Below are 230,686 nucleotides of genomic sequence, written 5' to 3' on the forward strand. Positions count from 1 at the left end.
CGATGGCACCGTGTCCGACTCGATTGCGCGCCGCAGCGCGTGACCCGGTCCGATCAGATGCTCTTGGCCGACGAATTCGTCGAGTGAATGCGGCCGCATGCGCGCCGCGAGCGGCGCATTCGGGGGCGGCCGCTTGCGCGAACGCTGCGGCTCGACCGCATCGCCGAACAGCGGCTGCGTGGTTATCTCCGCTTCTTCGGCGGCTTCGTCGGAGCGGGCGTTCCCGGCGGCGCAGTCTGCACCGGGGCACGAATCTGGAACGGCGCTCCGGGCTTTCCGGTCGCCGTTACCGTTTCGCTTGCCGTGTCGTACGTAACGTTGTCGGCGATCATGGACTGTCCGGTGCTCGTGTCGTCGATGTGCACGTCGCCGGTGAGAACGAGCATATGCTTGAGCTGGTCGAGTTGACCGCGCGCGGCGGTGACGACCTTCGTGCCCTGCGTGAACTTCACGTTTCCGATCGCAGTGTAATTTTTCGTCGGCCCGTCGACGTCGAGTTCGTCGCTCGTCAGCGTTTGCGGATCACTCGAGGCGGTCTTCGCCGTGATGCCGACCGTTGAAACGGGCTTCGCGTTGTGCAGGATGACGTGGCCCGTGATCTTCACACTTTTTGTGATCGAATTACCGGTCGCATGATCGCCGGTAACATCCGTCCCCGGTTGCGTGAACTTCACATCGCTCGGAATCGTGAAATCGCCGTTGCGCTGATTCCAAGTTAGATTCTGTCCGCTGATGGTGTACACACCCGGATCGTTGAGCGTCGCACCAGCCGATGGCGCGGCGCTCGGCGGATGCGTGGGCGGCGGAGCCGGCGTCGACGTCGGCGCGGCAAATGCAATCGCACTCGGCGACGCCAAAAGGGCCGAGCTCAGGACGACGAGCTTGAAATGTTTACGTGCTTTGTTCACTGATGCGGATCGTAGGGCCGCGCTATGTTGGTACCCAGCTTCTCTTCCAAGACCTCTGCGGAAATCACGCCGTTGCGCACAATGCGTACAATCGGGCGCGTGATGTCCAATATCGTCGAGCGCGCGCGCTGTGGCGTTGGTCCGTCGAGCACGGCGAGATCGCAATCCGGAAGAAGCAAGAGGTCGTCGTCGCCCCAATACGGCGGATCATCGCCGCGGCTAGCGCTCGTCCCGGCGAGCGGACCGCAGCGATCCAAGATTGCGGAAGCCAGCGGATGATCGGGAACGCGCAACCCAAGGCCATCGTTCCCCCACGTTACGCGCTCCGGAATAAATGCCGGTCGCGGAATGACGAGAGCGATCGGCCCGGGCATCGTGCGGCGCACCGCAACGGCCGCAAACGGATTTGCGCTCGTGTACTCGAGCGCTTCTTGCACGCTCGCAAGATAGAGGCTCAGCGGACCTTCGTGCGGCCGCGCTTTGCTTGCGTAGATCTTTCCGATTGCATCGCGCTCGTACGGATCGCATCCGATCGAATAGACGGTGTCCGTCGGATACACGACGATGCCGCCGCTTTCGACGACGGCGGCAACAGCGTCTAAAACAACTTCGAGCGGTTCCTTACGCGCGTCGATAACGTTCTTAACGGCGCTTCGCATGGAATTCTCTTACGCGCGAACGCGCTGCCCTGTACCGATCGCGACGCACGACATCGGATCCTCGGCAACGATGACCGGAATCCCGGTGACCTCGCCGAGCAGCGTGTCGAGTCCGCGCAAGAGTGCACCACCACCCGTAAGGATGATGCCGCGATCGATGATGTCGGCGGCGAGCTCGGGCGGTGTTTTCTCGAGCACCGACTTCACCGCTTCGACGATCGCCTGCACCGGTTCGGATAGCGCTTCACGTACTTCTTCGCTCGTGATCTTCACGGTCTTAGGAAGACCATTGATCAGATCGCGTCCGCGAATTTCCATCGCCAATTCTTGTTCCAGGCGATATGCGGAACCGATTTTGATCTTGATCTCTTCGGACGTGCGTTCGCCGATCATCAGGTTATAGACGCGGCGAATGTGCCGGATGATCGCTTCGTCGAGCTTATTGCCGGCGACGCGAATCGATTGCGAAACGACGATTCCGCCAAGCGAGATCACTGCGACGTCGGTCGTGCCGCCCCCGATGTCGACGACCATGTTCCCCGAAGGTCCGTCGATTGGAAGGCCTGCGCCGATCGCCGCTGCCATCGGCTCTTCGATGATGTCGACGGTACGTGCACCGGCGAGCTTCGCGGCGTCGCGAACGGCGCGCTCTTCGACGCTCGTGATCTCTGCGGGAACACAGATCGTTACGGCCGGTTTCGGCTTGAACAGCGTTTCAAAAATCGAACGATTCCGCGTGACCTTCTTGATGAAATAATTCAACATCGCTTCAGTGACTTCGAAATCTGCGATGACGCCGTCGCGAAGCGGGCGTATGGCTTGAATGTTACTCGGCGTTTTGCCCAACATTTGCCGCGCTTCTTCACCGACTGCCAGCGTACGATTTGTGCGAATATCTTTGGCAACGACGGATGGCTCGCGAAGAACGATGCCTTTGCCTTTGACATACACCAAGACATTGGCGGTGCCGAGATCGATTCCGATTTCCAGAGTAAAAGCTCCTAAACAGTGGCTTTGAAAGGCGAGACCAGGATGTCGTTACATAGCGACCTTGGGATACTCGCTCGTTTCGAAAAGGCCGGCAGGCTCGGAGAGGGGCGTGATGCCGCTGCTCCTGCGTACTTGTGCGCCAAGTGTCGTCAGCATCTCTTCTAGGCGCTCGTGTCCGCGGTCGATGTATTCGAGGCCCATGATCTCGGTTTCACCCGCAGCTGCCAGGCCCGCGACGACGAGCGCTGCGCCGGCGCGAATGTCCGGAGCTTCGACAGGCGCCCCGGTCAAGCGCTCGGTTCCTTTGATCAAGGCCGTATTGCTTTCCATCGAGACGCGTACGTCCGCGCCCATACGTGCGAGCTCGTTGACGTACGAGAAGCGCGCATTGAAGATCGTCTCCTCGACGACGCTCGTCCCGGGGCACGTGCACAAGAACGAGAGCATCGGCGGCTGCAGATCGGTCGCGAAGCCCGGATAGGGTGCGGTCAGAATGTCGGTCCCGCCCTTGACGGCGTCGGCCTCGATGCGAATGTAATCATCGCCGGTCTCGACCTTGACGCCGCATTCCGTGAGCTTGCCGAGCAGCGCTTCGAGATGCGAGGGGCGGCAATCCGTAACGGTCACCTTGCCGCGGGTCGCGGCACCGCAGAGCGCGAGGGTTCCGGCCACAATCCGGTCGGGGATGATCGTGTACTCAACGCCGTGCAGCTCTTTGACGCCGTCGATGACGAGCGTCTCGGTACCGATGCCTTTGATTTTCGCGCCCATGAGCGCCAGAAATTGCGCGAGATCGACGACTTCGGGTTCGAGCGCTGCATTCTCGATTATCGTTTCGCCCGAGGCCGTAACGGCGGCCAGCATGGCGTTTTTCGTGGCGCCGATGCTCGGGGTACGCAACGAGATCTTGCCTGCCTTCAGGCGTTTTCCGCCCGCGTCCGCGACCAAATATCCGTGCTCGTTCTTTACGTTCGCGCCGAGAGAGCGGAATGCGGATTCGTGCATATCGGTGGCCCGGGTCCCGAGAACGCAGCCGCCGGGCAGCGGGACTTCGGCCTTTCCGAACCGGCCCAAGAGCGCGCCCGTAACGTCAAATGATGCGGCCAGCTTGCGGACCAGCGTATACGGCGCCCGATGCGTCCCGACGTTGGTCGAGTCGATCGTCAGCGTGTGGCTGTCTTCGAGCGTCAACCGCGCACCGAGTGCCTCGAGCAGCGACCACATCACCGAAACGTCGGTGATCCGCGGAATACGATGGAGCGTTACCTTGCCCTTAGCCAATAGCGACGCTGCCATGATGGGCAGGGCAGCATTCTTAGCGCCCTGTGTACGGACCTCACCATTTAGCTGGTACCCCCCGCGAATACGCAGAGTGGTCTCCAGCCTATCTAAGAAATTCAAGTGTCTCCAGAGTTCGCTTTCCCCAATAGAGTTTCCGCGCAATGGGTAACCTGGTACCCTAACCAAGGGTGTTTTGCCCGGAAGGAGCGACATGGCTACCGCTGCGATGGGCCGGTCTCGGCCGCGCACCAATCTGCGTTGGTTGATTGGTCTTTTGCTCGGTTTCGGAATTTTGATCAACTATTTCGACCGCGTAAATCTCTCCGTTGCGCATCCCGCGTTCACCCACGATTTCGGAATCACCGACGTGGAGTTCGGTTATCTCTCGAGCGGCTTCGCGTGGACGTATGCCATCTTGCAAATACCCGTCGGTCTGATACTTGATCGCTACGGCGTCATCTCGATCGGACGCATCGGCGCATTCTTCTGGGGAATCGCGTGCTTCATCACGTCCGCGGCTTCGGGATTTTGGCACATCTTTATCTCTCGATTGATTCTCGGCGTCGCCGAGGCGCCGGCGTTTCCGGTCAGCTCGAAGGCGACGGGATATTGGTTCCCGCTCAGCGAGCGCGGACTCGCGACGTCGCTCTTCGATGCGGCCGCGAAATTCTCGAACGTGATCGGTGTTCCGATCGTAGCTGCGATCGCATTCTACTTCGGTTGGCGCGCGATGTTCGTCGTCACCGGCATCATGAGTCTGATCTACTTTGCGCTGTTCTATATTTTCTACCGGAGCCCGAGTCAAGACAAACGCCTCGATGACGACGAGCGCCGTTACATCGTCGAAGGCGGCGCGCAACCCGAAGGCGTTTCTGCAGTCGGCGGCGGCGCGACGCTCGGATATTTGCTCACCAAAGCCAAGGTGTGGGGACTCACAATCGGCTTTGCCGCATATGGTTATTCGTTCTATCTGTTCTTGACGTGGTTGCCCAGTTATCTAGTGAAAACGCAGCACTGGGATATTCTCAAATCCGGCTTGTACACGGCGATTCCGTGGGGGGTTGCGACCGTCACCGATCTCGTCATCGGGGGATGGCTCGTCGACTATCTGATATCGCGCGGCATGGAATCAACGCGCGTGCGCAAGTTCTTCCTCATCCTCGGCATGCTGCTCGGGCTTGCGATTGCGGGCGCGACGACGACGAGCGATCCGAACATTGCAATTATCTGGATTTCGATTGCACTTGGCGGGCTTGCGTTCTCGGCGCCGATCGGGTGGTCGATTCCGGCACTGATCGCGCCCAAGGGCAGCGTCGGCACGGTCGGCTCGATCATGAATTTCCTCAACAACGTCGCCGGCATCGCGGCGCCGATCATCACCGGCTACGTCATCGGCGGGACGAATTCGTTTTCGACGGCGTTCCTGATCGCAGCCGTTGTGCTCGTGATCGGAATTCTCTCGTACGTGTTCTTGCTCGGCAAGATCGAACCGATCCCGGAACCCACGTAGCATGACGGGCGAAGGCGCCCTCATCGGCATCGATCTCGGCACGACCGCCGTCAAAGTCGTCGCCAACGCTGCTTCGGACGGCCGCGAGCTGTCCGAAGCGACGAAACGTTACGCGCTCTCGACGCCAGCACCGGGCCACGTCGAACAAGACGCCGACGAGATCTATCGCGCGACGATGGAATCTCTTCGCAAAGTCGTCGACGAGATCAAGCTGCGCGCCGTGCAGCCGCTTGCAATCGGCTTCTCGGCCGCGATGCACGGCGTGCTGGCCCTCGACGAGCGCGGCGAGCCGATCTCGCCGCTCATCAACTGGATGGACCGCCGCAGCGCCGAGATTGCAGAAGGCTGGCGCGAAGACGGAACGGCAGAGGATCTCTACGCGCGGACCGGCGCGCCAATGCACCCGATGCTGCCGCTCTGCAAACTGCGCTGGCTTTCGGAAAACGATCCCGCGCTCTTCAAGCGCGCGTCCCGGTTCGTTGGGATGAAAGAGCTCTTCATCCATCGCTGGACCGGTGAATGGCTCGTCGATCACGCTATCGGGACGGCGACGGGTATGCTCGATACGCGCACACGCATGTGGGATCCAAAAGCGCTGGCCGCCGCATGTATCGAACCCGAGAGGCTTTCGGAGCCGGCTGCATGTTCAACGAAGCGGACCATCACACGCGCACAAGTCGCAAGCGCACTCGGCATCGACGAGAAGACCGCGATCGTCCTAGCCTCGAGCGACGGCGCGCTTGCGAATCTCGGATCGGGCGCGATCTCAACCGATCTCGCGGCGCTGACACTCGGAACGAGCGGCGCGGTCCGCATCGTGTGCGACGCGCCGGTGCTCGACAAAGCGTGCCGGACATTCTGCTATATCTTCGATGACAAGCATTGGCTCGTCGGTGGACCGACGAGCTCGGCGGGCGCGGTGCTCGAGTGGCTTTTTGCATTGCTGCTCGGCGACGTGCCGCGAGATCAGCGCTTCACGCGCGCCGTCGATCTCGCAAGCCAATGCAAACCCGGCGCCGAGGGTTTGACGATGCTGCCTTTTCTCTCCGGCGAGCGCGCGCCATATTGGCGCGGCGATCTGCGCGGTGCGTTCCTGAACCTCGATCTCTCGCACGAACCCAAACACATTGTACGCGCAGCTTTCGAGGGCGTCGTGTTCGCGATCTATACGGTTCAGCGCGTCATGCGAGAGCTGAAGATCGATCCGCAAGCGCTCTTACTCTCAGGCGGCCTCACGCACGCACCGCTCGTGCGCCAAATGATCGCGGATGTGTTCGAATGTGAAACGCGTGTCTCCGATCATGACGAAGCTTCAGCATTCGGCGCAGCAATGTACGCGGGGCTCGCAACGGGCGTGCTGCGTTCGATCGAGGACGTGAGCTCGCGGATCAAGACTTCGAGCGTCCATCGCCCCAATCGCGAGTTATCCACAGTCTACCGGGAGGCGTTCGCGCGCTTCGAGGACCGGGTCCGGGACGAGGTCTGCAGGCTAAGCCGCCCAGGGCTCAAGTCTCCCATTCCAACGGCCGATGAAATTAGTGCGGCCGGTCGGATATAGGTCCTCCTAATCCTCCTATATTCCGACCCGGTCCGCAAATATTCACCGGAGTACTGGATTGCAAGCACCCGAGGATTTCGACGCCTTCTTGCGCGGGCTCTTGGAGAACCCAAGCAGCACCAGCACCCAACGCCGGTTTTCCACCGACGATCGTTCGCTTATAGAGCGCATGCTTCGTGCGATGGAAGAGGGTGCACATGGCGTCATCCTGGTCAAGCATCCCGACGAGCGTCTCGAATATTTGATTGCGAACGCAGATCGAATCCAAGCGATAGGACTCATGGCGCAAGCCATAGACCGAAACGCGCAGATTGCCTCCGAGCGCAGGCGCGGCTAACCCGCGTCAGAGATAGAAAGCCGGCATGAGCCGGCTTTTTCTTTTTAGTGCATGCCTGCGATATAGAGCTTTGCGTGTGCGAGATCGATGATCGACTGCTCGCGGCGATAAGCTTCGAGATCACCGCCGGCTGAACGCTGGCGCTCCTGCGCCGTAGACAGGTCGCGACGCGTCTCGTCGATGTTGATGTCGTTGCGCTCGAAGGCTGCGTCAACGAGCAGCGTGATGCGATCCGGAAGCACTTGCAGAAAGCCTTCGCCCGTCGCTAGCTCCAGGCGTTTCGTCGCGCCACCTTCGACGACATTGGCACGCAGCACGCCGGGCCGCACCGTGGTGAGATAGGGGGCATGATGGGGCAGAATGCCGGTCTCGCCTTCAGTGCCGGTCGCGATCACGAGCTCCGCTTCACCGTCGAAACGGACGGCGATCGGCGTGATCAGCTTGAACGCAACGCTGGCCAAATTAGACCTTGACGCCCATCTTCTCGGCGTTCTCTTTGACTTCCGAAATGTCGCCGGCCATGTAGAAGGCCTGCTCCGGAAGATGATCGAGTTTGCCGTCGAGGACTTCCTTGAACGACGCGATCGTATCCGCGATCTTCACGTACTTACCGGAGCGTCCCGTGAACTGTTCCGCGACGAAGAACGGCTGGGAGAAGAGATTCTGTAGACGGCGGGCACGACCGACGACTGCGCGGTCTTCTTCCGAAAGCTCCTCGATACCGAGAATCGCGATGATGTCTTGGAGATCGCGATAGCGCTGCAATGTTTCTTGCACGCCGCGCGCAACGCTATAGTGCTCGTCGCCGACGATCCCCGGATCGAGAATGCGTGACGATGACGCCAACGGATCGACGGCCGGATAAATTCCGAGCTCCGAGATTTGGCGCGAAAGTGCGGTTGACGCATCGAGATGGCTGAACGTCGTCGCGACGGCGGGGTCGGTGTAGTCGTCGGCGGGGACGTACACGGCCTGCACTGCGGTGATCGAACCGTTTTGCGTCGTCGTGATGCGCTCTTCCAGCTGTCCCATTTCCGTCGCAAGGCCGGGCTGATAACCGACGGCCGAAGGCATGCGCCCGAGGAGCGCCGAGACTTCCGAGCCGGCCTGCATGAAGCGGAAGATGTTGTCGATGAACAGCAGCACGTCGGCGCCCAGCTCGTCGCGGAAATACTCCGCGAGCGTGACTCCGGTCTGCGCGACGCGGAAGCGCACGCCCGGCGGCTCGTCCATCTGTCCGAAGACGAGGGCCGTCTGTTTGAGAACGCCCGACTCTTTCATTTCAAGATAGAGGTCGTTGCCTTCACGCGTTCGCTCACCAACGCCCGTGAACACGGAGAAGCCTTTGTGGACGGCTGCGATGTTGCGAATCAGCTCCTGAATCAGAACGGTTTTGCCGACGCCCGCGCCGCCGAAGAGACCGACTTTACCGCCTCGCGAATAAGGCGCCATCAGGTCGATGACCTTGATGCCCGTCTCGAATTGACGCGTCGTCGGATCTTGCTTCACGAACTCGGGCGGCTCACGGTGAATCGGCCAATACGCGGCCGCTTTCACGGCGGTCGAATCGCCATCGATCGTCTCGCCCAAAACGTTGAAGATGCGTCCGAGCGTGCCCTCACCGACCGGCACCGTAATCGCCGCACCCGTGCTGGTCACGGGCGCACCGCGCACGAGACCATCCGTCGAGCCCATTGCGAGGCAGCGGACTTGATTGTTGCCGAGCTCGCCTTGCACTTCGAGTACCAGCTCCCGGGGCTGCATCGCCGTTCCACCAAGCTCGATCCCGCTCTGGCCGGCTTTGCCATTGCCTTGCGATTTCGCGAGATCGGTGTTGACGCTGACCTTCAGCGCGTCGTTGATCTTCGGCAACGTCTCCGCCGTGAATTCGACGTCAACGACGTTACCGAGAACTTGAACGACTTTTCCGGTGGCTTTTTCCGTTGCGGTACTGGACATGATTGCCTTTTCTTTCAAATGCTACGAGGCGAGGGCTTCGGCGCCGCCGACGATCTCCAAGATCTCCTTGGTGATCGCTGCTTGGCGCGCTTTGTTCATCTCAAGAGTGATCTCGTCGATGAGTTTTCCGGCATTGTCGGTCGCGTTGCTCATCGCGATCAGCTGCGCGGCAAAGAAAGCCGCATCCGTTTCGAGCATCGCCGAGTAAATCGTAAACTCCAGATATTTCGGAAGCAATTTCGAGAGCACGGCTTCCGGGCTCGGTTCGAACTCGACCGCGCTGCGTGGGCCGCTCTTCTCTTCCTTTTTCTCGCGTGTCACCGGAACGAGCTCGCGCTGTTCCGGACGCTGAATCATCACCGACACCATCTTTTGCGAGATCAGCACGATCTTCGAGATATTGCCGGAGAGAAAATCCTCACCGGCTTTCTGCGCGATCTCGCGCGCGACGTCGATCTTGACGCCGGTCGATTGCGGCCAGTATTGTTCGATCTCTTCGCGCCGCCGGATGTGATTGCGGCCTTTGACGCCGACGCTATACCATTTCACGCCGCTCTGCGCCTCGCGCCGGTACGCATCGGCAGATGAAATAACGTTGGAGTTGAACGAACCGGCCAAGCCTTTGTCGGCCGTCATCAGGATGACGCCGGCCGGTGCTCCGGCCTTGCCCGGCTTCATATACGGATGGTCGATCGCGCCAACCGCATCGATCAGCTCGCGCAGCATATCCGACATCGCATCCGCGTACGGACGCGACTGCGATCGCAGCGTTTCGGCGCGACGAATCTTCGCGGCGGCAACTTGCTTCATCGCTTTCGTGATCTGCTGCGTGTTCTTCAGCGACTTGATACGGTCGCGAAGATCTCGGAGTGACGCCATTAGAAGCTCTTGTTGAACTCCCCGATAGCGGCCTCGAGCTTCTTTTCCGTCTCGTCGTCGACGGCTTTCTTCTCTTTGATGGCGCTGGTGATGTCTTTGTGCTGCTCGTGCAAGAACGAGACGAAGCGCGCGACCCAATCCTGCAGCTTATTGGTCGGGAGCGAATCCAGATATCCGCGGGTTGCCGCGAAGATGACCGCAACCTGATCCTCGACCGGCTGCGGATGGTATTGCCGCTGCACGAGAACCTCGGTGATCTTCTCACCACGCGTCAGCTGCTGCTGCGTGTTCTTGTCGAGATCGGCAGCCAGCTTGGTAAATGCCGCAAGCGCGCGGTACTGTGCAAGGTCGAGCTTCAGTCGACCCGCGACCGAACGCATCGCCTTGATCTGCGCCGAACCGCCGACGCGCGAAACCGAGATGCCGACATCGATTGCGGGACGGATGCCCTGGAAGAACAGCCCCGATTCGAGATAGATCTGACCGTCGGTGATCGAGATCAAGTTCGTCGGAATGTAGGCCGAAACGTCGCCGGCTTGCGTCTCGATGACCGGCAATGCCGTCAACGAACCGCCGCCCTTTTCATCCGACAGTTTTGCCGCGCGTTCCAAGAGACGTGAGTGCAGATAGAAGATATCGCCGGGATATGCCTCACGGCCCGGCGGCCGGCGCAGCAACAGCGAAACCTCGCGATACGCCTGCGCGTGCTTCGTAAGATCGTCGTAGATGATCAGCACATCTTTGCCCGCATACATCAACTCTTCACCCATCGCGCAACCCGCGAAGGGCGCGATGTACTTGAGTGCGGCGGGCTCCGACGACGACACGCTGACGATCGTCGTGTACTTCATCGCGCCTTGCTTCTCGAGCGTTTGGGCTAGCGAAGCGACGGTCGAATTCTTCTGACCGATCGCAACATAGATGCAGAAGACGCCTTGGTCTTTCTGATTGATGATCGCATCGATCGCAATCGCCGTCTTTCCCGAACCACGATCGCCGATGATCAGCTCACGTTGGCCGCGTCCGATTGGAACCAGTGCGTCGATTGCACGCAACCCGGTCTGCAACGGCTGCTTGACCGGTTGGCGCTCGATGACCGTCGGCGCAGTGTTCTCGATCGTGCGATACCGTTTGGTGTCGATCGGGCCTTTGCCGTCGATCGGCTGTCCGAGCGGGTTGACGACGCGTCCGAGCAGTGCCTCACCGACGGGAACGGATGCGATGCGGCCGGTGCGGCGCACGCGATTGCCTTCCTGAATGTCCTCGTCCGGCCCCATGATGATGACGCCGACGTTGTCCTCTTCGAGATTGAGAACGATGCCTTCGATTCCATTCGGGAACTCGACGAGCTCGGAAAACTGCGCTGCGTCCAAACCGTAAACGCGCGCAATCGAATCGCCGACCTCGATGACCGTTCCGACCTGATCTTCTTTGAGATCGGTGTTGAACGAGGCGATCTGTTGTTTGAGAATTCCGGCGATTTCATCTGCGTTGATCATTTTGAAGGCGCTCCGCCCCAGGCTCGGCGCCCCCCATGCTGCGCATGGGGCCCCCAAAGCGCCGAGCCCGGAAGCATTTCGAATGAGTGAAGATTCCCCGAGGGGGCTCGAAACAACATCATCTTGTTTGTAAAGTCCTCATGAGTTCGTTGAGTTTGCCCGCGACGGTACCGTCGATTGAGACGTCGCCCATGCGGATACGGACGCCGCCGAGAAGACTCGGATCGACGCGCTCCTCGACGTCGAACTTTTTTCCATACATCTTCGAGAGCGCCGCGACGAGATCGTCAAGCTCTTTACGCGGCAACTTGTGCGCGCTCGAGACGATCAGAGGTTCCTCGCCGCGCGAAGCGCGTTCGAGAACAGCGTACTGGCGCAGCAGCTCGGGTAGGATGCGCTCGCGGCGCTTGCGCACCAGCAGCAACAGCGTGTGCAGCGCCAGCTCCTCGATTTTCCCGTTGAACGCATCCAGCAACACTTTTTGCTTTTCGTTGCGGTCGATTACCGGCGCAACGAAAAATCGCACCACGCCGTCGTCTTCCTGCATCGCATCCCAAGCGGTGCGCAGGTCGCTGCCGATCTCGGCGATCTTTCCGCTTTCCTTCGCGAGATCGAAGACGGCTTGCGCGTAACGGCGCGCTAGGGTCTCGTTAGCCACTAACGGCCTCCCTTTTGCGCGAGGTCATCAATGAAACGGCCGACCAGCGTGGCCTCGGCTTTTTCGTCGATGCGGGCCGAAACGGTTTTGCGCGCGGCGGCCAGCGCCTTGTCGATCATTTCGATCCGTAGCCGGTCGCGAGCCGCAACACGCGAGCGTTCGTAATCGGCGTGCGCATTGCGCACCAAACGCTGCGCTTCGCTGTGCGCCGCCGCGACGACGATCGCCGCCTCCCGGCGCGCATCACGCTCGATGTGTTCTTTGATCCGCGCGCCGTCCGCAGTCGCTTCCGCGATCTCGGCCCGCGCGGCAGCAACGCGCTGCGCGGCTTCATCACGACGCTTCTCATTCTCGCGAATCTCATCGTTCTTCGCGGCAGTCATGTGCTCGATCGTCGGCGTGAGAAAACGAATGAACCCGATGACGATCAAGGCCGCGAAGACGACAGCCGCGACGACCTGGCTCCAGAGCGCAATCGCTTCGTAGTTCACAGGCGTCCCACCGTGCGGGCGACCATCTCATCGGCGAGCTCTTGGACCAGCCGGTGCTCTTCGCCGCGCGCCACGCTCATCTCACGATGGATCTTCGTCTCGGATTCCTCGACGATCCGCGAGAATTCGGCCTGCGCTTTCGAAACGATCTCTTCGGCTTGCTTCATCGCTTCGTTGCGAACCGTTCCGGCGATGTGATCGCCTTCTCGCCGGCCCTCGGCGCGTTTCTCATCCGCTTCGTTCTTGAGCTCTTGGACGTCACGAAGCGCGGCTTCGTACTCGCTGTGAACCGAGTCGATATAGGCGCGCCGCTTGCGAAGCGCGGCCGATGCCGGCTTGATGTACACCACGTTCAGGATCGCATAGAAAATAAAGAAATTTATTATCTGGATCCAAAACGTGCCGTCGAGCTTGAGGAACATTAGGCGGTGTTAGTGTCCCGCGAGCGACTTGAGGACTTGGGGAATGCCCGCCGGCGCGCCGCTCACGACGAAGAACAGATACAGACCGAGGCCGAGTCCGATGATCGGGAAGGCTTCCAGAACGCCGACGCCCAGGAACATAAAGGTAAAGATGTTCGGGCGGGCTTCAGGTTGACGCGCGATCGCTTCAACGGCCTTCGACGATACGATGCCGTCGCCGACCGCCGATCCGAGTGCGACGGCCGCAACGATCAGCGAAAAACCGATCACGACCGACGACAGCAATATACTTTCGTTCAAGAATGTTGCCTTTCTAGTGTTCCTCGGCCGTTGCCAAGGATAGGTAAACGATCGATAAGAGCGTGAATACGAACGCCTGCAGCGTCCCGATGAAAAAATTGAAGAACTGAATGAGGAACGGCATGATCGCCGCAGCCAGCGAGAGGTCGACGGCACCGATGTGGATGCCGGACGTGATGATCTGAACTGCGACGAAGATCAGCAGCTCGCCGACGAAGATGTTGAAAAACAGGCGCAGCGACAACGTAATCGGACGCGCGAGATCTTCGATAATGTTGAGCGGCAACAGCGCCGGAAACGGCTGTGAGAGATGCTTGAACGCGCCGATTCCGCCTCGCGCGATCGCCGTGACCCAAATTCCGACGTACACGATGATCGCGTACGCGAGCGTCGTGTTCAGGTCGGCCGTCGGCGACCCGCCGAACGGCAAACCCAGCTCTTTGAACGGAAAGAATCCGATCTGATTCAACATGAAAATGAACATGAAGATCGAGACGAACACCGGCACGAATCGCTCGCCGCGCCGTCCGATCGTGCCGATCGCGAGATCGCCGAGCCAGTTAATCATGCCTTCGAACGTCGCTTGCGTGCGGCGTACGCTCGCGGGCGAACGATACGACGAACCAAGCCATGCGAAAAACAGCAACGAAAACAGCATCACGCCCCACGTCGTGATGAGCGTATCGGAGTGCACGGTCCCGACGATGGGCCAAACCCACTCGGGATGTTCGCCGATTTGTTGGTGCACTAAGGCTGCCTCGATATCTCCCGCTTCACCGCTATTACATAAAGTGCCAGCGGCGTAAAGAACCCGGCGAAGTACAGCCCCATTCCCCAAATAGGGCCTATGACAGCCGTCAACACCGGAAGAGCGCCGAATGCGAAGACGCGCAGCACGCTGCTCCGGGCGTGAGCTCCGAGCGAGAACCCTTCCGCGAGCCGTTCGTTCGTACGCATCAGAAGCAGCGCATATGCGATGCCGCCGAAAACGCCGAGGAGCAGATCGAGTCCGAGAACCGGTGCTCGTGTCGACGCCAAAGCGGCGACAGGGACGATGAGGAGCAGCGAGCTGGCGCAAACCGACCGCTTGCGCGCGATATACGCGTGCATTTCGGAGGCTGCACCGGCGCGAGTCCCGTTAGTCTCAGCTTTGGACGGTCCCTCCTCGATCTTTGTCGAGGTCACGCAGCGTCGCTAAAGACGAACGGTTTGGGTCCCTCCGCACCGCGGAGACGTGCGAGAAGCCATTGCACGATCCGCTCGGCGGCATGTCCGTCGCCATACGGATTGTGAGCGCGAGCCATACGTGCGTAGTGCTCGCCATCTTCTAGTAAGCGACGCGCGCCGGCGACGATCGCCTTCGGTTCGGCTCCGACCAGCTCGAGCGTCCCGGCCCGGATCCCCTCGGGGCGCTCGGTCTCGTTGCGCATGACGAGCACAGGCTTGCCCAGGATGGGTGCCTCTTCTTGCAGTCCGCCCGAATCGGTCAGGACGAACTTACAGCGCCGGACGGCCTGGACGAGGTCAGGGTAGTCGATCGGAGCGACGAGCCGTACGCCGGGAACCTCCCCGAGCCGCTTGCGGACGACCGGCTCGACCATTGGCGAGGGGTGGACCGGCCAGAGAACCTGTGGGCGCGACGGGAGCTCTACGATCTGGGCAACCGCCTCGCAGATCCCCGCCATGGCCTCGTGGTTCTCGCGCCGGTGGGCCGTCATGAAGATGAGGGGGCGGGCCGGATCGAGCGAGTCCAGTTCGGCGTAGTGCGCGGGCTTGCGGCTCGCCGCCAGGAACGCGTCAACGACCGTGTTGCCCGTTACGATGATGTCGGAATCGGCGACGCTCTCGGCGAGCAGATTTTTACGGGCTTGTTCCGTCGGCGCAAAATGGTAATCGGCGATCCGCCCGGTGAGGCGGCGGTTGAGCTCTTCCGGATACGGCTCCCAGTGCGTCGAGGTACGCAACCCCGCCTCGACGTGCCCGACCGGAATCTTCTTATAGTATGCGGCGAGCGCGGCTGCGGTGCTCGTCGTCGTATCGCCGTGGACGAGGACGACGTCGGGACGCGCGCGCTCGAGCACGCCGTCCATCCCCTCGAGGACGCGCGTCGTGATGTGCGTGAGGCTCTGACCCTCTTGCATGATGTCGAGATCGTAGTCGGGCGTGATTTCGAAAAAGGCAAGAAGCGCATCGAGCATCTGGCGGTGCTGCGCGCTGACGCACACGAGCGGCGCAATCGCCGGACTTGCGGCGCGCAATGCGGCCACGACCGGCGCCATCTTGATCGTGTCCGGCCGAGTTCCGAACACGGACATAACGCGCAGCGGCCTCACGGCGCGAGCGATGTCGCGCCGATCGAACCACCGGCAGCGCTCGAAAGCGCAAATGCCGTTGCGCCCAAGATCAGGCAGACTGCGTAGATCAAGAGCACGGCCTGACGCACATTGAGTCCGAATTTAAAAACGAGCACGTGATGAAAATGTTCGCGATCGGCTTCGCTGATGCGGCGACCGGCGCGCGCGCGGCGAATGATCGCCGCCAACGTATCCACGATCGGAAGAGCAAGAACGAGCGCGGGAAGGACGAGGCTGATCGTGACCGCACTTTTCGCATCACCGACGATCGACGCCGCGGCAAAGATAAAGCCGATGAACAGCGCGCCTGAATCGCCGAGGATGATCTTGGCCGGGTTGAAGTTGTACGGAAGAAACCCGATCACGGCGCCGACCAGCGCGCTCAATACGAGCGCAACGACGATGTGTCCCTTGGTGAGCGCGATTGCGAACAGGAACGTGCCGGAGATCGCCGTCAATCCGGACAGCAAACCGTCGAGGCCGTCGACGAAATTGATCGCGTTCATCATCCCGAGATACCATAAGAGCGAGAGCGCGACGCCGAGTAAACCGGAGAAATCGATCCAGCGCCCATGATGAAACGGATTGGTCGTGCCGTGAATGCGGAAGTCGGGACCGTAGAGCATGAGCAGCAGCGTCACAACGACCTGCGCGAGGAGCTTGTAGCGGGGACGCAGCCCCATGATATCGTCCCAAATGCCGACGCACACGATCAACGTACCGCCGAACAGTAATCCGAGCAGCGCGTGCACTTCGGCCGCGCCGAACGTGCCCTTTGTGATCGCAATTCCCGTCGCAACAAAGAGCGCGAGCGCAAAGCCGAGATAGACGGCGATCCCGCCGATGCGCGGCTTCGGCGTGTCGTGCATGCGCCGTTCGCCCATCTCGTCGAGCATCCCGACGTGTGAGGCGAGACGCTGCACGAGCGGCGTCACCAGCAGAGCCGACACCAGCGCTACGGCAAACGCGACGATCGCGAGGATCTCGACTTGTTTCACGTCTTGACGCCTTCGAGCGTCCTGAACGCAACGATGCCGACGCCGGCTTCACGCAAGAGATCGATTGCGATCTGGTCCGGATACGACGTATCGAAGATGATTTTCTTGATGCCCGCGCTGATCAAGAGCTTCGTACAGTTCACGCACGGCTGATGCGTGCAGTACGCGGTCGCGCCCGCGACGCTGACGCCGTGCAGTGCGCCTTGCACGATCGCGTTTGCTTCGGCGTGCGTTGCGCGCTGGCAGTGCTCGTTCACCACCATGCAACCGACGTCGGTACAGTGCGGCACACCGCTCGGCGCGCCATTGTATCCCGTCGTCAGAATTCGCCGGTCGCGCGTCAGCACGCAGCCGACCGCCGCGCGCGGACACGTCGAGCGTGTCGCGACGGTATGCGCGATCTGCATGAAGTACTCGTCCCACCCGGGTCGCATGCGTTGCTTATTTCACCATCGTTGGAATTGAACTGGTGCTCCCGAACATCCGGTCGCCGGCATCGCCCAATCCTGGGACGATGTAACCGTGATCGTTGAGCCTCCGGTCGAGAGACGCGGTCACGATTCGGCAGTCCGGCTGCGCGCGAACCACCTCTTCAACACCTTCGGGCGCCGCGATGATGCAGATGAACGTCATCTCGGTTGCACCACGCGATGCAAGCGTTCGCAATGCCGCGGATCCCGAGTGACCGGTCGCCAGCATCGGATCGAGAACGAAGACCTGGCGCCCGGCGAGATCGTCCGGAAGATTCGCATAGTACGGGATCGCTGCGAGCGTTTGCGGATCGCGATAGAATCCAAGATGCGCGACGACCGCGTCGTCGATCACGTCGAGAAAACCCGGCAGGAGCCCGAGTCCGGCTCGCAAGATCGGCGCAACGACCGGACGCCCGTCGATGCGCGTCGCGTCGGTCTCCTCGAGCGGCGTAGCGATGCGTTCGATGCGAACTTTCAGGTTGCGCGTCGCTTCATAAGCGAGATATCCGCCCAGCTCTTCGACCAACCGCCGGAACACGAAGGTCGGCGTCGTTTTTTCTCTGAGCCGAGCCAAACGGTCGGCGACCGCCGGATGGTCGACGATCGTCACTTGTGCGCTCACGGTACGTCGAAGCGGGACGTGAGCTCCAAGGTGCGTGCGCGCAGCGCCGGCTGCTTCGTCTTCGTTTCGATGTCGCCGAGCGCTTCGACGATGATCTTTGCGATCTCGCGGGCTTCGTCTTTGCCCATGCCGCGCGTCGTCACGGCCGCGCTGCCGAGTCGCAATCCGCTCGTGACGGCCGGTTTTTGCGGATCGTACGGAATCGCGTTCTTGTTCGCGGTGATGGCGATACCGTCGAGATATTCTTCGACCGCTTTACCAGTGAGATTTTTCGGTGTGAGGTCGACGAGCAAGAGATGCGTGTCGGTTCCACCGCCGACCAGCCGCACGCCGCCGCGCAGCAGCTCCTCACCCATGACCTTCGCGTTCTCGATCACGTGCTCGCCGTAGCGCTTGAACTCGGGTTGAAGCGCTTCTTCGAACGCGACGGCTTTAGCCGCGATCAAATGCATGAACGGGCCGCCTTGAATTCCGGGGAAGATGCTCTTGTCGATCTCTTGCGCGCGCTCCGCCTTCGAGAGAATCAGACCGCCGCGCGGACCACGCAGCGTCTTGTGGGTCGTCGACGTCACATGATCGGCGAGTGGGACGGGCGAAGGATGCAGTCCCGTGGCAACGAGTCCGGCGATGTGCGCCATGTCGACCATGAACGTCGCGCCGACTTCGTTTGCGATCTCGCGAAACGGCGCGTATTCCATCGTGCGCGGATAGGCACTCGCGCCGGCGATGATCAGCTTCGGCTTGTGCTCGCGTGCGAGCTTGCGCACTTCATCGAAATCGATCAGCTCGTCGCTCTTGCGCACGCCGTATGCGACGGCGTTGTAGAGCTTACCGGAAAAACTGACCTTTGTGCCGTGGGTGAGATGTCCACCCATCGCAAGCGACATGCCGAGCACCGTCTCGCCGGGCTGTAGCGTCGCCATGAATACCGCCATGTTCGCCGGCGCGCCCGCGTGCGGCTGAACGTTGGCGTGTTCGGCCGAGAACAGCTTCTTTGCGCGTTCGATTGCGAGCGATTCCGCAACGTCGACGAATTCGCAGCCGCCGTAGTAGCGCTTTCCGGGGTATCCCTCGGCGTACTTATTGGTCATCACCGACGCCGTTGCTTCGCGCACCGCGCGGCTCGCATAATTTTCGGACGCAATCAGTTCCAGATTGTCGCGCTGGCGATTCTCCTCGTTTGCGATCGCTTCGGCGATTTTCGGATCGGTCGCGGCCAGCGCGGATTGCTCCAACGTTTTCACGATTTTTCTTTCGGCGGCGTGCCCTCGGGCTCCGCCGCGCGACGCCGCGCTGCCGCGCCTGCAATTATCCACAAGAGCAGCGCGATGCCAATCGACTCGAGTGGATCGATCCGGGGTGCGAGTCGCCACGTCGCAAACAATCCGCCACCGAGAAAGAACGCGTCGTACAGCCCCAGCGGCAAGCGCGGAGCTTCCGGCGGCGGTGGCGGAAAGAATCGTCTCTCGACGTCGATCATCGCGGGATACGCGAGCGTCGAAAAGAGCGCGATCGCGCCAAAGACCAGCGCTTTCGCGGGATCGGTATGCGCCAGCACGATCGCACCGGTCAGCGTGAAAACCCCGAACACGCCGAAGAATGCCAGCGGAACGAGCGCGGCGATGCGCAGCGGCAAGAACGGATTCACTGCGGGCTCTTTCGAAGGTCGTGCCGATGCGCCTGGCTCTTTCCACGACCGCATTCGCCCGCGCGCTCGCCGCCGGTGAACTCACGCAGCTCGAGCTGCTCGATGCCTGCGCCGGTGAGCTGCACGTGGACGGCGTCGTGCTCGATGCGGCGCAGTTCCCGCGTCGCGACGCCGACTATCTCGCGCAGATCAAGAAATTTTGCGCGGACCTGGCGCTGACGATCGTCGCGGTCCGCGACGACGCTTTGACGGCGAGCGAAAGTTCGGCGCTCGTGCTTGCATCGCACCTCGGCGCGCCGTACGTTCTGACTCGTATGCCCGAGCGCGGTAACGATCCGGTGACGCGCTGGAACGAAGCACTCGGAATCATTGCGCGCGCAGCGTCCGAAGCCAAGAAGCTCAACGTAACGCTCGCGGTGCGCAATGTGCCGGGATCGCTTGTTGCGGACAACTTCGAGTTGGGACGCTTACGCAAAGAAAGCGATACCGCATGGCTGTGCTTCGCGCTCGATCCGCTCGCCCTCGGCGCGGCGCCGGACGAGAAAGTGCGCAAGCATCTCGTCCTGGCGTACACGGACTCTGATGCCGATCAAGTCGTGCTCGAACGTCTGGCCGAGTTCGGCGGATTCTTATGCGTGGACGCGAGCGACGGATCCGGTCAGCTGCAGAGCATCACGCGGCGATTGAGCGCTTGGCGCAGCTCGCTTGCCGAAGCAGAATTGCACGCACGACAACCGAGTGTCGCCGAACCGCACGTGCCGTCTTGATGCCTGAATTGAGGACCTGCTCTCGCAGGTGGGTGCGGCCCGGGCGCTAGGGGACATCAGTGTGACGTCCCACCTATCGTATCCGGAGCTTGTGCTCCCGGTGGTTTTAACGTTGGCCCAGCATCTGACACCTGCGCGAGCACGCGCAGAACAGCGACCCCTATTATCCCACCTAACGTCAAGCGGTCAAGGGCTTGACAAACGAGATCGGAAGAAGCCCGCTTTATGCCCCTTGACCTCCGGCTCCAAGCGCTTGAGTTGCCGCTCAAACACCCGTTTACTATCGCGCGAAGCAGCGAAGACATCGCGCGCACGATCGTTTTTCATTTGCGTTGGAACGACGTCGACGCGCTTGGCGAATCGGCGCCGACGCCGCGCTATCATGAAAGCGAAGCGACGATACGCGAGCACTTCGCGCAGCGGCCTCCGTCCGGCGACTCGCCGTATCTTCTCGAATCGATTCTCGACGGCCGTCCGCCCGCAGCGCGCTGCGGTCTCGATCTCGCGCTGCACGACGCAATCGGGAAAGACGTTGGTCGTCCGCTTTGGCAGCTGCTCGGTCTCGATCCGTCGCGCACACCGGTTACTTCGTTCACGATCGGGATTGCGCCGATCGACGAGATGCTCGCGAAAGTGCGAGAAACCGGTTCACACCCAATCCTCAAGATCAAACTCGGTCTCGGTTCCGAGATCGAAACGATCGAAGCGATTCGCGGCATTTATCAAGGAGCTATTCGCATCGATGCCAACGAGGCGTGGAAACCCGATCAGGCCGTGTCGATCTTGCACGAGCTGGAACGTTTCGAGATCGAGTTCTGCGAACAACCGATTCCAGCCGGCTCTCCCGCGAAGCTGCGGTATATTCGCGAACGCACGCGCATACCGATCGTCACCGACGAAGACAGTAAGGACGCAAACGATCTTGGGGCGCTGGTCGGCTGTGTCGACGGCGTCAACATCAAGCTCGTCAAGTGTGGCGGCATTCGCGCCGCACTCGCGATGATTCACACGGCGCGCGCGCTCGGCTTTCGCATCATGCTCGGCTGCATGGTCGAGAGCGCGATCTGCTCGACTGCGGCTGCGCATCTCTCGCCACTCGTTGATTGGGCCGATCTCGACGGGCCGTTTCTCGTGGCATCCGATCCATTCGGCGGTATCGTCTACAATCGCGGCAAGATCGTGCTGCCGACCGCTCCGGGTCTCGGCGTCGTCGAACGCAAACCCGAGATTGCCGCGCACTGAGGCTCGCACTCCTCGCACTTACACTTGCACTCGTAACCGGCTGCGTTGCGCCCTCGAACGTAAGCGGCGCGGGCGGACGGCATTCGTGGACGCTGCCCGGTCACGTACGCTACGGCTCGCCGGATGAGCCGGATTCGCTGCTCGAGTTTTACGCGCACACCGCTGCCGCCGACGAAGTCAGCAATTTGCTCTTCGCGCCGGTCTTTCGTTACGATGCACAGGGCAATTTTTTACCCGAGCTTGCGACTAAAGTTCCAACATACGCGAACCACGGCATCGCGAAAGACGGAAAAACGATCGTGTTGCACTTCCGCAAGGGCGTGCAGTGGGCTGACGGGGCGCCGGTCACGGCGCACGACCTTACGTTCACCTACGCGCTGGTCATGAACGATCGCACCAACGTCAAGCTGCGCGAAGGTTGGAACGACATTGCGTCGCTCGTGACCCCGGACGACTACACCGCAGTCGTGCGCTTGCGCCGGCCGAACGCCGACATCATCGGACTGTGCTTTAGCGGCACGGCGTACCCGTTGCTGCCGCAGCATCTGCTCGCGAAAGTCCACCCAGAAGACTTGCAGCGCAGCGCGTACGCAAACGACCCCGTCGGAAGCGGTCCGTTCGTTCTCGAGAAGTGGAATCACGGCGCATCGCTCGAGTTCGTCGCCAACGCACGCTATTGGCGAGGACGTCCGAAGCTCGATCGTTTCACGTGGAAGGTCATACCGAACACCGAGACACTCTTCGCGCAGCTGCAAAGTCATGAGATCGACGTCTACGACGGCGTTGCTCCGACGCAGATCGGGCGGCTCGGAGCGATCCAAGGCGTTCACGTGGTCCACCGGCTGATCGCAAACCTGAAACACATGACACTCAACGTTGCGCGCCCGAACCTGCGCGACGTGCGCGTCCGTTTGGCGATCGCAGAAGCCGTCGACTGGGATCGCATCAACACCGATATCTATCACGGCTACAACGAACGCGCACGCAGCGACATCCCGCCCAACTCATGGGCGGCGCCGAACGTGCCGTTCTATCCGCACGATCCCGCGGACGCCGGACGATTACTCGACGCTGCCGGCTGGCATGCCGCAGCTGACGGCTTCCGGCACAAAAACGAAAAGCGGCTCGTGATCGAGATCGCGAGTGCGACCGGGAATCAGCCCAACGAGCAAGCCGAGGTGCAGATCCAAAGCCAGCTGCGCTCGGTTGGCATCGACGTGCGGATTCGCAATTATCCGGTCAGCCTGCTCTTCGCGCGCAATGGTCCGCTCTACAGCGGAAACTACGACACGTCGTGGTCGACCGACACGCAAGGCCCCGATCCCGACAACGAAGGCTCGTGGGGCGCGAAATTCATTCCCCCGAACGGAGCGAACACGTCCTGGCTCGACGATCCGATCGTGAACCGGACGTCAGCCGAGCAGCTCCTCACCTACGACCGCAGCGCGCGCAAAGCGATCGTACAAAAGGAAGAGGCGCGCATTCACGAACTTGTTCCGTCGATCTTCCTTTATTGGGAGAACGGCTACGCCGCATACAACGATGATTTGAAGAACTACAAGCCTGCGGAGTATTTCGTGAACCTATGGAACTCGTGGGAATGGGAGATCTGAGGCCTCGATGCCGCTGATCTTCGATCCGAAGCCTCGCGCCAAAGTCGTCCTGCGCTGTCCGCCGACCCGCCGCGGCATCATCTCGTGGAACGGGTCGGAGACCGAGGGTGGCCTCTCGATCCGCGCCCGTTTCACCGACGAGAGCTGGAGCGCGCCGCTCCCGTACGTCAGCTGGAGCGGCGACGAGCGTGTCTCGCTGGGTGGACGCGAACCGCGCGCACACTTCGAAATCGACATGCTGCTTGCACAAGAGCCGTTCACGGCGATCGAAACGCAGTCGTCCGCGAAGCTCGACGCGATCGTGCTTGCGACGCCGCCGGAAGGGGCCCCGCAAGATACGCCGCTCGAGCCGATCGAGCTCAACGTTCCGCGTCTCTCGCAATATGTGGGCGATCCCGGGAGCGGGTGGTGCAGTCCGGCGTCGCTCGCGATGCTGCTGGTTGCAAATGCGGTCGAGACCGACGTCGCGCGAGCCGCTGCAGCAACCTACGATCAAGCCTATCGCGGCACCGGCAACTGGGCGTTCAACGTCGCCTACGCAAGCCGTTTCGGTTTGCGCGCGTTCGTCGCGTTTCTCCGCGATCTCGCACACGCGCGGAAGTTTTTGGTCGAAGGCGTCCCACTCGCACTTACACTCGCGTGGAAGAACGGCGAGCTCGACAATCCGCCGTTGCCGGAAACCGACGGACACTTCGTCGTGCTCTGCGGCTTCGCCGCGAACGGCGACCCAATCGTCAACGATCCGGCGCAACCGACGATTCGCGTTACCTATCCACGCGCGCAGTTTCAACGCAATTGGCTCAGTCATGGCGGAATCGCCTACGTGATCGCGCCGCCCGACAAACCGACGGTCGAGATCGCCAACGCGTGACAGCGCAACCGCAGGGACGCGTCGTCTCCAGCGGCGACGTCGCCGCTGCGCCGCTACACATCGTCCTCGTCGAGCCGCTGATTCCACCGAATACGGGTAACGTCGCGCGTCTGTGCGCCGCGACCGGCTGTGCCCTGCACCTCGTCGAGCCGCTCGGGTTCTCCATCGACGATCGCGAGCTCAAGCGTGCGGGCCTCGATTATTGGGAATACGTGCGCGTAGTGGTCCACGATTCGCTTGACGCCTATCTCGCAAGCACGGCCTCACCGCGCTGGTTCGTGGAAACGCATGCGCCGCAACGATACGACCAGGCCCCATACACGCTCGGCGACGCGCTGATCTTCGGTACGGAGACGAAAGGCTTGCCGCGCGACATTTTGGAACGTGAACGCGAGCGTGTCGTCGGCGTGCCGATGCGCACCGGAACCGTTCGCAGCTTGAATCTCTCGACGACGGTCGGTATCGTCGCGTATGCAGCCCTGGCGCGACTCGGATTCCCATCGCTGGAGTAGTTCTCGTAATCGCGCTGGGCGCGATGTTGCTGGTCGCGCTTGGACCGCGGCGGATTCCAGCATGGATTTGGCCGGTCGCAGGGGCGCTCGCGCTTGTTGCGCTCCGGTTCGAACCGCCGCGCGCCGCGCTGGGTGCGATTGCAGCGCAGTGGAACGTTCTCGTCTTCATCTTCGGACTAATGCTGATTTCGGCCGTTGCAGACATGAGCGAACTGATTGCATGGGTTGCGGATGCGCTTGTGGTTGCGGCACGCGGCTCGCGACGGCGTTTGTTCTGTTATATCTTCGGCAGCGGAGCGCTGTTGACGGCGATCATGGCGAACGACACGACTGCGATCGTCTTTACGCCGATCGTCTATAGCGCCGTCGCCGGTCGCGGTATCGACGCGCTGCCGTTCTTGTACGCTTGCACGTTCGTCGCCGACACGGCCTCGTTCGGTCTTCCATTTTCGAACCCGGCGAATCTCCTCGTCATCCCTCGACCGGAGTTCATCCCGTACATCGTTCATCTGTTCGTTCCGATGCTGATCGCGACGGCGCTCAATCTCGCCGTGTTTCTTGTGCTTTTTCGCCGTCTGTTGCGCGGACGATACGAGTGCACGCAGGCGAGGCCACTCGATCGACGCATGCGCGCGACACTCTTGACGATGCTCCTCGTCGCGTTTGGTTATCTCGCGGCAATGGCCGCGAACGTTCCGCTCGGTCCGGTTGCACTCGTGGGCGCAATCCTCGTCGTGATCGCTGCGAAGGCGAACCCACGCGCGGCGCTCGAGCAGGTTGGTTGGAGCACGTTCTTGCTCTTAGCCGGACTGTTCGTGCTGCTCGACGCGGTCGTTCATCAAGGCGCGGTTGCGTGGGCGCTTGCAGGTTTGCACGACGCCGCGCGCGGCGGTCCGCTGGGTACGTTGCTCGCCGCAGCGTTTGGCTCCGCCATCGCCGCGAATCTCCTCAACAATCTTCCCGTTGCGGCAATGTCGGGTACCGTCATCGCGCATAGCGCGTCGACACATCTCGCCTATCCGCTCATCGCTGGGATCGATCTCGGTCCGAACATGTCCACGACCGGATCGCTCGCGACAATTCTCTGGCTCTCGATCGTTCGCAGGCGTGGATTGCACGTGAGTCCATTCGAGTATCTACGGCTCGGCTTGTGCGTCGTCCCGGCTGCGTTGCTCCTCACATGTCTCTGGCTCTGGATCGTCAAATGACGGAGGAAACATGGCAGTTCTCGCCATCGCGCTGGACGGCATCGAAGACGAACGTCTGATCGACGCCGCCATTCCTTGGACTTCGCATTTCGAACGCGCCGAGGTTTGGTGCGCGTACGGCGATCGCGCCATGCGTGAGCTCGAACATCAACGCGAACGTCACGGACGTCCGCCTCCGCCATCGCACCACGCACCCCACGGTCCGGATCCGGATCGCGCGCAAGCCGAAGCGATCGCCGCGCACGGCCGCGAATTACTTCAGTCGCGCGGAATTGTAGCGACTACGCGTATTCTCGGTGACCGCGATCCCGGTCACGCGCTGGCTGCAGCGACCGAGCCCAACGTTACGGTCTTGTTAGGCGCCGGGCACCGCGGCGGGATCGGTCCCAAGTCGATCGGCCACGTTGCGCGATTCCTCATCGACCACGCTCGTGGACCGGTTATCGTTCTTCGCCTTTGAAATCGGCGGCAAGAACGAAGCAGCGATCAGTGCGGCTAGCGCAAAGCCGCCGATCGCGAAAAGGACCGGCGTCAAACCGTGCGTATCGCCAAGCCGTCCAAGAAACGGCATCGCGAACCCGCCCATCGATATCGCGAGCCCGAGCGTAACGCCTGACGCCGTGCCGATGCGGGTCGGCAAGTAATCCTGTCCGAGCACGATCGTTACGCTCTGACTGAGCTGCATCAGGAAACCGAGCGCGATGAACAAGAGCGCGATCTCGACGAGCGATGCGCCCGAACCCGCAGCCCAAGCAATGACCGCCGTGAACGCCGCGGCAGCCGACATCGAGATCATGATCAGCTTCCGGCGATCGACGCGATCTCCCAGACGGCCGCCGGTGATGACGCCCGCTGCTGCGGCGATCAGCGTCATCGCGAGCACGGCGTTCGCTTGCGCTTTCGTTGCGCCGAGAACGGCGATGCAGAACAGCGGCGTAAACGTCATGACGCCGAAAAACACGACCGAGCGCATCACGATTGTCGTGGTCAAGAGCGCAAAGGCCCCCCAGCGATCGCCGCGTTCGCTCGCCGACTTGAATTTCTTGGGCGCTTCACGCAACGACGCGAAGCGACGCATCTCAACGAATGCAAAGAACAAGGCGTACAGCACGCCGGGAACCATGATGAGCCCTGTGCCGTGCAAACCGATCAAGAGAATCGCCGGCGTTACCAGGATCGGCCCGGCCGCGAAACCGATGTTGCCGCCGAGACCGAAGAATCCCATTCCCGTCGCACGCTGCGAGCCGGACAGCGCGTTTGCGGCGCGCGCTGCTTCGGGATGAAACGCGGCACTCCCGACGCCGGCGATGAGCGTCGCGCCTAACAGCCACGTGAACGTTGGGGCAAAACCAAGCAACACCGTACCCGACATGCCGCACAAGAGCGCAGCCGGAATGAGCCACGGGATCGAGCGCTTGTCCGTGATGTAACCGAACAGCGGTTGAATCACCGACGACGCAATCGTCAACGAAAGAACGAGACTTGCGGCGGCCGCGTATGAGAGATGCCGCTGCGCGATCAAGAACGGCAGGATCGCCGGAACGATCGACTGGTTCATGTCATTGAAGGCGTGCGCCGCGACGAGGAAGCCTATCCCACGGCGATCAAGGGGACGCGGCTGTGAGGAGGGCGCTACGAGCGCCGCTGCTGCGGCCATGGAGGCAATGTTCCCACGCGCTCGCCGATCCGTCAAAGACTTTCGCCGACCCTCAGCTTGCTCGAGCGCAGCGTCGTCGAGTGCCGGCGGTGTCCCGAGTTGCGCCGCTATTGCGCGAACGTCGCGCGCGAGAAGAAACGCGCGCACCGCGACTTCGAGTACTGGGGCCGCCCCGTCCCCGGTTGGGGCGATCGTAACGCCCGCGTCCTGATCGTCGGCTTGGCGCCCGGAGCACACGGTTCGAACCGCACCGGACGCCCGTTCACGGGCGACGCATCTGGCGAGTGGCTGTACCGTGCGATGTATCGCGCCGGGTTTGCAAATCAACCGCATTCGATCGACCGCAACGACGGTTTGCGTTTGAGCGGCGCATACATCACGGCCGCAATCCGCTGCGCGCCCCCGCAAAACAAACCGACGCCCGAGCAGCGCCGCCGCTGCTTCGACTATTTGCGCGGTGAGTACGACGCGCTGCATCCAAGCGTCATCATCGCGCTCGGGAAAATCGCCGACGACTCCGTCCACACGCTCTTGCGTGAAGAGCACACCTATCTCACGCCGCGCGCGCCGTTCAAGCACGGCGCCGAAACGCGCGTGCAGACGCCGAACCGACGCGAGGTCTTGGTATTAGCTTCGTATCATCCCAGCCGGCAAAACACCAACACCGGAAAACTTACCGAACCGATGCTGGATCGGATCTTCGAACGTGCGCAGGAGCTTCTATGCGAAAATTGATGGCTACGTTGATCTTCCTGGTGCTGGCAACGGCGCCGGCATTTGCCGACAGCGAAACCGACGTCGGCGTACTCGCAGCTGCCGCATACGGACAACACGTCGGAGCCGGCAATCCGACGCCGGTCAACGGTGTCGCACCCGCTGCTTTGCTCGAAGTGACGCAGTACATCAACAACATTCAATTACACGTCGAGGGCATTCCGGCGATAACGGCGACCGGGGTCGGCGCCGGTGGTCCGTTCGGGCGCTCGTCGGCCACGATTAGCTTGCTCGACGCACTGCTGATGGTGAACGTCGATCCGAACCGGCGCTTTCGTTTGGGAACGGGCGTGCAATTCATCAATCTGCGCAACTTCAATGGAAACGACGGAAGCACGAACAGCGCGCATCTCGCCAACGTGATCTATGCGGCCGGCTCGACGCTGCCGCTATCCAATCACCATTTTCTCGAGCTCACGACGTACGTGCTTCCCAACGTTCGGACCAATCTCGCGGTCTTCAACGCGGCCGGAATGGCGCAACCCAGCGAGCCCGAGCAGGGCGCGGAGGTCTATTACAACGCCGCCTATGGCTGGACGCGCGGACGCTCAACAATGCTGCTTGGACTCGCAGGGTTGAACTACCACACACGCAACACCAACAACGGTTCACTGGTCGATCGTAACGTCGGCGGCGCGGTTACCCTCGAATACCGCTATCGATTCGGGGCTACGGTTTCGCCGTAGCTTCCTTTACCGTAATACCAAGCTCGCGCAGCGATTTCTCCGGAACGCCGGACGGCGCTTCCATCATCAAATCACGCGCGCCCTGATTCTTCGGAAACGCAATGACGTCGCGAATGCTCGTCTCACCGCACGCGAGCATCGCGATGCGGTCGATGCCAAGTGCCATTCCGCCGTGCGGCGGCGCACCGAAATCGAGCGCGCGAATGAAGAACCCAAAACGGTCCTCGATCTCGGCTTCGCCCATTCCGAGCATCTTAAAGATTTTGCGCTGCATGTTGGGATCGTGGTTGCGAATCGATCCGCTTCCCAACTCGTAGCCGTTGAGCACCATGTCATAGTGCTGTGCGCGCATGGCAAGCGGATCGGTATCGATCAGACCCTCTTGTCCGGGCGCAGGCGCCGTGAACGGATGATGTGCGGGCGCAATCTCGCCCGTTTCCGGATCGCGCTCGCACCACGGAAAGCCGACCACCCAGCAGAACGCGAACTTTTGCGGATCGCGCGCGCCAATGCGTTCGCCGATTTCGTTGCGCAGCCGCCCCGCGACGAGCAGTGCTTCTTCCGTCGCATCCCCGACGAGCAGAATTGCGTCACCCTGCTGCGCGCCGCTTCGTGCGCGCAAATCCGCCGTGAGCGTATCGGTAAGAAAGCGCTGAATCGACGAACGCGTTTCGCCTTCGCCGAGCGCAATCCAAACGAGGCCTTTTGCACCGAGCGTCTTCGCGGTCTCGACCAGCGCGTCGAAATCGCGACGCGAAAGCGAGCCGCCGCCGGGATAGCGTAGCGCGACGACGCTGCCTTTGCGGGCTTGACCGTTCTGCTCCGCCAGCGTCCTGAATAAGTTGAACTCGGAGCTGGCAAATGCATCGGTTACGTCTGCCAGCTCGAGATCGAAGCGCAAGTCGGGCTTGTCGCTGCCAAAGCGCTGCATCGCTTCCGCATGCGTGAGTCGTGGAAACAAGTCGTGGAGCTCGATCCCGAGCGCGTGCTTCCACGTGTACTTCATCGCCGATTCCATCGTCTCGAGGACGTCTTCTTCGGTGACGAACGACATCTCGACGTCGAGCTGCGTAAACTCAGGCTGCCGGTCGGCACGTTGATCTTCGTCGCGCATGCAGCGCGCGATCTGCATGTATCGGCCCACGCCCCCGATCATCAGGATCTGCTTGAGCATCTGCGGGGATTGCGGCAGCGCGTAAAACTGCCCGTTGTACAGCCGGCTCGGAACGAGATAGTCGCGTGCACCTTCCGGCGTCGCCTTGATGAGCATCGGCGTCTCGATCTCGAGAAAGTCGCGTGAATCATAGAAGTCACGAATCGCTTTGACGATCTTGTGACGCACGGTGAGATTGTGCTGCATCCGGGGACGGCGCAGATCGAGATAGCGGTACTTGAGCGTCAGGCTCTCGTCGACGCGTTCATCCGACGTAATTTGGAAGGGCGGTGTCTCGGCACGCGACCACACGTGAATCTCGCCGGCCGGCAATTCGATCTCGCCGGTGGGCAATTTTTTGTTCTCAGTCCCAGCCGGCCGCGCGCGCACGCTTCCGCGCACGCGCACGACGTCTTCACTGCGTAACGATTCCGCCAAACTGAACGTGGCCGGATCGGCCGGATCGAACACGGCTTGCGTGATGCCGTCGCGATCGCGCAGATCGATGAAGATCAGTCCACCGTGATCCCGGCGGCGATGAACCCAACCGTTGAGCTCGACGGCCTTGTCGATATCGGCGGCCCGGAGCGCGCCACAGGTGCGTTTGATGAATTTACTCACTGAGTGCGGCTTTGATCCCTGAGATGTAGTGATATTGATAGGCAATCGTTCGAGCCAGGGGCCAGGTTGCGGAACGCCGGTCCAGCCAGTCCCGAATTGCGGGTGTGCGCTCGAGCAGACTGTGTACGCCGAGGGAGAGCGGGGTCATTCCCAATCTCAGCTTGACGACAAATGCCGGATGCTTACGGTAGAAGCGCACCGTCGAGCGCCCGGCCAGCTCCATCTTCGACTTCTGATCCTCGAACCCGACGTCTTGCAAATGGTAGTTGATGGCTTTGGGTTCGTAAACGATCCGTACGCCACTCGTTTCCAAACGATATCCAAGCTCGAGATCCTCGTGGCCATAGCCGGTGAAGCTCTCGTCGAACCCACCGACGGCGTCGAGATCTCTTTTGGGAACCGAGGCGTTGCCGGTGAGAAAGTACAGCCACGAGAGCCGCTTACGATTCGGCGGATGCAGCGAGTCACGCGACGGCGCCCGGGCGCTCTTTGTGAGAAACTCGTCGTACGAGCGGACTTGCACCTCGAGTCCGACCACGGCGGACCTTCCGGTTTCGTGCCGCCTGAGATGCCGTTCGAGCAAATCACGCGACGCGATGATGTCGCTGTCATTGAAAAGAATGATCCGCCCGGTTGCGGCCGCAATGCCTGCGTTGCGTGCGCCGGCGCGACCCGTGTACTTGCCCGGCATGTGGCGGACGCGCGGCTCGCGCGCCAAATATTCCGCCGTGCCGTCGGTCGAGTTCGAATCGGCGACGATCACTTCGTAACGCTCCGGCGCGATGCTCTGCGACATCAGCGACGGGATTACGTGCTGGAGCGTCTCGAGACGATTGTAGGTCGGAACGACGACGGAAATATCGATCATTCTAACGGCGCTCCGCCCCAGGCTCCGCGCCCCCCACGCTTCGCGCGGGGCCCCCCAACCGTCGAGCCCGTGAGGATTTCGATAATGTAAGCATGTCCCGAGAGGGCTCGTAACAACATTTACTTCAAAAGCCGGCGTACCGCATCGACGATTTCGCCGCGCAAAGCTGCGAGTGCCGCCGCATCTTCCGTCGCTGGCTTACGCACCAGCGCGTATGGGACGCCCCAAGGCGCCCACTCCTGCGAGTTGAGCCGGAAGTAGCGGTGTTCGAACAACACGACCGTCGGCCTGCGCACGGCGCTTGCGACGTGTGTTGCGCCGGTATCGACGGTCACGACGCACGCGCTGCGCTCAAAGGCTGCGGCCCACGCATTGAACGAGAGACCACCCGCGATCCGATCGATCTTTGCGCCGGCAAGTTGTTTCGCAGGCTGGTTCATTTCATCACCGTAGGTGACCACGATCGGCCGGTCGAGGACGCGCAGCTCTGCGATCAGCGCGATCAAATTCTCAAGCGTACTTCCTTCCTTCAGCCAGCGCTCTGCAAAGTGTACGGTGATTGCGCCTTCGGGCAGATCCGCCACGGCAGCGCGATCTGCATCCGACACCGGTAGCTCTAAATCGTAGACAAGCCGCTTCGCGCCGGCCCGTTCTGCAAGCGCGAGCACCTGCAGTACTTCGTGACGCACGGGATACGGATTGTAGCGATCGGCAAGACGCGGATCGGCTTCCGATATGAGTACGTCCGTCAGATCACGGTGGGCTGCGAGGCGCGCCAAGACGCGCGACACGTACGTGTATCCGATCCGGCGGCGCGCGCGCGTTGCGCCGACGAGCCGGATGTCGGCCGTGCGGGGTGCGAGCGCAATTGCGACGTCGAAGCGGCCGTGAAACGTTCGACCGAACGCACGCGGATCAACGCCGGCCGGAAGGGTCTCCAAGTAGTTGACGTCGTGATTGTTTTGGACGACGACGCGGTTGTAATCGGAGCACACGAGCGTGATGCGTGCTTCGGGAAAAGAACGCCGCAGCGTTGCGATCGCGGGCGTGGAAAGAATCAAGTCGCCGACGCGATCGGTCCGCGAGAGCAGGATGCGCATTAGCTTCCGCGTTCGAGCTCGTCGAAATACGCGTCCGACGCCGCCCGGTCGACGCCGCGCTGCACGTGCAGCGCGTGACCGATACGGTGCAGGGAACGCTGCACTTTCGTATTTCCGGTTGCGAGCCGCACTCGCCAACTTGGATGCTTTTGCTGCAAGATCAAAGCCGTGCGAGCTTGCGCGCGTCTCTGGCGAACGATGTCATCGACGGCGCGGTCGCGTTCGGACTTCGGCTTGTAGTGAAACGCCACCGCGTTCCGGTTGAACGAACCGCGAATTCCGGCTTCTCGCAAGCGCAGACCCAGCTCGATGTCTTCCCAACCGTATTCCGAGAACGTTTCGTCGAACCACTGACGTTCGCCGAGACGAACGAGATCGAGACTCCGGCGTGACGCCGAAACGTTGCTCGTCCAAAACCAATTCGCACTATAGTTCTTCGGCGTCCAAAACGGGGCAGGCAGATGGTCGAAGGTCTCGACCTCTATGACGGCGCCGCGCACGACCAAATCCGGATTGCGCTGCGCGGCCCGGACGTGCTCGGCGACGAGGTTCGGCATCGGCAAGACGTCGTCGTCGATCAAGATGATGCGCTCGCCGATGGATGCAGCGATTCCGGCATTGCGCGCCGCAGCCAATCCCGCATTGGCTTGCGAGACGACCGTAAAGGGTACACGCGCGCGCACTTTGGCAGCATCGATCACAAGGTTCGTGCCGTCACTCGAACCATCGTCGACCAGGACGACTTCATATGCGCCTGGCGCGACGTCTTGCTCGAAACACGCATCAAGGACACGCGCAAGCAAATGCGCGCGATTGTAGGTGCAGAGCTGGATCGTTGCTGCGAGCGGCACGCCGTGCGGCTTCGGGAAGGCATCGGACGAGTCCGTCGGAAAACGCCCGACTCTCTTGCATATGAAAGGAGACCCCTTGACACATCGGCTGACGCGTCAAAGCCTGCTTCAGGTTATTGGCGCCGGCTTGCTCTTGGGCAGTGGTACCGCGCCGGTCGGCGCGGCTGCGGCGCTGCGGATCGGGATGGTACCCGATGCCGGCGCGACGCAGGTCTCAATCGACGAGAAGGCTCCACTGCGGGATTATCTCACCATGAAAATCGGGAAGCCGGTCGAGCTCGTCATCCCAACAAACTACAACGCAACCGTCGAGGCTCTCGGAAACGGTTCGCTGGACTTCGCATATCTGGGCGGTCTTACGTACGTCAAGGCGCATCAAGCGTACGGAGTCATTCCGTTGGTGCAGCGCGCGAGTGACCGTCAGTTCCATTGCCTCTTCATCACGCAGACAAACTCGTCGATTCAAAAGCTGACCGATTTACGCGGAAAGAAGTTCGCATTCGGCGACGTCGCGTCGACGAGCGGGCATCTCATGCCGGATTACGCGCTTCGCAACGCCGGTGTCGATCCCGACAAGGATCTCACCGTGCGCTACACCGGCAATCATCCGGCGACCGCGAAAGCAGTCGAATCGGGGGCGGTCGATGCGGGCGCAATCGACGAGAGCGTTTACAAGTCGTTGATCGACGGCGGACAAATCGACAAGACAAAAGTGCGCGTGTTCTACACGACGCCGCCCTTCGTCGACTATGTCTGGGTTGCGCGCAAAGACATGGCTAAGGCCGACCAAGATAGCCTTAGCAACGCGTTTCTTTCGTTGAAGGAACCCAGCGACGACAAGATCCTCTCGATTCTTCGCGGGACATCTTTCGTGCGAGCCGACGACGCGGAATACGCCACGCTCCGAAGCGTCGCGACACAACTCAAGCTTCTGTGATCGAACTCCGGGACGTCGTCGTGCGCTATCCGGGAATGGCCCGGGCCGCGCTCGACGGCGTTAACCTGGAGATAGCTTCAGGTGAGACGGTCGCCCTCGTCGGGTCGAGCGGCAGCGGCAAGACCACGCTGCTGCGTACGATCAATGCGCTTGTTCCGGTCACATCGGGAAACGTGATCGTCGACGGAACACACGTCGAATCGTTGCGCGGAAAAGCCTTGCGTGCCATGCGTACGCGACTCGCGTTCATCGCGCAGCATCACGATCTCGTCGATCGTCTGCGCGTCCATCAGAACGTCATGGCCGGCGCGCTCGGACGTTGGAGCGCAATGCACGCTCTGCGCTACCTTGCGGTTCCCCTTCCCGCGGAGCTCGAAGAGGCCCGAGCGGCGCTCGAACGCGTGGGGATCCCGGACAAGCTGCGCGCCAAAACTTCGGACTTATCGGGCGGCGAGCGGCAACGCGTTGCAATCGCGCGTGCGCTCGTGCAGCGGCCCGAAGCAATTTTAGCCGACGAACCGGTTGCATCCCTCGATCCGCAGCTGGCGAGTCAGATTCTCGAGCTGCTCACCGCGCTGGCACGCGAAGGGGGCTTGGCGCTCGTGTGCTCGCTGCATCAACCGCAGTTGGCCGAGCGGCATTTCGATCGCATCGTGCGCCTCGAGCGCGGGCGCCTTCTGCGCGCGGCGTGAACTTTTTTCCGCCGGATCTCTCCGCGCACTATCTGACGTATCTGTTCGTCCCAGTCGCGCAGACGATCGGGATGGCGTGCGCGGGGATGCTGCTCGCGTTCCTTTTCGGAACGCCGCTGGCCATCATCGTAGCGACGCGCGCACCCGGTGCGCGAGCAATCTCCGCGGTTCTCGCGGCGCTGCGCGCAATACCCGACCTGACGCTTGCGATTCTGGCGGTTGTCCTACTCGGACTCGGTCCGGCCGCGGGCATCGCGGCGCTGTGGATCTTCTACACGGCGATGATCGGGAAGGTCTTCGCTGAGCTGCTCTTGGCCGCACCATCCGCACCGATCGACGCGCTGCGTGCGACCGGAGCACCGCGGGCCGCCCTCGCCGCATTCGGGATGATCCCGATGATGTTTGCAGATTTGCTCACGTTTGGAATGTATTCGTTCGAATGCGCGATGCGTGCAGCAATCATCGTCGGTGCCGTCGGCGGCGGCGGGCTCGGAACCGAGCTCGTCGGAACGATCAACGCCCTCGACTATCATCGCGCGGCGACGCTGATCATCGTGCTGGTCGCGTGCATTGCCGCCGTCGACGTGTTCGGAATGTTCGTACGACGCCATCCTCAAGCCGCACTCGTCTTGATACCGCTGGGCGTCATCACGCTGTGGATCGATCGACCTCAGCTCTTTGCAGTCGGGCACGCCGTCACGACGTTCGCTGCCATGCTTCCACCGCAGCTGAACCCGCAGGAACTCGCGGCGCTTCCCAATCTGTTGTGGCAAACCGCCGAGATTGCAATCTTCGGAACGGCGCTCGGCGCCGTCATCGGATTCCTCATCGCGCTCGTCGCGGCGCGTGGAATCGTCCCGCTTGCAATCGTGATTGTGACGCGCCGCGTGCTCGACACGTTGCGCGCGATCCCTGAGATCATCTGGGGTTTGATTCTGGTCGTCAGCGTCGGCGTCGGCCCGCTCGCCGGCATCTTTGCGCTGGGGTTGCACTCCGGCGGTGTACTGGGAAAACTTTATTCGGAAGCCTTCGAAAATGTCGACCGCTCGCCGGTCGCATCGATTATGGCAACCGGCGCGCCGATGCCGGCAACCGTTGCGTTTGCCATTGTCCCACTCGCGCTCGGTCCGATCGCGGTGAATACGCTCTTTCGCTTAGAGTGGAACGCGCGCGCCGCCGCCGTCGTCGGAATGATCGGCGCAGGGGGGTTGGGCCAAGCGCTGTTTCTTGCGCAGCAGCTCTTCTTTTACAAAACGATGGCGGCATACGTCGCGATCACGTGGCTCATCGTCTTGATTTTCGACACGCTCGGCGATCGCATACGCGGCCGCAGCATTACGGCAATGACGTAGGTCCCGCCAGCACGCGGTCGACGGCCGCGGTGATGGCGGAAAATCCGAGTGCGCTGACGCACGCAAAATTCGGACACGTTTCTTTGCGATGCAAGGGTGGACAGGCATACGTGCCGCGCACGATCGTCGCGTGCGCGCCGAGCGGCGCCCAGCGATCGGGTTCGTCCGACCGCAACGCAAAGATTCCGGCCGTCGGCCCACCCGTCGACGCCGCCAAGTGCATCGGTCCGCTGTCCATCGCAACGACGAATTGCGCGCGCTCGGCGAGCGCCGTATAGCCGCGCAGCGAGGTCATCCCCGCGATATTGATTGCAGCCGCGTTGCGCGGCATGAACGCACGAGGCTCGGTGCGCGCTTCCGCAAACATGCGCTCTACCAGCGGACGATCTTCGCGCGAGCCCGAGACGAGCAGCGGTAGCTCGTAGCGCTCGACGAGCACGTTGATCAACCGGCCAAAAGGCTGGACGGGCCAGCGCTGCGGACGCGTGATCCCACGCGTCGGATGCAGAATCGCAAATTGTCCGCCAATGCGAGCGCGATCGAGGAGCGCTTGCGCCTCGGCGCGATCCTCGGCACCCAGTGTGATGCGCGGTTGCGTATCCGCCGTGTCGCATCCGAGCGCACGTGCGTAGTCGAGCAAGATCTGGGTCCAATGAGTCGTGCGATCGCCGAGCTCGCTGCGAACGGCAACGCGCTTGGTGAACAGCATAGAGTACATCCGCCGGGCTTGCCCGACGCGCTCCGGGACACGCGCAAGCACCGGAATCATTGCGTTTTCGAAGGTCGCCCAGGTGCAAACCGATGCGTCGTATGCACGCGTGCGTAATGCCGAAGCCGATGCGTCCTCCAGAATCAGAGTAATGTCCGGGTTGCCGCGCAAGATCGAACGATGCGCGGGCGCGGCCAGCACGTCGACTTCCGCATAGCGGGTTCGCAACGCTCGCGCGACGATGCTCGCGAGGAACGTATCGCCGACACCACCGCCGACCGAAATTAGAAGCGCGCGCACAAATCACGTACCGCGGCAGCGACGGGCGCATCGCGTCCCGCAACGAGACATGCATGCGGCGCGGCCCAGGGTTCCCATCGGACAATTTCGGAGCGCGCCCAGGGGACGTCCGGAAAAAGATCGACGCATGGCGTCCCCGTCATTCCCGCCACGTGCGCAGCTCCGGTATCGGTCGTGACGAGGACGCGAGCTTCTGCGATCGCGCGTTTCCAAGCGCGCATACCCTCGTCGCCGTCGAAGACCGTTGCGTCGATCGTCTCGGAGTCGTCGAGAAACTCGCGCAAGGCTCGAATCTCACCGGCTTCCTCACCGCTGACCAGTAGACGCACGGGCCCAAGCGGCCGCAGTTCGCGCACGATCGCACCCAAGAGCGCGCGCTCGATCCCCATCGCCGCCCACTTCGGACCAAGCTGCACGGCGATCGGAGCATCGGGTGCACGTGCCGCCGCCCCGTCGACGACCAGCGGCGATAAGCGCGCAGCCTCGCGCGGAGGCGTTGGTTCGTCGTGCAATCCTTCGCCCAAACGAAAGAGCGTCTCGACTTCGTGTTCGCGTGCGCGCTTCGCGGCCGCCGAACGTACGATGGCGTGATCGAGAAGACGGCGTGTCGTCAGACTCTTGAGCGGCTTTTCCCATCCGTTGATGAATCCGACACGCCGCCTCGCACAACGGCGAGCGAGAATGTACGCATCCGGCTCTTCCGACGCCACAAGCGCAAGATCGTACCCGATCCCTCCGGCAGCCGTTACCGCCGCTTCCACATCTTTTTGGGCGTGACCGTGCGCCGGCCAGGGATTGCGCTCGAGTATATGGGTCCACGCAAATGTGGGCCGCGCAAAGACGGCGGCATTACGCTGCGTGAGTGCGATACCGAGATCGTGTCCGGCCGAGCGCAGTACGGCGATCAGAGGCGTACAGGCAAGGGCGTCACCAATCCCGTCGAGCCTAACGACCAGGATCTTCATTACGACTCGATTTCGATTCCCCGAGGGGGCCCTTAAATTTCATTTCCTTGTCCAGCTGTTGCAAATATAGCCCGTCGAGCAACCTGTTGCGCGCAAAGCCGATGACGGACGATGGCAGCACGTCGCTGCTGGCAACGCCGGCGAGAAACGGAAGCAACGGAGCAACGAGATTTGCGCGCGCGAGATTGAGGGGATACGCGCCGGTCGCGAGTTTGGTACGTAGCGTTGGACTCTTTTGCACGAACCGCGCCGCCATCGTGGCTTTCTCGACGGTCCTTCGAATCGCAAGCTCGAGCGGCTCGGGCGGCTTGATGTGACACAAGAATGCATCCCAAGCAAACGCGTGCTCGAGCCCGGCGTTGCGCAGTCGCAGGCCGAGCTCCGTGTCTTCCCACCCATACAGATTGAACGCCTCATCGAAGCCACCGACAGCATCTAGCGCGACCTTCGACACCGAAGCGTTGCACGTGCAAAAGAATGCGCTCGAATAGTTCGAGGCGGCCGGACGCGGACGGTGCGTATAATCCGGGACGTTGAGGATCGGCCCGGTGACGACGCGCGAGCGTCCGCCGCGATGTTTGCCGGCGTGCGCAGCGATGAAATTCGGCGGCAACCACACGTCGTCGTCGACGAACAAGATCAGCTCGCCGGCGGCGGCCGCGATACCCATATTCCGTGCCAATCCACGATTCGCGCGACCAGCCTCGATCCGACGCAAATGATATGGAACGATCTCGACCGCATCTGCAACGACTTGCGGCGTCCCGTCCGTCGAACCGTTGTCGGCGACGACGACTTCGAATTCGGGCGCATTGCGCTGTTGTCCGAGCGACTCGAGCGCACGCTGCAGAAACAAGGCGCGATCTTTGGTTGCAATGACGATCGAGATCATGCCGCGAGCGCCTCCGCCATCCGCTCGGCGGCTCCGCGGTGGCCGATGTACAACGCGCGCAGCGCATCTGACGTCGACGCACGCCATGCCTCGTCTCGATACCGTTCGACGACTCGCTGCGCGACATAACCCGGCGTCAGCGTGCCCGTAAGTTCGGGGATCAGCTCGCGTTCCGCATCCATATTCGGCTGCGTGAAGTATGTGAAGCGCTTCGTGTATTGAAGCACCAATTGGCGTTTGAGCGGCGTTCCAATGAACGGCACGCGTTCGACGTATTGAAGCGGTCCGTTGATGACGGCAGCCTCGGGTGCGTTGAACGGAACCGTCGCGAGCATCGGCACGCCGAGAGCGGCTAGCTCGATCGTCTTCGTACCGGGTATCGTCACCACCATACGAGCGCGTGTCGCCGCATGCATCGCGTGACGTACGACCGCGAACTCTTGGGTGCGATCCTCATTTTGAAGAAAGAGTATTCCGTCGCGTTCCGCGACGTAGCCGCGCGCACCATAAACGGTGGGAAGGCCGCCTTTCTCGAGCGCACGTGCGACCTCGTCCGCGGTCGTAAACGGCGACAGTCCGAAAACGATCGGGATCTCGGGATCGGTCTCGCGGATGCGTAAGGCAGCGCGCAAGAAAAATGGAACCAAATTGGCGATCTCTTGACGCCGTGAGCCCGGCATGATCACGATTCCGTCGGTTGCAAATGCGGTCGCCGGCTCATCGCCGGTTTCGACCTCGCGAAACGCAGCGTCGATTGCAAGATTGCCGACGATCGTGATCCGTTCCGGCGGCGTTTTCCATTCGACGAGCTGCGTACGATTACGTTCGTCGACCGCAAAGACCCGCGCGAATTGCGTACGATAGCGTGGACGCGAAAACTTGTACGAGGTCGTCTCGGCGTGCAGGCGTTTGCCGATGTGCGTGGCGTGCATCAAATCGCCGCCGAGGTACTGCACGCGATCGGCTCGCGCGGGCACCCCATCAACTTTCCCGCCGAGCGCAAATCGGATGTATTCGCTCGGCCGGAAGACTTGCAGCTGTGGAAACTCAGCGCGAGCGACTACGGATTCGCGGCCAGTCGCAAAGTCATCCGGGACGAAGAATACGCTAGCCTGCAAGCTCGGGTCACGCGCGTACAACGCCGAGAGCAGCGGCCGCAGCCAGCCCGCGTACTCGCCGGGACCGTTGACGGTGAATGCGATCTTCACGGTTAACCGCCTTGGCGGTCGATGATTCGCGCCGCGAGATCGGTCGTGCTCTTCCCGGAGGCGTGCGGCGCAAGAACGATGCGTCCGCCGAATCGCTCGATGACGATTCGTTCCGGTAGGTCTTCGATCCGGTACTGTGCGCTCTTGACGTGAATGTCGGGACGCAAGCGATCGAGGATCGTCTCGGGCGTCAACTCGCCGAAACCGACGACCACATCAACGCAACGCAGGCCGGCGAGCACGTGCGCGCGATCGTCGAACGGAACGAACGGCCGCGCGGGGCCTTTGAGCCTGCGCGTCGAGTCGTCGCTATTGAGACCGACGATGAGCGCGTCGCCTTGGGCTCGCGCCCACTCGAGATAGCCGACGTGTCCGGCATGAATCAGATCGAAGACCCCATTGGTGAAAACCACGATGCGTTTGTTGGCGCGCTGCAAGTCGCGCCATGCCGCAGCCGCATCCGGTGTGAGGATGCGCGAACCTTCGCTCACCGTTCGCTCGCTTCAAGCAGCGCGACGACTTCTTCGGGGGAGGCCGTTGCCGTTCCAAGCTTTTCGACGACGACGCCGGCCGCGAAATTCGCCAGCTGCATCGCCGAATGAATCGTCACACCGGCCGCGAGCGCGCAACTGAGCACCGCGACGACGGTATCGCCGGCACCGCTGACGTCGAACACGGTTCGCGCCGCAGCCGGGACCGTGAGATGTTCGCCGTCGCGACCGTAGAGCGTCATGCCGTGTTCGCCCTGCGTGATGAGCACGTACTTGCAACTCAGGCGCAGCAGCAAATCACGCGCAGCGCGCTCGAGCGCCACGTCGGAATCGACGGGCATCGACATGATTTGCGCCGTCTCCGCAGAGTTCGGGGCAACGCATGTGACGCCGGCAAATAAGTCGATATTTGCGGGCTTAGGATCGGCGACGACGACCGGCGCAACGAGCGCGGCCTCGACGATCGGACGCGAGAGCAGGCCTTTTGCGTAGTCGGAGAGCACGACCGCGTCGGCGTCGCCGACGCGTTTTTGGACTTGTTCGACGACGCGCGCACCCTCAGCGGCGGAAAGCGAAACGGTCGTCTCCCAATCGGCCCGCACGACTTGTTGATTGTGCGCGACGATCCGCGTCTTGCGCGTCGTCGGACGGTTCGCGACCTGCAACACACCGCTCGCATCGACGCCCAGCGCCGCAAACATCTCCTTGGCGCGAATTCCCTCGCTGTCGTCGCCGACGACCCCGACGAACGCTACCGAAGCGCCGAGCGCGCGCAAGTTATTGGCGACGTTTCCGGCTCCGCCCAGGGTGAACGTGTGCCGTCCGACCTTTACGACGGGAACCGGCGCTTCGGGCGAGATGCGCGAGACGTCTCCCCAAATCCATTCATCGATCATCAGATCGCCGACGACGAGGATCCGTTTGCCGCGCATGCGCGCGAAAAGTTCGCGCGCGCTGGGCGGCGCCAGAGGTTCAGCCGAGGCCATGCGATAGCGCTTGGTCGACGAGGTCGCAGACGATGTGGCCCATCGTAATGTGGACTTCTTGGATGATCGCGGAATAGCCGTCCGGTCCCATCAAGATCAAGTCGGCGATCTCCGCAACCTTACCGCCGCCGTTACCGGTGAACGCAATTGCAAGCGCACCACGCCGCTTGGCCGCATCGAGTCCGAACATGACGTTGCGTGAGTTTCCGCTGGTCGTAATTCCGACGACGACGTCGCCCGGCTGCGCAAAGGCCTCGACTTGCCGCGCGAAAACGTTCTCGTATCCGAAGTCGTTTGAGATTGCGGTCACGGCCGATGGATTCGAGGAGAGCGATTCGGACGGATAACCCGGACGTTCACGTAAGAAGCGGCCGCTGAACTCGGCTGCAAGGTGTTGCGCGTCGGCAGCGCTGCCGCCGTTCCCAAACCACAGCACTTTCTTGCCGCTGCGGAATGCGGTGATGATGGCCTGCGCGATAGCTTCGACTTGCCCTTGATAATGTGGAGCTTCGAGAAGGCCGCGGCGATCGTTGAGCAGCGTGCGGAAATCACGCCGCTCGCCCATCATGGCTCGATCCAAAATAAATCGTCTCCGAGCGCAACGAGCTCGCCATTCTCCGGGACGACGCGCACGATCGTCCCCGCGAAATCGGTCGTGATCTCGTTGAAGATCTTCATCGCTTCGAGCGTGCATACCGTATCGCCGGCTTCGACCCGGTCGCCGACGTTCACGAACGGCTCTTCGCCCGGTGCGGCCGCGCGATAGAACACACCGACGAGCGGCGCCGTAACTTTTTTCGTGTGGGCCGATGCGACGGGGCCGCCGCCGGGGGCCGGAGCTTGTGCGTTCGCAGCCGTTTGCACCGGCGCCGCAGCCGTAAATGGGCGCGGACTGCGGCGCACGACCTCGATCTCGCGCTTTCCGACGCGCACGCGAACCGCATCGAGATCGAACTCGCGCGCGATTGCGGCCAGCGCTTCGATATCTTTGGTGTCGTCGCTCACGCGGCTCCGATCGCGGAGACAATCGCGCCGGCTACGACCGTGGCTTCGCCTCCGACGCCGACCTCCAGCCGTTGCTCGCTGCGCGCATCGAGATCGCGAACGACGATGCTTCCGGACGCGAGCTCATCGTCACCGACGATAAGCGCCCAGCGCGCGTTGTTTCGGTCGGCGATTTTGAACTGGGCCGCGATTCGGCGCGATGCAAAATCCATGTGCACGGGACCCGTATCGGTGCGAGAACGCAGCGCGCCGACGACGGGCGTCAGCCACGCGCGCGCGGCGTCCCCCAATGCAATCGCTTGCAGGCCTTCACGAGGCGCTTCGGCCTCGTGCGCACGCGCTACCATAAGGAAGCGTTCCTCGCCCATGCCGAATCCGACTGCCGGCGTCGCCGGACCGCCCAGGGACTCGACGAGCCCATCGTAGCGGCCGCCGCCGCAAACCGCGTTCTGCGCTCCCAGCGACGGCGAGACGATCTCGAACACCGTACGCGTGTAGTAATCGAAGCCGCGCACGATTCGCGGGTCGACGACGTACGGTAAACCTAGAGCATCCAGATACCCGCGGACTTCGGCAAAGTGCTCATCGCATGCGTCGCACAACTGATCCAGGAAGGTCGGCGCGTTTTGCACGAGCCTTTGATCCTCGGGATCCTTGCTATCGAGGATGCGCATCGGATTGCGTTCCAGGCGCGCGCGAGAATCGGCCGAGAGCTGCCCGGCAAACGGACGAAAATATGCGAGCAGCGCCTCGCGATAATGGGGACGACAGACTGCATCGCCGATCGAATTGATCCGCAGCGTCGCGTCCGCCAGGCCGTAACGCCGTAAAAGCAACATCGCAAGCTGCATCACCTCGACGTCGGCCTCCGCACCCGCATAACCGAAGCATTCGATCCCAAACTGATTGGCTTGGCGATACCGGCCGGCTTGCGGACGCTCGTACCGGAAGAACGGGCCGATGTAAAACAAACGCTGCGGACCTTGCGCCAGCAAATTGTGCTGCAAGACAGCTCGAACGACGGGTGCCGTCCATTCCGGGCGCAGCGTCATCGAACGTCCGCCCTTGTCGTCGAACGTGTACATCTCTTTTTCGACGATGTCGGTGGTCTCGCCGACGCCGCGAACGAAGAGGTCGGTCGATTCGAACATCGGCGTGCGAATCTCGCCGTAACCAAATCGCGCCGCAAGCTCGCGCGCCGCCGACTCGAACGCTTCCCAGCGGCGACTCTCGGGCGGATAGACGTCCTGCGTTCCGCGCGGGGCCGCGATCTCGATTAGCGAGGCTCCAAGAGTTCGATCGGAATTCCGTTCGGGTCTTCGACGAACGCAATCGTGCGCGTACCGCTCGGAGATTTCTTCGGCTCTTTGACGATGCGCACGCCGGCGCCGCGCAGGCGCTCGATCGTCGCCGGAACGTCGGCGACTTCGAGAGCAAGATGCTCGTAACGACTTCCGACTTCGTACGGTGGATGATCCTCGAGATCGTATACCAGCTCGATATACGCATCCCAACTATCACCAACGAACGCCATGTCCGCGTTTCCCGGATAGTGCACGGGACCGTCGAGCAGCTTCAATCCGAGCTTTTTCGTATAGAAGTCGATCGATTGCGTCATGTCGTTCACGAAAATCGAAGTGTGCAGATAACGAGCCACGCTTTTCTCCTTCTCGTTCGCCGAGACCGCGCTTTCGGGGCTTAGCCTCCAAACCTTGCCAATGCGAACGGTGCGGTCACGACGGCTCCGACCAGGTAGAACAGCACGAATATCGCCACCGGCCGAGCAACGATCGCAACGATCGCCAATACGAGCGGCGCGACCGTAAGAACCGCGATACCCAGCGAGTGGAGCCCCGTGAGCGCATCGTTGAGATCCAGACTCGCGTTCGTCCACTCTGCCTGCGCGATTGCATACGCAACCCAAAGCACCAGACTGTACGCGAGGAAGCGTACGATGAACGCTGCGAATCGCATCAGTGCAAGAAGTACCGGTAGTTCGAAAACACGAGTGCCACGCCACGCGCGTTCGCGGCTTCGATGACGAAATTGTCGCGAATCGACCCGCCGGGTGCGATTACCGCGGTACAGCCTGCGTCGGCGGCCGCGAGCAACCCATCCGGAAACGGAAAGTAGCCGTCACTCGCGCAGGCCGAGCCTTGCGCATTGTCTTCGGCGCGATGCGCAGCGATCTTCACCGCGCTGACGCGGTTCGTTTGTCCTGCGCAAATCCCGCGTGCGGTGCGATCGCGAACGATGACGATCCCGTTGCTCTTTACGTGCCGGACGACATCCCACGCGAAAGCAAGATCGAGCCACTCGTCACCGGTCGGTTGACGTTTGCTGACGACTTCCCATCGTTCGGGGACGGCTTTTGGATCGCGATCCTCCGCAAGGACGCCGCCCAGAGCGCTACGGACTTGAAGCTCGGTCATCAATTGATCCGGCAGCTCTTTGGCATAACGCATAACGCGAAGATTTTTTTTTCGCCGAAGCGCCTCGAGCGCGGCAGGCTCGAAATCCGGTGCGGCCACGATTTCCAAGAAGAACTCGCCGAGCGCTTCTGCTCCCGCGACATCGATCGTCCCATCGCTAGCGATGATACCCCCATATGCAGAAACCGGATCGGTGTCGAGGGCATGCCGGATCGCACCCGCAACATGCTCCTGCTCGCTGACGCCGCACGGAATCGTGTGCTTGACGATCGCGACGCGATGAAGCCGTTTTCGCGAAGGCATCGTGCCGGGAGGAAAGGCGATCGGCGCGCGCGCCAAGAGCCGCAAGCACGCATCGAGATCGAGCAAATTGTTATAGGAAAGCTCCTTGCCGTGCAGCTGCTCGGGGAGCGTCCGTTCGCGCTCGAGATAGAACGCCGCGCGGTCCTGCGGGTTCTCGCCGTAGCGTAGCGGCTGCGCGACGGGAACCGTCAGGGCGAGCGAACCCGGCAACTCGCTTGCGATCATACCCGCTTCGAGATAACGCGCGATCGCCGAATCGTACTCCGCGGTCCGTTCGAAAGCGCGCGTCGCCAGACGTTTACGGTCCGTCGAGTCAACGCCGCCGGGAAGCGACGTTGCGATCTCTCCGTATTGCGATGGATCGCAGAGGACCGTGACGTTTTCGAAATTCTTGGCTGCGGCCCGAATCAGCGCGACGCCGCCGATGTCGATCTGTTCGAGCGCTTCTTCGAGCGATGCGCCCGAACGCGCGACCGTCCTTTCAAACGGATATAAATTTACGACGACGTAGTCGAGCTGTGGAATCTCGTATTGCGTGGCTTCCTCGTTGTGTTTGGGATTACGGCGATCCGAAAGAATCGCCCCGAACACTTTCGGGTGCAGCGTCTTGACGCGTCCGTCGAACAACGATGGAAAGCCGGTAAGCTCGACGACGTCGCGTGCGTCGATGCCGTTCTCGATCAGATGCGCGCGCGTTCCGCCGGTCGCATAGATCGGAATGCCGGCCGCGGCTAGGGCGCGGGCAAGCTCCGCTGCGCCGGTGCGGTCGTAGACCGAGAAAAGTGCTGCGCCCTTCTGCACGTGACGATCACGCAATCGCACTCTCCCGGCGTGCTGCCGGGAGTCGTTCGCCCGCGGCCGCCGCCGGAGCTTCGTCGAGCGCGACCGAGACGATCGAGCTGATGCCCGGCTCGGCCATTGTCACGCCGTAGAGCCGTTGCGCGAGATCCATCGTGCGTTTGTTGTGCGTGACGATCACGATTTGCGCATGGTGCGCGACGTCGCGAACCATCGCGGAGAAACGATCCACATTCGTCTCGTCGAGCGCCGCATCGACTTCGTCGAGCAGATAAAACGGCGACGGGCGCGTTGCGATCAACGCAAAGATCAGTGCGACCGCCGTCATGGCGCGTTCGCCTCCCGAGAGCGACTGCAGCGGCGTCATCTTCTTGCCCGGCGGTTGTACCGAGATCTCGATTCCGCTTTCCGAAAGCTTTTCGGGCTCGGTCTGCCACATACGCGCCTCGCCGCCGGGGAAAAGGCGCTTGAACATCTCCGCGAATGCAGCCGCGACCTTTTCGAACGTCGCATTGAACTCTGATTGCGTCGAGAGTTCGATTTCACGAATCGTCGCGAGCAAGGTTTCACGCGCGCGGGCCAAATCGTCGATCTGCTCGCGCAGGAACGTCTCGCGCTGCGCAAGCTCATCGCGTTCCGATTCGGCGTTCAGGTTGACGTTGGCCGAGAGCCGCGCGAGCTCTTCGCGCAAGCGCGGAAGCTCCTCGAGAATCTCGTCCGACTCTTGAATGTAACGCGACTCGACGTCGCGCAGCTCGTCTTCGGTCGCGGGATTTTGTGCGAACTGCGCGGTCAGCATTCCAAGCTCGGCGTCGATCTGCGCCAAACGCGTGCGCGCCTCTTCGCCTTGCGCAGCAATCTCGCGCTCTTCGCTCTCGGCGCCGCGTTGCTCGCCGTCGAGCACCATCCCGCGATCAGAAAGACGTTCGCGTTCGGTGCGGGCAGCAGCGAATTTGCCATCCGCGTCGACGACCGCGCGCTCGAGCGCCGTGACCTCGCGCTCCTGTGCGTTTTGCTGCTCGACCAGTGAGGTGATCTCGCGCACCGTCGACGAGCGAGCGTCTGACGCGCGTTGCGCGTTTTGATCCAGCATCGCGAGACGCGCCTGCGCGGCGTCGCGCTCGGCTTGCGCGGTCGAGGCTTCTTCACGCGCGCGCGACAGCGTTGCCGCGGCTTGTTGCTGCTCGGCCTCGTTGCGGGTTACAAACTCGCGAGCGCCTTCGAGCTCGGCTTCCAAACGTTTGCGCTCGGCACCCTCATCGAGTCCGCCGGCAGCTTCGAGCGTTCGCTCGATCGCAGTCTTGCGCGCACGCACTTGATCGATTTGTTCTTGAACGCCGGTTTCGCGTGCAGCCTCGGCCGTGATCTCGCTGTCAAGCCGCTCGATCTCCGCATTCAGAGCTTCGAGGCGCGTGCGGGCATCGGTAACGGCAACCAGCATGTCGCCATGAGCTTTGCGTGCGGCTTCGCGGCGCTCGGCGCTCGATTCCGCGGCTGCCGTCGCTTCATCGATCTCGCGCTCGAGCGATTCGAGCCGTGTACGTTGCTGGGGCAGCGTTCGACGAAGCGTTTCGGCTTGCGCCGCACGCGCCAGAATCGAACGCTCGCGCGTGAAGCGCCCGCCGGTGATCGCGCCGCCGTCCTCGATGCGTTCGCCGGCCAGCGTGACGATCGCATCGCGGAAATTTTCCTCGCGCACGAGCGCGAGCGCCGTTGCAAGCGTCTCGACGACCAGCGTACGGCCGACTAAGAAAGCCACGATACCGGCGTACTGCGGCTGCGTTTGCACCAAGGTGTGCGCATAGCCGATGACGCCGGCACGTCCCGCACGAGCTCCCAGCTCGTGTCCTTTGCGTGCGCGTAGCCCGTCGAGCGGCAAGAACGTCGCGCGTCCAAGCTCGCGTTCGGTCAGAAGCGCGATCGCGCGTTCCGCATCGCCTTCAGTCTCGACGACAATGTGCGAGAGGCCATTACCGAACGCGGCATCGAGCGCTTGCGCGTAGCGTTCGTCGACTTGCAGCAGCTGCGAAACGACACCGCGCACGCCGTGCAGCTCGCTGCGCGACGAGGCCTCCATGACGGCACGGGTTCCGGGAACATGACCCTCGAGCGAATGCTCGAGCTCTTCGATCGTGTGCAGACGCGCTTCATCGCTCGCGACCGCGCCGTGCAATTCCGTGAATTGCGTTTGCAGCGTGTCGATGCGGTCGGCATCCGTTTGCACTTGGACGTCGAGCGTCGCGATCGCGGTCGCGCGGGCCTGGAGATCGCGCTCGAGCGCGGCCAGCTCACGCTCGCCGGTTGCAAAACGCTCGCGCGAAGATGCGACATTGCTTTCGATGCTGCGGCGTGCGTCACGCAGGCGCCCCAGTTCATCGCCGAAGCGGGTGATCTCACGATCGGCGCTCGCAATCGTCGCCCGGCGTTCGGCCTCACTTGCGAGCTTCTCGGCGGCAGCAGTTTCGAACGCGCGCAGCGCGTTGAACGCGGCATCGAGCGCCGAGCGCGCTTGCGCCAGCGCCGCAGTAATGCGAACCTCGATCGCGCGCTCTTCGTCGACGCGAACCATTAGCGGCGCAATTTGCGCCGACAAGGTTCGCAGCGTGTTCTCGAGCTGTCCGCGTTCGGCTTGGGCGCGCGCTTCGTCGGCAACGGAAGCGCTGCTCTGGGCTTCGAGGGCTTCGCGCCGGGCGTGCGTCGCGGCAAGCGCGGTTTGCAGATCGGCAAGCTTCGCGCGCGCCTCCTGCGCCGCAACGCGCTGTTCCTCGAGTGCGAGCTCGTGACGATAGAGCGACGTACGCAGGGTTGTGAGATCGGCGGCCAGCGCCGCGGCACGGGCTGCGGCGCCGGCTTGTCGCTCGTCGAGCTTACCGAGTCCGTTGCGAACGCTATCGCGTTCCTCGCGACGGCTCTTGCTAGCGCGCATGTACGACAGAAGCTCGAGATCGCGCACGCGTGTCGAGACGCGACGGAAGCGCTTGGCGCGTCGAACTTGCGTGTCGAGCTCGGGGATGCGGCGCTCGAGCTCGGCGATCAGATCGCTGATGCGAATCGCGTTGACTTCCGTGTGCTCGAGACGGCGTAACGCCTCGTTCTTACGCGCAAGAAAGCGCGCGATGCCCGCGGTTTCTTCGAAAAGCGCGCGCCGTTCGGTGGGCTTTGACGAGAGAATCTCGTCGATGTGTCCTTGCGAAACGATCGAATACGAGCCTGGTCCGAGCCCACTGCCCATGAGCACGTCCATGACGTCGCGCAAGCGCACGTGCGAACGGTTGAGATAATATTCGATTTCGCCGGCGCGGTAGGCGCGACGAGAAATCTCGACTTCATTGAAGTCAACCGGCAGATGCCGGTCCTCGTTGTCGAAAACGAGCGAGACTTCGGCCATACCCAGCGGTTTGCGCTTCGTATTGCCGGCGAAGATTACGTCGTCGGTGCGATTCGAGCGCAATTGTTTCGTGCTTTGTTCGCCGAGCGCCCAACGAATTGCGTCGACGAGATTCGATTTCCCCGAACCGTTCGGACCAACGATCGCAGTGATCCCAGGCTCGAAATCGAGCTTGAGTGGTTCTGCGAACGTCTTGAAACCGAAGACTCTAAGCTGTTTGAGTCTCACGGATTCGCCTGGTCCTCGGCCGATAGCACGCTGAGTGCAATTTGCGCGGCCGCGCGTTGCGCCGCCTTCTTGCTGCTGCCGATTCCCTCACCGAGCAACTGACCGCGTACGTGCACGCGCGACGTGAAGGTGCGGCTATGCGCCGGACCGCTCGCCGCATCAACGTAGATGGGCATCGTTCCCATCCGCGCCTGCGTCAGCTCTTGCAGCGCCGTCTTCGGGTCGGCCGACGCCATTTCGGCGTGCTCGACGTTTGTAAGATGCTGGCGCACCACAAAGCGCTCGGCGGTCGCGAGCCCGGCTTCCAAATAGAGCGCCCCGATGAATGCCTCGAACGCGCCGGCCAGGATCGACTCGCGCTCGGCGCCGCCGGCCGCGGCCTCTGCTACGCCAAGGACCAGAACGTCACCGAAGCCGAGGCGCCGCGCGGTGTGTGCGAGCATCGCGTCGTTCACGAGCGCCGCGCGACGGCGGGTGAGCTCACCCTCACGCTCGTCAGGATAGCGCACGTAAAGCCAGCGCGCGGTGACCAGCGAGAGCACGGCGTCGCCGAGAAATTCCAGCCGCTGATTGCTGGCGTTCGCGTCGACGAGCCGCTCGACGAGGACGGCGCTATCGTGCACGAAGGCGCGGTCGACCGCCGCGGATTTGATCCGCGTGAGTCCACTCGTTCGAAGCAGCGTACGCAGGCGCCGGCGGCGCGCCTCACCAGCCATCAGCGTTCCCTCGCGCGGGTCCAGTGCTACGCTGCGTGCTTTCCAAAGATCACGACCGTATTGTGACCGCCGAACCCGAACGCGTTCGACATCGCAGCCCGCACGCGCGTCTTGCGCGCAACGTTCGGAACGTAATCGAGCCGGCATCTGGGGTCGGGATTCTCGAGGTTGATCGTGGGCGGGATGATATCGCGCTCGACCGCGAGGATCGCTGCGATCCCCTCGATCGCGCCCGCGGCACCGAGCAAATGCCCGTGCATGCTCTTGGTCGAGGAAACTGCGAGGCGCATGGCGTCGTCGCCGAAGACTTTCTCGATCGCGGCGCTCTCCGAGGGATCGCCGAGCGGCGTCGAGGTCGCATGCGCGTTGATGTAGTCGATGTCACCGGTAGACAACTGCGAGCTTTCGAGGGCGCGTCGCATCGCAAACGTCGCGCCGATCCCGTCGGGATCGGGCTGCACGAGATTGAACGCGTCCGCGGACTGCCCGTAACCCAGTACTTCAGCGTAAATCTTGGCGCCGCGTTTGATCGCAGCATCGCGCTCCTCGAAGACGAGTATGCCGGCGCCCTCGCCCAGCACGAATCCATCGCGATCGCGATCGAACGGACGGCTGGCGCGTTCAGGCTCGTCGTTCCGCGTCGAAAGCGCTTTCATCGAATCGAATCCGCCGACGGCAATCGAGATGACGGTCGCTTCCGCGCCGCCTGTAATCACCGCATCGGCCGATCCGCGCGCGATCGCATCGAATGCGGACGCCATTGCGTCGTTGGCGCTCGCGCAGGCGCTGGAAACGGCGTAAAGCGGACCGCGCAAACGGTACTTCATCGAGATCTGCGCGCCGGCTGCGTTGGACATCAGCATCGGAATGAAGAACGGCGAGACGCGCGAGATATCTTTCGACTCGGCGACCTTGAACGTGGTCTCTTGAATCGTGACGATGCCGCCGATCCCGGTACCGACCAGCGACCCGGTGCGATTGCGCAGATCTTGATCGTCAGGGAACTTGGCGTCGGCGATCGCTTCGTCGGCTGCGACCATCGCAAATTGCGCGAACCGGTCCATGCGCCGCGCCTCACGTTTGCCGATCATCGCATCGGCATCGAAGTCTTTGATCTCGGCTGCAATTCGGGCGCGGAGCTGCGAGGGATCGAACGCCGTGATCGGGCCTACCCCGCTCCGCCCGGCAATCAAAGCGTCCCAGAACGTCTCGCGGCTGTTCCCGATAGGCGTGATCGCCCCCATCCCGGTAACGACGACGCGGCGTCTCTGCAGAGGCTCGGTGGGTTTGTACAAAACGCCCGCAAGTTAAGCCGGTGCGGTTGCGCCCCCTCCCGGTGCCCTGCTATACTCGCTCGGCTATGTTCGTTTTCGACCTCCAGCTATTCGCTTCCAAGAAGGGTGCGGGCTCGACCCGCAACGGCCGCGATTCCAACTCGCAGCGGTTGGGCGTGAAACGCTTTGGGGGCGAGGCGGTCATCCCGGGAAACATCATCGTCCGGCAACGCGGGACGCGGTTCCACCCCGGCAAGGGCGTCGGCATCGGTAAGGACCACACGATTTTCGCGCTCGTCGCGGGTCGTGTCGAGTTCACGAATGCCCGGAACCGCAAGCACGTCAACGTCCTTCCCTAAGGCCGGCTAGACGCAATTTATCGACGAAGTCGCGATAACCGTCGCCGCCGGAAAGGGCGGGGACGGCATTGTCGCGTGGCGGCGGGAGAAATACGTCCCCAAGGGCGGTCCGGCCGGCGGTGACGGCGGTAAGGGCGGCGACGTCACCCTCGAAGCCGACCCCGGGCTCTCGACGTTGGTCGATTTTCGCTTCAAAAAGCACTTTGCGGCCGAGTCCGGGCGCCCGGGCGGGACTTCGAACAAGTCCGGCAAGGCCGGAGCCGACCTGATCGTCCGCGTCCCGGTCGGGACGATCGTCTATAAAGATGAAGGCGAGCCCGATGCCCCGCGCGTCCGGCGGATCGCCGACCTCGCGGTCCCCGGCGAGCGGCTCGTTATCGCGCGCGGCGGCAAGGGGGGTCTGGGGAACCAACACTTCGCGACCGCGGCGCGGCAAGCGCCGCGCTTCGCACAGTTCGGCGAAAACGGGGAGAGCGCCGAGCTGCGCCTCGAGCTCAAGCTGCTCGCCGATTGCGGCATCGTCGGACTTCCGAATGCGGGAAAGTCGACGCTGCTCTCCGTCGTCTCGGCGGCGCGTCCCAAAGTCGCGGACTATCCGTTCACGACCCTCGAACCGCAGCTCGGCGTCGTACGCGTCGATGACTTCCAGTCGTTCGTGATGGTCGACGTCCCGGGATTGATCGAAGGCGCGCATGAGGGCGCAGGTCTCGGCGATCGCTTCTTACGCCACGTCGAGCGCACGCGCGTGCTGATTCATCTGATCGACGGCACGCATTCACCGGACGAAATTCTGGCCAGCAAGAAAACGATCGAGGACGAGCTGAGCGCCTGGAGTCCCGCGCTGCTCGAGAAGCCGATGATCGTCTGCATCTCGAAACTCGACGTCCCCGAAGCGCGCGCGAATTTCGAAGCACTGTCGTCGTCGATCGAAGGCCTGCGCGGGATCTCCGCGGTGACGGGTAACGGCGTCCGCGAGCTGATTTACGCGGCGTGGGAAGAGATTCGGCGCAGTCCCGAGGTGCCAGTATTGGCGCCGGAACCGCCGCGCATCATGTTGCGTGCGAAAGAGGCGTTCGCCATTCGCATCGAGGACGGCGTTTACGTGATCAGCGGTGACCGCATCGAGCGACTCGCGGAGCAGACCGATTTCGACAACGATGAAGCACTCGGACGATTCGAACGGATCCTCGCGCGGCTCGGCGTCGAGAAGCGTTTGCGCGAGATGGGTATCCGTGAAGGCGACACCGTGCGCATCGGTGCGACCGAGTTTACGTACAGCTAATGTTGTTGCGAGCCCCGACGGGGAATGCTTACTTCTTCGCAATGACGACGGGCTCGCGCTTTTGGGGGCGCCATGCGAAGCATGGGGGGCGCGAAGCCTGGGGCGGAGCGCCGTTCAAATGAAGATTGGGCTGTTTGGGGGCGCATTTGATCCCGTTCATAATGCGCATCTGTTCGTAGCCGAGGCGGTGCGAGCTGCGGAGCGTCTCGATCGCGTCGTTTTCCTGCCACTGCGCGCGGGACACCATCGTAACGCGTTGCGCGGAAGCGTCGAAGATCGGGCGACGATGCTGCGTCTAGCGATCGCCTCGAACCCGGCGTTCGCCCTCGACCTCACCGATACGGACGAAGAGGCAACCGGCTACACCGCGGATTTGCTGCCACGCATGCGCGCACTCTATCCCGACGACGAGCTTTACTTCATCGCTGGGAGCGATTCGATCGTACGCGGCGGCTGGCAGCGTATCGACGACGTTTTCGCGCAGCTCGACGGTTTCTTAATCGTGCCGCGTCCCGAAATCGAGCGCAGCGAGCTCGACGTTGCGCTCGCGGCACTTCCGCCGCAACTACGAGCGAAGATCCATTTCATCGACTTGCCTCTGCACATGGATTCAGCGACGACGGTGCGCGATCGTCTCGAAGCACTTGAAACGGTGCGGTATTTGGTGCCGGAGGCCGTTTGGCGCTACATTACCGAGCGCGGTTTGTACACGAACGGCGTGGCGCAGAAATGATTACGGGTGACGATCCGCGCGTGCTTTGCGCGAGCGGACACACGCGCAACGCAAACGGGATGCTCGCAATTTCCGGCGTCGACGCCGGCGAGCTTGCGCAAACGTACGGCACACCGCTCGTCGTATTCGACGCATCGACGTTCGAACGAACTCTGGAGCGTTTTCATCGCGCGGCCGAGCCGCACGGTATCTCGATTGCTTATGCTGCCAAAGCGCTGCTGTTCGTTGCGCTGGTACGGCGTATTGCACGGCATGCGTGGCTCAAGCTCGACGTCTGTTCAAGCGGCGAGATCGCAACTGCGCAGCGCGGCGGTCTCGATCCGGCGCGCATGTATCTGCATGGCTGCGGCAAGAGTGAGGCCGAGCTCGATGCGGCGATCGAAGGCCGGGTTGCGTTCGTCGTCATCGACGGAATCGACGAGTTGCAAGCGCTTGCGGCGCGCGCGCGGGGCCGTGCGGTTTCGATCGGATTGCGTTTCAATACCGGCATCGAGATCCAGACCCACGATTTCATTCGAACCGGCGGCGAAAACACAAAGTTCGGAATTGCGCCCGGCGATCTCGAGCGGGCCTTCGATGTTCTCGACGCGCACCCGAACATCGCGCTCGGTGCGCTGCACGCGCACATGGGTTCGCAGATTTTCGAGGAAGCGCCCTACGCCGCGAATCTCGACGTGCTCGCGGAGCTTGCGGCGCGAGCGCATGCGCGCGGACGCACCATTCCCGCGTTGCTGCTCGGCGGCGGCTTCGGCGTCGACGAAGACGTCGCGGTTTCGGAAGCGTTCGATATCGCGAGCACGCTTACGGACCTAACGCGCCGCACCCGGGAAGCCGCGTCGGGCGCCGGCATGCCCGTTCCCAAACTTGGAATCGAACCGGGCCGTTCGCTGGTCGCAAGCGCCGGCACGACACTCTACCGGGTCGCGGCAATCAAAGACTCCGGAACCCGCCGGTTCGTCGTCATCGACGGCAGCATCGCCGACAACCCCCGGCCCGCGATTTACGGGGCCTTCCACCAACCATTGGTTGCCAGCTCACAAGCACGCGGGCTGCTAAGACGTGTGACGATCGCCGGCCGATCGTGCGAGAACGACGTCATGATGGACGCCGACCTCCCCGATGACTTGCGGGCCGGTGACTTGCTCGTGTTCTGTACGACCGGGGCCTATACGTTCGCGATGGCAAGCAACTACAACCGATTTGGCCGTCCAGCCGTCGTTGAAGTCGAATCCGGACGTCATCAATTGGCCGTTCGGCGTGAAAATTCCGAAGACGTTTTGCGCAACGATGTAGTATGATTAAACCACGCGTCATAACGACGCTGGTTTTGGCGAGTATTAGTCCGCGCCGACGCGAACTTCTCGCCTCCCTCGGCGTCAAAGTCGACGTCGTCCCAAGCAGCTATAACGAAATGAATATGCCGGAGTTGCCGCCCATCGAGCTGGCGCGCACCCATGCGCGAGGCAAGCTTCAGGGCGTCCTGGGACAGCCGCTCGATGCGCTCGTCGTAGCCGCCGATACGGTCGTCGATCTCGACGGAACGGCCCTGGGAAAGCCCAAAGACGCGCATGAGGCGGCTGAGATGCTAGGCGCGCTTTCCGGCCGCCGGCATGTGGTGCACACGGCGTTTGCCGTCACGTTTGAAAACGATGTGATTGAACGCACCGCCTCGACGGAGGTCCGTTTTGCGCCACTATCGCAGCAAGAAATAGCCGAGTACGTCGCGACGGGTGACTCGATGGACAAGGCAGGGGCCTACGGAATTCAGGGGCGGGGGGCAGCCCTCGTCGAGCGGATCGACGGTGATTTTTACACCGTGATGGGGTTCCCGCTTGGACTTTTCGTGCGAACGTTGCGCGACCACGGCGTGATCCTCGGGGGTACACGCTAATGGGTTTTTTACGAACAGTTCGAACCACGTTGAGTCCGGAATTAGGGATCGATCTCGGGACGGCCAACACCGTCATCTACGAGCGCGGCAGCGGCATTCTCGTCTCGGAACCGTCGGTCGTCGCGTATGACGTAATGGGCGCTACCGAACGGGTAATCGCGGTCGGGTCGGCAGCCAAAGAAATGGAAGGGCGTGCGCCCAGCCGGATCCGCGTCGTTCACCCGCTGCGCGGCGGAACGATCAGTGATTTTCAGGCTGCTCACGTCTTGATCGAGACGATGGTCAATCGCGCCTCGACCGCGCGCCCGAAGCTCATGCCGCGCGTCGTGGCCTGCGTCCCCGGATGCGCGACCGACATCGAATGCAAGGCCGTCGAGGAAGCGGCGGCAGCAGCCGGCGCCCGCGCCACGACGTTTTTACCGCAGGCCGTCGCAGCCGCGCTCGGCGCGGGGCTCGACATCACGACGACGAGCGGCAGAATGGTCGTCGACATCGGAGGTGGGACGACCGAGATCGCGGTTCTCGCGCTCTCCGGAGTCGTCGCGCTGCACTCGGTGAAAGTCGGCGGCGATTATCTCGACAATGCGATCATCACGCGGCTCCGTCACGACCGTTTTCATATCGGCGTGCTGACGGCCGAAGCGTTGAAAATCAAGCTAGGGTATGCCGGCCGGTCACCCGGGCGAGCGGCGATTCGCGTCAGCGGCTTCGATAGTTCGGCGGCGGCACCGCGCGCACGCGAAGTGAGTGAAGCATTGGTCGGCGAAGCGATGGCTGAAGGCATCGATCGCATCACCCGTGCAGTGTGGTCGGTTCTCGAGCAAACGCCGCCCGATCTCGCCGCGGATTTACTCGAAAACGGTATCACGCTGACGGGCGGAGGCGCGCAAATTACGGGACTCGCCGGCGAGCTCAGTTTGCGCACCAATGTCCCCACGATCGTCGCACCCGATCCACTCGAGTGCGTTGCGCGTGGAGCGGGTGAAGTGCTCGGAATTCCAACGTTGCTCGAGCGTCTCGGTCCGTCTGCGGATCGTTTGACGAGGTGGTATCAATCTTTACGTATCGGGATGAGAGAAAGCTATTCGCCGTAATCGGCGCGATCATCGCCGCTGGTCTCATCGCACTCGTTCAACTCGAATTCGCTCGCCAAGGCCGCCCGAGCCCACTCAGTAACGCAATAACCTCGACGTACGCGTATCTCGAGTTTGCAGTGGGCGCCTCGATTTCGGGGACTCGCGACGCGGCCGGATACGTCGTTGCGTTGCCGCAGCTCGAACGCGAAAACGCGCAGCTAAGCACCGAGGCGGACAAGCTTCAAACCGAAAACGCGACGCTGCGAGAGACGCTTGCGCGCGTACCCTCACGTGAAGCCGTACAGAACGCGGCCGCACTCTACCCGACTGGCATCCCTGCGCTCGTGATCGGCTTCGATCCCGAAAACAAATCGCAAGTCGTTACGGTGAACAAAGGCACGCGTTCGGGCGTCATGATCGACGACGGGGTCGTGAACGTCGACGGCGTGGTCGGACGTGTGATCGAAGCCGACGCACTCAGCAGCAAGGTACTTCTGATCACCGACTACACGAGCAACTTGCCGGCGATTCTGCAAAACGGGCGCTGGTGGGGGATCGCAACCGGGACGCTGACTCGCGTGAACTTACACTACGTTTCGCAGGATGCGCATCTGCACGTCGGCGATTCCGTCGTCACCGGTGAAGGCCGTTCGTTTCACGCCGGTCTCTTGATCGGACACGTCATGACGGTCACACAGATGCCCGCCGGTGCGCTAGACCAGCAAGCGATCGTCGAGCCTGCGGTCGCCTTCGGACGTCTCGCTCATGTTGTTATCCTTCCGAAATAGCGCGGCGCAAGCACACGCCGTCCGCGTTCCGACGCACTGGCGTGCGGCCGCGATTTGGCTGCTGGCGGCCGGCTTTTTTCAAGCCACGCTGGTACACTACATCGCATTCCGGGGGGTCGTGCCCAGCCTGATCTTTTTGGTCGTGGCAACGTACGCGCTGCGTGCCGGAGCCGCCGGCGCAATCATTCTCGGCGCGGCCGGCGGATTGCTTGAAGACGCGCTGTGCGGAAACACCGGCGCGGCGTGGACGATTGCGACGACAATTTCGGCGCTCGCCATTTCGGGCGCGGCACGCTTGACGTTCGCGGAATCACCCTCGATATTCGCTGCGATGGTCGTCGTCGCGGCACTCGTTCGCGAAGGATTGTACTGGGCCGTGCTTTCACTCGAAGGTTTCCAAGTCGGCCTCGGCATGCACTACACGAAGATCGCGATCGCCTCAGCCCTCTACACCGCGGTCATCGCGATGATCGTCATATGGGCGCGCTGGCGTTTCGTGTCGCGGTGAGCACTTGATCTACCGCGGCATCTCGCGCATGGGCGGATTCTTCTTCATCGTGACGTTCGCGATCGCGGCGATCATCGGCCGCTTGACGTACGTGCAACTGATCGACGGCAAGGTCTACGCTGCCGCCGCGCGTGCGAACCAAGTCCGCTTGATTCCCGTAGCCGCGCCGCGTGGATTGATCTTGGACCGCGACGACCGGATCATGGTGCGCAGCCGTCCGTCGTTCGTGGTTGCGCTCATACCCTCACAGGTCAAAGACATCAAGTCGACGATCGCCGATCTTTCCTCGACGCTGCAAATTCCGCAAAGCGAGCTTTTGCATCGGCTCTATCATCATCACGACGTCAACTACGAAAATTTCGCACAAGTCCAAACATACGAACCGTATGGTCCCGTGATCCTGGCGAGCGATCTGCACACCTCACAAATGGCACGCCTCGCCGAGCGGCAGCCGGATCTTGCCGGCGTCGATCTCGAAGAGCAGCCTGTTCGCAATTACCCGTACGGCAAGATGGCCGCCGACGTGTTTGGTTACGTCGGTCAGATTTCCGAAGAAGAATACGAAAAACGCAAGAGCGAACACTACACGCCGAACGACGTCGTCGGCAAGGACGGACTCGAGTACACCTACGACGCGTATCTGAAGGGCACGCCGGGCGGCCAGCAAGTCATGGTCAATGCCTGGGGCGCAGTCGTAGGCGACGAAAAGTTCGTCAAATCCAAGCCGGGCGACGTCCTTGTAACGACGATCGATCTGCGTTTACAACAGATCGCGCAACGCGCGCTCGCCGACGGACTGAAGTCGTGGGCCAAGACGCGTGGCGTCAAACGGCTTTCCGGGGCACTCGTGATCCTCGACCCGTACAGCGGCGGCGTTCTTGCAATGGCTTCGCTGCCGACCTTCGATCCGAACGACTTCGCAACGCCGATCTCATCGAACGAGTACGCACACTACATCCTCGACCCGCTGCGCCCGCTTTACAACCGCGCCATCGGCGCCGCGACACCGACGGGGTCGACATTCAAGATGGTCACCGGCTCCGGCGCCATCTCGAGCGGCGCCATCAAACCGCACCAAGTGCTCTATGACTCGGGGGCCTGGGATTGCCACGGCGTGCATTTCGTCGATCTTGCCGCCGGCGGTCTCGGAAATGCGGAGTTTACGGAGGCGCTCGCGGCGTCGAGCGACGGCTACTTCTACCAGCTCGGCGACCGCCTCGGTCACGCGCGCCTGCGCTACTACGCGCTCCAGTTCGGACTCGGCGCCATCAGCGGTATCGACTTACCCGGCGAGTACGCGGGAAATTGGCCGACCGACGAATGGACGCGCAAGGTGTACGGCGTCCCGCTGGAGCCAAGCGATGTCTGCCAGCTGGCAATCGGACAGGGCGCGATGCAAGCCACGCCGCTGCAGATGGCCAACGTCACCGCGACCGTCGCCAACGGCGGGACGCTCTACCGCCCGCACGTCGTCCAAGAGATTCGCACGCCGACCGGTTCCATCGTCAAGCGCTTCGATAATCAGGTCATTCGCGAAGTTCCGGTCACCAAAGAATCGCTCAAAGAGGTGCGGACCGGAATGGACCGCGTCACGAGCAACATCGGGACGGCGTACGGACTCGCGATTCCCGGCCTGCCCTATGGCGGCAAGACCGGAACGGTTCAAACCGACGGCGGCAATGGACCGAACACGACGTGGTTCGTTTGCTTCGCGCCCGCGAACCATCCGAAGCTCGCAATGGCGATCTTCGTCGAGCGTTCCGGCGGCTACGGCGCGAACGTCGCGGGGCCGATCGCCCAAAAAATCCTCGCGGAATACTTCCGCAAGAAGATCTAGCCCGTAGCGGCTACTGGCCTGTTTCTTGCGGGCTGGTGGCAGCCAGCGACGCGAGCAGATCGAGGACTTTCTTGTCCTCAGGCTCGTCGATGGGTGAATCGCGTGCGACGTCTTTTTGCGAGCGCAGATTCGTCGTGCGCTTACGCCACTCGACACGCGCGTCGGTCTCGTCGCGCAGGCGGCGCAGATAGTGATCGAGGGGCGTGAAGCGGCGTCCGTCATCCGAACGATTGAACTTCGCTTTCAGATCGTCTACGAGACGATACGTGTCGAACACGGAATCGATCAGGTTTTCCAAGCGCCGGTCGTACGGCAGCCAAAAGCGATTCGTTTGCAGATCTTGGAACACCCAGACGGAGATGTCCCCGAAGTTCATGATGTCGTCGATCATCATGCCGTCGAACGGCGGCCGCAGCTGAACGATCTTGTTCTCGCCGATAAAGCGGTCGCGCTGTTCGATCGGTGAGACGTCGCCGCTCGCCAGACGCTGTCCGTAGGCTTCGCGATCCTCACGAATGTTTTGTACGCGCCGCCACAAATCGCCGACGTCGGGACGCGAGTGAAACTTGTCGAGCCACTCCTGTGAGCCCGCACGTTCCTTTAACTCAACGGTTACGCGATGAATCGAACGGCGCAGCCAGTTCTCGAGCTCTTCTTCCCAGCGTTGACGCCGGCGGTACGTTGCTTGCGCGTTGACGACGTCTTGCGACGAACGCGCTGCAGCGTTATACAACCGGGATGCACGCCCGAAGCTGAACAGCCATTCAAAGAAACCGGGACGCTCGATTTGATTTCCGCGAACGTGACGCGGATACGACTCGGCGTAACCCTTGAGATTGCGCTCCGCAATCTTCTTGCGCTCCTCGAGCGCGTTCGCGGCAGCGGCGATCTCGGCGAGCACGCCCGCGCGCTTGCGCGTGTACGAAGCGCGTACCGCGCTTTCGGCGTGCGAAATCTCCGACCGTTCAAAGCGCGCCTTTGCAGCGTCATACTCTGCGATCGTGGCGGCGTCTTTTGCGAAGTCTGGTATGCCACCCGCGGCTCTTGGCTTTTCGCCTGAATCGACCGCGGTCGGTTCGACGCTTTCCACGGTGCGGCGCTTCCCTTCAGTGGGCGTCATCGCCTCCAAGCGGGGACCCGCTTGTGCTACGTCTCGCAATCCCGTAATAGGATTGCCGCAACCGCCGAAACCCGTGGGTCTGGGTCGGTGAGCGCGCCGCGTAGTGCATGCACCGCTGCGGGTCCGCGCGCGAGTCGCTCGAGCTCGCGAATCCTTTCGAACGGCGCGGTCCGCCTGCTTACCTGCTTCGATTCGTCGCGAACCGGGCTCAGCATCGCGATACCGAGCAACACCAAACCAATGATGACGAAGAACGAGGGGACGAATACGAGCTTCACGATCATACGCGCACTCCGGTCTCGCGTTCCATGACGGCGTCCAGTCGCGCATCGAGCGCGGGCTGCGCGGCAACGAGGGCATCGATGAGCGCAGCATCGTCGCGCAGACCCTCCAGGGTCGCACGCAGCACATTGCGATAGGCTACGAATTCCGGGTACTCTTCACGTTCGGACGCAAGCAGCTGCGTCGCGTGCGCCAACCGCGTCCCGAGCGTGCCGGGGACGATTCCGCACGCCTCCAGCGCATCCTCGGCGGCCGGATCGAGAACGTCGTCGGGAAGTACCGGATAGTGCGGCATTCGCAATTTGATCGCCAGGCGATCGAAGACGCTGCGGAGCGCTATCCGGCTCGCCGTCAAGTGCGAATCGAGCGCCGGATCCTCGCACGCGTCGGCGCACAGAACGGCCAGCGCCCAAAGATGGCGCATCAGACCCTCGAGGCCGCAGAGATAACTCACCATCGCCGTCTCGAGGCTCGCAGCCGACGTACGCCGCACGCGCGAGGTCGACGCGGCGAAAGCCGGCGGCGGTGCTAGCGACGGAATTGGGACCGCACGCAAGCCGACGCCCTCGACCGTGAACGGAAGTGTCGGCACCTCGCCGCAATCCGCGAGCCGCATCGACGGCGACTCGAAGAGCGATTCGCGTCCCTCACAGCACGCGCGGGCCAAAACGCTCATCGACGCGCCTTGCGCGTCCGCGACGGTCGCAAACTCGAGCCTCAATCCCGCGCCGCGGCGCAAGCCTTCGATCCGCATTCCGTCGCGCAACCAGAGCGGCGACGTACCGCCGCGTTCGAGAAGGCGCGCACCTTCGATGCGCGTGCTCCCCGGAAGATAGACGCCGCCGGCAACATGCAACGCGATCGTGAAATCCGCGTGTGAACCGCCGGCGTTTACTAAACGCAAGCACCAATCGATGCGCTGGCCAGGCTCGACGGCGAGGTCGGCGTAGTCGAGCGGCTCGATCGAGCCTTCGAGACGCGGATGGTTGCGTGCCGTGACGTGCGCCTCGCCGAGCTCGACGCCGGCGGTTGCGGTGCGGCACGCAATACGCAGAGACTGCGGCGTGCCGTCCAACGCCGATTCCGGAACGCGCGCGCAAATTCCGACTATCTTTCGCATCCCCGGATCGAGTGCAACCGGAAACTGAGCATCGAACGCAACCTCGCACAGCTCACCGCCCGCCTGTAGCGCAAGAATACTCTCTGATGCGCTTCCCGTGTTCGTGAGGATTGCGCGTCCGCGCACGACTTCGCCGGCGGCGGCTTCCGTATCGAAGAGCTCGATGCGATTCGCGTTCGGTGCAAACGCTGCAGCGCCGAAGACCGCGCAACGTGCGATCAGCTCGCGGCGTTCGCCATCGCAGTCGACCGATACGACGATCTCCACCTCACCTGGTTGCGACGTGTATACGTCGACGGAACGATCGTGGGTTTCATCGCGTAGCGACGCCGGCAATGAGAAATCGAGCTCGTTGCGGCGTTCGTTCCGAACATTCGTCCCGCCGTAAGCGAGCGTGACGGGTGCCGTCGTGCGAACCGCAAGGCTCGCGAGCTTGCTGCAATCATCGCCGTCGTTGTGAACGCGAATCCTCAGCGTTGTGCGCTGGCCGGCTTCGACCGTCGGTTGTTCGAGCACGACGTCCAATTCGAGCATACGCCCTCCTCATCTCGCAGGCGGCCGGTTCGGTCGCAGAGGCGCGCACCCTTCGATCAAAATTGCACGTCGCAGCGCGGCAAAGGCGGGGTACTTTCATTCGGAGAATTCGGCCATTATGACGACACTTGCTGCGTATCATGCCGGACTGCTGTGTGAAGCAGTCGATCGACTTGGAAGTGAAGCCGCGTTTGAAGTTCTCGCACGCGCGCGCGAGCTCGAAGCACAAGGACGCAGCGTCGTGCACCTCGAGATCGGCGAACCCGATTTCGACACACCGGAGCATATCAAGCGAGCCGGCATCCAAGCGATCGAACAAAACTATTCGCACTACACGCCGTCGGCCGGTATCCCCGAGCTGCGCGATGCGATCGCAACATTCGCTGCAAAGCTGCGCGGCATCGAGCCGTGGAAGCGCGAGAACGTCGTCGTTGGTCCCGGCGCAAAGCCGATCATTTGGAACACGCTCTCCGCGTTGCTCGATCCGGGCGACGAAATGGTGGCCGCCGATCCAAGTTATCCGGCGTACGCGTCATGCGCGTCCTATCTGCAGGCAAACCTCGTCCCGGTCAAGCTGCTCGAATCTAAAGATTGGCGGCTCGATCTCGACGAGCTTTCCGCAAAGGTGAGCAACCGGACCAAAGTCGTCGTGTTGAACTCACCGCACAATCCAACCGGCGGCGTCCTCGGTCTGGAAGATTTTCAAGTCGTCGCGGACCTCGCTCAGAAGTGGGGCTTCATCGTCATCTCCGATGAGATCTATTGCCGGACACTGTACGGCGGCACGTTTGTCTCGCTCGCGCAACTCGATGGGATGCGCGAACGCAGCGTGATCATCGACGGCTTCTCAAAAGCCTATGCGATGACGGGCTGGCGTCTCGGTTATGGAATCATGCCCGAAGAGCTTGCGCGCACGGTCTCGCTGTTCAACAACAACACGTTCTCATGCGTCGCCACGTTCGTGCAACGAGCCGGCATCGCGGCGCTGGGCGGACCCGACGAGCCGGTTCTCGAGATGACGGAGACGTTCCGAAAACGGCGCGACGAGATCATCGGCGGGATCAATTCGATTCCGGGCCTGCGCTGCAAATCACCCGAAGGCGCGTTCTACGCGTTCGTCAACGTGCAAGACATCACGCACGACGATCGTAAGCTTGCGACGTTCTTGCTCGAGGAAGGCGGCGTCGCGGGTCTGGGCGGTTCGTGCTTCGGTGAGGGAGGACGCGGTTACGTCCGCTTCTCCTATGCGAATTCGATCGAGAACATTCGCATCGCGCTCGACCGCATTCGCGAAGCACTCCCGAAATTTAACGGGTAGTTCGCTAGAGCAGCTTCATCGCGCGCTGCACGTCCGCAAGCGTTTGGCTTGCGACGATGCGCGCCTTTTCCGTGCCTTCCTTGATGATCTTCGCGATCGTCGCGTCGTCGATCGAGGCCCGCCGTTCGCGTATCGGCCGCAGGTACGCGTTGAGCTTTTCGGCGAGCTCGCTCTTGCAATCGACGCACCCGAGTGCACCGGAGCGGCAATTTTCCGCGATCCAGGCCGTGCGCGCTTCGTTAACGATTTGATGTAACGCGTAAACCGGACAGACTTCCGGCCGCCCGGGATCGTTGCGGCGAACTTTCTGCGGGTCCGTGAACATCGAGCGGACTTTTTTGGTCGTGGTCTCTTCATCGTCGGCGATGTCGATCGTGTTGCCGTAGGACTTGGACATCTTTCGTCCGTCCGTACCCGGGACCGCCGGAAACTCGGTCAGGAGCGCTTGCGGTTCGACCAGCGTATCGCCGTAGAGGCGATTGAAACGGCGCACGATCTCGCGTGCCAACTCGAGATGCGCGACTTGATCGCGTCCGACGGGAACTTTTTCGCCGCGAAAGATGGCGATATCGCACAGTTGCAAGAGCGGATAACCGAGGAACCCATAGGTTGCGATGTCGCCGCCGAGAGCTTCGATCTGTTCCTTATATGTCGGCGTTCGCTCGAGCCACGAGACCGGCGTAACCATTGAAAGCAGCACGTGCAGCTCGCTGATCTCGGGGACGCCGGACTGCAGATAGATCGTCGATTTGTCGGGATCGACGCCGGCTGCGATCCAATCGCGCACCATGTCCTCGCGCGCCGCACGAATCTCGTCGGGATGCTGGAAAAGCGTTGTGTACGCGTGCAAGTCCGCGATCTCAAAATACGCATCCGCGGTTCGCGACAGCTGCGCCCAATTCGTAAGCGCTCCGACTAAGTGACCGAGATGCAATCGGCCCGTCGAGCGCATTCCTGACATGACCCTCATTGATATCGCGCTCATTGATTTCGCGCCCGTTCGCGCATCACCACGGCCATACCCGTTCACCGTTCCACTGCGCGCTATTCGCAATCGCATCTCGGACGAGTGCGCGCGCGGCCGTGATCGCGTCAATCGTATTCTCACCACGCGCGAGATAGATCGCAATCGCAGCTGCGAGAACGCAGCCTGTGCCGCGCATTCCGCCGGGAAGTTGCGTCCCCGCAAACGTCGACGTCGTGCCGCCTGCATAGAGGACGTCGCTCGAATCTCCCTCGAGATGACCTCCGGTAACGAGCGCTGCGTGCGCGCGATCGCGTTCGACCAGCGTGTGGGCCGCGCCGGCCATCGTCGCGCGATCGTTGACCGGAAAGCCGCACAGACGCGAAGCCTCGGCGAGATTCGGCGTGACGAGCGTGCACAACGGGAAAAGCCGCTTGCGCAGCGCGTGGAGCGTTGCATCATCGGCGAAGACGAGACCTTCGCTGCTGGCGATGACCGGATCGCAAACGATCGGAACGCTCACGTCTTCGAGCTCCGAGGCAACGGCCTGGACGCTTTCCGGCGAAAGCAGCGCACCGACGCGGTACGCATCCGGTTTCGCAGCTCGAGTCGCGCGGATTTGCGCAGCGATAATTGCCGGATCGAGCGCCTCGGCTCGCCGTTCGCCCTCTCCTTGAGCGGAGATGCCCGCAATGACCATCACGTGACGCGTCTCGAGCCGCTGCGCTACTCGCGCGTCGAGACCGATGCCCGCGATGTTCCACGGATGCGTGGTTCCGATCGAAGCGAGCGTTAGCGCGCCCATGCATCAACCAAAGCCCGCGCGGCGGCAATGCGATCCGGCGCGCGCGATATTGCGGTGATCACGGCGGCCATCGCCGCACCGGTCGCGCGAACTTCAGGAATGCGTGCGAGCGTGATCCCGCCGATCGCTGCGACGGGAAGCCTGACGGCTTGCACGGCCGCGCGGATTCCGGCAGCTCCGATCGGCTCACCCGCGTCCTCCTTCGTCCGGGTCGCATACATCGCGCCGACGCCGATGTAGTCGGCGCCGAGCGCAAGTGCCGCGTAGGCGCTCGGCACGTCCGGACACGAGATGCCGACGATCTTCCCTTGCGTGGCCGCACGCAGCGCGGACACATCCAGCAGCGCCAGATCTTCTTGCCCGAGATGGACGCCGTCCGCGGAATCGAGGCCTCCTGCGTCGTCGTTGACGATCAGGAGCGCGCCCGCCGCGCGCGTCCGCTCCCACGCACGAGCGAGAGCGTGGCGATCGATCGCGCGCTTGCTGCGATACTGCACGACACGAATGCCGGCCGAGAGGACGTCCTCGACCTGCGTGATGACGTCGCCTTCAGCTGCATCGACAATCGCGTAGATGCCGCGCAGCAGCGCAGTCCGGCTAATTGCTGACGAGAACGGTCACCGGTGCGCTGACATTGTTGCTGGCGGTCGCCGTCAGCACCAAACAGAAAACCGGAGAGGCCGCGGTCCCGGAGCCGGCGGGCGCCGTCGCGGCCGGTGAGGCGAGGGCTGAGGGCAGGACGCCGACCGTCGCCGCGGTCGCACCCGACATCACGAGCGCGCTCGCCGGCAGGTTCGTACCCGCTGCGACGGCCGGACAAGATGGATAGGTGATCAAGCCCGTCGCCGTGTTGACGAGCTGATAGGTGTCGGTCGGCGTACCGTAGCGAATCGACCATGTGAACGTCGTCTGCGGCTGCACGATCGCGGAGCCGCCTCTCGTGCCGGTTGCCGTTACGCTCAGAGGTGTCGCCGAATTCGGCGCGACTTCGAAAAAGCTAACGTCCGAACCCGACGAGTTCGTGAAAACGATTGACGTCGGTTGGTTACTGTTGCCGAGAACCGAACCGCCGTATCCGTTGGCGCACGCCGACAACGCAGCGATCGTCGCGGCGCACAGCGTCAAAACACGACGACGCATGGAAAATCCGCGTTGCACGCATTTGGGAATGGTTCCTTTAGGGAGCGGGCACAGTAATCGGCGGCATGACGAATTCAACTGGTTGGTCTGCGCCCTCAGGCAACGCAGGGGCAATCGTGAGATCGTAGGTACGCGCGCGATCGTCGAGCCGGCCGGGTGTAAGAAAGTCGATTTGACCCGTGTAACGTGCGTTCGGCGCCAAACGTAAGCCGAGAAAGAGCTGGCGGTCCGTCAGCAACCAATTGCGGGTGTCGAGCGGATGATAGACGTTGGAACCATCGCGCAAAAGCGTGCGGCCGTATGGTAAGAACGTGATGAAAGCATTGCCGTCGTTCTCGAACGTCAACGCAAGCTCGATGCGGCGCGGGTAAAACGCGAGCTCGCGGACGACGACCTTCGCACCACTGCGACCGAAGAGCACGTTACTGCCTGGAACGTATGACCGATACGGATGACCCTGGTCATCGACGCGATAGGTGTTGCTCTCACGGACGATACGATAACGAAGTTGGAGACGCCCGTGCCCGAGCTGTTGGGTTCCGTGATTGAGATACGTGATCGCTTCGCGCAGCGTCACGATCTGCGCATCCTTCGCGCGTTCGGCACGTAGCGCTTTCGGCTCGCTGGCCCGGAAGCGTTCGGCCGTGAACACCGACTGATAGTTGCGCAGATTGCCGAAATAGCGCTGCATTCCGACCGTCAGCATCGCATACGCTTTTCCATAGTCGCCGCTGCCCACAGCGCGCGCATACGCAAGCGCAACGTCGACGCCCGGACCGCTCGGGGCAGCGGCGGAAGCCGCCGGGGTAGACAGTGCGAGCATCGCGAGTAGCGCCGCGAGCGCGCGGCGGATCATCCCTGGCCTAAGAGAATATCGACGATTCGAATCAGATCGGATTCGTCGGTGAAACGAATCTCGATGCGCCCGCCCTTCTTCGCGCGGACGAACGTGATGCGCGAGCCCAGGCGGTGGCGCAATTGGTCGGCGACGTCGTTCAGGTCGTCGACGCCGGCAGCGGCGGGCTTCTTCGGCGGCATCGTAAGCCGCTGCGCCAAGCGCTCGAGAACGCGAACCGAGGTGCCTTCGCGCGCCGCCCGCTCGGCGATCGCAACGCGGTCTTTCTCGGGGAATGCGAGCAGTGCTTTGGCGTGGCCCGGCGAGAGCTGCCGGGCGCGGATCAGCGCCTGAATCGGTGCGGCGAGCGCCAGCAAGCGCAATGCGTTGGCAACCGAAGGACGCGCGCGCCCGACGCGTTCGGCGACACGCTCTTGCGTGAAGCCATAGTCGTCGATCAGATGCTGATAACCCATCGCTTCTTCGAGCGCATCCAGATCCTCGCGCTGCAAATTCTCGACCATCGCAATCTCAAGACTCTGCTGATCTTCTGCGTCCCGAACGATCGCCGGCATCGTGCGTAGCCCGGCCGCGGCGGCGGCGCGCCAACGGCGTTCGCCTGCAATCAATTCGTAGCGATCGCCGCGCTTCCGCACCAGAATCGGAACGAGCACCCCGAACGACGCGATCGAGCTCCGCAATCCTTCGAGCGCGTCGGCTTCGAATGTGGTGCGCGGTTGATGCGGATTCGGAACGATCGCATCGATCGGAATTTCGCTTGCGCCTTGCGGTTTTTCGCGTGCGAGGGGCTGCGCATCGCCGAGCAGCGCACCGAGTCCGCGGCCAAGTCCGCGCTTTGCCATTACGATACGGTCTCGAGCGCGGCGACTTCGCGCGCTAGATCGAGATAGGCTTGTGCGCCGCGGCTGCGCACGTCGAAGAGCACGACGGGTTTTCCGAACGACGGCGCTTCGGAAAGACGAATGTTGCGCGGAATCTGCGTTTTGAAAACGTGATCGGGAAAGTAACGCACGACTTCGTCGACGACTTCGACGGCGAGCCGCGTTCGGCCATCGTACATCGTGACCAGCACGCCGAGAATCTCCAAACGTGGATTGAGCGCTTCTTTGACGCGCTGCATGATCGCGGTCAGCTGCGAGAGACCTTCGAGCGCATAGAACTCGGCTTGAATCGGGATGATCATTTGATCCGCCGCGACGAGCGCGTTGATCGTCAGCAGACCCAGCGAAGGGGGACAGTCGACAAAAACGTAATCGTATTGATCAACGACCTCAGCAAGCGCTTGCCGTAACCGGTTCTCGCGCGCCAAAGCCGAGACCAATTCGACCTCGGCACCAGCCAAATTCGGGGTCGCCGGGATGATCGAGAGGTTCTCGACGTCGGTCGAGATGATCGCGGAGGCTGCACTGATCTCGCCGAGCAGTAGCGCGTAAGAATCATTCTCAATACCGCGTTTGTCGATTCCGAGACCGGTCGTCGCGTTGCCTTGCGGATCGATATCGACCAGTAAAATCCGCTTACCAAGCAGCGCAAGGCAAGCGCCCAAATTGACCGCGGTGGTACTCTTACCGACCCCGCCTTTTTGATTGACAACCGCGACCGTGCGACCCATTCCTCGGTGGCGGCGTTCGTTCCGGGGGCGAATGTTCCCCGGGGAACACTGCAAGGATTCAGCGCGTCAAAATGTCAGCGATTGCGTTGCGCGCCATATCCAGAAGAAGTTCGCGCTTATTACGTTCGGGATATTCCGTAACCGCTTCCAAGAGCCGCTGGAGCACGTCCCCAACCTCGGGGCCACCGCCGGAATCCGGCGGCAACACGTTCTCGGCGACCAATACCTCGATCACGTCATTGCCGGAGATCGCAAGGTCCTTGACGGTCATGGGCGGCCGCTCCGCGAGGACGCCCCAAACTCGCGATTCAAAGACATCGTTCCCGCCTCGATCCGGGAGACCGCTGCCGACGACATCAGCCTGGCGCAACGCAAAAAGCCCGGCCAAATGATCGGAACCGACGCGACGAATGAATCGCCGGACCGTCGCAGGCGACAGACCCGGGTCGGCGACATACATGTGGTGACGGACAAGGGTCGCGACCGTTTCCGTCGTTTGCGCCGGAAAGCGGAGCCGCTCGAGCATCGCACGGCTCATGTCCTCGCCCGTCATCTCGTGGCGATAGAAGTGCGGCCCGTCTTTGGTCCGTGGCTTTGCGACGTCGTGCAGCAGTGCTGCAAGACGCAGGACCGGATCACCCGGGGGGACGGCGTCGAGCGTCGCGAGCGAGTGGCGCCAGACGTCAAAGCGATGCCAGCGGTTCTGCATGACCCCATCGCCTTCGAGCAGCTCCGGCCATACGTGTTCCAGAACCCCCGTCTCTGCCAGCAGGGCTAAGCCGATCGATGGACGCTCGGCGCCGAGCAGTTTAAGGAGCTCATCCGAGATGCGCTCGGCCGAGACCGACCCGGCCAGATGCGCCGAAGCGCGCATTGCCTTGATCGCGGCGGGGGATAGTGCGTAGCGGAATCGCGCTGCAAATTGCGCCGCCCGGAACATCCGCAGCGGATCTTCCTCAAACGTCTCGTCGCGGACGATGTCGATGCGGCGGGCGCGGATGTCCTCGGCGCCGCCGTACGGATCGACGAGCTCGCCTCCCGGCAGCGCGCGCGCCACCATATTTATGCGGAAATCACGTCGCGCCAGATCGTCTTCGAGCGAAATTTCCGGCAAGGACACGACCTTGAAATCACGATGTCCGCTTCCCGTCGAGACCTCGCGCCGCGGAAGCGCTAGGTCGGCGTTCCCTCGATCCGACGAGAATTTGATGACGGAGAAGGCTGCGCCGACGAGATCGACCTTGCCGTGCTCCGCCAGGCGCGCAATCAGTTCGTCCTGCGGCACTCCCACGACAATGTAGTCGAAGTCTTTCGACCGGTCCGGGATGCCCTCGATCTCGGCGCGCAGCTCATCGCGGACGCGACCCCCGACCGAATACAGCGAGCCCGGCGGGAGCCAGGCTGCGAGTGAGTCGTCGAGAGCGTTCTTCACGAAGATAAAGGCCGGCGTTGCGCGATCCCGACGCGGCGCGGAAAGCGCAGCGGGGTTGGAAATCGCTTGGTGACAACCAGAATACGACGTTCCCCTTCGAGCGGCAACTCGTCGCTTATCTCGCCTCCTAAAGCAAGCGCAACTTCCCGCGCCGCGCTGCGCTCCGAATCGGAGAGCGTTCCACGCTGCAACAGTGCGCGTCCGCGGATTGCAAGAAACGGCAACGTCAACTCCACGACGGCGGCTGCCGAAGCCAGCGCGCGCGCCGTAGCGTACATGAATTTTTCGCGAAAACGCTGTTCCTGTGCGAGATTTTCCGCACGTGCGGCGATTGCTTCGCCGCTGATTTCAAGTTGCACCATTGCATCCGAGATGAACGCGACTTTCTTGGCGGTCGCGTCGATCGCGCATAGCGAAATTCCACTCACGATCGCAAGCGGGATCCCGGGAAGGCCGCCGCCGGACCCGACGTCGATCAGCTCGCCGTCCGCCGCGATAAACGGAAGAAGCGTCAGCGCATCGGCGATGTGTTCTGCGACGGCGTTCGCGTTGCGCGCGCCGGTGAGATTGAATTCCCGGTTGCGCTCAAGGAGAAGCTCGCCGTAACGCGCCAGCCGCTCGAGCGCTTCCGGCGGTGCGCCGTGACGCGCGAGCGCGCTTGCTACGTCACTCACGGAGCCGCGGCGTGTTCCTTCCGGTGACGGTGAACGAACAGCGAAAGAATCGCAACGTCGGCCGGCGTTACGCCGGGGATGCGCGCCGCGGCGCCGAGCGTTTCGGGCTTATGGCGTATGAGTTTTTCGCGTGCCTCGTGTGAAAGAGCGCGAATCGAATCGTAGATGAAATCACCGGGAATCGGATCGCCGTGCGTGCGCTGGGCGCGTTCGATCGCAAGCTCTTGACGCCGCACGTATCCGGCCAGCTTGATCTCGATTGCGGCACGTTCCACGACGTCATCTGCGCCCAAGAACGGTGCGATGTCGGCCGCCTCGATCTCGGGACGGCGCAATGCATCCGCGAGCGTCGCTCCGCGTTCGAAGCTCGCCTCGCCGATGCGATCCGTTTCGAGGCGGGTGCGCTCCGCACGCGCGATCGTTGTTTCGAGCCGGTCGCGCCGCGACACGAACGATTCCCACGTGACATCGTCGATGAGACCGATCTCGCGGCCACGCGGTGTAAGCCGCAGATCGGCGTTGTCGTGCCGTAAAAGGACGCGGTGCTCCGCGCGTGACGTGAGCATCCGATAGGGTTCATCCACGCCCTTGGTCGTCAGATCGTCGATCATCGTTCCGATGTACGAATCGGTGCGCGTCAAGATGACGGGCGCTTCTCCGCGCACGCTCCGCGCCGCATTGATGCCGGCGATCAGGCCTTGTGCGGCGGCCTCTTCGTAGCCCGACGTGCCGTTGAGCTGTCCGCAATGGAAGAGGCCGCTGATGCGGCGCGTCTCGAGCGACGCGAGCAACTCGGTCGGCTGCACGAAATCATATTCGACGGCATAACCGCCGCGCAGCATCACGCAATCTTCGAGTCCCGGCAAGGTGTGCAGCATTTCGATTTGTACGTCGGCCGGAAGCGACGTCGAAAAACCGCCGACGTAGTACGTCGGTTCGTCCCAACCTTCGGGTTCGATGAAGATCTGGTGCGACGGATTCTGCGCGAATTTAATGACTTTGTCTTCAATCGACGGACAATAGCGCGGCCCAATTCCGCGGATCAAATCCAAACCATACAGCGGCGAACGATGCAGATTTTCGCGCACCAGCGCGTGCGTCGTCTCGTTCGTCGTCGTGATCCAACATGGCAGCTGCGGACCGGCGAATTTCGGTTCGCTGCGATAGCTGAACGGCAGCGGGACCGCACTCGGCTCCTGCGCCGTCATTGCGGCCGTATCGACGGTCGTCTTGTCGATGCGCGGCGGCGTCCCGGTCTTAAGGCGCCGCAGCGGAAATCCGAGCGCCGCCAAACTCGCCGAAAGCCCGATTGCGGGCTCTTCCCCGAAGCGCCCCTCGGCCTTCACGTCCTCGCCGCGGAACGTCTTGCCGCCTAGGAACGTCCCGGTCGCGAGCACGACGGCCCCGGCGCGGAGTATCCGGCCGTCTGTGGTCCGGACACCCGTGACCCGATCGCCCTCGGTGACTACGCCTTCGACCATCGCGGGGACGATCGTTAAATTCGGCTGCTGCTGGAGATGCTCGCGCGCGCGGCGCGCATAGGCGGGTTTGTCGGCTTGTGCTCGCAGCGCGCGGACCGCGGCGCCTTTGCTCTCGTTCAGCCAACGAACGTGCAGCGAGGTTGCGTCGATCTGGACCCCCATCTCGCCGCCTAGCGCGTCGATCTCCCGAACGAGCTGGCCCTTTGCACTTCCACCCACGCTCGGATTGCACGGCAGCGTGCAGATCTTCGAGGGATCGCCGGTGATGAGAAGCGTTTCGACGCCAAGGCGAGCGCTTGCAAGAGCTGCCTCCAGCCCTGCATGCCCGCCGCCAACGACGATTACGCCGCTACGATCGTGTACCGCCACCTGCGGATTGTACCGCATCGATGACAGCCTGTGGCTCGGGCGTACCGACAGCAAAGCGCGTGCCGCTGTGTAACGTGATTTGCACGGCGTTGAAGCCGGAGACGTTCCAAACCCATCCGTGCCAGGTTAGATGAATGCCCCAACCTTCCAAAATGTTCGTCTTGATCGCACGGATCGACGTGATCTGGCTTATCGGAACGCTGCGGCCGATGCCTGGCACGCCGAAAAACCACATCATGTGGCGTTCGGTAACGCGCACGGTCAACGTCGAAAAAAGCGCGGCCACGACAAGCAAAATCGGCACGAGACTGTACGAGAGCGTCCGTTCCGAGGGCGCCGAGATGGCGGCGGCAATGCAAATCAAGACCGCGATCGCGAACAGCACGATCACCGTCAGCCAACCCGTTTGCCGATGTTCGTAGAGGACGCGTTCGTTCATCCGGCGGCCAGCTCGCGGAAGCGTTGCGCGATCACGAAGCGCGCGCCGACGATCGAGCCGAGTGCGAACGCGATCAAACCGTCGGTCGACGCGAGCGCTACGGAGCCCGCATGCGGCAAGAAATAGCGCACCGCGAAACGCGCGACGAACGCGATGCCCCAGATCGCAAGCGGGATGAGCGCAGGCTGCACGATCAGTACGCCACGTTCGCCCGTGGGCTGCACTTTCGTATGCTTCCCGCGCAACAGTCCGAGCGGAAACCCGAGGACGAATCCGAGCACGACCGCGCCGATGATGATCGGAATCGAGACGTGCCCTTCAAACGATTCCCACACCAAGAATGCCGTGAAGAACACGAGCAACAGCGGGCCGGTCCATAATCGCGATGCACGCAACCGTACCGGCCGCAGCAAGCGGAAGTACACGACCGCGCCGATGACCAGAAAATAAATGAGAGCGCTGGTCGCGCCGCTGCTATGTTCCACGTGCTATCTCCAGTCTATTTGCCGATGCAAAAGCGCGCGAAGATCCCATCCAGAATCGCTTCGGTGACGGCGTCGCCGGTCAATTCACCGAGCGCACCGTAGGCTTCGACGAGATCCGGTGTGATCAGGTCGATCGGTTCGCCGGCCTCGAGTGTCTGCACGGCGCTCATCAAAGCGCGTTGCGCTGCGAGTGCACAATCGGCCTGACGTGCGGTCGCAAGATGCGGGCGTTCCAAATCGACGTCTTCAACGTCGAACGCGCGCCGGATCGCTTCGCGAATGCGGGCAACGTCGCCGGGATCGAGCACGCTAACCAGCAAGGCGTCATCTTCCTCGGGTTCGCGCGCGTCATATCCGGCTGTACCGGCGTCGCGCTTGTTGAAGATGACGATCCGCCGCCGGCCGCGTGTCCGTCCCAGCAGCACGAGCTCGCCGGCCTCAAGCCGCCGCGAACCGTCGACAACCACCAGCGCGAGGCGCGCGTCTTGCAAGGCCCGCTCGGTGCGAGCGATTCCGGCTGCTTCGAGCTGATCGGCATGCTCGCGAATCCCGGCCGTGTCGATCAAGCGAACGCGAAGGCCATCCAGGCCGAAGGACTCCTCGATCGTATCGCGCGTCGTTCCGGCCTGCTCCGAGACGAGCGCACGCTCATCGCCGAGCATCGCATTGAGGAGCGACGATTTACCGGCGTTCGGCGGCCCGACGATCGCGACGCTCGGACCCTCGCGCACGAGCCGCCCGATCTCCCAGCTGCGTGCCATCGCATAGAGATGACCCCAAATACCTTCGATCTCGCCGCGGAGCCGCTCGCGGGGCGGCTCGATGACTTCATCCGGAAAGTCGAGCGTCGCCGCAAGCTCTTCCAATATCGTTCCAACATGCGCACGTACCGATGCCACCTCGGTTTGCAAGCCGCCCGCAAGCTGCGCACGTGCGGCGCGCGCAGCACCGCGTGTCTCTGCTTCGATCAAGTCTGCAACGGCTTCGGCCGCCGACAAATCGATTTTGCCGCGCAAGAATGCGCGGCGCGTGAATTCACCCGGGGTGGCAAGGCGCGCACCGCACGCGAGCACCGACGTTAACGTCTCACGCGCAACGACCGGTGAACCGTGCACGTGTAGCTCGAGCACGTCCTCGCCCGTATACGAATGCGGCGCCGGAAAGAAGAGTGCCAGACCTCGATCGAGCGGCGAACCGCGTTCATCGAGAATATCACCGAGCGTCGCAAGGCGCGCTTGGAGTTCTTGTTCCGAACGAAAAACACGCGCGGCAATATCACGGGTCCCTTCGCCGCTGATGCGAATGATCGCGACCGCGCCGCGCCCCGGCGGCGTCGCGATCGCAGCAATCGTCTCTATTTGGGAGAGACGACGACCCGCCGTTCCGGTTCGACGCCCTCGGATTCCGTTTGCACAAACGGACTATCCGCAAGCGCAAGATGGATGATCTTTCGCTCGGACGGGAGCATCGGCTCCAACTTGATCGGACGCTTTTCGCGAATCGTGCGCTCGAGCGTCTGCAACGCAATCGTCTTGAGCTGATCGGCACGACGCGCGCGATAGCCCTCGGCATCGATCGTGTAGTAGTGCCGCGCGTTACGCACGCCCACGTTCAAAATGTTGTTGAAGATGAGGTTCAGCGCTTCGAGCGTGTTGCCGTGGCGGCCGATCAGATTTGCGAGGTCGGCGCCGCGCACTTCGAGATATTCGCCCTCGGTCCGTGGGATGTACGCGACCTCAGCGCTCTCGATCCCCATCTTCTCGAGAATCTGCTCGAGCAGCACCCGCGCAGGCTTGACTTCCTCGGGCTCGGGGACGGCTTGGTCACGCTGGGGCGGCGCCGCCGGGCGTGGGGCATCCCCGTTGTTCTCGCGGGGTCCATGGGGGCGGCGGCCACGATGGCGCCGGCCGTACGGCCGTGCCCCAGGGGCTTCTTCGCGATTGGAATCGTCTTGCAGATCTTCGTCCATTCTTGTCCTTAACGCCGCGAGCGCTTCTTGCGAGGAGCGGTCGCGCTTTCGCTTTTTGAGCCGGTCAGCTTCCCGTTGGGGCGGCTCGCACCCTCACCAGGGGTTACATCTTTTGCACTACCGTCCGCACCCGCGGCTGATGCCGCCGCACGACTGTACATGCCGTATTTGCGCAGGAGATAGAACGATTGTCCCATCGAAAACGCATTGAAGAAGAACCAATACAGAATCAGCGCCGAGTACCATGTGCGTCCGACCCAAGCGATGATGACAGGTGAAACGAACGCCATGATCTTTTGCTGTTGCGCTTGAGCCGGATCGGCGGCCGGCGCCGTCCCGTAGCGTACGCTGAAATACATTGAAACGACATACAGCGCAAGCAAAATCATGTCGGGCGCAGCCAAGCTCGTGCCGAGGATTTTCGGATACGCGTGCGAGATCGGGGTTCCGATCCACAACCAGCCTTGTTGCGCAAACTGATCGTGCAACGCGTTGATCGCCCGATACAAACTAAACAGAATCGGCAGCTGAATGAGCAGCGGCAAGCAACCGGCCATCGGATTGACGCCGTGTTCTTTGTACAGCGCCATTACTTCCGTGTTCATCTTCTGCGGATCGCCTTTAAATTGCGCTTGCAGTTTTTTTACTTGCGGCGCAATTTTCTGCATCTCGGCCATCGACTTGAACTGCATCTGCGATAGCGGCCACAATACGAGTTTGACCAGCAACGCGAAGATGACCAGGCTCCAGCCCAAGCTGTGCGTCGTCCCGTTGAGGTAAATGAGAACATCCGAGAGGGCGTTCACAATCGGATCGAGCGGATTTGCAAACGCCAGCAAGAGCAGCAACAAACGGCCTTTCGGTGGGGCTAGGGAACGGGATCGACCCCGCCGGGGTGTCCGGGATGACAGCGGAGGAGTCGCAGCGCGGCGAGGCGCGTTCCCCGCAACACGCCGTGCTTCTCTATAGCCTCATACGCGTACTGCGAGCAACTCGGAAAGTAGCGGCACGCGCCCGGCAAGAACGGCGAAACGACCGTCTTATAGCCTCGTAAGAGCAGCAAGACCGCCGATTTCACAGCCGTCCGAGCGTCGCGCGCAGATCCTCGCACAACAACGTATACGCTATAGACCGCGCCGAGATTCGCGCGGTGAGGATCAGATCGAGTCCCGTGGGCGGCTCCTCGAGTCCGGCGAAAGCCGCCCGAAGCCGGCGCCGGGCGCGATTGCGCTCAACGGCATTGGCGAAGCCTTTGGTCGTGACGACGGCCAGCCGCGCCCGTTCGCCTGGGGGGCTCGGCGCAGCTACGACGGTCACGTGGGTACCTTGCGCACGGCGTCCGCGCCGCCGAAGACGGGCGAACTCACTACCGCGCAGGCTCTCGTATAAGCCTAGGCGGAGAGGCGCTTGCGGCCTTTTTTCCGGCGGGCAGCGATAACGCGCCGGCCGTTCTTGGTCGCCATGCGAGACAAGAAGCCGTGTACTCGCTTGCGCCGCCGATTGTGGGGCTGGAACGTCCGCTTCACGATCACTCCTCGGGTTGGGGGACAACAGCGTGCGATTATACCGGCCGAGCGTCGCCCCGGTCAAGTTCCGGCCCGGAAATGAGAGCTTTTCGCCGCCTGTCCACACCTGTGGACAACGCTGTGGAGAACGTGGGCGCGCATTTCCCGCAAAGCCCCGCGAGAGCGAGGATTTTCGCCCCATCGGGCCACCCGGACATGGCGTCCACAACTTGCAAAAAAGCCCGAATTATAAGGGAATTTCGCGCAGATTAAGGCTGTGGATAAGTGGATAAGATTTTCCCGTTTTTGCGCAGGAGTCACTCCTAGGGCCGCTAACGCTACCGCCTACTCCGAGCGGCCTAATTTAGTGGATTGACCTCTTCGCATTGCCGGCAGCACGGATGCACCATTTCAAAACGGCGGTTGAGATATTTCGGATGAGTTCACTCGTCGATCGCGGCATCACCGGTGCCGAGCTCTGGTCTTCGGTGCTTTCGGCGCTGGAGCCGAGATATTCCAAGCCGGTCTACGAGACGTGGCTGCGCCCGATGCGCCCGATGCATATCACCGGGAGCGAGATTACGCTGGCGGTCGCGACGCCGTTTGCACGCGATTGGGTCGAAGGGCGTCTGCGCGCGCCGATCGTTGAGGCATTACGTGATTTGCTGGGCTATGAGATTGAGGTGAAATTCGTGGTCGCAAACGAGCCGGAACCGCAGGAGCAACCACAGGCGCCTGCCGTCCCCGCCGTTGCGACGCCGCGAGCCCCCGGACCCGACGAAATCCGGCCGGGAAACCTCAATCCGCGCTATACGTTCGAAGAATTCGTGGTCGGAAATAGCAACCGCTTTGCGCACGCCGCGGCGCAAGCCGTTGCCGAATCTCCGGCGCGTGCCTACAATCCGCTCTTTTTATATGGCGGCGTTGGCCTCGGCAAGACGCATCTCATGCACGCAATCGGGCATCGCGTTCTTCTCGCAAATCCGAATGCGAACGTCGTGTACGTTTCGAGCGAGAAGTTCACCAACGAGTTCATCATCGCGATCAAAAACAATCAGACGGTCGAGTTCCGGAACCGTTATCGTCACGTCGACGTGCTCTTGATCGACGACATTCAATTTCTGGAAGGCAAAGAACAAACCCAAGAGGAGTTCTTTCACACGTTCAACTCGTTGCACGAAGCCTTACGTCAGCTCGTGATCTCGAGCGATCGCCCGCCCAAAGAGATTCAAACGCTCGAGAGCCGGCTGCGTTCACGTTTCGAATGGGGACTGCTTACCGACATCCAGCCTCCGGATCTCGAGACGCGCGAAGCGATCTTACGCAAGAAAGCCGAGAGCGAAAAAGTGCCTGTCCCTAATGAGGTCTCGATGTTCATCGCGAAAGTGATTCCGTCGAACATCCGCGAGCTCGAAGGTGCGCTGATCCGCGTCGTTGCCTTTGCGTCGCTCACGAAATCGCCGATCACGGTCGACTTGGCGTCTGAAGTCCTTAAGAATCAGATCGCACAGGCACCGCTGCGCCGGATAACGATCAGCTTGATCAAGGAACGTGTTGCACGCGCACACGGGCTGACCGTCAAGGAGATGGACAACCAGCGGCGCGACCAACGCCTTACGGTTCCCCGTCAGATCGCGATGTATCTCGCCTGCGAGCTTACCGATTGCAGTCTGCCGCACATCGCCCGCGAGTTCGGTAAGAAAGATCACACCACGATCATGTACGCCCGCGACAAGGTCAAAGAGCTCATGCAGCGGGACGAGGTCTATCGCAACAAGGTTCGCAGCCTGATGGCGCTGGTCCAAAGCGAGTAAAAGGGTCCCTTTTTACATCCACCGTTGCCTACACAGGGTGGGCCATTCGGGGTGGATAACACTTTCGCGCACGTAACAACGTTGAAACTGTGGAGGCTCGGGCTTCCTCGTCCACAACCATCCGCGCACGCAAACCCGCATTCTTACAAGCGCGGCGGCGTTCTCCACCGGTTTCACCGTATTACTGCTGATACTTCGACTCTTATATATATCTACTATAATAAACGTAAGACGCGCTGACGGTGGATAGTGAAGTTTACTTGTAGCACTAAGGACATCGCCTCCGCGGTCGGCGCGGCGAGCAAGATCGTGAACGCGCATACGACGGTGCCGATACTCTCGAACGTCTTGCTGACCAGCGACGAAGGGCAGATTCGGGTACGGGCCACCGATCTCGAGCTCACGCTCGAGCACGCATTTCCGGCCGAAGTGCAAGAGGCCGGCGCGGTAACGATTCCGGCCAAGCTCTTCAGCGGTTACCTCGGTAATCTGCCGGCGGGGATGCTGGAACTGAGCGGCTCACCAACGCGCGCAAGCGTCAAGGTAGAGCGTTCGAATTACGATTTTCACGCTCTGCCTGCGGACGAGTACCCCCCGTTGCCGCCCTCCCAAAAAGGCGCGACGTTCACGCTTCCTGCCAAACGATTCCGGGAAGGCGTCAGCTCGACGATCTTCGCGGCATCCAGCGAGGAAGCACGCGGCGCCGTTTTAATGGGGACGCTGCTGGAGCTCGAAGGCTCGGCCCTCACGATGGTCGCGACCGACGGTTACCGTCTCGCGAAGTGGCAGACGACCCTTGAGGAACCGCACAAGGGAACTGCGCTCAAATTCATCGTACCATCACGTGCGCTTGCCGAAGCCGCGCGCAATCTCGGCAGTGCCGAAAGCGTCACGCTCACGGCGTTGGGCACGCAGGGGAATCAGCTCTCGCTCACTGCGGGCGAAGTCACGATCGTCGTTCGGCTCGTCGACGGACAGTATCCGAACTACCAGCAAGTAATCCCGGCCAAGTTCGACCGCTCGACGACCGTCAACACGAGCGCCCTCATCGGAGCCCTCCGTCGCGCCGAGCTCGTCGCGGGCGACCGCGCCAGCATGGTGAAGATGCAGGTGACCAATCAGAACCTAATCATCACCGCCAATTCCGATGTCGCAGGCAACGCTTTCGAGGAGCTCGAGGTCGAGCAAACCGGCGAGGATCTCACGATTGCGTTCAATGCACGGTACCTGGTCGAGATACTGACCCACGTCGACTCGCCGCAATCAGTCATGGAGTTCTTGGGGCCGCTCTCACCGGCAGCGATCCGTCCGCTGGAACCGGTCTCGGGTAGCATGCTCCTGTACGTCTTGATGCCTCTGCGGCAATAAGCTGCAGCTCGAGCACCTCGCTCTCGCGAACCTGCGCAACTACGCGTCGCTGGAATGGACGCCGGCGCCGGGTCTAAATTTGCTCGTCGGCACGAACGCGCAAGGCAAGAGTAATCTGCTCGAATCGATCGCGATGCTCGCAACGGGGAAGTCTTTTCGGACTGCGCGGGAAAGCGAACTCATCCGTTTCGGTCAAGCACTCGGCAGCGTCGTCGGAGCTGCTCGCGTCGCCGCCGGCAAGCTGAATCTCGCGTGCACGATTGCCGCAAGCGCGGGCGGCACGCGAAAAACCTACACGCTCAACGGCGAAAGTGTCCGATACGCCCGGTTTCTCGGCAGCGTCAAAGTCGTCGCGTTCGTTCCCTCCGATCTCGGTCTCGTTTCCGGTGCGCCATCACAGCGTCGTGCAATGCTGAACGAAGCACTCTCGCAAGCCGATCGCCGCTACTATCACGCGCTCGCACGCTACCGCAAAGCAATACTGCAAAAAAATGCGCTCTTGCGTGCGGCCGGCCCGGGTGCCGATTCGGAGTTGTTGGCAATTTACGACGGGGTGATGGGCGACAGCGGGACCGAGATCGTCTTGGCGCGGCGTCATTACTTGGTTGCGCTCGGTGAGGCCGCGGCGAGCGTCTACGGGCACTGGATTCCGAGTGAACGCTTTGCGCTGCGTTATGTCCCGGACGTGAGCGTCGATACGCCGACGTCTGACGGCGTTCGCAACGCGTTCGAGACGCGGCTCCGCGAGCAGCGTCCGGCCGAGCTTTCTCGAAGAAGAAGTCTTGTGGGCCCGCACCGCGACGAGATCGAGCTCTTACTGGACGGCGAAGCACTCGCGCGTTTCGGCTCGCAGGGGCAACAGCGTACCGCCGTTCTGGCGCTCAAACTGGGTGAATACGCGGTCTTGCGCGATATCGCGGGTGAAGCGCCGGTTCTCTTGCTCGACGACGTTCTCTCCGAGCTCGACACCCAGCGGTCTGCGGCTTTCCTTGCCGGTTTGGAAGGCCTCGAACAAGTCTTCGTGTCCGCGACGCATCTGCCCGAGCGTACGGCCTCCGGTGCAACGACGTGGCGGATCGAAGCTGCGAGCGTCGTGCAATGCTAACCCCGCTGTCGCGCGCCGTCGGCGCATGGACGCCGGGATCAGGTCGCCCAAAGACACCGGGCGAGCACGCGCTCGGTGCGATTCTCTCGCTGTGGCCTACGATCGTCGGCGAAGACGTCGCGAAGCACACGGTTCCGCTCGAACGCAAGGGCGACGCCCTCGTCGTGATGACCAGTTCGAGCGCGTGGAGCAACCAGTTGTCGTTGCTTTCGGGTCATATAGTTTGTGCGCTGAGCGACGCCGGCGTCGATGGGATCGAGCGATTGCGTTTCCGGATCGGGCGCGTTCGGCGCGGTCCCCTCGGCATCGTTTCGAACGGACACGGCAAAGCTCTCGAATCACGAGCGCCGAGCGTGTCTGCTGCGACTGCAACGTCAACCGCCGAAGAAGCATTCTCGCGATTCCGCGAGCGCGTCGACCGGGGCCGGGATGCAAAGCGTGCAGACGGGTGGAATCAATGTTCCAAGTGCGGCGTTATGCTGCCGGAAGGAAACCGATGTGCATCATGCACGACGGCGGAAATCTCGCGGCGGTCTGCTCGCGTGCAGCGGCTCATGTTTGATGTGCCGTGGCTGGGTTTTAAAGGCATCTCGTCGCTGGTCGAGGGACTCTCACAAGACGAGTACGAGATGAACAAAACTGCCCTGCTCGCACGCTGGTGGGAAGCGCTGGAGCGTGTCCGCAAAACGGCAACAGTTTCCCCGGACGGTCTCGAACGCCAGATAGCAAGCTCCTATCTGCTGCTCAAGACAGGATGGGAACCGGATCGTATAACGCCCCTCATTGCGCGCAACGAGCTCGGTGACGTTTACGATCTTCTTTACGAGAAACACCATAATAAATAGTGCAAGAATATAGCGCAGAAGATATCCAAGTTTTACGCGGCCTGGAAGCCGTCCGTAAACGCCCCGGCATGTACATCGGGAACACATCAGATCGCGGGTTGCACCAGCTCGTCTACGAAGTGGTCGACAACGCGATCGACGAAGCCATGGCCGGTTTTGCAACCGAGATCAACATCGTCCTCGGTAAAGACGGCTCATGCCTGGTCGAAGACAACGGGCGCGGCATTCCAGTCGACATCCACGCCGAAGAGCACAAGCCCGCAGTCGAAGTTGCGATGACGATGCTGCACGCCGGCGCGAAATTCGGCAAAGGCGGCTATAAGGTTTCGGGCGGCTTGCACGGCGTCGGCGTCTCCGTCGTCAACGCGCTTTCCAAAGAGATGGTGACGCGTGTCAAACGCGACGGCATCTTGTACGAAATCCGCTTCGAGCGCGGCGAGGTCGTCCGCAAGCTCAAGAAAGTCGGTCCGGCACAGGGCACTGGGACGATTCAATGGTTCATACCCGATCCCGAAGTCTTCGATACGACCGTATTTTCAACCGACATTCTGCAGCGACGCATGCGCGAGCTGGCATTTCTCAATCAGGGCCTGAAGATCGAGCTGCGTGACGAACGCGTCGATCCGCCGAAAGTCCGCGAGTATCACTATGCCGGCGGCATCGTCAGCTTCGTCGAGTACTTGAACGAAAACAAAGACGCACTGCATCCGGTTATCGCGACGCACGGCGAACGCGACGGCGTGCTGGTCGAAGTCGCAATGCAATACGTCGATGCGTACACCGATCTCGTGCTTTCGTTCGCGAATAACATCAACACGACCGAAGGCGGCATGCATCTCACCGGTTTCCGGACTGCGGTAACCAGCGCGGTCAACGGCTACGCGCGCAAGCGCGGGATGCTCAAAGAGAACGAGAACGCTCTCTCAACCGACGATTGCATGGAAGGCTTGAGCGCGATCGTCTCGGTCAAGCTGCAAGAGCCGCAATTCGAGGGTCAGACCAAGACGAAGCTCGGCAACGCCCCCGTGCGTTCGATCGTATCCGGTCTCGTCAGCGAGCGTCTTGATTTCTTCTTCGAAGAGAATCCAAAATATGCGCGCGCGATCGTCGAGAAGTGCATGCAGGCTTCGCGAGCGCGGGAAGCCGCGAAGAAAGCCCGAGATCTCACGCGCCGCAAGAACGCGCTCGAAGGTTCGGGACTTCCCGGCAAGCTAGTCGATTGCAAGAGTAACGATCCGTCCGACAGTGAGATCTTTCTGGTTGAGGGTGACTCGGCCGGCGGTACCGCCAAAGGCGGACGCGATCCGAACACGCAAGCGATTCTGCCGCTACGCGGCAAAATTCTGAACGTCGAGAAAGCGCGTCTCGACAAGGTGCTCTCGAACGAAGAAATTCGCACGATGATCACGGCGCTCGGCACCGGATTCGGCGACGAATTCAATGCGGAGAAGGTGCGCTATCACAAGATCATCATCATGACGGACGCGGACGTCGATGGTTCGCACATCCGGACGCTCTTGCTCACGTTCTTCTATCGAGAAATGAAGGGGTTGATCAAAGATGGGCGCGTCTACATCGCTCAACCGCCGCTCTATGGCCTAAAAAAAGGTAAGACGACGACCTACTTGTTCGATGAGGCCGAGCTCAAAGCGTTCTTCGCAAAGAACGAGTCCTCTGATTACAGCGTACAACAGTACAAGGGCTTGGGTGAGATGGACGCCGATCAGCTCGCCGAGACCACGATGGAACCGCAGCACCGCCGCTTGCTTCAAGTGAAGCTCGGCGATTACGACGGCGACGAAGAAGAAGTAGAACGAACGTTCGTCACGTTGATGGGCGACAAGGTCGAACCGCGCAAGATTTTCATTCAAGAGAACGCGCGCAACGTCACCAACCTCGATCTGTAAATTCCCTTAGAATCTCAGCGTTTTCCCAGGGCTTTCAAAGTCTTTCGGGGCTCGCTGCTGAAGAGCAGCAGCATGCGCAACCGCTGGCGCAAAGCCGCAATATGGGTGGCGGCGATCGTGCTACTCGCGACTACTGGCTGGTTTGCACGTTTCACATTGCTGCGCGCCGCGCTCGAAGGCGGCGTGGCGCTCGCGACTGGTTACCATTTGCGGATCGGAAGCTTACATGCTGCCGGCGGTCACCTCATCTTGCACGACGTGCATCTCTCGCGCCGCAGCGATCGTGTTCTGGACGTCGACCTCGTCGACGTCGGTTATGTTCTTCGTGATCTCTTGCCCGGAGGCAAACGCCGTTATGGTCTGACCGGCGTTGCCTTGCAACGGCCACGCCTCTACGTCATTCGCAGGACGGATGGCTCGTTCAACATCTCGCTCCCTCACTCGCAGACGCAACCCGGTGGTCCCGCAGTGCCGCTCATCATGCTGGCGCGTGCAACAAACGGAAGCATCGATATGATCGACGACAACAACCTCGATCCGTCGGCGCACCATCTACAAGTGCAGAACATTAATTTTTGGGCGCGCGTCGATTCCGGCGCACTGACGCGCTATCGCGTCGACGGAGCGCTCGCAGTCGAAGGTCATACTTACCCCGTGCACGCTCAAGCGACGATCGACGTCGACCGCGGCTATGCGATGCAGCGCGTGCGCGCGGCGGACATCCCGATTCGCGGCCTCGGAAACTTCTTGATCAACTCCGGCGTCGCGTTGATTCAACGCGGCGATCTCCGCAATCTCGACCTTCGCGTCTATGCGCTCAACGTGCGCCCGAACGTTCCGTTCGCGTACCATCTCGCCGGTGGCGCGCGTCTGACCGGTATCGGCGTGAAGCTCGACGTGCTGACGCAGACCGTGGAGGATCTGCATGGTGGGCTGTTGTTCGACGACGACACGATCGTCTCACCGAAGATGACCGGACGCATCGGTGCAACGCCGCTCGTGCTCGCAGGCGGAATGTATGATTTCTCGGTGCCGAAATTCCGATTGGCGGTGCTCACGCACGAAGACCTGCGCATCTTGCACCGCGACTTCAACTTCTTGCGCACCGAGCCGCTCTCGGGCCAACTCGCCGCCGCGTGCATGCTCGAGGGTGAGATCGGCGATCCGTTGATTCTCGCCGACGCAACGGCCAAGCAGGTCTACTACAAAGCGATCCCCGTGCGCAATTTTCGCGCGACGATCGCCTATCACCGCGGGATGGTTTTCGCGGGGAACGTGCGCGCACGTGTGGGTGATGTTCAAACGCGTGTCGCCGGGCGTTTTCTTGTCGGAGGGAAAGACGTCGATTCCGAGCTGGCGCTGAGCGCCGATGCACCGCCCGGCCGCATGCCGTATCTCGATCGCATCGCGCCGCGGGCGCGTACCCACGTCACGATCACCGGCGCGGGACTCAACCTGCTTCTCGATACGCACGCGGTTTTGAACGCAACCGGCCCAGGTGAAAACGTCAGCGGTACCTTTTCGCTCAACCCGCAAGGCGTGGGAGAGCTGTCGGCCTTTCACGTGCGGCAGGCCCAAGGCGGCGTCGACGGTGCGTTCATGATGGACCGCGAGCACGGCTCGAGCGCGCTATGGTTGAACGCAGCCGGTCTGCGCATCTACCCGGCAATTCCGGCGGCCGCGCTCGAAGGGGTCGAGCTGCCGGGCTTTCCGCCGATCACCGGACTCTTCGACGGACAAGTTGCGGGCGTCGATGTTAATGGACACGTGATCTTGATCGGCAAAGGCCTTGCGATGCACGCGAACTTTCAAGGCGTTCCAATTGCACGAGCGCGCGCCGAGTTCGGCGGACCGATCGATCGTCTCGCGCTCGGAGGCATCGACGCGTACGGTGAGTTCGGACATTTCGTCGGACGCGGTGCATTGCGGTCACCGGGATTCGCGTTTGCGGGTAATTTAGACGGAACGCTTCAGGGAATGCAGCGCTGGACCGGTAATCTCGGCGCCTTCGGCGGCGTGCACGGACCGGTCGCGGTGTTGTCGGATGGAACCAACACGCTGGTTCAGACGCCGGGCGTGGGATTGCAAAACGGCCGCATTCATGGCGTGCCGATGCAGCGCATTGAAGGAACGTTTGCGGTCAAACCGTCCGGTATCGTCGTGTACGCCGCTGCCGCCGACGTCGCCGGCGGGCGGGCCGTCGCGCGCGGAAACAGCCGCGACGGCATTGCGCTCGCCACCGCAGGCCTCAGCGCAAGTAACTTACGCTCCGCGGGCTTGCCGGTATCGCGCGGCGTGATCATCGGGACGGGCGAGTTGAAGTTGACGGGGCCGCACGAGGACACTCTAGCGTTTGACGGGAGCCTTGCACTCGACGATGGACGCGTGCTCGGACGCCGCATCAACGGCAGCGCCAACATTGCGCTTTTCGACAACTCACTCGCCATCACTTCAGGTTCGGTCGCGCTCGCGCACGCGCTGACATTCGTCGACGGTCGCATCAGCGATCTTGGATCGCTTCCGCACTACGACGTGCATGCGAACTTGGGTTACGCAGATCTCGGCACGCTTGCACACGAGTTCCGGTTCCCCGTTCCCTATCTGCAGGGTTTCGCCACGGGCGACGTTCAGCTGCGCGGCTCGGGCAACTCGCCGACGGTGAGCGGTGCTATGCAGATCCCGATCGGCTCGCTCAACGGCCTCGCGTTTGAAGACATGCGCGCGCTCGTCGACGTTCGAGGCGACGCGATCAAAGCCGACGGCAAGGTGAGAGTCGGTTCGACGCGAGCGAACTTCGGCGTCTTTTCCGGAAGCGGTCTTGGCGCACGCATCGATTCCGACGATGCCGATCTCGCGGACTTCAACGATTTCTTTCCACGCGCGGGCACATTCTCCGGACGCGGCAGCGTGCACGCGCATTTCGCGCGCAATAAAGATATCGTAGCCAGCGACGGCAACGTCGATCTTCGTGACTTTCATTATCTCGCGTTTCCGTTCGGCGATACAAAAGCAACCTGGAGCGGCGTCAACGGGGACATCGCGGGGAACGTGCACGTCGCCGGCCTCGGCGGCTCGCTGGACGCCGGCGGCAGTATCGTCGTGCCGAAGGCAACCAAGCTCGCGAATATTGCAAGCGCAACGAGCGTCGACATCCACGGGACGGCGCGCAACATCGACTTGGACGTTTGGCTTCCCGCGGCCGGTTACACGCCGCCGGTCTTCGGCCACGTGAATGCATCCGGCGCGATACGCGGACGCTACCCGGCGCTCGCGCTCGATCTCGACGGCGAGATGGACGATGCGCGCATCGGTCGCGTGCCGATCGATCGAATCCGCATCTCTGCCGCCGCGCAAGGCGGCCCCGGTCAGGCGATGCGCACGGAGATTCGCTCGGCAGACATTTCACTAGCGGGCATCGAGTTGCACGGTAAAGGTTCGATCGGATTTCGTTCGCAGGATCCGCTCTCGCTCGACCTGGATGCGCACGCCGCGAGCTTAGGCGATGTGATCGCCCGATTGACCGGTAAACCGTATGACTTGGACGGTGTCGGCGACGTTCACGTCGCGCTGCGCGGAACACCGGCAAATCCGAACGCGCAGGCTACGTTGACGATCGCTCCGCTTCGCATTTCGCGCTTGCAGATTCCGAGTATCAGCGGCACGGCAGTGATCGACCGTGAGCGGGTTTCGCTGCGCGACACGACCGTGAATCTGCCGTCCGGTAAGATCTCGCTTAGTGGCGGCGCGCCGCTGATTGCCGGACCAAACGGGATCCCGCCGACGCTTCCGCTGTCCTTCGATCTCGCATTTGACGGCATCGGGATGGATCAATTCGCGATCCTCGGCCCGCCGCGCACAAAGCTCGAGGGCGTCCTGGACGGCGACGTTAAGGTACGGGGCACCGTCAGTGCGCCGCGCCTCTCGGGCGCCATGCAGCTGAGCGGCGGCGGCTACAGCGGACCGATTGAGACGATGCCGATCAAAGGCGTCGACGCCGCGCTGGCCTTCAATGAAACGTCGGCGACGCTCTCACGCTTCGTAGCCTCGATCGGCGGCGGGACCCTGAGCGGCACCGGGTCTCTCGAGCTGCCGAGCGTGAGCGGCCCGCCCCACTATTCGGTGTCCTTCATCGCGAACGCCATCCGCATGGCTTTCCCGCGGTACGGATCGTTCCGTGCTGACGGATCCGTCGCGCTCGAGAGAGGTCCGACCCATGGCGGAGCGCTGACCGGCGACGTGCGGATTTCGGACGCCTCGATCCCTCTGAACGACTTTTTGCGCGCCGGTGCCGCGGCTCCCGCGAACGGGGCATTCACGCTGATCAGCCCCACCGCGAAGCCCGCCGCCGCCAGTCCTCAGTCCATCCTGGCGGCTCTCTCGGTCCCGGACTGGCTGGGCGATCTTGGCCTGAATCTGCGACTCGAGGCCGGCGACCACGTGCGAATCCGCTCGCCGATCCTTGATATCGGGGGCAAGGGCGCGGTGCAGATCGCCGGGCGCCTCGGCGATCCGACCATGGCCGGCGAGCTCGACGCGACGCCCGGAGGCTCGCTCTTCCTGAACCGGGCCTTCAAGTTGCAGGAGGCATCCGTCCGTTTCTCGCCCACAAACGGTATTGCGCCCGCTCTCTACGCGCGGGCAACGACGCAGATACAGCCGGTCGGCGGCTTTCAACCGATCGACGTTACCGTTACCGCGCAGGGTTTGATTCCGGACATCAAACTCTCGTACGCCTCGAATCCGCCCTACGACGAGGGCACAATCGTCGGATTGCTCTTCAATGCAACCGCACTCGGCGCATCAGTAGGATCGCTCAATGCATTTGCGCCGACGACAAATATTCTCTTGCCGCCAAACGCATTTGAACAAACACCCGGCGGAACGTTCGCGCTCTCTCAGGAAGCTTCAACCTTGATCAACGCACAATTCACTGCGCGCCTGCTGGCGCCGATCGAACAGGGCCTCGGCTCCGCGTTCGGCCTCTCTGATCTTTCCATTAACGTCGCACCGACGGGAAGCGTCGGCGTTCAGGCGCGTCGTCTGCTCGGGAACAATATTTCGGCGCTTTACGGCACGTCATTGCAGTATCCGTATCGCATGACATTCGGATTAGAATCGCGCCCGACACCTGAGACGTCGGTGGTGTTCACCGCTTTCTCGCAGCAGGGACTATATGCGTTCGGCGAGGTAAAGCCGGACTCGTATCTTAGCGCAAACCCTCTGCTAGGATCGGCCGCAGACGTTGGGGGGACATACGGCTTCACCGTGAATATCCAGCGTCGTTCCCACTGAAATGATCCGTATTGATTGATCGTATAGTGCGCGTGCACGCGCTTCGCGTCATCTTCTCCTTGGTCGCTTTGGTCGCGATGCTCGCGCCGGCGACTGTCGTCGTTGACGCGCAAACGCCGAACGCTCCCAAGGTCGTAGCGGTCTCCGTGACCGGAAACGTGCACGTCCCCACGGATCGCATTCTTTCGGTCGTCAAGACCAAAGTCGGAGAACCGTTCGACGAGCGTACCGTGCAAGAAGATCTTGCAAATATTTTTGCGCTCGGTTATTTCACGGATCAAGTTCCGCCGGTGATTCAACAACGTCCCGACGGCATCGCAATCACGTTCCGCGTCATTGAGAATCCCGTCGTGACGAAAGTTCTCTTTGACGGAAACGCGCACGTGCCGGCCGACACCTTGCTGGCGTTGATGGACACTGCCGTCGGACAAGTCTTCAACAGCAACACTTTCCATCAAGACGTCTTGAAGATCAATTCGTATTACAACAAGATCGGGTACGGCGGCCAGCTCGCGACGCACGTGCCGGATCTTTCGATCACGCCGGCCGGCATCCTGACGCTGAAGATTCAAGAAGGTCTCATCGTTCGCAACGTCATCATCGTCGAACCGCCGAACGCCGATCCGCTCTTGAAGCCGAGCATCATTTTACCGGTACTCTCGGTGAAGCGCGGGCAACCGTATTCGGAAGACTTGCGCGACAAAGACTTCGCGAGCCTGAAGAGCTTGTACGAGAAGTTCGATCTCCAGATCGGCGATTTGGAAGCGGGCATCGATCCATCGACGGTCGACACGAAGGCGGGCACGGCGGACGTCCGTTACAGCATCTCGGTCGCGCGCGTCGGTGCAATCGAGATCACCGGAAATACGAAGACGCATGACGACGTCGTTCGCCGCGAGCTGCGCATGCATGTCGGCGACGTCATCACGCAGTCCGCGCTCAAGCGCGACTACCAGCGCTTGAACAACTTGGGCTTTTTCGAGAAGGTCGATTTTGCGGCCAAGCCCGGTCCCGATCCGAAGAAGCCCGCATACATCACGGTCGATTGGAACGTCAAGGAACAGCGCACCGGCACGGCCACGGTCGGCGCGGGTTATTCCGGCGGCCTGACCGGTACCGGTTTGACCGGCAACGTTTCGTATTCTGAAAACAACATCAACGGAACGGGCGACGGCGCCAGCATCCGTGTCGAGAAAGGTGCGCGTTACGGCGACGCGCAGCTCTCGTTCTCGATTCCGTATTTCGGTAAGACCGAAAAATCGCAGCGTTACTCGGTTGGCGGCACCATCTTCACGAACGCGCAGACCAACTACTACCCGGTCTATTCGATTCCGAACGGCTCGGGCTCGAACGTCATCGGCAGCGGCGGTGGCGGCTCGTTGATCGGCGGCGGCGGCATTCTGGGCGCAATTCCGGTGACGCTCGTCCCGCTGGATGCGAACAATCCGGCGTTCGTCAACGGTGTCGTCTCGACGTACAAGGCTGCATCTGCGGGCGTGACGTTCAACGTAGGGCGCCGCTTCTCGGACTACTTCCGTGTTAGCGGCGGACTCAACATCGAGCAGGTCAGCTCGAGCGTCACCGTGCCTGCACCGTATTTCTTCTCGAACGGCACATCGACGTTTGCTCCCGGCATAACGACGCCGATCAACGAGCTGTTCGGCGGCTCGGTTTCCGGTTCGGAAGCGCTCGGCGTCAACGCGCCGTCGATTGCCAATCTTAGCTCGACCAAGCCCTACAATCTGCGCAGCGTCGTACTCGGCATGAGTGAAGATACGCGCGATGACGTGTTCAATCCGCGAACCGGAGTCAACGCGTCGTTCAGCGAGGAGGTGAGCGCCTCGATCTTCACGTCGCAGTTCAACTACACGAAGACGACGCTCGATGTCGCGAAGTTCCTCCCGGTGTTCAGCAATTGGACGTTCGGTCTGCACGGCGTCTTCGGCGGGAGCACGGGTGCGATACCCCCGAACGGCCTCTACACGTTCTCCGACCAGCAACTGCGCGGGTACAATACGGTCTTCTACGGGACCGATGAGGCCTTGTTTCAAGCCGAGCTACGCATCCCGGTCAGCAAGGACCGCAAGTTCACGATCGCCCTCTTCACCGACGACGGCGGCGTGTTGATCCGCGGAGCTCAGCCGATATACAACGCCTTCGGAACCCTGATCGTGGACCCGGGTCGCTTCACGTTCTATCCGGATGCCGGTGTCGGGTTGCGCTTTGACGTCCCACAGCTTGGGCTGCGGACGCTCCGCCTCGACTTTGCCCGCGGCAACCAGGGCTTCCACACTGCTTTTGGAATCGGACAGAGCTTTTGAGAATACGAATGCCTCGAGCCTACAAGCTCGCCCTCGCCGTCCTCCTTGCCGTTGTGACGTTCGGTGCGCCAGCGGTGCTGGCTGCCGACGTCAACGACATCGGTTTTCTCGACCAAGGCGCGCTTGCGAACTTGCAGTCATTCCAAAATGCCAACAAGCAGATGGCGTCATTTCGCGCCAATCTGCAAAAGCAATTCGTGGGCCGCGCGCGCAAGGCGCGCTCGCAACAAGATCAGGCAAACCTCGCAAATGAATTCCAAAGCCGGCTGGCCGACGAGCAGAAGCGCTTGTTCGGACCGCTCTTCGCGGCCGCGCAAACGGCTGTCGCATCGGTCGCATCGAGCAAAGGCCTCTCCGTCGTCGTCGACAAGCGCATCATGATCATCGGCGGGCAAGATATCACCAAGAACGTGATGGATCTCCTGAGCAGCCCGGGTGCGCCGGTGCCGCCGGTTAGCACGCCGCCGCCCTCAACCGTCGGATGGGTCGATCAAACGCAGATCGATCAGCTCGATCAGTTCAAGAACGCGCAACAGCAGTTCCTCAAATTCGGTCAGGACGAGCGCGGAAGCATTCAAGACAAGCTCAAAGGCGTGAAAACCGACGCCGACCGCAACAAGATCTACGCCGACTATCAAAAAGCGATCGACGATGAACGCGCCAAGATTGTAACGCCGCTCGTCGATCAGACGCGAGCTGCCATCGAGCAGGTCGCCAAGAAGAAAGGTTTGCTGCTCGTCATCGATCGCAGCAATCTGATCTTCGGAGGGACCGACGTCACCTCTGACGTCCTCGCCGTCCTCAAAAAGAGCTAACCTGCCCTGAGGGAACGCTTCGCGCCCATCGCGCTCGTCCTCGTATTGCTCGCCGGATGCACGAAGCCGGGGCAGCAAACGGCGGCGCCTGCCGGCGGCGGAGGCAAAGTCGGCTACGTCGACATCGATGCGCTCGTGCACGTGCATCCGCTGTATACGCAACTGGCGCAAACCGAACGCAGCATCGATGCGCTCAATCTTCGTTCGCTCGGCCCCGGCGTCGGCTCGACGGGCTCGAGCTTGGCTTCGGAAGATGCAGAGCTCAACAAAGAGCTGACCGACGCGAGCAACCGCACGCGCGATATTCTGAATCAAAAGCAGACCGAGTACCAGCGTGAAGAAAATGCGGCGATCTCTGCTGCGCTTGCAGCCGGCGGGCACGCGGCCGCTTCGAGCAATGTCGGCGCCAACGTCAATGCGACGACCGGAAAGCAAGTTGGCAGCATCAACGCCGAGATGAACCGTGACGTCAACGCGTACCGCCGCACGCTCTCCTCGCAAGAAGTGCAACAAGAAAAAGATTACACGCGCGCCGTCTCGGATCGTGTCAATCGCCAACTCCAAGCCAAGGCCAACGAGCTACAAAATAAGGAAGCGAATTTAGAGCTGCAGCTTCAAACCAAAGACGCGCCGCAGCGTCTCGACCTTCGCACGCGGCTTGCGAATCTCGCACTCGATCAATCCTCACGCGAACAAGTCAAAGCGCAGATCGATGCGCTCGACAAAGGCGAATCCGATCAAGTCGCCGCGATGCGCAATCGCGACCAGCAAACCCTCGCCCAGCTCCGCTCGCAGCTGCACACCGAAGCGCAAAACGACGTCAATACCGGCATCTCAAAGATCCGGTCGCAGAGTGGCGCAAAGCAAGGCTCGACGGCCGGGGGAAGCACGGGAGCCGTACCGGGCGGCGTTGTCGCCTCGACGCATTTGCCCCCCGATCTCAAAGCCAAGATCGACGCGCTGCACAAAGAATATCAGGAACGCTACATGCTCGACGCCAAAGCGACCATTGCCCAGTTCACGAAGACGCGCGACGACCTCCAGAAGCGCTACAACGAGATTCACGCCCTCGATTCGGGAGCCAACTCGAGCCTGAGCAAGGAGCTAGCCGCGTTGCGCGCGCAACACGATCAGCTGTACTCGGAGATCGTCGAACAGATCGAACGTGAAGTTCGGATCGTGGCCCAGACCGAGGGCGTCTCGACCGTTGTCTCCGATGTGCTCGGAAATGGTTCCGGCGTCGATCTGACGCAAGCCGCGAAGAAAGAGATCGAAAGCCTGCATGAATAGGCGTTGCATAAAACATGGGATAGCGCTCGCGATCGTCGCCCTGACGCTCTACGGTTGCGGCATTGGAAAGCCGAAGAGCGACATCGGCATCATCGACTTGACGCGTATCATGGCGAACTGGCCGAAGTTCGAGAATTACAACAACCAGATTCAGGCTGACGCCTTCGCGATTGAACAATCCAAAGAACCGGAATCCCAAAAAGCCAGGCAGCGTGCCGAGCTGCAGCAGCGCTTTGCGCAGTATCAAACGGAGATCACCGGAAATATTCGCGACGCCGCACAAACGGTTGCGACGCAAAAGAACTACAAGATGATCTTCACGCGACAGGGCGTCGGTTACGGCGGCGTCGACATCACTGCCGACGTCGAGAAAGTGTTGAACATTACAGAGAAGGCGACGCCGAAGCCGTGAGCTCGAGCGAACCCGACGTCGCTGCGCGCGATCTAGGGACGCTCGGAGAGATTGCGACGCGGCTAGGCGGACGCGTCATTGGCGACGCGAACCTGCGGGTTCTAGGCGTGGCTGCAATCGATGAAGCTCACGCGGGCCTTCTGACGTTCGCGACCGATGCGCGCTACCTGCGTATCGCGTTTAAATCAAAAGCCGGTGCAGTCTTGACGGAGTCGCGCGTGCTCGACGAGCTCGGCGAAGAACCGCGCAAGCCCGTGATCGTCGTTGGATCAACGCGCGAGGCGCTCGCCGCTTTGCTGCGCGCATATTCACCGCCGCGTCCACCCGGAACGCATATCGATCCGACTGCGGTCATCGATCCGTCTGCAACGCTGGGACCCGATGCGATTGTCGGTCCGCACGCTGTCGTGGGCGCGCGTTCGAAGATCGGCGCACGCGCGATGTTGGGTGCAGGCTCCGTCGTCGGCGCGGATGCGCGTATCGGTGAGGATGCGGTCCTGGCGCCGCACGCTGCATTCCTGGATCGCTGCGTTGCCGGCGATCGTATGATGCTGCACTCGGGTGCCGTCGTCGGTAGCGATGGCTTTGGTTACGTCTTCGGCGATGAGGGCTGGGTGAAAATTCCTCAAGTCGGAACGGTCGTGCTCGGCAACGACGTCGAAATCGGCGCCAACAGCTGTGTCGATCGTGCGCAAACCGGTGCAACGCGAATCGGTGACGGCACGAAGATCGACAATCTCGTGCAGATTGGTCACAATTGCCGCATCGGGCGTGCGGTCGCAATCGCGGGCCACACGGGCGTTGCCGGTTCAACGGTCATCGGCGACGGGACGCGCGTCGGCGGCATGTCCGCGTTTCGCGGACATATTACGGTCGGCTCACGCGTGACGATCGCGGGTCATTCGATGGTATGGGGCGACATACCGGACGGGGCGTTCATCAGCGGCGATCCTGCGCAGAACCATCGTGACGAGCTGCGGTGGCAGGCCAGTCTGCGCAAGGTACCAAAGCTGATCGAGCGAGTGGACGCATTGGAGCGAAAGCCTTCGTGAACGCGCGCGCTTCGAGCGGACAACGGTCGGGCCTGCAGCGCACGTTGCGCGAGCCGCTGCGTTTCTCAGGCGTCGGGCTGCACACCGGGAACGACGCACGCGCTACGATCGAGCCGGCGGAACCGGACACGGGTCTCGTGTTCGTGCTCGAAGGGGGCGTGACGATTCCGGCGCTGGCAGAATACGTCGTGGACACGAGCCGCGCCACTGTTTTGGGTCGCGACAGTGCACGCGTCTCGACGGTCGAGCACTTGCTTTCCGCGCTGCGCGGCATGGGGATCGACAACGCGCGCATCGAGGTTACCGGCGGTGAAGTCCCCGCGATGGAAGGCAGCGCGAAAACGTTTGCGGATGCCATACACGCAGCGGGCACGTTCACGTCTGATGTTTCGCGCCGAACGTTCCGTCCGGATCGCGCGATGGGCTTTCGCGACGACGACAAGACGGTTGCTATCATTCCATCGATCGCGTGGCGTATAAAGTTTACGGTCGTGTATCCGGCGCCGATCGGTACGCAGTATTTCGAAGCCGAGATCACGCCGGAACTGTATCGCGAACAGATCGCTCCGGCGCGCACGTTCGGGTATCTTCACGAGGTCGAAGCCTTGCTAGCGCGCGGACTCGCGCGCGGCGGCTCGCTCGACAACGCAATCGTCTTCGCTCCGGACGGACCGATGCAACCGTTGCAGTGGCCGGATGAACCCGTGCGTCACAAAGTCCTCGACATGATCGGCGATTTTGCGTTACTCGGAATGTATCCGCAGTGCGAAGTCGTTGCGCTCAAGAGCGGCCACAAACTCCACGCCGCCGTCATGGCAGAATTACGCACCTCGTCAAAGGTCGGCGATCACATTGTCGAGTCGGGACAGAACCGACAATGATGTTACGAGCCCCCGCGGGGGATGCAGATGTTTCGAAATACTGACGGGCTCGACGGTTGGGGGCCCCATGCAAAGCATGGGGGGCGCGGAGCTTGGAGCGAAGCGCCTTAAGAATGCGAGAGCTTAATATCCGTGAGATCATGGAGATACTGCCGCATCGATACCCGATGGTGCTCATCGATCGCATTCTCGAGCTCGAGCCGCTCAAGCGCGCCGTAGGCTATAAGAATCTCACGATGAACGAAGAGTTCTTTCAAGGACATTTTCCCGGGAATCCGGTCATGCCGGGCGTGCTGATGATCGAAGCGATGGCGCAGCTCGGTGGGACCATGATTCTAGCGGCCGGCGATTTTTCGCATCTCACGCCCTATCTGACGGGAATCGACAAACTGAAATTCCGGCGCCCCGTCATTCCCGGCGATCGCTTGATGATGACCGTCAATATGCTGCGTGCGAAGCGCAACATGGGGTGGGTCGAAGCCGAGGCTCGTATAGAAGATACCCTCGTGTGCAGCGGCGAGCTGATGTTTTCGATCGTCGCGGGCGCAGGAGGCTTTGCGCTGGACGCTTCGATTTTGCATTTATGAAACGACTGCTCGACGCCACCTCGCGAACGCGGCCGCTCTCGATCCATCCAACTTCGATCGTCCATCCGGGCGCGCAGGTCGCAGAAGACGCGGAGATCGGTCCCTATTGCCTGATCGGCGAGCATGTCGTGATCGGTGCACGTAGCAAGCTGCTCTCGCATGTCGTCGTCAACGGGCACACGACGATCGGCGAAGACACGACGTTCTATCCGTTCTGTACCGTCGGGCTTCCGTCGCAAGACCGCAAAGCCAGCGAAGAGCTTGCCTATACGACGATTGGGAATCGCACGACGATCCGCGAATACGTCTCGATTCATCGCGCAACCGGTGAGGGAGAGGTCACGAGCGTCGGCGATGACTGCTTGCTGCTTGCGTACGTGCACATCGCCCACAACTGCCGCGTCGGCAACGGTGTGACGATGTCGAACCTGGCGCAGCTCGCCGGACATGTTATCGTCGAAGACAACGCGAGCTTCGGCGGCGTTTCCGGGGCGCATCAATTCATTCGGGTGGGGCGCTACGCGTTCGTCGGCGGGCTCACTAAGCTCACGCGGGACGTTCCGCCGTTCTTTCTCGTCGAAGGAAACCCGGCGCGCGTGTACGGCCTGAATTCGGTCGGTCTACGGCGGGCCGGTTTTTCGGCCGAAGAGCTTTCCGAGCTCAAAGAGTGCTACAAGATCATGTATCACTCGGACAAGAACACGTCGCAGGCTTTGGCTGCGCTCAAGGACGTCGTGAAGACCGACGCGGGCCGGCACCTCGTCTCATTCGTCGAAGCCGAGTCGGCGCGCGGTATCCTGAAGTAGACGCGCGCATGCGCGTCTTCTTTTCGACCGGCGAGCCGTCCGGCGAATATCACGCGGTCGAGCTTGCGAGTGCGATGCGCCGCCAATTCGAAGCTGGGATTGAGTGCGAAGGAATTGGTTCGCAGCGAATGCGCGAAGCCGGATTCAACGTCCGCGTCGATACGCGCGGTTGGGCCTCACTTGGCTGGGTCGAAGCGCTTGCAAAGATCCCGCCCCTGCTTGCGATCATGCTAACGACCGCGTTACGGTTGCGGCTGCATCCGCCGGATCTGATCGTGCTCGTCGATTTTGGTGCATTCAATCTTCGTCTGGCGCGGCAGCTGCGCCGAACCGGATATCACGGCCCAATCGTCTATTACATTCCACCCGGCGCGTGGCTCGATCGTAAGAAAGCGGCCTACATGGTCGCGAAAGCGACGACGCCGTTGACCGTGTTCACGCACCAGCGCGATTTTTATGCCGGGCTCGGACTGCACGCGAACTTCTTCGGTCATCCGCTCGTCTCGTTGATCCCGCAGCGCGCGCCGCGTCCTGCACCAGCGCACGACGCCGGAACCGTCGCGATCTTGCCGGGAAGCCGGCGCGCGGAGATCGAGCGGCACATGGGTCCGCTGCTCGATGCCGCGCGCGGACTCGCAATCGAACGGCGGCACTTGGAGTTCGTGATCGGCGCCGCAAATGCCGAGGCGCATGCCTTGATCGAAGAACACATCGCGCAGTCGCCGGGTATCAAGCTTCGTGTCGTCGACGGTGCGCGAACTGCGCTCGCGGAATCCGACGCCGCCTGGATAGCATCGGGCACCGCGGTGTTGGAAGCGGCACTGTTGGGCGTTCCGTCCGTCCTGTTCTACGTGACCTCGGATACGCAGGCGCGCATGGCGCGCCGAATGTACGCGAAGATGGGCGGAAAGTGGATCGGTCTTCCTAATCTGGTGCTGCAGCGCGGCGTCATTCCGGAACTGTGGCAAGAAAACGTCACCGCCTCCGCGCTCGTCGAGGAGCTGCGTAAGATTCTGCTCGATCCGTCGCAGCAGCTCGCACAGCTGGCTGGATTGCACGCCGCACTCGGACCCGCTGATGCGCTCGACCAGATCGCAGCCTTCGTGCTGGCGCAGGTGCGGACGTAGTGCGCATCTATCATACGTCGGATCTGCACGACCATCGCGGGATCGCGCCGAAGGTTCGTGCTCTTCGCGAACGGGAGCCCGGCCTATACGTCGACTGCGGCGATTCGCTGCGCGGAAGTCAAACAATGTTCTTTCCGCGCGAACCGATCATCGCCGAGCTGGATGCAGCAGGCTGCGATCTGCAAGCTATGGGAAATCGTGAGTTCAACTACGCTTTCGCGGCGGTTCGTGCGCGTGTCGCGCAAATGCATCATCCTCTCGTTTGCTCGAATCTCATCGATATGAAAGGCCGTGCACTTCCGTTCGCGCGCGATTATGCGCTGGCGGTGGACGGCTGGCGCGTCCGATTCTGCGCGCTGCTCGTCCCGCAGTATCCGGTCGGAAGCGGTTGGGAGCGCCTCTTTGGCTGGCGCTTTCTCAGCCCCCACGAAGTCGTAGAAGCTGCGGCCAAGATGATTCCGAACGACGAGCTGTTCGTGGTGATGTCGCATCTTGGGTTACCCGCCGATCGCGCGCTTGCGCAGCGCGTTCCGCGCATCGACTTGTTGCTGGGTGGTCACAGTCACGACACCTTGCGGGAGGCCGAATACGTGGGGAACGTTCCGATCGTCCACGCCGGACCCTACGGAAAGTTTATCTCGCGCAGCACCTTGACGCGCGATGCCTCGACCGGGCGTGGGCGCTTGGAGAGCTTTGCGTTGCTGCCGCTCCTGGAGCAATGACGTGGCGAACCGGCGCGTCTTGTTCGTCACCAACGGCCACGGCGAGATTGCAATTGCTGCGCGTATCGCGGCGGACGTCCATCGTGCGGACGGCGTTGCGACCGAGCATCTTGCGCTCGTCGGCGCGGACTTTGCCGAAAGTGATTTGGTGCCGGTCGGACCGCGGCGCAGCATGCCCAGCGGTGGACTCGTCGCGATGGGCAACGTCGGCGCATTCGCACGGGACGTCGTCGCCGGATTCATTCCCTTTTGGTTGGAAGGCATGCGCTTCTTGCAGCGCGCGCACGGCCGCTACGACAAAGTCGTCGCCGTCGGCGACGTCTACTGTTTATGGATGGCCCTACACGCGCGGACGCCGACGCTCTTCGTCGGGACGGCGAAAAGCGCGTACGTTGCACCGTACGGCCGCGGCGAATGCCGCATCATGCGTCGCGCCACGCGTGTTTTCGTGCGTGATGCCGCTACGCAACGCGTCGTACAAGCCTGCGGCGTCACGGCCGAAGCGCCTGGAAACGTGATTACCGATCTGGCCCAAACTACGGAGCGCTTTCCATGGGCCGGCGACGTGCGCATCGTGGTTCTTCCCGGCAGCCGTACGAGCGCGTATGCTAACGCCGCAATCATCGGGAACGCGTTACGCGAGGTTGCCGCGCAGCGGCGAATTGATGTTGCGATCTCGATTGCACCCGGTATCGATCAAGCGCGCTTGCTCTTAGAACTCGGTGTCGAGGCGCGCGCCTGGATGGGCAACCTAGGTGCGCTATTCGCCGGTGCGACGCTCGCAATCGGGCAAGCCGGGACGGCGAATGAAGCCGCGGCGGCCGCCGGCATCCCCGTCGTAGCGCTCGCCGACTCCGCGCGCAAAGAAGATTGGTATCGCATGCGTCAGCGCAAGCTGCTGGACGGCGCGCTCGCAATCGTTCCGTCGGTTCCAAGGTTGGCGGCGCGCGAGATTTTGGCGCTCATCGACGATCCGGCGCGCCGAGCGGAGATGTCGTCGACCGGCCGCGAGCGCATGGGTGATCCCGGCGGCGCCGCGGCAATCGCGCGGGCCATTCTGCGCGCATGAAGGCCGCACTTGCAATGGTTATCGCAGCGCCTTTCGTTACGTGGTTGATCACCTCGCTTGCGGCGCATCCAACGCTCGTCACGCTCGTTCCATTTTCAATCGAGCGCATCGGCGCTGCGATCTTCGTCCTCGTCGCAGGCTATCTCGCGCTCGGCGAGATCGTAAAGCGGCGCCCGCTCTCACCTTCATACCGTGGTGGCCTCATCTTTGCCATCGCCGCAATCGCGGCTTCAGCCGTCGGGTTCGTCCCGCTTTCCGGAGTTGCGGCCGGCGTTTTTCTGGGTGCGATTTGCCTTGCGGGTAGCGCGATTTACCGCTATGTGCGCGAAGGCGCATGGACACCGATGCTTGCCGCGTGGTTGTGGACGGGTTCGGTGTTGTGCGCGCTCGCGCTCGTCGCGCTCGTGCTGCGCATACCCGCTGGTCTCTACGCGTTCACGCACGGACGGGCAGTCGGCATCTTTGAGAATCCAAACGAGCTTGCACTCTACGCGCTCGGCGTTTGTACGATTGCGGCCGCGGCGTTGCTCGCGCGCTACCGTGCGCGCCGGCTTGCAATCGTGGCCTTCGTTCTCGGCTTCCTCGCGCTGATCGCGACCGGCTCGCGTTCGGGCGAGGCCGCCTTCGCGATCGGCGTCGTTGCGCTTGCGATCATGCTGCGCGGGCGCCGGAGGGAATTGCAGCTTGCCGCGCTCGTCGTGGTCGTTGCGCTTGGGATTGGTCTCAGTTTGGCGTTCGATAGCCGCCACAATCCGGGCGAGAACGACACACGACTCGCAGCCTGGAGTGCCGGCGTGCGAACCGTCGCGCTCTTTCCGCTGACGGGCGTCGGCATCGGCGCATTCTACTGCGTCTACCCGTTCGTGCGTAGTCCGGACGCGCCGGGTCCGACCGATCCGATTGCGTTCGACCCGCACAACTTCTATCTCAGCGTCGCAGCCGAAACGGGATTGGTGGGTCTCGGAGCGTTCATCTGGACGATCGTGGCATTCGTGCGTGAATCGCGCGAGGTTCTGGCGCTTGCTTCGGAAGACGGACGAAGGTTCGGTATCGTCACGCTCGCAGGATTGCTCGCGATTGCCTGCCACCTTGTGTTCAATGGGTTTGTGCTGGCGATCGTTCTATGGGTGGTCATGGCTGCCTTGATGCTCGGGATCGCACGGTCGGAATATGGCCGCGCCTAAGCTCGCACGCGTGGCGTGCGCGGGCCTGATCTGCGCGTTCGTCACAGCCTGCGCTCCCAAACCGCCGCCCCAGACGGCATCCTCGCCTTCGGTCGGACCCTCACCCTCGCCGACGAGTGTAACGACGCCCGCGCCCACGGCCTCACCGACACCCCTTGCAAGCGTCAGCAACGACGAGCCGGTACGCGCGATCAGCCGTGGAACCTCGCGCGAACCCGCGCGCTACATCGTGCGCAATCCGCACGGTCAAGTAATGTACGACGTGCGCTCCTCGACGGTGGTCTACGACCGGGCGAGCGACGGGACCGCCGTCGCAACGTTCACGACGCCGCACGTCACGTTTGCGTCGCCCGACGGCCGCGTCGTGATCGCGGACTCGCCGAAGGCCGTCGCCCACGACAGGGATAAAAGCGTTGTAATGACCGGTGGCGTCCACGCCAAGACCAGCGACAGCAAGGTCCTGACGTGCACGACGCTTACCTACGACGAGCTGCACGCGCAGATTCTGTGCGTCGGAAACGTCGTCTTGACCGATACGAAGACCAACCAAAGTGCGACAGGGGAGACGCTGCAAACCGATCCGGGGTTCGAGCACGTCACGCTGTCGGGAAGCTGATGATCGCTAGAACAATCACGAGAGAAAGAGTTCGCGTCGACGCATTGCGCATGACCACCCTCGATCGTTATATGATCGCGGAGCTGGCCGGCCCGTTCGCATTCGGTTTCTCCGCGTTTATGTTGATCTTCGTAGCGACCAACTTGCTCGCGCTCAGCCGCTTGATTACGGAAGAGCACGCGCAGCTGTTGGCGGTCATCGAGTATTTCCTCTGGGGCCTGCCGCAGGTCATTCCTTACGTCGTTCCCATGGCAGTGCTTTTGGGTGTGTTGCTCGCGATGCAGCGTCTCTCGGGCGAGAGCGAGATCACGGCCATGAAAGCCGGCGGTCTGTCGCTCGAGCGGATTGCGGTACCGCTGCTGTTGGTCGGCTTCGTGCTATCGGTCTTCACGTTTTTCATCGAGCAGACGTTCGTTCCGTTTGCGAACGATCGCGCGACCGAGATCCTTCAGGTAACAATTCGGCATGCGCCGGCTCTGGGGACCAATCTCACCGTCTACACGCCGCTTCCCGGCGGCGGACGGCAGCTGACGGCCGCGACAGGGTATGACGCGTCGACTCAGTCGTTGCTCAACGTGACCGTTATTCAGTACGATAAGAGCGGTGCGCCGCAAACCATCATCTTCGGCGACCGGGCGACCGCGCAGACGAGTACTTCATGGACCTTCGACGGCGCGCGTACGTACCGGTTCGATACCGACGGTTCCACTCTAGAAAGCACGCAGCGTACGTTGATTATCGACATCGGAGAGGGTCCGACGAGCTTGCTCAAGCGCGCCAAGGGAGCGCCGCAAGAGATGAGCCGCAGCGAGATCGCACAAGTGATCCGCACCGGACAATTGACGTCAACCCAGCTCGGACAGTATGTGGCTGAATATCAATCGCAGCTCGCACGTCCGTTCGCGTGCTTGGTCTTCGCACTTCTCGCCGTTCCGTTTGGGATTCGACGCGTGCGGGGCGGGGGAACGAGCGTCGGATTCGGTCTCGCGGTTGCGATCGTCTTCATCTATTACGTGGTGATGACGATCTCGAATTCGCTGGGGACGTTCAACGACTTCATGGCGTTTATCATGGCGTGGTTCCCGAACGTACTCTTCTTCGCGATCGGCATGGTGCTCTTACGCCGCGCGTCCTATGGAGCCGGGTGATGCGCTCCAACTTTCTTAGGGCGGAGCGCCTTTAAATTGGAGATTTTTAGAGGCGCCGTAACGGTCATCATCATCATGATCGTCGCCGGCTTGATCGCGTACATCGGCGATCGTGTTGGGCATCAGGTCGGGCGGCGGCGGCTTACGATGTTCGGTTTGCGGCCGCGCTACACGTCGACGATCGTCGCGGTCGGAACCGGAATGTTGATCGCGCTCGGTGTCACCGGCATTGCAATCGGCTTCTCGCATCAAGTGCAAGACGCGTTCTTCCGCATCGATTCACTGACCACGCGCATTCAGCAACTGCAGGCGCAATCCGATGCGCTCGAAAACAAAACGCGCAACGGCGAGCTCGTCATTCCCAAAGATACGCCGCTGCAATACCGTTATCTGGTGCTGCACCCCAGCGAAACGCCGGCCTTTCAGCTCAAAGAGATGAGCGCATACTTCGACGACACCGTTAGCGTCGCGAATCAAGTCTTCACACAGAACCCGTACAATCTGCGTCCCCTTCCGTTTCGCTCGAGCGATCGCGAAGTTGCGAACAAGCTGCGCCAGCAGCTCGATGATTCGGCGATTCAACGCAATCTGCGAACCGGCAACTCGATCTTGGTGCTGGCCGTCTTCCCCGAAAATCTCTATCGCGGCGACCGCATCAGCTTTGAATTCGTCACCTGGCAAGACCGTTTTATCTTCGCGAAAGATCAGATCGTCGCGGCGCTCGACTATTTGGGCGGCAACGTCCCGGATCTCGGCCGTCTGATCACGCTCGGTCAGCTCAAGGCCATCCAGCTCGGAATGCCCGGGCCGTTCACGCAATTTCCGCAGATCGTGCCGGCCGGCAGCGTTCAAAAGGCCGAGACGGCGGTGCTCCATGGTAACGGAGTCTACCGCGTGACGCTGCTCGCAGCTCGCGAATCCTACGCCCACGACGGAACCGCCGGAATGGCTTTTCATTTGGCCGTCGCCAAAGTGGGAGCAAGGTGATTTTAGGGATCGATCCCGGAACGCGAAAGTGCGGCTACGCCGTCCTGACCAAATCGGGTGAACCGCCAGCGATAATTGGGATCGTCGAAACAGGCTCGCTTGCCGGGACGGTGAGCGACCTACTGCGGCAATATCCTATCCAGGTGATAGCCCTCGGCAGCGGGACGCACGCGGCCCTCGTCGCGGCCCAGCTTGCGCGCTGCGGCGTCCCGGTGCACGTCGTCAACGAATACGAAACCACGCTGCGTGCGCGAGCACGCTATTTCGACGATCATCCGCCGCGCGGTTGGAAGAGATGGATTCCTCGCGGGATGCTGCTCCCGCCGAGGCCGATCGACGATTACGCCGCACTGCTGATCGCCGAGCGATTCGTGGCGGCAGCAACACCGGCGGGCTGAAGCTTGCCCTGCCCCGCAGAGGGCAGGATACCCGTCTTTGCGACGAATACGAGCAGCCTGTCGCTCGTGGGGTTCTCATGAATCGTCTCGGTGCTCTGATCCTCGCGGCGGGCTTCGCTATCAGCGCGCTCGCACTCGATGCTCAGAGCGGGGCTGCTACTCCGTTTTCGGACGTCCCCGCGAACCATTGGGCATATCAAGCGATTCAGAGTCTGGCCGCCGACGGACTCATCGAGGGTTATCCGGACGGCCGCTTGCGTGGCGATCGTCCGCTGACGCGTTACGAGATGGCCGTTTTGATCGCGCGCGTTATCGCCAAAGTGCAGACCATGACGCCGACCGGGTACGCGACGCGCGCCGATCTCGACAAGCTGCAAAAGCTGATCGATGCGTTCAAGGACGAGCTCGACGCGCTCGGCGTGCGCGTCACCAACCTCGAAGACTCGCTCGAAGCGCTCGACAAGCGCACGCGTTTTGCACAGTCGCTCGAATTTCACGGCTTCATGCAGCCGGACGTCACGCTGCGACAGCGAGAAACGCTTCCGCAAACCGTCTCCGGCGGCAATGCGGGTACCGGTATCTTCAATGCGTTCGTCTCGACCGATTTCACGAACGCCGTGTACACGCAGCAAGAAACGCTGGATCAATTCCGCTACGACGACAAGTTCACGTTCGTCTATCACGTCACCGACAATCTGACCGTCTCGATTCCGCTCCGTATCACGACGTACGACGCCGGCGGAAGTGAGTTCACGGGGACGCTCGGCAGCAGCGGCAGCTCCTACTCGGGCAACGGAACGGAAATCGGTGTCGATCCGGGCGTTGATATCACGATTGCGCGAACCGGAAATATCTCGAACCTATGGATCAAGTACGGAATTCAAGACGACATCAAATCATCGCGTACGGGTCTGACGTATAAAGCACCTGACGTCTCGGACCAATACACGTTTGGTGAAGGTCCGCAAGATTACGAGCACGGCTTCAGCATTTCGGGGACGCTGAACGGGCTAACCGATTTCCAAGGCTACTTCACGCGCGAAGACGACTTGATGCTGACGACGCAGTCGACGTATCCGGAAGGCTACAACCTTACGGGCGGCGGCAACAACTACCTGACGCTCGTCGTTCCGAATCAGACCGGCTACAGCCAAAACGGTTATCCCGGTCCCGGCGGCACGGCGACGCAGACACTCACCTTCGGCGCGGGCTCGGCTCCGCTCTCAATGGTCTACCTCGGGACAAAGGCGCTGATCGGAACGGTCTTCGTTTCCAGCTACAACGGCACGCTCTACAATAGCTCGGGACAAATTATCGGCGGCGGCGCGAATCCGGCGCCGGCATTCGTGTACGATGACGCGCTGAACGCGGTGACGTTTACGAACCCGCTGCCCGCGGGCTCGACCGTATCGATCACGTTCGTGGGATTGACCTCGCAGAACTACACGCTTCCGCAGCGCTTCCACGTCGGCGGCCGCGTCAACCAGAAGATCAAAGGACTCCCGGGAGCGGAAATCGGCGCGTCGTTCAGCCGGATCTTCGACGTCAACGATCTGCAATGTTCGTCGAATAGCGGGGTACCGACGCTGTGTCTCGCGCAAACGGCTGCGCCCGGTTGGGGATTCGGCCTCGTGAGCGATACGGTCTTCGGCGTCGATGCGCAGCTTCCGATCCCAATCGATCTCGCCGGACCCGGAACGCAACCCGTGCTGTTCGGTGAAGTTTCGAATAGCAAATATTCGCCCAGCTATCAGACCGTCGCGCCGGTTAGCGACAACGCCTATGTGGCCGGCGCGAATTTCACGCTGGGCAAGGCCAGCGCCACGATTCAATATCAATCGATCGGTTCGAATTACGTGGCCGGCGCGCCGTTCCGCTACTACGGAAGCCCGCCACCCACATTCGCGTATTGGAAGATGCCGTACTTCCCGGCGTTCTACGGTTTCGCGAACACAGTCGTGGCCAACAAGCAATTCCTTTCGCAGTTCGCAAATTCGGCCGTACCTGCGCCGTTTTCCGTCTACGGCCCTGGCTCGAGCGCGACGCTCAATTACGATACGCCGATGTTCAATCCGTTCATCGCAAGCGGTCCGCAGTGGTTCTCGAGCTTTACGCCCAACACGCAAGGCGTCACCGGAAATATCAGCATTCCGTTTCGTGTCGGTAACCTTCCGGTAACCGGACGTATCGCCGGCGCGCATCTCAGCGAGCTGACCCCGAACTCGGTCGCCGCAATGCAATACGGCTCCTCGTATCAATCGAACGTGAAGGAAAACTTCGATCGTCTTGAGGCCGCCGTAAATCTGAGCATTCCGGCTTTCGGCAAGCGTGTGGCGGTCGGCGGAAGTTTGGGTTGGGATCGTTTGTATCGCAACGACCAAACGCTCTTTCAGTACTATCCGTTCAATCCGACGACCGGCGGCAACGATCCGGGCTCAGTCGCGGCCGCAACGACGCTGAATCCGGCTTTGGGCAGTACGGCGAACTGGACGCCAAATTACATCAACGTGAATCACCTTACGACGAACGTGAGCGCGGCGATGCCGGTAACGAAAGGCCTGGTCCTTAGCGGTCTTTACAATCAGCAGTCGTTCACGGGCGACTATCAGACGCTCATGCAAAATATCAGCCAGAAGAAGACGTTTTCGCAAGGCGCGCTGACGTACACGATTCCGAATACGCCGAGCACTTTGACGTTCTTCTTCCGCACGATGAAGTACACCGACTTCGTCGTCCCCTCGTACGATACGAACATCAATCGCGAGGACATCATTTACGCGATTCGGTTCTAGGATGATCTCAAGCGCTTAACGTTGCAGTCGATTCCCAGCAGACCGTCGGAACCGCGACGGGCATCGGCGCGTATACGCGCGGCTTGCTCGACGCGTTGCCGGCCGCCGGAATCGACGCTGTGCCGCTGCGCATGCCGAGCTACGATCCGTGGCGCTTCGACCGGCGCGTCATCTGGGATCAGGTATTTTTGCCGCTGCGTGCGATGCAGAGCGGTGCGCAGCTGCTGCACTGCACGAGCGGATCGGTACCGCTGTTCGCGCCGCTTCCGATCGTCGTCACCGTGCACGACGTCGCGTGGCTGCGCGGCATTCAAGCCCACGCACCGCGGTATGCGCGCTGGTATTTCGGCCCGTTCAGTGCCGAGCGCTGGCGGAGTGCGCGCTATATCCTCGTCGATTCCTACTTCACGCGCGACGAGCTCCTGACGTTCGTGCCGCTCGATCCCGCGCGCATCGTGGTCGTGCATCCCGGCGTCGATGCGACGTTCGGGAAGATCGTGCGCCGTCCATCATCCACGCCGAGCGTCCTCTGCGTCGGAACCCTCGAACGCCGCAAGAACGCCGCTATCGTGATCGACGCGCTCGCACGCATTCCAGATGTGCAGCTTATCTGCGCGGGACCCCCGACGCCGTATCAAGCCGAGTGCGAAGCGCTGGCGCAACGGCTGGGGATTGCGAATCGCGTTCGGTTTGCGGGGTACCTCGAACCCGCGGCGCTGCTCGAGCTGTACGCGATGGCGACGCTGGCGGTCGCGCCGTCACGATACGAAGGCTTCGGTTACGCCGCGGCACAGGCGTTGTGCGCCGGCATCCCGCTCATCACCGCACGGTCGTCGTCGCTGATCGAAGTCGTACAAAACGAGTCGCCGCTTCTTTCGCCCGACGAGCCGGCTTCGTGGACCGACGCCATGCGCTCCATTCTCGATGCGCAAGACGCTGCGAACCTGCGCGCGGCCGAGGTGCGTTCGGGCGCGATTGCGCGCTTCGCTTGGCAACGTGCGGCAGCCGAAACCGCCGCCGTTTACCGAAACGCAGTGCGGTGATACCCTGATGGTATGAGCCAGCGAATCACCGGGATTTCCCCCGAGGACTGCGACACCTATGCACGCTCGGTCTTCGAGGCGCAAACCAAACTGTGGGGCGCGCCGTTGATCAACAACCGCGTGTACGCACGTCGTCCGACGATTTTCCGCGCGGTGCGAGGGATGTTCAGCGCGATCGATCAGTCTGGTCTGCTTACGCCGGAACTCCGCGCACTGATCAACCGCCGTGTTGCTTATCTAAATCATTGCGCGTTTTGAACGGATATCAATGCTGCGGTCGGCAGCAAACTCGGCTTGAGCAAAGAGAAGCTGCTCGGGGTGGTTCAGACTTCGATGCCCGACGTGTTCGACGATGACGAACGGCTTTCGCTTGAGTATGCGGATTTGATCACGCTTTCCGATCGCGACGTCGAGGACGCGTTTTTCGAGCGGTTGCGCGCACGCTTCGACGACGATACCATCGTCGAGCTGACCGAAACCATCGCATGGGAAAATGCGTCGAGTAAGTTCAATCGCGCGCTGCGCATTCCGTCGCAAGGCCTATGGAGAGACGATTGAACGAGCTTGGCGAGGTCGCTAACATCTGGACGTATCCGGTCAAGAGCTTGCATCGCGTTGAACACGATCTGATCGAAGTACAGGAAGATGGCCTGGCCGGCGATCGGCGCGCGGCGCTGTACGTCAACTCGGAGCACGCACGCGCCGGGAAGACGTACCGCGGCAAAGAGGACAATCGGCTCCATCTGATCGTAGAGCCGGACGAAGCGCGCAATGCGGCCGAATCACGCGGCGTCGACCTCGAGATTCGTGCCGGAGAGCGGTATTTCGATTCGCGTCCGGTATCGTTGATCTTGGACCGCTGGATAGCCGAAGTCGAAACCGCCCTTGGTAAGAGGCTCGATCCGCTGCGCTGGCGTCCGAATTTCTACGTGCGCAGCCAAGCTGCGCACAGCGAAGATGATCTCGTCGGCAAACGGATTGGCCTGGGGAGCGTCGTGCTGCAGGTGCTCAAGCCGATCGGACGCTGCGTGACGACGACATACGATCAAGTCACCGGTGAAGGCGATCCTGAAGTGCTCGGCTTCGTCGCTCGCGAGCGAGCCAATCAGATGGGAATTTACTGCGACGTCGAGCGAACCGGCGAAGTCCGGCGCGGCGACAGCGTACGCATCATCGGCTGAGCGTTAGCCGAGCGTCCTCCGGCCCTCGACCGCGCGCGCAAGGGTAATCTCGTCGGCGTAATCGAGATCGCCGCCGATCGGCAATCCATACGCAAGTCGCGTGACGTCGGGACCGAGTGGTGAGAGCAGCCGTGAAAGATAGATGGCGGTCGCTTCGCCTTCAGCGTTCGGATTGGTCGCGATTACGACTTCTTTGGGTGACTCGCGGCCGACGCGCTCGACCAGCTGCTTGACGCGCAGCTGCGCCGGACCGATCCCATCCATCGGTGAGATCAGACCGCCGAGCACGTGATACCGGCCTTTATAGACGCCCGTTCGTTCGAGTGCGTACACATCTTTCGCTTCGGCGACGACACACAACAGCGTTGCGTCGCGTTCAGGATCGGCGCAAATCGAACACGGATCGTCTTCCGTGATCGCAAAGCAGTTGGTGCACAAACGCACGCGATCTTTGAGCGCCACGATTGCATCCGCGAGACTTTGTGCGTCGGCACGAGGACGATTGAGCAGATGAAAGACGAGTCGCGCCGCGGTTTTCTGTCCGACCGTCGGCAGTTTGCTGAATTCGTTGATCAGCGCTTGGACGGGTCCCGCGATGCCGTTCTTGATGCTACATCAATCCCGGAATGCGCAAGCCGCCCGTCAACGCACCCATCTTCTTACCGGATAGATCTTGGACTTTGGTAACCGCGTCGTTGACGGCGACGACGATCAAATCCTCGAGCGTCTCAGCATCCTCGGGATCGATCGCTTCTTTCTTGATGTGCACGGCTTTGGTTTTGAACTCGCCGGTCATCTCGACGGTAACGGCTTCACCGCCGGCGGTACCGGTGACCGTCGTGTTCGCGAGCTCTTCTTGCGCCTTCGCCATCTGCTCTTGCATCTTGCGAATCTGCTGCATCATCTGGGCTTGATTCATGTGCTCAACTTCCTGACCGCATACCCGAGGAGATCGGCTGCATCATCTTCGCCATCGTCCGCCGGTTTTGCGTTCGGGGCAACGATCGTCTTGATCCCGATATTCCGCTTCGTCACGTCGGCCAGCGTCTGACCGGCAATGTCGAGCTCGCCGCGCAGCATGTTCAGCGTCGTTTCGTCGGGTACCGCGATCGTCAGCGTCGATCCGTCGAAGTCGACGAGCCTCGCCCGCGCGAGATGGCCCGAAATCGAGGGCTTCTTTTCACGGATTCTATCGATGATCGCCGGCCAATGGTGCTCGAGCCGTTGCAGGGTGAGATTGGTCTCGACCGGGGCTTCCGGTGGTGGGGCCGGTGCGGCGGGCTTCGCTGCGCGTGCGGCGGTTTTGGGGACCGGCTTGGCCGCCGGAGCCGGCATCGGCGCCGGTGCAGACGCCGCCGCTGGCGCTCCGCCTTCGAGCGCGGCGACGCGGGATGCGAGCGCATCGAGCGTCGGATCCTCGCCCTGCAGCATGAACCGCAAGACGGCCGTTTCAAGCTCGAGCCGCGCATTGCCGGAGAGACGGGCTGCGGCGAGCGCATCCATCGTGAGGCGCAGGCCGCGAACGATGCGGGCTTGCGGCGTTCCGCCGGCACGTTCCGCGGCGCGCGCGGCATCGTCGGCCGAAAGGTCGTGCTCGAGCAGCTCCGGGTCGATGCGGCCTACGAGCAAATGCCGCAACTCGGCGATCAGCCCGCGGAGCAGCGTCTGCATGTCGAGGCCCTCATCGCTGGCGCGCTCGATCGTGCGCAGCGCCGCGACCGTCTGGGCGGCGAGCATGTTGCCGAGCAGCTCTTGTGCGGTTTGCTGGCCGCTCGAGCCGAACGCGGCTTCGAAGGCCGCCAAGTCGACGTTTCCGCCCCCAAACGCTGCGGCTTGTTCGAGCATGGTGAGCGCATCGCGCAGGCCGCCTTCAGCGCGGTACGCGATCGCGCCGAGCGCGGCGTCGTCGATCGCAATACTCTCTGCCTCCGCGATCGTACGCATGCGCGCGATCATAGCGGGGACGGCGATTCGCCGGAATGCGTAACGCTGACAACGCGAGAGAACGGTCGCCGGTAATGCTTCGGGCGCCGTCGTGCACAAAATGAAGACGGCGTGCTCGGGTGGCTCTTCGAGCGTTTTCAGAAACGCGTTCGCGCCGGCCGGAGTGATCATATGTGCTTCGTCGATGATGTACACTTTGCGCCGCATCGTCGTCGGCGCGAATTTCACCGCGTCGCGCAACGCGCGGATCTCATCGATGCCGCGATTGCTCGCAGCGTCGATCTCGAGCACGTCGAGCGCAGTGCCGTCCAGAATCGAGCGACAATTCTCGCAGGTGTTGTCGGGCGTCGCGGTTGGGCCGCGTTCGCAATCGATGCAGCGTGCCAATATCTTGGCAGCCGAAGTTTTCCCCGATCCGCGCGGGCCGGAGAAAAGGTAGGCATGCGCGAGACGTCCGGTCTCGAGCGCGGTTGTGAGCGTACGCACGACGGCGTCCTGACCTACGAGCTCTGCGAACGTACGGGGCCGCCACGTGCGATAAAGGGACACGCCGCGGTGTTTGTGATGGCTTCCCAACCCCCCTCGCCCGGCGGCCTCGGGCCGTTTGGCCTTCATGCTTCGTGGGTACGAAATCATAAGCGCCGGTACGACACCGCGCTTGGTTTGTTGTCTCGACCCTGGGAAATTTTCTCTTAGTAATGGGTTTCTTTGTGTAACTGGAGCAGACGTTGAATCTTCTAGCTGCCTTGCAAGAGAAGTTCGGCTTCAAGGCATTTCACCCAGGACAAGAAGAGGTCATCACCCGCATTATGGCGGGCCAAGACATCCTTGCGATCCTCGCGACGGGCGCAGGAAAAAGCTTGTGCTATCAGCTTCCCGCGCTGTTGCTCGAAGGAACGACCGTCGTCGTCAGTCCGCTGATCGCGCTGATGAAAGATCAGCTCGACATGTTACGCGAGCGCGGCGTTACGGAAGTCGTGGCGCTCAACTCAACGTTGTCGGAAGACCAAGAAGCGGCCGCGGTCGCGCGCGTTGCGCGCGGTGAGATCAAGATCGTTTTCGTCACGCCGGAAAAACTCGAGGACCAAGTCTTCGTCGGCACGCTGAAATCGCTGATGGTACCGCTGTTCGTCGTCGATGAAGCCCATTGCATCAGCCAGTGGGGCCACGATTTTCGTCCCGCGTATCTCGGACTCGGTCACGTGATCGCGGAGCTGCACAATCCGACGGTTCTGGCACTGACGGCGACCGCAACGCCTGCGGTCCGCGACGACATTCTGGTGCAGCTCGGGATTCCCGGGACGAAAGCCATCGTCAAAGGATTCGACCGCCCGAATTTGCGTTACGAAGTTTTTCGCGCCGAATCGGAGAGCACGAAGCTGCGGACGCTACGCGATCTCTTCAAAACCGGTTTGAGCGGAACCGGCATCATCTACACCGCGACGATCAAAAACGCGCTCGACGTGCAAGCCTATCTGCACGAGCATCTCGATCTGCCGTGCGCCGTGTATCATTCGAAGCTGCAGAAGCAGGATCGCGTCTCGGTTCACAATCTGTTTCAGGCTGAAGAGATTCGTGCCGTCGTCGCGACCAACGCATTTGGTCTGGGGATCGACAAGGCGAATATCCGTTTTGTCGTTCATTACGATCTGCCGGGTTCGGTCGAAGCCTATACGCAAGAAGCCGGCCGCGCGGGCCGGGATGGAAATCCGTCGCGCTGCATTTTGCTCTATCGCATGAGCGACACGCGCGTCCAAAACTATTTCTTGACCGGCAAGTATCCGGACATCGAAGAAGTTCAGAAGGTCTACGGCACGCTGGAGCTATTCGGCGATCAGCCCGGCGGCGTATCGCTGACCGATTTGCGAAAGATCTCGCAGTTGCCGCTCACCAAGCTCAAAGTCGTCCTGGCGCTGCTCAAGAAGAGCGGTTACATTCTGGCGAGCGAGCGCGGAAAATACGCGTTGCCGCCGGCTGAAAACGGCCGCCGCATCCTCGATCTTCACAACTACGAGACGAAAAAAACGTACGATCAGAGCAAGCTGGCGATGATGCTGCAGTACTCCGAATCGGGGTCCTGCCGCCGCAAGTTCATCCTCAACTACTTCGGCGAGGATTTCGAACCCGAGAATTGCGGCGCATGTGACAACTGCATCCGCGCGATGGCGCGGCGAACGGCTGCTCCGGTTAGCGCCGGGGCGACCTTTACGGTGACGCAGTCGAACGGAGCGAATGGTTTCCGCATCGGTGATGTGGTGTCACATACGAAGTTCGGGCAAGGCACGGTCGAGCGCGCCGAGAAAGACTTGGTAACGGTGCTCTTCCCGACCGTCGGCTACAAGACGCTGCTCGCATCCGCTGTGAAGCGCTCCGCGATGCCGGCCACCGAGAAGATTGCATGATGCATAGGAAGGTTCGTTGCGCGTACTGTTCGCGTCGATCGCATTCGGCGTTTTCTCGTGGTTGTTTGTTGCGGGTCTCGTCCGTGCACAGCAGAACCCTCCCGTCCCCGCACCGAGCGGGCCGGTAAATCCTCCGGCGCCGTCGGCAACACCGACGCCGCCTCCCGGCGAAACGGCCCCGGCTACGCCCGCGCCTTTTGTCTCGCCGACCGAATCCCCGACGCCGACACCGACTCCGACGCCTGTGCCGATCACGGCCGACCCCGCATTGCTTTCGCTTTCTCCGGGGAATACGACGACCGTTCACGCCAACGGCGTTTTCGGCACGCTGACTGCGAAGATCGTCGATCCGTCGCTGGCAATCATCAGCACGGTCGATCAAGCGACGCGCACCGTCGCAATTGCGGGTGTAGCTCCCGGATTGACGACCGTAACCCTGAGCGACGACCGTGGGGTAACCCACGACGTTCCGATTCGCATCGCGTATCTCGCCGGCTCAATTGCGTCCGAAGCGACCGTTCGCATTACCGGCAATCCCGCAACGGCGCGCTTTGTCCGAAATATCGCGGCACAAGCGGCGAGCAGCGCCGCGATACTGCGTCCGGGCGCAACCGTCGCGGTCGATCCGAGCGCGGTGCAAGGCTCGCACGAATTACCGGTCAGCGACGTGATGAGCGTCGACGTTCCGCTCCAGCTCAACGGCACCGACTATTTCTCCGTCGCCGGGACGACGCACGTTCGCTTCGAGAACGTCGCGCTGCCGCACATCCGGCCCTCGCGCTTGATGGTCAGCGACTATCCCGAGCAACTGCACGAAAACGGCGTGCTGTTCACGGCGACTGTCGACCGCAGCGCCCCGCAGCGTTTCCTGTACTACCATTACAATCCGGCCGATCAACCGGCGCGACGCATTTTGTTGCGCGCGCAGAATACGTCGGCGCAGCCCGCAACGCTGCAGTTCATCACGGGCGAAGCCGGACCCGGCCCCAACGAAATGGAAGTCGGTCACGCGTCGACGGTTCGATTCATGGTTCGAGAAGCGCAGAACGAGGGCAACGTCGTCACCGTGCCGCCGAACAGCACCGTAACGCTCGTTAACCAATCGCTGCCACCACAGACCTCCGTGAGCAATCTCGTGCAGCTGCGCGAGCTGGACGGCGATCCCGTCGCGCTGACGCTCGTCGCGCAGAATGCAAGCGATCCGCTCGAGCGACCCGTCGACTCCGCGACGCTGCTCGAAAGCGAAGTCAAACACGCGCGCGGCGTCTATCGCGTCCCGGAATTCTATTTCGACTATATGTACACGATCGACGCGAACGGCGCCGATCTCGAAATGCCGATCGGTCAGCTGCCGCTTCCGAATCTCCGTGAAGGTCAGGCCCTTGCCGGCGACTACGGCGTGATGCAATCGATCAATCTCACGATCGTCAATCCCACGGCCGGACAAGTTCCGATCGCGCTCTACGAAAATCCGCGCGGCGGACGCGCAACCGGAACCTACTTGATCGATCGAACGCTGGTGCAGTCCCATGCCGTCGCACCATTCACGAAATGGAAAATCCGTGAATATCGCGTGCCGCCCCACTCGACGTTCCGCGTGACGATCGTGACGATGCCCGAAGGCGGCTCGTCATATCCGGTGCGCTTGATCGTCGCGCCGGATGACGGTAGCGCATCGCCGGGTTCGCCGACCTCGCCCGTTTACTAGCGCGTTATTTGCGGTTGCGAAAACGCGCGACCATCTCGCGCGCGAAGGTCATCGCGGACTCTTTAGCTTCGTCGTAGAGATGCGCCGCATCGGACGCGCTCATCTGGCGTCCATGTTCGTAGAAGAACATCGTGCCTTCGCCGACGACGATCGTACCGGCGTATGCGATCGCGCCTTTGATCGCGATTCCCGCAACGGGAATGAATCCGGACAGCTCGCGCGAGAGCGCGCGCCAACCGAAGCCGCCCCCGATGACGGGAACGAGCTCCCACAAGCGTTGCAGATCGGGATCACGTCCGTAGCAGGCGCCGACTTGAAGCACGAGCGCCATTTGCATTCCGGTGATTGCGAACATGTCGCCGGCCGATGCGATCGGGCCGATCACGAGGCCGGCAAGCGGAACGTGATCGAGGACCGCGCTCGCAGCCGCAATCGTCAACGAACGCCGGGCACAATCGCGCGTTAGCTTCGCGGCGCAAAATTCACGCAAGATCGGCAAGCGGCGCGCAACCGCGACTTCGACGCCGGAGCACGCTTGGACTACGTGTGGGAAGAACGCGGTGCGCAGCTCGGCAGTCGAGAGTGCGTTCATCGTGTACTCGCCGATCTTTCCGCTTTCCGGCGCCGTCGTCGGATGCGCGGATTCAAGCTCGGGGTGCACCGTTAGCTTGAAGAGCGGAACGCGCAGCGCGAGCATCGGCGCGAAGTCGACGCCTTCGTGATCGCCGGGACGCCCAAGGAAGACGACCGCTTTGACATCCGAAGCCGAGACCGGCGGCTGCCCTGCGAACACGGTTTCGACCGTCGAGGCCGCATCGGCCGGAACCATGTCGTCGTGTCCCGAGAGCAGCAGAGCGCGCAGCTCGCCGACGAGTGCGAGATCCCCGCACAAAAGGATACGGAACGGGCGCTTGGCCTCCGCACGAATCGACATGACGTCGACGCCGCCGCGAATGCGGCGTAGGAAGTCGGCACCCCCGAGCACGGTGGATTTCATGTGGCTAGTCTACCCGTGTGCCCTCGGCCGTGTTTCGGTCTATACAGGATGGGTCGCCGCTTCCGCGACCGGATCGTCCTTGTAGTCCATGTACGTCAGACCTAAGAAGATCTCGAGCGATTTCGCGCGCATGCCGCGGGCGTTGGCAACCTCGATGATCGAGCGGTTCTCCGCCTTTGCTTCCTTGACGATCGACTGCGGGGTCGCATCGGTAGCGGCGGCAACGATCGTCGCAGCCGCGCATTCGCCGGGCGTCAGGTCGTTCTGCACCATCTCATCATACGTCAGCTCCATATTCGGGAATCGCTCTGCGAGCGCGCGGCGGAGTGTCTCGTACCGTTCGCTCGGGAACCCGAGGCCGAGCATGGTGATGCGTGTTTGGACTTGCTGGGCGCGCGCCATATCCATCAGCTGCTCGGACTGCGACGCCGCGACTGCCGCATTCGACATGGCCGTGACGGCCTCGGTCATCGATGGCGTCAACGCGTTGAAGTCCGTCTGTGAGATATCACCCAACGGGTCGACGTGCACGCGCGCGAGGAACTTGAAGAATTGATCGACCTTGCCGAGGCCAACGTCGAGTAGCGCGAGCGAGCCGCGCGCCGCATCGGCTGCGCGAATGGCGTCGCCGTTCTGCGTGCTCATATCGGTAAAGAGCCTGGGATACGTCGGGAACAGCGCCAGCGCTTCGGGCGACGGTCGATCGAGCTTTAAAGGCGCGCCGAGCTCATCGAAGATCGTCGCGTCATCCTTGACCATCCCGCCTTGTTTCTTTTTCTCGAGCGACCCGATGGCCGACATCGTCGTCGTGCTCTTGTCGATTGCCGTATCGAGCGAACGCGCTAGGGCGTAGAAGTTCTTCATGACGACGTCGAGTCGAGAGTGAGATCTCGGCTGGTAGTACCCGAACCAGTACGGCAAACCGTAGGCGACGGCTTGGATGCGATCGTGAAGAGCTTTGACTTGCTTTTTCGCGCCCTCGCGCCGCGCTTCGAGCAACACGACGTTCCGTGCTTCGTCGGCTTGCGCCGCCGCGAACTGATCTTTGAGTGGCTGCAGGTTGGCTTTAAGCAGTTCGGTTTTCTTGACGCTCTCGCGCAGCGCCAACAAATGCGTGTTTGCGAGCTGGGTGGCTTGCTCGTTTCCGAGTGAAGCTACCTGTGCAAGCGTTTGTTCGCTCTTGGTGCTCTGGCCGAGCGCGAGTTGCATGTCGCCCATGCCGAGCTCGGCTTGCGCGTTATTCGGATCGCGTTTGAGGATCTGCGCGAACTCGATCGAGGCCATGCTGTAGCGGCCTTCGTTCTGATTGTGCAGCGCGGTGACGAGCAGTTGATCGTTCGAGCGCTTCTCGAAATTGACGTCCGAATTCGCCAGCAGCGCTTTCACGCGTTCCGGCGCGGCCGGATGGTCGGCGAAATAACGGTCGATGACGCCGTTGCCTTCTTTGTGCGTCGCGTTCAGATGCTGCATGAACGTGACGGCCGCGTACGGATCGTAGCCGGCGCGCGTCATCAGCAGAACGCCGTACGCGTCCGCTTCACTTTCGTCTTGACGCGACCACTTGGCGAGGAGTCCGGCTTCGGCCAGTTGTCCGAACTGATAGATCCACGGCGAGAACAGCGCGCCGATTGAAAACAGGATGTTCGTGATCGTGGCCTTGTTTTGGAGCATGACGGCGTGCCGGCGCTCGTTGTGACCGGTTTCGTGTCCGATGACGGCGGCTAGCTCGTCGTCGGACTGCACGAAGTCGAGCGTCCCTTCATTGACGTAAATGAAGCCGCCGATGGTCGTAAACGCGTTGACGTCGCCCGCGTCGATGATTTTGATCGAATATGGGAGATCTTTGCGCGCGACTTGGGCCCAGAGCTTTTTCGCGACGTCCTCCACCCACGCGTTCTCGAGCGGGTCCTTGATGATCGTGTAGGCGTCTTGCACCTGACGATCGGTCTGCTGGCCGGCTTGAATTTCGCCGCCCGTCGAGGTTGCGAGCACCGGGTGTGCCGGGGTGTAGGCACACAGCAGCATCAGTATGAGTGCAATGGCTAGCGCGCGTCGTCTCATGGCATTTTTCCCCGGGCGGATGGAAGCGCTGGCTTCGACGGGAGGCCCTCCAGGTTCTCCCGTGTGGAGCGCCCGTGGACGTTATGTGAGTAAGACGAGTTTCTTGTGCACCGGCTGTGAAGAGAGCAGGGCGACCGCGCGGCGCGTAGGCAATCGCGCCGGATGATTCGCGCCAAGGCGGGCGGGCTGGAGATCGTGTTCTCCGGCCGGCCGTTCGCTGATGGATACGACGAGCTGCGCGAGCGGCTCGCGTCGTCGCCTGATTTCTATCGCGGCGCGAGCGCGACGGTCGTGCTTGCCGAGGTCCCCTCCGGCGACCAATTGCACCTTATTGCCTCGACACTGGATGAGGCCGGAATCGAGTGGGACGGCGCCTACGGTCTCGATAGCGGCAGCGGCGTCGCTCCGCTTCCGAGGCGCGAACCACGCCACGACGTCACGCTTTCCGACAACGCACGTTCCCTCGTCGCCGATTTCGAGGGTGCGCGTAAAGATTTGGCCGGTCGCCGTCAGCGCGGCGAACGCCGCGTCGCGCCGGCGCTCGTTGCGGTCCCGGCGCGCGTCGCTGCGGCGCCCGAGCCGGAACCAGCCTCCGCTGTCCTCTACCATCGCGGCACGCTGCGCGGCGGCCAGTCACTGGCGAACGTCGGGCACATCATCGTCGTCGGCGACGTGAATCCCGGCGCCGAGCTGGTTGCCGGCGGTGACATCGTAGTCTTCGGCGCGCTGCGCGGGGTCGCACATGCGGGAGCGCAAGGCGATCGCAGCGCGCGCGTCTACGCGCTCGTCCTCGAACCGACTCAGCTTCGGATAGCGACGACGATCGCGGCGGGGGCCGAGCGCACCGGCGCGCCGGTTCCCGAGGAGGCCTTCTTGGCCGAGGCCGGCGATCGCATCGCAATTGCGCCCGCCGGTCAACCCCCACACCTCAAATCGACAGCGGAGCAATCATGAAAGCACGGCGGATCGTCGTCACCAGCGGCAAAGGCGGCGTCGGCAAAACGACGACGACGGCAAATCTTGGCGCAGCGCTGGCCGTACGCGGCAAGCGCGTCATCTTGGTCGACGCCGACATCGGCCTGCGGAATCTCGATCTCGTCCTAGGTGTCGAGAAGCGGATCGTCTTCGATCTGGTCGAGGTCGTCGAAGGCCGCTGTCAGGTGCGGCAAGCGCTGGTTCGCGACAAGCGTTTTGGTGAGTCGCTCGCGATTTTGCCTGCGGCGCAAACGCGCGAGAAGACGGCCGTCACGGAGCTCCAGTTTGCCGACGTCGTCAACAATCTGGCCGAGATGTGCGATTACGTGCTTATCGATTCGCCCGCCGGAATCGAGCACGGATTCCGCAACGCGATCGCCGGCGCCGCCGAGGCGATCGTCGTGACGACGCCGGAAGTGAGCGCGATTCGCGACGCCGATCGTGTCATCGGAAAATTACAAGAGCGCGGATTGCCGATGCGGCTCATCGTGAATCGCGTGCGTCCCGAAATGGTGCGTAACGGCGAAATGATGTCGGTCGACGACGTCTGCGACATTCTCTCCGCCGAATTGCTCGGGATCGTCCCCGACGACCCGGAAGTGATCGACACGACGAATCGTGGCGTTCCGCTCGTGCTCGATCCAACGCAACGGCTCGGTGCGATCTATACGAAGATTGCACGCCGCCTCGAGGGCGAGATGATTCCGTTTACACAGCTTGGAACCGGCGGCTTCTTCGGTCGTCTCTTCGAAGCGCTGAGAGCAGGATAGGAATAATGATGATGGTGATGGACCGAGCGCTGGACAATCGTGCAATTGCAACGGTGCTGTTGCGAGGTCGGACCGGGGGCCCCAAGCAGAGCTTTGGGGGCGCGCAGCCTGGGGCGGAGCGCCATTAAATGGAAACCCAACGAGTTGTTTCAGCACCGTCTGAATCAGCGCCCCAAATAGAAATACACACTCCTGCCGCGCCCGTCGAGCCACAGAAAAGGCCGAAGACGCGCGGACGCTCGATTGTCGTAACGAGCGGTAAAGGTGGTGTCGGCAAAACGACGACAACTGCGAATCTCGGTGTAGCGCTCGCAGCGCGCGGTGCGCGCGTCGTGTTGATCGATGCCGACGTCGGATTGCGCAACCTCGATTTGGTCCTAGGCTTGGAAAGCCGCGTGCGCTATCATGTTCTCGACGTGTTGGAAGGCCGCGTTTCGCTTGCCGATGCGCTCGTACGCGACAAGCGCGTGCCGACGCTGCATCTGCTGGCGGCTGCGCAAAATCGTGAGAAAGACGAGGTCGCTACCGACGCGATGATTGGTCTCGTCGAACAATTGCGCGGTGACTTCGACTACGTCTTGATCGATTCGCCGGCCGGGATCGAGACCGGTTTCAAGAATGCTATTGCCGCTGCAGATGAAGCAATCGTCGTATGTACGCCCGAAGTCGCAGCCGTGCGCGACGTCGATCGCGTCGTCGGATTGCTCGGCAATCGCATCAATGTGCAGCTGGTCGTGAATCGCATCCGTCCCGCACTCGTGCGTAAAGGCAAGATGCTCTCGGTAGACGACGTGAATTCAATCTTGCGCCTTCCGCTTCTGGGTGTACTCGGGGATGCACCCGACGTGATCGTCTCGACGAATCGCGGTGAACCCGTCGCGCTGGATGACGCATCCGAAACGGGTGCGGCCTACCGTGCGATCGCGGCGCGCATCGCAGGTGAAGACGTGGCTGCACCGCAGGCCGGTGAGCCGGAAGGGTTCCTCGACAAATTGGGTTCGTTCTTCGGAGGTCGTCGCTAATGCGGAAGCGGGTTATGGAATGGTTCCGAGTGATGTTCGGGACTCCGAGCTCCAGCTCGGTCGCAAAGGACCGGCTGCGGCTGGTGCTGCTTTCGGATCATCTCGCGCTCGCGCCCGACGTCATCGAGGCGATGCGGCGCGACATCTTCGACGTCATCTCGCGCTACGTCGAAGTCGACGAGGTGCACAGCGACGTCAGCTTCGAGCATAAAGACGAGGGGATCGCGATGCTCGCAAACATCCCGATCATCTCGGTCAAACCCCGCGAGCCCGGCCTTCGAATCAGCGAAGAAGGCTCTCCTAAAGAGGAGACGAGCGTGCTCGAGACCGTCAGCGTGAACGGTCACAATTCGGACAACTATGGCCGGCGGCCGCGTAAACGCCGCCGGCGCAAAGCGTCCGGAGCGTCCCAAACCGCTCCGGCGCAATAGACCATCCTCCACGCCGCTGATGCCGCCGTCGGGCGGGCCGGAATCGTGAAGGGTTGGTCATACACCGAGGGCCGGTCCACGATTTTCAAGTAGGGAGAGATCGTGGATCGGCCCTGGTATCGCTCGTTCGAGTGGCCCCTCGCAATCGCGTGCGTTTTGATAACGCTGATGGGGATCGTTTGCATTCACTCGGCGACATCGCACAGCTCGATTGCGCTCGGGGAGACCAAGAAGCAAATCGTCTACGCCCTGGGCGGAATCGCGTTGATGGCAGCCTGCGCGTTTATGGATTATCGCCGTTGGCAACGGCTGGCGCTGCCGCTCTATATCGTCATGATGGTGCTGCTCGCGTTCATCTTGTTCAAGGGCAACACGTCGCACGGCGCAGTGCGCTGGATCGCGCTGGGTCCGTTTCAATTCCAACCTTCGGAACCGGCGAAGCTGATCATCGCGATCTCAATTGCAGCGTTGCTTGCGCGCGGGACGTACCGCCGCATTCAAGATCTGTGGCTGCCGATCGTTGCGGTCGCGGTGCCGGCACTCCTCGTGCTCAAGCAGCCGGATTTGGGGACGACGCTCGTGCTGCTGGCGATTCTCACCGCGCAGCTGTATTTCGGCGTCGAGAATCTGCTCGATTTCCTCATCTACTCGGTGACCGGCGTCGTCGCTGCGCTGTACGTCATCGGCAGCGATAAGATTCTCAAGCCGTTCCAAAAAGCACGGCTGCTCGTGTTTCTCGATCCGAAGCTCGATCCGCAAGGCTCCGGCTACAGCCTCAATCAGTCAAAGATCGCAGTCGGGAACGGCGGCTTATTCGGTAAAGGCCTCTATCACGGCACGCAGACGCAGCTAAACTTCGTCCCCGAACACTCGACCGATTTCATCTTTACGGTTCTGGGCGAAGAGCTAGGATTTCTCGGCGCACTTGTGTTGATTGCGCTCTATGGTATCGTCATCGTGTGTGGGGTTCGCGCGATGTACGCGGCGCGCGACCGGTTCGGTTTCTTGCTCGCGGCCGGACTCGTCACGATGATCTTCTTTCACATTTTGGTCAACGTGGGAATGACGATCGGGATCATGCCGATTACCGGAATTCCTTTGCCGTTTATGTCCTATGGCGGATCGGCAATTCTGACCGACTATGCCGCGATCGGCATTCTGCTCAACATTGCGATGCAGCGGGACAAGCTGATCTTCGAGCAAACCGGAGAGCCCGAGCGTCCGCGCATTGGCCGCAAACCCGTGACGGCGCGGGCCGTCCTCCGCTAGGGAGCGCGTGAACGTACCGTGATCATCGCGCAGATCACGGACACGCATATTCGCCGTAAAGGCAAGTTGCTTCACCACATGGTGAATCCCGGAAAGCGTTTGCGCAAAGCGATCGAGCGCATCCGCAGCCTCGATCCCAAGCCCGATGTCGTACTCGCTACCGGCGATCTGACCGAAGCGGGCAAGTACGTCATTCCGGGAAACCACGACCGGCGCGAAGCTTTTCGTGAAGCGTTTGCGGATCAATACTACCTGCCGGCGTACGGCCCACTGCAATACACGATCGAAGAATATCCGGTGCGCTTGATCGCGCTGGACACGATGAACGATGGCGAAGCCGGCGGCGTCATGGACGAAGAACGCCTGGCGTGGCTCGATGCGAAGCTGAAGCTTGCACCGAATCGTCCGACGCTGATCTTCATGCACCATCCGCCGTTTCGAACCGGAATTCGCGCGCTTGACGCGCTGGGATTTCGAGGCTCGGATGAGCTCGGTGCGATCGTGCGCCGCAATCCTCAGATCGAGCGAATCATATGCGGACACGTTCATCGCGCGATCGAGATGCGTTGGTACGGCACGACGATTTGCACGGCGCTGAGCACCGCGCACCAATTTGCACTCGAGCTGCGCAGCATGCATCCGCTCGGAATCGTGCTCGAACCGCCGGGATTCGCGCTGCACATTTGGGGCGAGGGGGAGATGGCGACGCACCATTGCCTCGTCTCCCCCTAGATGTAATTTGCATCTAGGGGCCTGGGAAGCCGACCCGCGAACGCCCGAATCGTGAAAAAGAAGTACCGCACCCTGGTGATGGGTGCATCCTACGGTTCATTGCTCGGAACGAAGCTTGCTTTGGCGGGTCACGACGTCACGCTCGTCTGTCTGCCCCCGGAAGTCGAAGCGATCAATCGCGACGGCGTCCGCGTTCGGCTGCCTATAAAAGGAAAAGACCAGCAGGTCGAGATCGACTCGCGGACATTGCCCGGCAAGATCGTCGCTGACGGCCCGGCCAATGTGAAGCCGGGTGAGTACGATTTGATTGCGCTCGCTATGCAAGAGCCGCAGTATCGGACCCCGGGTCCCAAAGAACTGCTCGACGCGGTCGCGCGCTCGCGCGTACCAACGATGTCGATCATGAACATGCCGCCGCTAACCTATGTCAGACGCATCCGCGGGCTCGATTACAAACCGCTCGAAGCTGCGTACACGGATGCAAGCGTGTGGCAAAATTTTGATCCGGCAATGTTCACCCTCTGCAGCCCCGATCCGCAGGCATTCCGTCCGCCCGACGAGCCGCCCAACGTTCTGCAGGTAACGCTTCCGACGAACTTCAAGGCGGCGCGTTTCGGCTCCGATTCGCACACGCAGATCCTGCGCGACATGCAAGAAGACGTCGAAGCCGTGCGCTACGGCGACGAGCAGCTCGAGCTTCCCGTCAAGCTCAAGGTGCACGACTCGATCTTCGTCCCTCTAGCCAAGTGGGCGATGCTGATCACCGGCAACTATCGTTGCGTGCAGAAAGACGAAGCGCGCTCGATTCGAGATGCGGTGCACACCGATCCGGCTGCGTCGAAGCAAGTCTACGATTGGGTTCGCCAGCTGTGCATTGCGCTCGGCGCCGCACCCAGCGATCTCGTCCCGTTCGAAAAGTATGCGAGTGCCGCGCTCGGACTCTCGCGTCCCTCATCGGCCGCTCGCGCGCTTTTCGCCGGTGCTTCGAATATTGAACGCGTCGACCGGCTCGTGCAATCGATCGCGGCGCAAAAGGGAATGCACTTGCAGGTTCTCGACGAGACCGTCAAGCTCGTCGACGACCGTCTCGCAAAGAACCGCGAAGCCGCCCTCGCGAAGGCTTAGAGCCTACTTAACCTCGATAGATTCGGCGCCGTCCCACTGTCCTTGACCGCGATCGCGCACGACTGTTAGCGTGCAGCGGTCGCGGTAATAGGCGGCGACGTTATCGTCTTTGTTGGCCTCGGCGATGCGCGAGAATTTCGCGCCCGCGCTGAGGAAAAGTCCCTTGCGAAAATCTTCCATCGCGCTTTCAAACTGCTCGGCGGTTGCGGCCTTGTGTTCGCGCAGCTCTTGCGGATCGGTGTTGTAGCACTCGTAGATCTCAACGCTGCGCTTCTTGCCTTTGGCTTTGACGGCGCCCAGGTGACGCAGCATGAATGTGTTGTCGGCATCGATGCCGTCCACGACCGCTTTGCTGAGCAGCAATCCGACGCCGAACGTTTTCGTCAGACCTTCGATGCGTGATGCAACGTTGACGGCATCCGCGATCACGGTCGTCTGCATGCGGCTGCCTTCACCAACCGTTCCAAGAATCAACTCGCCGCGATGCATTCCGATACCGATCTCGATCGGCACGTAGCCCGCGCGCCGGCGTCCGGCGTTGTAGCGATTGACTTGGTTCAGAATCTCGATTGCTGCGTTGAGCGCGTCGTTCGCGTTTCTCGGAAAGAGTGCCATGACGGCATCGCCGATATACTTGTCGATGAAGCCGTGATGATTGCGGATGATCGGCGTGACGTGCTTGAGGTACGAGTTGAGGAAGTTGAAGTTCTGCTGCGGCGTGAGCTGCTCGGAGAGCGCCGTGAAGTCGCGGATGTCGGTGAAGAACACCGTCATGTCGCGTTGCACGTGGTCGCCCAGCTTCACGTCCGCAATCGTCTGCTTGTCGAGATTGTCGAGAAATTCACGCGGCACGAAGCGCGCCGAGGCGTCGGTGACGAGTTGAAGCACCGCGGTCTCGTCGGGATCTTTCGAACTCGATTGGACCGTGAAGCTCGGCGTGCGCTTACGCTGCAGCGCAAGCACCAGGCGCCGCGTTACGAGCAGCGGATTCTTGTCGTCGAACGGCGTCGTGAGAAAATCTTCGGCGCCGCGCGCGAGGCAGGCCTGAACGCGCTCGGGATTACCCGAGGGTGCCGTGATCAGAACCGGAACGTGAAAGGGCGTGCCGTTTCCGGCGCTGGCCGTCCGCAAGAGCGCTTGAATGTCGGCTCCGGCTTGCATGACGTCGACCAACAGAACATCGATCGAGCGCGTTCGGATCATTTCATTGGCCTCGGCCGGCGTAGCAGAGCTGAGCTCGCCGAGCTTCGAGTCCTGGATCAACGTCTCGAGCGTTTGTCGGTCGGTGTCCTTGCCTCCAACCCAAACGATTTTCGGTGGTGACGGCAAAACGTGGCTTCCCTTGTGAAAAGGTCGAAGCATGGACGTTCTGCATCCCATCCTCCCTAGCCCTCGGGGGCCCGAGTGAGCCGCTGCACGCCCCGGTAGAACAAGGCAAGCGAGGCAAAGGAGGGCAGCCGCGGGTTAAGGAAGGTGTGGATGCGTGGTTGTGGCTGATTTGTAGCCCGCCGCCGAAAGACTTTTTTTATTAACTAAGCAGCGCGACGTCGCTCGCGCGTAATCGCCGACCCTCAACGGGAGAGGTCCGCGCGCGCCGGGGCGACTCCGCTCACGAAAGGCCCCTTTGTCTACCGATATCCTGATCTCGAGCGATCCGTGGGAGAACCGCGTCGCGATCCTCGAGGATGAAAAGCTCGTCGAGTATTACGTCGAGCGCGAAGAAAAAATAATCGGCTCCATTTATAAAGGAAAAGTTCAGAACGTACTTCCCGGAATGGGAGCCAGCTTTGTCGACATCGGCCTCGGCCGTAACGCGTTTCTCTATGTCGACGACATCAATAAACAACCGCTGAACATCGGCGATGTCGAAGTAACGCAAGGCCGCAGCGGATTCACGATCAACGAGAAAGTCAGTCGCGGCGACGATGTGCTCGTGCAAGTCGTCAAGGAACCGCGCGGGCTCAAAGGCGCGCGCGTTTCGACGAACATCTCACTGCCCGGCAGATACTTGATCCTGATGCCGACCGGAAAATACAGCGGCGTCTCGCGCAAGATCGACAACGCCACCGAACGCGAGCGTCTGCGCAAGATCGTGCAGCGCATCCGTCCTGAAGGCATGGCGACCGTCGTGCGCACTGCAGCGTCCGGTGTCTCCGATGCCGAGCTGATCGCCGATCTCGGCGTGCTGCTGCGTATGTGGCACGGCATCGTCGAACAATACAATCGCGCACCGTCGTCTTCGCTGCTGCACAAGGACATGAACCTCGTCTTCAAGGCGGCGCGCGATTTCATCACCGTCGACGTCGGCCGCGTCCTCGTCGACGATCAAGAAGAATCCGATAAGATCCGCGATTTCATGCGGTTGCTCGGCCCGCAATACCTCGATAGGATCGAGACCTACACGGGTGGACGCAAGCTCTTCGCCGACTATCACGTCGACGACGAAGTCAACAAGCTGATGCGCCCCAAGGTGAATCTGCCCTCCGGCGGATCGATCGTCATCGAAACGACCGAAGCGTTCACCGTCATCGACGTCAACAGCGGCAAGTTCACGGGCGGCCGCAATCTCGAGGATACGATCCTCAAGACGAATCTCGAAGCTGCCTCTGAGATCGCGCGCCAAGTTCGCTTGCGTGACATCGGCGGCATCATCGTTTGCGACTTCATCGACATGCGGCGTGAATCGAGCCGCAATCAAGTCATCGAGATGCTCGAAAAGGGTTTACGCCGCGACCGCACGCGCTCGACGATTCAGTCGTTCTCGGCGCTGGGTCTGCTCGAGTTCACGCGTAAGCGTGTCGGCCGCGATCTCGCGCAGCAGCTACGCTCCTCGTGTCCGTCCTGCAGTGGCCTCGGCACGGTGATGTCGCCGGAGACCGTCGCGATCGATGCGTTCCGGAAGATTCGCGAGCACCATCACACGCACGCCACCGCGAACGGCAAACCGATTCACGTCGTCTCATCGCCGACGGTTGCCGCGCAGATCGATTACTGGTACGAAGACGAGCTTGAGGCGCTTGCAACCGAGCTTGGCAACAAGATCGACGTGCGCGTCGATACGGCGCTGGGCCCGGACCGCATGCGAATCGTCAGCAACGGTGAGGTCAAGAGACTGCCTCTGACCGTACGCGTGGGTGACGAGCTCGAGGTCGACATCATTTCGGCCGGACTTCCGAATTCGAGCTCCGGGTTAGCCGTCGTTGACGGACGTCTCGTCGAGGTCGAGAACGCCGCGGGCGCTGTCGGCCAGAGCATGAAGATCAAAGTGATCGATATCGACGAGGAAGAGACGGAGATTCTCGCCGAGCTGCGCACGCCGGTGGCCGGCGAAGAAACATTGTCGCGCCGCCGTCGCCGCCGGGGCGGCCGCGGCCGCAAACGTCCGCTCACTGCTGCCGAGCAAGCCGAAGAGTTGCGTGAATTGGCCGAAGAGGCCGAGCGTGGACTCTCGGCGCGCAGCGCCATCGGTATCTCGACTGCCGAGGAAGCTGAGAGCGAAGCCGCAGCCGAGAAAACGAAAGCCGCTCAATCGTCTGCGGAAGTCTTCGAACGCCGCGCCGACGCAGCCAATGTCGTCGGTGTCGCCGAAGCCGCGTCGTTTTCGTTGACGTCCGGCTCCGCGCAAAACAGCGAGGAGCAACCCGGACGCCGCCGCCGCCGGCGCCGCCGCCGCGCGCGTCATTCGATCGATCAAATTCTGCAAACGAACGTTCCCGAAGGCGCGCCCGCGCAGGCGAGCACGCTTGAGGCTGAGGGCACTGCGGAAACTGCTCCACGTATCGGTCCGGATGGTGAAGAACAGATCGGTGGCGGACGCCGTCGCCGGCGTCGTCGCCGTCGCCGCGGCCGCGGCGGGCGTCATCTTGGCGTCGAAGGTGGCGATCAGCCGTCAAACGGTGTCGTCCCGGATCGGCACATTTTCCGCGTCGACGGTGAGGGCGGAGCGCACGCGACCGGCGAGGTTGCGCCACGCGAACCGTCGCGCGCGATCGCGCACGTCCCCAAAGAGCGCGCCTATCCGCCTGCGATCGAGGCACCGCCGCCAAGTCTGACCGCGCCTGCGGAACCCGCGAAGACGACGCGCCCTGCGCGCCGCCGCCGCACGACAGCCGCAAATGGCGAATCCGCGACGGCTTCGATCGAAGCCGGCACCGAAGTCCCCGCGTTACCCGCACCGAAGCGCCGCACGCGCAAGGCGGCTGCGGAAACGACGGACGGCGAAGCTGCGGCAAAGCCGAAGCGCACGCGCGCAACCGGAACTCGTAAAACTTCGACCAAGAAGACGAGCACTCGCAAAAAGAGCGAATAAGCGCCCGTTTCTGGGTAAACGGGCTGATATGGTCGATCAGTTCGTTTTCAAAGTGCGCAAATGGAATCTATCGGGCATCGTCGGCATCTCCGATAAGACGCTCGAGACCCATTTCGGGCTCTACGAAGGTTACATCAAGAACACGAATCTTTTACGCGAACAAATCGCATCGCGGACGTCCAACGGAAAACCGAAGGGTCTCGATCCGACTTTTGCTGAGCTCGAGCGCCGCTTAGGCTTCGAATACAACGGCATGCGTCTGCATGAATTGTATTTCGATAATCTGACATTGAAGCCGGCGGAGCTATCAAGGGGCGGCGGCCTCGAGAACAGCATGCAGCGCTCATGGGGAAGCTTCGATGCATGGCGTGACGAGTTTGCAGCCATGGGTCAGATGCGCGGCGTCGGTTGGGTGATGCTGGCGCAAGATCCCTGGAGCGGCGACCTTTCCAATCACTGGATCGAACTGCACCAGAACGGAAACGTCGCCGGCTTTTCGCCGATCCTCGTGATGGACGTGTGGGAACACGCGTGGATCTACGATTATAAACCCTCCGATCGTGGCGGTTACGTCGAATCGTTTCTTGCCAATGTGGATTGGGCGCTCTGCGAGCAACGCTTGCAGCCCGCGCACTTAGAGGGCACCAAGATAGCCTAGCGGTACTACGGCCGAGTGTTCGATCTGCACGGCCGTGTCGCCGTCATCACCGGCTCGACACGCGGTATCGGTCTGGCTATCGCGCAGCGGATGGCTGAGTTCGGCGCGAACGTCGTCATCTCGAGCCGCAAAGAAGATGCGTGCGTTCAAGTGGCCGATTCGATTACGAAAGCGGGCGGAAGTGCGCTCGCGATTGCGGCCAACATCGGCGATCGTGAGGCGCTGCAGAAACTGGTCGACCGCACCATTGCAAGATGGGGCAAGATCGATATCCTGGTCTGCAACGCAGCGATCAACCCGCACTTTGGTCCGCTGCGCACCATCGAGGATTCCGCGTTCGACAAGATTATGGCCTCGAACGTGCGCAGCAATTTGTGGCTGTGCAACATGGTGATCCCGCAAATGGCCGAGCGCAAGGACGGCGCGGTCGTCGTCATCTCGAGCATCGCGGGACTCAAAGGCAATGCGATGCTCGGTGCTTACGGAATCTCCAAAGCCGCCGAGATCGAACTGGTACGTAATCTCGCGGTCGAATGGGGCCGCGCCAACGTGCGCGTCAACGCGATCGCGCCGTCGATCGTGCGTACCGATTTCGCACGCGCGCTTTGGGAGAATCCCGATACGTACAACGATGCGATCGCGCGTTACCCGCTCGGCCGTATCGGTGAACCGGATGACATTGCCGGCGCTGCGATCTTCCTTGCGTCACGCGCGGGCGCGTTCGTAACGGGGCAAGTGATCGTCGTCGACGGCGGAGTCACGATCGCCGGTTAAGTAAACGTTCCGGCGTTCGTCGCGAGCTTTTCGAGCAGTGGCGAGGGCGTCCAATAGACGCCGTGCGCCTTTTGAAACGCCAGGATGTCCTCGTAAACCGCGCGGAGACCGACGCTCTGCGCATAGCGCAGCGGGCCGCCGCGCCAGGCTGGAAACGCGTAGCCGTATACCCACACGACGTCGACGTCACCGGCCCGAATCGCAATGCCGTCGGCAAGAACGTTGCAGCCCTCGTTGACGAGCGCATAGATGCAGCGCTTGCGAATCTCGTCGTCGGAGATCTCGCGCTGCGTGATGCCGGCTTCACGCGCAGTTGCGCGAATCAGCGCCTCGACTTCGGGATCGGGGACGGGCGCGCGATTGCCGCTTTCGTACTTGTAGAAACCCGACCCCGTCTTTTGCCCGAAGCGGCCGAGCTCGCACAGACGGTCTTGCACTTTCGAATAACGTCCCAGCGGCGGGCGTTCTGCGTTGCGGCGCTTGCGCACGCGCCAACTGATGTCGAGTCCGGCCAGATCGACCATCGCGTACGGACCCATTGGGAAACCGAATTCGCGGATGACGCGGTCGATCTGCTGCGGCGTCGCGCCTTCTTCGAGCAGAAAATCGCCTTCACGGCGGTAATGCGCGAGCATACGATTGCCGATGAATCCGTCGCAGTTGCCCGAAACGACGCCGACTTTTCCGAGCTGTTTTGCAAGCGAGAGCGCATCGCCGATCAGCTCCGGTGAGGTCTTCGCACCGCGAACGATCTCAAGCAGCCTCATCACATTGGCGGGGCTGAAGAAGTGCGTGCCGATGACGCGCTCGGGTCGAGTCGTTACCGATGCGATCGCGTCGATGTCGAGCGTCGACGTGTTCGTCGCGAGAATCGCATCCTTGCGCGCGAGCTTGTCGATCTTACGGAAGACGTCTTTCTTGACGTCCATCTCTTCGAAGACGGCTTCGATGATCAAGTCGACATCGGATACCGCATCGAGAGAGGTCGCAAAGTGCAACCGTCCGAGACGGCGTTTCATCTCGTCTTCCGGGAGACGGCCCTTTTTGAACGTCGCCTCGTAGTTACGCGTGATTATATCCTTGGCGCGCGCAACGAGTGCTTCGTCGAGATCGATGATGGTGACGTCGGTGCCGCCGTTGGCAAGCGCCATCGAGATCCCGCCGCCCATCGTTCCGCTGCCGATGACGGCCGCCGTCTTGGCTTTGTAGCTCGAACGCGGAACGCCCGGGACCTTCGCAGCTTCGCGCTCTGCGAAGAAGACGTGAATGCGCGCTTTGGACTGTTCGGATTGGCGCAGCGTCTCGAAAAGCGCGCGCTCGTTCTTGAGCGCGTCGTCGAACGGAAGCTTGAGCGCGCCTTCGAGTGCGTCGATCGTGTAGTGCGCGGCGAGACCACCTCGCTGCGCTGGTTGGGCGCGTTTGCGAGCGGCTTCGATTGCGCTTCCCTCACCACGAACATCGAGATCGCGTGCTCGGCGCCGTCCGCGTGCAACATGTGCGCGGGCGAACGCCACGGCGGCGTCGACGACGTTTCCGTCGACGAGCTCGTCGATCAGTCCAAGTTCGTGTGCGCGTTGCGCGGAGAGCGGCTCACCGCTTACATCCATTTCGAGCGCAACGTCGAGCCCGATCAAGCGTGGAAGACGCTGGGTTCCTCCGGCTCCCGGCAAGAGTCCTAATTTGATCTCGGGTTGACCAACGCGTGTAGCTCTGTGCGCGACGCGGTAGTCACATGCTTGCGAAAGCTCGAGTCCACCGCCGAACGCAATGCCTTCCAGCGCCGCAACAAAGACCTTCGAGCCGCGATCGATGGCCGTCTGGACGTCACGCAACGTCGGACCGCTCGGCGTCGGTTTGCCGAAACCGTGGATGTCGGCGCCGCCGCTGAAGATGCCGTTCGCGCCGCACAGAACGCCGGCAACGATATCGTCATTTGCCAAAATGGAATCGACGTGCGCAGCTATTTCGGCGACAACTTCGGCGCCGAGGGCATTCACCGGAGGACTATCGATCGTGATTACTGCGATCCCGTTTGTGAGATCGAGCCGCGTTCGTGCGGTCATCATGCGCAGGAAACTCGCTTCCGGTTTTCAGAAGGGAAAAGGCAAAGCATCTTCGCGCTGAGGGGACGGCGGCCTTGCAGGAACTGGCGCAGCAAGTTGTCAGCGGTCTAGCCACCGGCTCTATCTTCGCGAGCATGGCTCTGGCCTTGGTGTTGATCTATCGTTCGATGAACGTAATCAATTTCGCACAAGGCGAGATGGCGATGTTCACGACCTTCATCGCGTGGCAGTTCATGGAGCATGGTTTCCCAATTTGGGCTGCGGTTCTGCTAACGATCGTCATCGCGTTCTTAGGCGCAGTGTTGCTCGAACGCGTCATCATTCGTCCGGTCGAAAGCGCGCCGCCGCTAACGATCGTTATCGTCACGCTCGGGCTCTTGATTACGTTCAACGGCCTGGCCGGCTGGACGTGGGGTTACGTCGTCAAGTCGTTCCCGAGTCCGTTTCCGTCGACACCGATCCAAGTCGGCGGCGTCGCTTTTTCCGCCCAGGATTTGGGTGTTATCGGCGTTTCGCTCGGAACGCTGCTCTTGATCTATTTGCTCTTTTCGCGTACCAAGCTCGGCTTGGCTTTGCGCGCCTCCTCACTCTATCCGGAGCAAAGCCGTCTGGTCGGGATTCGCGTCAGCTGGATGATGGCGCTCGGCTGGGGTCTCGCATCGGTCGTCGGCGCAATCTCCGGAGTGATGGTCGCACCGGTCGTATTTCTCGATCCGAACATGATGCAAGGCATCATCGTGTACGCGTTTGCCGCGGCTGTGCTCGGAGGGATCGAGAGCCCACTCGGCGCCGTCGTCGGCGGTTTGCTTTTGGGAGTCGCGCTTGCGCTTCTCGGCGCGTACGTCGACTTCATCGGTACTGATTTGCGCCTCCCGGTTGCGTTCGGCATCATCATCGTCGTGCTGCTCTTTCGTCCTTCCGGGCTGTTCGGACACGTACGGCAAAGACGCGTATGAATCTGCGTCTGATCGTCACGAGCGCCTTTGCGGTGCTCGTCGTGGTGCTGCCCTGGATGATACCCGCCTTCATGACGTTCGAGTTTACGTATGTCGGCGCGTATGCGATCGCGATTCTCGGTCTCGTAATCCTGATCGGCAACAGCGGCCAGATCTCGCTCGGTCACGGAGCGTTTGTCGGCGTCGGAGGCTATACGGTCGCAGTCCTGCTGCAAAGCCTCGGGCTCCCATATATGTTCTCGATACCGATTGCGGCGCTCGTGTGCGGTCTATTCGGTATCGCGCTCGGTGCGGTCGCTCTTCGTTTGGAAAGCGTATATCTCGCGCTCGCGACGTTCGCGCTCGCCGCATCCGTGTCACCCTTGCTCAAACGCTTCAAACATCTTACCGGCGGCGTTCAGGGAATCTCGATGCCCTCGGCCCATGCTCCACAAGCGCTGCAGCACCTGATTTCGAACGAAACGTGGTTCTACTACCTGACGTGGGGAATCGCAGCCGTGCTGTTCGCGATCGCGTACGCCGGGCTGCATGGTCGCGTCGGTCGCGCGCTCCGCGCGATTCGCGACAGCGAGATTGCCGCGATCGCATTCGGCGTAAATCCGGTGTTCTATAAAGCGCTCGCGTTCGGATGGAGCGCGGCCTACGCCGGTGTCGCGGGAGCGCTGCTCGCCGTCGTCACCGCGTACGTCAGCCCCGACGTCTACGGCATTCCTCTTTCATTGACGCTGCTCGCGGGCGCGGTGATGGGGGGTCTGGATCTTATGTGGGGTGCCGTGATCGGTGGTATTGCGATCGAGTTCTTGCCGCTTTGGGCGCAACGCGTCAATCCCGCGCTGTCATCGGTCGTCTACGGGATAGCGGAGGTCGCCATTATGATGTTCATGCCGATCGGCATTGCGGGCGCGCTCATGCGCATCAAGGCGGCGCGCTCGTGAACAACGGCAGCATACTTTCGGCGGAGAACCTTACGATAAGCTTCGGCGGCATCGCGGCGCTTTCCAACGTGACGTTCGACGTCGTACCGGGGCAAATTACGGGTTTGATCGGACCCAATGGTGCCGGAAAAACGACGTGCTTCAATTGCATTACGCGCCTGTACCAGCCAGCGTCCGGCACGATTGTCTTCAATGGTGAAGACATCTCGCGCGTGCCCGCGCACAAAGTCCTCGAACGCGGCATTGCCCGCACGTTTCAGAATCTGGAGCTTTTCGGCTCGATGAGTGTGCTCGACAACGTGCAAGTCGGAGCGCGCGGCGGGGCGCGCCATGCGCGCGAGATGCTCGACTACGTTGGACTCAGCGACGTGGTGAACCGGCCGGTGAGCAGCCTGTCCTTCGGTGCGCGCAAGAACGTCGAATTAGCTCGGGCGCTCGCAGCGAAGCCGCAGCTCTTGCTGCTGGACGAACCCGCGGCCGGTTTCGGATTCGAAGAGATCGGGGTCCTCGGCGATACGATCAAGCGAGTTCGCCGGGATTTCAACACGACGATCCTGATGGTCGAGCACCAGATGCAGCTCGTGATGGGGATCTGCGATCGCATCATCGTCTTGTGTTCGGGCAAGAAGCTGGCCGACGGAGATCCGGCGGAGATCGCAAGCAACCGCGAAGTCATCGACGCGTACCTCGGCGGGGGCTGCTGACGTGGTCGCGACCCAGGCCCTGCTCGAAGTTCGCAACCTTCGCGCCCGTTATGGTGAGATCGAAGCGCTTCGCGACGTTTCGTTCGCAGTCGAGCCGGGCGCGATCGTCGCGCTTCTTGGGGCAAACGGTGCGGGGAAAACGACCTGCTTACGTGCGATCACCGGCATGGTCAAGCGCTCCGGCTTGATTGCATTTGATGGAACGTCGATCGAGCAACGCATGACGGAGGATATCGCGCGTCTCGGCGTCGCGCACGTCCCCGAAGGGCGCGGGACGCTTTCCGAGCTTTCGGTCCGTGAGAATCTGGCTCTGGGCGGATATTTGCTTGATACCGCGCGCGCGAAAGAACGCTATGCGCGAGTCGTTTCGTATTTTCCGTGGATCGAGGAGCGCACCAAGCAGCAAGCCGGCACGCTGAGCGGCGGCGAACAGCAGATGCTCGCGATCGCACGAGCGCTCATGATGAAGCCGAAGCTGATGCTGCTCGACGAACCATCGCTCGGACTCGCGCCACGCATAGTTGAGGAAATCTTTGCCTTGCTGCGTACGATCAACCGCGAAGAAAACGTCACGATCTTGCTGGCGGAACAAAATGCAGCCATGGCTTTTGCCACCGCCTCGCACGTGTACGTGCTTGAAACGGGGCGCGTTGCCGCCGAAGGTCCCTCGGGCGTGCTGGCGCGGGATGATCGCGTGCGCAAATCGTACCTAGGCCACTGAGATGATCGCACCGCCGAATCCGCGTGCTGCCGAGCTGCGCGGAACGCTCCTCAAGTTCATGGCCGACGTCGTCTATCCGGGTGAAGAGCAATTCGAAGCCGATCTCGATCGCGCGTCATCACGCTGGGAAGTTCCACCCGTCTTGGAAGAGATGAAGGCCAAAGCGCGCAAGGCGGGTCTCTGGAATCTGTTCCTGCCGGAAAGCGAGTACGGCGCCGGACTTACAAACGCCGAATACGCACCGCTATGTGAGATCATGGGGCATTCGTTCGTCGGGCCCGAGGTCTTCAATTGCTCTGCGCCCGACACCGGAAACATGGAGACGCTCGTTCGGTACGGCGATGCGGACCAGAAGAAACGCTGGCTCGAGCCGCTGCTGCGCGGTGAGATTCGTTCCGGCATCGCGATGACCGAACCCGACGTTGCCTCGTCCGACGCCACCAATATCAAATCGAGCATCGAGCGCGACAGCGACGATTACGTGATCAACGGCCGTAAATGGTGGACTTCGGGCGCTGCAGATCCGCGCTGCAAGATATTGATCTTCATGGGCAAGACAAATCCGAAAGCCGAGACGCATCTTCAGCAATCGATGGTCTTGGTGCCGCTCGATACGCCGGGTGTCAAAGTGCTGCGCTCACTGTCCGTCTTCGGATACGATGACGCACCGCACGGCCATGCGGAAGTCAGCTTCACGAACGTGCGGGTTCCCGCGAGCAACGTCTTGCTTGGCGAGGGCCGCGGTTTCGAGATCGCACAAGGCCGCCTCGGTCCCGGACGCATTCACCACTGCATGCGCGCGATCGGAATGGCGGAGCGTGCACTCGAAGCCATGTGTGCACGCGTCAAGACGCGCTCGACGTTCGGGAAGAAGCTCGCCGAGCACGGCGTGATTCGCGAATGGATTGCGGATTCGCGCATCGAGATCGACCAAGCCCGGCTCTTGACGATGAAGGCCGCGGACATGATGGATACGGCCGGCAACAAAGCCGCGCAAGCTGAGATCGCGATGATCAAGGTCGTCGCGCCCAAGATGCTGACCGCCGTGCTCGATCGCGCGATCCAAGCCCATGGTGGCGCGGGAGTCTCGCAAGATTTCTTTTTGGCGCGCGCATATGCGCACGCGCGTGCCCTGCGCATCTTCGATGGACCCGATGAAGTTCACCGGCGCGCGATCGCGCGTATCGAGCTGCGCAAACATGGATCCTAGCCGTCTCGACGGTCAGATCGCCCTCGTCACGGGATCGAGCGCGGGAATTGGGCTTTCGGTCGCGCGCCGGCTCGGAGAACTCGGCGCGACGGTCGTCGTCAATTCGCGCAGTGACGAGCGTGCACAAAAAACCGCCGATGCGCTGAACGGCGAAGGCATCACGGCAACGCCGGCCGGCGGTGACGTCTCGAAACCCGAGGGTGTCGCGCGCGTCTTCGAGCGTACGCTCAAAGACCACGGTACGCTCGACATTCTCGTCAACAATGCCGGTCAGATCGTCGTAAAACCATCCGAGCAACTAGCGTACGAGGATTGGGAGCGGATCATCGGCGTCAATCTCACGGGACCGTTCTTGTGCGCGCAAGCTGCCGGACGCATTATGCTCGAGCGCGGCGAAGGCGTGATCGTCAACGTATCCTCGATGCTTTCGCACATCAGCCTGCCCGGGCGGCTCGCGTATGCTGCGAGCAAGCACGGCGTCGACGGCATCACGCGAACGCTCGGCATCGAATGGGGGCGCCGCGGGGTGCGCGTCGTCTCCGTCAATCCCGGGTATGTTGCGACGGCGCTCGTCGAGGAAGCGATGCGTTCGGGTCGCTTCAACAAGGCCGATATCGAAAAGCGCAGCCCCGTCGGGCGCCTGGCAACGCTCGAAGAAGTGGCCAATGCCGTCGCGTTTCTGGCCTCACCCGCAGCGTCGTACATCAACGCGACGACGCTGCTGGTTGACGGAGGGTGGACAGCTTTCGGCGGCTGGACCTAGCCGTTCGAATTGTCGGCGAGCTTTTGGTGTAAGACCGAGATCGCCGTGCTCAGCTGCGTGTCGTTGGTCGGATCGCCCAGCTTGGCGTCTTTGGCTTCGGCGACGAACACATTCGGCATGATGCCGAGATGATTGATATCGCGGCCTGAGGGCGTCAGATAACGCGCGGTCGTGATTTTCACGGCTGCGCCGTCGGGAAGCGGGAAGATCGTCTGCACGACGCCCTTACCAAACGTCTTGGTTCCGATCAACGTCCCGACGCCGTCATCCTGAATCGCACCCGAGGTGATCTCGGAAGCTGAAGCCGTGTACTTGTTGACGAGCACGACGAGTGGCTTGGGTGCCGTAGCGACGTCGTCGGCATCGTATTCGCGCGTCGAGCCCGAGCGTTCCGCGACCGATACGATCGGTCCGGTCGAGATGAATTGCGAGCTGACGTCGATCGCCGAATTCAGGTATCCGCCTCCGTTGTCGCGCAGGTCGAGAACGTATGCCTTCGCGCCTTGCGCATTGAGTTTCTTGAGCGCCGCACCGAGTTCGTCGGAAGTTGTCGCACCGAACACGGCGAGCCGCGCGTATCCGATATCGCCGTCGAGCAATTTCGCCGTTACGCTCGGGGGTTTGATCTCTGCACGCGTCAGCGTCATCAGCGGCAACGGTTTGCCGTCGCGGAGAATCGTCAGGTGTACGAGCGTACCCGGTTTGCCGCGCAGCATCTTTGAATCGTCATCAAGGCTCTTGCCTTTGGTCGGCTTGCCATCGATCGACACGACCATGTCGTCAGCCTGAATTCCAACCTTCTCGGCCGGACCGCCCTCGATCACTGATTCGACCTTGAGCTGTTTGGTCGCGTCGTCGATACCAATCGAGAGGCCGACGCCGCCAAAGGCTTGCGCGTCCAAACCGGCGTTGAGTTCGGCGTATTCTTTCGGGCTCAGGAACGTCGTATAACGATCGCCCGTCGAGCTGAGCAGACCCGCAATTGCCGCATAGGTGATCTGGCTCGCGGCTGCTTTCGAGCCGTACTTCGTCACGGCAATGTTGACGTTGCTCGTCAGAGCGCGCACGTCACTCGTCGGGTTGTTCGTCGCATGCAGTGCCGGCAACATCGGTTTCTTGACACCGTCGTGCTTCAGCAGTGCGATAATGTGACCGCGCGCGGTGTCGAGCGCGCGTTGCGCGTCGACGTCTTTATAGTATTGGGTGACGAGCTGGCGGTAGCTGTAGCTCAACTCGTCGCGCTGCAGCGCGGTGAGGCCGGATGCCGCACTCGCGGAGTGCGGTAGGTTCGAAGATGCGAGGGCGATGGCGAGCGCCGGAACGGCGATTCGACGAAACATGGGACCCGGGGACCTCTAATTCCTAGCGTGAAGCGCTACGCGCCACTTTCTGCGAAAGAAACGTGAGCGCGGTTTGAAGTTGCGCGTCCTTACTTGGATCGCCCGGAATCGGCGACGTGTTTTCCTCGGCGAGGATATCGGGCTGAATTCCGACCGAATTGATATCGCGACCGCGCGGCGTATAATAACGCGCGGTCGTGATCTTGATGGCGGATCCATCAGGAAGCGGGTAGATCGACTGGACGACGCCCTTACCAAACGTCCGTGTTCCGATCAACGTTCCAACTCCGCGATCCTGAATCGCACCTGAGGTGATCTCAGACGCCGAAGCGGTATTACCGTTCACCAGAACAACCAACGGCTTGGGACTGATTGCGTCGTTGTCCGCGTCATACTGCTTATAGTTACCCGCTCGCTCGGTGACTTTCACGATCGGGCCGGTTGATATGAACTTCGAGCTGACGTCGATGGCTGAGTCCAGATATCCGCCGCCGTTGTCGCGCAGATCGAGAATATAGGCTTGCGCGCCGCTCTTCTCAAATTTCGAAAGTGCGTCGCCGAGCTCATCGGCCGTCGTCTGACCGAAGATCGTGATCGCGATGAATGCAACTTTATTGGAGAGCATCTTCGCGTACACCGACGGCGTGTGAATCTCGCGGCGCGTGATCGAGAGCGGCTCGCCGATCGATTCGCCGCTGCGTTCGATGCCCAATCGCACAACGGTTCCGGGATCGCCGCGCAGCAGTGAGGAGACTTGCTTGAGCTGTAGGCCGTCCGTTGCCGTTCCGTTAATCGTCGCAATCACGTCACCGGACTGAATCCCGGCCCGATCGGCCGGACCGCCTTGTGCGACCCACTCGACCGTTGCACGCCTTGCACCCGCCGCTTCCAAACCGATTACGAGGCCGACACCGCCAAACCCATCGCCGCCGGTGAGACCCTGCTCCATTGCGGCATATTCTTTAGGATTCAAAAAGACGGTGTAGCGGTCTTTGACGGCGCCGAAGAGTCCGGAGATCGCGTCATACGTGATTTGCGTTCCGGAAAGCTTCGAACCGGCCAACGCGTACGCGCTCTGTGCCTCATCGACGAATGCGTTGCGGTCGCTGCGATCGTTATTGGCGGCGTGCGGCTTGTGGAACGACGTGCGCGCGACGCCCTGATGTTCGAGATCGTCCGAAAGCTTCTGATACGCTCCGTCGAGGAGTGCCTGCGTGTCGATCTTCTGATAGAAATCTTCCGAGAGCCGCAGATAGCTCATGCGCAGCTCATACAACTGAACCGGCGTCAGTCCGGACGCCGGCGTCGCCGCGAGCGGCGGCGGTGAAAATTGGGCGAGGATCAAAACCGCGGCCGCGGTCAGAATCGTAAGAACGCGTGCGGCGACGGTCTTCATAGTGAATCCTGTTTGGCGATGAGGGCGCGAGCTTTCGTATAGACCTTATCGCTTGCCGTTCCGAACTTGCGCAGATCGGGAAGCCCTTTGGTCGTGGGATCCGGCACGACGATGTCGGGCGTGATGCCCTTCTTATTGATGTCGCGGCCGAGCGGTGTCGTGTAACGTGCGGTCGTGATCTTTAGCGCAGAGTGATCCGGCAGATTGTAAATGCTTTGCACGACGCCCTTACCGAACGTCTTCGTCCCAACGAGCGTGCCGACGCGATAATCTTGAATCGCGCCCGCGGTGATCTCCGCGGCGCTGGCCGTGTATTTGTCGACCAGCACGACGAGCGGCGCTGCGGCCACCGAGACGCCGAGTGCCGAGCGCGCATCGCGATCGCCTTCGCGATCGATCGTCGCGACGATGGTTCCGCTCTGAATGAACAGGCTGGAAATCTGCACGGCTGCGTCGAGCAACCCACCGCCGTTGGCGCGCAGATCGAGGACGTAGCCCTTGGCATCATGTGCGCGTCCATCGAGCAACGCTTTGCGAACCTCGTCGTAAGACGTCGTTCCGAAATCGGCAAGACGGATGTAGTCGATGCCATGGTCCATCTTCGCGACGGCCGAGGGGACATGCACGCGCGCACGCGTGATCGTAACCGAGCGCTTCCCGTGATCCTTCGGATTCTGGAGCAGCAGAACGACACGCGTTCCAACTTGTCCGCGAATGCGATGCTCGATCGTGTCAAGCGGCTGATTGTGCGCGCTGACTCCATCGACGGCGAGAACGACGTCGCCCGGTTTGACGCCGGCCGCAATCGCCGGATTGTCGGGGATCGGCGAGACGAGCGTGTCGTGCGTGCGCGGATCTTGAACGATGTAGACGCCGATGCCGCCGAAATCGCCGCCTTCCAATTCTTCGTTGAGTGCGCGCATTTGGCTGGTTGTCAGATAGACGGTGTACGGGTCGTCGAGTCCGTTCAGCATTCCCGCGATCGCCGCGCGGCTCAAGTCGTCCTGACTGAGCTTCGTGTCGCGGGCAGCCAGCTCGACGACTTCCTTGCGTACGAGCGCCGAATCGCCCGAACGCGAGCCGGTACTCGTCAGCGCAGGCGCCTTGAACGGTTCTTTGCGCGCCTTGAGGTATGCGTTGATCCCCGTCCGGCTGCCGTTGAGCAATACTTGCAAATCGACCGGACGATAGAAGACGTCTTCAACCCGCGTGTACGTCTGATCGATGATTCCGAGCGAATCGAAGTTCCCAAGCATCAGCGTCGGCTCGCCGAGGGCGACCGTCATGCCCGCGCGTGCTTGTGCATTCGATACGTACGCCGCTGCACCAAACGTGGCGACGAGAATTACCAATCCCGCGATGATAGCGCGGATTCGAAACGACACCGTAGTACTTGGTCCTCTAGTAAGGAAGCGGCGAGCGGGGGTCTTAGTCTTTAGACAAGCCTACCCCGATTTCAGTCTTACCGCAGTTCTCTGGGTCCAGGCTTAATGCAGATATGACATGGGGTCGACAGGCTTGCCGTCGATGCGGACCTCGAAGTGCAAATGTGGCCCGGTCGATTCGCCGGTCGAGCCGACGGCGCCGATCGCTTGGCCGCGTTTGACCTCTTGATCCGGCGCCACGAAAATCTGCGAGAGATGCCCGAACAGGGTCGACATCGGGCCACCGTTGTCCAGGATGATCATGTTGCCGTAGCCGCCGTCATTCCAGCCGGCCGAGATCACCTTGCCGTCGGCCGGCGCGACGATCGTCGTCCCCATTTCGGCGGCGATGTCGATGCCGGTGTGCATCAAGAATCGCCCGCTGACGGGGTTGGTGCGCATCCCGAAAGGCGAGCTGATACGGCCCGAGACCGGCCACGAGAGGGCGCCGGGAGCCCCGATGAGGGGCGGCGGCTGTTGGCCCGAGAGCAACGCCGCACGGCGAGCGGCTTGCTGCCGCGCGGCCTCTTCGGCTTGCTTCTGACGGATTAGTGCTTCGACTTCAAGTTCGGTTTGCTCGGAGATGTCCTCGAGCTGCGTGACTTCTTGGGCGACCTGACGTTTTTGCGAGTCGGCTGCGGCCACGAGCTGCATGCGCTCTTGCGCGAGCGCGGTCAATTTGTTTTGCGTTTGCTCGACGGCGCCTTGGTTTTGCGCAAGCTGCTCGCGCGTACTGACCAGTTGCCGCTCGACGTCGGCGACTTTGGCTTCGGCGGCTTTGCGCTCGCGCAGCGACTTCTGATTAGCCTTGACGAGTAAGCGAATGTCATCCCAGCGCTCGACGAAATCCGAGAACGACGTCGCACTGAACAGCACCGTGAGATAGCTGAGCTGACCGTGCTCGTATGCGTCGACCAAACGCCGGTTGAGCGCATCGGTGTGGCGCTGCAGCGTTGTTTGCGCGGCGTTCAGCTGAATCTGATTCCAGCTCATACGCTGCTGGTTTGAATGCATCTGCGTTTGTAGAAACGCCAGCTGATTGTTTGCGGCGGTGATGTTGTGGTTCGTATCTTGCAGCTCTTGCGTTGCCGAGACGTATTTCGATCGCGCTGTGTCGAGCTCGCCGCGCTTCTGTTGCAGCTGTTGGTTGATGGCTTGCTGCTTCTGGCGCTGCTGCTTGATCTTGGCGTCGACGTTCGAATGTGCCGCATTACCCGCCAGCGGCGTGAACGTAAACATGAGCGCGCATGCGAGCGCGAAGTATCGTCGCAGGTTCTTCACACGCGCAAGTAGCGGCTGACCGAGACCCAAGCGCCGATCACGCCAACGACCGCACCGGCCGCGAGCAGCTCGAACATCAAACGCAGCTCGTCGACGTGCGCCGTCGAGAACGGAATGAATGAAAGTGTTACCATCACTTTTGGCAGCAACTCGGCGTGAAGAACCGCCAGGACGATGACCGCAACCAGTGCACCAAGCGTTCCGGCGATGAAGCCCTCAGCCATGAACGGTGCACGAATGTAGAGATTGGTCGCACCGACCAGCTGCATGATAGCGATCTCGCGGCGCCGCGCGAAAACGGTCAAACGAATCGTATTCGAGATGATGACTGCCGCAGCAAAGATCAATACGACGATCATGATCAAGCCGAGCTTGGCGATTGTCTCCGTCAACCGCAGTACTTTCGCGACAGTGGCTTGGTCGTACTCGACGTTTGCGATATCACGCATCTTCTGGATGCTTTGCGCAACGGCCGGAACGGAGTCCGGATTCTTGACGCGTACGCGAATCGCATTCGGCAATGGATTCGAGGTCAAAAGCGATGTGTCGATCTGGCCGCGCAAACGGTCTTGCAGTTGACGCAGGCCTTCGGTTTTCGGAACGTACGTGACCGCTGATACGCGCGGATCGGCACCGATCACTTCCGACATTGCGCGCCCTTGCTTGTCCTCGACGCGATCGGCCAGGAACACCGAAATCTCGATTCGGCTCAACATTCCGGAAGAGAGCTTGCTTAGCGTCTCCCGCGCGTAGAGGAATGATCCCAACATGAAGATCGTGACGGCAACCGTCGCGATCGCAGTGATCTGCATTCCCTTGCTGCGAGCGAAGTTCGAAAGAACCTCACCCAGAAAGAACTGAACTCTGCCCCAATCCAAGGAAATAGTAACCCCGCTCTTCGTCGCTGACGATTCGGCCGTTTTCGATGCGCACGACTCTGCGGCGCATCCTATCGACGACGCCCTGGTTGTGCGTGGCTACGACGATCGTCGTGCCTTTGAGATTGATGCGCAGCAGCAATTCCATGATCTCGCTCGTCGTCGCCGGATCCAGGTTTCCCGTGGGCTCATCGCAGAGCAGGATCTTAGGATTGTTGACGAGCGCGCGTGCGATTGCGGTGCGCTGTTGTTCTCCGCCGGCAAGCTCGTGTGGGAACATCCGGCTCTTGTGCGAGAGACCGACCAGCTCGAGAGAGCGCGGTACCTGACGCATAACGTCTTTCGAGCGCGCGCCGGTGACGCGCAGCGCGAACGCGACGTTCTCCCAAACCGTTTTGTCGGTAAGCAGCTTGAAGTCTTGGAACACGACGCCGACGTTCCGGCGCAGATACGGAATCTTCGAGCGCTTCATCGTGTCGACGCGCATTCCGTCGACGTGGACTTCGCCATCAGTCGGCGTTCGTTCGCGATACATAAGACGAAGGATGCTCGATTTTCCCATGCCCGACGAGCCGATGAGAAAAACGAAGCTGCCTTTTTCGATTTCCAGGCTCACGTTGTCCAAAGCGCGGACACCGTTCGGATACACGAGGCTAACGCCGCGAAGTCGAATCAATTTCGGTCCGCCGTTACACAAAAGAGCCGCTGCGGGCTATTAACCACGCGCGCGTCGGAGGCGCAGTTCCTGGGCACAAGCGCCATTGTGGAATGATTTTGGGTCCGTAGGGGCTGATACCTCCGGCTGATGGATTTCGACCTAACCGAAGAACAGAAAGCAATCCAAGCGCTGTGCCGCGATTTTGCGCGCGAAGAGGTTGCGCCGCGCGCCGAGGCGATGGATCGCGACGAAGAATTTCCGTACGATCTCGTGCGCAAGATGGCCGAGCTCGGCCTAATGGGACTTCCGTTCCCTGAGAAGTACGGCGGCGCGGGCGCGGACACGGTCTCGTACGCGCTCGCGATCATGGAGTTGGCACGCGTCGACGCATCGACCGCGATCACGCTCGCGGCGCACGTCTCGCTGGGCGCCTCGCCGATTTACCTTTTCGGGACCGAAGAGCAGAAGCAGCGCTACCTTATCCCGTTGGCTGCGGGCAAGATGCTGTGGGGCTTCGGGCTGACCGAGCCGGGCGCCGGGAGCGACGCCGGCGGGACTCAGACACACGCCATACTTGAGAATGGTTCCTGGAAGATCAACGGGACCAAGGCCTTCATCACCAATTCCGGGACCGACATAACGGGCGGTACAACGATCACCGCCATCACCGGCGAGCGTAACGGAAAGCCCGAGATCAGCAATATCATGGTCCCACAGGGCACCCCCGGCTTCACCCGTTCCAAGAAATACCGGAAGATGGGCTGGCGTGCGTCCGATACGCGCGAGCTCTCGTTCGTCGACGCAAAAGTCCCCGAAGCGAACTTGCTCGGTGAGCGTGGCAAAGGCTTCCAGCAATTTTTGACAATCTTGGACGGCGGCCGCATCTCGATCGCAGCACTTTCCGTCGGTCTTGCCATCGGCGCGTACGATGAAGCGCTCAAGTACTCGCGCGAGCGTCAGCAATTCGGGAAATCGATTTCCAAGTTTCAGGCGATCCAATTCAAGCTTGCCGACATGCTCACTGAGATAGAGCACGGCAAACTGATGGTGATGCGCGCAGCCTGGGAAAAGGACACGGGCCGCGATTTTGAACTGACGGCGAGTCTCGCGAAACTCTATTCTGGGGAAATGTCGCGCCGCGTCGTCAACGAAGCCGTTCAAATCCACGGCGGCTACGGATTTATGGAGGAATATCCGGTTTCGCGATTCTACCGGGATCAAAAGATCAACGAGATCGGCGAGGGTACGAACGAAGTGCAGCGATTGGTGATCGCGCGTCACATCGGGATGTGATTCAGACTTCCTTCATACTTCTTACTTAAGGAGTACACATGGCACGCCGCATTGCAGTTTTCATCATCGTCGCTATTGCTGTGCTGGGCATCCTGGCCCTGACACACCGTCCCGCCCGCGCCGAACTTTCGCAGGGTGCGCGGGCGCCGATGTTCACCACTCAAGCAACGCTGGGCGACAAGGTCTTCACGTTCAGCCTGGCCGATGCGCTCAAGAAAGGGCCGGTCGTGCTGTACTTCTATCCGGCAGCCTTCACCAAGGGCTGCACGCAAGAAGCGCACGATTTCGCCGATGCGATCGGCAAATACAAAGCGCTCGGTGCGACGGTCATCGGCGTATCGAAAGACGACATCGCGAAGCTCAAAGAATTTGGTACGAACGAGTGCCGCAGCAAATTCCCGGTTGCCTCGGATGCAGATCTGACGATCGCGAAGAGCTACGACTCGACGATCAATTTCAAGGAGAACCTGTACGCAAATCGCGTTTCGTACGTGATCTCGCGCGACGCCAAGATCGTTTACGAGTATAGCTCGCTCGATCCGAGTCAGCACGTCGCGAACACGCTCGCGGCGCTAGAGAAGCTTCAACACAAATCGATGTAAGGCGCTACGCCTCGATGGCGTGCGTCTGAACGTTTTCGCTAAAGAGCTCGAGCGTCTCGGTCTTGACGACCGGACGCACGGCGCTTTCAACAGGTTTGGGCTCGGCTTGTTCGGCCGTTTCTCCTGAAAGTTGCGCGATCTCGCGTGCCGTCACGGAGAGGCGTCCTTCGAACGAGCCGACCGCTTCGTTCCAGCGTTTAACGGTCATCTCAAGCGCGTTGCCGACCTGTGCAAACGTCCGGCCGAAGACGCCGAGCCGCTCCACGAGCTTGCGGCTGTGGACGAGAATGTCTTCGGCGTTGCGTTGCTGTTTGTGCAACGACCAGCCATAAGCGAACGCACGCAGCGTCGCGATCAGCGTCATCGGGCTGGCGATGTGCACGCCTTCGCTCAGCGCGTCTTCCAAAATCTTGGGATCGACGGAGAGCGCCGCCGAGAGTACGGACTCGAGCGGCACGTAGACGATCGTGAAGCGCGCATCGCTCGAAGCGGAATAATCGCGGCGCGCAACCTCGCGAACCTTCGCGCGGAGTGCACCGGCGTTGGCTTCGAGCAGCCGTTTCGTCTCCGCGGGATCCTGCGCTTCGAGTGCTTTGTAATAGTCGTCGAGCGGCGTCTTGGCGTCGATCGGAATCGTCATGTTGTCGGGCAGATGGATGATGGCATCGGGGCGCTTCCCGTCGACCATTTTCTGCTCGGTGAAATCGCAATGTTCGACCATTCCGGAAAGCTCGACGATCCGCCGCAGCGAGAGCTCGCCCCAACGTCCGCGCACGCGATTGTCTTTCAGTGCCGTGGTGAGCCGTGCGGTTTCGCTCGTCGCAGCGATGAGCGCAGTTCGCAGCTCTTGGTCGCTGCTGTGCAGGCCCTCAAGCGTCGTCTTCAATGAAGCTTCGCCCGCAGCGCGTTGCTTCTCGAGATCGCCGATCTGCTTTTGCACGGTGTCGAGGTGGGTCGAAAGATCGGCTGCGATTCGGCCGATACCGGCCGTAGCTTCCGAACGGCGCTCCGCACGTTCGGCGGACAGCTCTTCGCGTGCGACGCGAACCTCGGCGCGTGTCGTGATCCACGCGGCGACGGCGCCGATGGCCAAGCCGACGACGAGAAATATGAGCCCCCAAACCAGCGTCATGGGCTCCAGGCTGCGCCCGGCGGGTGCCATGCGGCTGGCACCGACGAAAACGCGGCCGTCATGAAGACGGCCGCGCGCGTTCGGACGAACCGAGTGAGATTACGAGCGGTAGAGATACCCGCAGGCCATGTATTTTTCTGAGGCCTTACTCGACATCATGCCTTTCATCGAACCCATGCCTTTCATCGAACCCATGCTCTTGCCCATCATGCCCGGTTCTTCGGCGGGCATCGGACCAGCGTGGATCACGATGACATAGTTACCGGATAGGAGTTTGTCTTCGGGCACGTTGACCGACGTCGCACTGTGTCCGCCAACGACATTATTGAGCGGATAGACGGGGGTCGGATCGATTTGTCCGGGTCCGCAGCCTTTACCACGATGGATATGTGCAGCTTCGATCCGGCCTGCCGGTTCGCCATGGATGCCGAGAACGACGTGCGTGCTCGAGCCTCGGCCGAAAAGCGTTACCGTTCCGACTTGCCCGGATTGATCAAGCTGTTGAACTCCGCGCTGTACTCCAGCGCCGGTGTCGCCCGGTGCCATTTGCGCGAGGACCGGTAGGGCAGTGGCGAGGAATGCCGCGACGATTACAGTCACAGCGAAGCGTATATTGCTCATAGTAGGTCTTTGATGGCCCCTCTCTTGGCTCTCCTCCTTGTAACCGTAAGCCCCACATTGCAAACCGCCGACGTGATGATTCAAGCCGGGCATCAAGGGCGGCCGGCGAGTTGCGCGCTGTTCCCAAAACGTGCGTGCAATCTTGGCGCGGTCGGCGAACGCGAGAATACTCCGACGATTGCGGACGAAGCCGCGCGCCGATTGCGGGCCGCCGGTTTGCGAGTCGTTCGCGTTCCAGCCGACTATCGCGAGCACTACCGCGTGCGCGCGGCGATCTTCATCCATCTCGACGGGGCAGATCCGGCCTGCACGAGCGGCGCGTCGATTGGCTATCCACGCGGTAGCGCCGCGGCGGCGCGTGCATGGCGCGCAGCCTATTCGCGCATCTTTCCTTTCCGGTTCATGCCGGACAATTTTACCGAGGGTCTTGCGCACTATTACGGTTACCGCACCGTCGAGCCGAATCCGAATACGCTCGTGCTCGAGTTAGGTGAGCTTACCTGTCCCGCGCAGCGCGCGTGGCTAACATCGCGCTACCGTCGGCTCGGCGATTTCATCGCAAACTTCATATTAGAGAGGCTCAATCAATGAACGTAGGTATACTTGGCAGCGGCGAAGTCGGCAAAGCGCTGGCGCGCGCTTTCGTCTCTCGCGGACACATCGTGACGATCGCGTCGCGCGACCCGAAGAGGCTGACGGATTTCGTGCACGAGCATCCGGACAAACTGCACGCTGCAACGTTCGAGGAAACGGCACGTGCAGGGGAGCTGCTTGTGCTTGCGACGGCGTTCACCGTTGCAAAAGACGCGATCGAGTTGGCAGGTACGGCGAATATTGCCGGCAAGGTGCTCATCGACGTCACCAATCCGCTAAAGCTCGAGCAAGGAAAGGCTCCAACGCTCTCGGTGTCCGGGAACGATTCGGCTGGTGAATCCGTGCAACGTTGGCTGCCCGGCGTGAGCGTCGTCAAATCGTTCAATACGATCGGGCACGAGCACTTCGTGGATCCGAAGTTTCCGAACGGTCCGCCGACGATGTTCGTCGCCGGAAACGACGACAAAGCCAAGAACACGGTCGAGCAAATTGCGGAATCGTTCGGCTGGGCGGTCGTCGACGCCGGAACGATCGAAGCGTCGCGGTATTTAGAAGCGATGTCGATGCTATGGCTCTCGTATACGATTCGCACGGGTGACGCGCAGCACGCGTTCAAGTGGCTTTCAAAAGCCTAAGCGACGTCTTCAGCTGAGTTTTCGTATCGAGCGCCTTTTCACAGGCCGCAATCAACTTCAGCACGGCCCGTTCGCTGCGCGGTGTCGACGGTAAACGCAGGTAACGGCTGTAAACGTCGAGCACGGCGGGATGCACGTACGCTTTGCGGCAGACGGCGATGGTGTTGCCGAGCTGCGACGCGACGCACGCCAATGCTTCTTTCACGTTGTGTTTGGCCTGGGCAGCGTCCTCGGCCGGTTTCGTGAGATTCCGGATGCATTCGAGCGTCCCGACCCACGTGCGAAAATCTTTGGCGGAAAAATCGTCGCCCGAAATCTCGCGGATGTACGCGTTCACGTCCTCCGATGTAATGGCGTGGACCATGCCGTCGTCGTCCTGATATTCGAACAACTCTTGGCCGGGGAGGTCGCGGCAACGCCGTATGATCTTCGCGAGCCGCGCGTCGTCGAGCGCGACGGTCTGCTCCTTACCGGTCTTTCCGCGAAACTTCACCTGAATCGTCGAACCGCGAACGCGCACGTGCCGTGAGCGCAGTGTCGTCAATCCGAACGATCCGTTGGAACGGCGATACTCTTCGTTTCCGACGCGGATCGCGGTCCGTTCGAGGAACGTGACTGCGACTGCCAAGACCTTCTCGCGTGTCAGACCTTTGGTGCGGAAGTCGCGCGCGACCGCTTTGCGAATCGCCGGAAGCGCCGCGCCAAATGCGGCCATGCGGTGGAACTTCGCTTCATCCCGCACTTCGCGCCAGCGTTTGTGGTAGCGATACTGTTTGCGTCCGCGCGCGTCGCGTGCCGTGGCTTGAATGTGGCCGTTTGGAATCGGACAGACCCATACGTCACGATACGCAGGTGGAATTGCAAGCGCTTTGATGCGGCCAAGCTCGCTCTTGTCTTTGATCGGCTTGCCGTCCGGATGGAAATACGAAAAGTGCCGGCCGCGCAGTTTGCGGGTGATGCCGGGCCGCGTGTCGTCGACGTAACGCAACCCCGCATCGCGGGCGGCTGCGAGGGAATCAAGTGGATGTTGGATATCTGCTGACTTCCCGGCCGTGCGTGCGTATAAACGCTAATGGAAGTTTCGAGCACGCACCTTGTCGGTCGTTCCCTCCGTATCGAGTGGCCAAAAACGGCGTGCGAGCAGATCGGTACAGCCCGATTCTTTTTGCAGTTTGCCCTCGACGATGAGTGCCTGCGAAAGCTTGATCGGCCGTCGATAACGCTCGAAAACGTCGGGACGCACGATGACGTTGACGAGCCCCGTCTCATCCTCGAGCGTGAGAAAAACAAAGCCTTTGGCGGTGCCCGGGCGTTGGCGTGTGATCACCATCCCCCCGACTTTGCAGACGAGATTGTTCGGCATCGCTTCTAACCGGTTTGCCGCGAGGACGCCGGCGCGATCGAGCGCTGCACGAAAGTGCGCGATCGGTTGTGGTCCGGTCGTAAGACCGAGGGAATAAATATCGAAGCGTGTGCGCTCGAGCGGCGCGAGCTCGCGCAGCTGCGGCTGCGGCTCGACGACTTCCATTCCACGCCCAAGCTCACCGCGCGCTTCACGCTCGTCGAGTCCACGCAGCGCCCACATTGCTTCGCGTCGTGCCGAAAACCACGGTGCAAATGCACCGGACGCAGCCAGATTCTCGAGCACTTCACGCGAGAGCTGCGTGCGGCGCGCGAACTCGACGATGTTACCGAACGCGCCGCGGGCAAGCGCAGCCTCGAGCGCTTTCTTTTGTCCTTCGCCCAGACCGCGCACGATGTGAAAACCGAGCCGTACCGCACCGTCCGGCTCGAGGGAACTCCACCAACGGCTGGCGTTAACCTCGACGGGTTTGACGGTAACGCCATGCCGGCGTGCGTCGTTGACCAGCACTTCGGTCGAATAGAATCCCATCGGCTGCACGTTGAGGATCGCGGTCAGAAAGATCGCGGGCTCGTGACATTTGAGGTACGCCGATGCGTACGCAAGCAGCGCAAAGCTGGCGGCGTGCGATTCAGGGAAACCGTAGTCGGCAAAGCCTTCGAGCATGTGGAACAGCTGCTCGGCGGCCTCTTTGTCGATGCCGTTAGCGACCATACCGCCGACAAGCCTCGGATATATCTCGGCCATGCGCGCATGCGAGCGTTTGTGTCCCATGGCGCGGCGTAATTGATCGGCTTGCCCCGGCGTGAAGCCCGCGGCTTCGATCGCCATGCGCATCCCTTGTTCTTGAAAAAGCGGAACGCCGAGGGTTCGTTCCAAGATCGGCTTGAGCTTGGGATGCGGATAGCTGACCGGCTCCATGCCGCTGCGGCGCCGCAAGAACGGATGGATCATGTCACCTTGAATCGGCCCCGGGCGAATGATCGCGACCTGAATGACGATATCGTAAAAACGCTTCGGTTTCAGACGCGGGAGCATCGATTGCTGCGCGCGCGATTCGACCTGAAAGACGCCGATCGAATCGGCGCGTTGGAGCATCTCGAAGGTCGCCGTGTCGTCGGCCGGGATCGTCGCAAGCGAAAGCGATGCGCGCTCGGGGTAGGCGTTGCAATATTGTTCGAAGGCTTCGCGTAAGAGCGAAAGCATGCCGAGCCCCAGCAAGTCGATCTTGATCAGGCCGAGCTCTTGCAGATCGTCTTTATCCCATTGCACGATCGTGCGGTCGCGCATCGTTGCCCATTCGACCGGTGCGACGCACACTAGCGGATCGCGTGTGATCACCATGCCGCCCGAATGAATGCCCATATGGCGCGGAAAGCCGTCGATGCGCCGGCAGAACGTGTTCATCAACGTTTGGATTTCCGGTTCGACGATCGATGTCGCGCCGTCGAGCGCTTCTTGCGCGTCGTATTCACGCGCGACGTTCTCGACTTGCTCGAGCGTCAGTCCCAATGCTTTTCCGAGGTCGCGGATCGCCGAGCGCTCGTGATAGGTGATGACTTCGGCGGTCATCGCGGCGTGCGCGCGACCGTAGCGTTCGTAGACATATTGAATGATCTTCTCGCGGTCTTGGTGCGCAAAGTCGATGTCGATATCCGGAATCTCGCCGCGTTCTTCGGAGAGAAAGCGCTCGAAGAGCAACTCCATGCCGACCGGATCGACGGCGGTGATGCCGAGCGCATAACAGACTGCAGAATTTGCTGCCGAGCCGCGGCCTTGGCACAAAACGCGCAACTCTTCCGCCGCGCGCACGATGTCCCACACGATCAAGAAATAGCCGGCCAGATCCATTCGCGCGATCATGCCGAGCTCGTACTCGAGCTGGCGTTCGACTTTCGGCGCGAGCGGAGTTCCATAGCGGACGGCTGCACCGCGAAAAACGAGCGTGCGCAAGTAGTTGTGCCGCGTGCCTTCTTCTTCAGGAACGGGAAAATGCGGAAATTGTCCGGTCAGCTTCGTAAGCCGGAAGCGGCAACGCTGCGCGATTTCGAGCGTGGCCGCGATCGCGCGCGGATACGCCGCAAAGAGATGCGCCATCTGTGCGGCGCTTTTCAAATAATGCTCGTGATTGGGACGCAACAGCGTTCCGGCCGTCTGCAACACTTTTTTGTGCTTGATGCAGACCAGTACGTCCGCGAGCAGTGCGTCGTCTTTCATCGCATACGCGACGCCGTTGGTGGCGACGTATGGGACGCCGAGCTGTTCGGAGATGCGAATCATCCCTTGCGCAAGCACGCCGTCTTGGGGACGCAGATGATGTTGCAGCTCGCAATAAAATGCGCCCGGAAACAGGTCGCGCAAGCGCGCGCCGGTCTCGAGTGCGCTGCGTTCGTCACCGGCCTGCAGCGCGCGTTCGCAAAGTCCGTGTGGACCGCCGGAGAGCGCGACGAGTCCATCCGTCTTACCGTCGAGATCGTCCAGGCGCAAGCGCGCGTCACGCTTGCGTCCGCGCAGTTGCGCGGTCGAGATCGCGTGCGCGAGATTCGCGTAGCCGCGTTCGCTCTCGGCCAAGAGCACGAGCCGCGCGCCATCTTCCAGCGTCAGCTCGGCGCCGCAGATGGCGGGGATCCCGACTATCCCGGCATGCTTCGCAAAGCGAACCGTGCCATAGACCCCGTCACGATCGGTCAGGGCCAGGCCGGCCAACCCGAGGGCGCGCGCACGCTCAGCCATCTCCTCGGGGTGCGACCCCCCCTCGAGGAAAGTGAAGTTTGACCAGGCATGCAGCTCGGCGTAAGCCGCCAGCGAGGACATGGGCGGTCATGGTATCGAACATATGTTCGATACGTCAAGGCCTTGTGAAAGATCGGAGCGAGCGCTGCGCTGTCTAAGTCGCGACTTTCTCCGAATCTAGATAGTAGGCGTGTACGGCGGCGATGTCTTCGTTGCCGTACTGCGCTTGCGCGTCGTTGAGGACACCACTAACGGTTGCGATCGCCGGCGTCGTGCGGTGGAATTCGTTCGCAAGTGCAAGGAAGTAGCGGACGTCCTTTGCCATGAGCTTGAGCTGAAAGTTCGGCGAGAAATCGCTGTTGAACATTTTGGGCAGCTTGTTGCGTGAGAGACGGCATGCGAAGGCGCCGTGCTCGCTCAAAAACTCGAGCGCAGCTTTCTGATCGACTCCCGAGGCTTTTACGAGCGTCGCGCTCTCGGCCATGGCGGTCGTGAGCGTCGCCGAGATCGCGTTGTTGCACAACTTGACGGTCGCACCCGAGCCTGCGGGTCCGAAATAGAAACGCGCTTGGCCCATCACGTCGAACAGCGGAGAAGCTGCGTCATAATCGCTTTTCTCGCCGCCGACGATGAAGACAAGCTTGCCGTTAGCAGCTTCGTTACGGCTGCCGGTCACCGGCGCGTCGAGAAAGCGCAGACCGTTTTGCTTGGCTTCCTGCGCGCAGCGTCGCGACATCCCGGGCGTCACCGTGCTCGAGTCGATGAAGAGCGCACCTTTCTTAGCGGCGCGCATCACACCACGCTCGCCGAGCAATACTTCCTCGACGGCGGGATCGTCACTGAGCATCGTGATCACAACGTCGGCGCCGGCGGCTGCTGCTTGCGGTGTCGCCGCGAGCGTACCGCCTTTGGCTTTGAGTGGTTCGCCGCGCGAGGCGGTGCGATTGTAGCCAACGACGCTGTGGCCGGCCGCGAGCAAACATTGCGCCATGCCGAGCCCCATCGTTCCCAGACCAATGAATCCGATCTTCATATCCACCTCACAAGCTAAGCGTTCCGCGTAGAACCGTTACTGCTTCACCGCCGACCTCGACGGCTTCGATTGCATCGCCGTTTCCGATGACGCTGATGTACCCGCGCCCCGGGCGCCCGACATGATCGCCTTGCGCGATCTTATAGCTGCGCTCCTCGATCAAACCGTAGTGCGCGCAATATGCAGCCATCCCGCCGCTCGCCGAGCCGGTGAACGGGTCTTCGACGATGCCCCCAAAATCGGCGAAGTGCCGTGAGACGACGGCTACGTCACCGCCGGTTTCGCGCGCGAAGACATGCACGCTGAAGTAGTCCTTGCCGTCGACGTCGCTAAAAAGTTTGCGCACATCGGCCCGCGCCCGCGCGAGCGCTTCGGTGTCGCGCAGCGCGATCATCAACTGCGGCGTACCGGTCGAGACGGTTTGCGGTAGGGGATGTTCGTCGAGAAAATCGTCTTCGCCGAGATCGAGTGCCTTTGCAAAGAGCTCGCGCGGATACTTGCGTAAATACTTTGGCGCGAGCTGACGCATCACGTAACGCCTCCTAGCATGTTCGCGCTCGATCCGCACCGGGACGATTCCGGCCGGCTCTCGAGCGTGATGCTTGCGCGGTCTTCGCCGATGATGCCGAGCTCGCAGAGGGTGTGCACGGTTGCCACCGTCGGATGCCCTGCCATCGGGATCTCGGAGTACGGCGTGAAGTACCGCACGCGAAAATCGGCACGCTCGCCCGGAAAGACATAGGCCGTCTCGGAAAGATTCATCTCGCGCGCGATGCGTTGCATCAGCGCATCGTCCAGGCCGCGCGCATCGGGAAGGACCGCGCAGGGATTCCCTTCGAGCGGTTTCGAGGCGAATGCGTCGACCTGTATGACCTCGTAGTTCACGCCCACATCCTGGAGGCAAAAATGCGCAAAGTCAACGTTCGTAATATTGAAGAGATCAAGTGGGACTCACCCAAAGGACGCTTCAAAGGCGCCGGCAAGGAGATCTCGGAGGCGCTCGGGCGCGATCCGGCCTCGACCGACGTCATGAAGCGTCATCCATTCGACGTCGAGATCTTACGCGTCGAGCCTGGTCAAACGCCGTACGTGTATCATCTGCACAGCCAGCAGTGGGAGTTCTATCAGGTCATCTCGGGCCGGGCGGTAGCGCGGATTTAGTGGTCTTCGTCGTCGCGGACAATCCATTCGGTGAATTTTCGTATTATCCGGACAGCAAAAAATGGAGTATCTCCTTGCCGAAGCGAATGCGGATACGATCGGAACCACTCGATTACTTCGATGGCGAAGAATAGGAGGGCGCATGAAACGGATTTCTCTCGTAGTGTTGACAGCCTTGCTTTGCACGGGCGTTGCGCAAAGTGCGAACTCGTATAGCGGTCCCGTAACGCCGCTTGGGAACGGGACGGCACGCCTGGTGCTTCTCACCGATTCCAACAACATACCGACGTCGCTCTCCCTCGTGCTCGATGAGGGCGCGCTTATGGGGCTGCCGCCGAACGATAAGAAAGAGGGCGAGTGGGAGTATCTGGTTCCGATGCCGCCCGGACCGAATACCGGTATCGATCACGTCGCGATCGATTGGAATCCGCACGGCCATATTCCGCCGGGTATCTACACGGTTCCGCACTTCGATTTCCATTTCTATATGATCGATCGCAAGCACCAGCTCGCGGTCGCCTTTCCGAAGCAGGAGAAAGATCCCGCGGCCCGCGTCACCAACGCAACGATCATTCCGCCCGGATACGAAGTTGTGCCGATGACCGCATCGGATCAGATGGGCGTGCACGCTATTAACCCGGCCTCGCCCGAGTTTCACGGCAAGCCGTTTACCGCGACGTTCATCTACGGTTACTACAACGGCCGGTTGACTTTTCTCGAACCGATGATCACGCGCAAGTTCCTCTTGTCGCATCCGAACGTGACGTTTCACATCCCGACGCCCTCGAAGTACAGCTATCCCGGGTACTATCCGACAACGTATAGCGTACGTTATGCGCCGGTGCATCGCACCTACGTTATTCAGCTAGCCGGCTTCAAACACTTCAACTAGCGAAAGAGAACGATTCCGTAGTCGCCGGCCGGACGGAAGCCCAGCGCTTCGTACGCACGCTGGGCGGCAGCGTTCGTCTCACTCGTGAAGAGGAACGCTTTGCTCTCGCCGGCTTCGCGCGCCATCAAGAGTGAGCCGGCGACGACGCTGCGTGCATAGCCTCGCCCACGCCGTTCGGGCGGCGTATAAACGCCGCCGATCTGGACTGCGCCGTTTGCGATTCCGTGAAACGACGATTTTGCGACGATGTTCTCGTCCATCTCGAGAACGAATAGTATGTGCTCGGCCATATCGCGTTCGAGCCCATCGCGGAGTCTCGTCCGCAGCTCCGAAGTATCGGTATCTCCGAAGTTCTCCGTGTTTTCGGCGACGGCGAAATCCGTAAGGACCGCAAGATCCTCGGACCGTGCGCGCCGGCAACGCACCTCGCCGGAATTCAACCCTTCGGGCGTCTGCACGTATGCGAGCTCGACTGCGTAGAGAACCTCTTTGCTGTTGTAGCGCGTGGGCCGCTCGGCAAATCCAAGTGCCTTACGCGCTTCGTTGATCTGATCCCATGGACCGACCAAACCCTCGCAGGATCGCGAGCTTTCACGAAGCGCCGCCGCGCCGAGCTCCGCTGCATGGCGCGGCGCTTGAAAGATGAGATAGTTGTTCCAATAGTGCGCGACGACGCCGGCGAGCGTGTCACCGTCGAAGGCACCGACGTAGACACCTTGATACGGCTTGCCTTCGTATAGAAATCCGTCGGCGACGAGATTCGCAACCAGGATGAACGAGCTTTGCAATCGCGGGCCGAGGAACGATTGCACCGCGCTTTCGTCGGAGGGACCGAGGCGGCGAATCACCCGCGTGCGATGCGGTACAGAACGTGCGGCCGCAGACGATGGCCTTCGGGAATTTTCGGGTGCTCGAAATCTGCGGTTGGGTCGTACGTCATTCCGAGGCGTTCCATAACGCGCTGCGAGCGCAGGTTGATCTTTGCGGTCATCGCGACGACTTCGCGCCAGCCTAGCCGGTTGAACGCCAAATCGAGCGCAGCTCGCGCGCCTTCCGTTGCGTAGCCGTATCCCCACGCTTCCGGCAGAAAACGCCATCCGATCTCGTACGCGGGCGTAAACTTCGCCTGGAACGGAATGTCTTGCAACGCGATCACGCCCGCAAATGGAAACCGGTCTTTCACTTCCGCGACGAACCAACCGTAGCCGTCGTGCTCCAGCTCGACTTGTATCAACTGAGCGGATGCTACGGACTCATCGCGATCGTACGTGCGCAAGAAAAATTCCATTACTCTTGGATCGGCGTTGAGCCGCGCCCATGGGTCGAAGTCTGCTTGCGTCCACGAGCGTAAGCGCATCCGCGGCGTTTCGATCAAAGGGGTCATCGGCTGAGGTTCTTTCTGCACGCCGTAGAAGAAGCATTGTATGGAATATCGCAATATCGGACGCTGGGGAACGAAAGTTTCAGCCGTCGGCCTGGGCTCATGGTTGACGTACGGCGGAAGCGTTGAAGAAGACGGCGCACGCGCTTGTATTCAGCGCGCGTACGAGCTGGGCATCACATTTTTCGACACGGCAAACGTCTACGCACGCGGAGTGGCCGAAGAAATCGTCGGTCGCGGCATCGCCGGATTCCGGCGCGACAGCATCGTTCTTGCGACGAAGGTTTATTTTCCGATGGGCGACGGTCCCAACGATCGTGGTCTCTCACGCAAGCACATCATGGAGCAAGCCCATCTCTCGCTGCGGCGTCTCGGCGTTGAGTACGTCGATCTCTATCAATGCCACCGCTACGACGCGACGACGCCGCTCGAAGAGACCTGCGCGGCCATGAACGATCTGGTTCGTGCGGGAAAGATTCTCTATTGGGGCGTCTCCGAATGGAGCGCCGATCAAATCGGTGCTGCGGTGCGTTTGTGCCGCGCGATGGGATGGGCCGAACCGGTCAGCAATCAACCCCAATACAGCGCGCTGTGGCGCCGTATCGAACGCAGTGTCTTGCCGGTGTGCGCGCAGTATGGTCTCGGTAATGTCGTGTGGTCGCCGCTCGCGCAAGGGATTCTCACCGGAAAATACACGTCGGTGAAAACTCTGCCCGAAGGTTCGCGTGCCGCCGGACCTGCGGCCGGAATGATGGAGGACTACTTCACGCAGCCGGTACTCGACGCGGTACAACGTGCGAAAGCGATCGCCGAAGGTGCCGGCGTCACCGTCGGTCAGCTTGCGCTGGCGTGGTGTTTGCGCCGCCCCGAGATTTCAGCCGTGATCGTCGGCGCAACCAAACCGTCACACGTCGACGAGAACGTCAAAGCTGCGGGGCTTCGCGTCGATCCAAGCGTGATGGCGCAGTTCGATGCGGCGTTGCGTCCGGTCGCGATCGACGCGCCGTACATGTCGTAATTCAATCGTAGACACCGAGTAAGTACCAACCCTGGTTGCGACGGGCGATCCGATAGAGCGTCCCGTCGTCGAGCATGATGTCGTAGTCGTCACGCGTCAGCGGCGTGTTCGACCACCAATCTTCGACCGTGCGCCATGGTCCGGCGTAATCGACGATCGTTTGTGGCGGCGTCCCGGCGAAACGCGGCACACCGGCTTGCATGACCAAGTCGATCGAGCGCGGTTTGAAGACACGCAGCTGCATGGTTGGCTCGGGTGGCTTAGGTTTTGCTTCGCGTTTGCTGTGACGTTCGGTCATCATGCTCGCCGAAAATCGCTCGTAGATGACCTGCTTTTCCGGACGATACCCATCGACGGAAAATGCGCGCAGCACCGCGCCTTCGCCGAGTGCAGCCTCGATGCGCGCGAGCGCAAGCTCGATGGCTTCGGCATCGGGATCTTGCGTGCTGAACAAGCTGAGCGGCGTTCCTCCGGATTCCATCCGTTCGATGCGCAGCCGCAAGCCTTCGACCGGCGCTTCGAGACGCACACCTTCAAGATGCGCGCGTGTCAAATCAAAGAGCATTCCTTCGCGCGCGGTCGGATGCGCGATCCGAATGCGAATCTCGTGCACCGCGCCGTCTTCGCATTGTAAGCCGAGGACGAGCTCGGCGGCACGTTGACCGAGCACGACGAGATCGTCGACGATGCGTGCAACCAGCGAGCGCAACGCGAAGAGCAAGGCTTCTTCGCTGGCGGCACTGCCTTCACCGAAAAGCGTACGTTCGATCGTCATACGGCGCGGCCGCGGGATCAATGGTACGTTGTCGATGCCGCGTGCGAGCGCGTGCCAGTGTGCAGCCTCCGGACCGAAACGGCGCACGAACGGACCGTGCGGAAGCGCCGCCAGCTCGCCAAGCGTACGCACGCCGAGCAATCGCAGACGTTCGCACGTGTGCGGATCGATCGGCAAAACCTCGAGCGGCATCCGCGCGACGAAATCCGCTTCTTCACCCCGCGCGCAGGTGCGTTTCCCGCGTGCGGCAACGCTCGCAACGAAACGATTCGGACCGATACCCAGCGCGAACGGAATCCCCAGCGACGTCAGGATGTGCGTCACCGTATGCAGCCAACGAATGGGGTCGCCCGCAATACCGCGCATCTCGCAGAAGGCCGCAGTTCCGCCGTCTTCGACGAGCGGCGAGACGGCGTCGAGCGCATCGAGGATTGCTTCCCATCGCGCTTCGGCTTCTGCCGTTACGCGAACGCATAGAATCATCCGACCCGGGCGCGCCCGCGGCCGGTTGGAATCGCGCGCTTGTGCTTGCAGACCTGCGTGCACACGTCGTAACCACAGAGCTTGCGAAACGGGCCGGGTGCTCCGGCCCAGTCGATGCTCTCGAGCGTGCATTCGATGCGCAGCGATGCAAAATAACGCAGCTCGTCACAAGCTTGCGTGCCGACGGCGAGCAGCACCACACCGGCGCGGTGTGCGAGATTTGCAAGGCGCGACCAGGCCGCCGCACGCGAGGGAACGGCCGGAATCACGATGACGTTAAAGGCGGACGAGCGCAGCAGAATATCGGCGGCACGGACGACGTCGAGGGGTTCGTTCGCGCGCACGATCACAAGGCGCTCGAGTGCGACCCCGGCTGTCTCGAGCGAGGGCGGAAAGAAAAAGCCGTTCGGATCCTCGCGCCACTCGACGAGCGCACCAGCTCCGCCATCCGCAGTCGCATCCGCTAGGACCCTCGCGGCGAGCGCACTGCGGCCGGAGCTGGCCGCGCCCTCAAGCGTCGAGATCGCCCCCTTCGGAAAATGAAGAAGGCCGCTCTCAAGCATGGACCCGCCGGCTAGCTCAAACGCCCCCGCGGACGCCGGTTGATACCGGCTATCCAGGGCGTCCCGAAGGGCAGCAAAGGCTGCTGAGCTAGCCATGGGAGGCCCAGAATAATCGAACATATGTTCGATGTCAAGGGTTCTCCACCGCCAAGGCGTTGCCAAGTCGAAGGGCGCATCCGGGGAGGTGCCCAGCTCCCCCACGGCCGAGCGCCTGCACCTCGACCCTCTGCCCTTTCGCGAGCGCGTGTTACCGAACGGTTTACGAGCGATTACGCTCGAGGATCACCGCTCTGCGACGGCTGCCGTCAACATCGCGTACAGCGTTGGTGGCAAAGACGATCCGCCCGGACGTTCGGGCTTCGCGCATCTCTTCGAACATCTCATGTTCAAAGGGACGAAGCGCACCGGAGCTGAGACAATCGATCGTCTCACCGAAGACGTCGGCGGCTTCAACAACGCGTTCACGACCGAAGACTACACCAACTACTACGAAGTCATTCCCTCGAATTATCTCGAGACGATCCTATGGGCGGAGGCCGACCGGCTTTCCGGATTGATCGTCGACGCGGCGAACTTTCAGACCGAACGCGAAGTCGTCATCAGCGAATACGATCAGCGCGTTTTGGCCGAGCCGTATGGCATGCTGGGCGAGCTTGCGGCACGCGAAGCATATCTCGTTCATCCGTACGGACGCGGCGTCATCGGCGATCCGGAGAATTTACGCGCCGCGACGCTCGAAGACGTACGCGCGTTTCACGCGACCTACTATCGTCCCGACAATGCGACGCTGGTCGTCGTCGGTGATTTCGACAGCGACATCGTCGACAAATGGATCGACGAGTATTTCGGCACGCTCGAGCGGCCGAAAGCAGAGATTCCTCGCGTGACGACGCTCGAACCGGCATCCGGAGGCGAGCGGCGGCTCTCGTATCAATCGACGAACGCGCCGCTTCCGGCGTTCAATGTGAGCTGGCATATCGGACGCGCGCGCGATGCAGAAATGCCGGTTCTCGACATTATCGAAACGTTGCTCGGTACAGGAAAAAGCTCGCGGCTCTATCGTGCGCTCGTCTACGAACACCAGGCTGCGACGAACGTGTGGGCCGGCGCGGATTGGAATGAGGATCCCGGGATGTTCACGATTCGCGCAATCGCGGCAACCGGAGTCGAGCTTACACGCGTCGAGTCGTTGATCGAAGAGCAGGTCGCGCTGATCACATCGAACCCGGCTGACGCCGCGGAGCTCGAAAAAGCCAAGGTGCAGATGTATTCGGGGACGGTGCGCGGGCTCTCGACCTACAACGAGATCGCCCAAACGATCGTGCGTTCCGCGGTCGTGCGCGGTTCGGCGCATCTCCTCGACGACGACGTCGCGCGCTACAACGCGGTCGACGCCGAATCGGTTCGTGCAGTCGCCTCCCAAACGTTCGTTGCGAAAAATCGTTCGACGATCGAATATCTGGCGGTTGGCGCGTGATCGCATCCGGGATGCCCCAAGCGGGGCCGCCGCGTAACGTTCCGCTGCCACATTCGCGCGAGATCCGTCTTGCAAGCGGCTTGCGCGTGATTGCGTTTTCGCGTGGTGAACTGCGCCAAAGCCTGCACATTCCGCTGATCTCCTCGGTCTTGATGGTCGATCGAGGCGCCGCGAATGATCCCGTCAAGTTGCCGGGCGTTGCCGCGATGACCTCAACGCTCATGCGGCAGGGAACGGCACGACACAGTGCACTCGAGCTGGATCTTGCCATCGATGCGATCGGCGCACGGCTCGATCGCTCGGCGGGTTACGACGCGAACAGCGCCGGCGCCGGTTCGACGACAGCCGTCTTCCCGCAAGCCTTCGCGTTGCTTACGGAAACTGTCCGCGAGCCGACGTTTCTGCACGACGAATTCGAGCGCGCGCGTACGCGCTCGCTTTCCGATCTGCGTTTGGCGTACAGCTCGCCTTCATCACTGGCGCGTCTGGCAGCGGGGCGTTTGATCGGCGGCGATTCGCCGTACGGACATCCGGTTGCAGGGACGCCGCGTTCACTCGAAGCCTTGACGCGCGACGACATAGCGGCCTTTCATCAACACGCGTTTCGACCGGAGCACGGTACCTTGTTGCTTGGCGGCGACATCAGCATCGACGACGCATTCGCGCTGGCCGAGAAGATGTTTGGCGATTGGCATACCGATCGGCATCCGCTCCGCGATCTCGCGGCCGTGCCGCAACCGCCGGCAAAGCGGCGCGTCGTCGCGATCGACAAACCGGATGCGGGCAGAACGGCAGTGATTGTTACGCGCCCCGGGCTTCCGCGCAATCATCCCGCATATTATGCGGGTGCAGTGACGAGCGCGATGTTCTCGGGATATTCAGGACGGCTGAACCAGGAAGTCCGCGTCAAGCGCGGGCTTTCCTATGGTGCGGGCGCATCGATGATTTGGCGTCGCGAAAGCGGACAGTTCGTGGCCTCAACGTTAGTCGATCACAAACGTGCGATCGAAGCGGTTCGCGTCGTGCTCGACACGATCGAGTCGCTCGCGAGCAATCCGCCGGACGAGCGCGAGCTGGGGACGCGTAAGGCATCGATGCTCGGTGGTTGGAACCGTTCGATCGAGACCAGCGAAGGCCTGATCGGCGCTCTCGCCGAGTTTGCGCTTTACGGCATTCCACTTGATGAGCTGGAGCGATACTCGGACAGCATTCTTGCAATCGACGCCGATGACGTCAGACGATTCGCGCAAGACCACGTCATTCCCGATCCGACGATCGTGCTCGTCGGCGACACGGGTAGTTACGCGAGGGAGCTCGGGACATTCGCCGACGAAGTGCGAGTCATTCCGGCCGCAGATCTAGATCTCGAGGGGTTGTGATAAGATTTCGTAGCCTGCTGATTTTGGGATCCCTGGTATTGTGCGCGACAGCGGTCAACGCCGCGCCCGTCACGCTCGAGAGTTTGCACAAATTCGTGCATCTCTCCGACGTCAGTATCTCGCCGGACGGAAAGCAAGTCGCATTCGTGCGCTCGATCGGCGACTATCAGCACGATCGTTTCGTGCGAACGCTCTCGATCGTGCCGACGAGCGGCGGAGCAGTCCGTTCGCTCCTGATGAAGCTCGATGAGCTAAAGTCGCTGCAGTGGTCGCCTGCGAATGCAGAGATCGCATATATCGCAAGCGGCGCACATCGTGTCGAGCAGGTTTTCGCGATCCCGGCCGCAGGCGGAACGCCCCGGCAGATTACGCATGCCGCCAAAGACGTTGAGCAATTTTCCTGGAATCCGAAAGGCACGCTGATCGCATACGTCACGGAAGACGGTCCGAGCGATCCGGTTGCCGCGAAACGTCACGACGATTTGTGGGAAGTCCACGATGTCGGGTTCTTGCAAAAGTACGAGTCGCGTCCATCGCACATTTGGATCATCAGCGCTCAAGGCGGAGCAGCGCGGCGTCTTACGCAAGGCTCGTGGAGCTATTTGGAAGCCGATCCGCCATTCGTCGGTGCGGCGACCGATCCGTCGTGGTCCCCAGACGGGCGCGGCATTACATTCACGATGCAGGCGAATGCGTACGATTCAGACTCGGACCGAACGTCGATCGCCGAAGTCGACGTGCGCACCGGAAAGATCGCGAAACTTGATTCGCGCACGACGTATGAATACGAGCCGCAGTTCGCGCCAGAAGGTCATGCGATCACCTATCTGTATCCGCACGGACCCGGACCGGTTAGCGTGCTTGACGTGTACGTCGCCGAAGGTGCAGCCAACGACGACGTCACGCAAACATTCGATCACGACGTGACGGGCGCGTGGTGGCTCTCCGGCAAGCGAATGTTACTGACCGCGAACGACGGCATCGATCGTGCGCTTTACCTGCTGCAACTGCCGAAGGGTACGCCACGCAGGCTTCCGCTCGGGCGACTTAATCCTGTCGATCTGAGCATCTCAAACGACGGCAAGATCGCGATGATTGCGAGCGCAACCGACGTTCCTCCCGAGATTTACGTGATGAACAGCGTCACAGCCGTACCGCGCACGCTCACCAATATCAACGCAGCGGTTGCGGTACTCGATCTCGGCCGCAGCGAAGAGGTCACCTTTAAAGCATCCGACGGCGAACGCAGCGATGGAATTCTGACGTATCCCGTTGGCTATCAGCCCGGCAAGAAGTATCCGCTCGTTCTTCGCATTCACGGTGGTCCGGAAGCGGCGAGCGTTCTCGCATGGGAAGATTTGCGACAGCTCTTCGCGTCACGCGGCTATCTCGTATTCGAGCCCGACTATCGCGGCAGCGACAATCTGGGTACGGCGCACGAGCATGCGATCTACAAGGACCCGGGCGTCGGTCCGGGCCGTGACGTTATCGCGGGCGTCGAGGCGGTCGAAAAACTTGGGATCGTCGATACGTCGCGCGAGGCGGTCACGGGACATTCGTACGGTGGTTACATGACCGCGTGGATGATCGGACACTATCAGAAGTGGCGCAGTGCCGTCATCGGCGACGGTGTGTTCGATTGGGTCGAAGCGTACGATCTTTCTGCGACCGGAAATCTGGCCTGGACCCGAGATTCGCTTGGTGGCTCACCGTGGAATCCGCAGAACGCGCAGCTATACCGTGACGGCTCGCCGATCACGTACGTGCGCGACATCAAGACGCCGACGCGCCTGATCTCCGGCACCGCTGACGATCAAGCACCCGTCGTCGGTTCGTATCAGCTCTATCACGCGCTTGCGGACCAAGGCGTACCGGTCAGCTTCGTCGCGATTCCGAACGCCTTTCACTTCCCGCGCGATCCCGTCCACATCGAAGGCTACAATCGTGTAACGCTCGAGTGGGTCGACCGCTACATGAAGTAGCTAGCGCAACTCGTCGAGCGCGCGGAAAAACGCGTGAATCTCGTCGGCCGACGTGTAGAAGTGCGGGCCGACACGAATTCCACAGCCCGGCCGGTAGTCGACGAAGATGCGGCGCCGGCCGAGTTCTTGAACGAGCTCGTCTCCGCGCTCGACGGCAAGACCGATCCATCCGGTGCGGCGCGACGGGTCGCGCGGCGTTGGCGTTTCGATGCGGCGAGCGTCGGCTTCGGCAAGGATCAGCTCGGTGAGCGCGAGGTTGTGCGCGCGAACCGCAGGCTGACCGACTTCGGCGATCAGTTGATGTCCGGCACGCGCTTGCAGATAGGCTTGCACGCTCGGAGTTCCGTTTCCGAAACGTTTCATGCCGTCGGCATAACGCATCGGTGGCGGTTCGAAGGCGAACGGCGAGGCGTGCGCCATCCATCCGGTCGCCGTCGGATCGAAATTCGAGCGCAGCTCCGGACGTACGTAAATGTAGCCGCATCCGGGACCCCCGCATAGCCATTTGTGACTGCCGCCGACCGCAACGTCGACGCCGAGTGCGCGCACGTCGACCGGAATGATGCCGGCGGTTTGATAAATGTCGAGCACGACCAGAGCGCCCAGGTCACGCGCGCGTTTTGCGATCGGCGCGACGTCAACGACGGAGCCGGATTGGAAGTACGCGTGCGAAAGGACGACGACGCGCGTCTGCTCGTCGATCGCATCGATGATACGCTGGGTCGGAATCGTACGGCCGTCGTCAGTCGGAACGCAGCGCGGGACTGCACCGCGGCGGCGCCACGCATCCCAAACGTATATCAGCGACGGAAATTGCAGCGCTTCGTAGACGACGACGTTGCGCTTGTCCTCGAACTGGAGCGCGGATGCCAGCGTCTCTTGCAGCGATGAGACGTTGGGTGCAAGCCCGACGCTGCCCGCGGGCGCGCCGATGATCTTGCCGATGCCATCCGCGACGTCGTCGATTGCCGGAAGCCAGCGTTCCCACGCTTCAGGTCCGTCGTGCGACCAATCATCCCAAAAGGCGACGAGCGCGTCCCGTGCTGCGAGCGGAGCTGCGCCCATCGAATGGCTGATCAGATACGTGCACGAGTCGAGCTCGGCGAACCGTTCGCGTAGACGCGGCTGACCCAGAGCGATCATTGCGTGGAGACCTCCGTTCCGAGTACGGTGCGAACCTCCCAAAGCTCCGGAAAGAATTTCTTCTGTAGAGTCGTCTCCAGATAGCGTACGCCCATCGAGCCACCGGTCCCGGGCTTGAACCCGATCATGCGCTCGACCATGCGAATGTGCCGGCCGCGCCATAACAAGAAACGTTCGTCGAACTCGATAAATGCCTCGAGCAACATGTAAAGGTCGACGTGCTGATCGGCGCCGTCGTAGATTTTGCGAAACGTCTCGATCAACGCGTCGTGGTCGCCGGTCTTGTAGCCGCGCCGCGCGAGAAAACTTTTGAGCGCGTCGTAGACGGTCGGTGAGTTCAAGCGCTGTTCGAGGCGCTGACGTTCGGTATCGTTTTGTTCGAGAAGCTCGAGATACGCCGTCTTGCCGACGCCGCACAAGAATTCGAGCTCACGAAATTGCACGGATTGAAAGCCGCTGGCCGGATTGAGAAGATTTCGGAAGGCGTTGAATTCATGCGGCGTCATTGTTTCGAGGACGTCGACCTGTTGCTCGATGACGCGCTGCACGGCATGAATGCGTCCGAAGGCACGCGTCGCTTTGAGCGGATCGTTCGCGTCTAGGTAGTGTACGACGGCTTCGACTTCGTGCAGCATCTGCTTGAACCACAGCTCGTACACCTGATGGATGATGATGAAGAGCATCTCGTCGTGATGCACGGGTTCCGATTGCGGACGCTGCAACGCGAGAAGGTCATCAATGTTGAGATACGAGCCGTAGGTCAACTTAGCGTTCACTCATCAGGACTAGCGCGGACACGGCGACATTCCCTCGCCGGGACGCCCGCGTTTTGCCACTCCTGGCAAAACGCTACTGCCTTCGCGCGCCCTCTCGCCATCCTGGCTCCGGGCGCGCCTCAGAGCCCCGGCTCGGAAATGTCACCGCGTCCGCGCTATTGACCCATGAGACGTTGGATCATCTTGTACACAATCGAGATCTGCGTACCGGACTTCACCGAATAGTTCGGGTCGTCGTAGCCCCACCAATCCCAGCAGCCTTGCGGGTTGTACGGCACGGTCGCGGATTTGATCGCGTACGGATACAGCACGATGATACCGTTTGAATCGGCCCACGGATCGATACCGCTCTCGGTTGCGTACTTGTTTCCGATGTCGGCTTGCGTTTGCAAGCAGCCGTGAAATGCGACCACGAGTCCGCAGCGTTGTCCCTGCGCGCATGAACGCGGAACGTAGACGTAACCGGTCGTGTCCATCGAGTTGCTCGCGGTTGCGCCAAATTCGCTTTGGTTGAATTGAACGAGCTGACCGCGAAGCGTTCCGTTATTGCGCGGCGACAGCCGTCCGAAAAACATTTGCAGCCACGTTTGCTCGGAGTCATACACGCGTGAGCCACGATCGCAGGCGATCATATACGGCTCGCCGAGCGTCCCGCACGCAAGCGAACCTTCGGGCGATTCCCAGCCGTGCTCGGCCGGATAGCTGCTGTCGTAGACGATGGGACGCGCGCCGTAGTGTTCGTACTCGGTTTGCAGATCGTTCATCTCTTTCGGATTAACGACGGTGTCGTTGGCTCCGGACCAAAGATAGACGGGCTGGCCGGCGAGGTTGGATTTGTTGTCGATCAGGCCTTGCGACGAAGCCAGATCGAGATAAGCTTCGGATTCAGTCAGGGTGCCGGCGTACAGACCTTCACCGCCGCACGCGGCGAGCGCGATCGCGACGCTGTTCTGTGCGCAGTAGTAGACACCACCCGCGTAAACGGCGGCGCCTTTGAAAGTCGCCGAGTGTGCAACCTGCATTTGCACGGCGAAAAAGCCGCCGGACGAAATGCCGGCGACGAACACTTTGCCCGGATCGATTCGGAAACTAGGTAACGACGTGACGCCTGACGTTTCCGCCGCTTGTGTGAGCGATTGCGTCGAGAGTTGCGGCGCGTTTGCGACCGGAAGATTCGTGTTGTTGCTCCCGCTGCCCGACGAGCAAGCGGCGAGCATAAGAAGACCGAGCGGGACGAGGAAGCGCCGGAACGTCATGTCCGGCAATGTACCCCGTCCCGCGCTTTTTTATGGCGTGAGGATCAGCTTACCGGTGGTCTTGCGGGCCTCGAGATCGCGATGCGCGCGCTCGGCGTCGGCAAGCTTGTACTCGCCGCCGTGACGGATCTTGAGTTTTCCGTCCTTGATCATGTTCAGGACCTCGCCCGCGCGCCATAGGAGTTCTTTGCGCGTGCGCGTGTAGTTCACGATTGTCGGGCGCGTGATATAGAGCGAGCCTTTCGGCGCAAGCTCCGCCAAGTTGAACGGCGGTACCGCTCCGCTCGATGCACCGAAGAGAACCATATAGCCGCGGGGCGAGAGACAATTGAGTCCCTTATCGAACGTCGTCTTTCCGACGCCGTCGTACACAACAGGTACGCCCGCATTGTTCGTGATGCGTTTGACTTCGACTTCGAAGTCTTGCTTCGTATAGTCGATCGTGTCGTCGGCGCCGTCGCCGCGTGCAAGTCTTGCTTTCGCATCGCTGCCGACCGTGCCGATCACGCGCGCGCCGCGCATCTTTGCCATTTGCACGAGCAATTGTCCGACGCCGCCGGCGGCAGCGTGGATTAGGACCGTATCACCTTCCTTAATCGGATAGGTGTCGACGCTCAAGTAGTGCGCCGTCATGCCCTGCACCATCGCAACGCACGCATCGGGGAATGAGACGCCGTTCGGAATCGGGATGAGCTTTTCGACCGGCACGACGGCATATTCAGCATAAGTCCCCGCGAAGAACACGAAGACAACGCGGTCGCCGATCTTCATGCCCTCTTTCGCGAGGTCCGTACCCTCGCCGACGGCTTCGATCGTCCCGGCGCCTTCCTGCCCGGCCGTAAACGGAACGTCTTTCTTGTACATCCCGGAGCGGAAGTACGTGTCGATGTAATTGATGCCGGCTGCACCGATCTTGATCAGCGCTTCGCCCGCCAGCGGCGTCGGCTTGGGGACGTCCTTGAACGTCAAAACCTCGGGGCCGCCGACCTTTTCGATGACGATCGCGTTCAAAATGGCTCCTTTCGTTCAGTCGCGTTTGCGGACCACAAAACGCTACTGAGTCAAAGCAGGTTGCGTTTCGAGCCGGGCGCTCGCGCTCACGAGGCGCGTGCCGGAAAGACGGTCGTAAGGTTGGACTCGTCGCAAACCCCAGATGAAGATCGGAAAGATGAAAACCAGGCTCATCGCAGCCAGAAAATAGCGTGCAATCGTATTCCAGATCGTAGGGCGTTCGAGATCGGTCCGAACGACGCGGAGGTCCATGATCATCATTCCAATCGTCCGTCCCACGACGGCGACGAGTACGATCGCGTAAATCCAAAGATAGAAGAGGCTCTGCGAAAAGAGAAGCCCGGCCATCAGTTTGGGCATGAATTTGAAAGCTTCTTCGATTCCGAGATGCTTACCGTTCTCCGTGACCTGTGTGAGTTGCGAGAATTGCGAAAGGACCATTGTGACGACCGAAAAGTCGATGAGCCACGCACCCACGCGTCGCCACCAGCCGGCGAACATCCGGCGCGAGGCCGTTTCGACACTTGGTCTCGGCAATGGCACTGCTGCAGATCGAAATCGCTCGAGCCAGGTTCGAGCCAGCGGTGTCGATGCAAACTGAATCAGGCCCGCGATGCGCCGGGCGGCATATGGCGATGAGCCCAGCCATTCGCCGGCGCGAAGGGTCGGCTCCAAGCGCAGCTCGCGCAGCTGATCGGCAACCACGGTAAGATCGACTTCGCGTCCGAGATGATGAAAGCTCGCGATCGCGATTGCCATGATCGCGCTCTCGATCGAACCGCATGCGCATAGCGCGACGCGATCGGCCGTGTATTCGGTACGGCGCAGATAGGCGCCAAAGACAACCGAAACCGGAGTGTTCTCGCGGCCGTTAACCGAGAGAACCGATGAGATGCGCGTGTGACCGGCCCGGATGTGTGCGAGCTCCCGTGCGATAAGATACTTGAGCTCGTCATCCTTGAGATGCTGCAGCCAGTGACTCGAGATCACAAGGGCATACGGCTCTGCAACGCCGACGGCGGCTATCGGAACGTTCACGTCGTCGCGTATGAAGACTTGGGGATTCGTTACGTCCAAGATTCGCGCGCACTCCGCGACCAAGCTCGCGACGTGCGGCAGTTGACCGGCGTGAACGTGAATACTGTCGCCGAGCAGGCGTCCGCGTGAGATCGAAACGTATAAGAGCGCACCGATCCCAATTAAGAGTAGCCGCGATGCAGTGATCGCTTCCGAAAGCAACGCCCCAATGATCAGAAGCGAGACCGGTAGCATGAAGATGCACACGATCAGTCCCCGGCGTTCGCCGGAATCGCGCAGCGATTCGGAGCCGCTGAGCAGCGGGTCTTTCATCGAACGATGTAGCTCGACGGATGGGCGGCCCGCACGTAGTGCCAATTTCCGCCCTCGAGACGGTAAAAATAGACGTTCGGATCCATCGGGTCTCCGAACGCATCGAACGTGAATGTGCCGACCAACGTTTGAAGCGGAATCGGTTGCGCGATTGCGCGCGCGATCATCACGCGCGACGTCGAGCTGAAGCGTTGGATGGCCGTGACGAAAATCTGCGCGGCTGAATACGCAAATGCCGCAATCGGCGACATCGGACCGTAGGTGCCCTCGTACTGAGATTTGATGGCCAGTGCCGCAGGGACGATCTGTAACGGTGGCATCGACGTTGATACGATCAGACCTTCGATTTGTTTCCCGTACGAGGGCCAGAGGCCGGAGTCGAAAAACGCGGCCGAGCCGTCGAACTGTCCGTTCCAACCGGCGCTTCGCAATGCGGGAATCAAGCGCCCGAGCACCGGCGCCAAGCCGGCAAAGAAAACGAGGTCGGCTTGCGATTGCACGATCGTCGTTGCTGCGCCCTCAATATCGGGTCTATCGTTCGAGAGCTTGACGTCGATCGGATTGAAACCATCGCCACTGGTTTGCTTGATGAACGTTCCGGCCACGTCCGGTCCGTAGTCGCCGTCCAAGTACACGACTGCGACTTTCTTGCCGCGCTTTTCTTTCGCGATGAATTTCGCGTGCAGCGTGCCTTCGACCGAGTCTTTGGTTGTCAGTCGAAAGACGTTACGATAACCTTGGGCCGTAATCGAATCGGTTGTCGCAGCCGGGACGACCAGCGGCATGTTGGCGTCGGCATAATATCGCAACACCTGGCTGGTTATCTTGCCGCTGAGATGCCCGATCGCACCGGATTGCGTTTGATCCTCGATCGCAAAGCGCGAGACGAGCAGCGCATTCGCGAGCGTGTTCTGGTCGTCGAACGGCCGCTCGGACCAGAAACGCGTTGAAACTGCCGCGCGCAAACCGTTGACGTCATCGAAGCAGCCGCGCACCCCATTGACGAGGTCCTTGCCGAGCTGAGCCTGAGGTCCGCTTTCGGGGCCCAGCACGGCCACACTCGCAAGCGGCGCCAGCTGAGCTGATACAGGGGATGCGGCTGCTGCGGCTGCGACGGATGCCGCGCCGCCGAGAAATGCACGGCGGTTCGTCATCGTTTTGCTACGTATGCGGCGACGGTTGTCGCTAAGAATCCCACTGAGAATGCCATGTTCGTCACGAAGACGCGTTCGTTGAGTGCAAAGATGTTCGAAGCAAGTGCGATCAGTCTGCTCTCATATACGACGAGCAGCACAGCCAGCATGACGCCGACGAAGTAGATCGACGTCGCACCGGCCAGAATGCCGGCCGACCAAAGGCTCAGCACCATCAGCACGTGTAGCACGATCGGTAGCGTGCGGCTTGCGCGTTCCCCGAAGCGCACCGGAACCGAGCGCAGATTCTGGGCGACGTCGACGTCATAGTCCATCAGCGCGTAGAGAATGTCGAAACCGGCCACCCAAATGGTCACCGCCAGGAACAGCAGCAGCGCAGGAAACGTGATCGTTCCCGTAACGGCGATGAATGCGCCGAGCGGTGCAAAGCCGTCGACGGCCCCGAGCAAGAAGTGCGAAGCCCACGTGAAACGCTTGCAGAGCGGATAAACGATGAGCGCGAGCGCCGCAAGCGGTAACAGCGCAACGCACAGCGGATTCAACTGCCATGCGGCAACGAGCGTCACCAGCAAGCCCGCCACGATCGCTATCGCCATCACCGACGGCGATAGCGCGCCGCTCGCCGTTGGCCGATTTTGGGTGCGTGGGTTTTTTGCGTCGATCTTACGATCGAAGTAACGGTTAGCGGCCATTGCTGCGGTGCGCGCCCCGACGACGGCCACCGTGATCCAGAACATTTGCGCAAATGTCGGCAGTCCGCGCGAGCCCATTACCGCGCCGACGTACGCAAATGGCAAACCGAAGAGCGTGTGCTCGATGCGAATGTCGCGCAGAAAGAGTCGGAGATAATGCATGCGGTTACGGACGATCCAATAAGCGTCCCAGTGCGCCCGGACCCTGGCCGGACCACGCATTCGAGACACTCTTGCGCTCTAGAACGCCGTCCAACCCGTACTCCTTCCAGCGCGAGCTAACCAAGCCGCGCGTCGCTTCGTCCATCACCATGTCGGGCGGCCATTCACGCTCGTAACCTTCGTCGGCGCCTTTGCGCGTCGCATCGATGCCGATCTTATGACCGAGCGCAGCGAGATATGAGCCGCTATGATCGAGATCGTCGACCGGACCTGGTATGACAACCAAGTCGCGCTTCGGATCGACGTTGTTGAGCGCGAACCACGCCACCGCACGGATGTCATGCACGTCGATGTCGGCGTCGACGACGAGCAGCGTGCGCGTCAACATCATCATATGGCCGAGTCCCCAGAGTGCGTTCATCACTTTGAACGCATGACCGGGATACGACTTGCGAATCGAGACGATGCACAGATTGTGAAATCCGCCCTCGACAGGAAGATTGTAGTCGACGATTTCGGGCACGACCATCTGCAAGAGCGGCAAGAAGATGCGCTCCGTTGCTTTACCGAGCCATGCATCTTCCATCGGCGGCTTGCCGACGACAGTCGCTGCCCAGATTGGTTTGCGGCGATGCGTGATGGCCGTGCAGTGGAACGTCGGGTAGAGATCGGCGAGACTGTAGACGCCGGTGTGGTCGCCGAACGGACCTTCCGTACGCAGATCGGTGTTGTCGACGTAGCCTTCTAAAATGAATTCGGCGTCGGCCGGTACTTTGAGGTCGATGGTCTTCGCGTGCGTGACCTTCACCGGCTTACCGCGCAGAACTCCCGCGAACGCAAGCTCGTCGACGATCGGCGGTAGCGGCGCAGTCGCTGCATACGTCACGGCGGGATCGGTTCCGATTGCAACGGCGACGGGAACACGATCGCCCCATTTCTTGGCTTGCGCGCGTCCGTGCTTGTGACGCTGCCAGTGCATGCCCGCAGTCTTCGAATCGAAGATCTGCATGCGGTACACGCCGGTGTTCTGAACGTGCGTTTGCGGATCGCTCGTGATGACGAGCCCGAGCGTGATAAACGGTCCGGCGTCGAGCGGCCACGTGGTCAGCACCGGAAGCTGCCGTAAATCGGGTTCTTCGATCACGACGTCTTGGCACGAGCCAGCGCTGACCGTTTTCGGTACGGCGTTCATGAGCGGTGCAAACGACGCCAGCTTCGCGATGCGCGAGGCTAGTGATTCCGGAACTGAGAGATCGAGCAAGCGCCGCAAGCGCGAAGCGACCTCATCCAGGTTCTGTGCGTCGAATGCCATTGCCATGCGGCGTTCTGTACCGAACTGATTCGTCAGAACACGGACGTCGGAACCGCGAACGTTCGTGAACAACAGGGCCGGCCCGCCGGCTTTGACGACGCGATTCGTGATCTCGGAGACTTCGAGATACGGATCGACTTCGGCAGAGATTTCGACGAGCTCGCCGCGGTGCTCCAATTCCGAAACGAATGCATCCAATGAGTCGAAGGGCATCGCAGGATGCTTGGACGGACCCCGCACAAACCCCGGTAGATGCCCACGTTTTCCATACGCGAAGCCGGTCCCGAAGACGTCGATCTGATCGCGCGACGCCGCATCATGATGGCGGAAGAGTCCGGCGGTACGAAGGTGAGCGCGCAGCTCGCTGAAGCGACGCGCCGCTGGCTTCGCGAAAACACGCAGCGCGGGACGCTTTGCTCGTGGGTTGCCCAAAGCGATGGAAAGGTCGTCGGTTCCGTCAGCTGCCGCATTCGCGAGACAAGCCCGCGCGAGTTCGATCTTGCCGGCAGAGAGGCGTACGTCCAGCATCTTTACGTCGATCCGCCGTACCGCGGACTCGGCATCGGCCGGGCGCTCATGCAGACCTTGCTCGATTGGTGCGCGGCAAACAATCATTCACGCATCGCTCTGCGCACAAGCGAGATGGCACGCTCTCTCTACGAGCGGATGGGTTTCGTTTCAGATCGCGTCATGACGTACGAGGGCAAGACTTAGGCGGATGACACGGTGGGTCGGCGGCAGACGATTTCGAGACGGTTGCCGCTCGGATCGCGGAAGAACGCCGCGTAATACGTTCCGAATATTCGGGATAACGCTGCGGGCCTTCTTCGACGCTGAGATCCGCGGCTTTCATCGCCTTTGCAACGGCGTCGACTTCATCGTACGTCGCGGCATAGAATGCGAGCACGGTTTCGGTCGCGCGATGCGCGGGCTCTTCGAATAGGATAATGCACTCGGCCGGCATCAGGACGTCATAAAATGATGTGACCTCCGCGATGCTGCGCACGCGGAGGTCCACATGATCGAATACGGGACGGTCGGGCGTTAGTCGGGACGACGCCGGCGCGTACGCCCTGCGGGCGCACCGAGGCGATCGCCACCACCACCGCCGCCGCCGTTGCGACGTCCGCCACCGTCACCGCCGGGCCGTGGCCCACGCGGCTGGTAGTCGTCGGGAATTCCGGCATCGCCGTTCAGTACGGCCTTGCGTGACAGATTGACGCGGCCTTGCGAATCAACTTCCATCACTTTGACCATGATCTGATCGCCGATCTTGACGACGTCCTCAACCTTCTCGACGCGTTGCGGCGCGAGCTGGCTGATGTGAACGAGGCCTTCTTTGCCCGGCAAGAATGCGACGAATGCGCCGAAGTTCATGAGTCGCGTAACCGTACCGAGGTACGTTTCGCCGACCTGCACTTCTTTGGTGAGTGCTTCGACCATCTCTTTGGCTCTGTTCGCGCCTTCGCCGTCCGGCGATGCGATGAACACGCGGCCATCGTTTTCGATGTCGATCTTGACACCGGTGTCGGCGATGATCTTGTTGATGATCTTGCCGCCTGGTCCGATGACGTCTTTGATCTTTTCGGGATTGATCTGCAGCACGAGCATGCGCGGCGCGTAGGTCGAAAGTTCGGCACGCGGTTCGGCGATCGTTTCCTTGAGCTTCTCGATGATGAACAAGCGAGATTTCTTCGCTTCCGTCATCGCTTCGCGCATGATGTCGATCGTGATCCCCGTGACCTTGATATCCATCTGGATCGCGGTGATGCCGTCAACCGTGCCGGCGACTTTGAAATCCATCTCGCCGAGCGCGTCTTCGATGCCCTGAATGTCGGTGATGACGCGATGCTTTTTGCCCTTGAGGATGAGTCCCATCGCGACGCCTGCGACGTGCTTCTTGATCGGAACGCCGGCGTCCATCAGCGAGAGCGTGCTCCCGCACACTGACGCCATCGACGACGAGCCGTTTGATTCGAGGGTTTCGCTCATGACGCGCATCGTGTACGGAAAGTCGTTCACGTCCGGCAATACCGGAACGAGCGCGCGTTCAGCGAGGTGGCCGTGTCCGATCTCGCGACGGCCGGGGCCGCGCATTGGGCGCGTCTCGCCCACCGAGTACGGCGGGAAGTTGTAGAAGTGCATGTAGCGTTTGTTGGGGACAGCGATGATCCAATCCAAACGCTGCTCGTCACTGATCGAGCCGAGTGTCGCCGCGGAAAAGACCTGCGTCTGTCCACGCTGGAACACGGCACTGCCATGGACGCGCGGCACGTAGTGTACCTTGCTCCAGATCGGGCGAATCTCGTCGGGCTTGCGGCCATCGGGACGCAGACCTTCGTCGACGACCATCGTGCGAAGCTCGTCCTCTTCCATGCCCTTGAGGATCTTGTCGAAATCCTTATTGCCGGAATCTTCGAGCATCTTGCGTAGCGATTCGTCTTTGCACTTCGCGATCGCAGCGTCGCGCGTGATCTCGGCGAAGGCATCGTTGCGCGCTTGCTTCTCCATGATCCGCATCGCTTTGGCGACGTCTTTCGAGAATGTTTTCTCGACGAACTTTTTGAGCTCCGCGTCCGGTTTATGAACCGGGTACTCCCGCTTCGGTTTGCCGACGCGCTTCGCGAGCTGGTCGATCGCTTTGACGATCAGCTTGATATTGTCGTGCGCGAACGAAACCGCTGCGAGAAAATCATCCTCGCTCAACTCGTTCATGCCGCCTTCGACCATCATCACGGCGTCAGCCGTGCCTGCGACGACGATATCCATGCCGCCGGTTTCGTATTGCGGAAGCGTTGGGTTGCAAACGAGATTGCCGTCTTCGTCGCGTCCGACGCGAACCGAAGCCACAGTCTTTTCGAACGGAATGTCCGAAAAGGCGAGTGCCGCGCCTGCAGCACAAACTGCGAGCACGTCGGCATCAAGCTCCGGATCGATCGAGAGAACCGTCGCAATGACTTGCACGTCGTTGCGGAATCCCTCGGGAAACAGCGGCCGGAGCGGCCGGTCGATTTGACGCGAGCTCAGCGTCCCGTGTTCGGTGGGACGGCCTTCGCGCTTGATGTATCCGCCCGGAATCTTTCCGGCCGCGTACATCTTCTCTTCAAAATCGCAGGTGAGTGGGAAAAAGTCGACGCCTGTCCGCGGGTTTGCGGAGGCGGTTACGGCACACAGAACAACATTCTGGTCGCCGTAACGGACGAGAGCGGAACCGTTCGCTTGCTTGGCAAGTTCGCCGGTCTCGATGACCAGCGTACGGCCGCCGATCTCGAGTGAGATCGATTCTGGCACGTGTACTCCTAAATTTCTTTTCTTCTACCTATTATTATTTCGCGAGCGCCTTCGGGGATCGCAATAGGACGCCCTGGTCCGGCCTTAGCGGCGCAGACCGAGGTCGCCGATCAGTTTGCGATAACGCTCTAAGTCGATGCGCTGCAGATAGTTGAGCAAGCGTCGACGCTGCCCGACTTGCATGAGCAACCCGCGGCGGCTGTGATGGTCCTTCTTGTGCACCTTGAGGTGCTCAGTCAGCGCGTTGATCGACGCGGTGAGGACCGCAATTTGTACGTCGGCCGAACCGGTGTCTCCGGATTTACGGCCGAACTTGACCGAAAGCTCGGTCTTCTGCTCTTTGGTGAGCGGCATGATGCTCCTGACTCAGGATAGGCTCGCTCGGCTCCAGCCCACCGAATGGGCAGCCGGGCCGGCGACCGCGGCATCATAGCACGCCGGGCCGCCGCCAGCCAAGTACTCCCCTCGCCTAGCCTGCTTGCTCGTAAACCTCGCGGGCACGCAAGGCACGCGCGGCGTCGGCACGCATCGCCTCGAGGTGAGCGTGCGTCTGAACGTCGGACGTCTTGTGCAGCGCGACGTCGATGCGTGCCTCCAAGTCGCCGAGCTCGTAGCGGGCTAGTGCCTGCGCGTCGTATGGCGTTCCTTTGGTCGGAACCGACGCCAGCTTCGCAAGCAACGCAGTGTATCGGCGTTGCAGATTGCGGCGCACGCTCGACGCGTGCGCGATTGCACCGTTATGCAAGTCGCCGAAGATCGCGTTCTGATTCCACGTGAAGAGATCGGCCATCGTCATCGTTCCGGCACCTTTGCTGGGAAGATCGGCGATGCGTTGCAGCACGATGGGCGAGAACATGTATCCGAGCGCGATGTCTTGGAAACGCGCGGCGACGGTTGCAACCGAAACGTCGAAGCGTGGAAGTTCCGTATAGCCGAAATCGAGGAACGGTTCGTGCTCGCTATACACGAGCCGGCGAAGCGTCGTCGGCGAGAAGTGCCAGGCCGAATCCTCGAACATGTAGCGATCGAGAATCCCGAACGCGTGACGTTCATCATTGCGTGAGACGGCCGTCAGCGGCAACGCTGAGTGCGGATCGCCGACGCGTGCGCGTGAGAGATATTCGCCGCCGATGAAGTGCGACGCAGCAAGGCTGCAGCGCGAATACTGTGAGAGCACGGTTCCGAAGGCTGCGCGCTCTTCGTCCCAGCTGTGCTGCGGCCGTGGAAATTCGCTATCGAGCCGACTCAGCACGGCGTGCTCGATCGAAAGCTGTTGGTCGCACCAGCCAAGCTGATCGCCCGTCAGCAAGAATTGCGCAACGCGCGGATCTATCGCGTGACCGTTCCACTCGACGTCTTCGTCGGAGGCAAACATGTAGCGCGGATCGCTCCAAGCCGATGCGATACGGTGCAGCGCCGGCAACTCGGCATCAGGCGTCGTTGCGCCGGGAAAGCGTGCGTAACCGTATTCGATTGCGTGATAATCGTACGGACCAAGCACCGGTTGGAAAAGATCTCCGTTCGGCGCGCCGCGCGGCGCGAGATTGAACGGGATGTAATCCATCACGGAGGTCGACAGACCCCAGGCCTGCGTGAATTTCTTGCTGCGTAGATCGGCGAGAGTGTACGCATCGTGGCCGATGAAATTGTGCATCAGCCCCCAATCGTGCCCGACTTCGTGAAGCACGATGGAATGAAGGAAGGGCCCGACCTCGCGGCGCGCGATCGCTTGCGGGTCTTCGCCGGTCATTACCGCTTGCGCGTACGCGCCGTATGCGAACTGCTCCGCCATCTGCGCGCCGTCGTTGTGAGCCGCGAATCCGCGCGGATTCGGCGTCTCATCGAGCGCCGTGCCTTGCGGTGCGTACACCTCGAGTGCGCGGCTGCCGAAGTGAACGAGATCGCTGTCGATCAAAACGCCGCCGCGGAATACTTCACCGGTCCGGGGATCCCAGACGAGCTGCGCCTCGGCGAAGCCGCCGCTATTGGCTTCCGTCAGCCAACGAATTACGTTATAACGCACGTCGTCGGGATCCCATGCGGGATCGGCCGGCTGGTCTTGAACCTGCACGACGTTCGAAACGCCGACTCGTTCGAAGGCTTTGTTCCACGCCAGAACGGCGCTGCGGATCGGTTCGCGGTACTCGAGCGGGATTGTGTTGCTGAGCGTAAAGACGATCGGGTTCTTCGCGGGCGAGACCCGCTGCGTCGGATCTGACGGCTGCACGTTCCAGCGGATGATGTAGTGCACGAAGTCGTCGGCCGCACTCATGTTGTTGAAACTAATGTGCGTGTCTTCGAAATAACCGATGCGGTCGTCGGCAAACCGCGGAACGTAGCCGTCATTCTCGGGCAACGTGATGAAATTGTACGTGATGCGCATCTGCAGGCTGCGCGGGTCAGTGACGGTGTTCATCTTCTCGGGAGGCTTGGGCGAGGAGAACGTCTCGTCGGCTTCGATCACGACGTTTTGCGGAAAGGCTTTCGATTTTCCAAAATACGTGCGCGCTGGATCGAGATGATATTGCGTTAGCGGATCCTTCGGATCGGCTAGTGCTTTACGCATTGCGCCCGTCATGTCCAAGACGTCGCCGAGCAACGCGCTCATGTCGACGACGATGCTTTCTTTTCCATTCTCGCTGACGACGGGCGCCATCCCGAGGACGGAGTCTGCGGTCGAAAGACGGACTGCGTCGGCAAGCGGCGTGTTCGGCAGCGCGCTGAAGCGCGTTTGCGGCCACACGATCGCGACCGTGCGTCCTTCACGAACGAAGCGCACCAAGCGCGCTTCTTGCATGAACATCTGGCCTGACTGAATTCCGTAACCGCCGAGTCCGTTGGCCGGAACGGCAGTTTCCAGATAATCTTTGTCGAGCTGATCGATTTTTATCTCGAGATAGATCTTGGCGTCTTTGCGCCAGACCGTGAACAGGCCGTCTTGTTTCTCGGCATCTTTCGTCCACGACGAATAGGCGGGGAGAGGCGGCGGCGATCCGGTCGGTCCGCCGGCCGGCGGCGTTTGCGCGCCCACGTGAGCCGTAAGAAAGCCTATGAACGTGAGGACCGTGCCAATGCGCGCGAGTAACCGAATCATAAGCGCCCGCCTTTCCGAAAAAGCCGCGGCGGACGAGGTTAAATCGACAGTGCCTCTACGCCTTCATTGGCGGAGCTTGGTCAGTCAGTGCAGTTCGTATACGATCGCGCAACGTCGCGATCGATGGGTCGAGCGTGGTGTTCTGCTGCGCCAGCATTTCGAGTGCGGTCAACACGGCCATCGCGTCCGGCCGCTCGACCGGGACGAAGATGTTCTTGCTGAGCTCGTCATCGAGACGTTCCAAGGCGCGTTTCGCCATGTTGGCTTGCCCGAACGAGTACGCATGGTGGCTCGCGTTTCCCAGAAGTTTGAGCTCGGACTCGAGCCAATCGCGATAGTCACGAAGCATGGTATTTCCTTTCGTAGGGCGGGTCAGCCGTGCGTCGAAATAGTTCGTTGTGATCGACGAGTACGTAACGGTCGCTTCCGTCGACGACATACCCAAAGGGACTGCCAAAAACTTCACCGTCGGAGAAAATCAGATCGCCGTCTTTCACGTCGACGACGATTGGTATGCGCTCGAGGGTAACTGTCCCCATCAAGGTGGGCCGCTCGCGGAAGGCTGGATACACGAGAAAACGGTCACGTGTCCGTGGCACGCCTGGTGCTTCTCGCTGGAGACGGGGCGCATGGCGATCCTCGAAATGGAAGGGGTCGCGACGTACGACGTCCGCATCGAAGGCAGCATGGTCGCAATCAACCCGAAGCCTCGGGAGTAAGCAAAGCTCCGCGCAAGTTCGCAATCGTTCGCGAGCCGCTCGCGAACATCGCGATGCGCAATCCTTCGATTATCTCGGTGAGCGCTTCGCCGACCGCGTCCGCAGATCGCGTCGCGGGCTCGAGAAACGGAAGCGCGATGCCGGCCAGGTCGGCGCCGAGCGCGAGCGCTTTCGCAACGTCGACGCCCGAGCGAATACCGCCGCTTGCAACAATCGTCGCGTTCGGAAACGCAACCCGCATGGCGCGCGTCGCGCGCGCCGTTGCAAAACCCCAATCGGCGAACTGCTCGGCCAACTTCGCACGCAGCGGATCGTCCGAGCGTTTCCCCTCGACGCGCGCCCAGGACGTACCGCCCGCGCCGGCGACGTCGACTGCGGCAATGCCCGCATCGAACAAGCGCTGCGCCGTGCTCGGCGCGATCCCGGAGCCGACGCTCTTCGCAATCACCGGGACGTCGAGTGCACGAACCAGTGCGGCGATCTTCGGAAGCAGACCGCGAAAATTGGTGTCGCCGCGCGGCTGGAGCGATTCTTGCAGCGGGTTTAAATGAAGGTAGAGACCGTTTGCTCCGATGGCTTTGACCGCGCGGCGCGCGTCCTCGATCCCGACCCCGTAGTTGAGCTGCACGGCGCCGAGGTTTGCGAACAGCACGACCTTCGGCGCGACCTCGCGCACAGCGTACGTCGCGAACAGCTCCGGATTCTCGATTGCGGCGCGAATACTGCCGAGTCCGAGTGCGATCCCTGCGGTCTGTGCGGCGATTGCAAGATTGCGGTTGATTGTCGACGCGCGCTCGGTGCCGCCGGTCATCGACGAAATCATCAGCGGCGCGTGCAGCGTCGCTCCGAGAAACGTCGTTTGCAGCACGACGTCTTCGAGCGCGATTTCGGGTAAAGCCTCATGCCGCAAACGCACCGCGCTAAAGCCTGCCTCGAGGGTCGAGGCGACATCGTCGTTGAGGCAGATGTCGAGGTGCCGGGTCTTACGCTGCTCAGTACTCATTTTTAAAAGGCGCTCCGCCCCAGGCTGCGCGCCCCCCACGCTTCGCGTTGGGCCCCCATTTGCGCTCGGCCCACCACTATTATCTCAGGGCACTGTTTATTGCGCCGGCCTCGCAACAACGCCGTTGCCGTTGCCATCATTCAAAATCTCTCATGCCGCCTTTAGAACGCTTGGCAAGATACACCTCGCCTACGAGGAATGCCGGGAGCGATGAGAACCTGGCTGCTGCTATTTTTGATCTTTGCGACCGTGGGCATTGCGGCCGGGTGCAAGGGGTCCGGGTCGTCCACCGCCACTGCGACGCCATATCCAACGCAGTCCGCCCGCGGGGGCTCGGACGAAGCCGTGTTCGGCGATGATTTCAGCGTCGGCATGGGCACGGTGTTTTGTGGAGTCTCCTTTAGCAGCGGACCATGCCAGACGGGGCCGAGCGCACCGGGCGTGAGTGCTGCGGTAAATCCGACGGGTTGGGCGCAGCGCTTTTCGGGCTCGCTCTCTCTTCCGCGGTATGCTCCAACCGCCAGCATCGTTCTCGGCGTGAACGGTGCGCTGAGTGGCGACGCACCGAAAACGGAGGGCTTCGGCGGCGACGTGCTGAGCAATCCCTCGCAGTTCGGCGCTCTCACGACGCTCGCGACGAACGTTCGCTCGCAGAACATTCGCATGATCGTGATCGTTCAAAGCGGCATCAACGACGTGTTCGATGCGTATTATTCGGCGTTGTGCGTCTCAAACGGCGGAACTGTTGCCGGCGGCGGCAGCGCAACGCAATCCGCACCGTGCACCGCATCTGGAACGACGCTCGCCGATTCGAGCAACAACGTGCGCAACGGAACGTTGTACAGTGCGTTCCGCTCGATGCTTGCGAACTTGAATGCTCTTAAGGGCGGCGCTCCGGAAGCCACGCTGATCGTTGGTGTCCCCGACGTCGGTTCGCTGCCGTACTCGATTGCGAACTTTACTTCATCGCAGCGCGCAACGCTGACGGCGGATTCACAGCTCGCGAATCAAGCCATGCAAGCAGCGATCGCGGATGCTACCGATAAGGCCGTTGCGTACGTCGATTGGTACAACTATTTCGCGGCGAATCCGCAGTATTACACGACGAATTACTACGCCTCGGACCTCCTGCACCTCAACGACCAAGGCTACGCCGTGCTGGAGACCCTGATCTTCCAGTCGTTTACGACCGCATTTCCCTCGTTCTAGGGGAATGCGCGCCGGAGGCGTATTTCGGGCGCATGTCCATTGAAGGCAAACGAGTCGCTGCTCTGATCGGCGACGGATTCGAAGAAGCAGAACTGACCGAGCCGCGCAAGGCGCTTGAGGGCGCGGGCGCGATCGTAACAATTGTGGGCGCCGACGAGAAGTCGCGCCAGAAAATACGAAGCAAGCGAGGGCTTGATGATGGCGGCCAGCAGAAAGCCGAAGAGCTCGCCTCTGACGTGACCGGAGACGACTTCGACGCGCTGCTCATCCCCGGCGGGACCTCGCCGGACCGGCTGCGGGGCAACCGGGACATTCAGCGGCTCATCCGCGAGATCGACGGCGCCAAGAAACCGATCTTCGCGGTCGGTCATGGGCCGCAGGTGCTGATCTCTTCACAGGTCGTGCGTGGGCGTCAGCTCACCGGTGCGCCTTCGATCGCGGACGACATCCGCAACGCGGGTGGTCTCTATCGCGATCAACCGGTCATTCAGGACGGGAACTGGGTGACGACGCGCACGGCATCGGACATGCTCGTCTTCACGCGCGCAATGCTCGAGAAGCTCGCGAGCGCCGTACCGGTACAGGCCTAAGACTCAGTAGTCTTTCGGAACGATTGCCAACCGTGGGTTGGGCCGCTCGGGGCGCCCGACCTTATGGCATTCGCGCCACTCGCCGTCGATTTGAATCGCCGAGATGTCGGCCGTGAAATCGAAGTGTCCGCTGCCGTCAAAAAATGCGCTTCCGACTGCGTATGCGTCGACGGGCACTTTCAAGCTCTCGAACATGCGAATCTTCTCGGCGTTGAAGCCGCCGCTGACGACGATCTTCACTTGCGTGAAGCCTTCGGCATCGAGCGCATTGCGGACGTTGTGCACCAGCTGCGGATTCACACCGGTCGGCGTAAACGTCGACATCTGCGGCCAAATCGATTTATCGACCAGCGTCGAGCTCGTATCCATCCGCACGCCGTATAGGCGATTTCCGAGCGCGCGCGCAAGTTTGAGCGACGTCCCGACGCAATCGTTCTCGAAGTCGACGAGCGCGATGACGTTGACGCCCGGCGGCATGTATTGTGCGAATTTTTGAGTCGCAAGAACGGTGTCGCCCTTATATGCTGCGATCAATGAATGCGGCACCGTCCCCATTCCGCGGCTGCCCCACCACTCAGCATTCGCATCGGTCGAGACCCCGAGCGCGCCGGAGATGTACGCCGCGTAACCATCGCCGGTCTGCACGTGATGATGGTCGAAGCGCGCGGGAAAGAACAGGACGTCCTTGCCGTTGGCAGCGTCGACGATTTCACGCGCGTTGGTGGCGATGCGCGTGCGGCGCGCGAGGACGCCGAGATAGAGCGTCTCGAGGTGCGCGAAGAGCGCATAGTCGCCTTCGACCGTCATAACCGTCTCGTATGGACCGATCGCATCGCCGTCGTAGAGCGCACGCACGGTGAGCTCGTTCCAACCGTCGGTCCAGCTACCGCCTGAGTCGCGCCCGCTGCACAAGCGCAAGATCGCCAGCGCTTCGTCGATTCCGCCCAGGTAAGAATGGCTGCGCTGAAAGACTTGCATGCGAACGCGCGGCGAGTAACTGTCGGCAATCAATATCTCTCTCGAGCGATTGAAATACGTGTCGGAATAATATCCTTCACGCATCTTTTCGACCGGTAGCTGAAAAATTGCGGGCGATAGACGTTGTCTGGCCGGCATGGGACGGCTCTACGCTTGCGGCGAATGAGGTCCTGTTGTGAGCACGAGCCACAGCCTACCGCGGGAGCCGCGCTCGAACGCCGATATCGCGCGGAGCTTGCGCGAGATTCGTGCGCTCATGGAGTTTGCGGGCGAAGATTACTTTCGATTTATGGCGTACGAGCGGGCTGCCGACGCCGTCCACAATGCACCGCCGCTCGCGGATTTGATCGCCGCAGGCGAGCTCACCTCGCTGCCCGGCATCGGCAAGTCGATCGCCGAAAAAATCGCAGCCATCCTCAAGAGCGGCACGTGCGACTACCTCGAGGAGCTACGCGCGCAATATCCTCCGCGGTTAATGGAGGTTCTCACCGTTCCCGGAATCGGAATCAAGACGGCGCGAATGCTCTTCGAACAGTTTGAGATCGGATCGCTTGCCGATCTCGAGCTTGCGCTGGATAACGGGACGCTGGCCGGCGCGCCGCGCCTCGGCAAGAAATCGCTCGAGAATCTGCGGCGCGGAATCTTGGCGTCGAAAGGACGTTCGCGCCGCTGGCCGCTCGGCATCGCTCGGCCGATCGCCGACGAGCTGATCGAATACTTGCGTGCAAACGTTCCGGCCAACAGTCTCACCGCCGCCGGAAGCTTGCGGCGCGCCGAACCGACCGTCGGCGACATCGACATCATCTGTACGTCCGACGAACCGGATGCCGTCATCAAAGCGTTCGCGACGTTCTCGCGCGCACAGGCCGTCGTGGCGGAAGGTTCGACGAAGGGAAGTATTTGGCTCGAAACAGGATTGCAGATCGATTTGCGCGTGCTGCCTGCGCATCTTTTCGGCAATCTGCTCCAGCATTTCACGGGCAGTCGCGAGCACAACATTCAGCTTCGTGAAATGGCTGTGCGTAAGAGTTTGCGCGTTAGCGAAAACGGAATTCTGAATCTCGAGACAGGTGATAACATCACGTGCACGACCGAAGAGGAAGTGTATACGACGCTCGGACTCGCGTACATTCCGCCCGAGATGCGACTGGGTCTCGGCGAGATCGATGCCGCTCGCAGCGGAACGTTACCGCGCTCGATCGAGCTTGGCGATCTGCGTGGCGACTTTCACATGCACTCGAGCTACAGCGACGGCCGGAACACGCTCGAGGAGATGATTGAAGCTTGCGCAGCGTGCGGCTATGCATATCACGCGATCTCGGACCATTCGCAATTTCCGGCTCGCGGCGGCGACGTCGGCTTGACGCCCGAAGCTGCGCGCAAGCAGCGCGAGCACGTGCGCAGTCTTGGCGAGCGCTTCGGCATTCGGACGTTGTGCGCGACCGAAGTCGACGTGCGTCCCGACGGTTCGCTCGTATTCGACGACCGCACGCTTTCCGAATTCGATCTCGTGATCGCAAGCGTGCACACCGGGACGAACGCGTCGCGCGACGAGATGACGCGGCGGATCATCGCGGCGTGTGAAAATCCGTACGTTTCGATCATCGGTCATCCGACAGGCCGATACGTCGATGCGATGTCAGAATTCGGGGGTTACGAATTCGACTATGATGCGGTCTTTGCGGCGGCTGCGCGCACGGGGACCGCGCTCGAGATCGACGGACATCCGGCCCGGCTCGATCTTCCAAGCGCGCTGGCGCGCCGTGCCAAAGGGTTCGGGGTCACATTTACCTGTGACTCGGACGCCCACTCGACCTCGGCGCTGGGCAACGTCTCATATGCCGTCGGCCAGGCCCGGCGTGCATGGCTAGAGGCCTCGGACGTCCTGAACACACGTTCGGTCGAGGACGTCCTGACGTTCGTGGCCCAAAAACGGGCCTCGGCGGCTCTCCCTGCGAATAAGCAATAAATCTCGGTATGATCTCGGGTACTTTTACCTCAGAGTCGGCTCGGCTCGAGGCGCTCTACGATTATCAGATCCTCGACACACCGGCTGAGGAAGTCTTTGACGTATTCACCCGGTTGGCTTCGCAATTGTGCGGGACGCCGATCGCTTCGATCACCCTGATAGAGGACGACCGGGTCTGGTTCAAATCCCATGTCGGGTTGATCGGGATCAGCGAGATCGCGCGCAAAGACTCGTTCTGCGCGGCGACGCTCGCCAGCGCGGACCTCTTCGAGATTCACGATTCCAAGAACGATGAACGTTTCCGCCGTTCTGTGCTGGTCCGCGACTATCGTGTTCGCTTCTATGCCGGCATGCCGCTCGTCACGCGTGGCGGATACGTGATCGGTACGCTCAACGTGATGGACGAGCAACCGCGCACGCTGACCGACGTGCAGTGCGGCGTCTTGCGGACGCTGGCTGCCGGCGTCATCGAACAGCTCGATGCGCGCCGGACGCTGATGCGGCTTGTCGACGCCTCGCGTAGTGAGCTCTATCACTTCGATCTTTCGACACAGCGGATCGTTTTCGCGAGCGAAGGCGCGCTACGCAATCTCGGTTACTCCGCCAAAGAGATGCGTGATCTCCCTGTGGAGTCGCTGCTTCCTCGCTTACAATCGCCGTTCTCAACGGAGCGTTTGATGCGCAGCATCGCTGCACGCGACGGCGAGCCGCTGATCATCAATACCGTTGCGCGCCGCAAAGACGGAACCGTCTATCCGATCGAGTTGCGCGTCGAGTTGGTGCGCTCGTTCTCGCGTCCGCTCGTGTACGTTTTCGGCGTCGATATGTCCGAACGCCGCGCCAGCGAGGATCGCATCCGTCTGCTCTCGACTGCAGTCGAAAACGCAAGCGACGCCGTAGCGATCTACGCGCCGTCCGATCCGCCCGATCCCAAGAAGCCGTCGACCGTCGTTTACGTCAACGACGCTTTCTTGCAAAGCGTCGGCTATACGCGCGACGAGATCATCGGCAAGAACAGTGCGATGTACGTCGGTAAGGGTAACGATCGTAAGGTCGTTGAGGAAGTGCGCGCGCGCGTTCTGCGCGGAGAAACCGCGCGTTTTCGCACACGCACGTATCGTAAGGACGGCTCGACGTTCTGGAGCGAGCAATCTCTCCGCCCGATGGTCGATGCCGCCGGCAAGGTTTCGCACATTATCGCCGTGCGCCGCGACGTCACGTCCGACGTCATGCACGAAGCCGCGCTTGCAACGCAAAACGATATTCTCACCGCGCTCACGAGCGTAGCGCGCGAGCTGTTTGCGGCGCTCGTCCCGCGTGTGCTCGTCGACCGGTTGCTGGTCGGCGCGGCCGCGATGACCGGAACGACCGTTCGCTTCTGGGTCGCTTTGCCGAGTGGCGGCGTCGCGCAGAGTCAAGATCTCAGCGTGCCGCCGGATACGCCTGATGAAGGCGATGACTTCCTGCGCGAAGCGCTCTTCTCTGAAGTCGTCCTCGTCGATGATGCGGCGCACCGAGCGGTCGCGCGCATCCCGACCCCGGATGGTCCGGGCTGGTTGCTCGAGGCGCGCTCCAGCGGGAATGAACCGCTGGCTACCAACAGCGTCTTCGCGCTCGGATTGCTCGCGCAGTATGCGGCCGTCGCAGTCCGTAACGTCGAGTTGTACGGTGAGCTCGATGCGCGCCGTGGCGCAGTCGTCGAGCTGAATCAAGTCAAGGCCGATTTAATCGCGATGCTGGCGCACGATTTCAAGGGTCCGCTGACCTCGATCGTCGGTTTCGCGCAGGTCCTTGCGGAAGATCCGAAGCTCGATGCGCAGTCGCGCCAGTTCCTCGATACGATTACGCAGAACGCGATGCGGCTCTCGAATCTGGCTAGCGATACGCTCTCGCTTTCGCGTCTGGAAAGCAGCGATTTCTCGCTCGCGCGGCAACCGATCGAATTCGGGGATCTCGTTCGTGACGTTGCGCAAACGTTCAGCGAGCGGCGCAAGATCGACGTGCAGATTGACGCGGAAGATGCCCTCGTTACCGGCGACATGCAGCGCCTCGGACAAGTCCTGGAAAATCTGTTCGGAAACGCGATCAAGTACTCGCCGAACGGCGAGCCGGTTGGCGTGAAGGTTCAGCGCGTTGAGGGCTGGATCGAGATCTCGGTCAAAGACCGGGGCATCGGCATCCCACAGCCCGAGGTCGCCAATCTGTTTTCGCGCTTCGCACGCGGCTCGAACGCAAGGCGCCTGGGGATTACCGGGACGGGATTCGGCCTCTATCTGGCGAGGCTGATCGTCGAGAAGCACGCCGGCACGATCGGCGTGGAGAGTGTCGAGGGCAAAGGCAGCACGTTCGTCGTTCGCCTTCCCGCCGCGGTTCTGGGCGAAGAAGACGACCGTACGAATCGCTTGCTGCTGGTCGATCCGGAAGGAGAGACCCGCTCGTTCACGGCGCACGCGCTCCGCGGCGGTCACTACCGTCTGCGTGTCGTTCAGTCGGTCGGTGAAGCTCTCGTGCTACTCGCCGATGAGCGCTTCGATGCCGCGTTGATCGACGGCGACGACGAAGAGATCCTCAAGAAAGTACCGCGCCGCGTCCGGCGCGAGGTCGCTTTCATTCGTATCGGCGCGACAACCGAAAAAGGCTGGGATAACGTACTGGGCAAGCCATTCCTCAGCAAGGATTTGCTTGCTGCGATCGAGTCCGCCGTCGAGCGTCAGGTGCGCGCGACCTAAGGTCGTCACGGCGCGAAACGACCCGGTCGTTTCAAGTCCGGCCGGGCCGTCTAGCCCTAATCCCTAACCGAGCAAGTTCTCGTTAATAAATGGGAGACCCTGGGATTCGAGGTCACCGCTCGCGCGTTGAGCCTTGCACGATCGTGCGAATCTCACGTACCCCATCGAGCGCTCGTAGCGCATCGGCGATGCGATGTACTTGTGCCGGATCGTAGCGCATGACGAGTTCGATCCGATCGCGTTCTTTTTCGTTGTCGAAGTGCAAGTGAATGCGCTGCAGGCTTCCCCCGGCGTCCGAGATGATTTGCCGCACCTGTGATTCCGCAAACCCCCGGGCCGAGCAGGTCATAATGATGTGGACGCTGCGGCGCGAGCCAAAGAGCATGACCTCGAGCGGGCGCATCGCCGCCAAGACGACGAGCACCAGCACCGACGCGATGATCGCAGCTAGGTACATGGCGGCGCCGCACGCCAGCCCAATTGCTGCCACCGTCCACACGCTCGCAGCAGTCGTCAGACCGCGAACGATCTCGCGGCGCAGAATGATCGTTCCGGCGCCCAGAAAACCGATACCGCTGGCAACCTGCGCTGCAATTCGTGAAGGGTCCAGAACCACGTGATCGCCGAGAACCGACGCAAAACCGTACGCCGAGATGATCATGAAGAGTGCTGCGCCGAGCGAGACGAGCGCGTGCGTGCGCAGCCCGGCCACGTGCTCGGCGCGCTCGCGTTCGATTCCTACGATCGCCCCGAGAACGGTCGCCGCAAAAAGCCGAACGATGATATCCGTAGTCGAGGCAGTGGGAATCATCACAGCGATCTTAGCGGCCGGGATGCTTGCTCCCCCGGGGCCGTGAACCCGGAAGCTCGAACCGCAGGACAATGGAACTTGACGATCTGATCGTTTACGCTCGCGGTGAATTTCGCCGCTATGCCGATGCAAAAATCGGCCTGCTGACGCATGCTCTGCAGTACGGAACCGGATGTTTTGAAGGCGTCCGTGGCTTCTGGGATGCGGACGAGCGCGAGCTCTATCTCTTGCACGCGCGCGATCACTATCGCCGCCTGCACGACTCGGCCAAGATTCTCATCATGAACCTCCCGAAATCGGCCGACGAGCTGGTCGATATCACGCTCGAGCTGTGCGTGCGCAACAAATTCGAGTGCGAAGTCTATTTGCGGCCCTTCATTTACAAGGCGGACGAGGCGATCGGCGTACGGCTCGAAGGCGTCAAGGATGAGTTCGCAATCGTCGCAATTCCGTTCGTCGGCTACTTCGGCGAAGCGAAGGGTCTGCGAACGTGCCTGAGCTCGTGGCGCCGCATCGAGGATACCGTTGCGCCCGCTCGTGCCAAGATTACCGGAATCTACATCAACTCGGCGCTTGCAAAGAGCGAGGCGATCGCTAACGGCTTCGATGAAGCCATCATGCTTTCGCACGACGGCCACGTCTCGGAAGGTTCGGCCGAGAATCTGTTCATCGTAAAGAACGGCGACTTGATAACACCGGATCCGACCCAGAACATCCTTGAAGGCGTCACTCGCCGCTGCGCGATGACGATCGCGCGCGATCTCGGTGTAAACGTCATCGAGCGCGCCATCGATCGCAGCGAGCTGTACACGGCGACCGAAGTTTTCCTAACGGGAAGCGCAGCGGGAATCATGCCGGTCGAATCGATCGATCGCCGTCCGGTCGGAGATGGTAAGACGGGCAAAACCACGAAGGCGATCATGGACGTTTACGAGCGCGCCGTGCACGGCAAAGAGCCGAAATATCGCGACTGGGTTACGCCTGTCTATGCGAATCGACGCGTGAAGGCAGCCGCTGGTTAAGGAACTGAGCCTCCAAACGTAATTACGTAAAGGTAATAGCCCGGCTCAGTTTCGCAGAATTTGCGTGCCGCGCGATAGGTTGAGTTTGCTGCGCCGGCGAGTGGCCAGGGTGGTACGTATTTGTGCGTTGCTACTGGGGCTTCACTCGGGCTCGTGCAGCCTCGACTCTCTTCGAAGGAGGCGGGCTTCGCCTGTATGATTGGGTCGGAAGCATTCGGCTATTGCGTCAGATCGAACGGCATCGGATTTTCGCTGACGACATTGGAGTTCGCGCTGCTGTAGGTCGCATGATCGACCGACTCCGGGATCTTGCACGTTACCATTCCTCGCGCGTCCCAGTGAAAAAGGGCATCGCCAGTTGATTGCGCACTGAGCACGCTCCAAAGTGAGATGCTTTCGACGGCGGTTGGAAAACGGACGTACAGCGGCTGAGAGACGTACACTGCGCGCTGCCGATGCGTGCTCGAATTGTGCAAGCGCTCTACGAAAACGACGAGGTTCGTATTCGGGAAATCGATCGTGTACGAACCGTCGTTCGTATCGACGAGCAGCGTGCCATGCACGGTTCGCGCCGACGCCGCCGAAAGTACGAACGAGTACACGCCGCCCCCGAGGCTGTGACCATTTTCGAGCACGGCCGGGCAATACTCAGTGACTGCGTACGCGCGCGCGTGCAGCAAAGCAAAGACAGCAACCGCAAATGCCACGCTGAGAACGACTCGCGCGCGGTGCACGGTTCTTACTCGGTCGGCATCGAGCTCTTCTTCGATGGATCGATGGGACTCATCAAACCAACGTCGTTGCCGCTCGGATCGGTGACGATTGCATAACGTGCACCCCAAAATGCGTCATGCGGCGGCTTCACGCCTTTGTGTCCGGCGACGATGAGTTTTGTGTATAAAGTATCGACAGCTTCGCGAGATTTAACCGAGAAGCCGATAACGACGGCCGAACTGCTGCTGTTGCCGCGCCACATATTCACCATCGGTGTGTTGTCGAATTCGAGGCGTGTTCCGTTGGGAAGTTTTATGTCGACATGCCGCGCGCCGCTGCCGGGCGGCCAATCTCGGCCGTCGTCTTCGATGCCGAGTCCGAGTGCTCGATAGAAGGCGAGCGTTGCGTCCATGTCCTCGACGATGAGATTCAGCTGGTCGAACACGCAGCCAGTCTTTCGTTTCCCGAATAGACATTGAAGCGCGAACCGCGCAGAAAACCGATCAGCGTCATCCCGAACTCGCGCGCCAGCCCGACCGCCAGACTGCTCGGCGCTGACACGGCACACACCACAGGGACGCCGGCGACGAGTGCCTTCTGCACGATCTCGAAGCTCGTACGTCCGCTCACCATCACGATTGCATTCTGTAACGGAAGCTTGCCGTTCATCAACGCCCAGCCGATCAATTTGTCGAGCGCGTTATGCCGTCCGACGTCTTCGCGCAGTGCGAGCAACGCGCCGTTCGCGTCGAAGAGCGCGGCCGCGTGCAAGCCGCCGGTCGACGCAAAGACACCTTGTGCCGCGCGAAGCTTATCCGGTAGCGAGGTGACGAGTTGCGGGTTGAGCGCCGGTCCAGCGCTAAGGTTGGGAACGTTGCGCATGCGCAGCGATTCGATGCTGGCCTTTCCGCAAACGCCGCATGCGCTCGTCGTGAGGAAATGGCGCTCGAGGCGGTCGATCTGCGGCCATGCGCTGCGCGCCAGCTCGACGTTGACGATATTGTAGCGCTGTTCGGCATCGACGTCGCGATCGACGCAATAGGAAAGGCCACGCAGCTCGCCGCTATCGGCGATGACGCCTTCATTGTTCAAGAACCCCGCAACGAGCTCGAAGTCGGCACCCGGCGTGCGCATCGTGATCGCAATCGTCCGGGTTTCACCCCCGAGCACGAGGCGAATCTCGAGCGGCTCTTCGGTCGCGACTTCGTCAAAACGATGGCGTACGGCACCATCTTCGACGGCGTCGATACGAAATTCGGTTTTTGGACCCGGTCGCTCCGGCTCCCAGGTTACGTCATTGGAATTGGGCGCTGTAAATCACCACGAATCGCAGGATGAGAACGCCAACTATGACGATGATGGCGCTGGTTCCCGTCCCCGCGAGGACGCGCGTCGCTGCGACCGCACCGCCGCTGGCGGTATAACGCACGCGACCGCCGCCGGCCAGCCTTCGTAGCGATGGTATGAAGCTTGCGAAAATGAGGATCCAGCCGATCAGCCACGGCGTTGCCGTCTCGCGCCAGAGCTCGCCCGCACCGGAGAGCGTGACGAAGAAGGCGATGATCATGATCAGCTCGAGCAGCACGAACCATGCGTCGGCTGCTTCCAAGCGGGCTTCGGTTGGGATCGCGTCATCGGAGCGAAAGCGCGACATGAAAGCCAGAAACGCTGCCGACGCGCTGAGCGCCGACGCGACGAAGAGTCCGCCGATCGCGTAGCTGTCACTCCAGACCGGCTGGTTCGAGACGCTGAGCACGACGCCGGTGTACGACGCGAGAAACAGGGCGACGAGCGAGCCGACGATGTTCCAGACGATCATCGTGCCGCTGACGTTGCGGTCGTTGCCACGTTTGGTCATGACTTCCAAAAACGAGACGAACGCGAACAAGCTGAAGATCAACAGCGCCCAAGTACCAAGCGAGATCGGCGACCAGGGCTTGAAATTCAAACCGAGCGATCCCGGCGTCGTATTGACCATCATGTGCCAGAACCGCAACGGCTTCCCGAGATCGATCGTCAAGAGGATTCCGCAGACAACCACGATCGGGAAGGACCACATGAAGGCAATGCGCGCGGTCGCCTCGTCGCGCTGTGAACCCCAAAGACGCAGCATCGTCCCGAGCGTGTACGATCCGCCCGCGATACCCGCGAGGAAGAAGTAGAGCGTGATCCAGACTTCCCAATGTGGAGGCTGAACGAAATGCTCGGCCATTACGCGCTCCTTTGCGATTCGTCGGAGTTTTGGCGTATTGCAATCAGGCCTGCGAGGACGCCCACTGCGGCGGTTAAGAACGCGCCGAGATAACCTTTGGCGTTATTGCGGCTCGGAAGCTTGGCATTTTGCGCGTTCGGCAAGCCGTAGATCTCAGGTTTGTCCATCAATAAGAAGAACGCGCCGAGGCCGCCGTAGACCGAATCGTCGCGACCGTACAGTTGTGCCTTGTCGTAACCTTGTGCTTGCAGCGTAGCCATACGCGCATCGGCCTTCTTGTGCAAATCGCTGAGCGTGCCGAACTGAATCGATTGCGTCGGGCAGGCCTTTGCGCACGCCGGCGTCATGTTGGCTTGGAGGCGGTCGTAGCAGAACGTGCACTTCGAGACGACGCCCGTCTGTTCGTTGAAGCCGATCACGCCATACGGACACGCCGACATGCAATCTCGGCAGCCGTTGCAGACTTCGGGTTGGATGTAGACGGTGTTGTACTCGGTCTTCACGATCGCGTTCGTCGGGCAGACCTCCATGCAACTTGCATTCGCGCAGTGCTTGCAGATATCGGACATCATCAGCCAGGCTGCGCCGTTACCGGTGATAATATTCGCCGATTCCGGAACGAGATCGATGAACTTGACGTGCCGGTAGTTTTCCGCATCCAGCTTTCCGGTATTATCGAAGCCGTCGAGGTACTTGGGTGGATCGCCGGGCAGCTGATTCCACTCTTTGCAGGCGACTTCGCAGGCTTTACATCCGATGCAGATGCTGGTGTCGGTAAAGAATCCAACCTGTTCAGGCATTGCTTAAAACCCCATCAGATTCGGCACGATTTTGTTGAGACCGTGTTCGGCGGCGTAGAGGCTGAGTGGAATGGCTGCGATCTCATCGACGACCGGGACGCTGCGGCGGTCGCGTTCGAGATCGAGACTGAGAAGAAACTTCGAGCACGTTTTGCATCCGTCGACGCGCATGTGCGGGAAATGCGCCGGCGGCAATTTCGAAGCAGTTCCGGAGCTGCGCGCTTTGATGATGTTTTCGGAAAGCTCGGCTTGCGTCGTTCCGATCTCGCCGTAGATCGTGAGCTCCTTGCTCTCGTTCTGGCCGCACGAAGCGCATGTGAGCCGTGGGAATTTCCAGGTCCATGCGCAGCGCGAGCACAGCAAGTGCCGGTGCGCGGTGACGAGATCTTCTTCCGACGGCGCAAAGTAGCTGAGTTGCGGCGGTCCGCCGCACTGCGGGCAGAGATGATCGTCGCGCTTTTGGCCGAGGTCGAATGTCGAGCTCAGCGCTTCGAGCACCGGCCCAGCAGATGCGCGCGCGAGGTACCGCTCCACGGCGCTCAGGTTCTCACCCAGCAACCAGGCTTCAATCGTGGGCTCGAATTCCGATTCGTGAAATGCGGTTAGCACCGATTCGGTCATGCCGGGCGGTCCGCTAGCCACGCTCGCTTCTATGATGCTCGGCAACACGCGTTCCATTGCGTATGCCGCGATCTGGTCGCGCGCAGGACGGTCGCCGAGCGCGGCATCGAAGGCGCGCTCTTGCGCATCGAGGAGCGCACGGTAGAAGTGCAACACTTCCGCCGCAAAGCTCCAGCGCTCCGTAAGCTCGCTTGCGCGTTCGCGCCGTTCCGACCAGCGTTTGTCCAGAACCGGCTGCAGCATCACGCCTTGTCGATGGCGACGAGGAACGACTTGAACTCGGGCGTTCGTGAATTGGCGTCGCCGACGAACGGCGTGAGCGCATTAGCAAGCCAATATTTCGCGCGATCGGGATTCTTGTCGGCTTGAATGCCGACCGTACCCCAGTGGATCGGAATACCGACCTGCCATGCTTTCGTGCCGCCAAGCGTCAGTTGGCCAACCCGGTTCGTGACGAGTGCGCGTACGACCATCTGCCCACGCTTCGACTTGACCGTAACCAGATCGCCGTTTTTGATGCCCTTCTCTTGCGCGAGACCCGGAGGCATTTCGACGAACGGTTCGGGTTGCAGCGCGACGAGCAACGGAACTTGCTGCGTGAGGTAATGCTCGTGCTCGGTCAACCGATATGTCGTCGCGATGATTGGGAAGTCGGCGCTCGTTCCAAAGCGGTCCGGACGTCCGGCCTTCTGATCGTACAAGTACACGACCGGATCGTTTTGAACACTCGGATGCAACGCGTTTTGCACCGGCGATTCCATCGGCTCGTAATGTTCGGGGAGTGGGCCGTCGACGCAGGTGTTGGAGAACAGCCGGCCCGTGCCCTCACCGTTCATGATGAACGGCAACCAGGCTTTCGGATCGTGGGGGCTCATCGCCGGCGGATAATCGGGGACGTCACCTACCCATTTCGTACCGTTCCACTTGATGCCCGGACGCTTCGGATCCCATGGATTTCCGTTCGTGTCCGCCGATGCGCGGTTGTAGATGATGCGACGATTGAGCGGCCAGCTCCACGACCATTGCGGATAGAAACCCATGCCCGTCGGATCGTTTTTCGCAGGATCGGAGATGCCCATGCGGCGTTTCATCATATTGCCTTTGGGCGTGTAACTTCCAACGTAGATCCAGTCGCCCGACGAGGTCGAGCCGTCGTCGGCGAGCTTGGCGAACGTCACCATCTGCTTACCGGTCTTGAGATCTTTGCCGTTGATCTCGCGAGCCAGCTCGTCGAAATCCGGCTTGCGCGGATCCTTATAATCCATCGTAAGATGCATGACCGGATCCGGGAACTTGCCGCCTTCCTTTTGATAAAGCGACTTGACGCGCTGGAAGATCTCGGCGGTGATCCAGTGATCGTGCCTGGCTTCGCCTTCAGGCGGAATGACTTGGTCTTTCCACTGCGACCAGCGTCCGCTATTCGTGAAGCTTCCCGATTTTTCGATCCAGTGAGTCGTCGGGACCATGAAAACTTCGGTTTGGATCTTAGCCGGATCCATGTCGACGGCCGTGTGCCAAAATTCCGATGTGGTCGTCGGAAAAGGATCCATTACGACGAGCCATTTGAGATTTGAAAGCCCCTGCAAGACTTGATTCGTATCAGGGCCGATGCTGGTTGCCGTCATCCCCGAGAGGAAGACGCCTTCCATCTTGCCTTGGATGGCTTGATCCCAAATCGTAATCCACGACGAGTTGCCGTCGGGCTTCGGCAGATAACTGAACGCAAAGTCGTTGTCTTTTGTCGCGGTATCGCCATACCACGCTTTGAGCAAGCTGACTAAAAACTTCTTGTAGTTGGTGCCGAAGAAGTTCCAGGAATTCGGATCGAGCTTCTTCGACGCACTCGCCTTGAGGTAGTCGTCGATATTCTTCTGGCCCGGCAGTGGGACTTTGAGATAGCCCGGCAAGATTTCCCACGAGATCGCGTGGTCGGTGTTGCCCTGAATGTTGGCGTGTCCGCGCTCGGCATTCATACCGCCGCCCGGCCGCCCCATGTTGCCGAGCAGCAACTGGAGCAACGCACCGGAACGAATCAACTGCACGCCGGTGGTGTGCTGGGTGAGGCCGACCGCATAAACGATCGTCATGACTTTGTCGGGACGGCCCATTTCGCCGACAACCTCGGCGATCTTCAGAAAGTCGGCTTGCGGTATGCCGGTGATCGTTTCAACCATCGCCGGCGTATAGCGCGCATAGTGCGCTTTCATGAGCTGGAAGACGCAGCGAGGATGCTGCATGCTAATGTCACGTTGCGCGAAACCGTCGGCGCCTAAGTCGTAATTCCACGCGGTTGCTTCGTAGCTGCGTTTTTTCGGATCGTAGCCGTTGAAGAGTCCGTCGGAGAATCCGTACTTTTCGTTGACGATGAACGTTGCGTTCGTGTAATTGCGCACGTACTCGTCATGGAATTTGTTGTTCTGCAGCACGTAATTCATCAAGCCGCCGAACATCGCAACATCGGTGCCCGTGCGGATACGCACGTATTGATCCGCCACTGCCGACGTACGCGAGAACCGCGGATCAACGTGGATGATCTTGGCGCCGCCGCCCTTGCCCGGGCCACGCGCCGGATCCAGCTTGGCGCGCATGAACCATTGGAATCCGACCGGATGGGCTTCCGCCGGGTTCGCACCGGCGATGAAGATGACGTCGGCGTTCTTGATGTCACGCCAGTGATTCGTCATTGCTCCGCGTCCGAACGTGGCGGCCAAACTGACCACCGTCGGACCGTGTCAAACCCTGGCTTGCTGCTCCAAATGTGTCAGGCCGAGCCCGCGCATCACTTTGGCGGCGAAGTAGCCTTCTTCGCTCGAAAACGCAGCGCCGCCGGCAAACGAGATTCCGTCTGTGCGATTGACGAGATTGCCCTTTTTGTCGACTTGGACGAAGGTGCGGTCGCGGGAGTCTTTCACGCGACGGGCAATCTTGTCGAGCATATCGTCCCACGAGATCTTTTGCCACTCGGTCGCACCGGGAGCGCGGTAGAGCGGTGACTCGACGCGCCGGCTCGAAACTGCGAGCTGCATCGCGGTCGCACCCTTGGGGCAGAGGCGGCCCTCGTTGATAGGGCTATCGGGATCGCCCTCGATCTGCAAGATATTGACCGTCCCGTCGGCATTTTGCCGCGTGTACGCGATCATCGAGCATCCGACCGCGCAATAGGGACATACCGAGTGCGCTTCGGTCGCGCCGGCGATTCTAAGCTGCTTCTTGATCTCCGTCGCTTTCGCAACGTCGAACCCCAGCTCGGAGGTCAGCAGAACTCCGGCGCCAGCGCCGGCAAACTTGAAGAAGTCTCCCCGTGTCACCTTAGCCAACGGTGCCCCTCCCGGAAGAGTATGCGCTGCGTGGGCCGGTTCCTGAAGCCGTCTTGTCGGACCTTTGCCGGCTTGGGGCGCATCCCTAGATGACCTTGATCTTACCCATCATTCCGCCATCTTCATGATCGGTGAGATGGCAATGGAATAGAAAGGTCCCGCGGATGATGGGATCGCGAAAATCGACGATGATGCGGAGCTTCGCGCGGGGCGGGACGTCGACGACGTCGCGCCACTCGTGGGTCGCCTCGACGACGAAGTGGACCTGATGGATATGAAACGCATGGACTTCATCGCTGCGGTTGTCGAGCGTCCACTCTTCGGTGGTCCCGGCACGCGCGACGAACATCGGCCGATCGCCGGGTGAAAAGCGCTTCCCGTTGAGCGAAAAGCCGTTCGCGTCTTCACGGAAGTAAATTGTGCGGTGCTGCGCGACGCGCGCGGGGAGCGCCGTGTAATCGCGATCGTTCGCGACGCCGAAGGGCGGTGCAACACGCGTGGTGACATTTGTGCCACGATCGTCGACAAGCTCACCGAAGATGACGCCCGGATTCGGTTCGCCGGCTTTGCCGCCGTCGTAACAGCGCGAGAGCAAGAGTTGCGGATGCGCTGCGCCGGTGACGACGATCTCAGCGCGTCCACCCGGCGGCAGCAACACATGATCGATGTCGTGTTCCGGTGTTTTTTCCAGCAGCTTGATCGGAATGCCGTCGCGAGCCGCGAGCTGCATACGCACACCTGCAATCGCAAGATCGTAGTGTCGCTTGCCGGACGCATTGAGCACGCGCCAAAGCTGGCGTTCGCCGGGCGCTATTGCGAGCGTTGCGCTTGGGATTCCGTTAATCGTAGGTTGCGCGTCGGCATCGACTCCGCAGGGCGTATCGCCTTGATAATCTTCATCGTCCATACCGACGTGCGTCTGCGCTTGCGCAGTCGGTAGCGGGCCTGCCGTCAATTGCTGTTTGCTTTCGGCTGCACCGACGCTCGGATCGCGCGGGATGTCGCGCAGCACGATTACGCGTTCGCGCAATCCGGCCAGACTCGGAACCTCGTCCGCAATTCCCTCGATTACGATCGCGCCCGCCATGCCGTTTCCGAGCTCCCAATTCGCAAGCCCGTGAGCGTGCGGATGATACCAGTAGAGTCCGGGAGGCTGATTGCGTCCGATGCGCACCGTGTAATCGAACGCACGTGCGGGCGCCACCATTGTTGTCAGTACGTCGTCACCGGGCGGACGCGGCGAAGTCGTGAGTCCGTGAAAGTGCAGGTTCGAATCCGAGACCATGCCAAGCCCGCAAAATTCAGGCAACGCGTTGATGTAATGGACGCGAATCACATCGCCGGGACGCACTCGAATCGTCGGCGCGACTTCACGACCGTGCCAAAAGAACGCCGGGCGCCCTTGCGGATCGAGTTCGGCGCGCAGCGTCAGCGCGGCGACGCCGCTCTGAGCGTGCACTTCGGGTATTTCTGGAAGATCGGGAGCGCCGAGCGTGGACGGGCCGCGCCAACCGAGCAGCGCGGCGAAGACCAGAACGAACGCTAAGACGAGTGGCAAGCCAGTGGTTGTTGTTCGAAGTCGAAGGCGTTCAGAAGCGGATTTGCGCGCATGTCGTGCGAGCCGAGGCTAGGCAGCCCAAAGCGGCGCTCAATCAGCGCGAGAATCGAAGCGGTCTCATATTTAGTGTGATCGACGAAGTGGGGTTTTGCGTATGGAGATACGATGATTGCGGGGACGCGGGTTCCCGGTCCCCACTCGTCGACCTTCGGCGGCGCCACATGATCCCAACGTCCGCCGTTTTCGTCGTAAGTGACGATGATGACGGAATCTTTCCAATAAGATGACGTGCAGATCGCGCTTATGAGCTTCTGGAGGTGCTGACCGCCGCGCGCGAGCGTCGAATAGTTGGGATGCTCGTTGTCGAGGCCGACCGGCTTGACGAAGACGACGCCCGGCAGCGTCTTGCTTTCGAGGTCGCTGAAGAAGTGCGATTCGTCTTGAAGATGCTCGGCTTTGGCCGCCGAGCCGTCAGTGCCCCATCGTTGAAAATATGCGAACGGCTGGTGATGATACTGGAAGCACAATCCCGCGGGCGTCGGATTCGGGTCAGCCGCGCTAGGATTCGGGCAACCGTTTGCGCGTGGATCGTGCGCGAGCGCAAGATCCCAACCGCCGCTATACCATTTCCACGAAACGGATGGCGAGTGATCGGTCAAAAGGTCACCGATCGTCTTTTGTGACGGCGGAATTGGGCGTAGGAGCTGGTCGGGCTTTACGCGGCTTGGATGCGGGCTATTCTGGGTGAACGTCGTGTTCACGACCCATAGCGGTCCGCTGCCGCCCGGTCGCGGCATCGTCGTGAGATTCGAATCGTTGAGCGTGTGCGTTTTGGGATCCCACGACGAAGCGAAACCTGGTGCGCCGGCGGGTAACGGCTGATTCCACTCGGGCGTGCACGCGCAGATCAACCACTGATGGTTCAGGTACGAGCCGCCGAACGCGCTGTGAAAAAAGTTGTCGGCGAGCGTGTAATGCTGCGCGATAACCCCTTCGGGGAGATGCGTCGCATTGTAGTAGCCGAACACCAGTCCGGGGTTGCTCGCGTACGCCGAGAACTTGTCCATGGGCGCCGGACCGGCGGCCTCGAGTGCGCCGTTGTCGATTTGCAACTGCTCGTGCCAGAAGATGTGCCAGAGATCGCCCGTCAGCGCAGACGTCGGAATGAAATCAGTCAGGTCGTACGGCCGCAGCGGAAGTCCGAGCGGAATGTGCGGATCTTGCTCGCCGCCGGCGAGACCTTGCCAACCACAGGGCCATGGGCCGGTCGGACGACCCGCGCGAATGAGTGCCGGCGGAAGTCCAGTCATCGCCGTATAGTTGTCTGACCCCGTCGGACATTGGAGCTGCGGCGTTCCGCGGCCGTGCGCACCGTTCGCGCCCGGATACTCGGAATAGAGCCCATCGAAGCTCCAGTTCTCTTCATATATAACGATGATGTGGTTGATCTTCGAACGTAAGCCCGCAAGCTGGGACTCACCTATCGGCGCGGCGCTCGTATCGACGGCGCCGGTGAAGGCGCAGAACGAAAAGAGAAACAACGCAGCGGTACGCACAAACAGTCGCATACCAAGAATGATTAGCGCGCTAAGGCTAAGATTACTTTAAGGTCAACCCGCCATCCGAAAGTTTTCGCCTAGGAAGAAACGTCGCGCTTCGGGGTTGTCGACGAGCTCCTCGGGGACTCCGGACGCGATTACCTTTCCGTTGTGAATCACGTACGAACGGTTTGTTATGGCGAGCGTGTCGCGCACGTTGTGGTCGGTGATCAAGATGCCGTATCCGTCGCCGCGCAGCTCCGCGATGAGCCGTTGGAGCTCGGAGACCGTAAGGGGATCGATCCCACTGAATGGCTCGTCGAGCAGCAAATATGACGGCGCGGTGACGAGCGCGCGTGCCACCTCGACGCGCCGTTGCTGTCCGCCCGAGATCGTGTCGCCGCGCATCTCGATGATGGGCTGAAGATTGAAGCGCTCGACCACACGTTCGAAGATCGCGGCGCGCCGCTCCGGCTCGGAGTCGCGCATCTCGAGGATTAAGCGCAGGTTGTCGGCGACACTGAGCCGGCGAAAAATCGAACGCTCCTGTGAAAGATATCCGAGACCTTGCCGGGCGCGTTCGGACATCGACATCTCGGTGATGTCCGTCCCGTCGACGATCATTTTGCCGCCGTCAGCCTTGACGTTGCCGACGATCATGCCGAAGCTGGTCGTTTTGCCGGCGCCGTTCGGTCCGAGTAGCCCGACGATTTCGCCGGGTTCGACCCGAACCGTCACGCCATCGACGACCCACCGCGCGCCATAGCGCTTCCGGAGGTCCTCGGCGACAAGCGCGCGCGCAGGTTCAGCCATTGTCATCCGGGGAGAGTTCTCAATCCACATATGCGAGTCCTGATCATCTCCGATATTCACGCAAATCTTGAGGCATTGCGCGCCTTGCCCGCAGCCGACGCAATCGTCTGTGCCGGCGATGTGGTTGGCTTCGGCCCCGACCCGAGCGGCGTCGTTGCGGAGCTGATGCGTTTGGACGTGCAGTGCGTTCGAGGTGAAGAAGACGACGCGGTCGCGCGCACGGCAAAGCAGCATCCCGTCCCGCCTGCGCTCGTTCAGGCGGCGAAAGCGCATCGCGATCATGCGCGCGCATCGCTGAGTGCGGCGCAGATGCGTTGGTTGCGTGCGCTGCCACCCGAGCTCGAGCTGACGCTGGACGGAGTGCGCATCGGAATCACGCACGCCTATCCCGGAGATTACACGCGCTACGTCGCTCCGACGCCCGAAGAGCTCTCGCGAACCATGCGAGCATTCCCGCACTGCGACGTCGTCGTCGTCGGGCACACGCACCGGCGCGGAACATGGAAAGGACAAGCACTCGTCGTCAATCCGGGCAGTGTCGGAATGCCGCAGCGGCCCGGTTACGCATCGTACGCGTTCCTCGAAGGCGGAAAAGTGCGATTCGGTTCGGCGCGCTACGATCCGAGCGAGACGCTAGCCGCCATGCGTGAGCTCGGCATCAGCGAAGAAGCCTATCACGAATACGAAGGGGAGTTAACGCGCGGGTCGCTGCGTCCGCATCAACGGCTCGCTCGCGCGTCCGGCTGAATGCGCTCGCGCATCATCGCGTGTACGGCTTCGATGATGTGCTCGACCGGTTTGCGCCGGTAATCCCAGATCGGTTCGGACGGCGGCGGCTGCACGATCATCGTTGCGTTTGCTTCGAATAACACGACTTTGCCGCTCGGATCGATCGAGAAGTCGATGCCGCCGTAGTCGAGCGCAAGAGTCTCGACGATCTTTTCGAGCGCAGCGAATGCGCGTTCGCCGATTATGCCGCGCGGATCCGCGAGGAACGCCGCGTCTTCGGCGCGGTGACTTTCATTGTCGACCATGTCGGCGCTGAAATAGTGGACTTTCCAGTCGTTCGAGACGGCGAGATGCAGCGGAAAGAGTTTGCCGTTCACCGTGATCATGCGGTACTTGCGAAATGCGCCGTCGGCGTTATGCGTATCGAGGAACGCGATTGCGATAACAGCATTCGCGGGCAGAGTTTTGAGCGCTTTTGCGACGTCATCCGGATGATCGACTTTCACGAAATGCTGTCCCGTGTGAAAACCGGGCGCACGCAGCAGCACGGGCCACGTAAAGCCGCTCGCTTGGAGAACTGCCGCGGGATCGGTGCGATCCAAGAGCCAGCGCGGAAAGATGGCGAAGCGCGGCGCGATGACGTCCGGTATCGCACCAAGACGCTCACCGTTTGCAACGCGTCCCGTCAGCAGGATAGTGCTCGGCGGATTGATGACCGGAGCTTCGCTGCGAGCCAGCAGCGTCGCCGCAGCCGTAAGCTCAAGCGCGCAGCGATCGGCATCGCCGATTGCATTGAACACGACGTCGTGTGGCGGAAGCGGTTTTTCCGCGTCATAGAAACCGACGAGCAGCGAAGCGACCGCGAAGATCCGGTTATCGAAGAGACTCTTCGTAGGAACGTTACCGTCGCTCTCGACGCCGAGGATCAACACGCGAATCGGTTCGCCGTCGCCTCGAAACCGCCCGAACGTAATCGGCCGATGCGTGTATCCGAGCCTTCGTTCGCGAGCGGCAGCTTGTTCGTCGCCGCGTTCAGAGAAGATCGATGCGAGCCCGTGATGCGCGGAGGCCATCGTAGGGTCGAGTTCGATAGCACGCTGGAAGTGCTCGGTTGCCTCATCGGCATGGCCTTCACCATGCAGAGTCGTGGCTAAATGGCTGTGAGCTATTGCGCTATTCGGATGGCGCTCCACGAGCAGCCGGTACGCAGCAAGCGCGGCGCGCGGCGAGCGTCGATCCGTCAGCTGTACGGCGAGATTGTTGAGCGCGCCGAAATGGTCGGGACGTTGGCGCAGCACGTCGCGATATGCTTGGATTGCATCGTCGGCACGTCCGAGCGCGCCCAGGATACACGCGCGCTCAAAGCTTTTATCGAGCGCATCCGGATCGAGGACGAGAGAAAGCTCCAGCTCGTCGAGCTGCATCTCCAGTGCCATTCGCGCGTAATGCGCGGGAAGATCAGTCGGCGCCGGCGCTCTCGTCCTTCGAGGTGTCCGCGGGCAACCACATGCGCAAATCCGGCGAGAGGGGAGGCGCCGCGAGCGTCTCCGATGGATGCGCGAAGCTCTCGACCGGGGTGAGTCCCGAAGTCTCGCGCCAGCTCGCGAACTGAATCATTGCGTTGTAGGTGAGTCGCGAGACGCCACGGATAAAACTGCGTCCGACGTCAAGCGTCGGCAGTGACGTCGTCATGACGGCGATGACGTACGGTTCGCGGTCGTCCTCGACGATCCCGACGTCGTTGAGCGTATCGTGCAGCTCGCCGGTCTTGTGCGCGATCTTCACGTCACGCGGCAGTGGAACCGGCAACAAGCTATTGTGCGTCTGCCCTTCAAGGATCATCATCATTTGACGCGAGCTCCACTGATCGATTAGCTGGTCGCGTGCGATCGCATCGAGCAAGTGCGCCATGTCGGCCGCGCTGGAACGCAGCGAACGAATGTCTCCGTCGGAACGGATGTAATCGGCGACCTGCGTGCTCCGCAAGCCCAGTTCTTGCATCGTCGCGTTGATGCTCTGGCGGCCAACGAGACGAATCAGCATGTTCGTCGCAGTGTTGTCGCTCTGCGTGATCATCTTCCACAGCAGCGTTGAAACGGTGTAACGGCTTCCGAGCGGCGCGTCACACAGTTCGCCCCAGCCCCAATCGCGATCGCTGGCCATCAAGTGAATGGTTTGATCGAGCGAGACGCGGCCTTGCGACATCTGCTCGAATACTTCGACCATCACCGGGACTTTGATCGTCGACGCGGCCGGCATGCTCGCGTTTGCGTTGATGCCGGAAATCGTGCCGGTTGCGAGATCTTCGATCGCAATTCCGACGCGTGCCGGAAGCCGCTGCGCCACGGTACGCAGTCGCGTTTGCAAATCGGAGAGTGGGTTCGACATCGCAGCGCACGGTGCACTCATACACAGCGACGTCACAATGGCAACAAGAACGAGGAACGTACGAACCTTCAGAGCCTTGTACCCCCGGGCGCCCCAAAGACAACTTGTTCGTTCGTCTCCTGGCGTTATCTTCTATATGGGACGCCGTCTGCAGCCGGCGCTCGAGCACGACCCGCGAATCCCGCGAGTGCGATCAGTGCGGCAACATACGGCAAAGCCTGCATGAACTCGACCGGAATGCCCGTGCGTTGGAGCGTGAATTGTAAAGCTTCGAACGCTCCGAAGAACAACGCCGCGGCGGCTGCGCCGAGTGGGTTCCAGCGTCCGAAGATCACGGCGGCGAGCGCGATGAAGCCGCGCCCCGCGCTCATCCCGTCGGAATATAAATCGAGCTCGGCCATTGCGAGGAACACGCCGCCCAGTGCCGCGAACGCGCCGCCGGCCGTCGTCGCCCAGAATCGTACGCGCAGCGGGTTGATACCGGCGACGTCGGCAGCGCGAGGATTCTCGCCGCATGCGCGCACGTGTAATCCCGGCCGCGTCCAAAAAAGGAAGACGTGTAAGAGCCCCGCGAGCGCGAGCGCCAAGCAGACCATTGCAATCTCGCCGGTCGGCCCAAGCGCGTTCACTTCTTTTGATGCGCCGGGTTGTCCGAAGACGACGACGAGTCCGTACGCGGAGCCGCCCAGGGCGATCAAATTGATTCCGGTTCCCGCGACGATCTGCTCGACGCGAAAACGAGTTGCAGCCAATCCCAGAATGGCGCCCAGCAGCGCGCCTGATGCGACGCCGCCGATCGCGCCCAGAATTGCACTTCCGGTTGCAAACGAGATCGCGACGCCGCTGAACGCGCCGATTGCGATCATCCCTTCGAGCCCGATGTTGAGCACGCCGGAGCGCTCGCACAACACGCCGCCAAGCGCCGCGTAGACGAGTGGCGCAGACTTCACGAGCATCAGCCACAAGAATGCAAACATCAGTCGGCTCCACTCCGCGTGATGATACGGCGGCCTGCCAAAACGAGGATGATCAAACCTTCGATTGCCGTCACGACGTCACGCGGAACGTTCGCGGCGGCCTGCATTCCGATTGCGCCGTTCTGCAGGATGCCGAAGACGAATGCGGCGACGGTAACCCACAACGGATCCAGCTCGCCGACCAGCGCGACCGCGATACCGATGAATCCGTAGCCGGGCGAGAGCGCGAGATTGAAGCGGTGCAGCACGCCCAGCACGATCGTCGCCCCGCCGAGACCGGCAATCGCGCCCGACGCCGTCATCGTCCAAAAGCGCATCTTCGCCAAGTCGATCCCGGCTCGCTGTGCCGTTCGCGGCGCGTCACCAACGGCGCGCAGTTGATAGCCGATCACCGTTGAGCGCAACAGCCAGCGCAGAAGAAATGCGAGCACGAGCGCCAGAACGAGCGCGATCGTCAATCGTGTATCCGGCAAGATCGTCGGAAGAAACGACGATGCAGGCAGCTCGCCCGTCTCGTTGCCTGCGCCCGTCGCGCTTTTCAAGGGTCCGGTTATCGCGTACGCGGCGACTTGAATCGCGACGTAGTTGAGCATCAGCGTGGCGATGACTTCGTTGGCGGAAAAGCGCGCGCGGAGCCAGCCTGCCAAAGCTCCCCACGCTCCGCCGCCGACAGCACCCGCGAGCAGTAGCACCGGGATTGCGATGAAGCCGGGTGCGATGAACCGTTCGCCGATTACGCCCGCGAGCAAGCCACCGATGAGCAGCTGCCCCTCGGCGCCGATGTTGAACAGTCCAGCCCGAAATGCAAGCGCAATCGCAAGCGCCGGAAAAAGCAGTGACGTCGTCTGCACGAGCGTCTCGGCGGTCTCCGGAACGTTTCCGAGCGCACCAATCAGAAGCGCACTAAAACCATCGATGGGGTTTACGCCGGCGAGGAGCATCGCGAGGCTGCCGAACACCACGATGATTCCGAAGGCGATTGCCGCGTCGCGCGCGCCGCGTGAAAGGTTCATGACGAGCCGGCCATCAGGGCGCCGATGCGTCCGCGATCGAACGCATCGCGGCTGAACTCGCCGACGACCTTGCCGCGATAGAGAACGACGACGCGGTCGGCGAGCGCGAATATTTCGTCAAGCTCGAACGAAATCAGAAGAATCGCAGTCCCGGCGTTGCGTGCTTCGATGAGGCGGGATTGCACGAGTGCGGCAGCTCCGACGTCGATCCCGCGCGTCGGTTGGTACGCGAGCACAAACGTTGGCTGGCCGGCGAGCACGCGTCCGACGACGATCTTCTGTTGATTTCCACCCGAGAGACCACTCACGCGTGCATCGACGCGAGGTGGTCGCACGTCGAAGCGCTCGACGATCGTCTGCGCAAACGCGCGCGTAGCGGCCGGATCGATCTGAAGTCCGCGCCGCAGCTCCGGATTGCGCTCGCGGCCGAGGATTGCGTTTTCGGTGACGCTCCAATCCAGGACCAGCGCTTCGTGCTGGCGGTCTTGCGGGATGATCTGCATTCCGCGTGCGATGCGGCCGCGCGGGCCGAGTGCGGAGGGCAGCTCCTCATCTCGAAATCGGATCGTGCCTTCGTATTCCGTCACGCCCGCAAGCGCATCGGCGAGCGCAGTTTGTCCGTTCCCTTCGACGCCCGCGACGCCTAGAATTTCACCGGCCGCAAGCGCGAGATCGAGACCGCCGATCTCATCCGGACCGGCTTTCGCGCGAAGCCCCGTGATGTGCAGGATGGGAAGCACCTGCCGCGGGAACGCAATTCGCTGCGCGAGCGGCGGGATCTCGCCGCCCACCATCGCGCGGGCGAGATCATCGGCAGTCGTTTGGGCTGTGTCGAAGCGCGCCACGATCTCCCCGGCGCGCATCACGCTCACTTTTGACGTGTAGGCAATCACTTCGGCCAGTTTGTGCGTCACGACGAGGATTGCGATTCCTCGCTTCGCAAGCCCGGCGATCGTCGTGAAGAACGACTCGATCTCGCTCGGTGCAAGCACCGCGGTCGGCTCATCGAGCAGCAAAATTGCGGGCTCGCGTTCCAGCTCGCGCAGAAGCTCGACCCGTTGCTTGAGTCCGACCGGGAGCGTTTCGACGATTGCATCGGGATCGACGTGCAGGCCGTAGCGTTCGCCAAGCTCGCGGACGCGCGCGCGCGCCGCGGCGACGTCGAGCCGCCAACCTTTGCGTGGCTCGCGACCCAGCAGCACGTTTTCCCAAACACGGAGGCGTTCGACGAGCTGAAAGTGCTGGTGGACGAGGCCGACGACGCCGTTACGCTCGATGGTTCCCTCGTCGGCAACAATCGCGCCGAATGCGATGTTCGCGAGAGTCGATTTCCCCGCCCCGTTCTCGCCGATCAATCCGACGATCGCGCCCGGCTCGAGATCGAGATCGACGCCGCTCACCGCGACGAGATCGTCAAAGCGCTTAACGATCCCGCGCAGCGCGAGTGCCGGCATCAGGGGATCGGAACCGGTTTGAATTTTGCGAGGTCTTCGCGCGTCGAGGGCGGCACGATCTCGCCGGCGACGATCGCTTTACGAATGCGGGCGACGCGTGCGATGTTGGCCGCGCCGATCAGAGTCTTCGTATATTGAAAGTCGGTCAGACCGACGCCGTCTTCGCGCAGGCCGAGAACCAAATGTCCGGAAAGCGTGCGATGAGCAGAAGCGTCTTCGCATACCCGCTGAACGGCGTTGTCGACGTGCTTGACCATGCTCGTGAGAACCTTGCCGGGCAAGAGCGCATCTTGATTCGAATCGACGCCGATCACGTAGCTGTTCGGACGGTTCTTCGCAACCTCGAACGGTCCCAAGCCGGATTTGCCGGCTGCAGAGAATATGATGTCGGCGCCTTGCGAGTAGAGCACGTCGGAAAGCTCTTTACCGGACGCGACGTCTTCGAACGAGCCGACGTACTTGACGAGCACTTTTACTTTCGGATCGATTTCGTGCGCTCCGGCGGTGTAACCGGCTTCGAACTTGCGCAAGAGCGGAATGTCGACGCCTCCCAAAAATGCGATCGTACGCGTCTTCGAAACCAGCGCCGCGAGGGCGCCCGCCAAGAATGAGCCGTCCTCTTCTTTAAACGTCACCGACTCGACGTTCGGATCGTCGACCACAGCGTCGATGATCGCGAAGTGATTGTTGGGAAAGCGCTTCGCGACTTCGTCGAGATCGCGATTCATGAGAAACCCGATCGCAAACGTCTCATCGAACCCTTCGGTCGCGAAGACGGTCAGGTTCGGCTGATAGTCGGCGGCCGATTTTGATTGCAGCACTTGGACGCGGGCGCCGACGCTCTTCTTACACGCGAGCAAACCTCTGTATGCGCCGTCGTTGAATGAACGGTCGCCGAGGCCGCCGACGTCCGTGACCATGCCGACTTTCACCGACGATGCCGGACCTGTAGTGTTCGATTCGTGAGCGCAAGCCGTTGGAATAAGGCTCGACGCTAAAGCTACGGCGAGGCAAACCGCCGTGCGAGCGATCATGGCTGGCCTTGTACGCGAATTTCTTCGGAGGGCCTTCGCGCACGGGGGATAAGGACCGCACATGGCCACCCGGGGTGACGACTCAAAACGTCTGACCGCGCTGCAAGTCCTCGCGACGCTGGCGTTGACCGGCCTACTCGTGTACGGGATCGCGATGTTCTTGCTGCGGGTGCAAGCCGTCCTCGTGATCGCGATCGTCGCGATCTTCCTAGCCTACGTGATCTATCCGCTCGTCCATTGGCTCGCGCGTCGCATGCCGGTGATCGTCGCGATTCTGATCGTCTATCTGGTGGTCGCGATCACCCTCGCGCTGATTACGATCTTCATGGTTCCCCCGTTGATCGCCGACACGGCGACGTTCGTGCGCAGCGTTCCTCGGACGATCGTCGAGGTCTCGCGCGACATCGTCGATCCCCGCAATCCGCTTTTCGCCTGGCTGCCGGCCCCGATACGCGCCTACCTTTCGACGCTGCCGGGGGAACTGGTCGGCTTCACCGAGCGCTACGCGTTTGACGCGATCCATCAGATCGCGACCTATCTCGTCTCTGCCGTTGCGCTGATCGCAACGCTGATCGTCGTGCCGATTCTCACGGCCTACATGCTGCTCGATCAGGAAAATCTCGTACGCGTGTTTCTCGGTCTCTTTCCGAGTCGCACGCGCCCGAAGGCAAAAGCCGTTCTCCTCGATCTCGATCACGTGCTGGGCGGATTCATTCGCGGGCAAATGATCGACGCCGTCATCGTGGGCGTCCTGATGTTCGTCGTGCTCACGATCTTCCGCGTGCCGTATGCGTATTTGATTGCCGTCTTCTCCGGCGTCTTTCAGGTGATTCCGTATCTGGGCGCGGTGGTCGCGTTCTTTCCCGCCGTGACGCTCGCTCTGGTCTACAATGGCGACGGAAACGCGCTGGCCGTTGCGATCGCCGTCGTCGCGATCCATCAGCTGGACGGTAACGTAATCGCTCCGCGCATCATGCGTGACAGCGTCGGCCTCTCACCGCTATGGGTAATCATTTCCGTTCTGGCATTTACCGAGCTGTTCGGTTTTCCCGGAACGTTTGTCGCCGTTCCGACGGCCGCGATGCTCCGCGTCTTGAAGATGCATTTCTTGCCGGCGCCGGTCGAGGCCGAAGACGTGCCTGCTACGCCGCGCGACGAGTCGCTTCGAATGCAGGACGAGATCACGAATGTCAGCTAACGCGCAGCGGCGCGTCGACATCTTGGGTGTGCCGATGGATTTGGGTGCCGACCGGCGCGGCGTCGACATGGGACCGTCCGCGATTCGGTACGCGCGACTGCACGAGCGCTTGCGCGCACAAGGCATTACCGAAATCATCGACCGGGGCAATCTCGTCGTTCCGGATCGCGATCTCGAGAAGATTCAGCAAGGCGACCCGAAGTATCTCGGCCTGATTCAAAGCGTCTGCAACGTACTTGCCGATTTCGTCGAAGGTTCGGTAAAAGACGGCGCATTTCCAATCGTTCTTGGCGGCGATCATTCGATTGCGATCGGCACGCTCGCGGGGCTGCGGCGCGCACGCGGTGAGTCACCCGGCCTGATTTGGTTTGACGCGCACGCCGACATCAACTCACCTAGAACGTCGCCCTCGGGAAACGTTCACGGCATGCCGGTATACTATGCGGTTGAGGCCGGCGACATGAATCCGAAGCGTAGCGTCCTTATCGGCTTGCGCGACGTCGATCCCGGTGAGAAGACGACGATACGCGAGCTCGGAATCTCGGCATTTACGATGACCGATATCGATCGTCTCGGGATGGAAGCGGTCGTTGCACGCGCGCTCGAGATCGTGGGCGCGGGACAAGTGCATGTATCGTTTGACATGGATGCCATCGACCCGAGTGAAGCACCCGGTGTTGGAACGCCGGTCAAAGGTGGGATCACGTATCGCGAAGCACACCTCGCGCTTGAAGAGATCGCGGCTTCGGGCCGCATCGGTTCGCTCGAAATTACCGAGATCAATCCGATCTTGGACAGCGAGAATCGCACCGCGATCTTGGCCGTCGAACTCATTCTCAGCGCGCTTGGGAAGACGATATTATGAGCGTGCCCTCAAACGCAATGCCGTCGCGTTCGACCGTCGCGTAGCGCGCCGCCAGGAGACGTGCGCGCAAGTCGGCGATGATCGCCGGGTCGAGACCCGGCGCATCGATTCGTACAGCGGTTGCGTGGCCACTGTCGTCGACGGCGATCGAAATCTTTCCGCCCTTCGGCAACTTCGCCAGCACGTCGTCGTTCAACGTACGGTCGAGCAACACGGGCTTATCGAAATGGGAGCCCCAATTCGCGGGACCCGTTTGCGATTCGACGCTTCTGGTTTGAGAGACGGGAGGCTTGTCGGCGCTCGACGGATTCGCTGAGATCGTGTTGGGTTGCAACCGCGATGCGGCCACGTCCGTTTGCGTTGCCGGCATTGCGATGCTCACGTTCGGGTTCGTTCCCTCGAGGCCACTCGTTGAAAGCTGCGCCTTTACAGCCGCCGCGTGTTCGGGCGCGAGGTGGTGTGAGGTCGAGGTCGCGCGGTAACTCCGGATCGGGCGCTGCGCAATCACGGTCTGACTCGCCACCTTTGGCATGATCGTTTCCGTGATGCGCTTGATCCCTTCGGTCGCAGCGGCTCGCGCGCGGCGTTCGATCCGAATCGCGAAGACGCGGCCACAGGGCGACGCGCATATCGCTGCCACGTCGCGCAAACCGTAGCCGTTCACGGTGATGTGCCATAGTGGAATGAGCGCCGCGACCAAGCCGAGCACGCAGAGATGCAACGCGATCGAGAGCGCGAACGCGGGCGTTCGGTACGACGGTTGTTTCGCAGCGGAAATCATGCGGCCAAGCCCCCGGCGGCGGTCACGCTCACTACCCGGCGACCGGGGACGCAACCTTCATGCGGTGCCACGCGTTTGGTTGTGAAGCCATGGGAAGATCGACCGATATCGTGCTCTATCAGGCGGAGTGGTGCCCCTACTGCGCCCGCGTCCGTAAGAAGCTCACCGATCTCTTGCTCGACCACAAGATCGTAAACGTGCCGCGCGATCACGGCTCGCGCGATGAGGTGGTCAAAGTCTCAGGTCAGACGTCGATTCCGGTCATGGTCGACGGCGAGGTCACCCTCGACGATGATGACGACATCATTCCATACCTCGAGCAGAAGTACGGGCGCGAGCTGTCATCCCGCTAAGAAAAGACCGGCCGAGACAAGAGCGCCGCTAAGGGTGGCTAGCGCGTTGACGGCGTCGTTCGTCATCCAGCGCAAGCCTCGCCAGGGCGTCGTTTGCGAACCGCAGACGTGCGTCACCGTTTCGGCTGGGCGTTCGCACGTCGGGCAAAACGCGATCGACTGAAGTGTAGCTCCGAGCAGCGAGTCGAGGAGCGCGCCGACAACGCCGCCGAGCATCACGGACCCAAACGCTTGCGCACTGTGAAGCGTGAGCGCAAGGACGAGTGCGATCCAGGCCGCCCCCGCGAGCATCGCAAGCGTACCGAGCAGGGTGATGCCGCCCGATAGGCCCGCGGCGACCGGTGCGAAGCCGGCGATCGAACGCGGCTTGCCGCCGTACGCGCTGCCGATTTCCGTCGACCAAGTGTCGGCCGTTGCAGCTGCATATGCGCCCGCAAACGCCCACAACAGAGCGTAAGCAAGATGCGACGGCTCTGCACCGCGCGTCATCAGAGCCGCAAAAACGGCGCACAGCGTAGCAATTCCGCCGTTAGCCGCTACTTGCCAGGCGTTGCGCGGGCCGCCTTTCGGAATGTCGACGAGTTGTTGTTTGCGTTTTCGTCCGGCGTACGAGAATCCAACCGACGTGATGAAGAATGCGAACAGTACCTCGAATGGGAGCGCGACGTTCGCCCAACCATAACGGCCGCCGGCGTACGTCAACGCGCCGACGGCGAGCGCTCCGAGCGCTCCACCGGCGGTGAGCGGCTTGCTCAGCGGAGAATCGGCGCCGCGATCAGCGCGCGCGCCAACCCTTCCGTTGTGAATTCTTCCGCGACGACGCTGACGTCGAGGCCCGCAGCCTTCGCCGCGTCGGCCGTGATCGGGCCGATGCACGCCACGATCTTGCCGCGTGCGGCCTGTATGGGGTCCGGAAGCTGCGCAACGAAGCTGCGCACGATGCCGGCACTCGTGAACGTGAGCACGTCGCTTTTCGCAACGCGCTCGGCGAGATCCGCAACGTCGTTGCGAACGGCTCGATATGCGGCGACGATCTCGACGTTGCGGCCGGCATCGCGCAGCATGTCGGGAAGCGCGTCGCGCGCTTCTTGCGCGCGGAAGAGCAAGATGCGATCGTTCGGCTCGGTGCGCGCGAGCAGTCCTTCGCCGACGCTTTCGCCGACATAACGCGAGGGAATGAAATCGGCCATAATGCCGTGCTCGGAGAGGGTTTCGGCAGTTTTCGGTCCGATTGCGGCCACCTTCGTCGTGGCAAAGGCGCGCGCATCACGCCCGCGCGCTTGCAGCTCGCCCCAGAACGCATCGACGCCATTGCGGCTTGAAAACACGATCCACTTGTACGACGTTGCGGACTCGACGGCGCGTATGATCTCGCGCGTATCTTCGGGCGGAACGATGCGAATTAAAGGTGCGAGGATCGGCTCGCCGCCGGCCTCCCATAAACGCGCCGCAAATTCGAGGCTGCCGCTTGCCATGCGCGTGACGAGCACACGTTTCCCGAAAAGCGGCAATTGGTCGAACCAACGCAGCTCGTCGCGCAGGCGCACGACTTCGCCGACGATCGCAATGGCAGGCGGCGCGATGGGGACGTGCTCGATCTCGGAAGCGATCGTTCCAAGCGTAGCAACGAGCGTTTGCTGCGAAGGTTTCGTCCCTTCGCGCACGATTGCAATCGGAGTCGAAGGGTTCAGACCATTGCGCACGAGCTCGGCTGCGATCGAGGCAAGATTGCCCATCGCCATGTAAAGGACGAGCGTGTGATTGGGCGCCGCGAGCTTGGACCAATCCAGAGTCGAGAGCTGCTTTACGGCGTCTTCGTGCCCGGTCACGAACGTAACCGCCGTGTTGTGATCGCGGTGCGTCACCGGGATTCCGGCGTACGCGGCCGCCGCGATTCCGGACGTCACGCCGGGGACGATCTCAAACGCGATGCCGGCCGCGTGCAGTTCTTGCGCTTCCTCGCCACCGCGTCCGAACACGAGCGGATCGCCGCCCTTAAGCCGCACGACGTTTTTGCCTTCGCGTGCCAAGCGGATGAGGAGCGTATTGATCTCCTCTTGCTCGAACGTGTGCGCGCGCGCTTTCTTGCCGACGTAGATGCGCTCGCAATCCGGTGGTGCGAGCGCGACGATCGGCTCGGCCGCGAGATAGTCGTAAACGAGAACATCGGCGCTCTCGATGGCGCGTTTACCCTTGATGGTCAAAAGCCCGGGATCACCCGGGCCTGCGCCGACCAAGAAGACTTTGCCCGCCATGTTTAAAGGCGCGACATTACTCTGTGTCGATTCCCGCGTTCGACATTTCGCGGATTAGCGCCGCTGAATATTCCGGGATTGCAGCGCCCAAATCGAACAGCTCGTCAACGATGCGAGCGTGCAGCAGCGCTTCGGGCTGATTGCTGACGGCTTTCTCGCGAATCCGCGAAATCGCGCTGTGCAATAGTCGTGAGACGATCGTGAGCGACATGCCCGTGATCAACATGCGTTCGCGTTCGGTGAGGTCGGGGCAGCGTGCGAACAGCCGCTCGAGCTCAATCTCGCGAATGGCGTCGGCTTTTTGCGTAAGCGACGCGATAACCGGGACGGTCGCTTGCGATTGATACCAATCCACGAAACGCCGCGCGTGCTCTTCGATGATCTCTTCGACAAACGGAATCGCCTCGCGCCGGGCCTCGAGCGTTTCGTCGACGACAGCGGACAGTGCGTCGATACCGACCAACGCGACGCCCGGAATTGCGGCTACCTCGGGATCGACGTCGCGCGGGACGGCGATGTCAACGATGAACAGTGGACGTTCGCTGCGCGCGGTCATGGCGTCCGAAACCTTTTGTGTATCCAGAATGAAGTGCGAAGCTCCCGTCGACGTGATCACGACATCCGCATCGAGGAGAGCACCGGCTATCGCCGGCAACGGCTTCGTTTCGCCCGTTCCAAGACTCGCAGCCAGCTCGGCGGCACGCTCGTGCGTGCGGTTGAGCAGAACGAGTCGTGCGCCTTCCGATTTCAAGCGCCGAGCTGCGGTTGTTCCCATCGAACCCGCACCGACGACGACAACCGTTTTTCCGGCCAGGTCTCCGACGTGCGACTTTGCCATGTCGATGGCAGCGGTCGCAATGCTGACGGAATCATTTCCGATCTTCGTCTGCGACCGGGCAGCTTTGCCCGCGCTGAGCGCTTCACGAAACAATTGGTGCAGTGATTTTCCGAGCGACCCTGCGCGTTGCGATTGCACGTATGCTTCTTTGACTTGACCGAGTATCTCGGCTTCGCCGATGAGCATCGAATCAAGACCGGTCGAAACGCGAAAGAGATGTTCGATCGCTTGCCGGCCGAGTAGCGTATACATGTACGATTGCATATCGTACTCGACGTTGCCGTGCCGGAAGTTTCCGAGGAACGCTTTGATCTGTTCGGTGCCGGCTTCGTAATCTTCGAGCTCGGCATAGATCTCGAGCCGTCCGCATGTTGCAAGCACGACCGCTTCGACGACCGCTTCGTAATCACGCAGCGCCATCAGCGTTTCACCGAGCATCGAGCTCGGAAACGCGTGACGTTCACGCACCTCGACGGGCGCGGTTCTGTGCGAGAGACCTAGGCAGACTAGCGGCACGGCTCAGAATTTCCGGGTTCGATCATCCGGCAACCTGCATGAGCTCGTTGATCGTTGCGTCCGCGGCTGCTAGGGTTGCCTCGACGTGCGCATCAGTATGCGCCGCCGACAAAAATCCGGCTTCGAACTGCGAGGGCGCGAAGTACACCCCGCGCGACAGCATGCGGTGAAAGAAGCGTGCATACAGCTCGGTGTCGGACGTCTTCGCAGTTTCGAGGTCGACGACGGGTACGTCGGTGAAGAAAAATCCCACCAGCGATCCGGCGCGCGAAACTTGATGCTTGATGCGGTGCCGCGTGAAGACGTGGGCGAGTCCTTCGACGAGTCGCGTTGCAAGCCGATCGAGCTCCGCATACACCGTGTCCGTCAATCCGCGAATTGTCGCAATCCCGGCGCTCATCGCAAGCGGATTTCCCGAGAGCGTACCGGCTTGATAGACCGGACCTTCGGGCGACAGCTCGCTCATGATGTCCGCGCGTCCGCCGAACGCACCGACGGGGAGTCCGCCGCCGATGATCTTGCCGAGCGTCGTGAGGTCGGGCTTGACGTTCTCTCGCTCTTGCGCGCCGCCGCGTCCGACGCGAAACCCGGTGATGACTTCATCGAAGATCAAGAGTGCGCCGGAAGCGTTGGCAATCTCGCGCAATCCGCGCAGAAAGCCCGGCGTCGGAAGCACGAGTCCCATGTTGCCCGCATAGGGCTCGACGAAGATAGCCGCGATCTCATCGCGATTTGCAGCGACGGCATTGCGCACGGCCTCAAGGTCGTTGTATTCGACGACGATTGTATCGCGCGCGGTACCTTCGGTGACGCCGGGTGAGTTCGGGACGCCGAACGTCAATGCGCCGCTGCCGGCCGCGATCAGAAACGAATCGCCGTGCCCGTGATAGTTGCCGGCAAACTTGATAACTTTATCGCGCTTGGTGAAGCCGCGCGCCAAACGCAGCGCCGACATCGTCGCTTCGGTACCACTGGACACGAACCGAATACGTTCAATCGAGGGCATTGCCGATGCGATCAGCTCGGCGAGCTCGGTTTCGAGCTCCGTCGGCATGCCGTACGACGTACCGCGGGACGCTGCGGTTTGAATCGCGCGAACGACTCCGGCCGGCGCATGTCCGAGAATCAACGGTCCCCACGACATCACGTAGTCGATGAACTCGCGTCCGTCGAGGTCGATGAACGTTGCGCCCTGCGCGCTGCGCACGAATAACGGCGAGCCGCCGACCGCACGGAATGCGCGCACCGGTGAATCGACGCCGCCCGGAATAACGCGCTTTGCGCGGAGATATGCGTTTATCGAACGCTCGTAGGTTGCCATAGTCTCGTTTCTAAGCCATCCAGGCTATTGCCGCGGCATAGTCCGCGGGCGTGTTGACGTTGGTGAACAGCCGCTCATCCTCGCGGCTCACGGGAAACTCGCGGATATGCATGTGCGCGACGGTTGCGTGCAGAGATTCGTTGCTGCTCCCGAGCGCTTTCGTACCTTCGCGTAAAAAAGCGGCGCGATCGTAAAGCGCCGCCAGAGGTTCGAGACGTTTACCCGTTTTGCCCGGGTGCGCCGGTACGACCGCTTCATCGCCCGCCTCCCATACATTCGCTAGGCGATCGATGAACGTCGAATCGATGAACGGTGCATCACCTGCGACGGCAAAGACCAGTGGCGTCTCCATGACTTCCATCGTCGAGACGAGTCCGCCGAGCGGACCGCGGCCCGGCCAGCGATCGACGACCATCGGACAGTCGAGTAGCGCGTCGAGGTGCGGTGAAAAACTGCCCGCGCACGAGATGTACGTTTTGCGTCCCACAGAGACGTTGCGATACACGCGAACGAGCATCGGAACGCCGCCTGCTTCAAGCTCGAGCTTCTTAGGAAGCCGCGTCGCGCCGCCGCCGGCGAGGATCACGACCCCGATTTCGGGTCGCTCAGGCATGCCGTCGCGCGTAATCCTTTGCGAAATACGTAATGATGATGTCGGCGCCGGCACGGGCGAACGAAAGCAGCAGCTCGTCGACGATTCGCTCTTCATCGATCCAGCCGTTTTGCGCGGCGGCTTTCACCATCGCGTATTCGCCGCTGACATTGTACACCGCGACCGGAAGGTCGACGTGATCGCGTACGCTGCGCACGACATCGAGATACGCCAACGCCGGCTTGACCATGACGACGTCGGCGCCTTCGTCGATGTCGAGGAATACTTCGCGCAACGCTTCACGTGCATTGGCCGGATCCATCTGATAGCTACGCCGGTCGCCGAACGCGGGCGTCGAATCGGCGGCTTCGCGGAACGGTCCATAGAACGCGGATGCATATTTCGCCGAATACGCCATGATCGAGACGTTCGTGTATCCGTCGTCGTCGAGCGCGCGCCGGATTGCGCCGACGCGCCCGTCCATCATGTCGGAGGGTGCAATGACGTCGACGCCGGCTTGTGCGTACGTAAGCGCCGTGCGAACCAGTATCTCGACCGTTGCATCGTTCTCGACTTCACCACGTGCATCGAGCACGCCGCAATGTCCGTGATCGGTGTACTCGCAATTGCAAAGATCGGCGATGACGAGCATTTGCGGAAGCGCGGCTTTGATGGCGCGCGCGGCATTCTGCACGACACCGTGCGGATCGTAGTTCGACGTTGCGGTCGCGTCTTTGAAATCCGGAATCCCGAAGAGCAACACCGCGCGAATGCCGGCGCTCGCGAGCTCCTTCGCTTCGGTGACGGCGACGTCGGCGGAGATGCGCGCAACGCCCGGCATGCTCGAGATGGGTTCGCGCACGCCGTTCCCCGCGACGATGAACATTGGCTGGACCAGGCCGGCCAGATTGACCCGCGTTTCGCGGACCATATCGCGGATCGCTGGGTTCGCCCGCAGGCGCCGGGGGCGGCTCACGAGCGTGAGGATCCGCTTATCTTGGAGCTGCATCCGTCGCTCTTTCGAGGGGTAGGCTCGCAAATTCCGCCGCTAAGGCCGTACCCAGTTGCTCGGCCTCGTCCGTGCCGGTCGCCGGCCCTCCGCGTTCGGCGCGGAGCACTCGCCCGTCATCCAGACCTACCGCCGCCCGGACGATCATCATCCGCGAAGCGGCGTCGAGGACGGCATTGGCCCCGATCGGTGCGGCGCAGCCGCCGCGCATGGTCCGCATAAAGGCGCGCTCGGCGATCACTTCCAGCTCAGCGTTCCCATCGTTGAGCGCGCTTCGCAAAACTGCCCCGAGCGGATCGTCGCGCCGTGCTTCGACTGCGAGCGCACCTTGCGCCGCGGCTGGTACCAGCGTTTCGCTTGGAAACGGGATGCTGTAGCGCGCACTCTCTCCGAGCCGATCGATTCCGGCGGCCGCCAGAACGATTGCATCGAACTCGCGCTCGGCGAGCTTACGCAAGCGTGTATCCACATTGCCTCGAATCGTGACGTATTCGAGATCACCGCGTATGGCCGCAAGCTGAGCGCGCCGCCGCGGGCTGGATGTACCGACACGCGCGCCGCTCGGTAGCGCATCGAAATTTTCGAAACGGTCGCTGCAGAAGACGTCGCGGGGATCGGCGCGTTCGACGATCGCGACAATCTCCATATCCTCAGGCAGCGTGCTGGGAAGATCTTTACACGAATGGACGGCATAATCAGCGCGGCGATCGCGCAGTGCAAGCTCGAGCTCGCGCACGAAGACGTTGTCTGTGCCGATGGCCGTAATGGCACGGTCTTGCACTTGATCGCCCTTCGTCGTGATGTTGACGACGGTCGATGCAATGCCGCTGCGCGCAAGCTTTGCCATGACGAGCCGGGTTTGCGTCATCGCAAGCCGGCTCGCGCGCGACGCGCATACGAGCGTTTCCGAAAGGCTGCGCTCGACGAGTGCGCCGATGCGTTCGCGCACGAGCTTTGCGACGGCGGGAGACGTCCCGCTCGTGTCGACCGCGATCGTCAGCGAATCGCGGCGATGCACCGAAGGTGTCGAGAAATCGCCGCGCTCGGCCCGGCTCGCATCGTTGACCAGGATCCCGTGCGCACGTGCCGCTTCGACGACTGAGGCGTTGACCGTGTCGTCATCCGTCGCCGCGAACACGAGCGAAGCGCCCGCGACGTCCGAGGCCTCAAAAGGTCGCTGCTGCACTTCTATGCGACGTTCGTCGGACAGCTGCGCGAGCGCCGGTGTCAAACCCGGTGAGACCACACGCACCGTTGCGCCGGCATCCAAAAGGACGGCAATCTTACGCTCGGCGACGCTGCCGCCGCCGATGACGACTGCGAGACGCCCGCGCATGTTTAGCGCGATAGGATACACGCGTTTCCCGTTCGCGCCGGGAGGCGCTGCGCCCCCGAACGAAGCTCGCCGCCCATGTCAGGCGCCATGCGCACGGCGCTCTTAGGAGCGCTTGTCGCCGCGATCGCCACGCTTCCGGGGCTCGGAACGGGGACACTTTGGGACAATAGTGAGACCACCTACGGTGAGGTCGCTCGCGAGATTTTGCTGACCCACGATTGGGTCGTTATGCATTTGAACTTGACGCCTTGGTTCGTGCAGCCGCCGCTTTACTTCTGGACCGCAGCGGCGTTCGCGAAAATCTTCGGGGTGGGCACCTTCGCCTTGCGGCTCCCCTCGGCGCTCGCAACGGTCGCGATGGGTGCGACGATCGGTTACGCGACCGCGACCCTGGCGGGCTCGCGCGTCGGCCTGTATGGAGCAGTCGTTCTCTCGACGAGCTTGATGCAAGCGGTGATCGGACGCATGGCGATCATGGACGCGCTGCTCGATCTCGCCATCGCCGTCGGGATTCTCGCACTCTTTCGCGCCTTTACCGGAGGCAGACCGGTTCTTTCGGTAATCGGCGCCGGGCTTGCAATCGCGCTCGGAATTCTCGCCAAGGGTCCCGTTGCGTTCGTCGTCGTCGCGATCGTCATCGTGCCGTGGTTCGTGTGGGAGCGATATTCGGGCGCGCGTCTGTCGTATCCGCCGGTGTGGTCGTGGTTTGCGGCGCTCGCGCTCTTGCTGGCGATCGACACGCCGTGGTTCGCGCTGTTTGTTTCGCACGCCGGCCCTTCCGCCTTCGACGAGTTGATCGGACACTACACGTTCGGCCGTTACGTCGGTACCATCGAGAATCAGAGTGGCCCGATTTGGTATTACGTGCCGGTTGTGATTCTCGGATTCTTTCCGTGGATCGCGTACTTGCCCGGAGCAATCGCGAGTGCATGGCGGCGTGCAAGCACGCCGAACGGTCTCGGCATTCACGTCGCGCGGCTCGCACTGGTGTGGAGCGTCGTGCCATTCGTCTTTTTTAGCCTGGCGGGAACGAAGCTTCCGAACTATTTAGCGGTTGAGCTGCCGGCGCTTGCGATCCTCGTTGCACTCTGGTTCGATCAGCTTGCCCAAGGCGAACATCGCCGCAGCGCCGTCATTGCGACGGCCGTCATTCCCCTTACGATCGGCGCCGTCGCAATCGCGATCGCCGTCTTTGCGCGCAACGCACACATCCTGGCCGGAACGGAAGCGGTGCTCGGTGACCTCGCGATCATGGGCGCGATCATCTTCGTCGGCTCGATCGCAACGCTCGTGTTCTTATGGATGAACCGGACTGCGACGGCACCCTACGTGTTCGCCGCAACTGCGATTGTAATGGTGACGTATACGGTCCTCGTTGGCGAGCCGCACGCCGAGCGCTACAAGCCGGTTCCGCAGCTCGCAGCGGTTATTCGCGCGCAGGCGCACGAGGGAGACGTCGTTGCGATTCAGGGCGTTGCCGGCGGCTACGGTTTGATTTTCTACACGCAACCGCACGTCGAGGTCATCGGTGCGGACGCCGATGCGCACGGCGTGCTCTGTCCGGCTCGCCGTGCGTTCTTCATCACCTCGAAGCAGCGCGCTCGCGGCGCCGACATCGACGGACATGAAAAGCACGTCGTCGCCACCTCAGGCAACGACGTGCTCTTGCTGTTTACTTCAGTTCGGCCTGAACCTGAGCCGTGCTAACGGCCGAGGCTTTGTTGCCCCACGTGCTGCGAATGTACGTGAGAACGCCCGCAATCTCGTCCGGTTTGAGCTGAGCTTTCCACGGCGGCATCGTTCCGTTGTAGGTCGTTCCGCCAACGTTCAGCGGACCGGTCTTACCGTTGAGAACGATGTGAATGATGTCTTTGGGATCAGCCGCGGTGACTGCGCTGTTGCCGGCGAGCGGCGGGAACGCGCCGGGCGTACCCTGACCGGTTGCGCCGTGGCAAGCCGTGCAGTTATTGTTGTAAACCGTCGCGCCGGCTGACGAGGCAGCGCTTACGCCGGGCTGGCCTGCAGCCGAACCGGTCGGCGCAAGCGGCGCAGCTGCAGCGGCTGCGACTTTCGCAGCGTCGGCACCGCCGGGGACTGTCGGCGCAGTTTGCCCGCGCGCATCGGCCTTAGCGTTGACGGTTGACTGACCGCCAATCGAAAGTCCGGCAGCAATAAGGATGAAGACGGCGGTGACGACGAGCGCCGCAGGCCGCCTGTGAACCTCACGGCTCGGATTGCGATCGAGCCACGGCAAGAGAATGAGGAACAGTACGCCGAGAGTGGGGATGACGATCGTGCCGACGAGCTGCCCGAATTGCCCCGGGAAGATCTCCAGCAAGAAATAGAGCCCCATGAAATACCAAGCCGGCGAGGGGACGAATTGATCGTTATTCGGATCGGCTTTGGCATCGAGCGGCGCCGGTGAAAGCACCGCAAGAATAACGATGACCAGCAACACGACGAGCGAGGCGACCGTGTCCATGAACATCTGATTGGGCCAGAAGCGCCCCGGCTTGAGCTTCGAGCGGTCGTCTTTCGGCGGCCCAGCGGAGCCGTTGTGCCGGAAGATGATGAGATGCACGGCAACCAGCAAGACGAGGATCAGCGGCGTCAACCACACGTGGATGCCGAAGAACTTGTTGAGCGTCAGCGTGTTCATGACCGGGCCGCCTTGCAGCCAGTTCTGCAAGAACGGACCCGCGATCGGCGCCGCACCGGTGATGTTCAGCGAGACTTGCGATGCGAAGTACGCGTTGAGATCCCAGGGCAGCAGATAGCCGGTGAGTCCGAGCACGAGCGTCAGAATGAAGAGCACGATGCCGACGACCCATTGCAGCTCGCGCGGGCGCTTATATGCACCCCAGACCGCGACTTGCACGAGGTGCATCGCGACCAGTGCGATCATCGCCGTCGCACCCCAATAGTGCAGGCTGATGATAAACTGACCGAACGGAACTTTTTGATAGATGAAGAGCGTCGACTCCCACGCGCTCGCCGCGGACGGCGCGTAGTACATCGTGAGGAAAATGCCCGTGACGATCTGTAAGATCATTGCGAACAACGTCGCGCTTCCGAAAACGTACCAATAAGACGGTCCGCCGGGAACATCCTCGGTTAGGAAACTCTTCGTCATGCTGACGAAGCCGGTGCGTGATTCGAGCCAATTCATCATGATGCGCGCTTAACTGTAACTAACGATGACGCGGTCAGGCGTCGAGCTTTTATAACGGATCCACGTGACCTCGGCTTTGCCGGTTTGTTCGCGCAGCGGCAGCGGATCGAGTCCGCGCGGCGCGGGACCCGCAGTACGCTCGCCGTTACGATCGTACGTCGAGTTGTGGCACGGGCAGAAGAAAATGCTCTTGCTGTCATCCCATGCGAAACGACAACCCAGGTGCGGGCAGATCGACGAGAAGATCACGTAGCCCGCCGTGTAAATCTGATCCGTGTACGGCACCTGTTCGGCTTTCGACGCATCGGGCGGGAAAAGATCGGTGCGCTCCGTTTTCATCTTTTCGAACTGCGCCGGGCTCATCTTCACGCCCCAAACGTAGTCCGAAGTCCCTTCCGGTAGGAAGTAACCGTCGGTCGTTTTGCGCGTGAACGAGATCTTCAGCGGTGCTGCGCTCGTCGTGAGCTTCGTCCAGTCGTTTTGATCGACTGGTGACCATGCCTCGGCGGAAAGCTCATTGATCTTTTTACCGGGCACGCTGTATGCAAGCAGCGGCACGCCGATAACGAGACCGATCACGGTTCCGAGTACGATCGTGGCATTCGCCATGAATGCCCGACGGCTTTGCTCTTCCGGCGTTCCCGGATCGAGGTACGCCTCCGCGTGGACTTGTGACACGAAGTTGTCTCCTAAGACTTAAAAGGAGTGCGACCAGGCCAGCTTAGCCACACGCGACCTACACCCTTGCCGACTTTTTCGGCAGGCGCTCAGCTAGAACAACTTACTACCAGATGGCGGCCCCACTCGGGTGGGGGCGCGGCATAGGCATCGTGCTCGGGTTGTTCGTCGAACGGACGCCGTAAGACGGCGAGTAGCCGGCGGACCTCTGAGAAGTCTTTCTGCTCGGCTTTCTCGATCGCGGTTTGCGCGAGGTAGTTACGTAGGACGAACTTCGGATTGACCGCGTTCATCTTCGCACGACGCTCGGCGTCCGCGCTGCCTTCATGCATAAGGCGAGTCCGGTACCGTTCGAGCCACGCGGCGATCCGTTCGCGATCCGTGAACCACCCGCTGAACTCGACGTCCTCGCTTTGCGTGACGGTCGAAAGCGAGCGCCACGCGCGTGAGTAGTCGCTATCGTCGAGATCCATCGCTTCCATCAGATCGCCGAGCAACAACGCGTCATCGTCTTCAATCGTACGCAGTCCGAGCTTCGCGCGCAGCTCGCCGAGATACGCGTCACGGAAAATCGGCTCGAAGCCCTCGAGCGCGGCTTTGGCCGGCTCGAGCTCGAGCAGCGAGCTCATCGCCTCGGCGAGCGCATAACAGTTCCACAGCGCGATCGTCGGCTGCCGGTCGAATGCGTAGCGGCCAGTCTCATCGGTATGGTTGCAGATGAAGCCGGGCTTGTAGGCATCGAGAAAACCGTACGGACCGTAGTCGATCGTCAGCCCGAGGATCGACATGTTGTCGGTGTTCATGACGCCGTGCGCAAAGCCCACGGCCTGCCATTTGGCGATCAGACGTGCCGTGCGCTCCACGATCTCGCGGAGCAACGCGATGTATGGCTGCTCTTCATCACGGAGTTCCGGATAGTAGCGTTCGAGCAGATAGTCGGCAAGACGCTTTACGAGATCGGTGCGTCCGCGATAGTGGAAAACCTCAAAGGTTCCAAAGCGCACGTGCGAAGGCGCAAGGCGTGAAAGCACCGCAGCGGTTTCGGCGCGCTCGCGGTAGACCGCTTCGTCGCTACCGACGAGGCAAAGCCCACGCGTCGTCGGAATGTCGAGCGCGTGCATGGCCTCGCTGCACAAGAATTCGCGAATCGTCGAACGCAACACGGCGCGTCCATCGGCCCAGCGCGAAAACGCGGTTAGGCCCGCGCCCTTGAGCTGCCATTCGTAACCGTTGATCTCTCCAAGCGTGATCGCGCGGCCGTCGCCGAGCTGAGGAACCCACGCTCCGAATTGATGTCCCGCGTAAACCGTTGCAATCGGTTGCGCACCCGGCGGTACCGCGTTGCCGGCGGCGATGGCGAGAAAGCCGGGATCCTCAGCGGCGGCGACGGGGTCGACGTCGACAAGCCGAGCTGCGTCAGGACTGATCGCCACCAGATACGGGTCCGGCAGCGGCGAGGGCTCGCGCTGCTCGTAAAACTCAGGTGGTAAGAATGCGTAGCCCGCTTTTGTCATCCCGAGCGTAGAGGGATCGCCGATCATGCTCGCATCAACCCCGGGGAGTCGCATTCTCGTTGCAGAAACGCGCGCCCGTGAAGTCTGCACTAGAAACGCTGCGGGAACGCCGCGGCGAGATGCTCGAAGATTTGCGCCGCTGCGTCGAAATCGAAACACCGTCGCGTGACAAGGCGCGCTGCGACTCGTTCATTCCGTTTTTCAGCGAGCTCGCGACCCAATACGGCGCGCGCTGCGAACGCATCGCCAACCCTGAGGGCGGCGATCACGTTGTCTTGCGCTGGGGTTCCGAGAAAGCGCCCGTTCTCTTCGTCGGTCACTACGATACGGTTTGGCCGGCCGGAACGCTCGCGCGCAAACCGTTTACCGTTGCGGACGGCGTCGCACGCGGCCCAGGAATTTTCGACATGAAAGCCGGCTTGGTGCAAGCGCTCTGGGCGGCGAAACTCTTGCACGAAGAAACGAGCGCACCGCCGATCGTTTTCTTTGTAAATTCTGACGAGGAGATTGGTAGCCTGACCTCCAGAGGTCGGATCGAACAAGAAGCCCGAGCGTCGCGTGCGACGCTCGTGTTCGAGCCCTCGTTTCACGGCAAAGTAAAAACGGCGCGCAAAGGCGTCGGCATCTATACCGTCGAGGTCGAGGGCCGCGCCGCGCACGCGGGCTCCGAACCGGAAAAAGGCATCAATGCAATCCACGAGCTGGCGCGC

223 protein-coding genes (2 of these 223 only partly in view) are annotated in these 230,686 nt (G+C 61.4%); 93 read left to right on the forward strand and 130 right to left on the reverse strand.

Features of this window, described 5'->3' with window-relative positions; translation table 11 throughout:
• The 5 genes from VGG22_08705 to murA all read right to left on the reverse strand — a co-directional run.
• Positions 1-99, reverse strand: the 5' portion of a protein-coding gene (locus VGG22_08705; GenBank protein ID HEY1728436.1) for a replication-associated recombination protein A. The gene continues 1,206 nt to the left of window position 1, outside the view; only the first 99 of its 1,305 coding nucleotides appear in the window; the start codon lies at positions 97-99; its stop codon lies beyond the left edge, outside the window.
• 83 nt (positions 100-182) lie between these two features.
• Positions 183-908: a hypothetical protein gene (locus tag VGG22_08710; GenBank protein ID HEY1728437.1), complete on the reverse strand. Its 726-nt coding sequence runs from the start codon at positions 906-908 to the stop codon at positions 183-185.
• Entirely contained in the window at positions 905-1,567 is a 663-nt protein-coding gene (locus tag VGG22_08715; GenBank protein HEY1728438.1) for an L-threonylcarbamoyladenylate synthase, read from the reverse strand. Before VGG22_08715 ends, VGG22_08710 begins: the two co-directional genes overlap by 4 nt.
• 9 nt (positions 1,568-1,576) lie before the next feature.
• Positions 1,577-2,557, reverse strand: coding sequence for a rod shape-determining protein (locus VGG22_08720; GenBank protein ID HEY1728439.1), 981 nt, complete (start codon positions 2,555-2,557; stop codon positions 1,577-1,579).
• 48 nt (positions 2,558-2,605) lie between these two features.
• The gene (gene murA, locus VGG22_08725) at positions 2,606-4,051 is read right to left on the reverse strand and encodes a UDP-N-acetylglucosamine 1-carboxyvinyltransferase (GenBank protein HEY1728440.1); all 1,446 of its coding nucleotides are present in this window, start codon (positions 4,049-4,051) and stop codon (positions 2,606-2,608) included.
• Between murA and VGG22_08730 the strand changes: the two genes are divergently transcribed.
• From VGG22_08730 to VGG22_08740, 3 genes are read left to right on the forward strand one after another with little or no spacing between them, the layout of a single operon-like run.
• Complete coding sequence (locus VGG22_08730) at positions 4,050-5,348, forward strand: MFS transporter (GenBank protein ID HEY1728441.1); 1,299 nt, start codon at positions 4,050-4,052, stop codon at positions 5,346-5,348. The two genes, murA and VGG22_08730, sit on opposite strands and share 2 nt — an antisense overlap.
• A 1-nt stretch (position 5,349) precedes the next feature.
• Entirely contained in the window at positions 5,350-6,906 is a 1,557-nt protein-coding gene (locus tag VGG22_08735) for a gluconokinase (GenBank protein HEY1728442.1), read from the forward strand.
• Positions 6,907-6,964: 58 nt separating this feature from the next.
• Positions 6,965-7,243 (forward strand): hypothetical protein, encoded by a 279-nt coding sequence (locus VGG22_08740; protein HEY1728443.1) that lies wholly within the window; start codon positions 6,965-6,967, stop codon positions 7,241-7,243.
• 44 nt (positions 7,244-7,287) lie between these two features.
• On the opposite strand, the gene atpC is transcribed toward VGG22_08740, so the two are convergent.
• The 16 genes from atpC to VGG22_08820 all read right to left on the reverse strand — a co-directional run bounded on the left by atpC (position 7,288) and on the right by VGG22_08820 (position 19,546).
• Positions 7,288-7,704, reverse strand: coding sequence for an ATP synthase F1 subunit epsilon (gene atpC, locus VGG22_08745; protein ID HEY1728444.1), 417 nt, complete (start codon positions 7,702-7,704; stop codon positions 7,288-7,290).
• A 1-nt stretch (position 7,705) separates the two neighbouring features.
• Positions 7,706-9,202 carry a F0F1 ATP synthase subunit beta gene (gene atpD / locus VGG22_08750; protein ID HEY1728445.1) on the reverse strand — a complete coding sequence of 499 codons (1,497 nt, stop codon included), beginning with the start codon at positions 9,200-9,202 and terminating at the stop codon, positions 7,706-7,708.
• A gap of 21 nt (positions 9,203-9,223) precedes the next feature.
• Positions 9,224-10,081 carry an ATP synthase F1 subunit gamma gene (atpG, locus tag VGG22_08755; GenBank protein HEY1728446.1) on the reverse strand — a complete coding sequence of 286 codons (858 nt, stop codon included), beginning with the start codon at positions 10,079-10,081 and terminating at the stop codon, positions 9,224-9,226.
• Entirely contained in the window at positions 10,081-11,580 is a 1,500-nt protein-coding gene (atpA, locus tag VGG22_08760; GenBank protein HEY1728447.1) for a F0F1 ATP synthase subunit alpha, read from the reverse strand. The genes atpG and atpA overlap by 1 nt, the downstream gene beginning before the upstream one ends.
• 118 nt (positions 11,581-11,698) lie before the next feature.
• Positions 11,699-12,238 carry an ATP synthase F1 subunit delta gene (gene atpH, locus VGG22_08765; protein HEY1728448.1) on the reverse strand — a complete coding sequence of 180 codons (540 nt, stop codon included), beginning with the start codon at positions 12,236-12,238 and terminating at the stop codon, positions 11,699-11,701.
• The gene (locus tag VGG22_08770) at positions 12,238-12,729 is read right to left on the reverse strand and encodes a hypothetical protein (protein ID HEY1728449.1); all 492 of its coding nucleotides are present in this window, start codon (positions 12,727-12,729) and stop codon (positions 12,238-12,240) included. Before VGG22_08770 ends, atpH begins: the two co-directional genes overlap by 1 nt.
• Positions 12,726-13,151 (reverse strand): ATP synthase F0 subunit B, encoded by a 426-nt coding sequence (locus VGG22_08775; protein HEY1728450.1) that lies wholly within the window; start codon positions 13,149-13,151, stop codon positions 12,726-12,728. Before VGG22_08775 ends, VGG22_08770 begins: the two co-directional genes overlap by 4 nt.
• 9 nt (positions 13,152-13,160) lie before the next feature.
• Entirely contained in the window at positions 13,161-13,421 is a 261-nt protein-coding gene (atpE, locus tag VGG22_08780) for an ATP synthase F0 subunit C (protein ID HEY1728451.1), read from the reverse strand.
• A gap of 43 nt (positions 13,422-13,464) precedes the next feature.
• Positions 13,465-14,199, reverse strand: a complete 735-nt coding sequence (atpB, locus tag VGG22_08785) for a F0F1 ATP synthase subunit A (GenBank protein ID HEY1728452.1) — start codon at positions 14,197-14,199, stop codon at positions 13,465-13,467.
• Positions 14,199-14,561, reverse strand: a complete 363-nt coding sequence (locus VGG22_08790) for a hypothetical protein (protein HEY1728453.1) — start codon at positions 14,559-14,561, stop codon at positions 14,199-14,201. The genes atpB and VGG22_08790 overlap by 1 nt, the downstream gene beginning before the upstream one ends.
• 71 nt (positions 14,562-14,632) lie before the next feature.
• Positions 14,633-15,784 (reverse strand): UDP-N-acetylglucosamine 2-epimerase (non-hydrolyzing), encoded by a 1,152-nt coding sequence (wecB, locus tag VGG22_08795; protein ID HEY1728454.1) that lies wholly within the window; start codon positions 15,782-15,784, stop codon positions 14,633-14,635.
• Positions 15,781-16,803, reverse strand: a complete 1,023-nt coding sequence (locus VGG22_08800) for an MraY family glycosyltransferase (protein ID HEY1728455.1) — start codon at positions 16,801-16,803, stop codon at positions 15,781-15,783. The genes wecB and VGG22_08800 overlap by 4 nt, the downstream gene beginning before the upstream one ends.
• Complete coding sequence (locus VGG22_08805) at positions 16,800-17,237, reverse strand: cytidine/deoxycytidylate deaminase family protein (GenBank protein HEY1728456.1); 438 nt, start codon at positions 17,235-17,237, stop codon at positions 16,800-16,802. Before VGG22_08805 ends, VGG22_08800 begins: the two co-directional genes overlap by 4 nt.
• Positions 17,238-17,244: 7 nt before the next feature.
• A complete protein-coding gene (upp, locus tag VGG22_08810; protein HEY1728457.1) occupies positions 17,245-17,898 on the reverse strand; it encodes a uracil phosphoribosyltransferase in 654 nt (217 codons plus the stop codon).
• Complete coding sequence (gene glyA, locus VGG22_08815) at positions 17,895-19,142, reverse strand: serine hydroxymethyltransferase (protein HEY1728458.1); 1,248 nt, start codon at positions 19,140-19,142, stop codon at positions 17,895-17,897. Before glyA ends, upp begins: the two co-directional genes overlap by 4 nt.
• Positions 19,139-19,546 carry a hypothetical protein gene (locus tag VGG22_08820; protein ID HEY1728459.1) on the reverse strand — a complete coding sequence of 136 codons (408 nt, stop codon included), beginning with the start codon at positions 19,544-19,546 and terminating at the stop codon, positions 19,139-19,141. The genes glyA and VGG22_08820 overlap by 4 nt, the downstream gene beginning before the upstream one ends.
• 26 nt (positions 19,547-19,572) lie before the next feature.
• Between VGG22_08820 and VGG22_08825 the strand changes: the two genes are divergently transcribed.
• From VGG22_08825 to VGG22_08855, 7 genes are all read left to right on the forward strand, one after another.
• Complete coding sequence (locus VGG22_08825; protein HEY1728460.1) at positions 19,573-20,313, forward strand: hypothetical protein; 741 nt, start codon at positions 19,573-19,575, stop codon at positions 20,311-20,313.
• Between the two features lie 225 nt (positions 20,314-20,538).
• Entirely contained in the window at positions 20,539-21,555 is a 1,017-nt protein-coding gene (locus VGG22_08830) for a dipeptide epimerase (protein ID HEY1728461.1), read from the forward strand.
• A gap of 185 nt (positions 21,556-21,740) precedes the next feature.
• On the forward strand, positions 21,741-23,168 hold the full coding sequence (locus VGG22_08835; GenBank protein ID HEY1728462.1) for a peptide ABC transporter substrate-binding protein: 1,428 nt from the start codon (positions 21,741-21,743) through the stop codon (positions 23,166-23,168).
• A gap of 7 nt (positions 23,169-23,175) precedes the next feature.
• A complete protein-coding gene (locus VGG22_08840; protein HEY1728463.1) occupies positions 23,176-24,039 on the forward strand; it encodes a C39 family peptidase in 864 nt (287 codons plus the stop codon).
• Positions 24,036-24,551 carry a tRNA (cytidine(34)-2'-O)-methyltransferase gene (locus tag VGG22_08845; protein HEY1728464.1) on the forward strand — a complete coding sequence of 172 codons (516 nt, stop codon included), beginning with the start codon at positions 24,036-24,038 and terminating at the stop codon, positions 24,549-24,551. The genes VGG22_08840 and VGG22_08845 overlap by 4 nt, the downstream gene beginning before the upstream one ends.
• Positions 24,552-24,565: 14 nt before the next feature.
• Positions 24,566-25,759 (forward strand): SLC13 family permease, encoded by a 1,194-nt coding sequence (locus VGG22_08850; GenBank protein HEY1728465.1) that lies wholly within the window; start codon positions 24,566-24,568, stop codon positions 25,757-25,759.
• A gap of 10 nt (positions 25,760-25,769) precedes the next feature.
• Positions 25,770-26,219, forward strand: a complete 450-nt coding sequence (locus VGG22_08855; GenBank protein ID HEY1728466.1) for a hypothetical protein — start codon at positions 25,770-25,772, stop codon at positions 26,217-26,219.
• On the opposite strand, the gene VGG22_08860 is transcribed toward VGG22_08855, so the two are convergent.
• Positions 26,115-27,416 (reverse strand): MFS transporter, encoded by a 1,302-nt coding sequence (locus tag VGG22_08860; GenBank protein ID HEY1728467.1) that lies wholly within the window; start codon positions 27,414-27,416, stop codon positions 26,115-26,117. The genes VGG22_08855 and VGG22_08860 overlap by 105 nt on opposite strands.
• Positions 27,417-27,473: 57 nt before the next feature.
• On the opposite strand from VGG22_08860, the gene VGG22_08865 reads away from it, so the two are divergent.
• A complete protein-coding gene (locus VGG22_08865) occupies positions 27,474-28,151 on the forward strand; it encodes a uracil-DNA glycosylase (GenBank protein HEY1728468.1) in 678 nt (225 codons plus the stop codon).
• On the forward strand, positions 28,151-28,876 hold the full coding sequence (locus VGG22_08870) for a hypothetical protein (GenBank protein ID HEY1728469.1): 726 nt from the start codon (positions 28,151-28,153) through the stop codon (positions 28,874-28,876). Before VGG22_08865 ends, VGG22_08870 begins: the two co-directional genes overlap by 1 nt.
• Here the strand turns inward: VGG22_08870 and aspS are convergent.
• The 4 genes from aspS to VGG22_08890 all read right to left on the reverse strand — a co-directional run bounded on the left by aspS (position 28,860) and on the right by VGG22_08890 (position 33,469).
• Positions 28,860-30,650 carry an aspartate--tRNA ligase gene (gene aspS, locus VGG22_08875; GenBank protein ID HEY1728470.1) on the reverse strand — a complete coding sequence of 597 codons (1,791 nt, stop codon included), beginning with the start codon at positions 30,648-30,650 and terminating at the stop codon, positions 28,860-28,862. The genes VGG22_08870 and aspS overlap by 17 nt on opposite strands.
• Positions 30,643-31,518, reverse strand: a complete 876-nt coding sequence (locus VGG22_08880; GenBank protein ID HEY1728471.1) for a glycosyltransferase — start codon at positions 31,516-31,518, stop codon at positions 30,643-30,645. The genes aspS and VGG22_08880 overlap by 8 nt, the downstream gene beginning before the upstream one ends.
• 119 nt (positions 31,519-31,637) lie before the next feature.
• Positions 31,638-32,618, reverse strand: coding sequence for a glycosyltransferase family 9 protein (locus VGG22_08885; GenBank protein ID HEY1728472.1), 981 nt, complete (start codon positions 32,616-32,618; stop codon positions 31,638-31,640).
• Positions 32,618-33,469 carry a glycosyltransferase gene (locus VGG22_08890; GenBank protein HEY1728473.1) on the reverse strand — a complete coding sequence of 284 codons (852 nt, stop codon included), beginning with the start codon at positions 33,467-33,469 and terminating at the stop codon, positions 32,618-32,620. Before VGG22_08890 ends, VGG22_08885 begins: the two co-directional genes overlap by 1 nt.
• 76 nt (positions 33,470-33,545) lie before the next feature.
• Here VGG22_08890 and phnD point away from each other — a divergent pair, with 76 nt between their 5' ends.
• Genes phnD through VGG22_08905 form a run of 3 tightly spaced genes read left to right on the forward strand, consistent with a single transcriptional unit; the run spans position 33,546 to position 36,450 of the window.
• Positions 33,546-34,406, forward strand: a complete 861-nt coding sequence (gene phnD, locus VGG22_08895) for a phosphate/phosphite/phosphonate ABC transporter substrate-binding protein (GenBank protein ID HEY1728474.1) — start codon at positions 33,546-33,548, stop codon at positions 34,404-34,406.
• Positions 34,403-35,098, forward strand: coding sequence for an ATP-binding cassette domain-containing protein (locus VGG22_08900; GenBank protein HEY1728475.1), 696 nt, complete (start codon positions 34,403-34,405; stop codon positions 35,096-35,098). Before phnD ends, VGG22_08900 begins: the two co-directional genes overlap by 4 nt.
• Positions 35,095-36,450 carry an ABC transporter permease subunit gene (locus VGG22_08905; GenBank protein ID HEY1728476.1) on the forward strand — a complete coding sequence of 452 codons (1,356 nt, stop codon included), beginning with the start codon at positions 35,095-35,097 and terminating at the stop codon, positions 36,448-36,450. Before VGG22_08900 ends, VGG22_08905 begins: the two co-directional genes overlap by 4 nt.
• Here the strand turns inward: VGG22_08905 and VGG22_08910 are convergent.
• Genes VGG22_08910 through fabF form a run of 15 tightly spaced genes read right to left on the reverse strand, consistent with a single transcriptional unit; the run spans position 36,434 to position 52,166 of the window.
• Positions 36,434-37,459 carry a glycosyltransferase family 9 protein gene (locus tag VGG22_08910; protein ID HEY1728477.1) on the reverse strand — a complete coding sequence of 342 codons (1,026 nt, stop codon included), beginning with the start codon at positions 37,457-37,459 and terminating at the stop codon, positions 36,434-36,436. The genes VGG22_08905 and VGG22_08910 overlap by 17 nt on opposite strands.
• Positions 37,444-38,424, reverse strand: a complete 981-nt coding sequence (locus VGG22_08915) for a hypothetical protein (GenBank protein ID HEY1728478.1) — start codon at positions 38,422-38,424, stop codon at positions 37,444-37,446. Before VGG22_08915 ends, VGG22_08910 begins: the two co-directional genes overlap by 16 nt.
• Positions 38,405-39,316, reverse strand: coding sequence for a glycosyltransferase family A protein (locus VGG22_08920; GenBank protein HEY1728479.1), 912 nt, complete (start codon positions 39,314-39,316; stop codon positions 38,405-38,407). Before VGG22_08920 ends, VGG22_08915 begins: the two co-directional genes overlap by 20 nt.
• Entirely contained in the window at positions 39,313-40,524 is a 1,212-nt protein-coding gene (locus VGG22_08925; protein HEY1728480.1) for a hypothetical protein, read from the reverse strand. Before VGG22_08925 ends, VGG22_08920 begins: the two co-directional genes overlap by 4 nt.
• 2 nt (positions 40,525-40,526) lie before the next feature.
• Complete coding sequence (locus tag VGG22_08930) at positions 40,527-41,015, reverse strand: adenylyltransferase/cytidyltransferase family protein (GenBank protein ID HEY1728481.1); 489 nt, start codon at positions 41,013-41,015, stop codon at positions 40,527-40,529.
• Complete coding sequence (gene rfaE1, locus VGG22_08935; GenBank protein HEY1728482.1) at positions 41,012-41,947, reverse strand: D-glycero-beta-D-manno-heptose-7-phosphate kinase; 936 nt, start codon at positions 41,945-41,947, stop codon at positions 41,012-41,014. The genes VGG22_08930 and rfaE1 overlap by 4 nt, the downstream gene beginning before the upstream one ends.
• A 40-nt stretch (positions 41,948-41,987) precedes the next feature.
• On the reverse strand, positions 41,988-42,581 hold the full coding sequence (locus VGG22_08940; protein HEY1728483.1) for an SIS domain-containing protein: 594 nt from the start codon (positions 42,579-42,581) through the stop codon (positions 41,988-41,990).
• Complete coding sequence (locus VGG22_08945; GenBank protein HEY1728484.1) at positions 42,566-43,006, reverse strand: biotin/lipoyl-containing protein; 441 nt, start codon at positions 43,004-43,006, stop codon at positions 42,566-42,568. The genes VGG22_08940 and VGG22_08945 overlap by 16 nt, the downstream gene beginning before the upstream one ends.
• On the reverse strand, positions 43,003-44,361 hold the full coding sequence (gene hisS / locus VGG22_08950; protein ID HEY1728485.1) for a histidine--tRNA ligase: 1,359 nt from the start codon (positions 44,359-44,361) through the stop codon (positions 43,003-43,005). The genes VGG22_08945 and hisS overlap by 4 nt, the downstream gene beginning before the upstream one ends.
• On the reverse strand, positions 44,283-44,663 hold the full coding sequence (locus VGG22_08955; GenBank protein ID HEY1728486.1) for a VOC family protein: 381 nt from the start codon (positions 44,661-44,663) through the stop codon (positions 44,283-44,285). The genes hisS and VGG22_08955 overlap by 79 nt, the downstream gene beginning before the upstream one ends.
• A gap of 41 nt (positions 44,664-44,704) precedes the next feature.
• Positions 44,705-44,980 (reverse strand): hypothetical protein, encoded by a 276-nt coding sequence (locus VGG22_08960; protein HEY1728487.1) that lies wholly within the window; start codon positions 44,978-44,980, stop codon positions 44,705-44,707.
• Positions 44,980-46,563, reverse strand: a complete 1,584-nt coding sequence (purH, locus tag VGG22_08965; GenBank protein HEY1728488.1) for a bifunctional phosphoribosylaminoimidazolecarboxamide formyltransferase/IMP cyclohydrolase — start codon at positions 46,561-46,563, stop codon at positions 44,980-44,982. The genes VGG22_08960 and purH overlap by 1 nt, the downstream gene beginning before the upstream one ends.
• A complete protein-coding gene (smc, locus tag VGG22_08970) occupies positions 46,550-50,155 on the reverse strand; it encodes a chromosome segregation protein SMC (protein HEY1728489.1) in 3,606 nt (1,201 codons plus the stop codon). Before smc ends, purH begins: the two co-directional genes overlap by 14 nt.
• Positions 50,152-50,871: a ribonuclease III gene (gene rnc / locus VGG22_08975; GenBank protein ID HEY1728490.1), complete on the reverse strand. Its 720-nt coding sequence runs from the start codon at positions 50,869-50,871 to the stop codon at positions 50,152-50,154. Before rnc ends, smc begins: the two co-directional genes overlap by 4 nt.
• A gap of 26 nt (positions 50,872-50,897) precedes the next feature.
• A complete protein-coding gene (gene fabF, locus VGG22_08980) occupies positions 50,898-52,166 on the reverse strand; it encodes a beta-ketoacyl-ACP synthase II (GenBank protein HEY1728491.1) in 1,269 nt (422 codons plus the stop codon).
• A gap of 65 nt (positions 52,167-52,231) precedes the next feature.
• Between fabF and rpmA the strand changes: the two genes are divergently transcribed.
• The 9 genes from rpmA to mrdA all read left to right on the forward strand — a co-directional run bounded on the left by rpmA (position 52,232) and on the right by mrdA (position 60,619).
• Positions 52,232-52,504: a 50S ribosomal protein L27 gene (gene rpmA, locus VGG22_08985; GenBank protein ID HEY1728492.1), complete on the forward strand. Its 273-nt coding sequence runs from the start codon at positions 52,232-52,234 to the stop codon at positions 52,502-52,504.
• Positions 52,505-52,523: 19 nt separating this feature from the next.
• Positions 52,524-53,786, forward strand: a complete 1,263-nt coding sequence (obgE, locus tag VGG22_08990; GenBank protein ID HEY1728493.1) for a GTPase ObgE — start codon at positions 52,524-52,526, stop codon at positions 53,784-53,786.
• 118 nt (positions 53,787-53,904) lie between these two features.
• Positions 53,905-54,519: a nicotinate (nicotinamide) nucleotide adenylyltransferase gene (gene nadD / locus VGG22_08995; protein HEY1728494.1), complete on the forward strand. Its 615-nt coding sequence runs from the start codon at positions 53,905-53,907 to the stop codon at positions 54,517-54,519.
• The gene (lysA, locus tag VGG22_09000; GenBank protein HEY1728495.1) at positions 54,516-55,817 is read left to right on the forward strand and encodes a diaminopimelate decarboxylase; all 1,302 of its coding nucleotides are present in this window, start codon (positions 54,516-54,518) and stop codon (positions 55,815-55,817) included. The genes nadD and lysA overlap by 4 nt, the downstream gene beginning before the upstream one ends.
• A complete protein-coding gene (locus tag VGG22_09005; protein ID HEY1728496.1) occupies positions 55,814-56,410 on the forward strand; it encodes a Maf family protein in 597 nt (198 codons plus the stop codon). The genes lysA and VGG22_09005 overlap by 4 nt, the downstream gene beginning before the upstream one ends.
• 29 nt (positions 56,411-56,439) lie before the next feature.
• Positions 56,440-57,504 (forward strand): rod shape-determining protein, encoded by a 1,065-nt coding sequence (locus VGG22_09010; GenBank protein HEY1728497.1) that lies wholly within the window; start codon positions 56,440-56,442, stop codon positions 57,502-57,504.
• Positions 57,456-58,274 (forward strand): rod shape-determining protein MreC, encoded by an 819-nt coding sequence (gene mreC / locus VGG22_09015; protein HEY1728498.1) that lies wholly within the window; start codon positions 57,456-57,458, stop codon positions 58,272-58,274. Before VGG22_09010 ends, mreC begins: the two co-directional genes overlap by 49 nt.
• Entirely contained in the window at positions 58,252-58,782 is a 531-nt protein-coding gene (gene mreD / locus VGG22_09020) for a rod shape-determining protein MreD (GenBank protein HEY1728499.1), read from the forward strand. The genes mreC and mreD overlap by 23 nt, the downstream gene beginning before the upstream one ends.
• Positions 58,783-58,786: 4 nt before the next feature.
• Positions 58,787-60,619, forward strand: a complete 1,833-nt coding sequence (gene mrdA / locus VGG22_09025) for a penicillin-binding protein 2 (protein ID HEY1728500.1) — start codon at positions 58,787-58,789, stop codon at positions 60,617-60,619.
• 10 nt (positions 60,620-60,629) lie between these two features.
• Here the strand turns inward: mrdA and VGG22_09030 are convergent, their stop codons facing one another.
• The 3 genes from VGG22_09030 to VGG22_09040 are packed head-to-tail and all read right to left on the reverse strand — an operon-like array spanning position 60,630 to position 63,675.
• Positions 60,630-61,709, reverse strand: a complete 1,080-nt coding sequence (locus VGG22_09030; GenBank protein HEY1728501.1) for a hypothetical protein — start codon at positions 61,707-61,709, stop codon at positions 60,630-60,632.
• Between the two features lie 56 nt (positions 61,710-61,765).
• Complete coding sequence (locus VGG22_09035) at positions 61,766-62,023, reverse strand: hypothetical protein (protein HEY1728502.1); 258 nt, start codon at positions 62,021-62,023, stop codon at positions 61,766-61,768.
• Entirely contained in the window at positions 62,020-63,675 is a 1,656-nt protein-coding gene (locus VGG22_09040; protein ID HEY1728503.1) for a hypothetical protein, read from the reverse strand. The genes VGG22_09035 and VGG22_09040 overlap by 4 nt, the downstream gene beginning before the upstream one ends.
• 118 nt (positions 63,676-63,793) lie before the next feature.
• Between VGG22_09040 and VGG22_09045 the strand changes: the two genes are divergently transcribed.
• The gene (locus VGG22_09045) at positions 63,794-64,993 is read left to right on the forward strand and encodes a pyridoxal phosphate-dependent aminotransferase (GenBank protein ID HEY1728504.1); all 1,200 of its coding nucleotides are present in this window, start codon (positions 63,794-63,796) and stop codon (positions 64,991-64,993) included.
• A 4-nt stretch (positions 64,994-64,997) separates the two neighbouring features.
• Here the strand turns inward: VGG22_09045 and trpS are convergent, their stop codons facing one another.
• Genes trpS through rpmH form a run of 18 tightly spaced genes read right to left on the reverse strand, consistent with a single transcriptional unit; the run spans position 64,998 to position 78,745 of the window.
• Entirely contained in the window at positions 64,998-65,978 is a 981-nt protein-coding gene (gene trpS / locus VGG22_09050; protein HEY1728505.1) for a tryptophan--tRNA ligase, read from the reverse strand.
• A gap of 22 nt (positions 65,979-66,000) precedes the next feature.
• Positions 66,001-66,762 carry a bifunctional hydroxymethylpyrimidine kinase/phosphomethylpyrimidine kinase gene (locus VGG22_09055; GenBank protein ID HEY1728506.1) on the reverse strand — a complete coding sequence of 254 codons (762 nt, stop codon included), beginning with the start codon at positions 66,760-66,762 and terminating at the stop codon, positions 66,001-66,003.
• Positions 66,750-67,364, reverse strand: coding sequence for a thiamine phosphate synthase (locus VGG22_09060; GenBank protein HEY1728507.1), 615 nt, complete (start codon positions 67,362-67,364; stop codon positions 66,750-66,752). Before VGG22_09060 ends, VGG22_09055 begins: the two co-directional genes overlap by 13 nt.
• A complete protein-coding gene (locus VGG22_09065; protein ID HEY1728508.1) occupies positions 67,360-67,902 on the reverse strand; it encodes a hypothetical protein in 543 nt (180 codons plus the stop codon). Before VGG22_09065 ends, VGG22_09060 begins: the two co-directional genes overlap by 5 nt.
• Before the next feature lie 37 nt (positions 67,903-67,939).
• Positions 67,940-68,758 (reverse strand): hypothetical protein, encoded by an 819-nt coding sequence (locus tag VGG22_09070; protein HEY1728509.1) that lies wholly within the window; start codon positions 68,756-68,758, stop codon positions 67,940-67,942.
• Entirely contained in the window at positions 68,755-69,600 is an 846-nt protein-coding gene (locus VGG22_09075; protein HEY1728510.1) for a ParB/RepB/Spo0J family partition protein, read from the reverse strand. The genes VGG22_09070 and VGG22_09075 overlap by 4 nt, the downstream gene beginning before the upstream one ends.
• Positions 69,600-70,370 carry an AAA family ATPase gene (locus tag VGG22_09080; protein ID HEY1728511.1) on the reverse strand — a complete coding sequence of 257 codons (771 nt, stop codon included), beginning with the start codon at positions 70,368-70,370 and terminating at the stop codon, positions 69,600-69,602. Before VGG22_09080 ends, VGG22_09075 begins: the two co-directional genes overlap by 1 nt.
• 58 nt (positions 70,371-70,428) lie before the next feature.
• Positions 70,429-71,802 (reverse strand): HD domain-containing protein, encoded by a 1,374-nt coding sequence (locus tag VGG22_09085; protein ID HEY1728512.1) that lies wholly within the window; start codon positions 71,800-71,802, stop codon positions 70,429-70,431.
• Positions 71,799-72,476: a 16S rRNA (guanine(527)-N(7))-methyltransferase RsmG gene (gene rsmG, locus VGG22_09090; GenBank protein ID HEY1728513.1), complete on the reverse strand. Its 678-nt coding sequence runs from the start codon at positions 72,474-72,476 to the stop codon at positions 71,799-71,801. Before rsmG ends, VGG22_09085 begins: the two co-directional genes overlap by 4 nt.
• Positions 72,473-74,326 carry a tRNA uridine-5-carboxymethylaminomethyl(34) synthesis enzyme MnmG gene (mnmG, locus tag VGG22_09095; protein HEY1728514.1) on the reverse strand — a complete coding sequence of 618 codons (1,854 nt, stop codon included), beginning with the start codon at positions 74,324-74,326 and terminating at the stop codon, positions 72,473-72,475. The genes rsmG and mnmG overlap by 4 nt, the downstream gene beginning before the upstream one ends.
• Entirely contained in the window at positions 74,307-74,765 is a 459-nt protein-coding gene (locus tag VGG22_09100) for a hypothetical protein (protein ID HEY1728515.1), read from the reverse strand. Before VGG22_09100 ends, mnmG begins: the two co-directional genes overlap by 20 nt.
• Positions 74,762-75,250: a hypothetical protein gene (locus VGG22_09105; protein HEY1728516.1), complete on the reverse strand. Its 489-nt coding sequence runs from the start codon at positions 75,248-75,250 to the stop codon at positions 74,762-74,764. Before VGG22_09105 ends, VGG22_09100 begins: the two co-directional genes overlap by 4 nt.
• Before the next feature lie 14 nt (positions 75,251-75,264).
• Positions 75,265-76,653 (reverse strand): tRNA uridine-5-carboxymethylaminomethyl(34) synthesis GTPase MnmE, encoded by a 1,389-nt coding sequence (gene mnmE, locus VGG22_09110; protein ID HEY1728517.1) that lies wholly within the window; start codon positions 76,651-76,653, stop codon positions 75,265-75,267.
• Entirely contained in the window at positions 76,605-77,219 is a 615-nt protein-coding gene (locus VGG22_09115; protein ID HEY1728518.1) for a R3H domain-containing nucleic acid-binding protein, read from the reverse strand. The genes mnmE and VGG22_09115 overlap by 49 nt, the downstream gene beginning before the upstream one ends.
• An 8-nt stretch (positions 77,220-77,227) precedes the next feature.
• Positions 77,228-78,067, reverse strand: a complete 840-nt coding sequence (locus VGG22_09120) for a YidC/Oxa1 family membrane protein insertase (protein HEY1728519.1) — start codon at positions 78,065-78,067, stop codon at positions 77,228-77,230.
• Positions 78,068-78,087: 20 nt separating this feature from the next.
• Positions 78,088-78,297, reverse strand: coding sequence for a membrane protein insertion efficiency factor YidD (yidD, locus tag VGG22_09125; GenBank protein ID HEY1728520.1), 210 nt, complete (start codon positions 78,295-78,297; stop codon positions 78,088-78,090).
• Entirely contained in the window at positions 78,294-78,596 is a 303-nt protein-coding gene (gene rnpA / locus VGG22_09130; protein HEY1728521.1) for a ribonuclease P protein component, read from the reverse strand. Before rnpA ends, yidD begins: the two co-directional genes overlap by 4 nt.
• Before the next feature lie 14 nt (positions 78,597-78,610).
• The gene (rpmH, locus tag VGG22_09135) at positions 78,611-78,745 is read right to left on the reverse strand and encodes a 50S ribosomal protein L34 (GenBank protein ID HEY1728522.1); all 135 of its coding nucleotides are present in this window, start codon (positions 78,743-78,745) and stop codon (positions 78,611-78,613) included.
• Positions 78,746-79,161: 416 nt separating this feature from the next.
• Between rpmH and dnaA the strand changes: the two genes are divergently transcribed.
• The 27 genes from dnaA (at position 79,162) to VGG22_09270 (ending at position 111,486) form a co-directional block, all read left to right on the forward strand.
• Positions 79,162-80,538: a chromosomal replication initiator protein DnaA gene (dnaA, locus tag VGG22_09140; protein HEY1728523.1), complete on the forward strand. Its 1,377-nt coding sequence runs from the start codon at positions 79,162-79,164 to the stop codon at positions 80,536-80,538.
• A gap of 249 nt (positions 80,539-80,787) precedes the next feature.
• Positions 80,788-81,906, forward strand: a complete 1,119-nt coding sequence (gene dnaN, locus VGG22_09145) for a DNA polymerase III subunit beta (GenBank protein HEY1728524.1) — start codon at positions 80,788-80,790, stop codon at positions 81,904-81,906.
• Position 81,907: 1 nt separating this feature from the next.
• Positions 81,908-83,011 (forward strand): DNA replication/repair protein RecF, encoded by a 1,104-nt coding sequence (recF, locus tag VGG22_09150; GenBank protein HEY1728525.1) that lies wholly within the window; start codon positions 81,908-81,910, stop codon positions 83,009-83,011.
• Entirely contained in the window at positions 83,005-83,856 is an 852-nt protein-coding gene (locus VGG22_09155) for a DUF721 domain-containing protein (protein HEY1728526.1), read from the forward strand. Before recF ends, VGG22_09155 begins: the two co-directional genes overlap by 7 nt.
• Complete coding sequence (gene gyrB / locus VGG22_09160) at positions 83,856-85,763, forward strand: DNA topoisomerase (ATP-hydrolyzing) subunit B (protein HEY1728527.1); 1,908 nt, start codon at positions 83,856-83,858, stop codon at positions 85,761-85,763. Before VGG22_09155 ends, gyrB begins: the two co-directional genes overlap by 1 nt.
• 72 nt (positions 85,764-85,835) lie before the next feature.
• A complete protein-coding gene (locus VGG22_09165; GenBank protein ID HEY1728528.1) occupies positions 85,836-91,055 on the forward strand; it encodes a translocation/assembly module TamB domain-containing protein in 5,220 nt (1,739 codons plus the stop codon).
• Positions 91,056-91,066: 11 nt separating this feature from the next.
• On the forward strand, positions 91,067-93,376 hold the full coding sequence (locus tag VGG22_09170) for a POTRA domain-containing protein (protein HEY1728529.1): 2,310 nt from the start codon (positions 91,067-91,069) through the stop codon (positions 93,374-93,376).
• Between the two features lie 8 nt (positions 93,377-93,384).
• Entirely contained in the window at positions 93,385-94,191 is an 807-nt protein-coding gene (locus VGG22_09175) for an OmpH family outer membrane protein (protein ID HEY1728530.1), read from the forward strand.
• 45 nt (positions 94,192-94,236) lie between these two features.
• Positions 94,237-95,481: a hypothetical protein gene (locus VGG22_09180; GenBank protein HEY1728531.1), complete on the forward strand. Its 1,245-nt coding sequence runs from the start codon at positions 94,237-94,239 to the stop codon at positions 95,479-95,481.
• A complete protein-coding gene (locus tag VGG22_09185) occupies positions 95,474-95,893 on the forward strand; it encodes an OmpH family outer membrane protein (GenBank protein ID HEY1728532.1) in 420 nt (139 codons plus the stop codon). The genes VGG22_09180 and VGG22_09185 overlap by 8 nt, the downstream gene beginning before the upstream one ends.
• Complete coding sequence (lpxD, locus tag VGG22_09190) at positions 95,890-96,945, forward strand: UDP-3-O-(3-hydroxymyristoyl)glucosamine N-acyltransferase (protein ID HEY1728533.1); 1,056 nt, start codon at positions 95,890-95,892, stop codon at positions 96,943-96,945. Before VGG22_09185 ends, lpxD begins: the two co-directional genes overlap by 4 nt.
• A complete protein-coding gene (gene lpxC, locus VGG22_09195; protein ID HEY1728534.1) occupies positions 96,942-97,826 on the forward strand; it encodes a UDP-3-O-acyl-N-acetylglucosamine deacetylase in 885 nt (294 codons plus the stop codon). The genes lpxD and lpxC overlap by 4 nt, the downstream gene beginning before the upstream one ends.
• Positions 97,827-97,939: 113 nt before the next feature.
• The gene (fabZ, locus tag VGG22_09200; protein HEY1728535.1) at positions 97,940-98,413 is read left to right on the forward strand and encodes a 3-hydroxyacyl-ACP dehydratase FabZ; all 474 of its coding nucleotides are present in this window, start codon (positions 97,940-97,942) and stop codon (positions 98,411-98,413) included.
• Complete coding sequence (gene lpxA / locus VGG22_09205) at positions 98,410-99,219, forward strand: acyl-ACP--UDP-N-acetylglucosamine O-acyltransferase (GenBank protein ID HEY1728536.1); 810 nt, start codon at positions 98,410-98,412, stop codon at positions 99,217-99,219. Before fabZ ends, lpxA begins: the two co-directional genes overlap by 4 nt.
• A gap of 8 nt (positions 99,220-99,227) precedes the next feature.
• A complete protein-coding gene (locus VGG22_09210) occupies positions 99,228-100,346 on the forward strand; it encodes a hypothetical protein (protein ID HEY1728537.1) in 1,119 nt (372 codons plus the stop codon).
• The gene (locus VGG22_09215; protein ID HEY1728538.1) at positions 100,346-101,068 is read left to right on the forward strand and encodes a metallophosphoesterase; all 723 of its coding nucleotides are present in this window, start codon (positions 100,346-100,348) and stop codon (positions 101,066-101,068) included. Before VGG22_09210 ends, VGG22_09215 begins: the two co-directional genes overlap by 1 nt.
• A 19-nt stretch (positions 101,069-101,087) precedes the next feature.
• Positions 101,088-102,137 (forward strand): hypothetical protein, encoded by a 1,050-nt coding sequence (locus VGG22_09220; GenBank protein HEY1728539.1) that lies wholly within the window; start codon positions 101,088-101,090, stop codon positions 102,135-102,137.
• Positions 102,134-103,321, forward strand: a complete 1,188-nt coding sequence (locus VGG22_09225; protein HEY1728540.1) for an O-antigen ligase family protein — start codon at positions 102,134-102,136, stop codon at positions 103,319-103,321. Before VGG22_09220 ends, VGG22_09225 begins: the two co-directional genes overlap by 4 nt.
• Positions 103,308-103,937, forward strand: coding sequence for an LPS export ABC transporter periplasmic protein LptC (lptC, locus tag VGG22_09230; GenBank protein ID HEY1728541.1), 630 nt, complete (start codon positions 103,308-103,310; stop codon positions 103,935-103,937). Before VGG22_09225 ends, lptC begins: the two co-directional genes overlap by 14 nt.
• Positions 103,938-103,987: 50 nt before the next feature.
• Entirely contained in the window at positions 103,988-105,085 is a 1,098-nt protein-coding gene (locus VGG22_09235) for an LptF/LptG family permease (GenBank protein HEY1728542.1), read from the forward strand.
• A gap of 36 nt (positions 105,086-105,121) precedes the next feature.
• A complete protein-coding gene (locus tag VGG22_09240; protein HEY1728543.1) occupies positions 105,122-106,072 on the forward strand; it encodes a DUF3084 domain-containing protein in 951 nt (316 codons plus the stop codon).
• Positions 106,069-106,470, forward strand: coding sequence for a hypothetical protein (locus VGG22_09245; GenBank protein HEY1728544.1), 402 nt, complete (start codon positions 106,069-106,071; stop codon positions 106,468-106,470). Before VGG22_09240 ends, VGG22_09245 begins: the two co-directional genes overlap by 4 nt.
• 77 nt (positions 106,471-106,547) lie before the next feature.
• Positions 106,548-109,262: an S-layer homology domain-containing protein gene (locus tag VGG22_09250; protein HEY1728545.1), complete on the forward strand. Its 2,715-nt coding sequence runs from the start codon at positions 106,548-106,550 to the stop codon at positions 109,260-109,262.
• Between the two features lie 83 nt (positions 109,263-109,345).
• Positions 109,346-110,305, forward strand: coding sequence for a glycosyltransferase family 1 protein (locus VGG22_09255; protein HEY1728546.1), 960 nt, complete (start codon positions 109,346-109,348; stop codon positions 110,303-110,305).
• Positions 110,306-110,317: 12 nt separating this feature from the next.
• Positions 110,318-110,563 (forward strand): hypothetical protein, encoded by a 246-nt coding sequence (locus VGG22_09260; GenBank protein ID HEY1728547.1) that lies wholly within the window; start codon positions 110,318-110,320, stop codon positions 110,561-110,563.
• Positions 110,564-110,599: 36 nt separating this feature from the next.
• Positions 110,600-110,863 (forward strand): hypothetical protein, encoded by a 264-nt coding sequence (locus VGG22_09265; protein ID HEY1728548.1) that lies wholly within the window; start codon positions 110,600-110,602, stop codon positions 110,861-110,863.
• Positions 110,848-111,486: an MOSC domain-containing protein gene (locus VGG22_09270; protein ID HEY1728549.1), complete on the forward strand. Its 639-nt coding sequence runs from the start codon at positions 110,848-110,850 to the stop codon at positions 111,484-111,486. Before VGG22_09265 ends, VGG22_09270 begins: the two co-directional genes overlap by 16 nt.
• Before the next feature lie 3 nt (positions 111,487-111,489).
• Here VGG22_09270 and recR read toward each other — a convergent pair whose 3' ends face one another.
• From recR to dnaX, 3 genes are read right to left on the reverse strand one after another with little or no spacing between them, the layout of a single operon-like run.
• Positions 111,490-112,095 carry a recombination mediator RecR gene (gene recR / locus VGG22_09275; GenBank protein ID HEY1728550.1) on the reverse strand — a complete coding sequence of 202 codons (606 nt, stop codon included), beginning with the start codon at positions 112,093-112,095 and terminating at the stop codon, positions 111,490-111,492.
• 1 nt (position 112,096) lies between these two features.
• On the reverse strand, positions 112,097-112,405 hold the full coding sequence (locus tag VGG22_09280) for a YbaB/EbfC family nucleoid-associated protein (GenBank protein HEY1728551.1): 309 nt from the start codon (positions 112,403-112,405) through the stop codon (positions 112,097-112,099).
• Positions 112,402-113,979 (reverse strand): DNA polymerase III subunit gamma/tau, encoded by a 1,578-nt coding sequence (dnaX, locus tag VGG22_09285; protein ID HEY1728552.1) that lies wholly within the window; start codon positions 113,977-113,979, stop codon positions 112,402-112,404. The genes VGG22_09280 and dnaX overlap by 4 nt, the downstream gene beginning before the upstream one ends.
• A 179-nt stretch (positions 113,980-114,158) precedes the next feature.
• Between dnaX and VGG22_09290 the strand changes: the two genes are divergently transcribed.
• Entirely contained in the window at positions 114,159-115,832 is a 1,674-nt protein-coding gene (locus VGG22_09290; GenBank protein HEY1728553.1) for a RecQ family ATP-dependent DNA helicase, read from the forward strand.
• Positions 115,833-115,848: 16 nt separating this feature from the next.
• On the forward strand, positions 115,849-117,540 hold the full coding sequence (locus VGG22_09295) for a hypothetical protein (protein HEY1728554.1): 1,692 nt from the start codon (positions 115,849-115,851) through the stop codon (positions 117,538-117,540).
• A 4-nt stretch (positions 117,541-117,544) separates the two neighbouring features.
• On the opposite strand, the gene VGG22_09300 is transcribed toward VGG22_09295, so the two are convergent.
• Both VGG22_09300 and VGG22_09305 read right to left on the reverse strand, forming a co-directional pair.
• Entirely contained in the window at positions 117,545-118,537 is a 993-nt protein-coding gene (locus tag VGG22_09300) for a hypothetical protein (GenBank protein HEY1728555.1), read from the reverse strand.
• 39 nt (positions 118,538-118,576) lie between these two features.
• A complete protein-coding gene (locus tag VGG22_09305; protein ID HEY1728556.1) occupies positions 118,577-120,598 on the reverse strand; it encodes a M48 family metalloprotease in 2,022 nt (673 codons plus the stop codon).
• Between the two features lie 162 nt (positions 120,599-120,760).
• Between VGG22_09305 and VGG22_09310 the strand changes: the two genes are divergently transcribed.
• From VGG22_09310 to VGG22_09340, 7 genes are all read left to right on the forward strand, one after another.
• Positions 120,761-121,552, forward strand: a complete 792-nt coding sequence (locus tag VGG22_09310; protein ID HEY1728557.1) for a septum site-determining protein MinC — start codon at positions 120,761-120,763, stop codon at positions 121,550-121,552.
• Positions 121,549-122,343 (forward strand): septum site-determining protein MinD, encoded by a 795-nt coding sequence (gene minD / locus VGG22_09315; protein ID HEY1728558.1) that lies wholly within the window; start codon positions 121,549-121,551, stop codon positions 122,341-122,343. The genes VGG22_09310 and minD (VGG22_09315) overlap by 4 nt, the downstream gene beginning before the upstream one ends.
• A gap of 128 nt (positions 122,344-122,471) precedes the next feature.
• Positions 122,472-123,365 (forward strand): septum site-determining protein MinD, encoded by an 894-nt coding sequence (minD, locus tag VGG22_09320; GenBank protein HEY1728559.1) that lies wholly within the window; start codon positions 122,472-122,474, stop codon positions 123,363-123,365.
• Positions 123,365-123,796 (forward strand): cell division topological specificity factor MinE, encoded by a 432-nt coding sequence (gene minE, locus VGG22_09325; protein ID HEY1728560.1) that lies wholly within the window; start codon positions 123,365-123,367, stop codon positions 123,794-123,796. Before minD (VGG22_09320) ends, minE begins: the two co-directional genes overlap by 1 nt.
• Positions 123,797-123,898: 102 nt before the next feature.
• The gene (gene rodA / locus VGG22_09330) at positions 123,899-125,065 is read left to right on the forward strand and encodes a rod shape-determining protein RodA (protein ID HEY1728561.1); all 1,167 of its coding nucleotides are present in this window, start codon (positions 123,899-123,901) and stop codon (positions 125,063-125,065) included.
• A gap of 18 nt (positions 125,066-125,083) precedes the next feature.
• Positions 125,084-125,797, forward strand: a complete 714-nt coding sequence (locus VGG22_09335) for a phosphodiesterase (protein ID HEY1728562.1) — start codon at positions 125,084-125,086, stop codon at positions 125,795-125,797.
• 51 nt (positions 125,798-125,848) lie between these two features.
• Entirely contained in the window at positions 125,849-126,922 is a 1,074-nt protein-coding gene (locus VGG22_09340; GenBank protein HEY1728563.1) for a 2-dehydropantoate 2-reductase N-terminal domain-containing protein, read from the forward strand.
• Between the two features lie 3 nt (positions 126,923-126,925).
• Here VGG22_09340 and VGG22_09345 read toward each other — a convergent pair whose 3' ends face one another.
• Positions 126,926-128,284: an adenylate/guanylate cyclase domain-containing response regulator gene (locus VGG22_09345; GenBank protein ID HEY1728564.1), complete on the reverse strand. Its 1,359-nt coding sequence runs from the start codon at positions 128,282-128,284 to the stop codon at positions 126,926-126,928.
• A 262-nt stretch (positions 128,285-128,546) separates the two neighbouring features.
• On the opposite strand from VGG22_09345, the gene VGG22_09350 reads away from it, so the two are divergent.
• Genes VGG22_09350 through VGG22_09360 form a run of 3 tightly spaced genes read left to right on the forward strand, consistent with a single transcriptional unit; the run spans position 128,547 to position 132,663 of the window.
• The gene (locus VGG22_09350) at positions 128,547-131,231 is read left to right on the forward strand and encodes an Rne/Rng family ribonuclease (protein ID HEY1728565.1); all 2,685 of its coding nucleotides are present in this window, start codon (positions 128,547-128,549) and stop codon (positions 131,229-131,231) included.
• Positions 131,232-131,259: 28 nt separating this feature from the next.
• Entirely contained in the window at positions 131,260-131,889 is a 630-nt protein-coding gene (locus VGG22_09355) for a Fe-Mn family superoxide dismutase (protein HEY1728566.1), read from the forward strand.
• Positions 131,890-131,904: 15 nt separating this feature from the next.
• Positions 131,905-132,663 carry an SDR family oxidoreductase gene (locus VGG22_09360; GenBank protein HEY1728567.1) on the forward strand — a complete coding sequence of 253 codons (759 nt, stop codon included), beginning with the start codon at positions 131,905-131,907 and terminating at the stop codon, positions 132,661-132,663.
• Here VGG22_09360 and VGG22_09365 read toward each other — a convergent pair.
• Positions 132,660-134,729 (reverse strand): 3-hydroxyacyl-CoA dehydrogenase NAD-binding domain-containing protein, encoded by a 2,070-nt coding sequence (locus tag VGG22_09365; protein HEY1728568.1) that lies wholly within the window; start codon positions 134,727-134,729, stop codon positions 132,660-132,662. The two genes, VGG22_09360 and VGG22_09365, sit on opposite strands and share 4 nt — an antisense overlap.
• Here VGG22_09365 and VGG22_09370 point away from each other — a divergent pair.
• From VGG22_09370 to VGG22_09395, 6 genes are read left to right on the forward strand one after another with little or no spacing between them, the layout of a single operon-like run.
• The gene (locus VGG22_09370; GenBank protein HEY1728569.1) at positions 134,717-135,682 is read left to right on the forward strand and encodes a branched-chain amino acid ABC transporter permease; all 966 of its coding nucleotides are present in this window, start codon (positions 134,717-134,719) and stop codon (positions 135,680-135,682) included. The genes VGG22_09365 and VGG22_09370 overlap by 13 nt on opposite strands.
• Positions 135,679-136,617 (forward strand): branched-chain amino acid ABC transporter permease, encoded by a 939-nt coding sequence (locus tag VGG22_09375; protein HEY1728570.1) that lies wholly within the window; start codon positions 135,679-135,681, stop codon positions 136,615-136,617. The genes VGG22_09370 and VGG22_09375 overlap by 4 nt, the downstream gene beginning before the upstream one ends.
• Positions 136,614-137,321, forward strand: a complete 708-nt coding sequence (locus VGG22_09380) for an ABC transporter ATP-binding protein (protein HEY1728571.1) — start codon at positions 136,614-136,616, stop codon at positions 137,319-137,321. The genes VGG22_09375 and VGG22_09380 overlap by 4 nt, the downstream gene beginning before the upstream one ends.
• A 1-nt stretch (position 137,322) precedes the next feature.
• On the forward strand, positions 137,323-138,042 hold the full coding sequence (locus VGG22_09385) for an ABC transporter ATP-binding protein (GenBank protein ID HEY1728572.1): 720 nt from the start codon (positions 137,323-137,325) through the stop codon (positions 138,040-138,042).
• Between the two features lies 1 nt (position 138,043).
• Complete coding sequence (locus VGG22_09390; GenBank protein ID HEY1728573.1) at positions 138,044-139,252, forward strand: acyl-CoA dehydrogenase family protein; 1,209 nt, start codon at positions 138,044-138,046, stop codon at positions 139,250-139,252.
• Positions 139,242-140,015, forward strand: a complete 774-nt coding sequence (locus VGG22_09395; protein ID HEY1728574.1) for a glucose 1-dehydrogenase — start codon at positions 139,242-139,244, stop codon at positions 140,013-140,015. Before VGG22_09390 ends, VGG22_09395 begins: the two co-directional genes overlap by 11 nt.
• On the opposite strand, the gene VGG22_09400 is transcribed toward VGG22_09395, so the two are convergent.
• The 6 genes from VGG22_09400 to ftsE all read right to left on the reverse strand — a co-directional run bounded on the left by VGG22_09400 (position 140,012) and on the right by ftsE (position 147,010).
• Positions 140,012-141,355, reverse strand: coding sequence for a S41 family peptidase (locus tag VGG22_09400; protein ID HEY1728575.1), 1,344 nt, complete (start codon positions 141,353-141,355; stop codon positions 140,012-140,014). The genes VGG22_09395 and VGG22_09400 overlap by 4 nt on opposite strands.
• Positions 141,356-141,377: 22 nt before the next feature.
• Positions 141,378-142,751, reverse strand: coding sequence for a S41 family peptidase (locus VGG22_09405; protein HEY1728576.1), 1,374 nt, complete (start codon positions 142,749-142,751; stop codon positions 141,378-141,380).
• On the reverse strand, positions 142,748-144,136 hold the full coding sequence (locus VGG22_09410; protein ID HEY1728577.1) for a S41 family peptidase: 1,389 nt from the start codon (positions 144,134-144,136) through the stop codon (positions 142,748-142,750). The genes VGG22_09405 and VGG22_09410 overlap by 4 nt, the downstream gene beginning before the upstream one ends.
• Positions 144,137-144,238: 102 nt before the next feature.
• Complete coding sequence (locus tag VGG22_09415) at positions 144,239-145,486, reverse strand: peptidoglycan DD-metalloendopeptidase family protein (protein ID HEY1728578.1); 1,248 nt, start codon at positions 145,484-145,486, stop codon at positions 144,239-144,241.
• A complete protein-coding gene (ftsX, locus tag VGG22_09420; protein ID HEY1728579.1) occupies positions 145,453-146,334 on the reverse strand; it encodes a permease-like cell division protein FtsX in 882 nt (293 codons plus the stop codon). Before ftsX ends, VGG22_09415 begins: the two co-directional genes overlap by 34 nt.
• Positions 146,300-147,010 carry a cell division ATP-binding protein FtsE gene (ftsE, locus tag VGG22_09425; protein HEY1728580.1) on the reverse strand — a complete coding sequence of 237 codons (711 nt, stop codon included), beginning with the start codon at positions 147,008-147,010 and terminating at the stop codon, positions 146,300-146,302. The genes ftsX and ftsE overlap by 35 nt, the downstream gene beginning before the upstream one ends.
• A gap of 129 nt (positions 147,011-147,139) precedes the next feature.
• Here ftsE and VGG22_09430 point away from each other — a divergent pair, with 129 nt between their 5' ends.
• Together VGG22_09430 and VGG22_09435 are read left to right on the forward strand one after the other, a co-directional pair.
• Positions 147,140-148,285: an acyl-CoA dehydrogenase family protein gene (locus VGG22_09430; protein HEY1728581.1), complete on the forward strand. Its 1,146-nt coding sequence runs from the start codon at positions 147,140-147,142 to the stop codon at positions 148,283-148,285.
• Positions 148,286-148,323: 38 nt separating this feature from the next.
• Positions 148,324-148,887: a peroxiredoxin gene (locus tag VGG22_09435; GenBank protein ID HEY1728582.1), complete on the forward strand. Its 564-nt coding sequence runs from the start codon at positions 148,324-148,326 to the stop codon at positions 148,885-148,887.
• A gap of 4 nt (positions 148,888-148,891) precedes the next feature.
• Here the strand turns inward: VGG22_09435 and VGG22_09440 are convergent, their stop codons facing one another.
• Positions 148,892-150,019 (reverse strand): DNA recombination protein RmuC, encoded by a 1,128-nt coding sequence (locus tag VGG22_09440; GenBank protein ID HEY1728583.1) that lies wholly within the window; start codon positions 150,017-150,019, stop codon positions 148,892-148,894.
• Between the two features lie 99 nt (positions 150,020-150,118).
• Positions 150,119-150,619 carry a hypothetical protein gene (locus VGG22_09445; GenBank protein HEY1728584.1) on the reverse strand — a complete coding sequence of 167 codons (501 nt, stop codon included), beginning with the start codon at positions 150,617-150,619 and terminating at the stop codon, positions 150,119-150,121.
• A gap of 45 nt (positions 150,620-150,664) precedes the next feature.
• Here VGG22_09445 and VGG22_09450 point away from each other — a divergent pair, with 45 nt between their 5' ends.
• Positions 150,665-151,231 carry a hypothetical protein gene (locus tag VGG22_09450; GenBank protein ID HEY1728585.1) on the forward strand — a complete coding sequence of 189 codons (567 nt, stop codon included), beginning with the start codon at positions 150,665-150,667 and terminating at the stop codon, positions 151,229-151,231.
• Positions 151,228-151,869, forward strand: coding sequence for an NAD(P)-binding domain-containing protein (locus VGG22_09455; GenBank protein ID HEY1728586.1), 642 nt, complete (start codon positions 151,228-151,230; stop codon positions 151,867-151,869). The genes VGG22_09450 and VGG22_09455 overlap by 4 nt, the downstream gene beginning before the upstream one ends.
• On the opposite strand, the gene VGG22_09460 is transcribed toward VGG22_09455, so the two are convergent.
• From VGG22_09460 to VGG22_09480, 5 genes are all read right to left on the reverse strand, one after another.
• On the reverse strand, positions 151,847-152,857 hold the full coding sequence (locus VGG22_09460; protein HEY1728587.1) for a hypothetical protein: 1,011 nt from the start codon (positions 152,855-152,857) through the stop codon (positions 151,847-151,849). The genes VGG22_09455 and VGG22_09460 overlap by 23 nt on opposite strands.
• An 81-nt stretch (positions 152,858-152,938) precedes the next feature.
• Positions 152,939-156,046: an error-prone DNA polymerase gene (locus VGG22_09465; GenBank protein HEY1728588.1), complete on the reverse strand. Its 3,108-nt coding sequence runs from the start codon at positions 156,044-156,046 to the stop codon at positions 152,939-152,941.
• Between the two features lie 73 nt (positions 156,047-156,119).
• Positions 156,120-156,998, reverse strand: a complete 879-nt coding sequence (locus tag VGG22_09470) for an NAD(P)-dependent oxidoreductase (protein HEY1728589.1) — start codon at positions 156,996-156,998, stop codon at positions 156,120-156,122.
• 7 nt (positions 156,999-157,005) lie between these two features.
• Positions 157,006-157,566 carry a PhzF family phenazine biosynthesis isomerase gene (locus tag VGG22_09475; GenBank protein HEY1728590.1) on the reverse strand — a complete coding sequence of 187 codons (561 nt, stop codon included), beginning with the start codon at positions 157,564-157,566 and terminating at the stop codon, positions 157,006-157,008.
• A complete protein-coding gene (locus VGG22_09480) occupies positions 157,527-157,883 on the reverse strand; it encodes a PhzF family phenazine biosynthesis isomerase (GenBank protein ID HEY1728591.1) in 357 nt (118 codons plus the stop codon). The genes VGG22_09475 and VGG22_09480 overlap by 40 nt, the downstream gene beginning before the upstream one ends.
• A 21-nt stretch (positions 157,884-157,904) precedes the next feature.
• On the opposite strand from VGG22_09480, the gene VGG22_09485 reads away from it, so the two are divergent.
• Together VGG22_09485 and VGG22_09490 are read left to right on the forward strand one after the other, a co-directional pair.
• Positions 157,905-158,159 carry a hypothetical protein gene (locus VGG22_09485; protein ID HEY1728592.1) on the forward strand — a complete coding sequence of 85 codons (255 nt, stop codon included), beginning with the start codon at positions 157,905-157,907 and terminating at the stop codon, positions 158,157-158,159.
• Positions 158,160-158,301: 142 nt separating this feature from the next.
• Complete coding sequence (locus VGG22_09490) at positions 158,302-159,051, forward strand: hypothetical protein (protein ID HEY1728593.1); 750 nt, start codon at positions 158,302-158,304, stop codon at positions 159,049-159,051.
• Here the strand turns inward: VGG22_09490 and VGG22_09495 are convergent.
• Together VGG22_09495 and VGG22_09500 are read right to left on the reverse strand one after the other, a co-directional pair.
• Positions 159,048-159,899 (reverse strand): GNAT family N-acetyltransferase, encoded by an 852-nt coding sequence (locus VGG22_09495; GenBank protein HEY1728594.1) that lies wholly within the window; start codon positions 159,897-159,899, stop codon positions 159,048-159,050. The two genes, VGG22_09490 and VGG22_09495, sit on opposite strands and share 4 nt — an antisense overlap.
• A complete protein-coding gene (locus VGG22_09500) occupies positions 159,896-160,435 on the reverse strand; it encodes a GNAT family N-acetyltransferase (protein ID HEY1728595.1) in 540 nt (179 codons plus the stop codon). Before VGG22_09500 ends, VGG22_09495 begins: the two co-directional genes overlap by 4 nt.
• 40 nt (positions 160,436-160,475) lie before the next feature.
• Here VGG22_09500 and VGG22_09505 point away from each other — a divergent pair, with 40 nt between their 5' ends.
• Positions 160,476-161,450 carry an aldo/keto reductase family protein gene (locus tag VGG22_09505; GenBank protein ID HEY1728596.1) on the forward strand — a complete coding sequence of 325 codons (975 nt, stop codon included), beginning with the start codon at positions 160,476-160,478 and terminating at the stop codon, positions 161,448-161,450.
• Position 161,451: 1 nt separating this feature from the next.
• On the opposite strand, the gene VGG22_09510 is transcribed toward VGG22_09505, so the two are convergent.
• Both VGG22_09510 and VGG22_09515 read right to left on the reverse strand, forming a co-directional pair.
• Positions 161,452-162,708, reverse strand: a complete 1,257-nt coding sequence (locus VGG22_09510) for a hypothetical protein (GenBank protein ID HEY1728597.1) — start codon at positions 162,706-162,708, stop codon at positions 161,452-161,454.
• Entirely contained in the window at positions 162,705-163,271 is a 567-nt protein-coding gene (locus VGG22_09515; protein ID HEY1728598.1) for a hypothetical protein, read from the reverse strand. The genes VGG22_09510 and VGG22_09515 overlap by 4 nt, the downstream gene beginning before the upstream one ends.
• Before the next feature lie 184 nt (positions 163,272-163,455).
• On the opposite strand from VGG22_09515, the gene VGG22_09520 reads away from it, so the two are divergent.
• Genes VGG22_09520 through VGG22_09530 form a run of 3 tightly spaced genes read left to right on the forward strand, consistent with a single transcriptional unit; the run spans position 163,456 to position 168,109 of the window.
• Positions 163,456-164,748 (forward strand): pitrilysin family protein, encoded by a 1,293-nt coding sequence (locus tag VGG22_09520; protein ID HEY1728599.1) that lies wholly within the window; start codon positions 163,456-163,458, stop codon positions 164,746-164,748.
• Positions 164,745-166,127 (forward strand): pitrilysin family protein, encoded by a 1,383-nt coding sequence (locus VGG22_09525; GenBank protein HEY1728600.1) that lies wholly within the window; start codon positions 164,745-164,747, stop codon positions 166,125-166,127. The genes VGG22_09520 and VGG22_09525 overlap by 4 nt, the downstream gene beginning before the upstream one ends.
• Positions 166,128-166,150: 23 nt before the next feature.
• The gene (locus tag VGG22_09530) at positions 166,151-168,109 is read left to right on the forward strand and encodes a S9 family peptidase (GenBank protein HEY1728601.1); all 1,959 of its coding nucleotides are present in this window, start codon (positions 166,151-166,153) and stop codon (positions 168,107-168,109) included.
• On the opposite strand, the gene VGG22_09535 is transcribed toward VGG22_09530, so the two are convergent.
• The 8 genes from VGG22_09535 to VGG22_09570 form a co-directional block, all read right to left on the reverse strand.
• Positions 168,110-169,252: an aminotransferase class V-fold PLP-dependent enzyme gene (locus tag VGG22_09535; GenBank protein HEY1728602.1), complete on the reverse strand. Its 1,143-nt coding sequence runs from the start codon at positions 169,250-169,252 to the stop codon at positions 168,110-168,112. It abuts the gene before it with no gap.
• Complete coding sequence (locus VGG22_09540) at positions 169,249-170,028, reverse strand: tryptophan 2,3-dioxygenase family protein (GenBank protein ID HEY1728603.1); 780 nt, start codon at positions 170,026-170,028, stop codon at positions 169,249-169,251. The genes VGG22_09535 and VGG22_09540 overlap by 4 nt, the downstream gene beginning before the upstream one ends.
• A gap of 155 nt (positions 170,029-170,183) precedes the next feature.
• Positions 170,184-171,284 carry a PHB depolymerase family esterase gene (locus VGG22_09545; GenBank protein HEY1728604.1) on the reverse strand — a complete coding sequence of 367 codons (1,101 nt, stop codon included), beginning with the start codon at positions 171,282-171,284 and terminating at the stop codon, positions 170,184-170,186.
• Between the two features lie 30 nt (positions 171,285-171,314).
• Positions 171,315-172,295: a quinone oxidoreductase gene (locus VGG22_09550; protein ID HEY1728605.1), complete on the reverse strand. Its 981-nt coding sequence runs from the start codon at positions 172,293-172,295 to the stop codon at positions 171,315-171,317.
• A 42-nt stretch (positions 172,296-172,337) separates the two neighbouring features.
• Complete coding sequence (locus VGG22_09555; protein HEY1728606.1) at positions 172,338-173,645, reverse strand: RDD family protein; 1,308 nt, start codon at positions 173,643-173,645, stop codon at positions 172,338-172,340.
• Positions 173,642-174,799 carry a branched-chain amino acid ABC transporter substrate-binding protein gene (locus VGG22_09560; protein HEY1728607.1) on the reverse strand — a complete coding sequence of 386 codons (1,158 nt, stop codon included), beginning with the start codon at positions 174,797-174,799 and terminating at the stop codon, positions 173,642-173,644. Before VGG22_09560 ends, VGG22_09555 begins: the two co-directional genes overlap by 4 nt.
• Entirely contained in the window at positions 174,796-175,653 is an 858-nt protein-coding gene (locus VGG22_09565) for a 4-hydroxybenzoate octaprenyltransferase (GenBank protein ID HEY1728608.1), read from the reverse strand. Before VGG22_09565 ends, VGG22_09560 begins: the two co-directional genes overlap by 4 nt.
• Positions 175,654-175,657: 4 nt before the next feature.
• Positions 175,658-177,178, reverse strand: coding sequence for a menaquinone biosynthesis decarboxylase (locus tag VGG22_09570; protein HEY1728609.1), 1,521 nt, complete (start codon positions 177,176-177,178; stop codon positions 175,658-175,660).
• A 39-nt stretch (positions 177,179-177,217) separates the two neighbouring features.
• On the opposite strand from VGG22_09570, the gene VGG22_09575 reads away from it, so the two are divergent.
• Complete coding sequence (locus VGG22_09575) at positions 177,218-177,679, forward strand: GNAT family N-acetyltransferase (protein ID HEY1728610.1); 462 nt, start codon at positions 177,218-177,220, stop codon at positions 177,677-177,679.
• On the opposite strand, the gene VGG22_09580 is transcribed toward VGG22_09575, so the two are convergent.
• The 5 genes from VGG22_09580 to VGG22_09600 form a co-directional block, all read right to left on the reverse strand.
• Positions 177,654-177,971 carry a hypothetical protein gene (locus VGG22_09580; GenBank protein ID HEY1728611.1) on the reverse strand — a complete coding sequence of 106 codons (318 nt, stop codon included), beginning with the start codon at positions 177,969-177,971 and terminating at the stop codon, positions 177,654-177,656. The two genes, VGG22_09575 and VGG22_09580, sit on opposite strands and share 26 nt — an antisense overlap.
• Positions 177,972-178,009: 38 nt before the next feature.
• The gene (gene pnp, locus VGG22_09585; protein HEY1728612.1) at positions 178,010-180,256 is read right to left on the reverse strand and encodes a polyribonucleotide nucleotidyltransferase; all 2,247 of its coding nucleotides are present in this window, start codon (positions 180,254-180,256) and stop codon (positions 178,010-178,012) included.
• A gap of 84 nt (positions 180,257-180,340) precedes the next feature.
• Positions 180,341-180,610: a 30S ribosomal protein S15 gene (gene rpsO / locus VGG22_09590; GenBank protein ID HEY1728613.1), complete on the reverse strand. Its 270-nt coding sequence runs from the start codon at positions 180,608-180,610 to the stop codon at positions 180,341-180,343.
• A 115-nt stretch (positions 180,611-180,725) separates the two neighbouring features.
• Positions 180,726-183,350 (reverse strand): zinc-dependent metalloprotease, encoded by a 2,625-nt coding sequence (locus VGG22_09595; protein HEY1728614.1) that lies wholly within the window; start codon positions 183,348-183,350, stop codon positions 180,726-180,728.
• Between the two features lie 55 nt (positions 183,351-183,405).
• Positions 183,406-183,699 carry a hypothetical protein gene (locus VGG22_09600; GenBank protein HEY1728615.1) on the reverse strand — a complete coding sequence of 98 codons (294 nt, stop codon included), beginning with the start codon at positions 183,697-183,699 and terminating at the stop codon, positions 183,406-183,408.
• Between the two features lie 49 nt (positions 183,700-183,748).
• Here VGG22_09600 and nirD point away from each other — a divergent pair, with 49 nt between their 5' ends.
• On the forward strand, positions 183,749-184,069 hold the full coding sequence (gene nirD / locus VGG22_09605; protein HEY1728616.1) for a nitrite reductase small subunit NirD: 321 nt from the start codon (positions 183,749-183,751) through the stop codon (positions 184,067-184,069).
• On the opposite strand, the gene fni is transcribed toward nirD, so the two are convergent.
• Positions 184,047-185,072, reverse strand: a complete 1,026-nt coding sequence (fni, locus tag VGG22_09610) for a type 2 isopentenyl-diphosphate Delta-isomerase (GenBank protein HEY1728617.1) — start codon at positions 185,070-185,072, stop codon at positions 184,047-184,049. The genes nirD and fni overlap by 23 nt on opposite strands.
• A gap of 210 nt (positions 185,073-185,282) precedes the next feature.
• On the opposite strand from fni, the gene VGG22_09615 reads away from it, so the two are divergent.
• Together VGG22_09615 and VGG22_09620 are read left to right on the forward strand one after the other, a co-directional pair.
• Positions 185,283-186,281 (forward strand): SGNH/GDSL hydrolase family protein, encoded by a 999-nt coding sequence (locus VGG22_09615; GenBank protein HEY1728618.1) that lies wholly within the window; start codon positions 185,283-185,285, stop codon positions 186,279-186,281.
• 32 nt (positions 186,282-186,313) lie between these two features.
• Positions 186,314-186,871, forward strand: a complete 558-nt coding sequence (locus VGG22_09620) for a type 1 glutamine amidotransferase domain-containing protein (GenBank protein ID HEY1728619.1) — start codon at positions 186,314-186,316, stop codon at positions 186,869-186,871.
• A gap of 3 nt (positions 186,872-186,874) precedes the next feature.
• Here VGG22_09620 and VGG22_09625 read toward each other — a convergent pair whose 3' ends face one another.
• Positions 186,875-187,987: a hypothetical protein gene (locus VGG22_09625; protein ID HEY1728620.1), complete on the reverse strand. Its 1,113-nt coding sequence runs from the start codon at positions 187,985-187,987 to the stop codon at positions 186,875-186,877.
• 37 nt (positions 187,988-188,024) lie between these two features.
• Here VGG22_09625 and polX point away from each other — a divergent pair, with 37 nt between their 5' ends.
• Complete coding sequence (gene polX / locus VGG22_09630) at positions 188,025-189,818, forward strand: DNA polymerase/3'-5' exonuclease PolX (protein ID HEY1728621.1); 1,794 nt, start codon at positions 188,025-188,027, stop codon at positions 189,816-189,818.
• Positions 189,819-189,826: 8 nt separating this feature from the next.
• On the forward strand, positions 189,827-192,547 hold the full coding sequence (locus VGG22_09635) for a PAS domain S-box protein (GenBank protein ID HEY1728622.1): 2,721 nt from the start codon (positions 189,827-189,829) through the stop codon (positions 192,545-192,547).
• A 112-nt stretch (positions 192,548-192,659) separates the two neighbouring features.
• On the opposite strand, the gene VGG22_09640 is transcribed toward VGG22_09635, so the two are convergent.
• Positions 192,660-193,358 (reverse strand): MgtC/SapB family protein, encoded by a 699-nt coding sequence (locus VGG22_09640; GenBank protein ID HEY1728623.1) that lies wholly within the window; start codon positions 193,356-193,358, stop codon positions 192,660-192,662.
• A gap of 71 nt (positions 193,359-193,429) precedes the next feature.
• On the opposite strand from VGG22_09640, the gene VGG22_09645 reads away from it, so the two are divergent.
• Positions 193,430-194,380, forward strand: coding sequence for a branched-chain amino acid transaminase (locus VGG22_09645; GenBank protein HEY1728624.1), 951 nt, complete (start codon positions 193,430-193,432; stop codon positions 194,378-194,380).
• A 218-nt stretch (positions 194,381-194,598) separates the two neighbouring features.
• On the opposite strand, the gene VGG22_09650 is transcribed toward VGG22_09645, so the two are convergent.
• From VGG22_09650 to lptB, 11 genes are all read right to left on the reverse strand, one after another.
• Positions 194,599-195,114, reverse strand: coding sequence for a hypothetical protein (locus VGG22_09650; GenBank protein HEY1728625.1), 516 nt, complete (start codon positions 195,112-195,114; stop codon positions 194,599-194,601).
• Positions 195,115-195,119: 5 nt separating this feature from the next.
• Positions 195,120-195,539 (reverse strand): VOC family protein, encoded by a 420-nt coding sequence (locus tag VGG22_09655; GenBank protein ID HEY1728626.1) that lies wholly within the window; start codon positions 195,537-195,539, stop codon positions 195,120-195,122.
• A complete protein-coding gene (gene fdhD, locus VGG22_09660; GenBank protein ID HEY1728627.1) occupies positions 195,524-196,342 on the reverse strand; it encodes a formate dehydrogenase accessory sulfurtransferase FdhD in 819 nt (272 codons plus the stop codon). The genes VGG22_09655 and fdhD overlap by 16 nt, the downstream gene beginning before the upstream one ends.
• Before the next feature lie 46 nt (positions 196,343-196,388).
• The gene (nrfD, locus tag VGG22_09665; GenBank protein ID HEY1728628.1) at positions 196,389-197,306 is read right to left on the reverse strand and encodes an NrfD/PsrC family molybdoenzyme membrane anchor subunit; all 918 of its coding nucleotides are present in this window, start codon (positions 197,304-197,306) and stop codon (positions 196,389-196,391) included.
• Positions 197,306-198,106: a 4Fe-4S dicluster domain-containing protein gene (locus VGG22_09670; GenBank protein ID HEY1728629.1), complete on the reverse strand. Its 801-nt coding sequence runs from the start codon at positions 198,104-198,106 to the stop codon at positions 197,306-197,308. The genes nrfD and VGG22_09670 overlap by 1 nt, the downstream gene beginning before the upstream one ends.
• A gap of 3 nt (positions 198,107-198,109) precedes the next feature.
• Positions 198,110-198,970: a formate dehydrogenase accessory protein FdhE gene (fdhE, locus tag VGG22_09675; GenBank protein ID HEY1728630.1), complete on the reverse strand. Its 861-nt coding sequence runs from the start codon at positions 198,968-198,970 to the stop codon at positions 198,110-198,112.
• A complete protein-coding gene (gene fdnG / locus VGG22_09680; protein ID HEY1728631.1) occupies positions 198,970-201,447 on the reverse strand; it encodes a formate dehydrogenase-N subunit alpha in 2,478 nt (825 codons plus the stop codon). Before fdnG ends, fdhE begins: the two co-directional genes overlap by 1 nt.
• 12 nt (positions 201,448-201,459) lie before the next feature.
• Complete coding sequence (locus tag VGG22_09685) at positions 201,460-202,035, reverse strand: hypothetical protein (GenBank protein ID HEY1728632.1); 576 nt, start codon at positions 202,033-202,035, stop codon at positions 201,460-201,462.
• Between the two features lie 94 nt (positions 202,036-202,129).
• Positions 202,130-203,602: a multicopper oxidase family protein gene (locus VGG22_09690; GenBank protein HEY1728633.1), complete on the reverse strand. Its 1,473-nt coding sequence runs from the start codon at positions 203,600-203,602 to the stop codon at positions 202,130-202,132.
• Positions 203,587-205,170, reverse strand: coding sequence for an alkaline phosphatase family protein (locus VGG22_09695; GenBank protein HEY1728634.1), 1,584 nt, complete (start codon positions 205,168-205,170; stop codon positions 203,587-203,589). The genes VGG22_09690 and VGG22_09695 overlap by 16 nt, the downstream gene beginning before the upstream one ends.
• Positions 205,171-205,212: 42 nt before the next feature.
• Complete coding sequence (lptB, locus tag VGG22_09700; protein ID HEY1728635.1) at positions 205,213-205,959, reverse strand: LPS export ABC transporter ATP-binding protein; 747 nt, start codon at positions 205,957-205,959, stop codon at positions 205,213-205,215.
• A gap of 24 nt (positions 205,960-205,983) precedes the next feature.
• On the opposite strand from lptB, the gene VGG22_09705 reads away from it, so the two are divergent.
• Positions 205,984-206,700, forward strand: coding sequence for a YfcE family phosphodiesterase (locus VGG22_09705; GenBank protein HEY1728636.1), 717 nt, complete (start codon positions 205,984-205,986; stop codon positions 206,698-206,700).
• Here VGG22_09705 and VGG22_09710 read toward each other — a convergent pair.
• The 6 genes from VGG22_09710 to VGG22_09735 form a co-directional block, all read right to left on the reverse strand.
• Positions 206,673-208,118: a tetratricopeptide repeat protein gene (locus tag VGG22_09710; protein HEY1728637.1), complete on the reverse strand. Its 1,446-nt coding sequence runs from the start codon at positions 208,116-208,118 to the stop codon at positions 206,673-206,675. The two genes, VGG22_09705 and VGG22_09710, sit on opposite strands and share 28 nt — an antisense overlap.
• 22 nt (positions 208,119-208,140) lie before the next feature.
• Positions 208,141-209,091, reverse strand: a complete 951-nt coding sequence (locus VGG22_09715) for a serine hydrolase (protein HEY1728638.1) — start codon at positions 209,089-209,091, stop codon at positions 208,141-208,143.
• A 104-nt stretch (positions 209,092-209,195) separates the two neighbouring features.
• Positions 209,196-210,047 carry an ABC transporter permease gene (locus VGG22_09720; protein HEY1728639.1) on the reverse strand — a complete coding sequence of 284 codons (852 nt, stop codon included), beginning with the start codon at positions 210,045-210,047 and terminating at the stop codon, positions 209,196-209,198.
• Positions 210,047-211,060 carry an ABC transporter permease gene (locus VGG22_09725; protein HEY1728640.1) on the reverse strand — a complete coding sequence of 338 codons (1,014 nt, stop codon included), beginning with the start codon at positions 211,058-211,060 and terminating at the stop codon, positions 210,047-210,049. Before VGG22_09725 ends, VGG22_09720 begins: the two co-directional genes overlap by 1 nt.
• Positions 211,057-212,514: an ABC transporter ATP-binding protein gene (locus tag VGG22_09730; GenBank protein ID HEY1728641.1), complete on the reverse strand. Its 1,458-nt coding sequence runs from the start codon at positions 212,512-212,514 to the stop codon at positions 211,057-211,059. The genes VGG22_09725 and VGG22_09730 overlap by 4 nt, the downstream gene beginning before the upstream one ends.
• Positions 212,514-213,434 carry a BMP family ABC transporter substrate-binding protein gene (locus VGG22_09735; protein ID HEY1728642.1) on the reverse strand — a complete coding sequence of 307 codons (921 nt, stop codon included), beginning with the start codon at positions 213,432-213,434 and terminating at the stop codon, positions 212,514-212,516. The genes VGG22_09730 and VGG22_09735 overlap by 1 nt, the downstream gene beginning before the upstream one ends.
• A gap of 175 nt (positions 213,435-213,609) precedes the next feature.
• On the opposite strand from VGG22_09735, the gene VGG22_09740 reads away from it, so the two are divergent.
• Positions 213,610-214,746, forward strand: a complete 1,137-nt coding sequence (locus VGG22_09740; GenBank protein HEY1728643.1) for an AI-2E family transporter — start codon at positions 213,610-213,612, stop codon at positions 214,744-214,746.
• Positions 214,736-215,611, forward strand: coding sequence for an arginase (rocF, locus tag VGG22_09745; protein ID HEY1728644.1), 876 nt, complete (start codon positions 214,736-214,738; stop codon positions 215,609-215,611). Before VGG22_09740 ends, rocF begins: the two co-directional genes overlap by 11 nt.
• On the opposite strand, the gene VGG22_09750 is transcribed toward rocF, so the two are convergent.
• On the reverse strand, positions 215,583-216,392 hold the full coding sequence (locus tag VGG22_09750; protein HEY1728645.1) for a hypothetical protein: 810 nt from the start codon (positions 216,390-216,392) through the stop codon (positions 215,583-215,585). The two genes, rocF and VGG22_09750, sit on opposite strands and share 29 nt — an antisense overlap.
• An 89-nt stretch (positions 216,393-216,481) precedes the next feature.
• Here VGG22_09750 and VGG22_09755 point away from each other — a divergent pair, with 89 nt between their 5' ends.
• Positions 216,482-216,745 (forward strand): glutaredoxin domain-containing protein, encoded by a 264-nt coding sequence (locus VGG22_09755; GenBank protein ID HEY1728646.1) that lies wholly within the window; start codon positions 216,482-216,484, stop codon positions 216,743-216,745.
• Here VGG22_09755 and VGG22_09760 read toward each other — a convergent pair.
• The 7 genes from VGG22_09760 to hemC are packed head-to-tail and all read right to left on the reverse strand — an operon-like array spanning position 216,734 to position 224,633.
• A complete protein-coding gene (locus tag VGG22_09760; protein HEY1728647.1) occupies positions 216,734-217,552 on the reverse strand; it encodes a DUF92 domain-containing protein in 819 nt (272 codons plus the stop codon). The genes VGG22_09755 and VGG22_09760 overlap by 12 nt on opposite strands.
• Positions 217,498-219,000 (reverse strand): uroporphyrinogen-III C-methyltransferase, encoded by a 1,503-nt coding sequence (gene cobA, locus VGG22_09765; GenBank protein HEY1728648.1) that lies wholly within the window; start codon positions 218,998-219,000, stop codon positions 217,498-217,500. Before cobA ends, VGG22_09760 begins: the two co-directional genes overlap by 55 nt.
• Before the next feature lie 16 nt (positions 219,001-219,016).
• A complete protein-coding gene (hemA, locus tag VGG22_09770) occupies positions 219,017-220,354 on the reverse strand; it encodes a glutamyl-tRNA reductase (protein ID HEY1728649.1) in 1,338 nt (445 codons plus the stop codon).
• 22 nt (positions 220,355-220,376) lie between these two features.
• Positions 220,377-221,675 carry a glutamate-1-semialdehyde 2,1-aminomutase gene (gene hemL / locus VGG22_09775; GenBank protein HEY1728650.1) on the reverse strand — a complete coding sequence of 433 codons (1,299 nt, stop codon included), beginning with the start codon at positions 221,673-221,675 and terminating at the stop codon, positions 220,377-220,379.
• Between the two features lie 10 nt (positions 221,676-221,685).
• On the reverse strand, positions 221,686-222,288 hold the full coding sequence (locus VGG22_09780) for a molybdenum cofactor guanylyltransferase (protein HEY1728651.1): 603 nt from the start codon (positions 222,286-222,288) through the stop codon (positions 221,686-221,688).
• The gene (gene hemB / locus VGG22_09785; protein HEY1728652.1) at positions 222,281-223,276 is read right to left on the reverse strand and encodes a porphobilinogen synthase; all 996 of its coding nucleotides are present in this window, start codon (positions 223,274-223,276) and stop codon (positions 222,281-222,283) included. Before hemB ends, VGG22_09780 begins: the two co-directional genes overlap by 8 nt.
• Entirely contained in the window at positions 223,260-224,633 is a 1,374-nt protein-coding gene (hemC, locus tag VGG22_09790) for a hydroxymethylbilane synthase (GenBank protein HEY1728653.1), read from the reverse strand. Before hemC ends, hemB begins: the two co-directional genes overlap by 17 nt.
• 54 nt (positions 224,634-224,687) lie before the next feature.
• Between hemC and VGG22_09795 the strand changes: the two genes are divergently transcribed.
• Entirely contained in the window at positions 224,688-226,319 is a 1,632-nt protein-coding gene (locus tag VGG22_09795) for a glycosyltransferase family 39 protein (protein ID HEY1728654.1), read from the forward strand.
• Here the strand turns inward: VGG22_09795 and VGG22_09800 are convergent.
• From VGG22_09800 to VGG22_09810, 3 genes are all read right to left on the reverse strand, one after another.
• Complete coding sequence (locus VGG22_09800; protein ID HEY1728655.1) at positions 226,285-227,784, reverse strand: cytochrome b N-terminal domain-containing protein; 1,500 nt, start codon at positions 227,782-227,784, stop codon at positions 226,285-226,287. The genes VGG22_09795 and VGG22_09800 overlap by 35 nt on opposite strands.
• Positions 227,785-227,793: 9 nt before the next feature.
• A complete protein-coding gene (locus VGG22_09805; GenBank protein ID HEY1728656.1) occupies positions 227,794-228,462 on the reverse strand; it encodes a Rieske 2Fe-2S domain-containing protein in 669 nt (222 codons plus the stop codon).
• A gap of 89 nt (positions 228,463-228,551) precedes the next feature.
• Positions 228,552-230,003 carry a YdiU family protein gene (locus tag VGG22_09810; GenBank protein HEY1728657.1) on the reverse strand — a complete coding sequence of 484 codons (1,452 nt, stop codon included), beginning with the start codon at positions 230,001-230,003 and terminating at the stop codon, positions 228,552-228,554.
• Between the two features lie 50 nt (positions 230,004-230,053).
• Here VGG22_09810 and VGG22_09815 point away from each other — a divergent pair, with 50 nt between their 5' ends.
• Positions 230,054-230,686, forward strand: the 5' portion of a protein-coding gene (locus VGG22_09815) for a M20 family metallopeptidase (protein HEY1728658.1). Its footprint extends 489 nt past the window's final position; only the first 633 of its 1,122 coding nucleotides appear in the window; it begins with the start codon at positions 230,054-230,056; its stop codon lies beyond the right edge, outside the window.

This window comes from Candidatus Baltobacteraceae bacterium (genome assembly GCA_036489885.1).
Classification (GTDB): domain Bacteria; phylum Vulcanimicrobiota; class Vulcanimicrobiia; order Vulcanimicrobiales; family Vulcanimicrobiaceae; genus JAFAMS01.

Excerpts from the sequence above, each read along its gene's own strand:
- hemB (HEY1728652.1), bottom strand. The coding sequence starts at position 223,276 with ATGCAGCTCCAAGATAAGCGGATCCTCACGCTCGTGAGCCGCCCCCGG.
- VGG22_09535 (HEY1728602.1), bottom strand. The coding sequence starts at position 169,252 with ATGATCGCTCTGGGTCAGCCGCGTCTACGCGAACGGTTCGCCGAGCTC.
- VGG22_09695 (HEY1728634.1), bottom strand. The coding sequence starts at position 205,170 with ATGCGACTGTTTGTGCGTACCGCTGCGTTGTTTCTCTTTTCGTTCTGC.
- VGG22_09065 (HEY1728508.1), bottom strand. The coding sequence starts at position 67,902 with ATGCGTCGTCGTGTTTTGACGCTGTGCGCCGCGACGATCGCTGCGTTG.
- VGG22_08735 (HEY1728442.1), top strand. The coding sequence starts at position 5,350 with ATGACGGGCGAAGGCGCCCTCATCGGCATCGATCTCGGCACGACCGCC.
- rfaE1 (HEY1728482.1), bottom strand. The coding sequence starts at position 41,947 with ATGCGCGGCAAACGGATCCTCGTCGTCGGCGATCTGATGATCGATGAA.
- VGG22_09260 (HEY1728547.1), top strand. The coding sequence starts at position 110,318 with ATGAGCCAGCGAATCACCGGGATTTCCCCCGAGGACTGCGACACCTAT.
- VGG22_09080 (HEY1728511.1), bottom strand. The coding sequence starts at position 70,370 with ATGGGTCGCACGGTCGCGGTTGTCAATCAAAAAGGCGGGGTCGGTAAG.
- VGG22_09545 (HEY1728604.1), bottom strand. The coding sequence starts at position 171,284 with ATGACGTTCCGGCGCTTCCTCGTCCCGCTCGGTCTTCTTATGCTCGCC.
- VGG22_09210 (HEY1728537.1), top strand. The coding sequence starts at position 99,228 with ATGCGCGTCTTCTTTTCGACCGGCGAGCCGTCCGGCGAATATCACGCG.
- atpA (HEY1728447.1), bottom strand. The coding sequence starts at position 11,580 with ATGATCAACGCAGATGAAATCGCCGGAATTCTCAAACAACAGATCGCC.
- VGG22_08920 (HEY1728479.1), bottom strand. The coding sequence starts at position 39,316 with ATGATCTCGATCGTCATTGCAACCAAAGATCGCGCCTTGTTTCTGCAG.
- VGG22_09345 (HEY1728564.1), bottom strand. The coding sequence starts at position 128,284 with ATGCTTCGACCTTTTCACAAGGGAAGCCACGTTTTGCCGTCACCACCG.
- VGG22_09740 (HEY1728643.1), top strand. The coding sequence starts at position 213,610 with ATGGCCACCCGGGGTGACGACTCAAAACGTCTGACCGCGCTGCAAGTC.
- VGG22_08830 (HEY1728461.1), top strand. The coding sequence starts at position 20,539 with ATGCCCCTTGACCTCCGGCTCCAAGCGCTTGAGTTGCCGCTCAAACAC.
- VGG22_09725 (HEY1728640.1), bottom strand. The coding sequence starts at position 211,060 with ATGAACCTTTCACGCGGCGCGCGCGACGCGGCAATCGCCTTCGGAATC.
- VGG22_09555 (HEY1728606.1), bottom strand. The coding sequence starts at position 173,645 with ATGAAAGACCCGCTGCTCAGCGGCTCCGAATCGCTGCGCGATTCCGGC.
- atpD (HEY1728445.1), bottom strand. The coding sequence starts at position 9,202 with ATGTCCAGTACCGCAACGGAAAAAGCCACCGGAAAAGTCGTTCAAGTT.
- trpS (HEY1728505.1), bottom strand. The coding sequence starts at position 65,978 with ATGAGCGCGATATCAATGAGGGTCATGTCAGGAATGCGCTCGACGGGC.
- VGG22_08805 (HEY1728456.1), bottom strand. The coding sequence starts at position 17,237 with ATGCGACCCGGGTGGGACGAGTACTTCATGCAGATCGCGCATACCGTC.
- VGG22_08730 (HEY1728441.1), top strand. The coding sequence starts at position 4,050 with ATGGCTACCGCTGCGATGGGCCGGTCTCGGCCGCGCACCAATCTGCGT.
- minE (HEY1728560.1), top strand. The coding sequence starts at position 123,365 with ATGCGGAAGCGGGTTATGGAATGGTTCCGAGTGATGTTCGGGACTCCG.
- VGG22_09300 (HEY1728555.1), bottom strand. The coding sequence starts at position 118,537 with ATGAAATCCACCGTGCTCGGGGGTGCCGACTTCCTACGCCGCATTCGC.
- VGG22_09440 (HEY1728583.1), bottom strand. The coding sequence starts at position 150,019 with ATGACGCTGGTTTGGGGGCTCATATTTCTCGTCGTCGGCTTGGCCATC.
- rpmA (HEY1728492.1), top strand. The coding sequence starts at position 52,232 with ATGTTCGTTTTCGACCTCCAGCTATTCGCTTCCAAGAAGGGTGCGGGC.
- VGG22_08715 (HEY1728438.1), bottom strand. The coding sequence starts at position 1,567 with ATGCGAAGCGCCGTTAAGAACGTTATCGACGCGCGTAAGGAACCGCTC.
- nadD (HEY1728494.1), top strand. The coding sequence starts at position 53,905 with ATGAAGATTGGGCTGTTTGGGGGCGCATTTGATCCCGTTCATAATGCG.
- VGG22_09310 (HEY1728557.1), top strand. The coding sequence starts at position 120,761 with ATGATTCGCGCCAAGGCGGGCGGGCTGGAGATCGTGTTCTCCGGCCGG.
- lysA (HEY1728495.1), top strand. The coding sequence starts at position 54,516 with ATGATTACGGGTGACGATCCGCGCGTGCTTTGCGCGAGCGGACACACG.
- VGG22_09705 (HEY1728636.1), top strand. The coding sequence starts at position 205,984 with ATGCGAGTCCTGATCATCTCCGATATTCACGCAAATCTTGAGGCATTG.
- VGG22_09565 (HEY1728608.1), bottom strand. The coding sequence starts at position 175,653 with ATGCATTATCTCCGACTCTTTCTGCGCGACATTCGCATCGAGCACACG.
- VGG22_09365 (HEY1728568.1), bottom strand. The coding sequence starts at position 134,729 with ATGATGACCGCACGAACGCGGCTCGATCTCACAAACGGGATCGCAGTA.
- atpG (HEY1728446.1), bottom strand. The coding sequence starts at position 10,081 with ATGGCGTCACTCCGAGATCTTCGCGACCGTATCAAGTCGCTGAAGAAC.
- VGG22_08790 (HEY1728453.1), bottom strand. The coding sequence starts at position 14,561 with ATGCACGCGTATATCGCGCGCAAGCGGTCGGTTTGCGCCAGCTCGCTG.
- VGG22_09620 (HEY1728619.1), top strand. The coding sequence starts at position 186,314 with ATGTCCATTGAAGGCAAACGAGTCGCTGCTCTGATCGGCGACGGATTC.
- rocF (HEY1728644.1), top strand. The coding sequence starts at position 214,736 with ATGTCAGCTAACGCGCAGCGGCGCGTCGACATCTTGGGTGTGCCGATG.
- VGG22_08880 (HEY1728471.1), bottom strand. The coding sequence starts at position 31,518 with ATGATCGATATTTCCGTCGTCGTTCCGACCTACAATCGTCTCGAGACG.
- VGG22_09500 (HEY1728595.1), bottom strand. The coding sequence starts at position 160,435 with ATGACCCCTTTGATCGAAACGCCGCGGATGCGCTTACGCTCGTGGACG.
- VGG22_08915 (HEY1728478.1), bottom strand. The coding sequence starts at position 38,424 with ATGAAGATCCTGGTCGTTAGGCTCGACGGGATTGGTGACGCCCTTGCC.
- VGG22_09035 (HEY1728502.1), bottom strand. The coding sequence starts at position 62,023 with ATGATCGTGAAGCTCGTATTCGTCCCCTCGTTCTTCGTCATCATTGGT.
- VGG22_09395 (HEY1728574.1), top strand. The coding sequence starts at position 139,242 with ATGGATCCTAGCCGTCTCGACGGTCAGATCGCCCTCGTCACGGGATCG.
- VGG22_09795 (HEY1728654.1), top strand. The coding sequence starts at position 224,688 with ATGTCAGGCGCCATGCGCACGGCGCTCTTAGGAGCGCTTGTCGCCGCG.
- minD (HEY1728559.1), top strand. The coding sequence starts at position 122,472 with ATGGAAACCCAACGAGTTGTTTCAGCACCGTCTGAATCAGCGCCCCAA.
- VGG22_08885 (HEY1728472.1), bottom strand. The coding sequence starts at position 32,618 with ATGCGCATCCTGCTCTCGCGGACCGATCGCGTCGGCGACTTGATTCTT.
- rnc (HEY1728490.1), bottom strand. The coding sequence starts at position 50,871 with ATGGCTGGTGAGGCGCGCCGCCGGCGCCTGCGTACGCTGCTTCGAACG.
- VGG22_09515 (HEY1728598.1), bottom strand. The coding sequence starts at position 163,271 with ATGCTTGAGAGCGGCCTTCTTCATTTTCCGAAGGGGGCGATCTCGACG.
- VGG22_09390 (HEY1728573.1), top strand. The coding sequence starts at position 138,044 with ATGATCGCACCGCCGAATCCGCGTGCTGCCGAGCTGCGCGGAACGCTC.
- VGG22_09040 (HEY1728503.1), bottom strand. The coding sequence starts at position 63,675 with ATGCTCGAATTGGACGTCGTGCTCGAACAACCGACGGTCGAAGCCGGC.
- VGG22_09800 (HEY1728655.1), bottom strand. The coding sequence starts at position 227,784 with ATGATGAATTGGCTCGAATCACGCACCGGCTTCGTCAGCATGACGAAG.
- murA (HEY1728440.1), bottom strand. The coding sequence starts at position 4,051 with ATGTCGCTCCTTCCGGGCAAAACACCCTTGGTTAGGGTACCAGGTTAC.
- rpsO (HEY1728613.1), bottom strand. The coding sequence starts at position 180,610 with ATGCCGCTCACCAAAGAGCAGAAGACCGAGCTTTCGGTCAAGTTCGGC.
- VGG22_08775 (HEY1728450.1), bottom strand. The coding sequence starts at position 13,151 with ATGTTCCTCAAGCTCGACGGCACGTTTTGGATCCAGATAATAAATTTC.
- VGG22_09435 (HEY1728582.1), top strand. The coding sequence starts at position 148,324 with ATGGCACGCCGCATTGCAGTTTTCATCATCGTCGCTATTGCTGTGCTG.
- minD (HEY1728558.1), top strand. The coding sequence starts at position 121,549 with ATGAAAGCACGGCGGATCGTCGTCACCAGCGGCAAAGGCGGCGTCGGC.
- VGG22_09505 (HEY1728596.1), top strand. The coding sequence starts at position 160,476 with ATGGAATATCGCAATATCGGACGCTGGGGAACGAAAGTTTCAGCCGTC.
- VGG22_09055 (HEY1728506.1), bottom strand. The coding sequence starts at position 66,762 with ATGGGCGCGCTAACGCTCGCTTCGATCGGAACCACGCATCCGTGGAAC.
- nrfD (HEY1728628.1), bottom strand. The coding sequence starts at position 197,306 with ATGGCCGAGCATTTCGTTCAGCCTCCACATTGGGAAGTCTGGATCACG.
- VGG22_08870 (HEY1728469.1), top strand. The coding sequence starts at position 28,151 with ATGGCTACGTTGATCTTCCTGGTGCTGGCAACGGCGCCGGCATTTGCC.
- VGG22_08855 (HEY1728466.1), top strand. The coding sequence starts at position 25,770 with ATGGCAGTTCTCGCCATCGCGCTGGACGGCATCGAAGACGAACGTCTG.
- VGG22_09375 (HEY1728570.1), top strand. The coding sequence starts at position 135,679 with ATGAATCTGCGTCTGATCGTCACGAGCGCCTTTGCGGTGCTCGTCGTG.
- cobA (HEY1728648.1), bottom strand. The coding sequence starts at position 219,000 with ATGGCGGGCAAAGTCTTCTTGGTCGGCGCAGGCCCGGGTGATCCCGGG.
- VGG22_09715 (HEY1728638.1), bottom strand. The coding sequence starts at position 209,091 with ATGAGTGCACCGTGCGCTGCGATGTCGAACCCACTCTCCGATTTGCAA.
- VGG22_09070 (HEY1728509.1), bottom strand. The coding sequence starts at position 68,758 with ATGATCCGCCGCGCGCTCGCGGCGCTACTCGCGATGCTCGCACTGTCT.
- hemL (HEY1728650.1), bottom strand. The coding sequence starts at position 221,675 with ATGGCAACCTACGAGCGTTCGATAAACGCATATCTCCGCGCAAAGCGC.
- VGG22_09355 (HEY1728566.1), top strand. The coding sequence starts at position 131,260 with ATGGTCGATCAGTTCGTTTTCAAAGTGCGCAAATGGAATCTATCGGGC.
- VGG22_08840 (HEY1728463.1), top strand. The coding sequence starts at position 23,176 with ATGCCGCTGATCTTCGATCCGAAGCCTCGCGCCAAAGTCGTCCTGCGC.
- lptC (HEY1728541.1), top strand. The coding sequence starts at position 103,308 with ATGGCCGCGCCTAAGCTCGCACGCGTGGCGTGCGCGGGCCTGATCTGC.
- VGG22_09720 (HEY1728639.1), bottom strand. The coding sequence starts at position 210,047 with ATGTTTGCATTCTTGTGGCTGATGCTCGTGAAGTCTGCGCCACTCGTC.
- VGG22_09280 (HEY1728551.1), bottom strand. The coding sequence starts at position 112,405 with ATGAATCAAGCCCAGATGATGCAGCAGATTCGCAAGATGCAAGAGCAG.
- lptB (HEY1728635.1), bottom strand. The coding sequence starts at position 205,959 with ATGACAATGGCTGAACCTGCGCGCGCGCTTGTCGCCGAGGACCTCCGG.
- VGG22_09780 (HEY1728651.1), bottom strand. The coding sequence starts at position 222,288 with ATGCCTGAGCGACCCGAAATCGGGGTCGTGATCCTCGCCGGCGGCGGC.
- VGG22_09075 (HEY1728510.1), bottom strand. The coding sequence starts at position 69,600 with ATGGCAAAGCGCGGACTTGGCCGCGGACTCGGTGCGCTGCTCGGCGAT.
- VGG22_09235 (HEY1728542.1), top strand. The coding sequence starts at position 103,988 with ATGACCACCCTCGATCGTTATATGATCGCGGAGCTGGCCGGCCCGTTC.
- VGG22_09465 (HEY1728588.1), bottom strand. The coding sequence starts at position 156,046 with ATGTCCTCGCTGGCGGCTTACGCCGAGCTGCATGCCTGGTCAAACTTC.
- VGG22_09400 (HEY1728575.1), bottom strand. The coding sequence starts at position 141,355 with ATGTTTCGTCGAATCGCCGTTCCGGCGCTCGCCATCGCCCTCGCATCT.
- VGG22_09005 (HEY1728496.1), top strand. The coding sequence starts at position 55,814 with ATGATTAAACCACGCGTCATAACGACGCTGGTTTTGGCGAGTATTAGT.
- VGG22_09225 (HEY1728540.1), top strand. The coding sequence starts at position 102,134 with ATGAAGGCCGCACTTGCAATGGTTATCGCAGCGCCTTTCGTTACGTGG.
- VGG22_09305 (HEY1728556.1), bottom strand. The coding sequence starts at position 120,598 with ATGAGACGACGCGCGCTAGCCATTGCACTCATACTGATGCTGCTGTGT.
- VGG22_09560 (HEY1728607.1), bottom strand. The coding sequence starts at position 174,799 with ATGACGAACCGCCGTGCATTTCTCGGCGGCGCGGCATCCGTCGCAGCC.
- VGG22_08825 (HEY1728460.1), top strand. The coding sequence starts at position 19,573 with ATGCGCCTGGCTCTTTCCACGACCGCATTCGCCCGCGCGCTCGCCGCC.
- VGG22_09510 (HEY1728597.1), bottom strand. The coding sequence starts at position 162,708 with ATGATTCTATGCGTTCGCGTAACGGCAGAAGCCGAAGCGCGATGGGAA.
- VGG22_08860 (HEY1728467.1), bottom strand. The coding sequence starts at position 27,416 with ATGGCCGCAGCAGCGGCGCTCGTAGCGCCCTCCTCACAGCCGCGTCCC.
- VGG22_09405 (HEY1728576.1), bottom strand. The coding sequence starts at position 142,751 with ATGAAGACCGTCGCCGCACGCGTTCTTACGATTCTGACCGCGGCCGCG.
- VGG22_09730 (HEY1728641.1), bottom strand. The coding sequence starts at position 212,514 with ATGCCGGCACTCGCGCTGCGCGGGATCGTTAAGCGCTTTGACGATCTC.
- VGG22_09810 (HEY1728657.1), bottom strand. The coding sequence starts at position 230,003 with ATGATCGGCGATCCCTCTACGCTCGGGATGACAAAAGCGGGCTACGCA.
- VGG22_09570 (HEY1728609.1), bottom strand. The coding sequence starts at position 177,178 with ATGCCCTTCGACTCATTGGATGCATTCGTTTCGGAATTGGAGCACCGC.
- VGG22_09575 (HEY1728610.1), top strand. The coding sequence starts at position 177,218 with ATGCCCACGTTTTCCATACGCGAAGCCGGTCCCGAAGACGTCGATCTG.
- VGG22_09670 (HEY1728629.1), bottom strand. The coding sequence starts at position 198,106 with ATGCCTGAACAGGTTGGATTCTTTACCGACACCAGCATCTGCATCGGA.
- VGG22_09595 (HEY1728614.1), bottom strand. The coding sequence starts at position 183,350 with ATGATTCGGTTACTCGCGCGCATTGGCACGGTCCTCACGTTCATAGGC.
- fni (HEY1728617.1), bottom strand. The coding sequence starts at position 185,072 with ATGAGTACTGAGCAGCGTAAGACCCGGCACCTCGACATCTGCCTCAAC.
- VGG22_09640 (HEY1728623.1), bottom strand. The coding sequence starts at position 193,358 with ATGATTCCCACTGCCTCGACTACGGATATCATCGTTCGGCTTTTTGCG.
- VGG22_09615 (HEY1728618.1), top strand. The coding sequence starts at position 185,283 with ATGAGAACCTGGCTGCTGCTATTTTTGATCTTTGCGACCGTGGGCATT.
- VGG22_09710 (HEY1728637.1), bottom strand. The coding sequence starts at position 208,118 with ATGGCACTGGAGATGCAGCTCGACGAGCTGGAGCTTTCTCTCGTCCTC.
- VGG22_09600 (HEY1728615.1), bottom strand. The coding sequence starts at position 183,699 with ATGCTTCGTGACTATCGCGATTGGCTCGAGTCCGAGCTCAAACTTCTG.
- fdhE (HEY1728630.1), bottom strand. The coding sequence starts at position 198,970 with ATGCTGCAGCCGGTTCTGGACAAACGCTGGTCGGAACGGCGCGAACGC.
- dnaA (HEY1728523.1), top strand. The coding sequence starts at position 79,162 with ATGAGTTCACTCGTCGATCGCGGCATCACCGGTGCCGAGCTCTGGTCT.
- VGG22_09470 (HEY1728589.1), bottom strand. The coding sequence starts at position 156,998 with ATGAAGATCGGATTCATTGGTCTGGGAACGATGGGGCTCGGCATGGCG.
- VGG22_09635 (HEY1728622.1), top strand. The coding sequence starts at position 189,827 with ATGATCTCGGGTACTTTTACCTCAGAGTCGGCTCGGCTCGAGGCGCTC.
- VGG22_09485 (HEY1728592.1), top strand. The coding sequence starts at position 157,905 with ATGCGCAAAGTCAACGTTCGTAATATTGAAGAGATCAAGTGGGACTCA.
- VGG22_09175 (HEY1728530.1), top strand. The coding sequence starts at position 93,385 with ATGCCTCGAGCCTACAAGCTCGCCCTCGCCGTCCTCCTTGCCGTTGTG.
- mreD (HEY1728499.1), top strand. The coding sequence starts at position 58,252 with ATGTTGTTATCCTTCCGAAATAGCGCGGCGCAAGCACACGCCGTCCGC.
- VGG22_09430 (HEY1728581.1), top strand. The coding sequence starts at position 147,140 with ATGGATTTCGACCTAACCGAAGAACAGAAAGCAATCCAAGCGCTGTGC.
- VGG22_09755 (HEY1728646.1), top strand. The coding sequence starts at position 216,482 with ATGGGAAGATCGACCGATATCGTGCTCTATCAGGCGGAGTGGTGCCCC.
- VGG22_09625 (HEY1728620.1), bottom strand. The coding sequence starts at position 187,987 with ATGCCGGCCAGACAACGTCTATCGCCCGCAATTTTTCAGCTACCGGTC.
- VGG22_09250 (HEY1728545.1), top strand. The coding sequence starts at position 106,548 with ATGAATCGTCTCGGTGCTCTGATCCTCGCGGCGGGCTTCGCTATCAGC.
- VGG22_09045 (HEY1728504.1), top strand. The coding sequence starts at position 63,794 with ATGACGACACTTGCTGCGTATCATGCCGGACTGCTGTGTGAAGCAGTC.
- lpxA (HEY1728536.1), top strand. The coding sequence starts at position 98,410 with ATGAAACGACTGCTCGACGCCACCTCGCGAACGCGGCCGCTCTCGATC.
- fabZ (HEY1728535.1), top strand. The coding sequence starts at position 97,940 with ATGCGAGAGCTTAATATCCGTGAGATCATGGAGATACTGCCGCATCGA.
- VGG22_09115 (HEY1728518.1), bottom strand. The coding sequence starts at position 77,219 with ATGGACGAAGATCTGCAAGACGATTCCAATCGCGAAGAAGCCCCTGGG.
- VGG22_09185 (HEY1728532.1), top strand. The coding sequence starts at position 95,474 with ATGAATAGGCGTTGCATAAAACATGGGATAGCGCTCGCGATCGTCGCC.
- VGG22_09735 (HEY1728642.1), bottom strand. The coding sequence starts at position 213,434 with ATGGTCACGGACGTCGGCGGCCTCGGCGACCGTTCATTCAACGACGGC.
- VGG22_08960 (HEY1728487.1), bottom strand. The coding sequence starts at position 44,980 with ATGCGATTCGCAGCGTTCATCGTACGCTTCCTCGCGTACAGTCTGGTG.
- VGG22_09155 (HEY1728526.1), top strand. The coding sequence starts at position 83,005 with ATGCTAACCCCGCTGTCGCGCGCCGTCGGCGCATGGACGCCGGGATCA.
- VGG22_09645 (HEY1728624.1), top strand. The coding sequence starts at position 193,430 with ATGGAACTTGACGATCTGATCGTTTACGCTCGCGGTGAATTTCGCCGC.
- VGG22_09750 (HEY1728645.1), bottom strand. The coding sequence starts at position 216,392 with ATGATTTCCGCTGCGAAACAACCGTCGTACCGAACGCCCGCGTTCGCG.
- VGG22_09100 (HEY1728515.1), bottom strand. The coding sequence starts at position 74,765 with ATGAACGAACGCGTCCTCTACGAACATCGGCAAACGGGTTGGCTGACG.
- VGG22_09490 (HEY1728593.1), top strand. The coding sequence starts at position 158,302 with ATGAAACGGATTTCTCTCGTAGTGTTGACAGCCTTGCTTTGCACGGGC.
- VGG22_09270 (HEY1728549.1), top strand. The coding sequence starts at position 110,848 with ATGGAGAGACGATTGAACGAGCTTGGCGAGGTCGCTAACATCTGGACG.
- VGG22_09455 (HEY1728586.1), top strand. The coding sequence starts at position 151,228 with ATGAACGTAGGTATACTTGGCAGCGGCGAAGTCGGCAAAGCGCTGGCG.
- VGG22_09165 (HEY1728528.1), top strand. The coding sequence starts at position 85,836 with ATGCGCAACCGCTGGCGCAAAGCCGCAATATGGGTGGCGGCGATCGTG.